Annotated in this window: 200 protein-coding genes and 6 pseudogenes (2 of these 206 only partly in view); 110 read left to right on the top strand and 96 right to left on the bottom strand. The window is 67.4% G+C overall.

Translation table 11 applies throughout. The features are described 5' to 3' along the window. The 10 genes from araG to WJ16_RS32340 form a co-directional block, all read left to right on the top strand. A protein-coding gene (araG, locus tag WJ16_RS32385; RefSeq protein ID WP_069261007.1) for an L-arabinose ABC transporter ATP-binding protein AraG crosses the window boundary here: on the top strand, positions 1-906 show its 3' portion. 657 nt of this gene lie to the left of the window's left edge; the window shows 906 of its 1,563 coding nt (coding positions 658-1,563); its start codon lies beyond the left edge, outside the window; its stop codon occupies positions 904-906. Positions 907-938: 32 nt separating this feature from the next. After that, entirely contained in the window at positions 939-1,958 is a 1,020-nt protein-coding gene (gene araH, locus WJ16_RS32380; protein ID WP_069261006.1) for an L-arabinose ABC transporter permease AraH, read from the top strand. Positions 1,959-2,008: 50 nt separating this feature from the next. Then, a complete protein-coding gene (locus WJ16_RS32375) occupies positions 2,009-2,908 on the top strand; it encodes an SMP-30/gluconolactonase/LRE family protein (RefSeq protein ID WP_069261005.1) in 900 nt (299 codons plus the stop codon). A gap of 171 nt (positions 2,909-3,079) precedes the next feature. Further along, positions 3,080-3,619 carry a MarR family winged helix-turn-helix transcriptional regulator gene (locus WJ16_RS32370; protein ID WP_069261004.1) on the top strand — a complete coding sequence of 180 codons (540 nt, stop codon included), beginning with the start codon at positions 3,080-3,082 and terminating at the stop codon, positions 3,617-3,619. Positions 3,620-3,838: 219 nt separating this feature from the next. Then, positions 3,839-4,669 carry a p-hydroxycinnamoyl CoA hydratase/lyase gene (locus WJ16_RS32365; protein WP_069261003.1) on the top strand — a complete coding sequence of 277 codons (831 nt, stop codon included), beginning with the start codon at positions 3,839-3,841 and terminating at the stop codon, positions 4,667-4,669. Between the two features lie 36 nt (positions 4,670-4,705). After that, positions 4,706-6,154, top strand: coding sequence for an aldehyde dehydrogenase (locus tag WJ16_RS32360; RefSeq protein WP_069261002.1), 1,449 nt, complete (start codon positions 4,706-4,708; stop codon positions 6,152-6,154). Beyond that, complete coding sequence (locus WJ16_RS32355) at positions 6,151-8,046, top strand: feruloyl-CoA synthase (protein ID WP_069261001.1); 1,896 nt, start codon at positions 6,151-6,153, stop codon at positions 8,044-8,046. The genes WJ16_RS32360 and WJ16_RS32355 overlap by 4 nt, the downstream gene beginning before the upstream one ends. 172 nt (positions 8,047-8,218) lie before the next feature. After that, positions 8,219-9,424 carry a 3-(3-hydroxy-phenyl)propionate transporter MhpT gene (gene mhpT, locus WJ16_RS32350; RefSeq protein ID WP_069261000.1) on the top strand — a complete coding sequence of 402 codons (1,206 nt, stop codon included), beginning with the start codon at positions 8,219-8,221 and terminating at the stop codon, positions 9,422-9,424. 66 nt (positions 9,425-9,490) lie between these two features. Beyond that, entirely contained in the window at positions 9,491-10,639 is a 1,149-nt protein-coding gene (locus WJ16_RS32345) for a porin (RefSeq protein WP_069260999.1), read from the top strand. Between the two features lie 33 nt (positions 10,640-10,672). Further along, positions 10,673-12,397, top strand: coding sequence for a tannase/feruloyl esterase family alpha/beta hydrolase (locus WJ16_RS32340; RefSeq protein ID WP_069260998.1), 1,725 nt, complete (start codon positions 10,673-10,675; stop codon positions 12,395-12,397). Between the two features lie 70 nt (positions 12,398-12,467). On the opposite strand, the gene WJ16_RS32335 is transcribed toward WJ16_RS32340, so the two are convergent. Next, positions 12,468-12,944 carry an Lrp/AsnC family transcriptional regulator gene (locus WJ16_RS32335; RefSeq protein ID WP_069260997.1) on the bottom strand — a complete coding sequence of 159 codons (477 nt, stop codon included), beginning with the start codon at positions 12,942-12,944 and terminating at the stop codon, positions 12,468-12,470. Positions 12,945-13,121: 177 nt separating this feature from the next. Between WJ16_RS32335 and WJ16_RS32330 the strand changes: the two genes are divergently transcribed. Continuing rightward, entirely contained in the window at positions 13,122-14,354 is a 1,233-nt protein-coding gene (locus tag WJ16_RS32330; RefSeq protein ID WP_069260996.1) for a diaminopropionate ammonia-lyase, read from the top strand. 29 nt (positions 14,355-14,383) lie between these two features. After that, positions 14,384-15,568 carry a M20 aminoacylase family protein gene (locus WJ16_RS32325; RefSeq protein WP_069261259.1) on the top strand — a complete coding sequence of 395 codons (1,185 nt, stop codon included), beginning with the start codon at positions 14,384-14,386 and terminating at the stop codon, positions 15,566-15,568. Between the two features lie 118 nt (positions 15,569-15,686). On the opposite strand, the gene WJ16_RS32320 is transcribed toward WJ16_RS32325, so the two are convergent. The 3 genes from WJ16_RS32320 to WJ16_RS32310 form a co-directional block, all read right to left on the bottom strand. Continuing rightward, the gene (locus WJ16_RS32320) at positions 15,687-17,045 is read right to left on the bottom strand and encodes an aspartate aminotransferase family protein (RefSeq protein ID WP_069260995.1); all 1,359 of its coding nucleotides are present in this window, start codon (positions 17,043-17,045) and stop codon (positions 15,687-15,689) included. Between the two features lie 297 nt (positions 17,046-17,342). After that, on the bottom strand, positions 17,343-17,852 hold the full coding sequence (locus tag WJ16_RS32315; protein ID WP_069260994.1) for a GNAT family N-acetyltransferase: 510 nt from the start codon (positions 17,850-17,852) through the stop codon (positions 17,343-17,345). Positions 17,853-18,296: 444 nt separating this feature from the next. Next, positions 18,297-18,956 (bottom strand): outer membrane lipoprotein, encoded by a 660-nt coding sequence (locus tag WJ16_RS32310; RefSeq protein WP_069260993.1) that lies wholly within the window; start codon positions 18,954-18,956, stop codon positions 18,297-18,299. Between the two features lie 440 nt (positions 18,957-19,396). Between WJ16_RS32310 and WJ16_RS32305 the strand changes: the two genes are divergently transcribed. The 3 genes from WJ16_RS32305 (at position 19,397) to WJ16_RS32295 (ending at position 22,424) form a co-directional block, all read left to right on the top strand. Next, positions 19,397-20,596 (top strand): amidohydrolase family protein, encoded by a 1,200-nt coding sequence (locus tag WJ16_RS32305; protein WP_069260992.1) that lies wholly within the window; start codon positions 19,397-19,399, stop codon positions 20,594-20,596. A 90-nt stretch (positions 20,597-20,686) separates the two neighbouring features. Further along, the gene (locus WJ16_RS32300) at positions 20,687-21,871 is read left to right on the top strand and encodes an amidohydrolase family protein (protein WP_069260991.1); all 1,185 of its coding nucleotides are present in this window, start codon (positions 20,687-20,689) and stop codon (positions 21,869-21,871) included. Between the two features lie 79 nt (positions 21,872-21,950). Beyond that, positions 21,951-22,424 (top strand): nuclear transport factor 2 family protein, encoded by a 474-nt coding sequence (locus tag WJ16_RS32295; RefSeq protein ID WP_069260990.1) that lies wholly within the window; start codon positions 21,951-21,953, stop codon positions 22,422-22,424. 57 nt (positions 22,425-22,481) lie between these two features. Here the strand turns inward: WJ16_RS32295 and WJ16_RS32290 are convergent, their stop codons facing one another. Continuing rightward, entirely contained in the window at positions 22,482-23,345 is an 864-nt protein-coding gene (locus tag WJ16_RS32290; RefSeq protein WP_069260989.1) for a LysR family transcriptional regulator, read from the bottom strand. Positions 23,346-23,877: 532 nt separating this feature from the next. On the opposite strand from WJ16_RS32290, the gene WJ16_RS32285 reads away from it, so the two are divergent. Both WJ16_RS32285 and WJ16_RS32280 read left to right on the top strand, forming a co-directional pair. Then, positions 23,878-24,681, top strand: coding sequence for an ABC transporter substrate-binding protein (locus WJ16_RS32285; protein WP_069260988.1), 804 nt, complete (start codon positions 23,878-23,880; stop codon positions 24,679-24,681). A gap of 31 nt (positions 24,682-24,712) precedes the next feature. Beyond that, on the top strand, positions 24,713-25,561 hold the full coding sequence (locus WJ16_RS32280) for a phytanoyl-CoA dioxygenase family protein (RefSeq protein WP_069260987.1): 849 nt from the start codon (positions 24,713-24,715) through the stop codon (positions 25,559-25,561). 76 nt (positions 25,562-25,637) lie between these two features. Here the strand turns inward: WJ16_RS32280 and hutC are convergent, their stop codons facing one another. Together hutC and WJ16_RS32270 are read right to left on the bottom strand one after the other, a co-directional pair. Beyond that, positions 25,638-26,375: a histidine utilization repressor gene (hutC, locus tag WJ16_RS32275; RefSeq protein ID WP_069260986.1), complete on the bottom strand. Its 738-nt coding sequence runs from the start codon at positions 26,373-26,375 to the stop codon at positions 25,638-25,640. A gap of 31 nt (positions 26,376-26,406) precedes the next feature. After that, positions 26,407-26,949, bottom strand: coding sequence for a helix-turn-helix domain-containing protein (locus WJ16_RS32270; protein ID WP_069260985.1), 543 nt, complete (start codon positions 26,947-26,949; stop codon positions 26,407-26,409). A gap of 134 nt (positions 26,950-27,083) precedes the next feature. Between WJ16_RS32270 and WJ16_RS32265 the strand changes: the two genes are divergently transcribed. From WJ16_RS32265 to WJ16_RS32255, 3 genes are read left to right on the top strand one after another with little or no spacing between them, the layout of a single operon-like run. Then, entirely contained in the window at positions 27,084-27,866 is a 783-nt protein-coding gene (locus tag WJ16_RS32265) for an aldolase (protein ID WP_069260984.1), read from the top strand. A 50-nt stretch (positions 27,867-27,916) separates the two neighbouring features. Next, positions 27,917-28,813, top strand: a complete 897-nt coding sequence (locus WJ16_RS32260; RefSeq protein WP_069260983.1) for a dihydrodipicolinate synthase family protein — start codon at positions 27,917-27,919, stop codon at positions 28,811-28,813. Further along, positions 28,810-29,517 (top strand): MOSC domain-containing protein, encoded by a 708-nt coding sequence (locus WJ16_RS32255; RefSeq protein ID WP_069260982.1) that lies wholly within the window; start codon positions 28,810-28,812, stop codon positions 29,515-29,517. The genes WJ16_RS32260 and WJ16_RS32255 overlap by 4 nt, the downstream gene beginning before the upstream one ends. 45 nt (positions 29,518-29,562) lie before the next feature. Here the strand turns inward: WJ16_RS32255 and WJ16_RS32250 are convergent, their stop codons facing one another. After that, positions 29,563-30,327: an SDR family oxidoreductase gene (locus WJ16_RS32250; RefSeq protein WP_069260981.1), complete on the bottom strand. Its 765-nt coding sequence runs from the start codon at positions 30,325-30,327 to the stop codon at positions 29,563-29,565. A 399-nt stretch (positions 30,328-30,726) separates the two neighbouring features. Between WJ16_RS32250 and WJ16_RS32245 the strand changes: the two genes are divergently transcribed. Beyond that, positions 30,727-31,434, top strand: a complete 708-nt coding sequence (locus WJ16_RS32245; RefSeq protein ID WP_069260980.1) for a YceH family protein — start codon at positions 30,727-30,729, stop codon at positions 31,432-31,434. A gap of 90 nt (positions 31,435-31,524) precedes the next feature. Here the strand turns inward: WJ16_RS32245 and WJ16_RS32240 are convergent, their stop codons facing one another. Then, positions 31,525-32,049, bottom strand: coding sequence for a hypothetical protein (locus tag WJ16_RS32240; RefSeq protein ID WP_236858356.1), 525 nt, complete (start codon positions 32,047-32,049; stop codon positions 31,525-31,527). A gap of 169 nt (positions 32,050-32,218) precedes the next feature. Between WJ16_RS32240 and WJ16_RS32235 the strand changes: the two genes are divergently transcribed. The 3 genes from WJ16_RS32235 (at position 32,219) to WJ16_RS32225 (ending at position 35,648) form a co-directional block, all read left to right on the top strand. Continuing rightward, positions 32,219-33,535, top strand: coding sequence for a lipase family protein (locus WJ16_RS32235; RefSeq protein WP_069260978.1), 1,317 nt, complete (start codon positions 32,219-32,221; stop codon positions 33,533-33,535). A gap of 180 nt (positions 33,536-33,715) precedes the next feature. Continuing rightward, on the top strand, positions 33,716-34,840 hold the full coding sequence (locus tag WJ16_RS32230) for a 3-deoxy-7-phosphoheptulonate synthase (protein WP_069260977.1): 1,125 nt from the start codon (positions 33,716-33,718) through the stop codon (positions 34,838-34,840). Between the two features lie 379 nt (positions 34,841-35,219). Beyond that, positions 35,220-35,648: a PRC-barrel domain-containing protein gene (locus tag WJ16_RS32225; protein WP_069260976.1), complete on the top strand. Its 429-nt coding sequence runs from the start codon at positions 35,220-35,222 to the stop codon at positions 35,646-35,648. A gap of 67 nt (positions 35,649-35,715) precedes the next feature. Here the strand turns inward: WJ16_RS32225 and WJ16_RS32220 are convergent, their stop codons facing one another. The 7 genes from WJ16_RS32220 to dapF form a co-directional block, all read right to left on the bottom strand. Continuing rightward, a complete protein-coding gene (locus tag WJ16_RS32220; RefSeq protein ID WP_069260975.1) occupies positions 35,716-36,231 on the bottom strand; it encodes an Ohr family peroxiredoxin in 516 nt (171 codons plus the stop codon). A gap of 25 nt (positions 36,232-36,256) precedes the next feature. Then, a complete protein-coding gene (locus WJ16_RS32215; RefSeq protein WP_069260974.1) occupies positions 36,257-37,012 on the bottom strand; it encodes an SDR family oxidoreductase in 756 nt (251 codons plus the stop codon). A 202-nt stretch (positions 37,013-37,214) separates the two neighbouring features. Then, positions 37,215-38,219: a LysR family transcriptional regulator gene (locus WJ16_RS32210; RefSeq protein ID WP_069260973.1), complete on the bottom strand. Its 1,005-nt coding sequence runs from the start codon at positions 38,217-38,219 to the stop codon at positions 37,215-37,217. Between the two features lie 109 nt (positions 38,220-38,328). After that, on the bottom strand, positions 38,329-38,733 hold the full coding sequence (locus tag WJ16_RS32205) for a cupin domain-containing protein (protein ID WP_069260972.1): 405 nt from the start codon (positions 38,731-38,733) through the stop codon (positions 38,329-38,331). 64 nt (positions 38,734-38,797) lie between these two features. Next, entirely contained in the window at positions 38,798-39,277 is a 480-nt protein-coding gene (locus tag WJ16_RS32200) for a carboxymuconolactone decarboxylase family protein (RefSeq protein ID WP_069260971.1), read from the bottom strand. A 200-nt stretch (positions 39,278-39,477) separates the two neighbouring features. Next, a complete protein-coding gene (locus WJ16_RS32195) occupies positions 39,478-40,365 on the bottom strand; it encodes an RNA polymerase sigma-70 factor (RefSeq protein WP_069260970.1) in 888 nt (295 codons plus the stop codon). Next, entirely contained in the window at positions 40,362-41,171 is an 810-nt protein-coding gene (gene dapF / locus WJ16_RS32190; RefSeq protein ID WP_069260969.1) for a diaminopimelate epimerase, read from the bottom strand. The genes WJ16_RS32195 and dapF overlap by 4 nt, the downstream gene beginning before the upstream one ends. Positions 41,172-41,496: 325 nt before the next feature. Between dapF and WJ16_RS32185 the strand changes: the two genes are divergently transcribed. The 5 genes and pseudogenes from WJ16_RS32185 to WJ16_RS35990 form a co-directional block, all read left to right on the top strand. Next, positions 41,497-42,987 carry an alanine/glycine:cation symporter family protein gene (locus WJ16_RS32185; protein WP_069260968.1) on the top strand — a complete coding sequence of 497 codons (1,491 nt, stop codon included), beginning with the start codon at positions 41,497-41,499 and terminating at the stop codon, positions 42,985-42,987. Between the two features lie 349 nt (positions 42,988-43,336). Beyond that, the gene (locus WJ16_RS32180) at positions 43,337-45,415 is read left to right on the top strand and encodes a carbon starvation CstA family protein (protein WP_069260967.1); all 2,079 of its coding nucleotides are present in this window, start codon (positions 43,337-43,339) and stop codon (positions 45,413-45,415) included. Positions 45,416-45,427: 12 nt separating this feature from the next. After that, positions 45,428-45,634: a YbdD/YjiX family protein gene (locus WJ16_RS32175; protein ID WP_014900797.1), complete on the top strand. Its 207-nt coding sequence runs from the start codon at positions 45,428-45,430 to the stop codon at positions 45,632-45,634. 197 nt (positions 45,635-45,831) lie between these two features. Beyond that, positions 45,832-46,452 carry a PAQR family membrane homeostasis protein TrhA gene (trhA, locus tag WJ16_RS32170; protein ID WP_069260966.1) on the top strand — a complete coding sequence of 207 codons (621 nt, stop codon included), beginning with the start codon at positions 45,832-45,834 and terminating at the stop codon, positions 46,450-46,452. Between the two features lie 20 nt (positions 46,453-46,472). Next, positions 46,473-46,688: pseudogene (locus WJ16_RS35990) on the top strand (DUF4158 domain-containing protein); the annotation flags it as partial. A gap of 51 nt (positions 46,689-46,739) precedes the next feature. On the opposite strand, the gene WJ16_RS32165 reads toward WJ16_RS35990, so the two are convergent. The 9 genes from WJ16_RS32165 to WJ16_RS34110 all read right to left on the bottom strand — a co-directional run bounded on the left by WJ16_RS32165 (position 46,740) and on the right by WJ16_RS34110 (position 71,661). Beyond that, complete coding sequence (locus WJ16_RS32165) at positions 46,740-47,267, bottom strand: GNAT family N-acetyltransferase (RefSeq protein ID WP_069260965.1); 528 nt, start codon at positions 47,265-47,267, stop codon at positions 46,740-46,742. A 12-nt stretch (positions 47,268-47,279) separates the two neighbouring features. Then, complete coding sequence (locus WJ16_RS32160; RefSeq protein ID WP_069260964.1) at positions 47,280-49,727, bottom strand: penicillin acylase family protein; 2,448 nt, start codon at positions 49,725-49,727, stop codon at positions 47,280-47,282. Positions 49,728-50,077: 350 nt separating this feature from the next. Then, a complete protein-coding gene (locus WJ16_RS32155; protein ID WP_069260963.1) occupies positions 50,078-50,287 on the bottom strand; it encodes an MbtH family protein in 210 nt (69 codons plus the stop codon). A 35-nt stretch (positions 50,288-50,322) separates the two neighbouring features. Then, a complete protein-coding gene (locus tag WJ16_RS32150) occupies positions 50,323-54,567 on the bottom strand; it encodes a non-ribosomal peptide synthetase (protein WP_069260962.1) in 4,245 nt (1,414 codons plus the stop codon). A gap of 49 nt (positions 54,568-54,616) precedes the next feature. Continuing rightward, entirely contained in the window at positions 54,617-55,327 is a 711-nt protein-coding gene (locus tag WJ16_RS32145) for a cupin domain-containing protein (protein ID WP_069260961.1), read from the bottom strand. Positions 55,328-55,389: 62 nt separating this feature from the next. After that, positions 55,390-57,048 carry a class I adenylate-forming enzyme family protein gene (locus WJ16_RS32140; protein WP_084636143.1) on the bottom strand — a complete coding sequence of 553 codons (1,659 nt, stop codon included), beginning with the start codon at positions 57,046-57,048 and terminating at the stop codon, positions 55,390-55,392. Between the two features lie 59 nt (positions 57,049-57,107). Beyond that, a complete protein-coding gene (locus WJ16_RS32135; RefSeq protein WP_084636142.1) occupies positions 57,108-68,501 on the bottom strand; it encodes a non-ribosomal peptide synthetase in 11,394 nt (3,797 codons plus the stop codon). Positions 68,502-68,577: 76 nt separating this feature from the next. Then, positions 68,578-70,227 (bottom strand): cyclic peptide export ABC transporter, encoded by a 1,650-nt coding sequence (locus WJ16_RS32130; protein WP_069260958.1) that lies wholly within the window; start codon positions 70,225-70,227, stop codon positions 68,578-68,580. A 522-nt stretch (positions 70,228-70,749) separates the two neighbouring features. Beyond that, positions 70,750-71,661, bottom strand: coding sequence for a thioesterase II family protein (locus WJ16_RS34110; RefSeq protein ID WP_084636141.1), 912 nt, complete (start codon positions 71,659-71,661; stop codon positions 70,750-70,752). 374 nt (positions 71,662-72,035) lie between these two features. Here WJ16_RS34110 and WJ16_RS34105 point away from each other — a divergent pair. Both WJ16_RS34105 and trhA (WJ16_RS32120) read left to right on the top strand, forming a co-directional pair. Continuing rightward, positions 72,036-72,349 (top strand): annotated as a pseudogene (locus tag WJ16_RS34105) (hypothetical protein); the annotation flags it as partial. Beyond that, a pseudogene (gene trhA, locus WJ16_RS32120) lies at positions 72,348-72,788 on the top strand (PAQR family membrane homeostasis protein TrhA); the annotation flags it as partial. The pseudogenes WJ16_RS34105 and trhA (WJ16_RS32120), both read left to right, overlap by 2 nt. A 40-nt stretch (positions 72,789-72,828) precedes the next feature. Here the strand turns inward: trhA (WJ16_RS32120) and WJ16_RS32115 are convergent. The 3 genes from WJ16_RS32115 to WJ16_RS32105 all read right to left on the bottom strand — a co-directional run bounded on the left by WJ16_RS32115 (position 72,829) and on the right by WJ16_RS32105 (position 75,142). Then, positions 72,829-74,235, bottom strand: coding sequence for an MFS transporter (locus WJ16_RS32115; protein WP_069260956.1), 1,407 nt, complete (start codon positions 74,233-74,235; stop codon positions 72,829-72,831). After that, positions 74,232-74,669 carry a nuclear transport factor 2 family protein gene (locus WJ16_RS32110; protein ID WP_069260955.1) on the bottom strand — a complete coding sequence of 146 codons (438 nt, stop codon included), beginning with the start codon at positions 74,667-74,669 and terminating at the stop codon, positions 74,232-74,234. The genes WJ16_RS32115 and WJ16_RS32110 overlap by 4 nt, the downstream gene beginning before the upstream one ends. Before the next feature lie 119 nt (positions 74,670-74,788). Further along, on the bottom strand, positions 74,789-75,142 hold the full coding sequence (locus tag WJ16_RS32105; RefSeq protein ID WP_069260954.1) for a DOPA 4,5-dioxygenase family protein: 354 nt from the start codon (positions 75,140-75,142) through the stop codon (positions 74,789-74,791). A 490-nt stretch (positions 75,143-75,632) separates the two neighbouring features. Here WJ16_RS32105 and WJ16_RS32100 point away from each other — a divergent pair, with 490 nt between their 5' ends. The 4 genes from WJ16_RS32100 (at position 75,633) to WJ16_RS32085 (ending at position 77,155) form a co-directional block, all read left to right on the top strand. Beyond that, on the top strand, positions 75,633-76,010 hold the full coding sequence (locus WJ16_RS32100) for a hypothetical protein (protein WP_069260953.1): 378 nt from the start codon (positions 75,633-75,635) through the stop codon (positions 76,008-76,010). A 14-nt stretch (positions 76,011-76,024) separates the two neighbouring features. Further along, positions 76,025-76,237, top strand: coding sequence for a hypothetical protein (locus WJ16_RS32095; protein WP_069261258.1), 213 nt, complete (start codon positions 76,025-76,027; stop codon positions 76,235-76,237). After that, entirely contained in the window at positions 76,234-76,713 is a 480-nt protein-coding gene (locus WJ16_RS32090) for a hypothetical protein (protein ID WP_069260952.1), read from the top strand. The genes WJ16_RS32095 and WJ16_RS32090 overlap by 4 nt, the downstream gene beginning before the upstream one ends. A gap of 181 nt (positions 76,714-76,894) precedes the next feature. After that, a complete protein-coding gene (locus WJ16_RS32085; protein ID WP_069260951.1) occupies positions 76,895-77,155 on the top strand; it encodes a hypothetical protein in 261 nt (86 codons plus the stop codon). Between the two features lie 156 nt (positions 77,156-77,311). Here WJ16_RS32085 and hpnH read toward each other — a convergent pair whose 3' ends face one another. Together hpnH and ispH are read right to left on the bottom strand one after the other, a co-directional pair. Beyond that, on the bottom strand, positions 77,312-78,472 hold the full coding sequence (gene hpnH, locus WJ16_RS32080; protein ID WP_046548742.1) for an adenosyl-hopene transferase HpnH: 1,161 nt from the start codon (positions 78,470-78,472) through the stop codon (positions 77,312-77,314). A 12-nt stretch (positions 78,473-78,484) separates the two neighbouring features. Next, positions 78,485-79,426, bottom strand: a complete 942-nt coding sequence (ispH, locus tag WJ16_RS32075; RefSeq protein WP_069260950.1) for a 4-hydroxy-3-methylbut-2-enyl diphosphate reductase — start codon at positions 79,424-79,426, stop codon at positions 78,485-78,487. Positions 79,427-79,827: 401 nt separating this feature from the next. Here ispH and WJ16_RS32070 point away from each other — a divergent pair, with 401 nt between their 5' ends. Next, on the top strand, positions 79,828-81,015 hold the full coding sequence (locus WJ16_RS32070; protein ID WP_069261257.1) for a glycosyltransferase: 1,188 nt from the start codon (positions 79,828-79,830) through the stop codon (positions 81,013-81,015). A 101-nt stretch (positions 81,016-81,116) separates the two neighbouring features. Here WJ16_RS32070 and WJ16_RS32065 read toward each other — a convergent pair whose 3' ends face one another. Both WJ16_RS32065 and hpnA read right to left on the bottom strand, forming a co-directional pair. Further along, a complete protein-coding gene (locus WJ16_RS32065) occupies positions 81,117-82,541 on the bottom strand; it encodes a phage tail protein (protein ID WP_069260949.1) in 1,425 nt (474 codons plus the stop codon). 108 nt (positions 82,542-82,649) lie between these two features. After that, entirely contained in the window at positions 82,650-83,657 is a 1,008-nt protein-coding gene (gene hpnA / locus WJ16_RS32060; protein ID WP_069260948.1) for a hopanoid-associated sugar epimerase, read from the bottom strand. 176 nt (positions 83,658-83,833) lie between these two features. Here hpnA and WJ16_RS32055 point away from each other — a divergent pair, with 176 nt between their 5' ends. The 3 genes from WJ16_RS32055 to WJ16_RS32045 all read left to right on the top strand — a co-directional run bounded on the left by WJ16_RS32055 (position 83,834) and on the right by WJ16_RS32045 (position 86,576). Further along, positions 83,834-84,130 (top strand): acylphosphatase, encoded by a 297-nt coding sequence (locus WJ16_RS32055; RefSeq protein ID WP_027781702.1) that lies wholly within the window; start codon positions 83,834-83,836, stop codon positions 84,128-84,130. A 16-nt stretch (positions 84,131-84,146) separates the two neighbouring features. Then, complete coding sequence (gene rarD, locus WJ16_RS32050; RefSeq protein ID WP_069260947.1) at positions 84,147-85,046, top strand: EamA family transporter RarD; 900 nt, start codon at positions 84,147-84,149, stop codon at positions 85,044-85,046. 408 nt (positions 85,047-85,454) lie between these two features. Then, on the top strand, positions 85,455-86,576 hold the full coding sequence (locus tag WJ16_RS32045; protein WP_069260946.1) for an OpgC domain-containing protein: 1,122 nt from the start codon (positions 85,455-85,457) through the stop codon (positions 86,574-86,576). A gap of 46 nt (positions 86,577-86,622) precedes the next feature. Here the strand turns inward: WJ16_RS32045 and WJ16_RS32040 are convergent, their stop codons facing one another. Beyond that, on the bottom strand, positions 86,623-86,829 hold the full coding sequence (locus WJ16_RS32040; RefSeq protein ID WP_069260945.1) for a hypothetical protein: 207 nt from the start codon (positions 86,827-86,829) through the stop codon (positions 86,623-86,625). 120 nt (positions 86,830-86,949) lie between these two features. Continuing rightward, entirely contained in the window at positions 86,950-88,470 is a 1,521-nt protein-coding gene (locus WJ16_RS32035) for a peptide MFS transporter (protein WP_069260944.1), read from the bottom strand. Between the two features lie 499 nt (positions 88,471-88,969). Between WJ16_RS32035 and WJ16_RS32030 the strand changes: the two genes are divergently transcribed. The 7 genes from WJ16_RS32030 (at position 88,970) to WJ16_RS32000 (ending at position 96,850) form a co-directional block, all read left to right on the top strand. Further along, a complete protein-coding gene (locus tag WJ16_RS32030; RefSeq protein ID WP_059238510.1) occupies positions 88,970-89,551 on the top strand; it encodes a cupin domain-containing protein in 582 nt (193 codons plus the stop codon). A gap of 179 nt (positions 89,552-89,730) precedes the next feature. Further along, positions 89,731-91,347, top strand: a complete 1,617-nt coding sequence (locus WJ16_RS32025) for a peptide ABC transporter substrate-binding protein (RefSeq protein ID WP_069260943.1) — start codon at positions 89,731-89,733, stop codon at positions 91,345-91,347. An 11-nt stretch (positions 91,348-91,358) separates the two neighbouring features. Continuing rightward, the gene (locus tag WJ16_RS32020; RefSeq protein WP_069260942.1) at positions 91,359-92,297 is read left to right on the top strand and encodes an ABC transporter permease subunit; all 939 of its coding nucleotides are present in this window, start codon (positions 91,359-91,361) and stop codon (positions 92,295-92,297) included. 13 nt (positions 92,298-92,310) lie between these two features. Continuing rightward, the gene (locus tag WJ16_RS32015; protein ID WP_069260941.1) at positions 92,311-93,213 is read left to right on the top strand and encodes an ABC transporter permease; all 903 of its coding nucleotides are present in this window, start codon (positions 92,311-92,313) and stop codon (positions 93,211-93,213) included. Positions 93,214-93,215: 2 nt separating this feature from the next. Continuing rightward, complete coding sequence (locus tag WJ16_RS32010) at positions 93,216-94,208, top strand: ABC transporter ATP-binding protein (protein ID WP_069260940.1); 993 nt, start codon at positions 93,216-93,218, stop codon at positions 94,206-94,208. Next, positions 94,205-95,224 (top strand): ABC transporter ATP-binding protein, encoded by a 1,020-nt coding sequence (locus tag WJ16_RS32005; protein ID WP_069260939.1) that lies wholly within the window; start codon positions 94,205-94,207, stop codon positions 95,222-95,224. Before WJ16_RS32010 ends, WJ16_RS32005 begins: the two co-directional genes overlap by 4 nt. 165 nt (positions 95,225-95,389) lie before the next feature. Then, a complete protein-coding gene (locus tag WJ16_RS32000) occupies positions 95,390-96,850 on the top strand; it encodes an OprD family porin (RefSeq protein WP_069261256.1) in 1,461 nt (486 codons plus the stop codon). A 54-nt stretch (positions 96,851-96,904) separates the two neighbouring features. Here the strand turns inward: WJ16_RS32000 and WJ16_RS31995 are convergent, their stop codons facing one another. The 3 genes from WJ16_RS31995 to WJ16_RS31985 all read right to left on the bottom strand — a co-directional run bounded on the left by WJ16_RS31995 (position 96,905) and on the right by WJ16_RS31985 (position 100,921). Then, a complete protein-coding gene (locus tag WJ16_RS31995; RefSeq protein WP_069260938.1) occupies positions 96,905-97,900 on the bottom strand; it encodes a DedA family protein/thiosulfate sulfurtransferase GlpE in 996 nt (331 codons plus the stop codon). Between the two features lie 154 nt (positions 97,901-98,054). Continuing rightward, complete coding sequence (locus tag WJ16_RS31990; RefSeq protein ID WP_011353737.1) at positions 98,055-98,324, bottom strand: hypothetical protein; 270 nt, start codon at positions 98,322-98,324, stop codon at positions 98,055-98,057. Between the two features lie 248 nt (positions 98,325-98,572). Beyond that, on the bottom strand, positions 98,573-100,921 hold the full coding sequence (locus WJ16_RS31985) for a phosphocholine-specific phospholipase C (RefSeq protein WP_069260937.1): 2,349 nt from the start codon (positions 100,919-100,921) through the stop codon (positions 98,573-98,575). Positions 100,922-101,489: 568 nt separating this feature from the next. Here WJ16_RS31985 and WJ16_RS31980 point away from each other — a divergent pair. Together WJ16_RS31980 and WJ16_RS31975 are read left to right on the top strand one after the other, a co-directional pair. Beyond that, the gene (locus WJ16_RS31980; RefSeq protein ID WP_069260936.1) at positions 101,490-101,990 is read left to right on the top strand and encodes a GNAT family N-acetyltransferase; all 501 of its coding nucleotides are present in this window, start codon (positions 101,490-101,492) and stop codon (positions 101,988-101,990) included. A gap of 271 nt (positions 101,991-102,261) precedes the next feature. Next, positions 102,262-103,857, top strand: coding sequence for a thioredoxin family protein (locus WJ16_RS31975; protein WP_069260935.1), 1,596 nt, complete (start codon positions 102,262-102,264; stop codon positions 103,855-103,857). Positions 103,858-103,896: 39 nt separating this feature from the next. Here the strand turns inward: WJ16_RS31975 and WJ16_RS31970 are convergent, their stop codons facing one another. Next, the gene (locus WJ16_RS31970) at positions 103,897-104,148 is read right to left on the bottom strand and encodes a DUF4148 domain-containing protein (protein ID WP_069261255.1); all 252 of its coding nucleotides are present in this window, start codon (positions 104,146-104,148) and stop codon (positions 103,897-103,899) included. A 98-nt stretch (positions 104,149-104,246) separates the two neighbouring features. Between WJ16_RS31970 and WJ16_RS35985 the strand changes: the two genes are divergently transcribed. Then, positions 104,247-104,504, top strand: a complete 258-nt coding sequence (locus WJ16_RS35985; protein WP_076606040.1) for a 3D domain-containing protein — start codon at positions 104,247-104,249, stop codon at positions 104,502-104,504. Between the two features lie 169 nt (positions 104,505-104,673). On the opposite strand, the gene WJ16_RS31965 is transcribed toward WJ16_RS35985, so the two are convergent. Continuing rightward, positions 104,674-106,077, bottom strand: coding sequence for a GntP family permease (locus WJ16_RS31965; RefSeq protein ID WP_069260934.1), 1,404 nt, complete (start codon positions 106,075-106,077; stop codon positions 104,674-104,676). 316 nt (positions 106,078-106,393) lie between these two features. Here WJ16_RS31965 and WJ16_RS31960 point away from each other — a divergent pair, with 316 nt between their 5' ends. From WJ16_RS31960 to WJ16_RS31940, 5 genes are all read left to right on the top strand, one after another. Next, positions 106,394-107,872, top strand: coding sequence for a sigma-54 interaction domain-containing protein (locus tag WJ16_RS31960; protein ID WP_069260933.1), 1,479 nt, complete (start codon positions 106,394-106,396; stop codon positions 107,870-107,872). A 54-nt stretch (positions 107,873-107,926) separates the two neighbouring features. Next, a complete protein-coding gene (locus tag WJ16_RS31955; RefSeq protein ID WP_069260932.1) occupies positions 107,927-108,454 on the top strand; it encodes a hypothetical protein in 528 nt (175 codons plus the stop codon). Positions 108,455-108,515: 61 nt separating this feature from the next. After that, positions 108,516-108,788 carry a hypothetical protein gene (locus tag WJ16_RS31950; RefSeq protein WP_076606039.1) on the top strand — a complete coding sequence of 91 codons (273 nt, stop codon included), beginning with the start codon at positions 108,516-108,518 and terminating at the stop codon, positions 108,786-108,788. A gap of 102 nt (positions 108,789-108,890) precedes the next feature. Next, entirely contained in the window at positions 108,891-109,190 is a 300-nt protein-coding gene (locus WJ16_RS31945; RefSeq protein ID WP_069260931.1) for an H-NS histone family protein, read from the top strand. 603 nt (positions 109,191-109,793) lie between these two features. Beyond that, the gene (locus WJ16_RS31940) at positions 109,794-112,151 is read left to right on the top strand and encodes a GNAT family N-acetyltransferase (protein WP_069260930.1); all 2,358 of its coding nucleotides are present in this window, start codon (positions 109,794-109,796) and stop codon (positions 112,149-112,151) included. Positions 112,152-112,805: 654 nt separating this feature from the next. Here WJ16_RS31940 and WJ16_RS31935 read toward each other — a convergent pair. Together WJ16_RS31935 and WJ16_RS31930 are read right to left on the bottom strand one after the other, a co-directional pair. Beyond that, a complete protein-coding gene (locus tag WJ16_RS31935; RefSeq protein ID WP_069260929.1) occupies positions 112,806-113,357 on the bottom strand; it encodes a hypothetical protein in 552 nt (183 codons plus the stop codon). 173 nt (positions 113,358-113,530) lie between these two features. After that, positions 113,531-114,352, bottom strand: a complete 822-nt coding sequence (locus WJ16_RS31930; protein WP_069260928.1) for an IclR family transcriptional regulator — start codon at positions 114,350-114,352, stop codon at positions 113,531-113,533. Positions 114,353-115,015: 663 nt separating this feature from the next. On the opposite strand from WJ16_RS31930, the gene WJ16_RS31925 reads away from it, so the two are divergent. Next, positions 115,016-115,864: an ureidoglycolate lyase gene (locus WJ16_RS31925; RefSeq protein WP_069260927.1), complete on the top strand. Its 849-nt coding sequence runs from the start codon at positions 115,016-115,018 to the stop codon at positions 115,862-115,864. A gap of 111 nt (positions 115,865-115,975) precedes the next feature. On the opposite strand, the gene WJ16_RS31920 is transcribed toward WJ16_RS31925, so the two are convergent. Then, positions 115,976-116,359 carry a VOC family protein gene (locus WJ16_RS31920; protein WP_069260926.1) on the bottom strand — a complete coding sequence of 128 codons (384 nt, stop codon included), beginning with the start codon at positions 116,357-116,359 and terminating at the stop codon, positions 115,976-115,978. 100 nt (positions 116,360-116,459) lie between these two features. On the opposite strand from WJ16_RS31920, the gene WJ16_RS31915 reads away from it, so the two are divergent. Then, positions 116,460-117,104 (top strand): CGNR zinc finger domain-containing protein, encoded by a 645-nt coding sequence (locus tag WJ16_RS31915; RefSeq protein WP_069260925.1) that lies wholly within the window; start codon positions 116,460-116,462, stop codon positions 117,102-117,104. 46 nt (positions 117,105-117,150) lie between these two features. On the opposite strand, the gene prpR is transcribed toward WJ16_RS31915, so the two are convergent. Beyond that, positions 117,151-119,133, bottom strand: a complete 1,983-nt coding sequence (prpR, locus tag WJ16_RS31910) for a propionate catabolism operon regulatory protein PrpR (RefSeq protein WP_069260924.1) — start codon at positions 119,131-119,133, stop codon at positions 117,151-117,153. Between the two features lie 170 nt (positions 119,134-119,303). On the opposite strand from prpR, the gene prpB reads away from it, so the two are divergent. The 4 genes from prpB to prpF all read left to right on the top strand — a co-directional run bounded on the left by prpB (position 119,304) and on the right by prpF (position 125,350). After that, positions 119,304-120,197 carry a methylisocitrate lyase gene (prpB, locus tag WJ16_RS31905; protein ID WP_069260923.1) on the top strand — a complete coding sequence of 298 codons (894 nt, stop codon included), beginning with the start codon at positions 119,304-119,306 and terminating at the stop codon, positions 120,195-120,197. A gap of 86 nt (positions 120,198-120,283) precedes the next feature. Further along, on the top strand, positions 120,284-121,456 hold the full coding sequence (gene prpC / locus WJ16_RS31900) for a bifunctional 2-methylcitrate synthase/citrate synthase (RefSeq protein ID WP_027790338.1): 1,173 nt from the start codon (positions 120,284-120,286) through the stop codon (positions 121,454-121,456). 82 nt (positions 121,457-121,538) lie between these two features. Continuing rightward, positions 121,539-124,133, top strand: a complete 2,595-nt coding sequence (gene acnD, locus WJ16_RS31895) for a Fe/S-dependent 2-methylisocitrate dehydratase AcnD (RefSeq protein WP_069260922.1) — start codon at positions 121,539-121,541, stop codon at positions 124,131-124,133. A gap of 26 nt (positions 124,134-124,159) precedes the next feature. After that, entirely contained in the window at positions 124,160-125,350 is a 1,191-nt protein-coding gene (prpF, locus tag WJ16_RS31890; RefSeq protein ID WP_069260921.1) for a 2-methylaconitate cis-trans isomerase PrpF, read from the top strand. A gap of 58 nt (positions 125,351-125,408) precedes the next feature. Here the strand turns inward: prpF and WJ16_RS31885 are convergent, their stop codons facing one another. From WJ16_RS31885 to WJ16_RS31855, 7 genes are all read right to left on the bottom strand, one after another. Further along, positions 125,409-126,347 (bottom strand): alpha/beta hydrolase, encoded by a 939-nt coding sequence (locus WJ16_RS31885; protein WP_069260920.1) that lies wholly within the window; start codon positions 126,345-126,347, stop codon positions 125,409-125,411. 33 nt (positions 126,348-126,380) lie between these two features. Beyond that, on the bottom strand, positions 126,381-127,535 hold the full coding sequence (locus tag WJ16_RS31880; RefSeq protein WP_059680269.1) for an acyl-CoA dehydrogenase family protein: 1,155 nt from the start codon (positions 127,533-127,535) through the stop codon (positions 126,381-126,383). A gap of 38 nt (positions 127,536-127,573) precedes the next feature. Continuing rightward, positions 127,574-128,896, bottom strand: coding sequence for an MFS transporter (locus tag WJ16_RS31875; RefSeq protein ID WP_069260919.1), 1,323 nt, complete (start codon positions 128,894-128,896; stop codon positions 127,574-127,576). 10 nt (positions 128,897-128,906) lie between these two features. Beyond that, on the bottom strand, positions 128,907-129,962 hold the full coding sequence (locus tag WJ16_RS31870) for a porin (protein ID WP_069260918.1): 1,056 nt from the start codon (positions 129,960-129,962) through the stop codon (positions 128,907-128,909). A gap of 83 nt (positions 129,963-130,045) precedes the next feature. Next, complete coding sequence (locus WJ16_RS31865) at positions 130,046-130,846, bottom strand: enoyl-CoA hydratase/isomerase family protein (protein ID WP_084636140.1); 801 nt, start codon at positions 130,844-130,846, stop codon at positions 130,046-130,048. After that, the gene (locus WJ16_RS31860) at positions 130,843-132,063 is read right to left on the bottom strand and encodes a CaiB/BaiF CoA transferase family protein (RefSeq protein ID WP_069260917.1); all 1,221 of its coding nucleotides are present in this window, start codon (positions 132,061-132,063) and stop codon (positions 130,843-130,845) included. Before WJ16_RS31860 ends, WJ16_RS31865 begins: the two co-directional genes overlap by 4 nt. A gap of 64 nt (positions 132,064-132,127) precedes the next feature. Beyond that, positions 132,128-132,910 (bottom strand): crotonase/enoyl-CoA hydratase family protein, encoded by a 783-nt coding sequence (locus WJ16_RS31855; protein ID WP_069260916.1) that lies wholly within the window; start codon positions 132,908-132,910, stop codon positions 132,128-132,130. A 135-nt stretch (positions 132,911-133,045) separates the two neighbouring features. Between WJ16_RS31855 and WJ16_RS31850 the strand changes: the two genes are divergently transcribed. The 3 genes from WJ16_RS31850 (at position 133,046) to WJ16_RS31840 (ending at position 135,299) form a co-directional block, all read left to right on the top strand. Next, positions 133,046-133,810, top strand: coding sequence for an IclR family transcriptional regulator (locus tag WJ16_RS31850; protein WP_059680274.1), 765 nt, complete (start codon positions 133,046-133,048; stop codon positions 133,808-133,810). Between the two features lie 92 nt (positions 133,811-133,902). Then, on the top strand, positions 133,903-134,955 hold the full coding sequence (locus WJ16_RS31845; RefSeq protein WP_069260915.1) for a CaiB/BaiF CoA transferase family protein: 1,053 nt from the start codon (positions 133,903-133,905) through the stop codon (positions 134,953-134,955). Positions 134,956-135,101: 146 nt separating this feature from the next. After that, positions 135,102-135,299 carry a hypothetical protein gene (locus WJ16_RS31840; RefSeq protein ID WP_059680276.1) on the top strand — a complete coding sequence of 66 codons (198 nt, stop codon included), beginning with the start codon at positions 135,102-135,104 and terminating at the stop codon, positions 135,297-135,299. 63 nt (positions 135,300-135,362) lie between these two features. Here WJ16_RS31840 and WJ16_RS31835 read toward each other — a convergent pair whose 3' ends face one another. Then, entirely contained in the window at positions 135,363-135,806 is a 444-nt protein-coding gene (locus tag WJ16_RS31835) for a PaaI family thioesterase (RefSeq protein ID WP_047902232.1), read from the bottom strand. 283 nt (positions 135,807-136,089) lie between these two features. Between WJ16_RS31835 and WJ16_RS31830 the strand changes: the two genes are divergently transcribed. After that, complete coding sequence (locus tag WJ16_RS31830; RefSeq protein WP_069260914.1) at positions 136,090-137,709, top strand: methyl-accepting chemotaxis protein; 1,620 nt, start codon at positions 136,090-136,092, stop codon at positions 137,707-137,709. On the opposite strand, the gene WJ16_RS31825 is transcribed toward WJ16_RS31830, so the two are convergent. Further along, entirely contained in the window at positions 137,682-138,791 is a 1,110-nt protein-coding gene (locus WJ16_RS31825; RefSeq protein WP_069260913.1) for an AGE family epimerase/isomerase, read from the bottom strand. The two genes, WJ16_RS31830 and WJ16_RS31825, sit on opposite strands and share 28 nt — an antisense overlap. Before the next feature lie 114 nt (positions 138,792-138,905). Here WJ16_RS31825 and WJ16_RS31820 point away from each other — a divergent pair, with 114 nt between their 5' ends. From WJ16_RS31820 to WJ16_RS31810, 4 genes are all read left to right on the top strand, one after another. Continuing rightward, positions 138,906-139,604, top strand: a complete 699-nt coding sequence (locus tag WJ16_RS31820; RefSeq protein WP_069260912.1) for an MgtC/SapB family protein — start codon at positions 138,906-138,908, stop codon at positions 139,602-139,604. Positions 139,605-139,696: 92 nt separating this feature from the next. After that, entirely contained in the window at positions 139,697-141,109 is a 1,413-nt protein-coding gene (locus WJ16_RS31815; protein WP_069260911.1) for a flagellar hook-length control protein FliK, read from the top strand. 175 nt (positions 141,110-141,284) lie between these two features. Continuing rightward, positions 141,285-141,440 (top strand): hypothetical protein, encoded by a 156-nt coding sequence (locus WJ16_RS35410; RefSeq protein WP_006481665.1) that lies wholly within the window; start codon positions 141,285-141,287, stop codon positions 141,438-141,440. A 173-nt stretch (positions 141,441-141,613) separates the two neighbouring features. After that, positions 141,614-142,093, top strand: coding sequence for a GNAT family N-acetyltransferase (locus WJ16_RS31810; protein ID WP_069260910.1), 480 nt, complete (start codon positions 141,614-141,616; stop codon positions 142,091-142,093). A 131-nt stretch (positions 142,094-142,224) separates the two neighbouring features. Here WJ16_RS31810 and WJ16_RS31805 read toward each other — a convergent pair whose 3' ends face one another. Both WJ16_RS31805 and WJ16_RS31800 read right to left on the bottom strand, forming a co-directional pair. Then, positions 142,225-145,056 carry a heavy metal translocating P-type ATPase gene (locus WJ16_RS31805; RefSeq protein WP_076606038.1) on the bottom strand — a complete coding sequence of 944 codons (2,832 nt, stop codon included), beginning with the start codon at positions 145,054-145,056 and terminating at the stop codon, positions 142,225-142,227. A 214-nt stretch (positions 145,057-145,270) separates the two neighbouring features. Beyond that, positions 145,271-145,594, bottom strand: a complete 324-nt coding sequence (locus WJ16_RS31800; protein WP_069260909.1) for a type II toxin-antitoxin system HicB family antitoxin — start codon at positions 145,592-145,594, stop codon at positions 145,271-145,273. Between the two features lie 354 nt (positions 145,595-145,948). Here WJ16_RS31800 and WJ16_RS31795 point away from each other — a divergent pair, with 354 nt between their 5' ends. Together WJ16_RS31795 and WJ16_RS31790 are read left to right on the top strand one after the other, a co-directional pair. After that, complete coding sequence (locus WJ16_RS31795) at positions 145,949-147,385, top strand: DUF1254 domain-containing protein (RefSeq protein ID WP_069260908.1); 1,437 nt, start codon at positions 145,949-145,951, stop codon at positions 147,383-147,385. 148 nt (positions 147,386-147,533) lie between these two features. Beyond that, positions 147,534-151,337, top strand: coding sequence for a DUF748 domain-containing protein (locus WJ16_RS31790; RefSeq protein ID WP_069260907.1), 3,804 nt, complete (start codon positions 147,534-147,536; stop codon positions 151,335-151,337). 56 nt (positions 151,338-151,393) lie between these two features. On the opposite strand, the gene WJ16_RS31785 is transcribed toward WJ16_RS31790, so the two are convergent. Further along, positions 151,394-151,618 (bottom strand): hypothetical protein, encoded by a 225-nt coding sequence (locus WJ16_RS31785; protein ID WP_027790361.1) that lies wholly within the window; start codon positions 151,616-151,618, stop codon positions 151,394-151,396. Positions 151,619-151,911: 293 nt separating this feature from the next. On the opposite strand from WJ16_RS31785, the gene WJ16_RS31780 reads away from it, so the two are divergent. Further along, on the top strand, positions 151,912-153,585 hold the full coding sequence (locus tag WJ16_RS31780; RefSeq protein WP_418219868.1) for an alkaline phosphatase family protein: 1,674 nt from the start codon (positions 151,912-151,914) through the stop codon (positions 153,583-153,585). Between the two features lie 89 nt (positions 153,586-153,674). On the opposite strand, the gene WJ16_RS31775 is transcribed toward WJ16_RS31780, so the two are convergent. Further along, positions 153,675-154,823 (bottom strand): hypothetical protein, encoded by a 1,149-nt coding sequence (locus WJ16_RS31775; protein WP_069260905.1) that lies wholly within the window; start codon positions 154,821-154,823, stop codon positions 153,675-153,677. A 155-nt stretch (positions 154,824-154,978) separates the two neighbouring features. Here WJ16_RS31775 and WJ16_RS31770 point away from each other — a divergent pair, with 155 nt between their 5' ends. Continuing rightward, positions 154,979-155,173, top strand: coding sequence for a YqaE/Pmp3 family membrane protein (locus WJ16_RS31770; RefSeq protein WP_069260904.1), 195 nt, complete (start codon positions 154,979-154,981; stop codon positions 155,171-155,173). Positions 155,174-155,260: 87 nt separating this feature from the next. Here the strand turns inward: WJ16_RS31770 and WJ16_RS31765 are convergent, their stop codons facing one another. From WJ16_RS31765 to WJ16_RS31755, 3 genes are read right to left on the bottom strand one after another with little or no spacing between them, the layout of a single operon-like run. Continuing rightward, entirely contained in the window at positions 155,261-155,440 is a 180-nt protein-coding gene (locus WJ16_RS31765) for a hypothetical protein (protein ID WP_069260903.1), read from the bottom strand. Further along, entirely contained in the window at positions 155,412-156,419 is a 1,008-nt protein-coding gene (cydB, locus tag WJ16_RS31760) for a cytochrome d ubiquinol oxidase subunit II (protein ID WP_069260902.1), read from the bottom strand. The genes WJ16_RS31765 and cydB overlap by 29 nt, the downstream gene beginning before the upstream one ends. Before the next feature lie 30 nt (positions 156,420-156,449). After that, positions 156,450-157,871, bottom strand: coding sequence for a cytochrome ubiquinol oxidase subunit I (locus WJ16_RS31755; protein ID WP_069260901.1), 1,422 nt, complete (start codon positions 157,869-157,871; stop codon positions 156,450-156,452). Between the two features lie 499 nt (positions 157,872-158,370). On the opposite strand from WJ16_RS31755, the gene WJ16_RS31750 reads away from it, so the two are divergent. From WJ16_RS31750 to ltaE, 3 genes are all read left to right on the top strand, one after another. Continuing rightward, complete coding sequence (locus tag WJ16_RS31750) at positions 158,371-158,697, top strand: hypothetical protein (RefSeq protein WP_069260900.1); 327 nt, start codon at positions 158,371-158,373, stop codon at positions 158,695-158,697. Between the two features lie 13 nt (positions 158,698-158,710). Further along, a complete protein-coding gene (locus WJ16_RS31745; protein ID WP_069260899.1) occupies positions 158,711-159,262 on the top strand; it encodes a YMGG-like glycine zipper-containing protein in 552 nt (183 codons plus the stop codon). A 167-nt stretch (positions 159,263-159,429) separates the two neighbouring features. Continuing rightward, positions 159,430-160,443: a low-specificity L-threonine aldolase gene (gene ltaE / locus WJ16_RS31740; protein WP_069260898.1), complete on the top strand. Its 1,014-nt coding sequence runs from the start codon at positions 159,430-159,432 to the stop codon at positions 160,441-160,443. A 114-nt stretch (positions 160,444-160,557) separates the two neighbouring features. Here ltaE and WJ16_RS31735 read toward each other — a convergent pair whose 3' ends face one another. Both WJ16_RS31735 and WJ16_RS31730 read right to left on the bottom strand, forming a co-directional pair. After that, entirely contained in the window at positions 160,558-160,770 is a 213-nt protein-coding gene (locus WJ16_RS31735; RefSeq protein WP_069260897.1) for a DUF1059 domain-containing protein, read from the bottom strand. A gap of 180 nt (positions 160,771-160,950) precedes the next feature. After that, positions 160,951-161,856, bottom strand: coding sequence for an HTH-type transcriptional regulator ArgP (locus WJ16_RS31730; RefSeq protein ID WP_069260896.1), 906 nt, complete (start codon positions 161,854-161,856; stop codon positions 160,951-160,953). Positions 161,857-162,135: 279 nt separating this feature from the next. On the opposite strand from WJ16_RS31730, the gene WJ16_RS31725 reads away from it, so the two are divergent. From WJ16_RS31725 to WJ16_RS31715, 3 genes are all read left to right on the top strand, one after another. Further along, positions 162,136-162,789: a peroxiredoxin gene (locus WJ16_RS31725; protein WP_069261251.1), complete on the top strand. Its 654-nt coding sequence runs from the start codon at positions 162,136-162,138 to the stop codon at positions 162,787-162,789. Positions 162,790-162,949: 160 nt separating this feature from the next. Further along, positions 162,950-164,020: a rhodanese-like domain-containing protein gene (locus WJ16_RS31720; RefSeq protein WP_069260895.1), complete on the top strand. Its 1,071-nt coding sequence runs from the start codon at positions 162,950-162,952 to the stop codon at positions 164,018-164,020. A gap of 131 nt (positions 164,021-164,151) precedes the next feature. Then, the gene (locus tag WJ16_RS31715; protein ID WP_069260894.1) at positions 164,152-164,811 is read left to right on the top strand and encodes a glutathione S-transferase family protein; all 660 of its coding nucleotides are present in this window, start codon (positions 164,152-164,154) and stop codon (positions 164,809-164,811) included. A gap of 304 nt (positions 164,812-165,115) precedes the next feature. On the opposite strand, the gene WJ16_RS31710 is transcribed toward WJ16_RS31715, so the two are convergent. After that, positions 165,116-166,348, bottom strand: a complete 1,233-nt coding sequence (locus WJ16_RS31710) for an MFS transporter (protein ID WP_069260893.1) — start codon at positions 166,346-166,348, stop codon at positions 165,116-165,118. A 101-nt stretch (positions 166,349-166,449) separates the two neighbouring features. On the opposite strand from WJ16_RS31710, the gene WJ16_RS31705 reads away from it, so the two are divergent. Beyond that, positions 166,450-167,433 carry a LysR family transcriptional regulator gene (locus WJ16_RS31705; protein WP_076606037.1) on the top strand — a complete coding sequence of 328 codons (984 nt, stop codon included), beginning with the start codon at positions 166,450-166,452 and terminating at the stop codon, positions 167,431-167,433. 51 nt (positions 167,434-167,484) lie between these two features. Here WJ16_RS31705 and WJ16_RS31700 read toward each other — a convergent pair whose 3' ends face one another. After that, the gene (locus WJ16_RS31700) at positions 167,485-168,123 is read right to left on the bottom strand and encodes a 2-hydroxychromene-2-carboxylate isomerase (protein WP_069260891.1); all 639 of its coding nucleotides are present in this window, start codon (positions 168,121-168,123) and stop codon (positions 167,485-167,487) included. 96 nt (positions 168,124-168,219) lie between these two features. On the opposite strand from WJ16_RS31700, the pseudogene WJ16_RS31695 reads away from it, so the two are divergent. Next, positions 168,220-168,453: pseudogene (locus tag WJ16_RS31695) on the top strand (amidohydrolase family protein); the annotation flags it as partial. A gap of 15 nt (positions 168,454-168,468) precedes the next feature. Here WJ16_RS31695 and WJ16_RS31690 read toward each other — a convergent pair. From WJ16_RS31690 to WJ16_RS31680, 3 genes are all read right to left on the bottom strand, one after another. Beyond that, the gene (locus tag WJ16_RS31690) at positions 168,469-168,945 is read right to left on the bottom strand and encodes an SRPBCC family protein (protein ID WP_069261250.1); all 477 of its coding nucleotides are present in this window, start codon (positions 168,943-168,945) and stop codon (positions 168,469-168,471) included. Positions 168,946-169,064: 119 nt separating this feature from the next. After that, positions 169,065-169,550, bottom strand: a complete 486-nt coding sequence (locus WJ16_RS31685; RefSeq protein WP_069260889.1) for an SRPBCC family protein — start codon at positions 169,548-169,550, stop codon at positions 169,065-169,067. Then, positions 169,522-169,887, bottom strand: a complete 366-nt coding sequence (locus WJ16_RS31680) for an ArsR/SmtB family transcription factor (RefSeq protein WP_069260888.1) — start codon at positions 169,885-169,887, stop codon at positions 169,522-169,524. Before WJ16_RS31680 ends, WJ16_RS31685 begins: the two co-directional genes overlap by 29 nt. Before the next feature lie 210 nt (positions 169,888-170,097). Here WJ16_RS31680 and WJ16_RS31675 point away from each other — a divergent pair, with 210 nt between their 5' ends. The 3 genes from WJ16_RS31675 (at position 170,098) to WJ16_RS31665 (ending at position 172,308) form a co-directional block, all read left to right on the top strand. Further along, on the top strand, positions 170,098-170,628 hold the full coding sequence (locus WJ16_RS31675; protein WP_069260887.1) for a GNAT family N-acetyltransferase: 531 nt from the start codon (positions 170,098-170,100) through the stop codon (positions 170,626-170,628). Between the two features lie 11 nt (positions 170,629-170,639). Continuing rightward, entirely contained in the window at positions 170,640-171,425 is a 786-nt protein-coding gene (locus tag WJ16_RS31670; protein ID WP_069260886.1) for a YhfC family intramembrane metalloprotease, read from the top strand. A gap of 304 nt (positions 171,426-171,729) precedes the next feature. After that, on the top strand, positions 171,730-172,308 hold the full coding sequence (locus WJ16_RS31665; RefSeq protein WP_069260885.1) for a hypothetical protein: 579 nt from the start codon (positions 171,730-171,732) through the stop codon (positions 172,306-172,308). 84 nt (positions 172,309-172,392) lie between these two features. Here WJ16_RS31665 and WJ16_RS31660 read toward each other — a convergent pair whose 3' ends face one another. After that, positions 172,393-172,977: a TetR/AcrR family transcriptional regulator gene (locus tag WJ16_RS31660; protein WP_069260884.1), complete on the bottom strand. Its 585-nt coding sequence runs from the start codon at positions 172,975-172,977 to the stop codon at positions 172,393-172,395. Positions 172,978-173,316: 339 nt separating this feature from the next. On the opposite strand from WJ16_RS31660, the gene WJ16_RS31655 reads away from it, so the two are divergent. Beyond that, positions 173,317-174,021: an SDR family oxidoreductase gene (locus WJ16_RS31655; protein WP_069261249.1), complete on the top strand. Its 705-nt coding sequence runs from the start codon at positions 173,317-173,319 to the stop codon at positions 174,019-174,021. A 64-nt stretch (positions 174,022-174,085) separates the two neighbouring features. Here the strand turns inward: WJ16_RS31655 and fabV are convergent, their stop codons facing one another. Next, entirely contained in the window at positions 174,086-175,291 is a 1,206-nt protein-coding gene (gene fabV, locus WJ16_RS31650) for an enoyl-ACP reductase FabV (RefSeq protein ID WP_069260883.1), read from the bottom strand. A 148-nt stretch (positions 175,292-175,439) separates the two neighbouring features. On the opposite strand from fabV, the gene WJ16_RS31645 reads away from it, so the two are divergent. The 6 genes from WJ16_RS31645 (at position 175,440) to WJ16_RS31620 (ending at position 180,996) form a co-directional block, all read left to right on the top strand. Further along, entirely contained in the window at positions 175,440-175,973 is a 534-nt protein-coding gene (locus WJ16_RS31645) for a GbsR/MarR family transcriptional regulator (RefSeq protein WP_011548968.1), read from the top strand. A gap of 88 nt (positions 175,974-176,061) precedes the next feature. Then, entirely contained in the window at positions 176,062-177,369 is a 1,308-nt protein-coding gene (locus WJ16_RS31640) for an SDR family oxidoreductase (RefSeq protein WP_069261248.1), read from the top strand. Then, a complete protein-coding gene (locus WJ16_RS31635; protein WP_069260882.1) occupies positions 177,366-177,836 on the top strand; it encodes a DUF2269 family protein in 471 nt (156 codons plus the stop codon). Before WJ16_RS31640 ends, WJ16_RS31635 begins: the two co-directional genes overlap by 4 nt. A 101-nt stretch (positions 177,837-177,937) precedes the next feature. Further along, positions 177,938-178,804 (top strand): thiol-disulfide oxidoreductase DCC family protein, encoded by an 867-nt coding sequence (locus tag WJ16_RS31630; protein WP_069260881.1) that lies wholly within the window; start codon positions 177,938-177,940, stop codon positions 178,802-178,804. Continuing rightward, positions 178,801-180,300, top strand: coding sequence for a TIGR01777 family oxidoreductase (locus WJ16_RS31625; RefSeq protein ID WP_069260880.1), 1,500 nt, complete (start codon positions 178,801-178,803; stop codon positions 180,298-180,300). Before WJ16_RS31630 ends, WJ16_RS31625 begins: the two co-directional genes overlap by 4 nt. Positions 180,301-180,372: 72 nt before the next feature. Then, positions 180,373-180,996: a glutathione S-transferase family protein gene (locus tag WJ16_RS31620; RefSeq protein WP_069260879.1), complete on the top strand. Its 624-nt coding sequence runs from the start codon at positions 180,373-180,375 to the stop codon at positions 180,994-180,996. Between the two features lie 89 nt (positions 180,997-181,085). Here the strand turns inward: WJ16_RS31620 and WJ16_RS31615 are convergent, their stop codons facing one another. Then, positions 181,086-182,516 (bottom strand): serine hydrolase domain-containing protein, encoded by a 1,431-nt coding sequence (locus WJ16_RS31615; RefSeq protein WP_069260878.1) that lies wholly within the window; start codon positions 182,514-182,516, stop codon positions 181,086-181,088. Between the two features lie 262 nt (positions 182,517-182,778). On the opposite strand from WJ16_RS31615, the gene WJ16_RS31610 reads away from it, so the two are divergent. The 6 genes from WJ16_RS31610 (at position 182,779) to WJ16_RS31595 (ending at position 186,973) form a co-directional block, all read left to right on the top strand. Next, positions 182,779-183,198: an HIT family protein gene (locus tag WJ16_RS31610; RefSeq protein ID WP_043181059.1), complete on the top strand. Its 420-nt coding sequence runs from the start codon at positions 182,779-182,781 to the stop codon at positions 183,196-183,198. A gap of 259 nt (positions 183,199-183,457) precedes the next feature. After that, positions 183,458-183,622 (top strand): hypothetical protein, encoded by a 165-nt coding sequence (locus tag WJ16_RS35405; RefSeq protein ID WP_162836114.1) that lies wholly within the window; start codon positions 183,458-183,460, stop codon positions 183,620-183,622. Positions 183,623-183,787: 165 nt separating this feature from the next. Continuing rightward, positions 183,788-184,447 carry a methyltransferase family protein gene (locus tag WJ16_RS31605; RefSeq protein ID WP_069260877.1) on the top strand — a complete coding sequence of 220 codons (660 nt, stop codon included), beginning with the start codon at positions 183,788-183,790 and terminating at the stop codon, positions 184,445-184,447. Between the two features lie 379 nt (positions 184,448-184,826). Further along, entirely contained in the window at positions 184,827-185,261 is a 435-nt protein-coding gene (locus WJ16_RS31600) for a hypothetical protein (RefSeq protein ID WP_069260876.1), read from the top strand. Positions 185,262-185,575: 314 nt separating this feature from the next. After that, the gene (locus tag WJ16_RS35185; RefSeq protein WP_157126889.1) at positions 185,576-185,971 is read left to right on the top strand and encodes a hypothetical protein; all 396 of its coding nucleotides are present in this window, start codon (positions 185,576-185,578) and stop codon (positions 185,969-185,971) included. A 165-nt stretch (positions 185,972-186,136) separates the two neighbouring features. After that, positions 186,137-186,973: a bifunctional allantoicase/(S)-ureidoglycine aminohydrolase gene (locus WJ16_RS31595; RefSeq protein ID WP_039349877.1), complete on the top strand. Its 837-nt coding sequence runs from the start codon at positions 186,137-186,139 to the stop codon at positions 186,971-186,973. Between the two features lie 385 nt (positions 186,974-187,358). Here WJ16_RS31595 and WJ16_RS31590 read toward each other — a convergent pair whose 3' ends face one another. Continuing rightward, positions 187,359-187,796, bottom strand: coding sequence for a hypothetical protein (locus tag WJ16_RS31590; RefSeq protein ID WP_335622442.1), 438 nt, complete (start codon positions 187,794-187,796; stop codon positions 187,359-187,361). A gap of 133 nt (positions 187,797-187,929) precedes the next feature. Here WJ16_RS31590 and WJ16_RS31585 point away from each other — a divergent pair, with 133 nt between their 5' ends. Further along, positions 187,930-188,826 (top strand): helix-turn-helix transcriptional regulator, encoded by an 897-nt coding sequence (locus WJ16_RS31585; RefSeq protein WP_069260874.1) that lies wholly within the window; start codon positions 187,930-187,932, stop codon positions 188,824-188,826. 316 nt (positions 188,827-189,142) lie between these two features. Here WJ16_RS31585 and WJ16_RS31580 read toward each other — a convergent pair whose 3' ends face one another. Beyond that, positions 189,143-189,946 carry an aminoglycoside phosphotransferase family protein gene (locus WJ16_RS31580; RefSeq protein ID WP_069260873.1) on the bottom strand — a complete coding sequence of 268 codons (804 nt, stop codon included), beginning with the start codon at positions 189,944-189,946 and terminating at the stop codon, positions 189,143-189,145. Between the two features lie 238 nt (positions 189,947-190,184). Here WJ16_RS31580 and WJ16_RS31575 point away from each other — a divergent pair, with 238 nt between their 5' ends. Together WJ16_RS31575 and WJ16_RS31570 are read left to right on the top strand one after the other, a co-directional pair. Continuing rightward, complete coding sequence (locus WJ16_RS31575) at positions 190,185-192,308, top strand: penicillin-binding protein 1A (RefSeq protein WP_069260872.1); 2,124 nt, start codon at positions 190,185-190,187, stop codon at positions 192,306-192,308. Positions 192,309-192,316: 8 nt separating this feature from the next. Continuing rightward, the gene (locus tag WJ16_RS31570; RefSeq protein ID WP_069260871.1) at positions 192,317-192,928 is read left to right on the top strand and encodes a trimeric intracellular cation channel family protein; all 612 of its coding nucleotides are present in this window, start codon (positions 192,317-192,319) and stop codon (positions 192,926-192,928) included. A 21-nt stretch (positions 192,929-192,949) separates the two neighbouring features. Here the strand turns inward: WJ16_RS31570 and WJ16_RS31565 are convergent, their stop codons facing one another. From WJ16_RS31565 to WJ16_RS31520, 10 genes are all read right to left on the bottom strand, one after another. Continuing rightward, entirely contained in the window at positions 192,950-193,333 is a 384-nt protein-coding gene (locus tag WJ16_RS31565) for a VOC family protein (RefSeq protein ID WP_069260870.1), read from the bottom strand. Between the two features lie 122 nt (positions 193,334-193,455). Beyond that, positions 193,456-194,286 (bottom strand): heme ABC transporter ATP-binding protein, encoded by an 831-nt coding sequence (locus WJ16_RS31560; RefSeq protein WP_069260869.1) that lies wholly within the window; start codon positions 194,284-194,286, stop codon positions 193,456-193,458. A 19-nt stretch (positions 194,287-194,305) separates the two neighbouring features. Beyond that, positions 194,306-195,394, bottom strand: coding sequence for a FecCD family ABC transporter permease (locus tag WJ16_RS31555; protein WP_069260868.1), 1,089 nt, complete (start codon positions 195,392-195,394; stop codon positions 194,306-194,308). Between the two features lie 15 nt (positions 195,395-195,409). Beyond that, positions 195,410-196,282, bottom strand: coding sequence for a heme/hemin ABC transporter substrate-binding protein (locus tag WJ16_RS31550; RefSeq protein ID WP_157126901.1), 873 nt, complete (start codon positions 196,280-196,282; stop codon positions 195,410-195,412). Positions 196,283-196,314: 32 nt separating this feature from the next. Next, positions 196,315-197,406, bottom strand: a complete 1,092-nt coding sequence (locus tag WJ16_RS31545; RefSeq protein WP_069260866.1) for a hemin-degrading factor — start codon at positions 197,404-197,406, stop codon at positions 196,315-196,317. Between the two features lie 49 nt (positions 197,407-197,455). Further along, positions 197,456-199,723: a TonB-dependent hemoglobin/transferrin/lactoferrin family receptor gene (locus tag WJ16_RS31540; protein WP_069260865.1), complete on the bottom strand. Its 2,268-nt coding sequence runs from the start codon at positions 199,721-199,723 to the stop codon at positions 197,456-197,458. Between the two features lie 237 nt (positions 199,724-199,960). Then, on the bottom strand, positions 199,961-200,188 hold the full coding sequence (locus WJ16_RS31535; protein ID WP_069260864.1) for a hypothetical protein: 228 nt from the start codon (positions 200,186-200,188) through the stop codon (positions 199,961-199,963). Positions 200,189-200,401: 213 nt separating this feature from the next. After that, the gene (locus tag WJ16_RS31530; RefSeq protein ID WP_069261247.1) at positions 200,402-200,785 is read right to left on the bottom strand and encodes a DUF6232 family protein; all 384 of its coding nucleotides are present in this window, start codon (positions 200,783-200,785) and stop codon (positions 200,402-200,404) included. 123 nt (positions 200,786-200,908) lie between these two features. Then, on the bottom strand, positions 200,909-201,169 hold the full coding sequence (locus WJ16_RS31525; RefSeq protein WP_011353838.1) for a DUF2866 domain-containing protein: 261 nt from the start codon (positions 201,167-201,169) through the stop codon (positions 200,909-200,911). Between the two features lie 206 nt (positions 201,170-201,375). Continuing rightward, entirely contained in the window at positions 201,376-202,533 is a 1,158-nt protein-coding gene (locus tag WJ16_RS31520; RefSeq protein WP_069260863.1) for a porin, read from the bottom strand. 363 nt (positions 202,534-202,896) lie between these two features. On the opposite strand from WJ16_RS31520, the gene WJ16_RS31515 reads away from it, so the two are divergent. Next, positions 202,897-203,703, top strand: a complete 807-nt coding sequence (locus WJ16_RS31515; RefSeq protein WP_069260862.1) for a MetQ/NlpA family ABC transporter substrate-binding protein — start codon at positions 202,897-202,899, stop codon at positions 203,701-203,703. A gap of 141 nt (positions 203,704-203,844) precedes the next feature. Here WJ16_RS31515 and WJ16_RS31510 read toward each other — a convergent pair whose 3' ends face one another. The 4 genes from WJ16_RS31510 to WJ16_RS31495 all read right to left on the bottom strand — a co-directional run bounded on the left by WJ16_RS31510 (position 203,845) and on the right by WJ16_RS31495 (position 208,211). Beyond that, positions 203,845-204,960, bottom strand: coding sequence for a succinylglutamate desuccinylase/aspartoacylase family protein (locus WJ16_RS31510; protein ID WP_069260861.1), 1,116 nt, complete (start codon positions 204,958-204,960; stop codon positions 203,845-203,847). A gap of 225 nt (positions 204,961-205,185) precedes the next feature. Then, positions 205,186-205,968: an ABC transporter substrate-binding protein gene (locus tag WJ16_RS31505; RefSeq protein ID WP_069260860.1), complete on the bottom strand. Its 783-nt coding sequence runs from the start codon at positions 205,966-205,968 to the stop codon at positions 205,186-205,188. A 226-nt stretch (positions 205,969-206,194) separates the two neighbouring features. Then, positions 206,195-207,115 carry a LysR substrate-binding domain-containing protein gene (locus tag WJ16_RS31500; RefSeq protein WP_069260859.1) on the bottom strand — a complete coding sequence of 307 codons (921 nt, stop codon included), beginning with the start codon at positions 207,113-207,115 and terminating at the stop codon, positions 206,195-206,197. A 148-nt stretch (positions 207,116-207,263) separates the two neighbouring features. After that, on the bottom strand, positions 207,264-208,211 hold the full coding sequence (locus WJ16_RS31495) for a GlxA family transcriptional regulator (RefSeq protein WP_069260858.1): 948 nt from the start codon (positions 208,209-208,211) through the stop codon (positions 207,264-207,266). A 106-nt stretch (positions 208,212-208,317) separates the two neighbouring features. On the opposite strand from WJ16_RS31495, the gene WJ16_RS31490 reads away from it, so the two are divergent. Both WJ16_RS31490 and WJ16_RS31485 read left to right on the top strand, forming a co-directional pair. Continuing rightward, positions 208,318-208,626, top strand: a complete 309-nt coding sequence (locus tag WJ16_RS31490) for a DUF3817 domain-containing protein (protein WP_069260857.1) — start codon at positions 208,318-208,320, stop codon at positions 208,624-208,626. Further along, positions 208,623-209,024, top strand: coding sequence for a CopD family protein (locus WJ16_RS31485; protein ID WP_069261246.1), 402 nt, complete (start codon positions 208,623-208,625; stop codon positions 209,022-209,024). Before WJ16_RS31490 ends, WJ16_RS31485 begins: the two co-directional genes overlap by 4 nt. A 26-nt stretch (positions 209,025-209,050) precedes the next feature. Here WJ16_RS31485 and WJ16_RS31480 read toward each other — a convergent pair whose 3' ends face one another. The 5 genes from WJ16_RS31480 to WJ16_RS31460 form a co-directional block, all read right to left on the bottom strand. Further along, complete coding sequence (locus WJ16_RS31480; RefSeq protein WP_069260856.1) at positions 209,051-209,644, bottom strand: hypothetical protein; 594 nt, start codon at positions 209,642-209,644, stop codon at positions 209,051-209,053. A 203-nt stretch (positions 209,645-209,847) separates the two neighbouring features. After that, entirely contained in the window at positions 209,848-211,236 is a 1,389-nt protein-coding gene (locus tag WJ16_RS31475; RefSeq protein ID WP_069260855.1) for an NCS2 family permease, read from the bottom strand. Positions 211,237-212,079: 843 nt separating this feature from the next. Next, entirely contained in the window at positions 212,080-213,195 is a 1,116-nt protein-coding gene (locus WJ16_RS31470; RefSeq protein ID WP_069260854.1) for an alkene reductase, read from the bottom strand. 69 nt (positions 213,196-213,264) lie between these two features. After that, positions 213,265-214,071, bottom strand: coding sequence for a 2,5-didehydrogluconate reductase DkgB (gene dkgB / locus WJ16_RS31465; protein WP_069260853.1), 807 nt, complete (start codon positions 214,069-214,071; stop codon positions 213,265-213,267). A gap of 133 nt (positions 214,072-214,204) precedes the next feature. Next, on the bottom strand, positions 214,205-215,164 hold the full coding sequence (locus WJ16_RS31460) for a TIGR03571 family LLM class oxidoreductase (RefSeq protein WP_069260852.1): 960 nt from the start codon (positions 215,162-215,164) through the stop codon (positions 214,205-214,207). A gap of 222 nt (positions 215,165-215,386) precedes the next feature. On the opposite strand from WJ16_RS31460, the gene WJ16_RS31455 reads away from it, so the two are divergent. Beyond that, positions 215,387-216,331, top strand: a complete 945-nt coding sequence (locus WJ16_RS31455) for a LysR family transcriptional regulator (RefSeq protein WP_069260851.1) — start codon at positions 215,387-215,389, stop codon at positions 216,329-216,331. Positions 216,332-216,419: 88 nt separating this feature from the next. On the opposite strand, the gene zwf is transcribed toward WJ16_RS31455, so the two are convergent. Then, positions 216,420-217,895, bottom strand: coding sequence for a glucose-6-phosphate dehydrogenase (gene zwf / locus WJ16_RS31450; protein ID WP_069260850.1), 1,476 nt, complete (start codon positions 217,893-217,895; stop codon positions 216,420-216,422). Positions 217,896-218,095: 200 nt separating this feature from the next. Between zwf and WJ16_RS31445 the strand changes: the two genes are divergently transcribed. Continuing rightward, on the top strand, positions 218,096-218,674 hold the full coding sequence (locus tag WJ16_RS31445; protein WP_069260849.1) for a TetR/AcrR family transcriptional regulator: 579 nt from the start codon (positions 218,096-218,098) through the stop codon (positions 218,672-218,674). Between the two features lie 174 nt (positions 218,675-218,848). After that, positions 218,849-219,724: an SDR family NAD(P)-dependent oxidoreductase gene (locus WJ16_RS31440; RefSeq protein ID WP_069260848.1), complete on the top strand. Its 876-nt coding sequence runs from the start codon at positions 218,849-218,851 to the stop codon at positions 219,722-219,724. Between the two features lie 179 nt (positions 219,725-219,903). On the opposite strand, the gene WJ16_RS31435 is transcribed toward WJ16_RS31440, so the two are convergent. From WJ16_RS31435 to WJ16_RS35175, 3 genes and pseudogenes are all read right to left on the bottom strand, one after another. Continuing rightward, the gene (locus tag WJ16_RS31435; protein WP_069260847.1) at positions 219,904-220,482 is read right to left on the bottom strand and encodes a peroxidase-related enzyme; all 579 of its coding nucleotides are present in this window, start codon (positions 220,480-220,482) and stop codon (positions 219,904-219,906) included. A gap of 85 nt (positions 220,483-220,567) precedes the next feature. After that, positions 220,568-220,718, bottom strand: a pseudogene (locus tag WJ16_RS35725) (oxidoreductase); the annotation flags it as partial. Between the two features lie 102 nt (positions 220,719-220,820). Further along, the gene (locus WJ16_RS35175) at positions 220,821-221,993 is read right to left on the bottom strand and encodes a hypothetical protein (protein WP_157126888.1); all 1,173 of its coding nucleotides are present in this window, start codon (positions 221,991-221,993) and stop codon (positions 220,821-220,823) included. A gap of 332 nt (positions 221,994-222,325) precedes the next feature. Here WJ16_RS35175 and WJ16_RS31425 point away from each other — a divergent pair, with 332 nt between their 5' ends. Together WJ16_RS31425 and WJ16_RS31420 are read left to right on the top strand one after the other, a co-directional pair. After that, positions 222,326-223,516: a M20 aminoacylase family protein gene (locus WJ16_RS31425; protein WP_069260845.1), complete on the top strand. Its 1,191-nt coding sequence runs from the start codon at positions 222,326-222,328 to the stop codon at positions 223,514-223,516. Positions 223,517-223,574: 58 nt separating this feature from the next. Further along, complete coding sequence (locus tag WJ16_RS31420) at positions 223,575-224,906, top strand: MFS transporter (RefSeq protein ID WP_069260844.1); 1,332 nt, start codon at positions 223,575-223,577, stop codon at positions 224,904-224,906. Between the two features lie 57 nt (positions 224,907-224,963). Here WJ16_RS31420 and WJ16_RS31415 read toward each other — a convergent pair whose 3' ends face one another. Then, a complete protein-coding gene (locus WJ16_RS31415) occupies positions 224,964-225,884 on the bottom strand; it encodes a LysR family transcriptional regulator (protein WP_069260843.1) in 921 nt (306 codons plus the stop codon). Positions 225,885-226,019: 135 nt separating this feature from the next. Between WJ16_RS31415 and WJ16_RS31410 the strand changes: the two genes are divergently transcribed. From WJ16_RS31410 to WJ16_RS35980, 3 genes and pseudogenes are all read left to right on the top strand, one after another. Then, positions 226,020-226,793, top strand: a complete 774-nt coding sequence (locus WJ16_RS31410) for a transporter substrate-binding domain-containing protein (RefSeq protein ID WP_069260842.1) — start codon at positions 226,020-226,022, stop codon at positions 226,791-226,793. Between the two features lie 64 nt (positions 226,794-226,857). Beyond that, complete coding sequence (locus WJ16_RS31405) at positions 226,858-227,973, top strand: succinylglutamate desuccinylase/aspartoacylase family protein (protein WP_069260841.1); 1,116 nt, start codon at positions 226,858-226,860, stop codon at positions 227,971-227,973. 69 nt (positions 227,974-228,042) lie between these two features. Further along, positions 228,043-228,180, top strand: a pseudogene (locus WJ16_RS35980) (DUF1016 N-terminal domain-containing protein); the annotation flags it as partial. A 234-nt stretch (positions 228,181-228,414) separates the two neighbouring features. Here the strand turns inward: WJ16_RS35980 and WJ16_RS31400 are convergent. Further along, on the bottom strand, positions 228,415-229,194 hold the 3' portion of the coding sequence (locus WJ16_RS31400) for an IclR family transcriptional regulator (protein ID WP_069260840.1). It continues 6 nt past the right edge of the window; the window shows 780 of its 786 coding nt (coding positions 7-786); its start codon lies off the right edge, out of view; its stop codon occupies positions 228,415-228,417.

Genomic DNA, 229,194 nt, shown 5'->3' with positions numbered 1-229,194 from the left:
TACGTCACGCACCGGATGGAAGAAGTGTACGAATTGTGCGACCGCGTGACCGTGTTCCGCGACGGCCGTCGCATCGACACGTTCGACGCCGTCGCCGATCTCGACCGCGACCGGCTGATCGGCTGCATGGTCGGCCGCTCGATCGAGGACGTGTACGGCTACCGGCCGCGCACGCCCGGTGACGTGCTGATCGAGGCGAAAGGGCTGGCGGGGCCCGGGTTGTCCGAGCCCGTGTCGTTCAATGCGCGGCGCGGCGAAATCGTCGGCTTCTTCGGGCTCGTCGGCGCGGGCCGCTCGGAACTGATGAAGCTGCTGTACGGCGCCGCGCGCCCGAGCGCCGGGCACGTCGAGCTGAACGGCAAGCGGGTGGCATTCGGCAGCCCGCGCGACGCGGTGCGCGCGGGCCTCGCGCTGTGCCCGGAGGACCGCAAACAGGAAGGCATCGTCGCGATCGCGTCGGTGGCCGACAACCTGAACATCAGCGCGCGCCGCCACTTCAGCCCGGCGCGCATGCTGCTCGACGGGCGGCGCGAGCGCGAACTCGCGCAACGCTATATCGAACGGCTCGCGATCAAGACCCGCGACGGCGACACGCCGATCGGCGCGCTGTCCGGCGGCAACCAGCAGAAGGTCGTGCTCGCGCGCTGGCTGGCCGAGCGCATCGACGTGTTCCTGATGGACGAGCCCACGCGCGGCATCGACGTCGGCGCGCGCGCGGAAATCTACAACCTGTTCTACGAACTCGCGGAAGCGGGCCGAACGGTGATCCTCGTGTCGAGCGATCTCGCCGAAGTGATCGGCGTGTCGGACCGGATCATCGTGATGAAGGAAGGGCGGATCGCGGGCGAGGTCGCGAAGGCGCACGCGACGCCCGACGCGCTGATCAAACTCGCGCTGCCGCGCTAGCGCCCCGCAACGATCAACCGGATGCAAACGAAATGAGCCAGGCAATGCAACCCCAACGCACTTCCCCGTCCCCCGATGCCGCCGCCGTGCCCGCACGCGCGCGCGGCGGCGTGTGGCAGCTGATCAACCGCTCCGGCATCGTGATGGTGTTTCTCGTGCTGTTCGCGACGCTGTCGCTGACGGTGCCGGACTTCCTCACGTCGCGCAACATCCAGGGCCTGCTGCTGTCGGTCACGCTGATCGGTTCGATCGCGGTGACGATGATGTTCGTGCTCGCGCTCGGTGAAGTCGACCTGTCGGTCGCGTCGATCGTCGCGTTCTCGGGCGTGGTGGCGTCGACGCTGATCACCGCGACGCACAGCGTCGTGCTCGGCATCGCGGGCGGCGTGCTCGCCGGCGGCGCGGTCGGGCTCGTCAACGGCGTGCTGATCGCGCGCTGGCGGATCAATTCGCTGATCGTCACGCTCGCGATGATGGAAGTCGTGCGCGGGCTCGCGTTCATCACGTCGAACGGCGACGCGGTGATGATCTCCGAGGAACGCTTCTTCGATCTCGGCGGCGGGTCGTTCCTCGGCATCTCGTATCCGATCTGGAGCAACATCGTCGGCTTCGTCGTGTTCGGCTTCCTGCTGCGCAAGACGGTGTTCGGCAAGAACGTGCTGGCCGTCGGCGGCAACGGCGAGGCCGCGCTGCTCGCGGGGCTGCCGGTGATGCGCATCAAGATCACCGTGTTCGTGCTGCAGGGGCTCGTGACGGGTTTTGCCGGCGTGATGCTCGCGTCGCGGATGAGCCTCGGCGATCCGAAGACGTCGGTCGGCCTCGAGCTCGGCGTGATCTCCGCGTGCGTGCTCGGCGGCGTGTCGCTGACGGGCGGCGTCGCGACGATCTCCGGCGTGCTGGTCGGCGTGCTGATCATGGGCTCCGTCCAGGACGCGATGAGCCTGCTGAACGTGCCGACCTTTTACCAATATCTGATACGCGGCGGAATTCTGTTGCTCGCGGTGCTGTTCGACCAGTATCGTCGCAACCAGCGTCGCGCGATGAAGATCTGACGAACGCGCGGCTGCCCGCGAACGCGACAGATCAGATATCGGGAGACGGCATGCAACAGACTCATCCGGCCGCCGCGGCGACGCTGCTGGCCGACAGCCGCAACACGCTCGGCGAAGGCGTGACGTGGTGCGACAGGACGCACGCGCTGTACTGGGTGGACATCGAAGGCGCGCAACTGTGGCGCTGCCGCGCGGACGGCTCCGACCTGACGCCGTGGACGATGCCCGAACGGCTCGCGTGCTTCGCGCTGACCGGCGATCCGGACGTGCTGCTCGTCGGGCTCGCGACGCATCTTGCGTTCTTCGACCTGCGCAGCGGCGCGTTCACGCGGATCGTCGACGTCGAGCCCGAGCGGCCGACGCGGCTGAACGACGGGCGCTGCGATCCGTTCGGCGCATTCGTGTTCGGGATGAAGGACGAGGGCAGCGAGCCGCCGCAAGCGGTCGGCGGCTTCTACCGGCTCGATGCCGACCTCACGCTGGAGCGGCTCGCGTTGCCGCCGGCGGCGATCGCGAACAGCATCGCGTTTTCGCCGGACGGCGCGAAGATGACTTTCTGCGACTCGCTCGTGCGCGAAATCTTCGTGTGCGATTACAGCCGCGCCGGTGTCGCCAACATACGGTCGTTCGCACGGCTGACCGATGCGGACGGCGACCCGGACGGCTCGACGATGGATCGCGACGGCGGGCTGTGGAATGCGCAGTGGGGTGGACGGCGGGTCGTGCGCTACGGCCCGGACGGCGTCGAGACGGAACGCATCGCGGTGCCCACCGCGCAGCCGAGCTGCACGGCGCTCGACGGCGAAGGCCGGCTGTACGTGACGAGTGCCCGCGTGGGGTTGAGCGACGATGCGCTCGCCGGCGACCCGCATGCGGGCGGCGTGTTCGTCGCGCAGACGCGGCACGCGGGGCTGCCGACCGCGCGGTTCGCGGGTAAGCCGCGTGGCTGATCGCGCACGGGATGCCGTTCATGGGAAGCCGCTGACGCAGCGGGCGTCGCGGCCGGGCCGGCAATCCGTCGCGCGTGCGTGAGCGCGCAGCGGCGCGTTTGCGTTCCGGGAACCCCCGTTCGCCGCCTGACGTGCTGGTAAGATGGCCCGCAATTCCATCCCGCCCGCACCATGAGTTCCGCACCGACCAAATCCGCGAGTCCAAAGGCACCCGCGAAGACCCCGGCGAAGCCCTCCGCGAAGCCCACCACGAAGCCCGCGCCCCGCGCCGCAGGCGACAAGCCGAAGGCGCGCGTGCAGCAGCGCCTGACCTACGTGATCGGCGGTCTGGACCGCCTGCTGCGCCGCCACATGACCGACGCGCTCGCTCCGCTCGGCATCACGCTCGCGCAATACACGGCGCTGTCGGTGCTCGAGGCGCGCGGCGCGTCGTCGAACGCGCAACTGGCCGAGCGCTCGTGGATCACGCCGCAATCGGCGAACGAAGTGATGAGCGTGATGGCCGCCCGCGGTTTCGTCACGCGCGAAGCCGACCCGTCGCACGGCCGCATCATCCTGCTGACGCTGACCGACGAGGGCGCCGCGATGCTGCGTGAATGCGAAGCCGTCCTGCGCCCGCTCGAGACGCGCATGCTCGGCGACATCTCCGCCGACGCCGTCGCGGACGTGCAGCGCGCGCTCGAATTGTTCTCGCGCAACCTGCGCGGCTGACCCGTTCCGGACCTTTCATCGCGCGGGCCCGCGCGGCCCGCGTTCGCGTGGCCGGTCGCCTGACCGTTCCCCGATTCCGTCGTTTCCGCCGCTTTCCGATCCGGGTTTACACCGGCGCTCATGCCGCTTGCAATATCAGGTAGCCTGATATTAAATGAAGCCGTCCGCAGCAGGAATGCTGCGCACCGAATCGCACAGGAACGAACGACAGGAAACGATATGAGCAAGTACGACAACCGCTGGCAGACCGTTGAACTGAAGGTGGAGGCCGGCATCGCGTGGGTCACGCTGAACCGCCCGGACAAGCGCAATGCGATGAGCCCGACGCTCAACCAGGAGATGCTGCAGGTCCTCGACGCGGTCGAGTTCGACGACGAGGCGAAGGTGCTCGTCCTCACCGGCGCGGGCGCCGCGTGGACGGCCGGCATGGACCTGAAGGAATACTTCCGCGAGATCGACGGCGGCTCCGACGCGCTGCAGGAAAAAGTGCGCCGCGACGCATCGGAATGGCAGTGGCGCCGCCTGCGGATGTACAACAAGCCGACGATCGCGATGGTGAACGGCTGGTGCTTCGGCGGCGGGTTCTCGCCGCTCGTCGCGTGCGATCTCGCGATCGCGGCCGACGAAGCGGTGTTCGGGCTGTCGGAGATCAACTGGGGCATCCCGCCGGGCAACCTCGTCAGCAAGGCGATGGCGGACACGGTCGGGCACCGCCGCGCGCTGCACTACATCATGACCGGCGACACGTTCACCGGCGTGGAAGCCGCCGAGATGGGCCTCGTGAACAGCAGCGTGCCGCTCGCCGGGCTGCGCGACGCGACGATCGCGCTCGCCGCGCGGCTGATGGACAAGAACCCGGTCGTGCTGCGCGCGGCGAAGCACGGCTTCAAGCGCTCGCGCGAACTCACGTGGGAGCAGTGCGAGGATTACCTGTACGCAAAGCTCGACCAGGCGCAGCTGCGCGATCCGGAGCGGGGCCGCGAGCAGGGGCTGAAGCAGTTCCTCGACGACAAGACGATCAAGCCGGGCCTGCAAGCCTACAAGCGCTGACGCAACCGGATAAGACATCGCATGGCAGGAGACAACATGACCGACAGACGGATGCTGATCGCCGGCGAGTGGTGCGCGGCCCGCGACGGGCGCACCTTCGACCGGCTCAATCCGGCGACCGGCGCGCTCGCGTCGCGCGCGCCGGCCGCCGGCCCCGACGACGCCGACGCGGCGATCGACGCCGCGCACCGCGCGTTTCCCGCATGGTCGGCGCTCGCGCCGACCGAGCGCCGCCGGCTGCTGCTGAAGGCGGCCGACCTGATGGACGCGCGCATCGACGCGTTCGTCGCGGCCGGCGTGGCCGAAACCGGCGCGACGCCCGGCTGGATCGGCTTCAACGTGACGCTCGCCGCGAACATGCTGCGCGAGGCCGCATCGATGACGACGCAGATCGCCGGCGACGTGATCCCGTCCGACGTGCCGGGCAATCTCGCGCTCGCGATGCGCGTGCCGTGCGGCGTCGTGCTCGGCATCGCGCCGTGGAACGCGCCGGTGATCCTCGGCACGCGTGCGCTGGCCATGCCGCTCGCGTGCGGCAACACGGTCGTGCTGAAGGCGTCCGAGGCGTGCCCCGGCGTGCATGCGCTGATCGGCGCGGTGCTGGACGAAGCGGGGCTCGGCGCGGGCGTGGTCAACGTGATCACGCACGCGGCCGCCGACGCGCCCGCACTCGTCGAGCGGCTGATCGCCCATCCGCACGTGAAGCGCATCAACTTCACCGGGTCGACGCACGTCGGGCGCATCATCGCGCGCCACGCGGCGGCTCACCTGAAACCGGTGCTGCTCGAACTCGGCGGCAAGGCGCCCGTGCTCGTGCTGGACGATGCCGATCTCGACGCTGCCGTCGACGCGATCGCGTTCGGCGCGTTCTTCAACCAGGGGCAGATCTGCATGTCGACCGAGCGCGTGATCGCCGCGCGGCCGATTGCCGATGCGCTCGTCGAACGCGTCGCCGCGAAGGCGCGCACGCTGGTCGCGGGCGATCCGCTGGCCGGCCATCCGCTCGGCACGATGGTCGATGCGGCGGCAGCCGCGCGCGCGGCGTCGCTCGTCGAGGACGCACGTGCGCATGGCGCGCAACTGCCGCTCGGCTGTCGCGTCGAAGGCGCGACGATGCAGCCGGCGATCGTCGATGGCGTGACGCGCGACATGCGGCTGTATCGCGAGGAATCGTTCGCGCCGGTCGTCGCGATCCTGCGCGCGGACAGCGACGACGAAGCGGTCGCGCTCGCGAACGACAGCGAGTTCGGGCTGTCGGCGAGCGTGTTCAGCCGCGACATTGCGCGGGCGATGGCGGTCGCGCGCCGGATCGAATCGGGGATCTGCCACATCAACGGGCCGACCGTGCACGACGAAGCGCAGATGCCGTTCGGCGGCACGAAGGCGAGCGGCTACGGCCGCTTCGGCAGCCGTGCGTCGATCGCCGAATTCACCGAGCTGCGCTGGATCACCGTGCAGACCACGCCGCGGCACTACCCGATATGAGCGAACCGACGATGAACGATGCGACGCTCACAGGCGGGCCGGCGAACGACACGGGCGGCGTGCGCTATCGCGCGGCGGCCGTCGCGGTAGGCGCGGCCGAGATTCGTCGCGCGGAAAACGGCGCGTGGTACCTGCGCTCGCGCGAACCGCTCGGCGACTACCCGGCGCGCGTGACCGACTGCCTCGTGCGCGGGGCGCAAGCGCATCCCGATCGCGTGCTGGCCGCGCGGCGCGGCGCCGACGGCCGCTGGGTCGAAATCACGTACGCGCAGATGCTCGAACGCGCGCGCGCGCTCGGCCAGGGTCTCGTCGATCTCGGGCTGTCGGCCGAGCGTCCGCTCGCGGTGCTGTCCGGCAACGATCTCGAGCATCTGCAACTGATGTTCGCGGCGATGCTGGCCGGCGTGCCGTACTCGCCGATCTCGCCCGCGTATTCGCTCGTGTCGACCGACTACGGCAAGCTGCGCCACACGCTCGGCGTGCTGCGGCCGGGTGCCGTGTTCGTCGCCGAACGCGCGCCGTTTGCGCGTGCGCTCGACGCGACGCTGCCGGCCGACGCGGCGCTGATCGTCGCAAGCGATGCCGATGCCGACGGCCGCGCGGTGCCGCTGTCGCGCCTGCTCGCCACCGTTCCGCGCACGATCGACGCGATCCACGCGGCGGTCGGCCCCGATCATCTCGCAAAGATCCTGTTCACGTCCGGCTCGACGAAGCAGCCGAAGGCCGTGCCGACCACGCACCGGATGCTGTGCAGCAACCAGCAGATGCTGCGCCAGACGATGCCGGAACTCACGCGCGAACCGCCGGTGCTGGTCGACTGGCTGCCGTGGAATCACACGTTCGGCGGCAGTCACAACCTCGGCATCGCGCTGTACAACGGCGGCACGCTGTATATCGACGATGGCCGTCCGATGCCCGGCCGCTTCGACGAAACCGTGCGCAACCTGCGCGAGATCTCGCCGACGATCTACTTCAACGTGCCGAAAGGCTGGGAAGAACTGACGGCCGCGCTCGAACGCGATGCCGTGCTGCGCGACACGTTCTTCTCGCGCGTGAAGCTGTATTTCTTCGGCGGCGCGGGGCTGTCGCAAGCCGCGTGGGACCGGCTCGACCGCGTGACCGAAGCGCATTGCGGCGAGCGTATCCGGATCATGGCCGGCCTCGGGATGACGGAGGCGTCGCCGTCGTGCCTGTTCACGACCGGGCCGCTGATGCGCGCCGGCTATATCGGGTTGCCCGCGCCCGGCTGCGACGCGAAGCTCGTGCCGTGCGGCGGCAAGCACGAACTGCGCTTCAAGGGGCCGAACGTGATGCGCGGCTACTGGCACGCGGACGTCGATCCGCGCGACGTGTTCGACGACGAAGGGTATTACCGCAGCGGCGACGCGGGCGTCTTTGCCGACCCGGAGCGGCCGGAACTCGGGCTGCTGTTCGACGGGCGGCTGACCGAGGATTTCAAGCTGAGCAGCGGCACCTTCGTCAGCGTCGGGCCGTTGCGCGCGAACGCGGTGTCGAGCGGCGCACCGTACGTGCAGGACGTGGTCGTCACCGGGATCAATCGCGACGACATCGGGCTGCTGGTGTTTCCGCGCATCGACGCGTGCCGCGCGTTGGCGGGGCTTGCCGCCGATGCGTCGGTGACCGACGTGCTGCGCGCGCCGGCCGTGCGCGCGGCGTTCGCGGGCTGGCTTGCCGCGCTGAACCGCCACGCGAGCGGCGGTTCAACGTTCGTCGCGCGCATCCGGCTGATCGACACGCCGCCGTCGCTCGACCTCGGCGAAGTGACCGACAAGGGTTCGCTGAACCAGGCGGCCGTGCAGCGGCATCGCGCGGCGACGATCGACGCGATGTACGACCCGGCGCGGCGCGATCCCGACGTGATTTACGCGTAACGCACGCATAACGACCGGCCGGCATTTTTGCGGCCAATGAATCAGGCTGCCTGATAACGGCGGCCGTTCATGAGACTGCTCGCGCGCTCGTCCGCTACTGACCGGCGGCGGCGCGCGGCGGTCGTTGCAAGGCCGACCGACTACAAGACAAGACATCGGATCTGGAGACAGCATGAACACTTACGTTGCGGAAAAACCCACGGTCGCGACCACGCTCGCGCTGTGTTTCGCGATCGCACTTCTCGAAGGGCTCGACCTGCAGTCGGTCGGCGTCGCCGCGCCGCGGATGGCGCGCGAATTCGGGCTGTCCGTGTCGCAGATGGGCATCGCGTTCAGCGCAGGCACCTTCGGGCTGCTGCCGGGCGCGATGCTCGGCGGCTGGCTCGCCGACCGGGTCGGCCGCAAGCGGGTGCTGATCGCGTCGGTCTGCCTGTTCGGGCTGCTGTCGATTGCGACCGCGCAGGTGTCGAGCTTCGCGATGCTGGTCGTGGTGCGCGCGCTGACCGGCCTCGGGCTCGGCGGTGCGATGCCGAACCTGATCGCGCTGTCGTCCGAATCCGTCGACGCACGCTCGCGCGGCAGCGCGGTGGCGGTGATGTACTGCGGCATTCCGTTCGGCGGGATGATCGCGGCGCTGATCGGCGTGCTGCTGGCCGGCGATACCGAATGGCGGCACATCTTCTACGTCGGCGGCGTCGGGCCGCTGCTGCTCGCGCCGCTGCTGCTCGCCCTGCTGCCGGAATCGCGCGCGTTCCTCGACGTCAGCGCGTCGGGCTCCGCACGTCCGGGCGTCGTCCACACGCTGTTCGGCGGCGCACGCACGGGCACCACGCTCGCGCTGTGGCTCAGCTACTTCTGCACGCTGATCGTGCTGTATTTCCTGCTCAACTGGCTGCCGTCGCTGATGGCGGCGAAGGGGCTCGCGCGCAGCCAGGCCGGGATCGTGCAGATCTTCTTCAACATCGGCAGCGGCCTCGGCGTGCTCGGCATCGGCATGGCGATGGACCGGATGAAGACGTCGCGGGTCGTCGTCGGGATGTATGCGGGGATCGTGCTGTCGCTTGCCGCGCTGGCGGTCGCGCCGGGGCTCGTCTGGCTGTCCGTCGCGGCATTCGCGGCGGGGATGTTCGTCGTCGGCGGCCAGTCGGTGCTGTATGCGCTTGCCGCGATGTACTACCCGACCGCGATGCGCGGTACCGGCGTCGGCTCCGCGGTGGCCGTCGGCCGGCTCGGCTCCGTCGTCGGGCCGCTCGCGGCCGCGACGCTGCTGGCCGCCGGGCGCAGCGCGCCGATGGTGATCGGCGCGAGCATTCCCGTCACGCTGGTCGCGGCCGTCGCCGCGCTGCTGCTGATTCGCCGCCCGCAAGCCGGCGACTGAGGTTTCGTTTTTTTCAATGCGCGCCGTCAGAGCGCGCCACTCACCAAGGTCTGGAGACGCAACGCAATGAAAACGAAGACAAGGAACGGCCTGCTGGCCGCCGGCGCGTGCTGCGCGCTCGCCGCCCCGGGCGCGCACGCGCAGTCGAGCGTGACGCTGTACGGGATCATCGACACGGGCGTCGAATTCGTGTCGCACGCGAATGCGGCGGGCGACCACGTGGTGCGCATGCCGGGCGTGACGGGCGAACTGCCGTCGCGCTGGGGGCTGCGCGGCACCGAGGATCTCGGCGGCGGCTACCAGGCGGTGTTCACGCTCGAAAGCGGCTTCAACGTGCGCGGCGGCGATCTCGGCCAGGGCGGCCGGCTGTTCGGGCGGCAGGCGTTCGTCGGGCTGAAGGGCGGCTTCGGCACGCTCGCGTTCGGCCGCCAGTACACGATGACCTATCTCGCGCTGCAGGGCGCGGACATCATCGGCCCCGACATCTACGGGCTCGGCTCGTTCGACGCATACGTGCCGAACGGTCGCGCGGACAACGCGGTGACCTACCTCGGCACGTATCGCGGCGTGACGCTCGGCGCCGCGTATTCGTTCGGCCGCGACGGCGCGGGCACCGGCAATTCGCCGGGGCAGGGCACGTGCGCGGGGCAGGTGCCCGGCGACGCGGTGCAATGCCGCAACTGGTCGGTGATGCTCAAGTACGACAGCGCGTATTTCGGTGCGGCGGCGTCGTACGAGGAGCAGCGCGGCGGCACCGGCGCGGCCGCGAATTTCTTCGATGGCGCGGCGCCCGTCCCGTTCACGAGCAGCGGCGGCAAGGACGCGCGCACGCACGTGAGCGCGTATGCGCAGGCGGCCGGCGCGAAGATCGGCGCGGGCTGGATCGGCCGGCGCGTGTCGACCGGTTCGCCGGCCGCGGCCGGTGCGCATTCGGACCTGTTCTTCGTCGGCGCGTCGTATGCGGTGAAGCCGGACTTCATCGTCGACGGCGAAGGCTACCGGATCGTCAACAGCGCGCACGACACGCGCGCGACGATGGCCACGCTGCGCGCGACCTATCTGCTGACCAAGCGCACGGCCGTCTATGCGCAGTCGTCGTATCTGTGGAACAGCGCGCATGCGCGTTACGCGGTCAGCGGCGGCGGGCCCGGCACGACGCCCGGCGAAGGGATGGGGCAGCTTGGCGCGATGGTCGGCGTGCGGCACATGTTCTGATTCACCGGCGTGACGAACCGAACGGGAGTTAACTTGAACAGGAAATCTGCATTCCTCTGTATCGCGCCGCTGTCCGCCGCCGCGATGCTCGCCGGTTGCGGCGGCGACGATTCCGTGAATTCCGCGCCGACGCACCTGAGCGCCGCGACACCGGCCGCGATGGCGCAGACGTGCGACGCGCTTGCCGCGAAGCTCGCGTATGCGAACACGTCGTTCACGTCGGTGACGACCGCGGCCGCCGGCGCGCTCACGGTAGCCGGCAAACCGATCGCCGAGCATTGCGTGATCGACGGGAAGATGAACGAGCGCGTGAGCGCGGTGGACGGCAAGACCTACGCGATCGGCTTCGAAATGCGCTTGCCGAAAGCGTGGAACGGCCGATTCTTCTACCAGGCGAACGGCGGGCTCGACGGCAACGTCGTGACCGCGACCGGCGAGATCGGCGGCGGCGGGCCGCTGACCGATGCGCTGAACCAGGGCTTCGCGGTGATCAGCTCGGATTCGGGGCACAGCGCCGCGCAGAACCCGCTGTTCGGCCTCGATCCGCAGGCTCGGATCGACTACGGCTACGGCGCGGTCGACACGCTCACGCCGATGGCCAAGCAGGTGATCCGGCTCGCGTACGGCAAGGCGCCCGACCGCAGCTATTTCGGCGGCTGCTCGAACGGCGGCCGTCACGCGATGGTCACGGCGGTGCGCAACCCGGCCGACTACGACGGGATCATCGCGGGCGATCCGGGCTTTCATCTGCCGAAGGCGGCGGTCGGCGAGATGTACGGCGCGCAGCAGTTCGCGAAGATCGCGTCGGCGACCGGATCGAACGGGCTGCCGGATATCCGCAGCGGCTTCACCGATGCGGAGCGGCAGTTCGTCGGCGCGAAGATCCTCGAGAAATGCGATGCGCTCGACGGCGCGGCCGACGGGATGGTGCAGGACGTCGCCGCGTGCCAGGCGCACTTCAGCGTCGATGCCGACATCCCGACCTGCGCGAACGGCGCGCGCACGGGCGCGTGCCTGACGCCAGCGCAGAAGAGCGCACTGGAAAACGTGTTCACGGGCGCACGCAACAGCGCGGGCACGGCGCTCTACGCGGGCTTTCCGTACGATCCGGGCATCGCCGGCAGCGGCTGGGCCGCGTGGAAGCAGTCGAATTCGATCGCGCTCGATCCGGTCGCGATGGCGTTCACGTTCATGTCGCCGCCGAAAACCGCGGCGGTGCTCGCGAACGTGCCCGGCTTCGCGCTCGGTTTCGACATGGACAACGATGCGCCGGCCATTTTCGCGACGAGCGGCGTGTACACGCAATCCGCGTGGTCGTTCATGACGCCGCCCGACGAGACGAACCTGTCCGCGCTGAAGTCGCGCGGCGCGAAGCTGCTCGTCTATCACGGCACGGGCGACCCGGTGTTCTCATTCGACGACACGCGCGACTGGTATGGGCGGGTCGCGCAGGCGAACGGCGGCGATGCGTCGGATTTCGCGCGCTTCTATCCGGTACCGGGGATGAACCACTGCGCGGGCGGGCCGGCGGCCGACCAGTTCGACCTGCTGACGCCGCTCGTCGCGTGGGTCGAGCAGGGGCAGGCGCCGGGGGCGGTGGTGGCCGCCGCGCGCGATGCGACGAATGCGGTGCCGAATGCGGACGTGCCCGCGTCGTGGGGGGCGGGGCGTACGCGGCCGCTGTGCCCGTATCCGCAGGTGGCCCGCTACAACGGCTCCGGCGACGTGAATTCGGCGGCGAGCTTCAGTTGCCGCTGACGTAGCCGTCGATGGGAGGCGGCCGGCGTGCGTCCTGCATGCCGGCTGCCCCATGTGTGCAACCGCTCACTTACTCGCCCGGTTCGACCGGCACCTCGAGCCCGACCTTCACGCGGCTCATGCTCACCAGCGTCTTGAACCGCTTCACGTTGTTGTTCGCGAAGAGCAGCTCGCGCGTGAGCGCGTTGTACTGATCCATGTTGCGCACGGCGAGGATCAGCACGAAATCCCATTCCCCCGTCACGTAGTAGCACTGCTGGATCTGCGGGCAGCGCTCGAAGCTGCGCTTCATCGCGTCGAGCTGGTCGATCTGCTCGCTTTCGACCTCGACGTTGACGACGATCGTCAGCGGATGGTCGACCTTGTCCGGCGCGATGACGGCCGTGTAACGCTCGATCACGCCTTCGTCCGCGAGACGCTTCAGGCGCCGGTTCACGGCCGCGGTCGACAGGTTGACGCGCGCGCCGAGTTCGCTTTGCGGCGTCTGCGCGTCGCGCTGGATGGCCATCAGCAGCTTGCGATCGTACGCATCGAGAGGGATCGTCATGATGGTGCGTGAAGCCTCGAAAGAATGGGAAATTTTTGCGTCTGAGCGGTCGATTTGGCGATTTTGTTGACCGGCGTGCGCAATATTATTTCTCAACCGACGGCGAGCGCAACTCGCGCATGCCCGATCCCCACCCACCCGACGGCCCCTGAGCCGTCCCGATCCGGAGCTTTCCGCGTGCTGATTGCCAACCCGCGTGCGTCGCGCACCGCCTACCCGAACGCGCTGCGCCGCGTCATGAACATCGCGTCCGCCGAAGAAAGCGGCGCATGGCTGTCGCACTGGCCGCTCGTCGGCCAAGCGCGCACGCCGCTGCGCGCGCTGCCCGATCTCGCCGCGCGGCTCGGCGTCGCGAGCGTGAGCGTAAAGGACGAGTCGTGCCGCTCGCCGCTCGGCAGCTTCAAGGCGCTCGGCGCGCCGATCGCGCTGGTGCGGCTCGTGAAGCGGCTGCGCCGCGCGCAGGATCTCGATCCGCAAGGGCTCGTCACCGGCCGCTACGCGGCGGAACTGGCCGACCTGACGGTGATCAGCGCGACCGATGGCAACCACGGCCGCGCACTGGCGGCCGCCGCGCGGGCGATCGGCTGCGGGTGCGTAATCGTGCTGCACGCGAACGTCGACGCCGAGCGCGAACGCGCGATCTCGGCGTACGGCGCGCGGATCGTGCGCGTCGCGGGCAATTACGACGAGTCGGTCGTCTGCGCGGCGCAGCTTGCGCAGGCGAACGGCTGGTACGTCGTGTCGGATACGTCGTACGACGGCTACGAAGCGATTCCGCGCGATGTGATGCAGGGTTACGGCGTGATCGCCGCCGAAGCGGTCGCGCAGGCGGCGCGGGACGACGGGCGGCCGTTCACGCACGTGCTGCTGCAGGGCGGGGTGGGCGGCCTCGCCGCGGGCGTCGCGAGCTATCTGTGGGAGCGCGACGGCGTGCAGCGGCCGCGCTTCATCGTCGTCGAGCCGCGCCAGGCCGATTGCCTGTACCAGAGCGCACTGGCGGGGCGCGCGACGAAGGCGAGCGGCAGCGTCGATTCGGTGATGGCCGGGCTGGCGTGCGGCGAGGCGTCGCCGCTCGCGTGGGACTTCCTCGAGATGTGCGTCGACGACTTCATGCTGATCGACGACGCAGACGCGGTGCGCGCGATGCGCGGCCTCGCGGCCGGCAGCGAACGCGACGTGCCGATCGTCGCCGGCGAATCGGGCGCGGCCGGCATCGCGGGGCTCGATGTGCTGATGCGCGATCCGGCGCTGGCGCGACAGGTCGGGCTCGATGCGCATGCGCGCGTGCTGGCGATCAACACCGAAGGGGCGACGGCGCCGTCCGTCTACCGCGACTGCGTCGGCGAAACGGCCGACGCGGTGCTCGCACGGCAGTGCGCATGGCTGGACCGCGTGGCGGTCGCGGCCTGAACGACATGATGATCGACGAGGCGAACGCAATGGACGCAATGGACGCAACCGAAGAAAGCACGCTGCAGGGGCAACTTAAGGCCTGGCGTCGCCATCTGCACCAGTATCCGGAGACGGGTTTCGAAGAGGTGAACACGTCGGACTACGTCGCGCACATCCTGACGACGCTCGGGCTCGACGTGCATCGCGGGATCGGCGGCACGGGGCTCGTCGCGAACCTGACGGCCGGCACCGGCAAGCGCGCGATCGGCATCCGCGCGGACATGGATGCGCTGAACATCGCCGAGCACGCGCCGGGCCGCGAACACGCGTCGCGCACGCCCGGCAAGATGCATGCATGCGGGCACGACGGCCACATGTCGATGGTGCTCGGCGCCGCGCAACTGCTGGCCGAGCGCAAGGATTTCGACGGCACGGTGCGCTTCATTTTCCAGCCGGCGGAAGAGCATGGTCGCGGCGCGAAGGCGATGATGGCCGACGGGTTGTTCGAGCGCTTTCCGGTGGACGCGATCTTCGGCGCGCACAACATGCCGGGCATGCGCGCGGGGACGTTCACGACGCGTGCGGGCGGCATCATGGCGAGCGAGGACAACTTCGTGATCCGAATCGATGGACGCGGCACGCATGCGGCACGTCCGCACATGGGTATCGATCCGATCGTGATCGGCGCGCAGGTCGTGCTCGCGCTGCAGACGATCGTGTCGCGCAATCTCGATCCGAGCCAGCAGGCGGTGATCTCGTGCACGGAGTTCATCACCGACGGGTTGCGCAACGTGCTGCCGTCGACCGTGACGATCAAGGGCGACACGCGCAGCTATTCGCGCGACGTGCAGGCGCTGCTGGCCACGCGGATGCGCGAGATCAGCGAAGGGATCTGCCGCGCGCACGGCGCGAGCTGCGCGTTCGAGTACACGCACGAGTTCGCGCCGACGGTGAATTCGCCGGAATGGGTCGACACGGCCGTGCAGGCGGCCGCGCAGGTCGCGGGCGCGGACGCGGTGAACGCCGACGTGCAGCCGATGATGATCTCGGAGGATTTCGGCGCGTTCCTGCAGGCGGTGCCCGGCAATTTCATGTTCATCGGCAACGGTGAAGCGGCCGGCCGCGGCGGCGTGCCGCTGCACAACGCGGGCTACGATTTCAACGACGAGATCCTGCAGGTCGGCGCGCGGTATTTCGCGGAAGTGGCGCGGCGGGCGTTGAAGGCGGCGTAGCGCGGCGCCGCACGATACGCATGTGACGGGAAACGGCTCGCCGTGCGGCGGGCCGTTTCATCGTCAGGCGGCACGCGCGACGCCAAAGGTCGCGCATCGCGCCGCGAAGGTTACCGCATCACACCAGCTCGCCGAGACACGCGCCGAACTGCGCGACGAGCCGGTCGACATCGTCGGCCGTCGTCTGCGGGCACACGAGCATCATGTTGTGGAACGGCGTGATCAGCACGCCGCGATTCAGCAGGTACAGGTGCACGACGTGTTCGAGTTCGCTGTCGAGCTGCGCGCCGGCGAGCGTTCCGTTGCGCGGCGGCACGGGCGCGAACTGAAATTCGGTGCGCGCGCCGATGCGCGTCACGCACCACGGCAGCCGGTGTTGCGCGATCGCCTGTTCGAGCCCCGACGCCAGCCGCGCGGCGAGTTCGAACATGTGCGCATAGGCCGCGTCGGTCGCGACTTCGGCGAGCGTCGCGCGCATCGCATGCATCGCGAGCATGTTCGCGGTGAGCGTCGTGCCGATCCCCGAATGGCCGGGCGGCGCGTTCAGCTTCGCCTGCTTCGCGCGTTCCGCGAATTCGGCGCTGAACCCGTACACCGCGCACGGCACGCCGCCCGCGATCGGCTTGCCGACCACCAGCATGTCCGGTTCGAGACCGTGCGCGACCGCGTAGCCGCCCGGGCCGCTGCTGATCGTGTGCGTCTCGTCGATCACGAGCAGCGTGCCGTAGCGGCGCGTCAGTCCGCGCGCGGCGTCCCAGAAGCCCGGATCGGGCAGCACCATCCCGATGTTCGTCATCGCGGGCTCGGCGAGCACGCACGCGACGTCGCCGGCTTGCAGCGCCGCTTCGAGCGCGGGCAGGTCGTTGAATTCGACGACGCGCGTATTCGCGAGCAGATCGTACGACTGCCCGAGCAGGCTGTCGCGCTGCACCGGGCGACCGTCGACGAGATCGACGAACACGTCGTCGACCGTGCCGTGATAGCAGCCGTTGAACACGACGATCGTGTTGCGGCCGGTGGCCGCGCGCGCCCAGCGCAGCACGAAGCGGTTCGCGTCGCTCGCGCTCAGCGCGAACTGCCAGACCGGCAGCCTGAAGCGGCGCGCGAGTTCGCGTGCGACCCACGCGGCGTCTTCGCTCGGCAGCATCGCCGTGTAGCCGCGCGTGGCCTGTTCGACGAGCGCACGCGCGACGGGCTCGGGCGCATGGCCGAACATCGCGCCGGTGTCGCCGAGGCAGAAGTCCACGTAGCGGTGGCCGTCGACGTCGGTGAACGTCGCGCCGCGCGCTTCCTTCACGACCAGCGAGAACGGCGTCGACCAGTCCTGCATCCAGTGCAACGGCACGCCGAACAGCAAGTGCTCGGACGCTTCCGCGGACAGCGCGCGGGAGACCGGCATGGCTTCGATGAATGCGTGGCGCTCGCGATCGAACAGCGCGCGGGCGCGGGTGAGGTCGACTCCGTGACGGGAAGGCAAAGGCAGCTCCTGGGCTGTGAAGGTACGGAAACGATAGCGCGGGCGCCGGGGGGATGAACAGGGGGCGGAATTACGGAGGCAGGTTGACGGTGGCGCGGCCGCTTGGCGCGAGGCCGAGGCGTCGGTATTTTTTCTAAAAGTTTCTGCGCATAAACCGGCGAGGGTGGGCCACGCCGGTTTTATTGCATGGAAAGTTGGTGGGCGCTCACATCCATGGCGTCGGATCCGGTGCGGACGAAGCGGGCCCGGGGGCACGCCCGGCTGCGTGTCACGATGCCCGTTCGCCGCCGTCTCGCGTTACGCCAGCGTCTTGACCATGTGGTGCTCGTCGTAGAAGCGGCCGTTGACGAACATCGAGCGCGGTTCCGTGCCGAACCGCACGAACCCCTGCGACGCATACAGCCGCTCCGCGGTGGCGTTGACCTCGTTCACGCACAGCATCAGCTGCTTGCAGCCCCACGCCTGCGCCGCGTGCGCGGTCGCGTTTTCCAGCAGCGTTTGCGCGATGCCCTGCCCGCGATACGCGGGATCGACGAACACGCCCCAGATCGTCGCCTTGTGCGCGATCTTCACGCGCGCATCGCGGCGCACGCCGGTGATGCCGACGAGCGTATCGCCGTCGAACGCGCCGAACACCGCGCGCTCGTGGTTCGGCGTGATGCGCGTCGCGAATTCGTCGACGGGCACCTGCGATTCTTCTTCGAGCGTCGGCAGGAAAGAGGTGGGTGCGGTGTCGACCGCACGCAGGCGGACGGTCTGGAAGCGGGCGGCGTCGGCCGCATCGAGCAGGCGGGTCGTGATCGTCATCGGGGGCGTTCAGGTTGGAGGTCGTGCATGCCGGCGCGGGCCGTTGCGGCCGCGGGATGCATCGTCCTTATCGTAATAGGAATCCGGATGTCGCGTGGCGTCGTGTGGCGCGGGCACGGGCGGCCTTTCAGATCGCGTCGCGCGGGCACCGCGCATCGCCGTCGACGTAGCGGCGTTCGCGGCGTCTGCAGATGGCTGCGGGGTCGACGCGCGTCGGGCTCGGTGTCGAGCGCATGTGACGCCGATGCGTTGTGACGCGGTTATCGGGGCGGGCGGTGGAGGGGGGCCGTGCGAGGGAGCGCCGGAGGCGGCGCGTCATGTGCGCCGGGCCGGCACGCCGGATGAAGATGACATGAAGCAGGCGCGCGGTCGCGTCGAACCCGTGCTCGACGTCAAGCGGCGCGCAACGATGCGCCCGATCAGGTCAGGCGCACCGCATCGAACTCAATACCGCGACAGCTGATTGCCGTTGATCTGCACGCGATCGCCCGGCCGCAGGTTGCCCGGCGACTGCACGTCGAACGAGCGCATTGTGCCGTCGCTGACCTGCACGTCGATCCGGTAGCTGCTCGGGCCTTGCGCGGCGCCCATCTGCTGACCGATCCGGTTGCCGGCCACCGCGCCGCCGAGCGCGCCGATCACGGTCGCCGCGTCGCGGCCGTGGCCGCGGCCGAACTGGTTGCCCACCAGGCCGCCGACCAGCGCGCCGACGACGGTGCCGGCCACGCCCGACGGGCCGACCGAGCCGTTGACCGGCTGGATGTTCGAGACCGTGCCGTACTGCGTGCCGTAGCCGTTGCCGTACTGGTTGCCGTATTGCTGCTGATTCCCGTACTGGTCATACGGCTGCTGCGAGCCGTACGGCTGCGGGTTGCCGTACTGGTCGTACGGCTGCTGCGTCTGGTTCGGATACGGCTGTTGCTGCTGCACGTAGCCCGGTTGCGAATACGCGGGCTGCGCGTAGCCGGGCGTCGCGTATTGCTGCTGCGGATAACCCGGCTGCGCGCCGTAGTAACCCGGCGCGACGCAGGCGGTCAGCGGCAGCGCCGCGACGGCGACGAGCGAGGCGAACAGAACGGTCTTCGTGGAAGGCATGCGCATCATGGTGTTTCCTGCATCGGCAACGGGTTCGCCGACGAATGCCGGGACGGGTGGCGAACTCGGCGTGAGTATAAGGAATGGCCGCAAGCGCGTCCGGTGCGGCCGGGTAACAACGTGTAAAGTCTGTTGCCGCGTAAATCGCCGTCCGGCGGGGCGTGGAAGCGGCGCTCGGCGAAGGTGCGAGACGGCCTTTGGGCGTGCCCGTTGCGGTGATCCCGATGCCGTTTGGCCATCCGCTTTTCCGCGGCCTTCATCGCGATCCAGCCCCGTCGTCATGCCGCGCATCGCGAAATCGAATGCGCGGCATCGCGACATTTAATTGGCCTCGGGCAGCGGCGTCCGATATCGTGGCCGCAGTCCCTTCCAACGGTCGCGCCCTGCCGGCCGCGGTGCCTTCCTCTGTCCGCGCCGGCGTCGCGCAGCGACCGCCCCCATTCCGAGCCATGACCGAACGTATCTTCATCAATGCCGTCGACGCCGGCGGCCAGCCAATCAACCTCGTCGTTCGCGACGGCCGCTTTGCCGCGATCGGCGCTGATTGCACCGCTACGCCCGGCGCGGAAACGATCGACCTCGACGGCCGCGTCGTGCTGCCCGGCTTCGTCGACGGTCACATCCACCTCGACAAGAGCTTCGTCGGCGATCGCTGGGTGTCGCACGAACCGGTCGGCACGCTGCGCGAGCGGCTAGCGGTCGAAAAGCGCCAGCTCGCGGCCGCGCCGCCGATCGTCGAGCGTGCGAATGCGCTGATCGCGCAGGCCGCCGCGTTCGGCACGGTCGCGATGCGCAGCCACGTCGACGTCGATGCGACGACCGGCCTGTCGAACCTGCAGGCCGTGATGGCCGCGCGCGAGCAATGGCGCGGGATCGTCGATATCGAACTCGTCGCGTTCCCGCAGGCGGGCGTCGTGTCGTGCCCCGGCACTGCCGACGTCCTCGATGCGGCCGTGCGCGAAGGCGCGGATGTGGTGGGCGGGATCGACCCGACGACGCTCGACGGCGATGCGCACGGCCAGCTCGACATCGTGTTCGGCATCGCGGAAAAGCGCGGCGCGAAGATCGACATCCACCTGCACGAGCCGGGCGAAACGGGCATCGCGCAATTGCTGCGGATCGCGGCGCGCACGCGCGCGGCCGGGCTCGGCGGCCGCGTGAACGTGAGCCATGCGTACGCGCTCGGCCAGGTCGGCGATGCCGATGTGCAGCGCACCGCGGCGGCCCTGGCCGAAGCCGGCGTGTCGATCCTGACGAATGCGCCGGGCGACTGCGCGTTTCCGCCGGTGCAGGCGCTGCGCGACGCGGGCGTGCACGTGTTCGCGGGCAACGACAACATCCGCGACGCGTGGTGGCCGTACGGCAACGGCGACATGCTGCAACGCGCGATGATGGTCGGCTACCGGTCGGGCTTCTACACCGACGAAGCGCTCGGTATCGCGCTGGACATGGCGACGTATGCCGGTGCGCGCGTAATCGGCAAGGACAACTATGGAATCGCGGTCGGCTGCGACGCGACGTTCGTCGCGGTGCGTGCGCCGAATGCGGCGGCGGCCGTCGCGGGCGTGCCGGCCGAGCGCTGGGTGTTCCGCTGCGGCGAAAGCGATACGGGCGCGCCGTTCGCTCCCGCGCTGCGCGTCACGCGCTGACCGCGCCGGGGCGCGGCACCTGCGCCGCGCCTCTTCGACCGGACCGCACCAATTGCACTAATCGCACTGACCGACCCCACCGGAACCGACATGACGAACCTGCTGATCCGCAACGTCCGCCCGAGCGCCGACGCCGCGCTCGACATCCTGATCGAAGGCGATCGCATCGCGCGCATCGGCCCGTCGCTCGATGCGCCTGCCGGCTGCGCGATCGAGGACGGCGCGCTCGCGCTCGCGCTGCCCGGCCTCGTCGAAGGCCACACGCACCTCGACAAGACGCACTGGGGCATGCCGTGGTATCGCAACCAGGTCGGGCCGCGCCTCGTCGACCGGATCGAGAACGAACGCCACTATCGCGCGACGAGCGGCCACGACGCCGGCGTCGCGTCGCTCGCGCTGGCGCACGCGTTCCTCGCGGCCGGCACCACGCGCATCCGCACGCACGTCGATATCGATACCGACGCCGGGCTGCGGCATCTGCACGGCGTGCTCGCGACGCGCGAGACGCTGCGCGGGCAGGTCGAGATCCAGATCGTCGCGTTTCCGCAGTCGGGCGTGCTCAAGCGCCCCGGCACGGATGCGCTGCTGTCCGACGCGCTGGCTGCCGGCGCCGATCTGCTCGGCGGGCTCGACCCGTGCGCGATCGAAGGCGATCCGGTCGAGGCGGTGGACGTGCTGTTCGCGATCGCCGCGCGCCACGGCCGCGGGCTCGACCTGCATCTGCACGAGCGCGGCTCGATGGGCGCGTACTCGCTCGACCTGATCCTGCAGCGTACGGCCACGCACGCGATGCAGGGCAAGGTGACGATCAGCCACGGCTTCTGTCTCGGCGATATCGCCGAACGCGAGCGGGATGCGCTGCTCGCGCGGATGGCCGAGCTCGGCGTCGGGCTCGTCACGACCGCACCGGCCGCGGTGCCGGTGCCGTCGGTGGCCGCATGCCGCGCGGCGGGCGTGACGGTCATCGGCGGCAACGACGGCGTGCGCGACACGTGGACGCCGTACGGGTCGCCCGACATGCTCGAACGCGCGATGCTGATCGGCATGCGCAACGATTTCCGCCGCGACGATGCGCTCGAAGTCGCGCTCGACTGCGTGACGCACGGCGCGGCGCGCGGGTGCGGCTTCGACGGCTACGGGCTGCAGCCCGGTTGCCGCGCGGACGTCGTACTCGTCGATGCGTTGACATTCGCCGAGGCCGTCGTCGCGCGGCCGGTGCGGCGGCTCGTCGTGTCGTCCGGGAAGATCGTCGCGCGCAACGGTGCGCTGGTCTGAGTGAAGCCGCGAGTGCGGCCCGAGCGCCGTGCCGCGCCGGTATGATCCGGTTTTCAGCCGGACTTCCCGGGAGACGACGATGCGACGCACGACAGCGGCACGGGCCGCACGATGGATGGCGGCGGCCCTGTTCGCCGTGAGCGCCGCGCAGGCGGTGGCGGCCGGGCCGACGGACGCGCGGCAGGAAGCGAACCGGCGCACGGTGCTCGCGTTCTACGAAAAAGGGTTGAACGACAAGGATGCGGACGCCGCGCTCGCGTATGTCGGCGATCGCTACGTGCAGCACAACCCGAACGCGGCCGACGGCCGCGACGGCTTCCGCAAGTTCGTCGCGTTCCTGCGCGATAAATATCCGCAGTCGCACAGCGAGATCAAACGCGTGTTCGTCGACGGCGACTACGTGATCCTGCACGTGCACGCGGTGCGCGAACCCGGCACGCGCGGCAGCGCGATCATCGACATCTTCAAGCTCGAGAACGGCAAGATCGTCGAGCACTGGGACGTCAATCAGCCGGTGCCCGAGCAGGCCGCGAACGCAAACACGATGTTCTGACGGGGTCGGGCGCGCGAGCGCGTCGCGGCGGCCTTCGCGTTGCCGCTGCCGGCCTGCTTACCGCTCCTCGTGCTCGAGCATCGTCGCGAGCGCCTTCGTCAGTTCGCTGACCATCGGGTCAGCCGTCGGACGGTGCAGTATCGCGATGTCCATGTGCTCGATCGGCGCGAAACCCTGCTTCGCGGTCAGCACGACGTGCTCGTCCGTCACCACGCGCGCCGGCAGCACGCTGATGCCGAGCCCGTCCGCGACCGCGGCCTGGATGCCGCTCAGGCTCGACGTCGTGAAGCTGATCCGCCAGCGGCGGCCGCGCTCCTCGATCGCCTTGATCATGTCGTCGCGATAGAGCCCGCGCGGCGGGAAGACGACGATCGGCACCGGGTCGAGGTCGATCGACGGATGCTTCGCGCTGTCGATCCAGCGCAGCTGCTCGGGCCAGCGCACCACGGCCTCGCGGCTGTCGCGCCGCTGCTTGATCAGCACGAGGTCGAGTTCGCCGCGGTCGTACGCGGCGCTGATGTCGCGGCTCAGCCCGCACGTCACTTCGAGCTTCACCTGCGGATGCGCGCGCTTGAATGCCGCGAGCGCATGCGTCGTGCGGCCCGCCGCGAAATCGTCGGGCACGCCGAGCCGGATCGTCAGCGCGACCGTCGCGCCCGACAGCGCTTCCAGCATCTCGTCGTTCAGCGCGATCATGCGCCGCGCATAGCTGAGCACCGTCACGCCCGCGTCGGTCGGCCGCACGTCGCGCGTGCCGCGGTCGAGCAGGCGGTGCCCGGCGATTTCCTCGAGCCGGCGCACCTTCTGGCTGACCGTCGACTGCGTCGAATGCAGGCGCGCCGACGCGGTCGTGAAGCTGCCGCAATCGGCGACCATCACGAGCGCGCGCAGCAGGTCGAGGTCGAACAGGGGTCTATTCATTTCTGCACTTCTGTGGATTCGCGCATTTCATTTCCAAATGCGTGCGACGACTTTTAACATGGCCGGACACGGCGGGCAATCGCGGTTTCGACGGACCTGGTGCGGCGGCGCGGGGGCGCCTGACGCACATCTTCAGATGAATTTTCGTCCTCGGAGAATGCCATCGTGGCGTGCGCTGGACGAGACCGTGCCGGGACGACCGGTATAGACACCGTAATCTCACCTCTCTCCGGAAAAGCACGCGCCGTTGCGGGTATGCATCGCGCAGGGTAAACACCCTAAGAATGCGAGGAAATCCCCGCCAGACGGTCACGTTGCAGGCGCTACTGCGCTCTCCTTTCCCGATTCGAGCCTGTATTCCGCCCCACCCTCCGTTTCTCCCGCTTGCGCTCGAAAATTGAGCGGTCTAGACTGCATCGCAGTTTCATCGAAGTCCCTGTCTTTCGCGCCCCGCGCCTGCCGCTCCGGCGCAATCGCACCCACCGGACGCCGGCGCCTGCCCGCCGCGCGTCGAGACTTTCAAGGACCCGTCATGAACCGCTCTGCAACGCTTTTCGTCACCGCGCTGGCGTTCGCGCCGCTCGTATCGTTCGCGCAGGACACGTCGACGATCCGCTGGGGCATCGATCCCACCTATCCGCCGTTCGAGGCGAAGCAGCCCGACGGCTCGCTCGCCGGCTTCGACATCGACCTGCGCAACGCGATCTGCGAGCACCTGCGCGCGAAATGCGTGTGGGTCGAGCAGGGCTTCGACGGGATGATCCCGGCGCTGCGCGCGCGCAAGTTCGACGTGATCATGTCCGCGATGACGGCCACCGACGAACGGCTCAAGCAGATCGATTTCTCGAACAAGCTGTATGCGTCGCCGGGCGCGCTCGTCGCGCCGGTCGGCTCGAAGCTGCTGCCCACCGCCGCGTCGCTCGCGGGCAAGCGCATCGGGATCGACCAGGGCACGACGCAGGAGGCGTACGCGAAGGCCGAATGGGCGACCAAGGGCGTGACGATCGTCTCGTACCAGAACCAGGACCAGGTGTATCAGGATCTCGTCAACGGCCGCCTCGACGCGACCTTCCAGGACAAGACGCAGGCCGGCTACTCGTTCCTGAAGACGCCGCGCGGCAAGGGCTACGCGTTCGCGGGCCCCGACGTGACCGACGTGCGGATCACGGGCTACGGCGTCGCGATGGGCGTGCGCAAGGGCGATGCCGACATGAAGAAGCGGCTGAACGACGCGATCGTCGCGATCCGCGCGAACGGCACGTATCAGAAGATCGCCGCGAAATACTTCGATTTCGATATCTACGGCGCGAAGCAGCAACTGACTTCGGCACCGTGACTCCGTCACGCATTCAATCGACAGGCACACCATGACGAGTATCCAGGATCGCGTCGCGCAAGCCGTGACGCCCGAACTGATCGCCGCGTTCCGAGACGAAGGCGCGGTCTGCATCAAGGGCATTTTTTCGCCCGACGAAGTCGCCGCGCTGCGCGCCGGCATCGATGCGAACCTCGCGCAGCCGAGCGTGCGCGCGAAGGTCGCGAGCCGGCCCGACGATCCGGGCTGGTTCTTCGAGGATTTCTGCAACTGGCAGCACAACGACGCGTATCGCGACTTCATCGTGCGCTCGCCGGCGCCGTCGGTGGCCGCCGCGCTGATGGGCACCGAAAGCGTGCGGCTGCATCACGACCACCTGCTCGTGAAGGAGCCCGGCACGCGGCAGCGCACGCCGTGGCATCAGGACCAGCCGTACTACAACATCGAAGGCGACGACAACGTCAGCATGTGGATTCCGGTCGACCCGGTGCCGCTCGAATCGACGCTGGAATTCGTCGCGGGCTCGCATCGCGGGCCGTGGCTGATGCCGCGTACGTTCATGGACAAGGAAGCGAAGTGGTTCCCGGAAGGCAGCCTCGCGGACCTGCCAGACATCGAGGCCGACCGCGCGGCGTTTCCGATCCGCCGCTGGGCGCTCGAACCCGGCGACATGGTGTGCTTCCGGATGCTGACGCTGCACGCGTCGGGCGGCACGCAGAACCGCCGCCGCGCGTTCTCGATCCGCTTCGTCGGCGACGACATCCGTCACGCGCCGCGCCGCTGGAAGACGTCGCCCGAGTTCCCCGGGCTCGCCGAGCAATTGCCCGACGGCGCGCCGCTCGATCATCCGCTGTTTCCGGTCGTGTGGTCGCGCGGCGCGGGGCAGGCCGGCGCGATCTGAGCAGGGTCGATACATAACGCGGCGGCCGTTTCATCGCGAAACGGCCGCCGTGCTCGTTGGTACGGACGATGAAGACTCAGGTCGGGTGGCGCCCGGCACCCGGCTTGAAGCGCGAGCCGAGCCGGTAGCGGTTGCCCGGATGCAGGAAATGCACGAACGTGACGGGCAACCCGTTCGTCCAGGTACGACGCGTGAGCGTGAGACACGGCTCGTCGGCGCGCATGTCGAGCAGCCGCGCCTGTTCGCCGGTCGGCAGCGACGCATCGACCACGTGCTCGATCTCCAGTTCGTAGTGCGACACGTTGTTGTACAGGTACTCCGACGGCGGCTCGGTCTGGAAATCCTGGTCGATGAAGCCGGGCGCGGCGGCCGGGTTCACGTAGCGATCCTCGAGCTGGATCGGGCGGCCGTTTTCCTCGTGCACGCACACCACGTGAAAGACCGGTGTGTTGACCGGCAGGCCGAACGCGGCCGCGACGTCGAACGACGCGGGCTCGCTTGCCCGGCTCAGCACGCGGCAGCGATATTCGTGCCCGCGCGCGCGGATTTCGTCGCGGATGTGCGCGATCATCAGCAGGTTCGACTGCGGCTTCTCCTCGGCGACGAAGGTGCCGACGCCCGCGATGCGCTTGAGCACGCCTTCCTCGGTCAGCTCGCGCAGCGCGCGGTTGACCGTCATGCGCGCGACGCCGAACTGCGCGGCGAGATCGAGCTCGGACGGAATGCGGTCCCCGGGGCGCCAGTCGCCGGATTCGACATTCCGGCGAACGAGCGTCTTGATCTGCTGGAACGGTGCGGTGGCCTTCGTGACCATCGGGGAATCCTTGCGCGAAGAGGTGACGATGCTAGTCGTCGTGACTGACGACGACCAGGATCTCCGCCTGCGCGGTGCCGAGGCTGCGCGTGCGGTGCGGGATGAGTGCGTTGAAATAGACCGAATCGCCCGCCTTGAGTTGCACGGTCTCGTTCGGAAATTCGATCTCGACGCGCCCCTTGTGCACGAACAGGAATTCCTCGCCTTCGTGCTCGCGGAACGTCGACGCGACGAATTCGTGCGGCGGATGCACGACGAACGGCAGCATCTTCTTCGGCGCGACGCCGGCCGCGATGCTTTCGAAGCGGTGCGCGCGACTGTCGGCCGCCGCGCCCATCGCCGTGCGTTCGCCGGCGCGCGTGACCGTGATCAGCTCGCGGTTGTGACTTTCGGAGAACAGTTGCTCGACATCGACGTTCAACGCCTTCGACAGCTTCAGCGCGACCGCGATCGACGGCACGCTCAGGCCGCGCTCGACTTTCGACAGGTAGCTCTTGGTGAGACCCGTCTCGTCGGCCAGCACGTCGAGCGTCCAGCCCTTCTGTTTTCTGAGCAGCTTCAGGCGAATCGTCATGGGGCGCCAGGTGTCCTTCGAAAAACCGATTGTAACGCATGACACAAAGTGTCCTATGGTGTATCGTGTGTCGCGTGGTGCCGGGAAAACGGCTGCGGACGGCGCGGCAGGCCGGCGCCATTCAGGAGGCGAACATGGCGGAAACGCTGAAGTTGACGAAGGAAGCGCTGGTCGCGCTGGCGGAGCGGCGGCTTGAAAACGAAGTGGGCGACAGCGGCTGGTCCGCGCGGCAGAAGCTCGCGCTCACGTGCCGGATCCTGTTCGACGCCGGCCACGATTCCGGGCTGGCCGGGCAGATCACGTGCCGCGCGGGCGACGCCGGCACCTACTACACGCAGCGGCTCGGGCTCGGGTTCGACGAAATCTCCGCCGCGAACCTGCTGCGCGTGAACGAGGATCTCGACGTCGTCGACGGCGAGGGCATTCCGAATCCGGCCAACCGGTTCCACACGTGGATCTACCGCGAGCGCCCGGACGTGAACTGCATCATCCATACGCATCCGGCGCACGTCGCGGCGCTGTCGATGCTCGAGCAGCCGCTCGTCGTGTCGCACATGGACACCTGCCCGCTGTACGACGACTGCGCGTTCCTGAAGGATTGGCCCGGCGTGCCGGTCGGCAACGAGGAGGGCGAGATCATCTCGAAGGCGCTGGGGAGCAAGCGCGCGATCCTGCTGGCGCATCACGGCCAGCTCGTGGTCGGCAAGACGATCGAGGAAGCCTGCCTGCTCGCGCTGCTGATCGAGCGGGCCGCGAAGCTGCAATTGCTCGCGATGTCGGCCGGCGAGATCCGGCCGGTGCCTCCGGCGCTGGCGCGCGAAGCGCACTACTGGATCTCGAAGCCGAAGCGCGATGCGGTGACGTTCGACTACTACGCGCGCCGTGCATTGCGCACGCATCGGGATTGCGTCGCGTGAGCGGCCGATTCGTTGCCGAGCCATGTATTCATCATTGAGGAATCCCTATCGTGTCCATCCTGCTGAAAGGCATCATTGCCTACCCCGTTACGCCATTTTCCGCCGATGGTAGCGTCGACCTGAAAACGCTCGATGCGCTGATCGAGCGCCTGCTTGCCGACGGCGTCCATGCGATCGCGCCGCTGGGCAGTACCGGCGAGAGCGCGTACCTGTCCGACGCCGAATGGGAGGCGGTCGCCGCCGCGTCGATTCGCGCGGTGCGCCGACGCGTGCCGACCGTCGTCGGCATTTCCGATCTCACCACGGCGGGCGCGGTGCGCCGCGCCCGCTTCGCCGAACAGGCCGGCGCCGATGCGGTGATGGTGCTGCCGGTGTCGTACTGGAAGCTCGCCAACGAAGAAATCGTCGCGCACTATCGCGCGATCGGCGACGCCATCGGCATCCCGATCATGCTGTACAACAACCCGGCGACGAGCGGCGTCGACATGTCGCCCGAGCTGATCGCCACGATCTGCCGGAGCGTCGACAACGTGACGATGGTGAAGGAGAGCACCGGCGACATCGGCCGGATGCACCGGCTCGCGCAGTTGAGCGACGGCGCGATCCCGTTCTACAACGGCAGCAACCCGATGGCGCTCGCCGCGCTCGCGGCAGGCGCCACCGGATGGTGCACGGCCGCGCCGAACCTGAATGCGGCGTTGCCGCTGGCGCTGTTCGACGCGATGCGTGCGGGCGACCTCGCGCGTGCGAGGTCGGTCTTTCATGCGCAACTGCCGCTGCTGCAGTTCATCGTCAGCGGCGGGCTGCCGGTGACCGTGAAGGCCGGGCTGCGTTTGCGCGGCTTCGATGCCGGCGAACCGAGGAAGCCGCTGATGCCGCTCGGCGACGCGCGCACGCGTGAACTCGAACGCCTGCTCGCGGCGCTGCCGGACGGTGTGACGACATGAGCGATCCGGCACGCGCGGCAATCTCGGCCGTCATCGGCGCGGTGCGGGTCGGCAAGTGCCGGCCGCTGGCCGGCACGCCGCACGCGAGCGCGATCGACAAGCAGCCGGTCGGCGCGCGTCTGTGGCTGGGCACGCACGGCTTTGCCGGAGACGAGCAGGCCGATGCACGACATCACGGCGGCCCCGACAAGGCGGTCCACCACTATGCGCACGATCACTATGCGTGGTGGGCCGCGCAGATCGGCGCGCGCGACGTGCTCGCGCAACCGGGCGCGTTCGGCGAGAACCTGTCGACGCACGGAATGACCGAAGACGACGTATGTCTCGGCGACGTGTTCACGCTGGGTGGCGCGGTGCTTCAGGTGTCGCAGTCGCGGCAGCCGTGCTGGAAGCTGAATGCGCGTTTCGAGCATCCGCGGATGGCCGCGCTTGTGCAGCAAAGCGGCCGGACCGGCTGGTATTACCGCGTGCTGCAGGAGGGGTGGGTCGCGCCGGGCGACGTGCTGGCGCTGCACGAGCGTTGCTATCCGCAATGGCCGCTGTCGACCGTGCTCGACGTGCTGTACCGGCGCACGCTCGACATGGCCGCGCTCGATGCGCTGTGCGCCGTGCCGGTCCTGCCGTCCGGGTGGCGCAAGATGCTCGACAAGCGCCGCATGGAGCGGCAGGTCGAAGACTGGACGAAGCGGCTCGACGGGCGTTGACGGGTGGCGCGGCCGCGTGCTCGTGTGGCCCCGCGGCCGGGCGACTCAGTGGCCCGGCAACTCCCGCACGTCGGCGGTCGGCACCGAGCCGAATGCATCGCTCAGCGCATAGCCGATCAGGTGTCGCGCGGCGGCTTCGGGCGTCGCGAGCGCGCCGCTCGACTTCAACTGGTCGAATTTCTCGCGCATCGGGAAGTTGTCTTCGCTGGTCGAGCGGATCGTCGCCTGCATGCCGGTGTCGACGACGCCCGGTGCAACGCTGCAGATCCGCAGCGCGCCGTTCGCATCGAGCGCGACCGCGCGCGCATGGTGATCGAGCGCGGCCTTGGTCGCGCAGTACACGCTCCAGCCCGAATACGCGTTGCGCGCCGCGCCGCTCGACACGTGCAGGATCCGGCATTCGGTCGCGGCCGATGCTGCCTGCACGAGCGCAGCCGACAGCATCAGCGGCGCCGCGACGTTCACGCCGACCGCGCGCGCAACGATCGACGGATCCTGCGCGGCGAGCGGGCCGATCGGATCGACGATGCCCGCGTTGTTGAACAGCAGCACGATCGACGCGCCGTCGACGAAGCGGCGCAGCGTATCGCCGGCCAGCCAGGCCGCGACGGCCGGCGGGTCCGACAGGTCGAGTTCGATTTCGGCGAAGCGGTCGCCGGCCTGCGACGCGAGCGACGGGTGACGGCTGCGCGACACGCCGAGCACGGCGACGCCTTCCAGCAGCAGTTGTTCGGCGAGCGACGCGCCGAGGCCGCGCGTGTGTCCGGTGACGATGGCGCGCACGTGCGGTGCGGAAGAGGATGCGGTCATGGCGGTGAACGGGTGGAAAGGGTGAACGGATGAGCGGTGTCGACGCGCGGTGCGCCTGCGTGGCGGCATCGCGTGCGGAATGGGCGATGCGTGGTGCGGTGTGAGGGCGGTCGCGCGGCGCCGCGGACGTCGGGGTAACGGATATCGTAGCGCCCGCCTGCGCGTCGCGCAAACGCCGCCATGCGTAAGGTGCCGGCAGTCGCGGCGTGGCGGCACGCATTGCCGTGCGACACGGACCTGCCGATACGTTGGACGAAAGCCGGCTGCGGCCAGTACACGCGTCGGCGCGGCAGGCAGCGCCGGGCCGCGTGCCGCAAGCTATCATATGGCTCGCCCGTGCGCGATGCCGCGCGGGCCGCGACCGTTTCCCTTCACCTGCTGCACGCTGCGACGCCACTCATGACCACCACCCCGGATACGCCCACGCCTCGCGCCCTTCGCGAACTCACGCCCCTCGAGGCCCGCATTCTCGGCGTGCTCGTCGAGAAACAGCACACGGTGCCGGACACCTATCCGCTGTCGCTGAATGCGCTGACCGCGGGCTGCAACCAGAAAACCGCGCGTTCGCCGGTGATGAACGTCAGCGAGGATGAAGTCACGACCGCGCTCGACGGGCTGAAGCACCTGAGCCTCGTGATGGAAGGCAGCAGCAGCCGCGTGCCGCGTTTCGAGCACAACGTGAACCGCGTGCTCGGCATCCCGAGCCAGGCGATCGCGCTGCTGACGATCCTGCTGCTGCGCGGCCCGCAGACGGCCGCCGAGCTGCGCCTGAACAGCGCGCGCCTGCACGGTTTCGCGGATATCTCGTCGGTCGAGGCATTCCTCGACGAGCTGGCGGCGCGCGCGCAGCCGCTCGTCGTCCGGTTGCCGCGTGCGCCGGGGGCGCGCGAGAACCGCTGGATGCACCTGATGTGCGGCGAAGTGAACCTGGCCGACTTCGCGAGCGCCGATGCCGGCGGCGCGGATTCCGTGCCGCCTTCCGAATTCGAAGCGCTGAAGGCCGAACAGAAGCGCCTTGCCGATGAAGTGGCGCGGCTGAATGCGCTGGTTCTTCGGATGGCCGGCGAGCTGGGCATCGACGTCGACGCGCCAGGCGACGCGTCCTGACATAAGCGGCTGCGGTGCGTGTGCATTGCCCGGCCCCGCCACCACGCGGGCTGGCCGGCGCGCGATGCGGATACCGCACGCACCGCCGCGTTACTTCAGCTTGACCCCCGGTACCAGATAGCGCGAACCGCCCGGCTTCAGAACCGGCGCGAGCGCCGCAAACGACGCATCGAGCTGCGGCCCGAGACGCGCGCCCATCGCGTGCCCGATGCCGGAGACGCTGAACGACAGCTTGCCGGGCGCATCGAACTCGAACGCCAGATACTGCGGGAATACGTCGGCGCATGCGATCGAATCGCTGTCGCCATCCGTCGGGTGAGCGACGGATTCGGCCTTGTCACGCAGCCGCGTGATGAAGCTCACCAGTGCGGGGCTCGTTTCCGGATCGCCATCCTTGCCTGCCGTAGTCGCGTCGATCACGCGATTCCAGTCGAGATACGTGCCGCGCAGCAGATCGGAGACGGTCATCGCGGCGTGTCGGTTGGGCGGGGAACAATCGGTCGCGACAGGCGGCGCCCGGCGCGGCCAACACCCCGCCTCGCGCGGCATCGGATTTAGGCGTTTACCTTCAAACAGCGGAAAACGCCCATCGAGTGCGGGTTCGTTGTGCTTCAATGAATCCGGTTTGTACTCCTACTAAAATTACGGATTCAGAACAGGCCGGATCATTCATTCACAGGAGACAGTCGATGGCTTTGAAACGGTTTTGAAGCGCCACACGCGATGGTCTGCAACACCGCCGAACTTCCTTCGATGAAAGCAGGTTATCCCAGGGGCTCCCACCATGTCCTCCAGACGTTTCATGATGGCCGCGGCGGCCGTTTCCGCCGCGCTGGCCGTCGCCGCGCCGCCGGCCACTGCCGCCGCGCCGACCGTGTCCGACCCGTTCTACACGTACACCGGCACCACGCCGCTGGCATCGATTCCACCGGGCACCGTGCTCAAGACGCGCAACGTCACCTATCACGTGGCCGGCATCCCGACCGCGCTGACCGCGCAGCAGTTGCTGTATCGCACCAATAACGCGCTGAACCAGCCGGTCGTCAACGTGACGTCGGTGATCCGGAGCCAGGTCAGCAACGGCCGCGCGATCTCGTACCAGTCGGCCTACGATTCGCTGAACCCGTACGACGAGCCGTCGCAGGTGATCGCCGGCGACCGCGACGTCACGAAGGTCATCAACGTCGGCACGTTGCTCTACAGCGCGGAATCGATTCCGCTGTCGACGCTGCTGCTGCTCGGCTACAACGTGATCGTGCCCGATACGGAAGGCCAGACGTCCGACTTCGCGGCCGGCCCCGAGTACGGGATGACCACGCTCGATTCGATCCGCGCGGCGCTCAACACGCCGTCGACCGGCCTCAATCCGTCGAGCAAGGTCGCGATGATCGGCTATTCCGGCGGCGCGATCGCGACAAACTGGGCCGCGCAGCTCGCGCCGAGCTATGCGCCCGAGATCAACCGGCAGCTCGTCGGCGCGGCGGAAGGCGGCGTGCTGGTCGATCCCGCGCACAACCTGCGCTACGTCGACGGCAGCATCGTGTGGGGCGGCGTGGCCGCGGCCGCGCTGGCCGGCCTGTCGCGCGGCTACGGCTTCGACCTGACGCCGTATCTCAGCGATACCGGCATGGCGGTGTTCAAGGACATCCAGAGCCAGTCGCTCGCGTACATCCTGCCGAAGTACACGGGGCTGCATTGGGGCACGCTGTTCAAGCCGCAGTACGCGAACGACATCAACAGCATTCCGGTGTACGTGACGTACGCGAACAAGGTGAATGCCGGGCTGGCCCCGTCGCCGACGATCCCGATGTTCATCGGCCAGGGCACGGCCGGCGCGCTCGACGGCACCTTCGGCAGCCAGGTGGGCGACGGCGTGATGCTCGCGTACGACGTGCGCGCGCTCGCGCAGAAGTTCTGCGCGAGCGGCACGCCGGTCACGTACAACGAGTATCCGCTCGAGCATGCGGGCGCGATCGTGCCGTGGGTGGCCGGCATGTTGCCGTGGCTCTACGACCGCTTCAACGGGAAAGCCGCGCCGAGCAACTGCTGGCTCACGTCGCTGCTGCCGAGCAATTCGCTGGCGCCCGAGACGCTGCACTAGCCGCGCCGCAACGCCGCGCAGGGCCGGGCGACCCGTCACGGGTCGCCTTTTTTCGTTCCGGGATCGGCCGCGAACGCACGAGCGCGGCCTTCACCGCTCCCGCTCTCCCGCCGCCCCCGCCCCGCCCGAGTGCCATAATCGAGCCTGCCCGTCATTCCAAAAGTCCCCCGGAGAATCACCATGCAGAACCTCGACAATCCTTCCCACGATCGCGAGGTAGGCAGCGCCGACGCGACGCAGGACACCACGCGCATCGACGACGTCCGCATCGGCGCGGTGCGTCCGCTGATTTCGCCGGCGCTGCTGCTGGACGAACTGCCGGTGCCGGCCGCCACGCAGACGCTCGTCGAGGACACGCGCCGCGCGATCGGCGACATCCTGCACGGCCGCGACGACCGGCTGCTGCTCGTCGTCGGCCCGTGCTCGATCCACGATCACGACCAGGCGCTCGACTACGCGCGCCGCCTGAAGGCGACCGCCGATGTGCTGAAGGACGACCTGCTGATCACGATGCGCGTCTACTTCGAGAAGCCGCGCACGACGGTCGGCTGGAAGGGCTACATCAACGATCCGCGCCTCGACGGAAGTTTCCGCATCAACGAAGGGCTGCGCGCCGCGCGGCAACTGCTGCTCGACATCAACGCGCTGGGCCTGCCGGCGTCGACCGAATTTCTCGACCTGCTGAGCCCGCAGTACATCGCCGACCTGATCGCGTGGGGCGCGATCGGCGCGCGCACGACCGAGAGCCAGAGCCATCGCCAGCTCGCGTCGGGCCTGAGCTGCCCGATCGGCTTCAAGAACGGCACCGACGGCGGCGTACAGGTCGCATCCGATGCGATCGTCGCCGCGGCCGCGAGCCATGCGTTCATGGGGATGACGAAGATGGGGATGGCCGCGATCTTCGAGACACGCGGCAACGACGACGCGCACGTGATCCTGCGCGGCGGCAAGAACGGCCCGAACTACGACGCCGAACACGTCGAGGCGAGCTGCGCGGTGCTGCGCAAGGCCGGGCTGCGCGAGCAGGTGATGGTCGACTGCTCGCACGCGAACTCGAACAAGTCGCACGATCGTCAGGTCGACGTCGCGCAGGATCTCGCACGGCAACTGTCGCAGGGCGAGCAACGGATCGTCGGCGTGATGGTGGAGAGCCATCTCGAGGCCGGACGTCAGGACCTGAAGCCGGGCGTGCCGCTGAAATACGGCGTATCGATCACCGATGCGTGCCTGAGCTGGGCGCAGACGGAACCCGTGCTCGACGTGCTGGCCGACGCCGTGCGGCAACGGCGCGCGCGCAACGCGTGACGCGTGGTGCGATGGGCTGCCGACGACGCATCACCGGCCCCGCAACGATGTCGCAATGATCGAGCGGCTTCGCGACGAAGTCAGCCGGGATTATTCCGGCACGCTGACCATCGCGAACGATCTGGACGAGATCGCCGTCTGACGGGCGAGTTCGCCACGAGCGGAAGGCCCACATGCCGACAGGCCGGCCGGTCGTCGCTGCGTCCGATCGCCGCTGGCCGGCTGGGGCCGGTGCGGCTACCATGGCGTGGTATCGCGCGGCAGGCCGCTGCGCGTGCACTCATCGGCGGCGCGGCCGGCCGCCGGTCCGCGGGCGAAGCGCGATGCATGCGTCGCTTCGCTCGCGGAATCCACAACAACCGAACCGGAGTGCAACACCATGACGTTCCACAAGACCCTCCTCGCAGCAACCATCCTCGCATCGAGCGTCAGCGCGCACGCGCAGATCGCCGGTGCGCAGCCGATCAGCGTGACCGTCGAGCAATCGCAGGCGCTGCTCGAAGGCTGGAGCGTGAAGAAGAGCGTGCTCGGCAAGTCCGTGTACAACGACGAGAACCAGAAGGTCGGCACCGTGCGCGACCTGATCGTCGCGCCGGACGGCTCGGTGTCGGCGGCGATCGTGTCGGCCGGCGGCTTCCTCGGCGTGGCCGCGCACGACGTCGCGGTGCCGATCGCGTCGCTCGACGTGCGCAACGGCAACATCTACCTGCCGGGCGCGACGAAGGACGCGCTGAAGGCGACGCCCGCGTTCCAGTACGCGAAGGTGCCGTCGCCGCCGAAGCCGAAGAAGCTCGACGACAAGCACTGAGCAGGCGCGTAGCACCCATCGGCCGGCGCGGCCCGGCGCATCACGCGCCGGGCCGCGCCGTCTGCGTTCAACCGCTCGACGTCTCGTCCGGCGGCGCGAGCGCCACGACGTGGCTGATGCCTTCGTGCGCCATCTTCGTGTAAGGGCTGAAGCGCTCCGTATGGCGGACGAGTTCTTCCGCCACCGTGCGCTCGACGCCCGGCAGCCGCACGCGAATGTTCGCGCTCAGCATGAACAGCCCGTCCACCGGATCGCGGCAGAAGTCGACCGACGCGCTGACCGACGCGCCGTCGATCGACACGCCGGCCCGCGCGGCGAGCAGGCTCAGCGCGCCGTGAAAGCACGCCGCATAGCTCGCGGCAAACAACTGTTCCGGGTTCGGGCCGTCGCCCGGGCCGCCGAGCGCGCGCGGCAGGCGCAGCGCCACATCGAGGCGGCCGTCGTCGGAACGCGCGACGCCCGACGCGCGGCCGTGCTCCGCCGCGCCGCCCGTGACGGTCACCGTCGTCGAATAGAGCGTGCGCGGCTCCCGTCCGCGATAAGGGTCGAGCAGCGAGAGCGGCGGCGGGCGAAGCGGCGTCATGGCGTACGGGATCCTGCCGGGCGGCTCAGCGCGCGGGCTGGCTGTTGCGAAACCACGCGTCGAACGTCGTCGTGCCGAGGCGGGCGCCCGGCCCGGGCACGAGCGTGTCGTCCTGCAGCATCGCGCCGAAGTAATCGGCATCCGCGTCCTTGACCACCGTGCGCGGATCGTGCGTGACCTGCAGGAAATGTTCGACCAGATCGGCGATCCGCACACGATCGGGGCCGCCGATTTCGGCGATGCCGTTGCGCGGCGCGGCGAGGGCGACATCGGTGACGGCGGCAGCGACGTCGTCCGACGCGATCGGCTGGAAGAACGCGGTGGTCTGGCGCGTGGTGTCGCCTTCGGTGCTCGCCTGCGCGATCGCACCGACGAATTCGAAGAACTGCGTCGAGCGCACGATCGTGTACGGCACGCCCGCCGCGCGGATCAGGTCTTCCTGGATGAGCTTGCCGCGGAAATACGCGCTTTGCTGCAGGCGGTCGGTGCCGACCACCGACAGCGCGACGTGATGGCGCACGCCGGCCGCACGCTCCGCGGCGAACAGGTTGCGTCCCGACGTCTCGAAGAAGGCCTTCACGGCCGCTTCCTCGAACGACGGCGAGTTCGCGAGGTCGACCACGACGTCCGCGCCCGCGAGCGCGTCGGCCAGCCCCGCGCCGGTGATCGTGTCGACGCCGGTCGACGGCGCCGCCGCAACGGCTTCGTGACCGCGCGCGATCAGGTTCCTGACGACTTTGCTGCCGATGAGGCCGGTACCACCTATCACGACGATTTTCACGAATGTTCTCCTTGTAGGGGCGCGATTAGCGCGCCCCCTGAATCTGTCGAAGCCGGCACGCGCCGCGCTGGCGCGACGCTGCCGGCACGTTGCCGAAGGGCGCGCGCGACGATGAGCGCGCCGTCGACCCGCCCGTATCGTAGGCACGCGCCACGTAACCCGGAAGGGCCCCGCAGGCCCTCATGATGTTGCATCGAATGCATCAATCGACTGCCTCCAGCGGCGCCATCGACGTCATCGTCGTCAGGCACAGCAGGTCGCGCGCCCGCGTCTGGTCGATCATGTAGTCGATGAACACGCGGATGCGCGTCGGCAGATGCTTGCGGCTCAGGTAGCACAGATAGTGTCCGCCGTCGTCCGGTGCGTGCTGGCCGAGGCAGCTCACCAGTTGCCCGTCGGCAAGCAGGTCGCACACCTGGTACGCGGGCAGTTGCGCGATGCCGAGCCCGTCGAGCGCGGCGCGCACGACCAGGTCCATGTCGTTGAACGTGTGATGTGCGGCGAGCTGGCGCTGCTGCGCGAGCCCGTCGACCTTGAATTCCCATTCCGTCACGCGGCCCGACGCCGTGCGCAGGTTGATGCAGCGGTGCTGCGCCAGCTCGTCCACGTGACGCGGCAGGCCGTACCGGTGCGCGTACGACGGCGACGCGCAGACGATCATCTGCATCGGAATCAACCGGCGCGCGACGATCGCGCTGTCCTCCATGCGGCCGTCGCGAAACGCGACGTCGATGCGGTCGGCGGAGAAATCGGCCGGCCGGTCGTTCAGCAGCAGCTCCAGCGTGATGTCCGGATACTGCGCGTGGAAATCGCGCAGCAGCGGCGCGATGATCTTGCGGCCGAAGCCGGGCGTCGAGCCGATCCGCAGGTGGCCGCTCGGCGGGCCGCTGCGCAGCTCGCGCATGTCCTCGAGCGCCTGCGCCAGATGTTCGATGCCCGGCCGGCAGTTTTCGTAGAAGAGCTCGCCTTCGCGCGTCAGCGACATGCTGCGCGTCGTGCGCTGGAACAGGCGCGCGTCGAGCCGGTCCTCGAGCCGTTGCACGTGGCGGCTGACCGACGAGCGGCCGACGCCGAGGCGATCGGCCGCGCGGGCGAAGCTGCCCTCGGTGACGACGGCCAGGAAGGTGACCACACCTGCGTAGCAGGTCGAGAAGCCGCGCGCAAATGGATCGTCGGCATCGGGGCGGCGAATGGAAGTGTCTGACATGGGCGCTGGATTCGTGGTGTCCATATGCGACTAGACGTTTCAGCGCTACTGCCTGTGACACCGTCCGCCGCATTTTTAAAAAAACGGGACGCGGCGGGGTGCAGGCCGGTTATTTTTCCGGCACGAACACGGGCGCTCCCTTGTCCTTCAACAGCAGCACGATGAACTTCGCGGGTTTCGTGCTGCTCGCGTTGCGTCCGACCGTGTGCAGGTCGTCCGGGCCTTCGTAGAAGGTCTGGCCCGGCTTCAGCGTGACGGGCTCGCCGCCCTTCACCTGCATCACGATCGAGCCCTCCACGACATAGACGAACGCGTCGGCGTGGTGACGATGGACGGGGTCGACCGCGCCGGGCGGGTATTCGACCGAGATCATCTCGGCTTCCTTGCCCGGGTACGCGTCGAGCGGCTTCGTCATCAGCGGCGTGACGATGGCGGAAGGCGCCGCGTGGACGGCGCCGGCGTGGGCGGCCGCGGCGACGAGCGCGGCCGCGACGACAGGTTTGAAGCGAATCATCGGATGGATTCCAGTGAGGCGGCCGGCGGGCAGCCGGCGGCGATGGAGGGCGGCTGCCGGCGCGTCAGGCGAGGTTCGCCTTGTCGAGACCGTAGACCTTGTCGGCCGAACCCGGCACGGTGCGGAACGCGACGTTCGCGCGGTTCCAGCCGTTGATCGCCATCACTTCGAACGTCAGATCCGACAATTCCTTTTCGGAGAACTGGCCGCGTACGCGATCGTAGATGTCGTCCGGCACGCCGTGCTCGGGCAGTTTCGTCAGCACTTCGGTCCACGCGAGCGCGGCCCGCTCGCGCGGCGAGAACAGCGTCGACTCGCGCCACGCCGCGAGATGGTGCAGGCGCAACTCGCGCTCGCCGTGCAGGCGCGCCTCCTTCACGTGCATGTCGAGGCAGAATGCGCAGCCGTTGATCTGCGACGCGCGCGCGGACACGAGATCGCGGATCGATTCCTCGATCGCGCTGGTGCGCAGCAGGTTGCTGAGTTCGAGGAACTGCCGGAACAGCTCCGGCGATTGATGCATGTAGTTGAGACGCTGCGTCATGATTTCTCCTGGCGACGAAGAGGCGAGCCCGCGCTCGGCGGGTGTCGTGGGGCGGCAGGGCGCCGCGCGAAATCATCTTAGGAGCGCGCGGTAGCCACGCAAAGGGACGCATCATGTTGCGCGCGCTGCACCAATGCCGCATCGGGCGGCACACGGTGCGCGCGTCGGGCTTCAGGCCGCCGATCGCCGATCGTCAGGCGTCAACCGGCATCGCATGCGGCTGCGATGCGCGCGAGCTTGTCGGGGTTGCGCTGCACGAGAATCCGGACGATGCGCGCGCCGTCCGTCTCGAACGCCATCGCGGATTCGAGTTGCCCGGCGATGAAGCGCAGCATCGCCCATTCGTCGTTCAGCACGACCGGGCGCATTTCGACGCCGTCGCCGCAGCGCAGCCACGTCGCGTAGAACAGTTGTGCAATGCGGCGACCGCCGACCATCGGTTTCGGGAAACTCTGGACCTTGCCGCCGCCGTCGCCGATCAGCATCGCGTCTTCGGCGAGCAGCGCCTGGATCGACGGGAAATCGCCTTGCGCGAGCGCGTGCGAAAAGGTCTGCAGCAGTCGCCGGTGCGTTTCGCGCGGCACCACGTGGCGCGGCCGGTCGTCGTCGCGCAGCTGGGCCTTCGCGCGGCTGACGAGTTGCCGGCACGCGGCTTCGGATTTGCCGATCGCGTCGGCGATCTCGTCGTAGTCGGCATCGAACACTTCGCGCAGCAGGAACGCGGCGCGCGCTTCCGGCGTCAGGCGTTCGAGCAGCAGCAGGTACGCGACCGAGACGTCGTTCGCGCGCTCCGTCATTTCCTCGGGCGTCGCCGGCGATTCGCCGAGCTCGGGCTCGGGCAGCCAGATGCCCGTGTAGTGCTCGCGCCGGATCTTCGCCGCGCGCAGGCGGTCGATCGACGTCCGGGTCGTGACCGCGACGAGCCATGCCTCGCTGTTCTCGATGCCGTCGCGCGCCGCTTCGTGCCAGCGGAGCCACACGTCCTGCACGATGTCTTCGGCGTCCGCGACCGAGCCGAGCATCCGGTACGCGATCTTCTGCAGGCGCGGGCGCAGCGCGCGGAAAGTCTGTGCGTCGTCGGTCGTCACAGCCACACCCCGCTGAAGCCGAACGTCACGGGCCCGGTCAGGAACGCGCTGCCGGCGCCGTCCCAGCGCACCGTGACGTCGCCGCCGTCGCACTCGACCCGCACGGCCGCGTCGAGCAGCCCGCGCCGGATGCCGTTGACCACCGCGCCGCACGCACACGATCCGGAGCCGAGCGGCACGCCGCCGCCGCGCTCCCAGATGCGCAGGCGAATATGCGTGCGATCGATGACCTGGACGAAATGCACGTTGGTTTTCTGCGGAAACAGCGGATGCGTTTCGATGGCCGGGCCGAGCGCCGCGACATCGATCGTGCGCAGATCGTCGACGAAGAACGTGCAATGCGGATTGCCCATGCTGCACGCGGCCGGCGCGCCGGGCAGCGGCAGCGCGAGCGTGTCGAGCGCGTCGGCGACCGGCACGTCCCGCCAGCCGGTGAGCGGCGTGCCCATCCCGACGGTGATCAGGCCGTCGGTGTCGCCCGAACACACGAGATAGCCGCGCGGCGTGCGCAGCACGAGCGACGTCATGCCGGTTTCCTGCATCAGCTTCCACGCGACGCCGCGCGTGGCGCTGCCGCACGTGTCGAGCGCCGAGCCGTCGGCGTTCCAGAACGCGACGCGGGCCGCCGCGTCGTCGCAGTCCGACACGACCGCGAGCTGGTTGAAGCCGATGCCGCCACGCCGGTCGCCCATGCGCCGTACCAGCGCGGGGTCGATGCGGTGCGCGCGATCGTGATCCTGGCCGCGCAGGTCGACGATGACGAAGTCATCGCCGTTCGCGTTCATCTTCTGAAATCCGATCGGCATGGCAATTCCGGTGGGAGGCAGGCGAACACTGTACGGTGCGCGCGGCCGGGGATCAATGCCGTTCGCGCGCGGGGCCATGCGGCGCCGGGAGATGCGACGCGCCCGGCGCACGGCGCGCAGCCCGCTTGCCGATCACGTCGTTGCCACGCCGCCCGGGTTCGTCACGCGCCGCTTGGGGGACACCCCAATGACGAAGCATATCGTAAGGCATGTAATATAAATGAAAGTTAAATTCGGATCTGTCTGCAGTCGTGACGCCCGCGCGCCCGCGTAACGGATCCGACTCTCCGCCACGCGCCATTCTCGCCTTCAACAGCAACGCCCTATGGAACAACTCGTCGATTCGCTCAACGGTGTCATCTGGAGCCCCGCGCTCATCTTTCTCTGCCTTGCCGCGGGGCTGTACTTTTCGCTGCGCACGCGCTTCGCGCAGGTTCGCCATTTCGTCGAGATGCTGCGCCTGATGCGCGGCAGCAAGGCGTCGGCGGAGGGCGTGTCGTCGTTCCAGGCGCTGGCGATGTCGCTGTCGGGGCGCGTCGGCACCGGCAACATCGCGGGCGTCGCGACGGCCATCACGTTCGGTGGCCCCGGGGCGATGTTCTGGATGTGGCTCGTCGCGTTCCTCGGCGCGAGCACCGCGTTCGTCGAATCGACGCTGTCGCAGATCTACAAGGTGCGGCGCGAAGGGCAGTATCGCGGCGGCCCCGCGTATTACATCGAGAAGGGGCTCGGCATCCGCTGGTATGCGGTGGCGTTCGCGATTGCCACCGTGCTCGCGTGCGGGCTGCTGCTCCCGGGCGTGCAGGCGAACGGGATCTCGTCCGCGATCGAGAATTCGTTCGGCATCGCGAAGCCCGTCACGGGCGCGGTGCTCGTGCTGCTGCTCGGGCTCATCATCTTCGGCGGCGTGAAGCGGATCGCGCGCGTCGCGGAAATCGTCGTGCCGTTCATGGCGCTCGGCTACATCCTGATCGCGTGCGTCGTGATCGCGCTCGACATCGAGCGCCTACCGGGTGTCGTCAAGCTGGTGTTCGAAAGCGCGTTCGGCTTCGAGGCCGGCTTCGGCGCGGTGCTCGGCATGGCGATCCAGTGGGGCGTGAAGCGCGGCGTCTATTCGAACGAAGCGGGGCAGGGCACCGGCCCGCACGCGTCGGCTGCCGCCGAAGTGACGCACCCGGCGCAGCAGGGGCTCGTGCAGGCGTTCTCCGTCTACGTCGATACGCTGTTCGTCTGCTCGGCGACGGGCTTCATGATCCTGATCACCGGCGCGTACAACGTGGTTGCGCCGGGCGGCCGCGCGCTGTTCTCGGGCGCGGCCGGCATCGAGGCCGGCCCCGGCTACACGCAGATGGCCGTCGAGTCGGTGCTGCCGGGCTTCGGCGCGGCGTTCGTCGCGATGGCGCTGTTCTTCTTCGCGTTCACCACGATCCTCGCGTACTACTACATCGCGGAAACCAACGTGGCGTACCTGAGCCGCGCGCGCAGCAGCGCCGCCGGCACGTTCGTGCTGCGCGCGGTGATCCTGCTCGCGACGCTGTACGGTGCGGTGAAGAGCGCGAGCGTCGCGTGGGCGCTGGGCGACATCGGCGTCGGGTTGATGGCGTGGCTCAACATCGTCGCGATCCTGCTGCTGCAGAAACCGGCGCTCAAGGCGCTGCGCGACTACGAAGCGCAGAAGCGCGCGGGACGCGAACCGTCGTTCGATCCGGCGGCGCTCGGCATCGCGAACGCGACGTTCTGGGAGAAGCCGGCGGCGGCCAGCGGCGCGCGCGACAGCCGGGCAGAGCCGGTCGTGGTGGCCGAGCGGCAGTCATAGCAACGCCTCCCGTGGCGGTGCGCCGTCTGCGAGGACGGCGGCGCGCATTGCGGGAATCCTGCGGTTCACTCCAGCGGCCGGCACTTCTGTTGCCGGCCGTTTTGCATCGTGCTGCGCCGGGCAGGCCGGCGCGATTCCCGACGCTTCCCCCGAACGTTGCGCGCACATCTACGTAATTCTACGTAGATGTGCATACGTAGTTGTCCGCTTGTAAGCTGCCCCCGTCGCACGGAATACTACGGCCCATCGCCGCGGCCTTTGCGAGTCCGTGGCACGACGCATCGACGTCACGCGTGTGCGGTGCCTTCGCCGCATGCCATCTAAAACATATTGGAGACCAGGAGACGCCATGAATCGGGCTTCCAGTACCCTGCTCTGGATTGCGGTCGCGCTACTCGGCGCGTTCGCGTTCGGCACGATCGCACTCGCACACGGCGAGCGCGTCAGTGCCCTCTGGATCGTGATCGCCGCAGTCTGCGTGTATCTGATCGCGTATCGCTTCTACAGCCGTTTCATCGCCAGCAAGGTCATGCAGCTCGACGGGCTGCGGATGACGCCGGCCGTCAAATACAACGACGGCCTCGACTACGTGCCGACCAACAAGTACGTGCTGTTCGGCCATCACTTCGCCGCGATCGCCGGCGCCGGCCCGCTCGTCGGGCCCGTGCTCGCCGCGCAGATGGGCTACACGCCCGGCATGCTGTGGATCCTGGCCGGCGTCGTGTTCGCGGGCGCGGTGCAGGACTTCATCGTGCTGTTCATCTCGACGCGCCGCGACGGCCGCTCGCTCGGCGACCTCGTGAAGATGGAGCTCGGCACCGTGCCCGGCGTGATCGCGCTGTTCGGCGCGTTCCTGATCATGGTGATCATCCTCGCGGTGCTCGCGCTGATCGTCGTGAAGGCGCTGACCAATTCGCCGTGGGGCACGTTCACCGTCGCCGCGACGATTCCGATCGCGCTGTTCATGGGCGTCTATACGCGCTACATCCGTCCGGGCCGCATCGGCGAAGTGTCGATCATCGGCTTCGTGCTGCTGATGGCGTCGATCGCGTTCGGCCAGCACGTGCACGATTCGCCGACGCTCGCCGCGTGGTTCACGTTCACGGGCACGCAGCTCACGTGGATCCTGATCGGCTACGGCTTCGTCGCATCGGTGCTGCCGGTGTGGCTGCTGCTCGCGCCGCGCGATTACCTGTCGACGTTCCTGAAGATCGGCACGATCCTCGGCCTCGCGATCGGCATCCTGGTCGTCGCGCCGGAACTGAAGATGCCCGCGCTGACGAAGTTCGTCGACGGCACGGGCCCGGTGTGGTCGGGCAACCTGTTCCCGTTCCTGTTCATCACGATCGCGTGCGGCGCCGTGTCGGGCTTCCACGCACTGATCTCGTCGGGCACGACGCCGAAGCTGATCGACAACGAAACCAACGCGCGCTTCATCGGTTACGGCGCGATGCTGATGGAATCGTTCGTCGCGATCATGGCGCTGGTCGCCGCGTGCGTGATCGAGCCGGGCATCTACTTCGCGATGAACGCACCGGCCGCCGTGCTCGGCTCGACGCCGGAAGCGGTGGCCAACACGGTCACGCAATGGGGCTTCGTGCTGACGCCCGACATGCTGACGCAGACCGCGAAGGCCGTCGGCGAAACGACGATCATCGCGCGCGCGGGCGGCGCGCCGACGCTGGCCGTCGGCATGGCGCACATCCTGCATCAGGTGATCGGCGGCGAAGCGATGATGGCGTTCTGGTATCACTTCGCGATCCTGTTCGAGGCGCTGTTCATCCTGACGGCCGTCGACGCCGGCACGCGCGCGGGCCGTTTCATGCTGCAGGACCTGCTCGGCACGTTCCACCCGGCGCTCAAGCGCACCGAGTCGCTGCCCGCGAACCTGGTCGCCACCGCGCTGTGCGTGGCCGCGTGGGGCTACTTCCTGTACCAGGGCGTGGTCGATCCGCTCGGCGGCATCAACACGCTGTGGCCGCTGTTCGGCATCTCGAACCAGATGCTCGCCGCGATCGCGCTGGTGCTCGGCACCGTCGTGCTGTTCAAGATGAAGCGCGAGCGCTATGCATGGGTGACGATCGTGCCGACCGCATGGCTGCTGATCTGCACGCTGACCGCCGGCTGGCAGAAGATTTTCGACGCGAACCCGAAGGTCAGCTTCCTCGCGCACGCCGCGAAGCTGCAGGCCGCGGTGGACGAAGGCAAGGTGCTCGCGCCGGCGAAGTCGATCGCGCAGATGAAGCGGATCATCTTCAACGACTACATCGATGCGGCGCTGGCGGGCCTGTTCATCTTCGTCGTGGTGAGCATCGCGGTGTACGGCGTGATCGCCGTGCTGCGCGCGCGTCGCGAGTCGAAGCCGACCGTGCGCGAGACGCCGTACGAAGCGATGCCGGCCGCGCAGGCGCTCGGCAGCGGCCGATAACCGGAGGCCGCGATGTTCAGCGATCTCGGCAGCGACCTGCGCAGCGCGGGGCGTTACCTCGGGCAGGCGTTGCGGCTGATGGTCGGCTTGCCCGACTACGACACCTACGTCGCGCACATGCGCGAGACCCATCCGGACCGCGAGCCGATGACGTACGAGGCATTCTTCCGCGAGCGTCAGAATGCGCGGTACGGGTCGGGGGCGGGAAAGTGTTGCTGAACCCGTTCGTCGAAATGAACTGACGATTCGGGCCTGTCATCGAAACAGAAGCGCCGCGACGGATGTCGCGGCGTTTTTTTTCGTGGGCGGGCCGGCGGTGCGCGTCGCCGTTTGCCCGGGCGCAGCACGGCGAACGCCGGCCGCCGGTATCATAGGGGCTTCTTTTTTTCCCCGATGGACCCGCAGGAGAACACGTCGTGCATGTCGGTGAGCGTTTCAACAGCATTTCCCATCTCGTCGGCGCGGTGCTGTCGGTGGCGGGTCTCGTGGCGCTCGTGACGATGGGCGCGCTCGAAGGCGATCCGTACAAGGTCGTGAGCTTCAGCGTGTACGGCGCGATGCTGATCCTGCTCTATGCGATTTCGACGCTGTACCACAGCGTGCGCAATCCGCGCCTGAAAGCGATCCTGCAGAAGTGCGACCACGCGGCGATCTACCTGCTGATTGCCGGCAGCTACACGCCGTTCACGCTGGTCACGCTGCGCGGCCCGTGGGGCTGGTCGCTGTTCGGCGTGAGCTGGGGGCTGGCCGTGTTCGGGATCGTGCAGGAGCTGACGCTCGGGCGGCGCACGCGCCTGCTGTCGATGATCCTGTACGTGGCGATGGGCTGGCTCGCGCTCGTCGCGGTGCGTCCGCTGATCCACGCGCTGCCGCCGGTCGGCACCGCGTGGCTCGTGGCCGGCGGCCTGATCTACAGCGCGGGGATCTACTTCTTCATCAACGACGAGCGCATTCGCCACGGGCACGGCATCTGGCATCTGTTCGTGCTGGCGGGGAGCCTGTGCCAGTTCGTCAGTGTCGCGATGTATGTCGCGTGAGTGGCCCTCCGACGATCCGCATGGCTACCCTCGAACGCATCGGATACCCGCGCTTCCCCGAGGTTCTGGCTCCCCGGGAATTGCAAGCCTGCTACACACCACTGCTCGACTAACTCGAACGGGCTCGCTACTCAACGCGCGGTGAGCGACCGCGATTGGGTTTGCTGGTGCTGCTGAAGGTCTTCGAGCAACTGCACTATTTCTCGCCGCTCGATATCATTCCGGCCGTCATGGTAGGAGCAGGTATCCCAATCTGCAGCCATAAGAATAATTGTTTGGGATAGCGATTATTGTCGAAGCCGCAAATACATCCATAGCTCGTCGTAGAACATTCCATCCACCTGTATGCCGGAAGGTTCCAGACCAAATACGGAAAAACCAAGCGATGCATACAAGGCAATGGCCTTGTGGTTGCCGGCGTTTACCGTGAGGACGAGTTGAAGCAACTCGGGTACCGTGCGCGCCGTTTCAATCGCGCGGGTCAGGAGTGCGCGACCAATCCCCCTGCCCCTCGCGGTAGGTGTGACATACATCGCGGTGAGCGATCCCTTGTGCGAAAACTTCTTTCTGTCGTCGCGATTAAGCGCAACCATGCCGATCAAGCGTTGACCATCTGGGCAATGTTCATCGTCGTCAAATGCACCAAACAGGCAGCGATCCTGGGAAATCGCGAGCCGCTGCTCGATTCTTTCCTTTGAGTACATCCTTTCTTGTTCATAGCTGGCTCCGAAATGTGATGCTTCAGTTTGCAACGCGGCCAGACGCAAGGTCTGATACCGCGCGGCGTCGAGGGGGGTGAGCGTGCGTATTTTCATGTTCGATCGGATTCAATGAAGATTGACTGGCCCGTTTCCCGGGCGCGAAGTGGAGCGTTCCATTGGAGCCAGCACAAGAAGATGGGCTTGGGGTCCGGGTAACAGCGGCGTCTTCTGCCCAAGGACCCATGCCGAGTGGCCTGCCAGGAAGTACGAACTCAGGGGGTTCCCGCTTTGTCCCCCCGGCATATTGAAAATGGCCCGGTCTTCATGTCCGGGAGACATCACCATTCGCTCCGATTGACCAAAGGAAGGGGCCGAAACACGAGGCATGTTTCCGTCACCTGGCAGTGGGTCTGCTGGAGCCGCAAGCCATCGTGACAGAAAGGGCAGGCTCTTGACGAACGGATGCGCAATGCGAGCCTCGTTTCTACGTCCCCAGCTCGAGTCCTTCAGGCGTGAAGAATGCTGCGTCAGCTTGGAAATTGCATCATCTATCGCGGCGAGTTCCAGGTCATGCCAACTCTGCCGATTCCTTGGCAGCCAGCCCGACGGTTGCTGGTCGACGAGATGCGCGAGGACGACCGGCCACCGTGGCACTGCTTTGGCGAAGCTCGCGCTCGGGTCCAGTTTCTGCATATCCCGGTCCGCTGCGCCAAACACCTCGCCATATAAACCATATAAATAACTCCGGCTCAGGAGGTATGCGACGGAGTCGACACAGGCACATCCAGTCCAGCTCGCGAGCAGCAACTTCCTGAATTCATCGCGTTGAGGATGGCCGGCCACCGCTTGCGCATCCAGGACGCGCAACGCGCGATCCCGCCAAGCCGACATGAACAGCGCTCGATCGTCCAGAGCCGGAGCGTAAGCACCCGCTTCGTCGATTTCGCGTCGCGCCGTGAGGTCGTCGCGAATCTGACGCGCCCTCGCACCCAGATCGGCGCCGCCGTCGCCGATCGTGCCGTAGCCCGAGCCGGCGAGTTGCCTGGAGTTGGCTGACCATAACTGGCCTGACGCCGGGTTGACGATGGATGGATGCTCGCGCGGTGCAAGGAGGGCACGCCATCCCCCGGCACCGATGTCGGCGGAGTCGGGGAACGTGTCGGCCGATACCGGATGCCGATCCGGCATCGCGCCCGCGACAGTCCAGCCAATATTTCCCGCCGTATCGCCAGCCAGTAGATTCTGTGCAGGGATACCCGCCGACTGGCCGATGGACAAGGCCTCCGGAACATTGGCGACTGCCTCCATGCGGAGCAGGCCCAGGTTGACGGCGCCATTGTCCTTCGCGACCCATCTGACGGCGTAGTGCTTGGCACCTACGTTCCAGACAGGTCCCATTTCTGTTTCGGTGATGCGAATTGTTTCTGCATGGCGGCCGTTGACTTGCAGTTCCTCGTCCCGGAATCGAAGCGGCGCCCACCCGGTTGCTGTTCGATAGCGATCGGAGTGCTGCGGGTCGAACTGTAATTCCACGAGATCAAGGTAATCGCCATAACTGTTCGTGAATCCCCACGCAACCTTGCCGTTGCTGCCAGCAACGACGGCCGGCGCTCCCGGCAGCGTAACGCCGACGACCCGTCGCGGCGTGCCGGACGGTGATGGATATTCGAGTGCGGCTCTGTACCAGATATTGGGGAGACCGAGGCCAAGGTGCATGTCATTCGCGACAATTGCACTGCCGGTGGCCGTGCGTTTCCCCGACAAGGCCCACGCGCTGCTGCCGATTCCCGTGCCGAGCTGCACCTCCGCAAGTGCTTGCGAGGGCGAATCGCCGAGCCAGGCCGGCGCGGTGCCATACACGGTCTGCGTATTGCACGTGACGGAAGGTGCGTCTAGAGGCGCATCCCACTCACTGCATTTGGGTAACAGCGTCTTCAGTGCTGCGGCTCCCGTATGCTCGCGCAGCCACCCGAGGGCGAACTCGCGGTGCAACTGACTTTCCTGTAGCTCGAAATACATTGACCAGATGACCAACAGGCTGTCTTCCGCGCGCCAGGGCCGCGGCGTGGTGCGTAACACGATGTATTCGAATGGCCGCACCGGAAGTGCTGCGAGCCCAGCATTGACGCCCGCCGTGTAGCGATCCAGGAGTTCCTTGTCGGCCGCAGGGAGGTTCGCGAGCACCTTGCTCGCGAGCACGTTGAATCCATATATCCGGCGATCGCGATCGATGCCGAGCGCCGCTGGGCCGATCAGTGCTGCCAGCGTTCCGGCAGCGGACCGCCTGAGCAGATCCATCTGGAAAAAGCGTTCCTGAGCGTGCAGGAAGCCCGTCGCATAGGCCACGTCTTCACGCGTAGCACCGGATATCGTCGGCATGCCCTGCGCATCGCGTGCAATGTCGACATTGGCGTGCACGCCGGTTGCGCGTATCGTGCCGTCAAGCGCAGGCAAGCTTAGGGCTATTGAAAATGCGCCCGCAGCCAACGCTAAAGCGCCTAGAGAAGCAATAAGGATGCCGAATTTCACGGCGAAGCGGGGAAGACCGCCTTGTCGAGCGATTGCCGTTCTCATTTCACGGGGTCCCCGGGGGGCGGCAGGAAGGCGCATCCACTGTGCTGGTTCGCCAGTGAATGAGATATATGTCAAGCGGAAAGTTTTTCATGATGTCAAGCATGCGCAATCGAAGGCGGACGGATTGCGTATCTGTCGACCATCGTGGTTCCGGACGTGGTCCTGGATTTCCAATCCGGATGAGCCGACGCCTATTCGGACTACGTTCCGTGGCTTCGCGAATAGACGGGTAATGCTTCGACGTGCCAAGGTTGAAATTGACCATGCCCGCCGCGCGAGAAACGGCGGCGGGTACCTTTACGGCACAAGCTGCTGATACGGCTCGGAGCAAGCGGGCGCTTGGCAAGCTGTCAGTTCCCCGCGTCCATTTGCTCGCGCAAAGAGCGTGGGCGCATGTCGGTCCAGATTTCCCTGATGTGGGTCAGGCACTGGTTCTTCGTGCCTTGCATGCCAATTTTTTGCCATCCCTGCGGCAGCGGCTTGTCAGCCATCCAGATGGAATACTGCGCCTCGTCATTGACGACAACCTCATAAATCGATTCGGGATTATTGATTTCCATGTCCGAGTGTCCTGATAAGATTTCGCGAGATTTCTTCAATTTGATTCGATGCCGTGCTGCTGGCGAATCGAGGATTGCGGCAGTGCATTCATGGCCTCTTGGATAGCCTGCCCCAGCGTCTGAATCTGCGGAAGCTCGACGATTGAGTAGTGGGTTGCGTCGAACCTGGTGACCCGGATGCGGTCGCCCAGCAGATCGATCCAGCCTTGCGCGATGTCTTCCCTGGCTTCCGCATCTGCACAATACAACGACACGGGAATCGGCAGGCTCGGTGGTACATAGCCGTCAAGCGCCTTGGCAATGCCGTAGCGGACCGACAGATGGCGTCGCAGCAACGGCAAGTCCATTTCTCGCGGCAAGCAGCCCTCCTGTTGGAAACACAGGAGCAGGCCATCGACGTCCGCAACTGACGCGGCTGAATGAATGTGGGCCAGTCGATCGGCAAAAGCGTTGCTCGGCGCCGACTGCAGCAAGAATTGGAACTCACTCGGCGCCAACGTGCCGCGCGACCGGCGGGCGTAATCGCTAGCCGTGTCGATCAGCCCAAGAAACTCGACCGACTGGCCGGCGTCGAGCAGTTGCCGCGCCATTTCGTACGCGATTATTCCACCCGCAGACCAGCCGGAGAGACGATAGGGTCCCGTCGACTGAACGCTACGGATCGCCTCCACATGGCGTGAAGCCATGTCCGTGACCGAATCCAGGGGCGTTTCTCCCGGCATGAAACCGATTGCCGCGATGCCGTATAGCGGTTGGGATGTATCGAGCCACGGCAGGAGATTGCGGACATAGCCAATCTCACCCTGTCCTGGGTGTACGCAAAAGAGCGGCGTTACGTGCTTCGTTGTGCGTAACGCAATCAGATGCGGGTATCGACTAGACGTCGAATCACACGCATCGATCGCGGCCGAAAATTGCAGCAAGGTGGGGTTGGCGAACAGTTCCCGCAGTGCGATGTCGATACCAAGTCCAGCTTTCACGCGGGCCAGCATCCGTACAGCCAGTAACGAGTGCCCTCCCAACTCGAAGAAGTTGTCATGAAGGCCGACCTGTTTCAGCTTGAGCAGCTCGGACCAGACCGTGGCCAGCGCGATTTGCGTTGCCGTGCCGGGCGCGACGTATCCTTCGCTGCTGTGCGAGATATCCGGCAAAGGTAGCGCTTTGCGGTCTATCTTGCCGTTGTCGTTCAAGGGCAATCTGTCGAGCCGCATGAAATGCGTCGGTAGCATGTAGTCGGGCAATGTCGACGACAAGCTACTGCGTAGCTGCGCGTCGTCCGGCATGGTCTCGCCGTCACGCGCCGTGATGTACGCAACCAGCTGCGGTTCGTCCGAGGCAGCATGAGGTTGAGCCAGGACTGCTGCATTGGAGACTGTATCCAGCGCGTTCAGCGCAGTCTCGATTTCCCCCAGCTCGATGCGGAAGCCGCGAATCTTGACTTGATGGTCGATACGGCCCAGATATTCGATGTTGCCGTCCGACCGGAATCGCGCGAGATCGCCGGATCGGTACATGCGGCTACCGGGCGTCGGGCCGAAAGGATTGGGGACGAATTTTTCGGCCGTCAGATCCGGCCGGCCCAAGTATCCTCGCGCGAGGCCCGCACCCGCGATATAGACTTCGCCCGCCACGCCGACCGGCACCGGCTGGCCGTATGGATCGAGCAGGTAGATCTGGTAGTTGTCCAGCGGCCGGCCGATGGTGGGCGACGCGTGCGCCGCGACGCGGCACATCGCGCAATCGACCGTGGCCTCCGTCGGGCCGTACATGTTGAAGAATGTCGTGGCGGCGCGCGCCTTCAACTGATCCCAGTGCGACTGACCGATCGCTTCGCCGCCCAGGAGAACGCGGCCGGGCAACGTGAGCTGCTCGCCGTCGACGGTATCCAGGTAGTCCGTCAGCACGCTCAATTGCGATGGCGTGCATTCGAAGCCGTCGATCCCGTTGTGTTTGAAGTATCGAAGCAGGGCGCCGGGGTCCAGGCGAATGTCGTCGCTCAGCATGTGCAGGGTATGTCCGGCGCCGAGCAACGCGATGTGCTTGAGCGACATGTCGAAGACATACGGGGCGTTGACGGTCAAATTCAACGGCCGGTTCCCGGCGTCGCCGGAATAGACTTCGCGTTGCAGATACGCGGAAAAATTTCCGATCGAGGCGTGCGTAACCGCGACGCCCTTTGGCGTGCCGGTCGATCCCGAGGTATAGATGACGTACGCCAGATTCGCGGGGTTGACGAAGATCCGCGGGGGGCGAGCGTCACCCGCGTCGATTTCATCGGTGTCGAGTGAAAATATCGGCAATCGGGACAGTGCCGGTGTTTCGTCGACCAGTTGCCGCAGCCGCGCCCGGAGGTGTTGCTGGGTGAGCAGCACGCAAGGTCCGGCGTCGGTCAGCATTGTTGCGAGCCGGTCCTGCGGATGATGGGGATCGAGCGGTACGTACGCGCCGCCCGCCTTCAGAATTCCCAGCACGCCCACGACCATCTCCAGACTGCGTTCGACGCAGATGCCGACCAGCACGTCCGGTCCGACGCCGCGAGCGATCAGATGCGATGCCAGTCGATCGGCGCGTCGATTCAGATCGCCGTAACTGAGCCGCTTTCCATTGAAGACGAGCGCGGTTTGCTCGGGCGTCCGGTCCGATTGCGCTTCGAATCGCTGGTGAATGCAGCCAGGTGGATACGCGCGCGACGTCGCGTTCCATTCGACCAGCATGTGTTGCTGTTCGGCGGCGGTTTGCAACGGGATACCGGACAGGTGTCGATCCGGTTCGGCGGACGCCGCTTCAAGCAGCGTGTGGAATTGCGAAACGAAGCGCTCAATGGTGGCGCGTTCGAACAAGTCGGTCGAGTAGACGAGAACGCCGTGCAACCCGTCGGCGCTTTCGGTCAGGTGCAGCGAGAGATCGCGCTTGGCCGCGTGAGCGGTCGCGAAGCCGCTATCGAGATGTTCGAGCCGCATGCCCGGCAGGTTCAACCCTTCCTCCGGATAGTTATGCAGCGCGAGGAGCACCTGAAAGACCGGCGGTACGGAGCGGGTGCGCACCGGCTTGAGTTCCTCCACCAGCCTTTCGAACGGCAGGTCTTGGTGTGCGTAGGCTTGTACCGTGGTTTCCTTCGCGCGCGCCAGTAACTGCCGGAAGGTCGGGTTGCCGGAGACGTCGGTGCGCAACACTAGTGTGTTGACGAAGAATCCGATCAAGCCCTCGACGAGGCGGTCCGTCCGTCCGGCTACCGGTGTACCGATCACGATGTCGTTTTGTCCGGTGAGGCGTGCCAGCAGATGCTGGAGGGCGGCGAGATACACCATGAACGGCGTCGCGCCCTCCGCAAGCGCCAATTGCTTCAGCCGGCTGCTCAGCGCGGGGGATAGCGTGAAGGATACGCTGTCGCCGCGGAAGCTCTGGACGGCCGGCCGCGGCCGGTCCAGCGGCAGATCCAGTGCAACCGGGAGGCCGGAAAGCTGCTCCCGCCAATGGGCGACCTGCCGCGCGAGCACGTCGTCCCGCAGCCAGTCGCGCTGCCAAAGCGCATAGTCGACGTATTGCACTGGCAGCTCGGGCAGCGGTGATGGCTCGCCGCGCGAAAAGGCGGCGTACAGTGCGCCGAGTTCGCGGAGCAGGACGTTCAGCGACCAGCCGTCCGAGACGATGTGGTGCATGACCACCACGGCGATGTGCTCGTCCGGTGCCAACCGCAACAACTGGACTCGAAACAAAGGGCCGCTTGCCAGATCGAAGGGGCTGCGCACGAATGCTTGCGCAATACGCCGCGCGGCCTCCTTCCTCTGGAGGGGATCGTCGTGTCCGCCGAGATCCTGGCGGTCGAGCATGCAGCCGCCCGGACCGTCGATCACCTGCTCGATCCGCTCGTCGTGAGCCACGAAGCGGGTGCGCAGGCTCTCGTGGCGACGCACGATCTCGGCCAGGGCCTGCTCGAACGCGGCGGCATCTAACCGCCCCGTCAGAGAGATCCCGCCCGCGATGTGATAGGCGGGGCCGAGGTGTTCGATGCGATCCAGGATCCAGAGCCTCTCCTGCATATAGGACAGCGGCAGTCGCGCAGGCCGTGGCCGAACTGCGGCCAAGGGCGCCACGGACGTGTTCGCGCCCGCCACCTGCCGCAGGAAATCGACGACCTCGTGCTTGACCGCGCGCAGCGCCGCGAGACGTTCTTGCGACATGACGCCGGCTGGTGCACGGTAGCGCAATTCGCTTCCTTCCATCCAGACCTGTACGCCAGCCTCGCGCAAGGATGCCAGCAAAGAGTGGGCCTCGCTCATGCGCGTTCTCCTCGTGCGGGGGGGAGGGATCTGAACAAGCGGCGCATGCTCAGCGAGTCCGGATTTCGTCGATCGCGTTCGCAGAAACGCCGTTCACGATGGTCCGGTTGATCATCGGATGGGCTTCGTGCGTCGGGCCGAAGTCGCTGTCCGGATGGTAGGCGATGACGGACATCTCGGACCAGGTCGTGCGGAAGCCGTGCGAGCATTCGGCGGGAATCACGAAGACACGACCCGGAACCAGCGGAATCGTGCCTTCGGGCGTGATGCATTCGCCTTCACCGCGAATCACAATGCCGACTCGCATAGACGGATGCGTGTGCTGCGTCTGGTCCACGCCGGGCGGGAAGTAGAGCAGGTTCAGGCAGCTGTCTCCCATCATGACGGGGGCGATCAGCAGCGAATCGGTACACCCGTCGATATATTTCAAGCGGCCCTTCTCCTCGACCGGACCGCCGACGTTGAAGAAGCCGTGAGTGCCGAGCCGCGATATCGCGATCCCCTTGCCGTCGCCATGCACCGTGGTCTTGCCGGGCGCGGAGAAGTACATGCCCGCGCCGAGCTTGAATGCGCCCGCCGCGTGCTCGACCGTCAACGTTCCTTCATGGACATAGCCAAAATGCGTGGCGTCGTCCGGAAGATGCAGGCTTTCCTCCGCACAGCCCCACAACTGGGTCGGGTACGTGTCGGTTGCCATGTTGGCCAGCATGCCGTGCGACAGCGGGTAATGGATGAAGCTACTGGTAGTCGTGTTTGCCATTTCTAGTTTTCCCTCGATGAAAGATTGGACGCGTTCAGCCGCGCCGGTTGTGAAATCACGTACTACGTTCCCAGAACGGGATCACTGCCAAAACTGCGATTGGCATAGTTGCGGAAGCGCTGGGCCAGCAAGCTGCGCTTGACCTTGCCGGTTGGCGTTTCCGGAATGGGATCGGTGCCGAATACGATGACCCGTGGCCGGTAACGGACCGGGCAGGCGCGCGCGATGTCGAGGGCCCTTTTCTCGTTGTCCGGCGTGCGTCGCGCAAGCACGTATAGGCCGATTTCCTCTCCCGCCATCTCGTTGACGAAACCCGCCACCGCATATCGTCCAATGCCGCGCAGCGCTTCGAGTTCCGATTCGATGGCGAGCGGCGAGAGGTTTTCGCCGTACCGAATGACGATTTCCTTCTTGCGGCCGGTGACGAAGAAATAGCGTTCGCCATTGATCCACGCAAAGAAGCCGAGATCGCCGGTACGCAGCTGCCCGCCATTCAGCGCCATCTCGGTCGCCGCCTCGGCATCCCAATAGCCCAGCATCACGGTATGGCCCGAGATGGCGATTTCACCTTCCTCCTCGGCCTGCGCCGACGTGCCGTCCGCGCGGAGGATGTCCATGTCGCAGCCGTACAGCGCGGGGCCGATGCTTGGTACGCCCCAGTGGCCCAAGGCGCGCTCCAGATCCGGGGCCGAGATATCCCACGGCAGGGTTGCCGCGAAATTCACGCATTCGCTCAAGCCGTAGCCTTGATGAATGGAGATGCCAGTCTTGTCCATGAATTCGGCCGCGACCTTCTTCGGAAGTGGCGCGGCGGCGGACACCACGTACTTGAGATCGGGCAACGTACCTTTCGGCGCAGGGATGCGGCACAGCACGCGAATGATCTCGGGTACGAGCGACACGATGTCGACATGCTCATCACGCAGGATCGGCCAGATATCCGCGCCTGGCAGGCCGGAACACAGCACGACGTGGTTGCCGGCATAAAGCGAGCCCACCATCGAGAATCCGAACGCATTCGCATGGAAGAGCGGCAGGATGCACATGTGCACGCGATGCTCCGCGAGACGGTGCGTCCGGGTCAGTCCTTCTGCGTTCACCAGCAGGTTGTAATGGCTCAGGCATACCCCCTTGGGCGCCGAAGTCGTGCCGGACGTGAACAGGATCACTGCGGGATCGTCCGGCAGGACGGCTTGCATCGGCCATCCGGGATGTCGATCGCTGGCGAGCGGCAACCTCGGTAGCGGAATCATCTTTTCCTGCGCCGCCTGAATGTCCGCCGCCACGTCGAAGCCGCTGACCAGCGCGCGCGGGTGGACCTGGTCGATGATCAGTTGCAGCACGCGCGGCGATTCCACGTTGTTGACCGGTACGGTTACCGCGCCGATCGACATCAACGCAAGATGCGTGACGAATGCTTCCGGACAGTTCCGGGACAGCACGACCACCCGGTCGCCGCGCTCGACGCCGAGTTCGGCGACGAACCAGCACGCCATCGCCTCGATCTGGCGCAGCAGTTCGCCGTAGCTGAAGCGCTGGACCTGCCCGTTCGCGTCATACCAGGTCAGCGCGGGCGCATCCGGCTGGACCGTCTGCAGGGCGTTCAGCACTTGGGGCAACGTGGCGCGGTCGATCAAACGTTCGCTGACGCCGCGGCCGCGATAGCTGCGGGCAGGCGCGTACCGGGAAAGCGAGGGAACTGCCGAGGGGGGAACCGTCATGCGTCTTCTCCAAAGTCGTATTGCCGGAAATCGGATCGGTCAATGTCGTCGGCCGCGTGTCATATCGAGCCAATTTCGTCGTCGATTCCGTGTTGCATGTCCGCAGCGGGCGCCGCTTGCCGAGTCCATCGAATGTTTTCGACCAGCTCGGCCAGCGCGTGCAATGTCCGCGCCTCGAACAACGCACGCAACGAGACATCGATATCGAACATCTCCCGCAGCCGCGCGACCACCAGGGTTGCGAGCAGCGAGTGCCCGCCCAGATCGAAGAAGTTGTCGCCGCGGCCGATCCGTTCCACGCCCAGCACGTCGGCCCAGATCGACGCAAGGCTGCATTCGATCGGGGTTCGCGGTGCTTCATAGGCGGTGCAGGTGTGTTGTCCCGGAGCCGGCAGCGCGTCCCAGTCGATCGTTCCCCGCGGCGTGAGGGGCAGGCTTTCGAGCCGGACGATATCGGCGGGAATCAGATCGGCCGGCAGACGCGTGGCCAGTGCCGCGCGCCAGTCGAGATCGGCCATCGCGTCAGCAACCGCGTCGTGCAGTTCCACGTAGGCAACCAGTTGGGTGTGTCCAGACGGGTCCTCGCGCTTCGCGACCGCGACCTGTCCCGCGAGTAGGTACGCCATGAGTGCCGATTCGATTTCGCCGAGATCGATGTAGCGCCCGTTGATCGTTGTGCGCCGAGGTTGCCCCGCGATCTCGAGATCGCCGTCGGCGCGCCGGCGCGCCAGTTCGCCGACACGGAACAACCACTCGCCGGAGACGAACGGAGACGGCGAAAAATCCGCTGAGGACAGGTCGTCGTGCCCGACATAGCCACGTGCCCACGGCTTGCCGCCGATGTACAGATCGCCGATAACGTTGGGGGGCGTCGGATTCAGATGTCGGTCTAGGACATAGGCGCGCCCGCTTGCCGCAATCCAGTTCGCGATGGCATCCGATGCAGGCGTCGCCTGCGGGAAATCGGGCTGCGGTCCGGCGTCCGCTGCGGATTCGATCCCGTCGCAGGGTGCCAAGAGCAGCGGCGCACCGGCCATCAAGGGCAAGAGCACGTCATGCACGGTAGGGGAGAACGCGCATCGAGGCTCGGCGGCGAGGCGTGATGCAAGCGTCCGCAGTTGCTGCGCCATGCCGAGATGTGTGACCCTCGCCATCTTGCGCGTGCCGGGCGTATTCCATACCGGCAGCGCGCAGGCGATGTCCTCGAGCGTGACAGGGACGTCGGGCGGTGCGGATGCGATCGGGGCATTGCGATCTTCCGGCGCGTCCAGCTCGAATGCGGAACAAGACGCCGACGCGAGCGTGGCCGCGCGTCCGGCATCGCCGAGCACCAGGCGCGCGCCGCATTCGGCGATCGCGACGCGCAGCGCATCGTCCGGATACGCCGGATCCAGCGGCACGCAGATCGCGCCAGCCTTCAGGATTCCGAGCAGAGCCGCCACCGTCGTGGGGGACGGGTACATGACGAGGCCTGCCACGAATCCGGGCCCCGCTCCCCGGACCTGGAGTTGCCGAGCAATCGCATTCGACCACATGTCGAGCGCGCTGTAACTTACGGCGCCGTGTTCCGACTTCAGCGCGCACGCATCCGGCGTACATGCCGCTTGACGGGAGAACAACTGATGAACGCACAGCGGATCGGGCGTCTCGGGCGTCTCGGGCGTCACATTCCAGTCCTGCGAGAGCTGATGTCGCTCCGCTTCGCTCAGCAACGACAGCCGGCACAACGGTCGGTCGGGTTCCGCCACGGCCTGATCCAGCAGGGTGCGGTAGTGCTCGGCGAAACGCTCGATGGTGGTCGCATCGAAAAGATCAGTCGCATATTCGAGGTGGCAGGCGATGCTGTCGCCCTCTTCGCAGAGGCGCAACATCAGCTCGAATCGAGCGCTGACGTCGCCGGCCGGGCGCGCGTCGGTCTCCAGTCCGGGGGCATTGAAGCCATCCGCCTGTTCCCCGGCGGGGATCAGGTTGATCATGACCTGGAAGACCGGTGAGCGGCTCAAGTCGCGGATCGGATTGAGTTCCTCCACGAGCTTCTCGAACGGTAGATCCTGGTTGCCGTAAGCCTGCAATGATGTTTCCTTGGCACGTGCCAGCAGTTCTCGCAAGCTCGGTGTGCCGGAAACGTCGGTACGCAACACCAGGATGTTGATGAAGAAGCCGATCAGCGTTTCGGTGTGCGGATCGGTGCGGCCTGCAACCGGTGTGCCGATCACGATGTCGTCCTGTCCGCTCCAGCGCGAAAGCAGATGCTGGAATGCCGCGAGCAGCACCATGAACAGCGTGGCGTTTTCCGCACGGGCGAATGCATGCAGGCGGCTGGAAAGCGCTGCCGGCAGCGTGAAGGGGAGGCTCGCGCCGCGAAAACTCTGCACCGGCGGACGCGGCCGATCCAGCGGCAACTCCAGCGCGGCGGGGATGCCGGCCAGGCGCTGCTTCCAGTATTCGATCTGACGCTCCAGCACATCGCCACGCAGCCAGCTGCGTTGCCACAGCGCGTAGTCGGCGTATTGCACCGGCAGGTCGGGCAGCGCAGCGGCGTGGTTCCGCGAATAGGCGGTATACAGTGCACTCAGTTCGCGGATCAGGACGCCCAGCGACCATCCATCGGAAATGATGTGATGCATCACGACGACGGCGACGTGTTCGTTGGGCGACAACCGCAGCAGCGCCGCGCGAAAGAGAGCGCCGCTCGCGAGGTCGAAGCGCCGCATCGCCACCTCTCGTATCGCATCGTCGGCTTCGGCCTGGCGCACACCGGTTGGAACGGATGACAGGTCCACTCGTTCTAGCGCGAACCCGCCCGGCGCCGCGATCAGCTGTCGGATGGCATCGTCGTCGGCAACGAAGCGCGTGCGCAAGGTTTCGTGACGGCGCACGATTTCGTGCAGCGCCCGCTCGAAGGCGAGATCGTCGAGGGTGCCTCGGATGCGTGCCTGACCTGCGATGTTGTATGCGGATCCCATCGTTTCGATCTGCTCCAGGAGCCAAAGACGTTCCTGTGCATAGGACAGCGGCAGAGGTGCGGAGCGCGGTTGCGGCGACAACGGTGGGATCCGGCATGTCGCGCTCGCGCGGCGCATTGCGTCGATCTCGGCGCTCAGCGCATCGAGTTGCGGCTTTTCGAACAAAGTCCGCAGCGGGAATTCGATCTGGAATGCATCACGCAACCGGGACGCGACCTGGGTGGCCAGCAACGAGTGACCACCGAGCGCGAAGAAGTTGTCGTTGGCACCGATTTCGTCGAGCTTGAGCGCGTCGGCCCAGATACGGGCGACGGCGATTTCCGTAGGCGTGTCAGGCGCGACGCGAACATCGGAGCGAAGGGATGCGTCGGGTGCGGGCAGGGCATGGCGGTCGATTTTCCCGTTGGGCGTCACGGGCATGCGCTGCAGTTCGGTGAAGTGCGCGGGGACCATGTAGCCGGGCAAGCGCTGCAGCAACTGCTCGCGCAATTCGGTGGCGCCGGGCAACACGTGGCCTGCGCGCGCGACGAGATAGGCAGCGAGGCGGCGGTCGCCCGGGTGGTCTTCGCGTGCGAGCACGACGGTTTCTGCGACTTCGGGCAGGGCGGCGAGCGCGGCCTCGATCTCACCGAGCTCGATGCGAAAGCCGCGGATCTTCACTTGATTGTCGGAGCGCCCGAGGTATTCGATGTTGCCGTCGGGCAGGTAGCGCGCGAGGTCGCCCGATTGGTACATACGGGCGCCGGGCGTGGCGCTGAACGGATTGGGGAGAAACTTGTCCGCGGTCAGGTCGGGCCGGTTGAGGTAGCCGCGCGCCAGGCCCGCGCCGGCGATGTACAGATCGCCGGCGACGCCGACGGGAACCGGATTGAGGTATGCATCCAGAATGTATACCTGAGCGTTGTCGATCGGACGTCCCAGAACGGGCTTTGCCACGGACGCATGGATGTCGCAGGTGACGGTATCGACCGTCGTTTCGGTTGGGCCGTATACATTGTGGAAAGACGCGCCTTGGCTGTTTTGCAAGGTGCTCCACAGCTTCTGATCGATTGCTTCGCCGCCGATCAAGAAACATCGCGCGAGCCGCTCCGAATAGCGAGAGGCCAGCAGCAACGGCAGTTGAGACGGCGTACAGTCGAGCACGTCCAGTTCCCACCCGGCAATCGTCTCAGCCATTGACTCCGGATCTTTTCGAAGCTGCTCGGGGATCAGATACAGGCACGCGCCGTTCAGCAGCGTCAGCCATTGCTGGACGGAGGCGTCAAACGAGATCGATGCATTGAGGGCAACACGCATCCCGATCGGCTTGCTGCAACGTTGATGGATCCGGGTCGATAGCGCGGCCCATAAATTGATTGCGCAACGGTGGGAGATGCACACGCCCTTCGGTTTGCCGGTCGATCCGGAGGTATAGATCACGTAGGCGAGGTTGTCCGGTCGTGTGCGATTCGCCGGATTGGCGATGCCATGGCGGGCGAGTTCCGGCCATTGCGCGTCCAGGCAGAAAGTCGGCAGATCGTCGGCGAGACCGACCAGGCGGGGGAGCAGGTGCTGCTGGGTCAGCAGCATGGCGGGTTTGGCATCCTCCAGCATGTAGGCGATGCGTTCGGGCGGGTATCCGGGATCCAGCGGCACATATGCCCCGCCTGCTTTCAGGATGGCGAGCAGGCCGACGATCATGTCGAGACTGCGCTCCACGCAAATGCCCACCAGGATATCGGGTCCGACGGACTGATCGCGGAGATGGTGCGCCAGTTGGTTGGCTCGGGCGTTGAGTTCGGCAAACGTGAGCGAATTGCCTTCGAAGACGACCGCGAGATTTTCCGGCGTGTCGGCGGCCTGCGTCTCGAACAGTTGCTGGATGCTGGCGCGGGGAATGTCCGCAGTGGTGTCGTTCCATTCAACCAGCAGGCGATGGTGCTCTGGCGGGGTGAGCATCGGCAGGTCGAGAATGCGAGCGGCCGGGTCGGCGGCGATGGCGGCGAGCAGGACGGTCATGTGCTCGGCCATGCGTTCTATCGTGGTGGCGTCGAACAGGTCGGTGTTGTATTCGAACGAGGCCTGCAGGCGTTCGTCGAGCTCCTCAAGGTTCAGGGTCAAGTCGAACTTGGCCGTGATGCTGTCGGCGGGAAGTTGTTGCAGCGTCAGGCCTGGCAATTCCAGCGTGCCCATTGCGGTGTTCTGCAATGCCAGCATGACCTGGAACAAAGGGGCGTGGCTGGTGTGGCGTTCGGGGTTGAGGGTTTCGACCAGTTGCTCGAACGGCAGATCCTGATGGGCGTAGGCATCTAGCGTGGTGGTACGTACCTGGGTCAGCAGTTCGGTGAAGCTGAGCTGCTGATCGACGCGGCTGCGCAGCACGAGGGTATTGACGAAGAAGCCGACCAAGGGTTCGATTTCGACACGGCTGCGGTTAGCGATCGGGGTGCCGACGCAGATGTCGTGCTGACCGGCGTAGCGCGACAGCAGGATATCGAAGGCGGCGAGCAGGGTCATGAACAGAGTGCAGCGATGCTGCTGGCTCAATGCTTTCAGCGCGGCCGTAGTCGGGGCGTCGATATCGAAATCCAGGCTGGCGCCGCGATGGGTTTGCAGCGGCGGCCGTGGGCGATCGGTCGGCAGGTTGAGCAGGGTCGGGCTGTTGTCCAACTGGGCGCGCCAGTAGGTGGTCTGGCGTTGCAATTCCGCGCCGCTCAGCCAGTGGCGCTGCCATTGGGCGTAGTCCGCATACTGGATGCGCAGCTCGGGCAGGGGGGAGGGCAGGCCTTGCGCGAAAGCGTGATACAGAGCTGCCACTTCGTTGACGAGCACGCCCATCGACCAGCCATCGGAGACGATGTGATGGAGGGACAGCATGACGATATGCTCGTCGGGGCCGATGCGGATCAGACCGGCCCGGATCAAGGGGCCGGCGGCGAGATCGAACGGAGTCCGCGCCTCGTCCTGGACTCGCGATTGCGCGTGTGCTTGTCGTTCGTGCGCAGGCAGATGAGTCAGGTCGACGACGGGCAATTCCAGCCGCAATTGCGGGGCGATGACTTGTGTCGGCGCGTCGCCGCAAGTTGCGAAGCGCGTGCGGAGCACCTCGTGGCGACGCACGATTTCGTTCAGGGCGTCGTGCAAGGCCGAGATGTCGAGTTTCCCGGTCAGGCGCAACGCGGCGGGGATGTTGTAGAAGGCACTGTTTCGCTCGAACTGGTCGAGGAACCACAGACGTTGCTGGGCAAACGACAGCGGCAGGGGTTGCCGGCGATCGGCCACCTGGATGGGTGGGGCGGCCGGCGGTTCGGCTTGTCCGGCCAGCTCGATGCGCCGAGCCAGCGCACGCACCGTGGGTGCTTCGAAGAGGGTCCGCAACGGGAATTCGATCTGGAATGCATCACGCAACCGGGACGCGACCTGGGTGGCCAGCAACGAGTGACCACCGAGCGCGAAGAAGTTGTCGTTGGCACCGATTTCGTCGAGCTTGAGCGCGTCGGCCCAGATACGGGCGACGGCGATTTCCGTAGGCGTGTCAGGCGCGACGCGAACATCGGAGCGAAGGGATGCGTCGGGTGCGGGCAGGGCATGGCGGTCGATTTTCCCGTTGGGCGTCACGGGCATGCGCTGCAGTTCGGTGAAGTGCGCGGGGACCATGTAGCCGGGCAAGCGCTGCAGCAACTGCTCGCGCAATTCGGTGGCGCCGGGCAACACGTGGCCTGCGCGCGCGACGAGATAGGCAGCGAGGCGGCGGTCGCCCGGGTGGTCTTCGCGTGCGAGCACGACGGTTTCTGCGACTTCGGGCAGGGCGGCGAGCGCGGCCTCGATCTCACCGAGCTCGATGCGAAAGCCGCGGATCTTCACTTGATTGTCGGAGCGCCCGAGGTATTCGATGTTGCCGTCGGGCAGGTAGCGCGCGAGGTCGCCCGATTGGTACATACGGGCGCCGGGCGTGGCGCTGAACGGATTGGGGAGAAACTTGTCCGCGGTCAGGTCGGGCCGGTTGAGGTAGCCGCGCGCCAGGCCCGCGCCGGCGATGTACAGATCGCCGGCGACGCCGACGGGAACCGGATTGAGTTGTGCATCGAGCAGATAGATCCGGGTGTTCGCCTCAGGCTTGCCGATGGACGGTGCGTCAGGACCTTCGCGGACCGGGCAGATTGCAACATCGATAGTGCATTCGGTCGGACCATAGGCATTGAAGAAATGCGATCCGTCACGGTCCTTGAGTTTGCGCCACAGGTCGGCGTCGATCGCTTCGCCGCCAAACATGACGATTTCGGGGAGCGGTGTATCGGCACCTTGTTCCAGCAGATATTTGAGTTGCGCGGGATTGGTGTCGAATGCATGGAGTCGATGGTTGATCAGGAACCGCTGCAACGCCGGTGGCGACAGGCGGACTTCTTCCGGGACGATGAACAACGTGTGCCCATCAAGAAGAAGAATGAATTCGGATACCGACGCATCGAATGCATAGGGTGCGTTGAAGCTCACTCGAGCGGGGCGCTGCTTGAGCTGGCGATGAATGTTGGCCTGATGGGAACGGGCGACATTGACCACACTTTGATGTGAGACGCACACGCCCTTCGGTTTGCCGGTCGATCCGGAGGTATAGATCACGTAGGCGAGGTTGTCCGGTCGTGTGCGATTCGCCGGATTGGCGATGCCATGGCGGGCGAGTTCCGGCCATTGCGCGTCCAGGCAGAAAGTCGGCAGATCGTCGGCGAGACCGACCAGGCGGGGGAGCAGGTGCTGCTGGGTCAGCAGCATGGCGGGTTTGGCATCCTCCAGCATGTAGGCGATGCGTTCGGGCGGGTATCCGGGATCCAGCGGCACATATGCCCCGCCTGCTTTCAGGATGGCGAGCAGGCCGACGATCATGTCGAGACTGCGCTCCACGCAAATGCCCACCAGGATATCGGGTCCGACGGACTGATCGCGGAGATGGTGCGCCAGTTGGTTGGCTCGGGCGTTGAGTTCGGCAAACGTGAGCGAATTGCCTTCGAAGACGACCGCGAGATTTTCCGGCGTGTCGGCGGCCTGCGTCTCGAACAGTTGCTGGATGCTGGCGCGGGGAATGTCCGCAGTGGTGTCGTTCCATTCAACCAGCAGGCGATGGTGCTCTGGCGGGGTGAGCATCGGCAGGTCGAGAATGCGAGCGGCCGGGTCGGCGGCGATGGCGGCGAGCAGGACGGTCATGTGCTCGGCCATGCGTTCTATCGTGGTGGCGTCGAACAGGTCGGTGTTGTATTCGAACGAGGCCTGCAGGCGTTCGTCGAGCTCCTCAAGGTTCAGGGTCAAGTCGAACTTGGCCGTGATGCTGTCGGCGGGAAGTTGTTGCAGCGTCAGGCCTGGCAATTCCAGCGTGCCCATTGCGGTGTTCTGCAATGCCAGCATGACCTGGAACAAAGGGGCGTGGCTGGTGTGGCGTTCGGGGTTGAGGGTTTCGACCAGTTGCTCGAACGGCAGATCCTGATGGGCGTAGGCATCTAGCGTGGTGGTACGTACCTGGGTCAGCAGTTCGGTGAAGCTGAGCTGCTGATCGACGCGGCTGCGCAGCACGAGGGTATTGACGAAGAAGCCGACCAAGGGTTCGATTTCGACACGGCTGCGGTTAGCGATCGGGGTGCCGACGCAGATGTCGTGCTGACCGGCGTAGCGCGACAGCAGGATATCGAAGGCGGCGAGCAGGGTCATGAACAGAGTGCAGCGATGCTGCTGGCTCAATGCTTTCAGCGCGGCCGTAGTCGGGGCGTCGATATCGAAATCCAGGCTGGCGCCGCGATGGGTTTGCAGCGGCGGCCGTGGGCGATCGGTCGGCAGGTTGAGCAGGGTCGGGCTGTTGTCCAACTGGGCGCGCCAGTAGGTGGTCTGGCGTTGCAATTCCGCGCCGCTCAGCCAGTGGCGCTGCCATTGGGCGTAGTCCGCATACTGGATGCGCAGCTCGGGCAGGGGGGAGGGCAGGCCTTGCGCGAAAGCGTGATACAGGGCTGCCACTTCGTTGACGAGCACGCCCATCGACCAGCCATCGGAGACGATGTGATGGAGGGACAGCATGACGATATGCTCGTCGGGGCCGATGCGGATCAGACCGGCCCGGATCAAGGGGCCGGCGGCGAGATCGAACGGAGTCCACGCCTCGTCCTGGACTCGCGATTGCGCGTGTGCTTGTCGTTCGTGCGCAGGCAGATGAGTCAGGTCGACGACGGGCAATTCCAGCCGCAATTGCGGGGCGATGACTTGTGTCGGCGCGTCGCCGCAAGTTGCGAAGCGCGTGCGGAGCACCTCGTGGCGACGCACGATTTCGTTCAGGGCGTCGTGCAAGGCCGAGATGTCGAGTTTCCCGGTCAGGCGCAACGCGGCGGGGATGTTGTAGAAGGCACTGTTTCGCTCGAACTGGTCGAGGAACCACAGACGTTGCTGGGCAAACGACAGCGGCAGGGGTTGCCGGCGATCGGCCACCTGGATGGGTGGGGCGGCCGGCGGTTCGGCTTGTCCGGCCAGCTCGATGCGCCGAGCCAGCGCACGCACCGTGGGTGCTTCGAAGAGGGTCCGCAACGGGAATTCGATCTGGAATGCATCACGCAACCGGGACGCGACCTGGGTGGCCAGCAACGAGTGGCCACCGAGCGCGAAGAAGTTGTCGTCGATTCCCACGCATTCGACATCCAGCACGCTCTGCCAGATGTCGCACGCCATCCGCTCGGTATCGGTTCGCGGCGCAACATGAGGTGCCGCCTCGCGATTCGGCACCGTGTCGTCGCTGATCCATGACCAAATACAGCTGAACGCGCTCGCGGCATAAAGCGCCGCACATCGCTTGCGCTGGATCTTGCCGCTCGAAGTGCGCGGAAGATGGCCGGCCTTCACTAGGAGCACGGCTTCGAGCGCGTAGAGTTCGTGCTGGACGGCCAACTCGGTCCGCAGCCGGTCGATCAGGTCCGCCGTATCGGCGGTCTTTCTGGACTCGATCTCTTGTACGATGACCAGCCGGGTCGTTTCCCGGTCCTCGAGAGCGAACGCAGCGCATCCATTGGTGCGGAATGCCGGATCAAGGCGTTCCACGATGACTTCGACGTCTTGCGGATAAACATTGCGGCCGTTGAAGATCATCATCTCCTTGAGGCGGCCCGCAATGTACAGCGCATCCTCGTGAATGAAGCCAAGATCTCCGCTGCGCAGATAGACATCGCTTGCGCCTTCCGGCGTTGCGCCAAATGCGGCCTGGCTTTCTTGCGCGCGTTGCCAATATCCGTTCGCTACCGACGGGCCGCGCACCCAAATCTCGCCAACCTGGCCATCATTCAACCGACGCCGTGTCTGCGGTTCGACGATGATCGCCCGATGGTCGTCGTGACGGGCCAATCCATGCGAGACCAGCACGACCTCGTCGGCGCTGTCCATTGCGGGCGACATCCGGTTGGCCGCAAGCGCGTGCTTGCTGAGCGTCAGCGATGGCGGCAATTGGCCCGCCACGCGTCGGGTATGGGCGGCCACGAACAGCGTGGATTCCGCCAGGCCGTAGGCGGGTGTAAGCGCTTCAGCCTTGAAGCCGCAGCGGGCGAAGCGCTCCGCGAAACGCTGCAAGGTCTCGTACCGGATGCGTTCCGCGCCGTTGATCGCAACCTCGACGCAACGCAAATCAAGCAACCGCATCTGCTCGTCGCTGACCTTCCTGACGCACATGTCGTACGCGAAATTCGGCGCGCCAGTCACGCGCGCGCGATAGTGCGACAGCAGCTTCAGCCATCGATACGGGCGCGCAAAGAAGACGGACGGGGGAAACTGTACGCAGTGGCAACCCACGAACAGCGGGCAAACAATGCCGCCAATTAGTCCGAAATCGTGATGTGGCGGAAGCCAGCTGACAAGCACGTCCGGCTCGTCGATGCCATATACCTTCTGGCTCAGGGCAGCATTGGCGAGTAGGTTTTCATGGCTGACCATCACGCCTTTGGGCGTGCCGGTCGAGCCGGAAGTGTATTGCAGGAACGCGAGGTCGGATGATTTCAGATCCGGACGCTGCCATCGATCGGCGAAGTCGGCGAGGCCATCCGTTGCGAGCCAGTTCAGCCGGCTCATCGGGTCGTCAGCGCCGGGCTCCAGGCGCCCCATATGCTCCACCGTGCTGGCTGGGCCTAGCGCTACGTCGGGGGTTGCGTCCTGGACGATGGCGAGCAGCCGCGGTCGCGTGCGGGCATTCGCCGGCGGCACGGCCGGTATGGCAATGACGCCGGCATACAGGCAGCCGAAAAACGCAACGATATAGTCCAGGCTCGGCGGATAAACCAGCAGTGCGCGAGCACCCGGCCGCACCACCTGCTGCAGATGGGCGGCAATGCTGCGAGCCTGTCTGTCTAGTTCCGCGAAGCTCAACGAGCCGCTGACATGCTCACCATCGTTCAAGTAAGTGAACGCGGGTTTGGCCGACGCGCCGGAGGACTCGCTGGCGCGATACTGCAGCAGCTCCACCAGTGTGGAGAACCCGGACATATTGTGAGAGGTCATTTTCGCGACGCTACGATCGGTTGATGGAAGTTAATCTGGAGTCCTGTGATCTGAATCAGGCACGTGGCCAGCGGATTCAGCTGTAGCCGACATCGCGTACGCGCGTGAAATCGGATGCGTCGTGGATCTTTCCGTCTTCCAGCCTGATGACTCGGTCGGCCAGCTCGAAATAGGTGTCGTCGTGAGTAATGGCGATCACGGTTTTTCCTCGAGCCTTCAGTTCCGGCAGCAATTCCGTATAGAAGATGCGCTTGAACGCCGGATCCTGGTCCGCCGCCCATTCGTCGAAGAGGAAGATCGGGCGGTCATCCAGATAGGCCTGGATCAAGGCCAGCCGTTTCCGCTGCCCGGTCGACAGATTGATGGTCGAGAATTTTCCGTCTACGACCCGCACTTTGTGCTGCATGGCCAGCGCGCGAATGTAGTGAAGCGCTCGCTCGCCACCGTGCTTGCCATCCGAGTTCAGCAAATGCTCGAACAGATGGAAATCCGAAAGGACTGCAGAAAAATTCTGTCTATAGTGAGCTCGATTGTGCTCGTCGACCCTGACGCCATTGAGTTCGATCGTTCCTTGTTCCGGCGCGTAGAGGCCGAGCAGCAACATGGCGAGCGTTGTCTTTCCGCTGCCATTGCCGCCAACGATGAACAGCAGTTCGCCGGCCCCGATCGCCAGATTCAGCGGCCCCAGCGTGAAGTGCCGATCGTCGGAGGCGCTGAAATACTGGTGGCAGAGATTCGTTACGGTGATATTGGCGCCGGTCGCGGTCACGCCTTCGAACGGGTTTGCGCCGGACATGTCGATCGCGCTGTCGGGAAGCTCGGCATCGAGCTGCCTGATGCGATGCAGGGAGATCGTCGCTTGCCGGATCGGCGGCAAGGTGGACATCAATTCGGTAACAGGCCGAATCAAATACAGCAGGACGAGCGCGATATTGGGCAAGATGCCTGTCTTCTGCGGTGAGAGGACCGGAAAGAAGAACAACAGCATTCCAATAACGAAATAGAACAGCAGGCTGCCGATATTGAGCACCCAGGTATAGGCGCTCATGCTGCCGACGAACAGGCGCTTGAAGTCGGTGAAAGCCGGACCCAGCACCTTATCCATAAAGACGGCGCTGCGGACGGAATTGAGCTGGAGCTCCTTGATGCCTTCGATCAGATTCCGAAAGTGCTCATAGAGCAGGTCATGCTGGGCGCGTATTTTCTTGAGGTTGATCAGTGGACGTCGCTCGGCAAAATGGAAACCGATTGTGCCGATCAGCAAGGTGGCGATGGTAAACGCAAATACTTGCCTCGAAAGCGAGGCAATGTAGGCGAGGCATGCCAGTATCACGATGGAATTGCCGAAGGCAACTGGCACGAGCTGTGCGGCTTGTGAAAACGCCTCAATGTCCTTGGTCAGAATAACCAGCAGCCTGGCGTTGCCCTTGCTTTGCAGGCTCGCATAGGGTGTTGCCAGCAATTTTTTGCTGAGACTAACCCGCATCTTCAGTACGACATCTTGCGAGAGCCGCAACAGGGCGTTCTCGGAGATTGATTTGCTCAACAGGTATAGGAAGCATAGGCCGAAGAATCTGTATGCCAAGGCGGGCGTTGCTTCGTGGGAAATGCTGTTGCCGATGACTCCAGCCAGTCCGGCGCCGGCAAAGCCGCTCAATATGCCGACGAGAATCGCAAACAAAAAACTCTTTGGTGATTGGCGATACAGAAACGATAGTAGTTTCATTTTTTTCGCGACTGTTGTCTTTCCGAGGCGCGCCGATGCATGTTCGCGAATTCGAATCGCGTATCATCCCGGATGAAAATGGTGCGCATTGAGTCGCGACTTGAAGAAATGTAAGTCGGCTCGGATCTCATTCGGCGAGACGGGCGGTGCTGTCGATAGAAAATCAGGTCTGGTCGAGCCACCCCTGATGTCAATAATTCGGCAGTCGTCCTCGATGGCAGTCTCGACTTGGCGAAATCGGCAAAAGATGGGGGAAGGGCGTCATCACGGATTTAAAGAGGTAGTCGTACTCCAGACAATCGTGATTAATTGGCTGGAATTCTCGGGCTATTGTTTCATAAATATTCATGATGATTTTGTCTAGTCGAATGTCGGCTCGATTTTTCGATGTAAGGCTGTATTTTGCGAGGCACTCTCTAACTGGCTGTATCAAAGAGTGCGATCGTTGAACTTGCACTGCACGGTGCCGTTGAAAATCTTTCGTTGCGGGCGCAATGCGGGCGGCGAGTGGCCGCGCTTCGCTCAGCCGCCTCGCGTGAAGGATACGTTGGCGTTATTTATCGAGGCGTCGAGGTGCGGTTGATCAGGACGGCATGCGTGCAATTCGGGCAAGGTTGACGTCAGGTCATTTAGCTTGCTTATCAGGAAGCTGAGTAGGGCCTCCCGCTGGGATTCAATGAAGAAATGGCCGCCGTCGAACCATTGGATGTCAAATTCTCCGGTGACTTCTTCCGCCCATCCGCCGATGATCTTCATGTTCGACAGCTCATCCGTACGTCCGGCGAGCGCGGTAAGCGAAAGCTCCAGCGGCGGGGCGGATGCGTATCGATAATCGCTGGCGAGCAAAAAATCGGCGCGAATTGTCGGCAACGCCAGTTCCATCAACTCCTGGTTATTCAGCAAATCGGGAGGTGTGCCGTCGTAGTGCCGGAGGGTGTCGACCAATTCGTCATCTGCCAGACGATGCAAATTCCGCGATATCTCTCTGTATCTCGGAGCGCCACAGCCTGATGCAAAAATATGCACCGGAATACGTCGCCCCATTTTCTGGAGATGACGTGCCACCTCGAAGGCGATCAAGCCACCGAAGCTGTGACCAAAAAACGAAAACGGCAACGTATCCTGGGTATGAATAACGTCAGCCAGTGTTTTGATTAACGACGGAAATGACTTGAACTGAGGTTCAGTATATCTCGCCCCGCGGCCCGGGAGCTGGACGCCGCATATTTCGAATTTGGACGGGATGATATTTTGCCAATGCAAGAAACTGGTTGCATTGCCACCGGCATGCGGAAAGCAGTATAGGCGAAAGCTCGGATGGCCATTGAGGCGGGATACCAACCAAGGCGTAGGCGGATTTACTCGGCCGCACGTAGCTGCTTGACAATCTCCGCTTGCAAAAATCCTATTCGTATTGCCTGGATTCCGAGTCACTGGAGTACCTCTGCCCTCAAGCTATATTTATTAGAAAGACTTACATTTCCGTAATTTTAAAAGCAGTGCCTAACTTCTATGTATCGATAAATCATATTGATTCCCGATGACTAGACAATACACCGAGAAATTTTTTTGATCAAACTTTTTTTGATTGATTACATAATGATAATGTTATGTTTAAGTAATGAATTTGCATGGATTTTGCCGTGTCGGTGAATCTGCTGAAATAGCGGGATTCCGGCGCGGAGAACACGCCGATGTCCGCGATGAAGTTAAAAGAGCTTTCGCCACGCCGACGTCGGATTGAATTGAAATGCAGTGAAATTTCGTGGCATGGAGATCATGCTGGTGTGAGCATTGAGCTCGGACGGCTCTGGCGCGTGCTGCGCCGGTTCTTCGTGCTGGTCGCCAATGCGATTCCGGACGAGCGGCCCGTGACGGCCGAGAAGCTACGTCGCGCAAGCCTGCACTGGATGCGCGCAACCCGCATGCTTCACACGCGCTGGCACGGGGCGCCGAGTTGATCATGGTGCGTAACAACCTGCGCCATGCGTCGGTCTCGACGACGTCGACCTACCTGTACAGCGATGAAGTGCAGATAGGCCGATCAGGCGTTTGCGGCACGGGACTCCAAGCAGTAGGTCGTTTATACGAATTTCCGCGTGAGGCAATCAGCTATCCTTAACGTGCGCAATCCGCGCCCGAAGGCGATCCTGCGGAAATGCGACCATTCGGCGATCTATCTGCTGATCGCCGGTAGCTACACGCCGTTCACGCTGGTCACATTGCGCGGCCTGTGGGGCTGGTCGCTGTTCGGCGTGAGCTGGGGGCTCGCCGTGTTCGGCATCGTGCAGGAACTGACGCTCGGGCGCCGCACGCGCCTGCTGTCGATGATCCTGTACGTGCTGATGGGTTGGCTCGCGCTCGACGCCGTGCGGCCGCTGATCCATGCGCTGCCGCCGATCGGCGCCGCGTGGCTCGTCGCCGGCGGCGTGATCTACAGCGCTGGGATCTACTTCTTCGTCAACGACGAACGCATTCGCCACGGGCACGGTATCTGGCACCTGTTCGTGCTGGCCGGCAGCCTGTGCCAATTCGTCAGTGTCGCGATGTATGTCGCGTGAGCGGCATCGAGCGTTGAGCCGGTAACCCCCGGCGAGCGCGCTATCGGCGCGCGGCGGCTCGCAGATGTGCGGTCGTTTCGGCGGTTGCCGACGCCGCCTGCACCGTGAACCACCATGTCGTCGCGGCGAGCGCCGACAATCCGGCCGCCAACGCCAGCACCACCCGCATCGCCACCGGGAACGGCTGCAGCGTCGCAATGCACGCGCCGCAGATCGCCACGCCGAGCGCCGATCCGCTTTGCCGCGCCGCGTTCAGCACGGCCGCCGCCACGCCGGCGCGGTGCCGATCGACCGTCCCGAGCGCCGGCGACGTCGCGGCCGGCGAGATGAAGCCCGATGCGAAGCCGATCGCGAGCATCGGCGCGACGGCGAGCCACGCGGGCGTCGTCGCGCCGATAGCCGTCATCCCGAGCGCGCCGGCCGCGTAGAGCCCGAACGCCGCGCACATCGTCCCACGCGCGCCGAAGCGAGCAACGATCCGCCCCGAGCACAGCCCGCCAAGCGCGACCATCGCGGTCATCGGCAGGAACGCGAGCCCCGTGTCGAGCGGGCTCGCGCCGCGAACCTGCCGATAGAACAGGCTGAGCACGAACAGCAAGCCGTAGAACACGAACGCCGACGCCATCGACACGACCGTCGACCCCGCGAACAGCCGGTTGCGGAAGAACGCGAGCGGCAGCATCGGTTCGCGGTGCCGCACCTCGATCGCGATGAACGCGATCCACGCAACGATGCTGACCACCGCACCGCCGACGATCGGCGCCGAGCGCCAGCCAAGCGTCGGGCCTTCGATCAGCGTGCCGATCAGTGCCGCGATCGCGACGATGGCCGCCGCCTGGCCGCTCCAGTCGAACTGCCGCGACCGATCGACGGCGGCGCCTGCGACCATGCGGCCGAGCCAGATGCCGGCGAGCCCCAGCGGCAGGTTCACGACGAACAGGCTGCGCCAGCCGAACAGATCGATCAACAAGCCGCCGAGCAGCGGACCGGACGCCATCGCGATGCCGCCGCACCCCATCCACATGCTGATCGCCGACGCGCGCGCGGCCGGCTCGGGAAACGTGCGGTTGATCAGCGCGAGCGAGCACGGCACCAGCATCGCGCTGCCGACGCCCTGCAACGCGCGGGCGACCGCGAGCGCCGGCAGCGTCGGCGCGACGCCGCACAGGGCCGACGCGACGATGAAAATGGCGAGCCCCGCCACATAGACGGTGCGGTCGCCGAGCCGGTCGCCGAGCGTGCCGCCCGTCAGCAGCAGGCTCGCGAACGCGAGCGTGTAAGCGTTCACTATCCACTGCAGGCCCGCTACGCGGCTGCCGAACGTGTGCGCGATGTCGGTGAGTGCGACGTTGACGATCGACGCGTCCAGCAACACGAGCGTATAGCTCACGCAGGTCGCGGCGAGCACGCGGCGCGCGGCGGCCCGATCCGGTGCGGCGGGCGTCATGCGCGTTCGGGCGACGGTGTGGCGGCTCGCAGCGCATTGAACCCGACCCATCCCCAGTACACGCGATGATGCGCGATCAACCCGTCGCGCAGGTCCATCACCTCGACGAGATCGACCTGATCGCCGTCCGGCGTTGCGCGCGCGTATTCCCAGACGAGCTGGCGGCCGTTCGAGAAGAACAGCCCGGTCCGATACCAGCGCCCGAGCTGGTTGTCCGGATTGCGCAGGCCGGCCGCGAAGAATGCGCCGATCGCGGCCTTGCCGTGCAGCACGCCCGAGCCGTGTTCGGGCAGCGTGGCGACGACGAGCGGTGTTTCGAGCACCGCGTCGTCGGCATACAGCGACATCAGCGCGTCGAAGTCGCGGGCGACGACGGCCGCGTGCCAGTCTTCATGGATGCGCCGGGCGTTGGGGTCGGTGTCTGCGGGTGTCATGGCGGATTTCCGGAAGTCGATCACGGAAACCACTGTAGGGGCGCGCCGCCGCGAGACGTTTCACGTCGATCCGAAACGTGGATGCTCCGCCGAGGCGGAAAGGGGGCGAGCGCCGTCCCTTATCCGGCCAGCGCGTCGAGATTCAGCGTATACGACTTGCCGATCCACACCGCGCAATCGCGATGGTCGCGCAGGTCGTCGCCGGTATTCGGATGCAGGAAGATGTCGAGCGTGCCGTGATTCAGCACGAGCCACGGCACGATCTCGTCGAATCGCGTGGTGTCGAACGCGATCTGATACGACCACGCGGGATGCGGGCCGACGAGGCGTTCGTGAAAGCGCCCGAGTTCGATGACCGCGCCGAACCGCGCGTCGACGACCTGGCGAAACGCCCAGGCCGCGTCGCGGCTCGCCGCATCGAAATAGACGTGCGCGTGCCAGCTGTCGATGGCGGTAATGTCGAGGGCAGCCATGGAGAGACTCGATTAAAAATGGAGAATGCGTGAGATGCCGTGCGAAACGGCCGATGCGTGATTATCGCGCGTCCTTGCAGATTGCGTCGCGTCTCAGTTCGGCACGCCGATGCGAGTGATTTGTCCTGCGTCAGAAGAATCGGCTGATCCGACGAAATCGCTTCGGCGGCATCCGCGTGCGCGATATTGCGCCGGAAGCCTTGTCCGCAGGCGTGCCGGCCGGAATCGCAGCGGCAACACGTCATTTCGGAAATTGAAAGAGCGGTATGTACGCCCCACCGTATCGCCGGTAAAAATCCGATCAGATCGTTGAATGAAATAAAGAAATTCCATTTGGAAGGGATTCGCGAATGACGCGGCTCGCACGCCGATTGCGCGGCTGAAAATAACAATTGCGGATTCGGCTATTCAAGCGGCATGCGGCCCGACATACGATGATTTCAACGCATCGATGCTGGATCGATGCGGGGACAACCATCTGGAGGCCACCATGCGATCCCTCGTTCCCGTTGCCGTTCTTTCCTGCGCACTCGCTGCGCTGCCGGCCGTCAGCTTCGCGCAGTCGATCGGCGTCGCCGACACGCCGAATGCCGCGCCGTTGACCTGGTCGGCGGCGCGTGCCGAAACCGACGCGCAACTGATGCAGATGACGCGCGCCGGCTATCGCGCGACGTCGGCCGGCAACCAGAACTATCCGCTCGCGATGCAGCGCGCGCTCGAACGTGTCCACGATCCGCTGCCGGACCGGTCGCGCGAAGAGCGGGCCGCGATGGAAGCACGCGCCGCGCGCGACGCGCAGGGCGGCCATCCGGTCAAGGCGTTCTTCGTGAAGACCGCGTACTACCTGAAGGGCGAGAACACGTTCTGATGCGGGAGACGATCATGGCATGCACTAACCGCTTCCCCGACGCGTTGCGCGCGTCGACGATCCGCCGGCTGCCGGACGTGTGCGCGACGCGGCGGCGCGACGACGTGTCCGGCGTGCGGCGCCGCGCGAACGGCCATCGCGACGCAGGCCGCGGCGCCGTCGCGTGCCGCACCGCGTGCCCGGCGTTCGACACGGACGACGTTGCGGCAAGCGAGGGCGGATCATGAAGGCCGTCCGGAAAGGCCGTCGCCACGTGCCGCTGACCCGCGAGTGGTTGCTGCCGCTGCCGCCCGCACATGTGCGCGACATCTCGCTGAAATGCCACATGGCGCTCGTCGCGCTGCGCGGCGAGCACGGCAGCGAAGCGTTGCTGATGCGGCTGCGCACGAGCGTCTACCTGGTGTTCCTCGCGCTCGACGACGCGGCCTCCCCGGATGCGAGCATCGACCTGTGCGTCGACGCGGAGCGCGTGCTCGACGCGAGCGTGGCGCGCGCCGAGCAAAGCGGCGCATGGACGCTGTACGACGACGAATGCGCGGTGCTCGAGCGCGTGCTCGCCGCGAACGATGCGTGCGTCGCGACGCTCACGCGGCACCGGCTCGCCGAGCTGTGGCGCCATGTGTGCTCGTTCGCCTCCGCGGAGCAGCCGGGGCTCGTCGCGCACGCAGCGGCGAAGATGCGGGAACCGGCCGCGCTGCATTGAGCGGCAGCATCCCGACCGATGCCCGGCCGGTGTTTCATACTCGTCCCATTCACAGGGGCTGACGCTCGCCGTCTAATGTCATCACGTGAGCCGAACGGGTTTGGTCGATGACGATCCATCCTCGCGTTTGCGACGATCGTGCGTGTCGGCGCGAACGTATTCGTTTCGGTCAGGAGGAGCGATGGCGCTATACAGGGCAGGCGGCTACTTCACGTGCGGAAGCGGCCGCGCATTTAGCGAGAACCTGCCGCCGGGCAGCGAAGTGACGATCGCGGGCATCTATCGATGCGCCGTGTGCGGCGACGAGATAGGCATTGCGAAGGGGCAGACGCTACCGTCCGAGGACACACATCGGCACGATCTCGATCCGCCGTCCGACCCGCTGCTCGATCCCGGCCCGACCGCATGGCAGTTGATCGCGGCGGCGGAATCGAGACACTAGGCGAGCGGTACACGCACACAGATAGGCATGCGTGTGCCGATCCGTCCTGGCCCATGACGACATCCGGCAAAACAAAAGCGCCACGGAGCGAATGAGCTCCGTGGCGCTTTCTGACTGCCTGCGCGGAGGCGCCAGCCCCCGCGTAGCGAAACCCGCTTAAGCCGCCGCTGCCGGCTTCGCCGCCTTCTGCAGCTTGCCCTTGCCGGCGCGCTGGATTTCCTCGAGCTTGATCTCGACGTGGCGCGAGAACACGTACTCGGCTGGGCGCTGGTTCGCGATCGAGATGTCCGGAGCGAACGGGCCGTCGGTCTTGATGCCCTTGCGGCTCACGGCGAACGCCTTCAGCGGATGGGCCATCGTGTCCATCACGGCGGTCGCCTCGAAGCCGCAGTGAACCATGCAGTCCGCGCACTTCTCGTAGTTGCCGACGCCGTAGTTGTCCCAGTTCGTGTCTTCCATCAGTTCCTTGAAGGTCTTCACGTAACCTTCGCCGACCAGATAGCACGGCTTCTGCCAGCCGAACACCGTACGCGCCGGGTTGCCCCACGGCGTGCACTTGTACGTCTGGTTGCCGGCCAGGAAGTCGAGGAACAGCGACGACTGGCTGAACGACCAGCGCTTGCCGCCTTCGCCGCGCTTCAGGATCTCGCGGAACAGGTTCTTCGTCTTGTCGCGGTTCAGGAAGTGCTGCTGATCCGGTGCGCGCTCATACGCATAGCCCGGCGACACGGTGATGCCGTCGACGCCGATCGGCTTCAGCGTATCGAAGAACTTCGCGACGCGCTCGGGGATCGCATCGTTGAACAGCGTGCAGTTGATGTTCACGCGGAAGCCGCGGCGCTTCGCTTCCTTGATGGCCGCGACCGCCTTGTCGTACACGCCTTCCTGCGACACCGAATGATCGTGCATCTGCGCGTCGCCGTCGAGGTGGACCGACCAGACGAAGTACGGGCTCGGCTGGTAGTCGTCCATTTTCTTTTCCATCAGCAGCGCGTTCGTGCAGAGGTAGACGAACTTCTTGCGCTTCATGATGCCGCGGACGATTTCCGGCATTTCCTTGTGCAGCAGCGGCTCGCCGCCTGCGATCGACACGATCGGTGCGCCGCACTCGTCGACCGCTTCCAGGCATTCCTGGACGGACAGGCGCTGGTTCAGGATGGGGTCCGGGTAATCGATCTTGCCGCAGCCGTTGCACGCGAGGTTGCAGCGGAACAGCGGCTCGAGCATCAGCGCGAGCGGATAGCGTTTGTTGCCGGACAGGTGTTGGCGCGTGATGTACGCGCCGACGCGGACTTGCTGGAGCAGCGGAATAGACAAGAGATGTCCTCCTTAAACTTCGCGGGCGACAGCTTGCGTGAGCTTCGCCGGCAACTTGAATTCGACTTTTTCCTCGCGGCCCGCCATCGTCGTGACGTCGACGGGCCCCAGCGCGCGCAACGCGCCGATTACATCTTCGACCATTTCCTCGGGCGCGGACGCCCCGGCGGTCAGGCCCACGGTCTGCGCATTCGCGAACCATTCGGCCTTGATTTCCGATCCGTCGGCGACGAGATAGCTCGGCACACCGCTTTCGGTGCCGATCTCGCGCAGGCGGTTCGAGTTCGAGCTGTTCGTCGCACCGACCACGAGCAGCACGTCGACCTGTTCGCTCAGCTCGCGCACGGCGGCCTGGCGATTTTGCGTCGCGTAGCAGATGTCGCGCGTGTCCGGGCCGACGAGGTCGGTGAACCGGCGCTGCAGCGCTTCGATGATGCCGCGCGTATCGTCGACCGACAGCGTGGTCTGCGTAATGTACGCGACCGGCGTGTCGACGGGCAGCGTCAGCGTATCGACTTCCGCTTCGCTCTGCACGAGGATCACCTCGGCCGGAATCTGGCCGATCGTCCCCTCGACTTCCGGGTGGCCCGCGTGGCCGATCAGGATCAGCCGGCGGCCCGCCGCGACGTACTGGCGGCCCTGCACGTGCACTTTCGTGACGAGCGGGCAGGTGGCGTCGAGCACGTCGAGCCCGCGCGTTTGCGCGTCCTGCTCGACCGTCTGGGCGACCCCGTGCGCGCTGAAGATCGCGACAGCGCCGTGCGGCACCTCGTCGAGTTCCTCAACGAATCGTGCCCCTTTATTACGCAGATTTTCGACGACATGCCGGTTATGCACGATCTCATGACGCACATAGACCGGCGCACCGTGCTGTTGCAGCGCGCGATCGACGATCTCGATCGCACGGACAACCCCCGCACAAAAGCCGCGGGGCTGGGCAAGGATGACTCGCATAGGTGAGCGAACTCCGACGACAGACGCCGGGGTTCGAGGAGCTGGCACGGCTCGCTCGCCCCGGCTTGATGTTATGAAGGCAGGAACGAACCGGCCGGCCAGGCCCCGGAACCCCGAATTAATCGCGCATTTTAACCCTATCGGGAAGTCCGTGCTCTGGTGCCGTATCCGGCGTGTTGCATTTGCGGCAGAGCCGCGTCGGCGCTGGCGCGCGCGGAACCCAGTAAACTACGCGGTTTGGCGGGCGGCCGCTCCGGCCGCCCGGCGTCGCGCTCATTTCAAGGCCATTCGATGACCGTCGGTTCCTACGCGTATTGCCCGGCCGCTCGTGCGGTTTCAGGCGTTTTGTTCCAGACCCCCATTCACTTTGCCGACATCGGCGCCCGGCAGGAGGCGTGCCGATGATGCTGGTCCTCGCATTCCTGGTGTCCGGCCTGTCGCTGATGATCTGGATCGTGCTGCTCGTCGCGCGCGGCGGCTTCTGGCGCGCGGTGCCCGCGCGGCCGCTGCCGCCCGACGCGCGCGGCGCGGCGGCCGAGGCCGGCTGGCCGGCCGTCGTCGCGGTCGTGCCGGCGCGCAACGAGGCCGACGTGATTGCCCGGGCGGCGACTTCGCTGCTCGAGCAGGATTACCCGGGCGCGTTTCATCTGATCATTGTCGATGACCACAGCGACGACGGCACCGCCGACGCGGCCCGCGCGGCCGCGCTCGCGATCAACCGCGCCGACCGGCTGACCGTGCTGGCCGCGAAGCCGCTGCCGGCCGGCTGGTCGGGCAAGGTGTGGGCGCAGTCGCAGGGGATCGCCGCGGTGCAGACGCTCGGCGTGCCGGCCGACTACCTGCTGCTGACGGATGCCGACATCGGCCATCCGGGCGACGCCGTCGCGCAGCTCGTCACGCGCGCGCAGGCCGAGCACCGCGATCTCGTGTCGCTGATGGTGCGGCTGCGCTGCGATTCGTTCTGGGAAAAGGCGCTGATTCCAGCGTTCGTGTTCTTCTTCGCGAAGCTCTATCCGTTCTCGTGGATCAACAACCCGCGCAACCGCACGGCCGGCGCCGCCGGCGGCTGCATGCTCGTGAAGCGCACGGCGCTCGAGGAAGCGGGCGGCATCGAGTCGATCCGCGGCGCGCTGATCGACGACTGCAGCCTCGCCGCGCAGATCAAGCATCGCGGCGAAGGCCGTCATCCGATCCGGCTCGACCTGGCCGATCGCAGCGTGTCGCTGCGCCCGTACGACAGCTGGCGCGACATCTGGAACATGATCGCGCGCACCGCGTTCACGCAGCTGCACTATTCGCCGCTGCTGCTGGCCGGCACGCTGCTCGGGATGACGATCATCTACCTCGTGCCGCCCGTCGCGGCGCTCGCGTACGGCGCGCGCGCATGGCCTGCGTGGCTCGCGTGGGCGTCGATGTGCGCCGCGTATGCGCCGATGCTGCGCTACTACCGCCGCTCGCCGCTGTGGGCGCCGGCGCTGCCGCTCGTCGCGCTGTTCTACGTGGGCGCGACGTTCGCGTCCGCGTGGCGCTACTGGCGCGGCAAGGGCGGCCAGTGGAAGGCGCGCGTGCAGGCGCCGGTGGATCGCTGAGGATTGCGCGGGAGGCGAGCCTCCCGACAGCCGGAAAGCAGACAGCCCGATCGGGGAACCGGTCGGGCTGTCTCGTTTTCGGCGGTGGGACTTGCCGGTCGTTAACGCTGGGTCAGCATCATGTACATCTGGATCACGACGTCCGGCGAGAACGTGAACGGCACCCAGCCGTAGCCCGTGTGGCGGGCGACCAGCAGGCGGTCGCCGTTCGACTGCTTCTGCACGGCCATCATCGGGTTCTTCGTCGTCACGAAGCGCCAGCCGGCCGGGATGCCGGGCGGCGGCTCCGGCTGCATCGACGCGCGCGCGTGCGCGAGTTCCTCGATCAGCTGGCCCAGCTGCTCCGGATGCAGCGTGATCGACTCGCCGTTGATGGTCAGCGTGAGTTCGTTCTGCGACGGACGCGCCACGTGCAGCGTCGATTTGTCGGCCGGGGCCGGCGCGGGGGTGACGACTTCGGCTTCGCCTTCAACCGGCGTTTCGGCTGGCGCCGTCGCGACGATTGCCGTTTCGACGGCGGCCGGCGCGGGCGCGATCGCGGCCGGTTCCGCCGCAGGCGTATCGGCCGGCGCGGGTTCGACGACTTCGGCCGCAATGGCCGGCGCGGCAACCGCGCTCGTCGCGGCTTCGCTGACGACGGCCTCGACCAGCGCCTCCGCGTCGGCGATGGCCTTCGCGTGGTGCTGCGCAGCCGCTTCGGCCTGCGCGATCGCTTCGGTGTGGCGTTGCGTGATGGCCTCGGCCTGCGCGGCGGCCTCGGCGTGGCGTTGCGCGGCCGCCTCGGCCCGGGCGATCGCCTCGGTATGGCGTTGCGCGATGGCTTCGGCCTCGGCGGTGGCGTCGGCATGACGCTGCGCGGCGGCCTGCGTTTCCGCGATCGCCTGCGTGTGCTGCTGCGCGAGCGCTTCGGCCTGGGCGATCGCTTCGGTGTGGCGCCGCGCGGCGGCTTCGGCTTCGGCGATGGCGGCCGCATGACGCTGCGTGGCCGCTTCGGCTTCGGCGGTCGCCTCCGCGTGACGCTTCGCGGCGGCCTCGGCTTCGATCGTCGCGGCCGCATGGCGCTGCGCAGCCGCTTCGGCTGCAGTGGCGGCCGCATGATGACGTTGCGCGGCGGCTTCGGCTTCGGCGATCGCGGCCGCATGGCGCTGCGACGCGGCTTCCGCATCCGCGTGACGCTGCGCGAGCGCTTCGGTCAGCGCGGTGGCTTCCGCGTGGCGCTGCACGGCGGCTTCGGCTTGTGCGGCGGCGTCGGTATGGCGCTGGGCGGCGGCTTCGGCCGCGGCGGTCGCGCTGGCGTGGCGCTGCTGCGCGGCTTCGGCCTCGGCGGCGGCGGCCGTGTGGCGCTGCGCGGCGGCTTGCGCTTCGATTTCCGCGGCAGCGTGACGTTCCGCCGCCGCCTGGGCTTCCGCTGCCGCGGCGCGCGCGAAGGCTTCCGCGCTGCGGGCCGCCTGCTGCGCGGCGTGGTGATCGTGGAGGAGCTGATCGACGCCCACGGTGAGCGAAGCGATCTGATCGTTCAGGTTCATGCGTGTCTTCTCTGCGTAAGACCCGCGATTTTACCCGCTGCACCGGTGCCGGGCCGAGCGGCACGTGTAACAAAGTGCGCAAAGCGGCGTGCCGCGTGCCGCCTTGTGTTATTTCAGGTAGCCCGCGGAGCCGAACCAGTCGAGCGCATCGCGCAGCCCTTCGCGGTACGGGCGCGCACGGTAGCCGAGCTCGCGCTCGGCCTTCGCGGACGTGAAATACATCTTGTTCTTCGACATCCGCAGCCCGTCCACGGTGACGAACGGCTCCTTCTTCGTGAACTTCGCGACCGCTTCGGCGCCGACCGCGAGCGGGTAGAGCGGCCAGCGCGGCAGCGCGATCGTCGGCGCCTTGCGGTTCGTCATCTGCGCGATGTCGGCGAGCATCTGCTGCAGCGGCAGGTTCTCCCCGCCGAGGATGTAGCGCTCGCCGATCCGGCCGCGCTCCAGCGCGAGGAAGTGGCCGTGCGCGACGTCGTCGACGTGCACGAGGTTCAGGCCGGTATCGACGAACGCGGGAATCTTGCCGAGCGCGGCCTCGACGATGATGCGGCCGGTCGGCGTCGGCTTCACGTCGCGCGGGCCGATCGGCGTCGACGGATTGACGATCACGGCCGGCAGCCCTTCGTCGGCGATCATCCGTTCGACCGCGCGTTCCGCGAGCACCTTGCTGCGCTTGTACACGCCGATCGCCTGCTCGGCCGTGAGTGGCCGGTTTTCGTCGGACGGATCGCCGGCGCTCGTCACCTTCAGCGTCGCGACACTGCTCGTATAGACGATCCGCTCGACGCCTTCCGCGCGCGCCGCGCGCATCGTCGCGACCGCGCCCTCGAGGTTCGCGCGCTCGATCTCGTCGGGATCGGGCGCCCACAGCCGGTAGTCGGCGGCCACGTGCAGCAGGTAGCGCACGCCGCGCAGCGCGGCGCGCATCGACGCCTCGTCGCGCATGTCGCCGGTGACGATCTCGGCGTCGAGATCCGCCACGTTCGTGCGCGGGCTGGTCGGGCGCACGAGCACGCGCACCGCATAGCCTTTCTGCTGCGCGATGCGCGCGACGGCCGAGCCGACGAAACCGGACGCGCCGGTGACGAGAACGAGATCGCGGGAGGTATCAGTCATGCGTTTCCTTCGGAGCCGCGCGCGGGCGGCGCGGCGGTTGAGCGTCGGCGAGATTGTACGTGGTCGGCGCGCGCGGCGACGCCGCGCCATGACGGATCTGCACCGGCCCCGGCCCGTGTGCGAAGCGGCCGACGCGACTACAATGCCGGGCTTGAATGCAACGGGAGGGCGACGCGATGAGCCGCAATGAACTGGACGAACGGATCGAGACCTACTACGTGCGGGTGCGCGGCGTCGTGCAGGGCGTCGGCTTCCGTCATGCGACGGTGCGCGAAGCGCATGCGCTGAAGCTGCGCGGCTGGGTCGCGAATCTCGAAGACGGCACCGTCGAGGCGATGATCCAGGGCCCCGGCGCGCAGATCGACCGGATGCTCGCGTGGCTGCGCCACGGGCCGCCGGCCGCGCGCGTGACCGAGGTGACGTTCGAGGAACGCCGGACCGAAAGGCGCTTCGAGCGCTTCCAGCAGCAGTAAGCGGCGCGCGACGATCATGACGGGGTATCCGGAGGCCGGACGCGGCCTCGTGCTGTCGGTGGCGGCGTCGATGCTGTTCGCGCTGATGTCCGCGTACGCGAAACTGCTTGCGCCGCTCACGGGGCTCGACATCTTCGCGTGGCGCGTGTTGTGGACCGCGCCGGGCGCGCTCGCGCTGATCGCGCTGCGCGGCCGCCGGCCGATGCTCGTCGATCTGCTGCGCCGGAGCGTGCGCGACGGGCGTCTGCTGATTGCGCTGCCGGTGAGCGCCGCGCTGCTCGGCGTGCAGTTGTGGCTGTTCCTGTGGGCGCCGCTGCACGGGCGCATGCTCGAAGTGTCGCTCGGCTATTTCCTGCTGCCGCTGACGATGGTGCTCGTCGGCCGCTTCTACTATCGCGAACGGCTCGATCCGCTGCAATGGGCGGCGGTCGCGTGCGCCGCGCTCGGCGTCGCGCACGAAGTGTGGGCGACCCGCGCGTTCGCGTGGCCGACGCTCGTCGTCGCGCTCGGCTATCCGCCGTATTTCGTGCTGCGCCGGCGCATCAACGCCGATTCGCTCGCCGCGTTCGCGGTCGAGATCGCGCTGCTGTGCCCGATCGCGTTCGCGATGGTCGCGACGAGCACGACGCGCGTGGCCGACCATCCGGTGCTGTGGGCCGTGCTGCTGCCGGGGCTCGGCGTGCTCAGCACGCTCGCGCTCGCGAGCTACCTGAAGGCGAGCCGAATGCTGCCGATGGCGCTGTTCGGGATTCTCGGCTACGTCGAGCCGGTGCTGCTCGTCGCGGTGTCGCTGCTGCTGCTCGGCGAGACGCTGAGCGTCGCGAAGCTCGCGACGTACGGGCCGATCTGGGTCGCCGTCGCGCTGACCGCGTGGCACAGCGCGCTGCTGATGCGGCGCCTGCCCGCGCGCGGATGAGCGCCGGTCGCGTCGCGGCGGCTGCCTGCGGCGTGTCGTGTCGCGTCTCGTCGCGGCTCGCAAAACAGCCGCCCGCAGTGGTCGAACACGTCGTTGCTGACCGCAAACTGGCGTCGCGCTGACACGAGTCTGGCGACGCTGCCTGCTTTGTCCCGCAAGGCTCGCGCGTGTAATCGAACAGAAGATTCGGTTGCACTTTGTTACTTAGGGTCTCCCCCGATCGGCCATTAGACTGGCCTGACCGACTTCCCTTCGTATGCAGCCTTTTTCGATGAACGGTCATCTCCGTGCGCGGCCGGCCGCGTCGGCGCGATGCGGGCATACGCGTATCGCCGCCGATTCCGCTCGCCTTCTCTTTCCCGATCCCTTCCGCGGTGCATGCCGCATCGCCGTTGTGCGGGTGCGCTCATGGCGTTGAGCGTGCCGCCCGCCCCGGTTCAGTCGTCGCGCGGCGGCCGCCTGATCGAAGTCGATTTCTTCCGCGGCATCGTGCTGCTGATGATCGTCGTCGATCACATCGGCGCGAGCGTGCTGTCGCGCGTCACGCTGCACGCGTTCGCTTTATGCGACGCGGCCGAAGTCTTCGTCTTTCTCGGCGGCTTCGCGACCGCGAGCGCCTATGGCGCGATCGCCGAACGGCACGGCGCGCGCGCCGCGCAAAAGCGCTTCGTGCGGCGCGCGATGCAGATCTACCGCGCGTTTCTCGCGACGTCGACGCTGATGCTCGTCGTGTCGGCCGTGCTCGACCACTACGGAATCGACGCGCCGAACCTCGCGCTCGACGACGTCAGCGTGATGCTCGCGTCGCCGCTCACGGGCGCCGCCGAGTTGCTGACCTTCCAGCGCCAGCCGTATCTCGCATCGGTGCTGCCGATGTACGTGCTGTTCGCGCTCGCGTCGCCGGTGCTCGTGCCGTTCGCGCGCCGGCATCCGTGGCTGCTCGTCGCGCTGAGCATCGTGTCGTGGGCCGCGGCGGGCTGGCTCGGCCCCGAGCTGCTCGATACCGACGGATTCCGCTGGAGTTTCAATCCGTTCGCGTGGCAGCTGATGTTCGTCGCCGGCGTGCTCGCGCGCTGCCAGCCGTTCTACCGGCGCATTGCGCTCGGGCGGTGGGGCGCCGCGGCGACGGGCGTCGCGTGCGCGGTCGTGCTCGGCTGCGCGAGCTACAAGCTGTGCTCGGGGCTGCCGCTGCCAGAAGGCGTGTTCAAGCGCGATCTCGCGCTGCCGCGCGTCGTGAGCTTCGCGGCCGTGGCGTGGCTGATGGCCGATTGCGTGCGCCTGGGCTGGATCGCGCGGATCGCGCAGGCGGTGCGGCCCGTCGTGGCCGTGGGCCAGCGCGGGCTGATCTGCTTCGTCGCGGGCGCGGCGATTTCGCTCGTCATCGATTCGCTGCTGCATCCCGTTGCGCGCAGCGCGGATCTGCGGCACGTCGGCGTCGGCCTCGCGGCCGATGCGTGCGCGCTCGGGCTGATGATGGTCGTGGCCGGTTCGGGAACGTGGTTTGCGCGGTGGCGCGGCGCGGCCGCGTGAGCGCGGCGGCAGTCGGTGCAGGCGGCACGGTGCGTGCCGCACGGCGTCAGTGAGGTGAGTCGATACGGGAGCGGGGCACGGCGGGGGTGTCGTCGGATTCGGCGTCGTCGCGTTCGTCCGGCGCCGGATCGTCGCGTTCCGCGAGGACCGCGTCGGCTTCGGCCGCGGCCCGGGCGGCGCGTATCGCGGTGCAGCGCTGCGCGTGCCGGATGTCCGACAGTATCCGCAGCAGCCGCGTCGTTCTGTTTTTCATGGGTTTCTCCCGCCAGTGCGCGCCGAGCGAAGGGCAGGCGCGTCCTGCAACCAGTGTAGGACGCGTTCGCGTAACCGGCGGGAGAATGTGGCGTGTATGCCGCACGCCGAGGGATAGCCCTTACTGCGCGCCGGCGACGGCCTGCGCCTGCAGCGCTTCTTCGCGACGCTCTTCCGTGCAGCGCTGATGCTGGCGGGACAGGCGGTTCATCAGCGGCAGCAGCAGCAGCGCGAGCAGCATGCCGATCGCCGCGAGCCAGCCGAGCTTCTCGAACAGCGACAGGTAGAGCGGCAGCGATTCGGTGGGCGGCAGTTCGTGCGACGGCATCTGCGCGAAGTTCGCGACGACGCTGCCCAGATACTGCGACACGCCCGTCGCGACGAAGTACGCGCCCATCATGAAGCCGCTCATGCGCGCCGGCACGTAGCGGGCGATCATCGCGAGGCCGAGGCCGCTCACCAGCAGTTCGCCGAGCGAGTAGAGGCCGTAGCCCCACACCATGAACCACGACGACACGCGGCCGTCGATCGCATAGCGGCCGCTGATCGTGAACACCAGGTAGCCGGCGGCCACCGCGCCGAAGCCGAGTGCGTACTTCGCGGCGACCGGCAGGTCACGGCCGCCTTTCGCGACCGCGTTGTACACCCACACGAGCACCGGGCTCAGCAGCATGATCCAGATCGGGTTCAGCGCCTGGAACTGCGCGGCGCTCCACGTGAACAGCGTCGTGCCGAACAGCATGAAGCGCGGATCGACGTTGCGCAGCGCGAACAGCGTCAGCGACGTCGACATCTGCACGTAGAAGATGAAGAACAGGATCACCTGGCCGATCAGCACGAGCGCCGCGATCAGGCCCGCGCGCTCCGAGCGCTCCGACTTCGCGATCATGTACGCGAAGATCGCGAGGATCGCGAACGCGGCCGTCCACACGCTGGCGACGGCGAGCTGCTTGTGCTGCAGCACGTACAGCGTGATCAGCGCGAGCCCGATGCCGCCCAGCGTGACCGCGCCGAGGCGCTTCCAGCGAATCGGCTGGTCGTCCGGCTGCGAGCCGACGTGCGCGAGCGTGCGGTGCATCAGCATGAAGTTGAGGATCGCGAGCAGCATGCCGCCGCAGCAGACCGCGAACGCGGTGTGCCAGCCCCAGTGATCCTTGATCCACGGCGTCGCGAGCATCGACACCGTCGAGCCGATGTTGACCGCCATGTAATAGATCGTGAACGCGCTGTCGATGCGTGCGTCGTCGCCTTCGTAGATGCGGCGCACGAGGTTCGCCGCGTTCGCCTTGAACAGGCCGTTGCCGACGACGATCACGCCGAGCGACGCATACATGTACGTCAGGTGATCGTTCGGTACCGCGAGCATCAGGTAGCCGGCGCACAGCACGGACGCGCCGATGATCATCGTGCGGCGGGCGCCGAGCACCTTGTCGCCGATCCAGCCGCCGATCGACGGCGCGGCGTAGACGAGTGCGGTGAACGCACCCCAGGTCAGGTTCGCGTGGCTGTCGGTGAAACCGAGCCGGTCGACCATGAAGAGGACCAGAAGCGCGGCCATACCGTAGTAGCCGAAACGCTCCCACATTTCGATGAGGAAGACCGTCGTGAACGATCGGGTTTGTGAAACAGGTGGTTGCATCATCAATCTCGTTTTGAAACGGACGGCACGGATCGCGCGTCGTCTTGGGTCGAACTGGCGCCGGTGCACAATGCGCCGGGTAGGCTTTGCGCTGGCGATGGAACAGTCGGGCGGTTAGCCCGGGCCGGGGTCGGACACCGTCTGGTATGGCGGCGAAGGACCCCGACCGGCGCGCGCATGGTAACGGCTGCCGGTCCGGTGCGTCAGGTATCTGCCACTTAGGGAAACTCCTAATATGGCAGTAGCTTTCAGGATTATTCGTCTCATCATCTAGTTGTAAGCTTTTGCGCAGGCTATCCGAAGATTCCCGGAGAGCCGCTTGCAGCTTGCCTGTGAAGCCGGCGAGTCTGGCAAGATAGCGCGTCGTTTCGCTCGCTTCGTGTCCCGTTTAGTGCACCGGGCTCAACACCGAAGACGTGTACGAACCCGAAGACTAAGCTATATCGTTCTAACTTAGTTATTTTCCATCAAACATTTTTTGACGACCACTTTTCGGCCTGCTATGGTTCCCCCCACTGAAAACTCGCGGTCCGCAGACGCTGCCGCCGCGCTGGGCAGCAAGATTCGCGCGTTGCGCCAACGACTGAAGCGCACGCTCGACGACACCGCTACAGCCGCGGGTATTTCGAAGCCGTTTCTGTCTCAAGTCGAACGCGGGCTCGCGTCGCCGTCGCTGACGTCGCTGGCCGGTATCGCGCACGCGCTCGGTGTGACGGTGCAGTACTTCGTGGATACGCCGAGCGAGGAACGCTCGGTTTGCCGAGGCGAGCAGCTGCGCTTCTTCGGGTTTGCCGATTCGGCGAACCTGTTCGCGAGGCTGACGAACGTATCCGAAGGGCGCCAGCTGGAGGCGATCCTCGTGAGGATGCCGCCGGGGCAGAAGCGGTCCGAGGTGACGACCCATGCAGGAGAGGAGTTCCTGTATGTGATTGAAGGGGAAGTGTCGCTGACGCTGGAAGGCAAGACGTTCGTCCTGCAGGCCGGCGACAGCTCGCACTATCAGTCGACGGTCCCGCACAGCTGGGTCAACACCGCGAAGGTCGAGTCGGTGGTGGTCTGGGTCGGTACGCCGAGGCTGTTCTAACGCACAGGTATTCCTTCGTTTCGAAGACGGAATGCCTGTCGAAAGAAACGTAAGGAATACTAAGATGCTATACGAGAATCACGGGCCTCCTCAATCGCTGCACCCGTCAGCGTCTCACGCGTAAGCCGCGGCATCCGCCGCGCGACGCTCGCCGAACAACCCTTCTCAAGACTGCCACGATGAAATCCTTGCATGCCATGTCGGCCGTGCTGGCCGCGCTCGCCCTGACGACGCCCGTCGCCCACGCCGTAACCGTTCCGTCGAACGTTGTGCTCGCGCCCCAACAGGAGCTGACGCGACAGGTGCCCGCCGAGGTCGAGTCGCTCGACCCGGCGCACATCGAATCGTGGACCGGCAACACGATCGGCCTCGACCTGTTCGAAGGGCTCGCCCGCCTCGATGCCGCCGGTCAGGTCGTGCCGGGCGTCGCGCTGTCGTGGGAGCGCAAGACGCCGCAGACATGGATCTTCAAGCTTCGCCACGACGCGAAGTGGAGCAACGGCCAGCCGGTGACGGCTGCCGATTTCGTCTATTCGTGGCAGCGCCTCGTCGATCCGAAGACGGGCTCGAAGTACACGATCCTCGTCGAGTTCATCAAGAATTCGAAGGACATCATCGCGGGCAAGGCCGCGCCGTCGACGCTCGGCGTGCGTGCCGTCGATCCGTACACGCTGGAAGTGACGACCGACGTGCCGGTCGCGTTCTTCCCCGAACTGACCGCGATGGCGCCGCTCGTGCCGGTGAACAAGGACGTGGTCGCGAAGTTCGGCGACGCATGGACGCGCCCGGGCAACCTCGTCAGCAACGGTGCATACCAGCTCGTCGACTGGCAGCCGAACAACCGCATCGTGATCGCGAAGGACGCGAAGTACTGGAACGCGCCGAAGGTCGTGATCAACAAGGTCACGTACCTGCCGATCGAAAGCGACGAAACCGCGATGCGCATGTACCAGGCCGGCCAGATCGACTACAGCTACTCGATCCCGTCGGGCATCTTCCAGCAGGTCAGCAAGCAGTTCGGCGGCGAGCTTCGCCAGGGCCTGCAGCTCGCCACCTACTACTACTACCTGAACAACAGCGACGCGGCGCTGAAGGACAAGCGCGTGCGCCAGGCGCTGTCGATGGTGATCGATCGCGAGGTGCTCACGTCGAAGCTCACGCAGGCCGGCGAGAAGCCGATGTACGGGCTGATGCCGAACGGCACGAAGGGCGTGCAGCAGCCGTTTACGCCGGAATGGGCGTCGTGGCCGATGGCCAAGCGCGTCGCGGCCGCGAAGGACCTGCTGAAGCAGGCCGGCTACTCGGACGCGAAGCCGTTGTCGTTCACGCTCACGTACAACACCAACGACCTGCACAAGAAGGTCGCGCTGTTCGCCGCATCGGAGTGGCGCACGAAGCTCGGCATCAACACGAAGCTCGAGAACGTCGAATTCAAGGTGCTGATGAAGCAGCGGCACGACGGCAAGGTGCAGATCGCGCGTGACGGCTGGTTCGCCGACTACAACGACGCGATGACCTTCTTCGACCTGATCCGCTGCGGCAGCGCGCAGAACACCGTCGGCTACTGCAACAAGCAGGCCGATGCGCTCGTCGACGAAGGCAACCAGAAGCTCGACGACAAGGCGCGCGCCGCGCTGCTCACGCAGGCGCACGACACGGCGATGAACGACACGCCGATGGTGCCGCTGTTCCAGTACTCGGCAGACCGTCTCGTGAAGCCCTACGTGGGCGGCTATTCGCTGAAGAACGTGATCGACATGCGTGCTTCGCAGGAAATGTACCTGATCAAGCACTGAGCGGAGCGATCATGCTGGCTTACGCACTGAGGCGCACGTTGTGGGCGGTGCCGACGATCCTCGCGGTCATCACCGTCTGCTACCTGCTGCTGCATTTCACGCCCGGCGGCCCGTTCGATTCGGACAAGCAGCTGTCCGCGGCAACGCTCGCGAACCTGAACGCGAAGTACCACCTCGACGAGCCGCTGTGGAAGCAGTATCTGCTGTATCTCGGCGCGCTGCTGCACGGCGATCTCGGCCCGTCGTTCCGCTACGTCGACTGGTCGGTGAACGATCTCGTGAAGAAGGCGCTGCCCGTGAGCCTCGGCGTGGGCGGCGTGTCGATCCCGATCTCGATCGTGCTCGGCGTGCTGCTCGGCACCGTCGCGGCCGTGCGCCGCGACAGCGTGATCGACCGCTTCGTGATGCTGATCGGCAACTTCGGCAACGTCGTGCCGCCGTTCGTGCTCGGCCCCGTCATGGTGTGGATCTTCGCGATCCTGCTGAAGACGTCGGCCGGCAACGGCTGGCTGCCGGCGGGCGGCTGGGGCGACGGCGGCTGGCAGTACCGGCTGCTGCCGATCGCGCTGCTGACCCTCATCAACGTGTCGCTGCTCGCGCGTGTGATGCGCGGCTCGATGATCGAGACGCTGTCGAGCAACTACATCCGCACCGCGCGCGCGAAGGGCCTGCCGGGCTCGACGATCGTGCTGCGCCACGCGCTCAAGCCCGCGCTGATGCCGGTCGTGTCGCTGTTCGGCACGGTCTGCATCACGTCGATCACCGCGGCTGTCGTCACCGAATCGGTGTTCGCGCTGCCGGGCGTCGGGCAGCTCGTCGTGAACGGCGCGATCAACCGCGACTACACGCTGGTGCTCGGCCTCGTCGTCCTGACGACCGTCTGCGCGGTGCTGTTCAACCTGCTGGTCGACCTCGCTTACGCGTGGCTCGATCCGCGCATCCGTTATTGAGCGAGGCACAGCGATGACTCCGACTACTCCCGTCGTCGGCCTGCCCGTGCAGACCGACTCGCCGCCGCGTTCGCGCTCGCCGCTCGCGCTCGCGATGGCGCGCTTCCTTCACAACCGTGCGGCCGTGTTCAGCCTCGTGCTGCTCGCGCTGATCACGCTCGCGTGCTTCGTCGGCCCGTGGCTGCTCGCGGCCGATCCCGCCGCGAGCGACTGGGGCGCCATCAGCCTGCCGCCGACCTGGGCGAACCAGCACTGGCTCGGCACCGACGAACTCGGCCGCGACCTGCTCGTGCGCACGCTGATCGGCGGGCGCGTGTCGATCGAGGTCGGCCTGCTCGGCACGCTCGTGTCGGGCCTGTTCGGCGTCGTGTGGGGCGCGACCGCGGGCTTCGCGGGCGGCCGCGTCGACTCCGTGATGATGCGCATCGTCGACATGATGTACGCGATCCCGTACCTGCTGATCGCGATCCTGATGATGACCCTGTTCGGCCGCTCGTTCATGCTGGTCGTGCTGACCATCAGCGCGTTCTCGTGGATCGACATGGCGCGCGTCGTGCGCGGCCAGACGCTGTCGCTGCGCAGCCGCGAGTTCGTCGATGCGGCGCGCGCGATCGGCGTGTCGCCGGCGACGATCGTGCGGCGCCACATCGTGCCGAACCTGCTCGGCGTGGTCGTCGTGTACGCGACGGTCTCGGTGCCGAACATCGTGCTGACCGAATCGGTGCTGTCGTTCCTCGGCCTCGGCGTGCAGGAACCGATGACGAGCTGGGGCGTGCTGATCCAGGACGGCGCGCAGAAACTGGAATCGATGCCGTGGCTGCTGCTGGCCCCGGCCGTCATGCTGTGCGTGACGCTCTACTGCGTGAACTTCGTCGGCGACGGCCTGCGTGACGCGCTCGACCCGAAGGATCGCTGAAGATGGCCGCATTACTCGAAGTAGACAACCTGGGCGTGCGCTTCACGCGCAAGGACGCGCCGCCCGTCGACGCCGTGAGCGGCGTGTCGTTCTCGCTCGAAGCGGGCAAGACGCTCGGCATCGTCGGCGAATCGGGCTCGGGCAAGAGCCAGACCGTGATGGCGATGCTCGGCCTGCTGGCCGGTAACGGCGCGACGAGCGGCGCCGCGCGCTATCGCGGCGACGACCTGCTCGCGATGGATGCGCGCGCGTTGAACAAGGTGCGCGGCGACCGGATCGCGATGATCTTCCAGGATCCGATGACGTCGCTCAATCCGTTCCTGACGATCGAGCGGCAGATGACCGAAACGCTGCAGCTGCATCGCAAGCTGTCGCGCAAGGAAGCGACGAAGCGCGCGATCGAGGCGCTCGAATCGGTGCGCATTCCCGACGCGGCGCGCCGCATCCGCATGTATCCGCACGAGTTCTCGGGCGGCATGCGCCAGCGCGTGATGATCGCGATGGCGCTGCTGTCCGAGCCGGAAATCCTGATCGCCGACGAGCCGACCACCGCGCTCGACGTGACCGTGCAGGCGCAGATCATCGACCTGCTGCGCGAGCTGAACCGCGAGCGCGGCACCGCGATCGTGCTGATCACGCACGACATGGGCGTGGTCGCCGGCCTCGCGGACGACGTGATGGTCATGTATGCGGGCCGCACCGTCGAATACGCGCCGGCCGATACGATCTTCGCGGCGCCGTCGCATCCGTACACGATCGGCCTGCTCAACGCGCTGCCGCGCCTGACCGACGCGGACGATGCGCCGCTCGTCGCGATTCCCGGCAATCCGCCGATGCCCGGCACCGCGCCGGCCGGCTGCGCGTTCGCGAAGCGCTGCACGTACGCGGAGGAGCGCTGCGGCGCGGCGCGCCCCGCGCTCGAAACCTATGGCGCCGTGGGCGCGGTGCGCGCGTGCCACCGGCCCGTGGCCGATCTGACGGGAGGTCTGCGATGAGCGTCGATGAACGCCGCCATGCCGGCGCGACGGACGACACGTTGCTGTCCGTCGACGGTCTGAAAGTGCATTTCCGCGTGCCGCTCGGCGGCTATCCGTGGTCGCCGAAGGGTACGCTGCGCGCCGTCGACGGCGTGTCGTTCGACGTGAAGCGCGGCGAGACGGTCGGGCTCGTCGGCGAGTCGGGCTGCGGGAAGTCGACGCTTGCGCGCGCGCTGATCGGCCTCGTGCCGATGACGGCCGGCACCGTGAAATGGCGCGGCCAGACCGTGGAGCCCGATCACCTGCGCGGCACCGCGATGCGGCGCGAAGTGCAGATGATCTTCCAGGACCCGCTCGCGTCGCTCGATCCGCGCATGACGATCGAACAGGTCGTCGCGGAGCCGCTCGTCACGCACCAGGCCGGCCTCGGCCGCACCGAGGTGCGCCGCCGCGTGATCGCGATGCTCGAACGCGTCGGCCTGAACGCGCATCACCTGCTGCGCTATCCGCACGAATTCTCCGGCGGGCAATGCCAGCGCGTCGGAATTGCACGCGCGCTGATCAGCGAGCCGAAGCTCGTGATCTGCGACGAACCCGTATCGGCGCTCGACGTGTCGATCCAGGCACAGATCGTGAACCTGCTGCGCGACCTGCAGCGCGATCTGTCGTTGTCCTATCTGTTCGTCGCACACGATCTGGCGGTGGTGAAGGCGATCAGCCAGCGGGTGCTCGTGATGTATCTCGGCCGCGTGATGGAGTTCGGCACGCGGCATGACGTGTACGGCGTGCCGCAGCACCCGTACACGAAGGCGCTGCTCGATGCGGCGCCGACGCCGGAGCCGGCGCGCGAGCGTGCTCGCCGACCGATGCTGCTGGCGGGCGAGATGCCCTCGCCGCTGAACCCGCCGTCCGGCTGTGCGTTCCGCACGCGCTGTCCGGTCGCGATCGATGCGTGCGCGCAGGACGTGCCGCTGCCGGAAGTTCGGCAGGGGTCGGCCGCGCGTGTCGCGTGCATCCGCGCGGGTGTGGCGTGAGGTGAAGTGACGCAGCAAACATAACCAGGGCAGGTCAACAGGGGTAGGTGCGGCGCGAACGATCTTCGCGCCGCGGATACAGGCGCGTCCTTAACCGGGCGCGCCGGGGGGCCGGGCGCGGATCGCAACCGGCGTGGACGATATCAACACAAGACGAGAATGACGATGAGAAAACAGAAGACGATCGGGACGGCATCGAAAATGCTGCTTGCATGGGGGCTGCCGGCGCTTGCCGGCGTCTCGCTGACGGGCGTCGCGCACGCCGACGACGCGGCCCCCGCACCGTTGACGGTCGCGCAGGCCGCGCCCGGCACGACCGTTGCGCAGGCAACGACCCCGAACGCCATTGTCAACGCCGAAGCAACGCAGGCCGTTACGCCGCCCGACGAGCCGTCGGCGCAGTCGAAGTCGAAGGGCTTCATTGCCGACAGCCATCTCGACTTCCTGTTCCGCAACTATGCGGACGTGCTCGACAACAAGGGCGGCCCGCATCGTCACGCGTGGGTCCAGGGCGCGATGGCGAACTTCGAGTCGGGCTACACGACGGGCCTGATCGGGATCGGTTTCGACGCGTCGCTGTATGCGGCGCTGAAACTCGACGGCGGTCAGGGCGCCGGCAGCATGGTGCACATCGCGAAGGGCGGCGGTGGCGGCAACCAGCTCGCATGGGCCTATCCCGGCATCTACGACGTGAAGGCGCGCATCTCGAACACGGTGGTCAAGTACGGTCTGCAGGCCGTCGACAACCCGTTCATGGAGCAGCACGACAACCGTGCGCTGCCGCCGACGTTCCTCGGTGCGACCCTCGTCAGCAATGAATTCAAGAACGTGATGCTCGAGGCCGGCAGCTTCACGAAGACCGACGCGCGCGGTCACACGACGCTCACCAACCTGACCACGCAATACGGCGGCACGCGCATCAACCGCCTGTCGTACGTCGGCGGCACGTGGGACTACTCGCCGAACGGCGAAGTCGCGCTGTACGCGAACCAGGCCGACGACGTGTGGCACCAGTACTACGCGTCGGTGAAGCACAGCATCGGCAGCCCGCAGACGATCAAGTGGACCGGCTTCGGCAACGTCTACTCGACGCACGACACGGGCGATGCGCTGCAAGGCAAGATCAACAACAACGCGTACAGCCTGTCGGTGGCCGCGCAGCACGGCCCGCACGAGCTGCTGCTCGGCTTCCAGCAGGTGCTCGGCGACCAGTTCTTCGACTACCTGAACGAAACGAACGGCATCTTCCTGACCAACTCGATGGACGTCGACTACAACGCGCCGCACGAAAAGTCGCTGCAGCTGCGTTACACGTTCTACGGCAAGGAAGCGGGCCTGCCGGGCTTCAAGGCGATGGTCTGGGGCGTGACGGGCTGGGGCGCGGACGGCAGCGCGGGCGCGGCGAACGACCCGAGCAAGTCGAGCATCTACTGGAGCAACGGCGCGCCGGTGCAGGGCCGTCACCACGAGTTCGGCTTCATCCCGTCGTACACGTTCCAGAGCGGCAAGCTGAAGGACACGAAGGTCACGTTCATCGCAATGTGGCACGCCGGTTCGGCGCACTACTCGGATGCGACGAACACCGAGTACCGCCTGGTCGTGAACCTGCCGCTGCACGCGTTCTGATCGCAGGGGGCGCATGCGCCCCCGCCTCGCACGGCCGGCCTTCGATCGACGCGATCAGGCCGGCTTGTGCAGCCCCGCGACGGGATCGTTCGCAGCGGGCATCTCTTCCACCAGCGCCGTGAGCTGGCGACCCGTATCGCGCCATGCGTCGAGGCCGCCGCGCAGTGCGAGCGCATCGGTGAAGCCGGCGTCGAGCAGGCGCTTCGCCATCAGCGCCGCCGTCACTTCGTTCGGGCACGAGCAGTACACGACGAACTTCTGCGTGAACGGATAGCGCGACACGATGTCGCCGATCTGGCGCTCGTCCGCGAACTGCGCGCCGGGAATCGTGAACGGGTCGAGCTTGCGATGTTCGGGCGAGCGGACGTCAAGGACCACCGGCGCGGCCGTCGCACGCAGCATCGTGTCGAGTTCGTCGACGCCGATCCGCGCGCTCGCGAGCTGGCGGATCAGTGCGCGGCGGCGCATCCAGCGGAACGCCGCGTACACCGCCAGCACCGCGACGGCCGCGAGCAGCGCGACGCGGCCGAGCTGGCCCGCACCGGCGAACAGCCAGTCGATCTGGCGATAGAACAGCACGCCGACCACCAGCCCGACGATCGTCCAAAGCGCGGCGCCGAGCGCATCGTAGCCGACGAACGTGCGATAGCGCGTGCCGAACGCGCCGGCCATCGGCACCGACACGAGCGACAGCCCCGGAATGAAGCGCGCGACGGCGAGCACGCGCACGCCGTAGCGGCCGAAGAAGGTTTCGGTTTTTTTCACGCAGCTGTCACGCGACAGCGACAGCCGGCAGATCGTCTTCAGCGTCGCGCCGCCGTAGCGCCGGCCGGCGAGGTACCACACGGTGTCGCCGATCAGGGCGCCGAGCACCGACAGTGCGACCACCGTGACCAGTTGCGAGCCGATCATCGCCGGATGCATCGCGGACATCGCGCCGAACAGCACGAGCGTCGGCATCGCGGGCACCGGCAGCCCGATGGCCGCAGCGAGCACGTTGGCGAAGACGAGAAGCGGCCCGTATTGGGCGACGAGGTCGCGGAGGAGCATGACGGCTGGCCGAAAAAGGAACGCGCGCGGAAAGCACGCAGATGGGCCGATTATCGGCCTTTTTCAAGTCGGCGGCGGGAATTGCGCAAAGCGCCTGACGGCGGCAGGGGCATGTCGGTGAGCCGGCGATCTACGTGCGGCTCACCGTTCGGAATCACGAAGAGGTGCGGGCCAGCGACGCGGCGCCGTGGTTTTCGCCGGGCAGCTCGGCGCCGTGCGAGCGGATCGCCGCGATCAGTTCGGCCGGCGTGATCTCGTAGCGGACTTCGCGGTGGATGCCGGGCTTGCGTTCGTCGATCTCGATCAGCAGCACGCTCTTGCCGTCGCCGGTTGCCTCGAGGCGAAGCGAGCGCAGTTCGCGGCCGTCGGCCGGGTCGTGTTCGGTGAGCAGGGTCATTGCCCCGGATGAGCCGGTAGTGCGCATCGAACCTATCCTCGTGTCGTGGATGCCGTAGTGGCGAAGATGTCTTGGTTGAAAACAGCTTGACGCAGTTTAACGCGAACGGGCCGCGGTTCGGCGCATTTTCGTGAGCCGAAATGAGGGCTGAACCGTGGATCCCTCTGATGTTTGAGCCGCGCGGGGCGGCCGTTTCAGCCGGATCGGGCGCCGGCGCGGCGGGTGTCCGAGCGCGTGCGGCGACACGCGGCGCAACGCGTGTCGCCGCGGCGGCATCAGAAGCGGTCGGCGAGTCCCATCGCCGGGTCGCTGACCGAGTGGCGGCCGGTTTCGACACGGCCGGCGACGCGGCGCGAGAAGCTCGCGTCACTGTCTGCGGTGACGATGAAGTCGTACCAGTGGCCGGTGGAGTCGAGCTGCCAGTGCAGCTCGGCCTGGTCGCCCGCGCGCACCGTGACGGTCCACGTGGTACCGGTGCCGTGGTCGCGATCCGGGCCGTGCCCGTGGCCGTTGCCGTCGTCGCCGTGACCGCGATCGTCGTGTGCGCCGCGTCCGGACAGCGGCCCGTAGACCTGGTTCGACTTCACGGTGAAGCGCACCGTGCCGCCGCCGCGGTTGCGCAGCCGCAGGTGGAGGTTGCCGCTCGCGCCCGCGTAGCCGACGCGAATTTCCGGATGCGGCGCGCGTGCGCCGGCCAGGCGGCTCAGGTCGCCGGTGAAGCGGCGGTGATAGCCGTTCGGCCCCAGTACCCACAGGTCATATTTACCGCCGTCGTCGGTGCGTGCGGCCCAGTCGCCGTGCAGCGTCTTGCCCGGTTCGACCACGTAGCGTCGCGGCAGGCGGTCGAGGTGCAGCTTGTCGTAGACGTGAAACACGGCGGCGGCGCGGCCCGTGTTCGCGAACTTCAGCGTGAACGTGCCGGTGCCGGCGTCGGCACGGGCGCTCGCGTGCAGCTCGTAAGGCAGCGCGCGCGACGGGCGCACGCCGGTGGCCTGCGCGGGCAGCGCGGGCGCGGCCGGCGGCACGATCTTCGGCGCGGCCTGCTGCGCGGCGCTCAATGCGTCGACCTGGCTCTTCGTCGTATGGCCCGCGAGCGTCGGCAGCGGCTCGTGGTTCGGCGAGCGGAAGTTGAACGCGCTCGTCAGGTCGCCGCACACCGCGCGGCGGTACGCGCTGATCTGCGGCTCGGCTACGCCGAAGCGCTTTTCGAGGAAGAGCAGCGTCGACGTATGGTCGAACACCTGCGAATTGACCCAGCCGCCGCGGCTCCACGGCGACACGACCCACATCGGCACGCGCGGGCCCGGGCCGTACGGACGACCGTCGATCGCCGGCTGGCTCGACGTGGCCGGCGTGAAGTCGTGGTACTCGACCGCGACGTCGGCGTCCCGCAGCGTGTGGCCGCCCGCGAGCGTGCCGTCGGCGTTGCGCGACGGCACGGCCGGCGACGGCATGTGGTCGAAGAAGCCGTCGTTCTCGTCGTAGTTGACCAGCAGCACGGTCTTGCTCCACACGTCCGGGTTCGCCGTCAGCGCATCGAGCACGGCTTGCACGTACCAGCCGCCCTGCGCGGGGCTCGACGGCCCCGGATGTTCGCTGTACGCGGACGGCGGAATGATCCACGACACCTCGGGCAGTTTGCCGTTGCGGATGTCGTCTCGGAACGATTCGAGGAAGCCGTACGGCATCGTGTTGCCGAACCCTTTCGCCAGCGGGCTCAGCGGATCGTCGATTGCCGGATCGTAGAACGCGCCGGCGGCCGTCACCGGCTGCGTGATGTCCGTCGACGCGACGTACGCCGGCCGGCGCGCGGGCGGCATCTGCTCGATCGCCGCGCGCCAGTGGCGAAAGCTCATCATCTCGTTGCAGCCGAAGTTGTCGATCAGGCTCTGGTAGACCTTCCAGTTCACGCCGGCCTGCTGCAGCCGGTCCGCATAGGTGGTCCAGGTCCAGCCCTGGCTCGACGGGCCGATGTCGTTGCCGCCGTTGAACTGGTTGTTCAGCGCGGCGATCTTCACGCGGCTGCCGTCGGCCGGGCTGAGCCCGTTCGGGCCGTTGGTGCCGCTCCAGTAGAACAGGCGGTTCGCGATCGTGCCCGTGTGCATCCCGCAGTGGTAGTGGTCGCACAGCGTGAACGCATCGGCGAGCGCGCGCTGGAACGGCACTTCGGCCGCGTCGTAATAGCCCATCGACAGCGGCGTCTTCGCGTCGGGCCAGCGATTCATCCGGCCGTGGTCCCACGCGGCCTGCGCATCGGCCCACGTGTGCGGCGTGCCGCCCGCGCGCTGCGCGTTGCCCTGGCTCGCGTCGAGGTGATACGGCGTGACCGTGGCGGCGGCCGCCGCCTTCGTGTACGTCTGGTAGAACACGTTGCGGCCGTTCGGCGACGGCACCGCGAAGCGGTCGCCATAGCCGCGCACGCCCTTGAACGTGCCGAAATAGCTGTCGAATGCGCGGTTCTCCATCATCAGCAGCACGACGTGCTTCACGTCCTTGATGGTCCCCGTTTCGTGAAACGCGGGAATCGCGAGCGCGCGGCGGATGCTCGGCGGAAACGCGGACAGCGCGGCGGCGGCGAGGCCGGAAGTGGCGGTCTGCTGGAGGAACTTGCGGCGTGACGTCATGGCGTTCGGGTCCTGTGATGATGGGAGCGTTTGTGATTGCGTGTGGCGGTGCCCGTGCGTCGCCCCCCGGGACGATTCGCGTTGCGTGTGCGTTCGAGTGCATCGGCCGCGCGTGGCGGCGGTGCGCGCATCGCGCGACGCGGGGTGTCGCGCGGATGCTTCGGCCGTCGTCGCGATCCCGCACGCCGCGCGCTCGTGATGCGCGGGGCAGGACGTCGGCACACGCGGGCCCGGCGCATGCCGGGTCGGGCGGCGCCCAGTCTAGGGAGGCGACGTGACGTCGACGTGATGAAGAAATGACACCGCATGTCGTGCGCGTGACGTTGTGTGCGCAACGATATGGAGGGACGCGACATGTGGCGAAAGCGGGTAAGAAGTTACCGGTTCGGGGTCGCGGGGCGGGCAGATTTTTCCTGTTCGTGGCGACGCGTGATCGCCTGTCGTTGCGGGTGCAACGGCATCGCGTGACGACCATGTTTCAAATGCGTGAAATCGGATAAGCTCGACGGATTGCTGCGCACGGGCGCAGCCCGCGCCGCTGGCGCGACTTTCCGGAACCGGCCCACCCATGACCGACATCACGATCCGGCACAGCGAGACGCACGACGTCGACGCGATCCGGCAGATCGCCGCGCATCCCGCGGTGTACGCGAATACGTTGCAGCTCCCGTTTCCGTCGCTGGAGAAATGGCAGAAGCGGCTCGCAGGCATACGCGAGCACGGCGTGAGCCTCGTCGCCGAAATCGACGGCGTGGTGGTCGGCCATCTCGGCCTGCACCCCGAACAGAATCCGCGCCGACGTCATGCGGCAGGGCTCGGCATGATGGTCGACGCGGCGCATCACGGGCGCGGCGTCGGCAGCCGGCTGCTCGCGGCCGCGATCGATCTTGCGGAAAACTGGCTGAACGTCACGCGTCTCGAGCTGACCGTGTACGCCGACAATCGTACGGCGATCGCGCTCTACGAAAAGCACGGGTTCCGGATCGAAGGCGAATCGCCCGGCTATGCGTTGCGCGATGGCATGTACGCGTCCGTGTACCACATGGCGCGGATCAAGGCGGCGCAGTGAAGGCCCGCCCGACGCGTATCCGGCACCCCGCCGGCCGCGCTGCCGCGCGTCATATTCATTCGAGAATTCGTTCGTTTTCTGCCGGTCGTGCGCGTCGTATCGTTGAACGATTTGCCGGTCGCTTCGGCCGGCTTGCGCTTTTCCGCAACGATGCCGTGCGACGTTGCAGGCCCGCAGGCTTCATCGTCATCGCTTCATGGCTCGCGCTTCACGGCCATCGCTTCTCACGCGACATCTTCCCGCAACCGACTCTTTCAACGGACCCGCTTCGATGAAAACCGCTCTCCGGAATCTGACTGCCGCCTGCCTGCTCGCCGCCACGGGTGCGGCGCTTGCCGCTGCCACGCCTACCGGCGCGCCGGTGGCGAGCGCATCGTCCGACGGCGCGCACCTGCCGCCCGGCATCGCGTGGCAGCACGGCGACGTCGACGCCGCCTTCGCGCTCGCGAAGCGCACCGGCAAACCGCTGCTGCTCTACTGGGGCGCGGTGTGGTGCCCGTCGTGCAACCAGGTGAAGTCGACGATCTTCAGCCAGCAGGCATTCAAGACGCGCTCGTCGTTCTTCGTGCCCGTGTATCTCGACGGCGATACCGAAAGCGCGCAGAAGCTCGGCGAGCGTTTCAAGGTGCACGGCTATCCGACGATGATCCTGTTCCGTCCCGACGGCACCGAAGTGACGCGGCTGCCGGGCGAAGCCGATCTCGATCGCTACATGCAGGCGCTGTCGCTCGGGATGACGGCCGCACATCCGGTGCGACAGACGCTCGCGACCGCGCTGAAGAACGGCGCGGCGTTGACGCCGGACGAATGGCGCCTGCTGGCCGACTACTCGTGGGATACCGACGGCGCGCTGCCGGTGCCGGCCGATCGGGTCGCCGAGACGCTGCAGTCGCTGTCGCAACGCGCACGGGCGGCCGGTGCGAAGGCCGAAGCGGCGCGCTTCGCGCTGAAGGCGGCGGTGTTCGCGGCGTCCGACGATCCGGCGCAGGCCGGCGCGCTCGACAAGGCGGCGCTTGGCGATTCGCTGCGCACGGTGCTGCAGGCTCCGGCCTTGTCGCGGGCCGATTCGGACGTGCTGGTCGCGGCGCCTGCGCGTGTGGTCGCGTATCTCGGCGGCGACGACGCGCAGCGCGGGAAATTGCGTGGCGCATACGACGCGGCGCTCGCGCGCCTGTCGACCGACACCACGCTGTCGTCGATCGACCGGCTGATGGCGCTGCACGGCCGCGTGCTGCTCGCGCGCGGCGATGCAAGCAAGGGTGCGCCGCCGGCTGCACCGGCGCTGGCCGATACCGCGCGCAAGCAGATCGCCGCGTCGGTGCAGGGCGCCGCGAATGCATACGAGCGGCAGGCGCTCGTCAGCGAAGGCGCGGACACGCTGACCGACGCGGGGCTGTACGACGAGTCGGATGCGTTGCTGAAGGCCGAGTTGCCGCGTTCGTCGACGCCGTACTACTTCATGTCCGGGCTGGCCGCGAATGCGAAGGCGCGCGGCGACAAGGCCGCGGCGCTCGACTGGTATCGCAAGGCGTACGACGCGGCGAGCGGGCCGGCGACGAAGCTGCGCTGGGGCGCGACCTATTTTGCGAATGCGGTCCAACTGGCGCCGGACGATTCGGCGCGCATCGAAGGGATCGCCGCGAGCGTGCTCGCGCAGGCCGACAAGACGCGTGACGCGTTCTACGGCGCGAACCTGCGCGCGTTGACCAAGGTCGTCACGCAGTTGAACCGCTGGCGCGCCGGCGGTGCGCACGATGCGTCGGTCAGGTCGGTCGTGAAGCAGTTCGACGGCGTATGCGGAAAGCTGCCCGCGGGCGATCCGCAGGCAGCGGCATGCGCGAAGCTGATCCAGCCCGTGAAGGCGTAACGGCGCGCGGATGCGTCGCCGCGCGGGCCGGACGAACGATTACCGGCCCGACTCCGACGACGCGCCGCGCTCGCTGCCATATCCGGCATCGTGCTGGCGGGCGATCTTCGCTTCGGCGGAAACGATGCTCGCCGGATAGAACCAGTCGCTCGACTGGAAGCCGGCCTGCTTGAGCGCCTTCACTTCGGCGTGAACCTGCGCGCGCGTGAGCGGCGGGTTCGACTGCGCGTGCGCGGCGAGCGGGGCCGACACGGCCAGGGCGATGGCAACGGCTGGGATCAGATGCTTCATGATCGGGACCTCCACGATTCCGGTGAGTCGCGGCGCTTCGTTCGTCAAAGCGCCCGGCGACGTTGGAACCAGTGTAGGCCGCGGCGCGCGCGCGAAAAATGCGATCGCTCCCAACGCAGTGTTTTGCTGCGGGCAACAATGGGGGGGGGGCGGGATGCGCTTCGGACGGCATTCGCGCCACGACGGCGCTTGCGCCGTGGTGCGACCGGACGCCGACCGACGCCGATACGGGTGGCGGAATCAAAGGCAAGCACATCGATATCTTCCGCGGATTCGGCGATACCGCGCGGAAGGAGGCCTGTCGCGTGACGGCCGGGAACGGCACCGTTTTCGTGTCGGCCAGGGCCGGATCGTAGAGGGGCCGGATTGTGCCGATGAGGCGGGGCCTCTCGTGCGACGGCCCGGGCGGGAGCGTAGGCGAAGGGTGGCCGCCTCGGTGGCGGCTTCGCGGGCCGGTTTCGCGAAGGTCGACCGGGCGTGCCCGATCGACCTTCATGCACGGGGCGGCGAAGCCGCCGTCGCGTGTTACACGAGCCCTGTCGTGTAGTACACGGCGATCACGAAGAACACCGCGAGCGTCTTGATGATCGTGACCGCGAAGATGTCGCGATACGACTCGCGGTGCGTGAGGCCCGTGACCGCGAGCAGCGTGATCACCGCGCCGTTGTGCGGCAGCGTGTCCATGCCGCCGCTCGCCATCGCGACGACCCGGTGCAGCACGTCCAGCGGGATATTCGCGGCCTGCGCGCCCTTGATGAACAGGTCCGACATCGCGGCGAGCGCGATGCTCATGCCGCCCGACGCCGAGCCCGTGATACCGGCGAGCGAGCTGACCGACACGGCCGCGTTGACGAGCGGGTTCGGAATGCTCTTCAGTGCATCGCTGACGACGAGGAAGCCCGGCAGCGCGGCGATCACGCCGCCGAAGCCGTATTCCGACGCGGTGTTCATCGCGGCGAGCAGCGCACCGGCCACGGCGGCTTTCGAACCGGTCGCGAAACGGCTGCTCACGCGCTTGAAGGCAGTCAGGATGACCAGCACGATGCCGAGCAGCAGCGCGGCCTCGACCGACCAGATCGCGACGACGGTCTTGATCGACGTCGTGACCGGTGCGTGCACGCCCGGCAGCACTTCCGGCGCGACCGTGTACGACGCGGCGCCGTACCACTGCGGAATCAGCTTCGTGAACGCGAAGTTCGACACGCCGACGAGGATCAGCGGCAGGATCGCGAGCGCCGGACTCGGCAGCGACTTCGCCTCGACGCGCTCCGGCTCGTTGACGAGCGACGTGCCGTAGCCTTCGCCCTTCGCCATCGCCGACCGGCGGCGCCATTCCAGATACGTGAGGCCGACGACGATGATGAACAGCGAGCCGATCGTGCCGAGCACGGGTGCGGCCCACGCGGTCGTCTTGAAGAACGTGGTCGGGATGATGTTCTGGATCTGCGGCGTGCCGGGCAGCGAATCCATCGTGAACGAGAATGCGCCGAGCGCGATCGCGCCGGGCATCAACCGTTTCGGAATGTTGCTCTGGCGATAGAGTTCGGCCGCGAACGGATAGACCGCGAACACCACGACGAACAGCGACACGCCGCCATAGGTGAGCAGCGCGCACACCGCGACGATCACCGCATTCGCGCGCGAGCGGCCGATGTAGCGGATCGCCGCGTGAACGATCGATTCGGAGAATCCGGAGAGTTCGATCACCTTGCCGAACACGGCGCCGAGCATGAACACCGGGAAATACAGTTTGACGAAGCCGACCATCTTCTCCATGAAGATGCCGGAGAAGACCGGGGCGACGGCGGCGGGTTCGGTCAGGAGCACCGCGCCGAGCGCGGCGATCGGCGCGAACAGGATCACGCTGTAGCCGCGATACGCGGCAAACATCAGGAACGCCAGCGCGGCGAGGACGATCACGAAAGACAAGGGAGTCTCCTAATGGCTTTGGTTGTTGTTCGATCGCGCGATGCGCCGCGGACCGGCTCAGGTTCGTGCAGGTTTCGTGCCATCGGCCGGATTGCACCGCCGGACGCGGGTCCGCCGGAGACCGGCGGGCCCGCGCCGGTCGTTGTCTGACGATTCTACATAAAACGTCTCCATCCGGAGACGAAATGGCCGTCCGGCCAGCTCGTGGAATCGGGGAGGGCTTTCCCGGACAACGCATTGCGGCGTGTCTCCAGAATGAGATAATTCGTCTCGTTCCGGAGACATCCGGTCGAACATACACGGAGACGAAGACACGATGATGAACGACTGGGCCCGCCTGCCCGTCAACTACGGTGACGTGCTGCGGCGCGCCGCCGAGTCGCTGTTCCGGACCTTCGAGGATTCGAGCGCGGGCACGGTGGTCGTCGATCGCGATGCGCGCGTCGTGTGGATGAACGAGCGGTACGCGGCGCGCTTCGGGTTCGCCGACCCGCAGCAGGCCGTCGGCCTCGACTGCGAGACCGTGATCCCGAACAGCCTGTTGCGCGAGGTCGTGTCGACCGGGCAGCCGATCCTGCTCGACATCATGGAGACGGGCCGCGAGCCGCTCGTCGTCACCCGGCTGCCGCTGAAGGACGAAGCGGGCGAGACGGTCGGCGCGATCGGCTTCGCGCTGTTCGACCAGTTGAAGACGCTCACGCCGATCATTTCCCGCTACGCGCAGCTTCAGCAGCAGCTGATCGCGACGCAGCGTTCGCTCGCGCAGGCGCGCCGCGCGAAATACACGTTCGCGAGCTTCGTCGGCACGAGCGCCGCGAGCCTCGAGACCAAGCGCCAGGGGCGTCGTGCGTCGCAGGTCGATTCGCCGGTGCTGCTGCTCGGCGAGACGGGCACCGGCAAGGAACTGCTCGCGCATGCGATCCACGCGGCGTCGGCGCGCGCGCTGCAGCCGCTCGTGACTGTCAACGTCGCCGCGATTCCCGACACGCTGCTCGAAACCGAATTCTTCGGCGCGGCGCCCGGTGCGTATACGGGCGCCGACCGCAAGGGGCGCGTCGGCAAGTTCGAGCTGGCCGATCGCGGCACGCTGTTTCTCGACGAGATCGGCGACATGCCGCTGCCGCTGCAGGGCAAGCTGCTGCGCGTGCTGCAGGACAAGGAGTTCGAGCCGGTCGGCTCGAACCGGATCGTGCGCGCGGACGTCCGGATCATCGCCGCCACGAGCGCCGACCTGCCGGCGCTGGTCGAGGCCGGGCGCTTTCGCGCGGATCTCTATTACCGGCTGAACGTGCTGACGATCCACGCGCCGCCGCTGCGCGAGCGCGCGTCCGACATCGCGGCGCTCGTCTACGCGACGCTCGAGGAGCTGGCCGCGCAGCACGGGCGCGCCGCCCATTGCGAGCTGACCGACGATGCGCTGCGGATGCTGTGTGCGTATCCGTGGCCGGGCAACGTGCGCGAGTTGCGCAACACGCTCGAACGCGCGTTGATGCTGTCGGACCGGTCGGTGATCGATGCGCATGCGCTCGCGCCGTTCCTCGGACCGGTGCGCGTAGCGACGGACGGCGCCGCACCGGCGCAGCGGGCGGCCGTGTCGCCGGTCGAGCGACGCGCGGGCGACGAGCCCGCCGCGCCGGCCGCGTCGTATGCCGATGCATTGGCGGCGTGGGAGCGCCAGTTCCTGACCGATGCGCTGGCGGCTTGCGACGGCAAGGTGGTGGAAGCGGCCGCGCGCATCGGGATCGGCCGCGCGACGTTGTACAAGAAGCTCGCGGCGCTGGGCATCGACCGCTAGGCCGAACGGCGAAAGCGGTTTGGACGGACGTGACGCATCGAACAGGAGATCACGATGAAACGGATCGGCATCGCAGGGTGGCTGACGATGTTGCTGGCAACCTCCGCGCTTGCGCAGGCCGGCGACGCCGACGCGCCCGAGGCGCGGCGCAACTGGTACAACGATCCGTTCATCGCGCTGTCGCAGGACCTGGCCGAATGTCCGTTGCCGCTCGGCCCGTGGATGACCCGCGCCGAGATGACCGACGACGCGCATTACCGCGCCGAGCGCGGCACCACCTGCTGGCTCGCGCACCGCTGCACGAAGCCGAATTCGTATATGTATGACGCACCGATCGCCGCTGCGGCGAAGGCGCACTTCGCCGGCTCCGACCGACTGCGTGGCACGAGCCTGTGGATCACCGTGCAGCGGCGTTTCATTTACGTCGAAGGGTGCGCCGATCAGGCGTTCGATCGGCACGCGTTGCAACGCGAACTCGAGGCGCTTCCGGACGTCGAGCAGGTTTTCGTTCGCATCACCGACGATCCGCACAGGAGCTTGCCGTACAAGGCGCGCGGGCAGCCCGGCCGCACGCCGAACTGACGGTGAAAGGGCCGCACATGGCATACTCGCGACATTCCAAAAAAGGTTGACGGGAAGAACAATGAAACACATGCTTGCGTCGGTCTGTCGGCGGCCTCGGGCGGCCGTCGTGTTGGCTCTGGTTGCAGGACTCGGCGGGTGCGGCGGCAGCGCGCCGCTGTTCACTTCGGACGGACGTCCGACTACCCAGGTGCAATGCACCGGCAGCGACTGGAGCAATTGCACGGACAATGCCCGCGCGATCTGCAACGGGGATTTCGACGTGCTTCAGCAATCGAGCGATGACGCCACGCGAAATCTTCTCTTCGCGTGCAAGAAGAAAAGCGGTTATTGATCCCGAGATAACGGGCCGACGAGACCACGTTCGGGCGCAGCGCTTTTCTGTTGGCTGAGAGTCATCTATCTTGACGAATAACACTCACGGAGCCCCGTCCCCATGGCGACCTACAGGCAACTGACCGCGCAGCTCGAACGGCTTCAGCAGAAGATCGACAAGGAACGTGAAAAGGCGATTGCCGATGCGATCGCCGACATCCGCGCGAAAATCGACGAATACGACATTACGCCGGAAGAGCTCGGGTTTCGTTCGACACGCGCGGCCGGTGCCGGCGCGAAGCCGAAGCGGACGTTGCCGCCGAAATACCGGAACCCGAAGACGGGCGAAACCTGGAGCGGCCGCGGGCGATCGCCGACCTGGCTCGGCAAGAATCGCGCACGTTTTCTGATCAAGGACTGACTCCCGAAAAACCTCACCTTTCGCGTGCGGACTGACGGTGCGAACGGCCATGCGGCCATCGCACCGTTTTGTTTTTGGGCATTCGCGGCGTGATTCCCGATGACGCAGCGAACGGCGAAGCCGCGAAATGAACGGATGCCGTTGCGCGAATTCGCTGCGATTCGGCCGCATATCGCGGCGAATTCCCGTATACAAGCGTGTCATCGCGCAGCACGGATGCATCGGCCTGCGCGATTCTCGCGGTGCACGCGTGCCGCGAATTCCGATCACCTTTCGCGCGTTTGCGCGTGACGCCGTGCAAATCCCGAAGATACTCACCATGGCTCCTGTAAATCCTCACCTTTGACGAAGTGGACGCAGCGTCGCGCCGCATGACGGCACCGCGGTCGCCGGGCGAATGCGCGGCGCGATGCGCGGCGATGGCTTCCGTGTTCGTGTCGCGTGCTCATGGTGCGGGCGTTGACGCGTGTCGAACAGTCGGCCGTTCGGCATATAGGCAGCCGCATGCGCTTCGCCTATGCTTGGAGTTCGCGTCGATCGGCGCATCGCACCGTCCGTGCCGCATGCCGATCGGGTCATCTTTCGTTACCGCAGGGAGCCGATGTGACCGTTCGCCATCTCGATGCGTTGTTCCAGCCCAGGTCCGTTGCGGTCGTCGGCGCGTCGTCGCGCGCGGGCAGTATCGGCGCGATGGTGTGGTCGCGCGTGCTCGACGGTGCGTTCGAGGGGCCCGTGTGGCCCGTCAATCCGAAATATCGCGACCTGCACGGGCATGCGGTCGTTGCCGATGTCGATCGGCTGCCCGCGCCGCCGTCGGTCGCCGTGATCTGCACGCCGCCCGCGACGTGGGCCGGCATCGTGCGCAAGCTCGGCGAGCTCGGCACGCGCGTGGCGGTGATCGTCGGCGAAGCGCGCACGGATGCCGATCGCGCGGCGCTCGATCGCACGCTGAAGGCGGCGAAGCCGTTCGTGCTCCGTATCGTCGGGCCCGGCAGCCTCGGTGTGCTGTCGCCCGCGCGGCATGCGCATTTCGGTGCGCCGGCCTATACGGCGCGCTCGGGCGGCGTCGCATGGGTGTCGCAATCGAATGCGCTGACGAACGCGGTGCTCGGCTGGGCCGGTGCGCGGGGCCTCGGCTTTTCGCATGTCGTCGCGCTCGGCAGCGAGTCCGACGTCGACGCGGGCGACGTCCTCGACTATCTCGCGAGCGATCCCGGCACGCGCGCGATCCTGCTCGAACTCGATACCGTGCGCGCCGCACGCAAGTTCATGTCCGCCGCGCGCGCGGCCGCGCGCAACAAGCCGGTGCTCGCATTGCGCACGGGGCGTGCGGATCCCGGCGACGCGCTCTATACGGCGGCGTTCCAGCGCGCGGGGATGGTGCGTGTCGACGCGCTCGACGATCTGCTCGACGAAATCGAGACGCTCGGGGTCGGCCGCGTCACCGCGCGCGGCGCGGCCACGCTCGTGACGAGCGATGCGGGCGTCGCGAAGCTCGCGGTCGATGCGGTGTCCGAGGTGCGCGACGTGCTGACCGGCTGGTCGCCCGCGGCCACGGCGGCCGTGTCGGCCGCGCTGCCGCATCTCGCATCGCCCGTCAATCCGCTGACGCTGGGCGACGATGCGCGCCCCGAGCATTTTGCGGCTGCGATCAAGGCGCTCGCGCCGTTCCCGCAAACGGGCACGCTGTTCGTCGTCCATTCGACGTCCCACAGCGCGCCGGCCGATGCGGTCGCGCGCACGCTGATCGAAGCGCGGCAGTACGCGCATCGCGGCATCCTCGCGTGTTTCTTCGGCGCGGTCGACGCGGCGACGCGCGATGCGCTGCACGCGAACGGCATTCCCGTGCACACCACGCCGCAGCGGCTCGCGCGCGCGTATGCGCGTCTCGTCGACTACAACCTCGGGCGGCAACTGCTGATGCAGACGCCGGAGGGCACGCCGCCGCAGCCGGCCGAGTGCGTGGCCTCCGCACAGGCCGACGCGCGCCGGATGGTCGAAGCCGGCCGGCATGAGCTGACCGGCGAAGCCGCGCTGCGCTGGCTGTCCCATTTCGGCCTGCAGGGTGAGGAGGCCGTCGAGCCTGCCGGCACGAAAGTCGTCGATATCACGGTCGACATGTACGACGATTCGAACTTCGGCCCGGTGTTTCGCTATGCGGTGCCGCCGGCGGACGGCGTGTCGGCGCCGTTCGTCGTCTATGGCCTGCCGCCGCTGAACACCGTGCTTGCCCGCGCGGTGATGGAGCGCTCGCCGTATGCGCGCAGCACGCCGATCGAGCCGACGCTCGACGCGGTGACGGCGCTGTCGCAGGCCGTATGCGACGTGCGCGAAGTCGTGGCGATGTCGGTCACGCTGCGCGTGCTGTCCGACCGCGCATGCGTGATCGCGTCGCGCATCACGCTGGCCGCGGGGCGCAGCCGGCTCGCGATCATGCCGTATCCGCGCCACCTCGAGCAGACGCTCGAGTGGCGCGGCGAGACGGTGACGATCCGCCCGATCCGCCCGGAAGACGAAGCCGCGCACAACGAACTGCTCGGCGCGATGACGCCGGACGATCTGCGGATGCGTTTCTTCGGCGCGGTGCGCAGCTTCGATCATTCGCAGGTCGCGCGCATGACGCAGATCGACTACGACCGCGAGATGGCCTTCATCGTGTCGTTCACCGACGTGTCGGGGCGTGACCACACGCTCGCGGTGGTGCGCGCGGTGGCCGATCCCGACAACGAGACGGCGGAATTCGCGATCGCGGTGCGGCCCGATCAGAAGGGCAAGGGGCTGGGCCGGCTGCTGATGACGCGGATCATCGACTACGCGCGCTCGCGTGGAACGGCATGGATGATCGGCGAGGCGCTGCGCGAGAACACGGCGATGATCTCGCTGGCGAAGGCGTGCGGTTTTGCGGTGGCGACGACGGAGGAGCCCGGTGTCGTGGGCTTCAGGATGAAGCTGCAGCCGTAGCGTCGTCCAACGGCTCGACGCGCGAAGACGTTGCGTGCGGTCGACGTCCACGGGTTCGCGGTGCGCGGCGGACGTCGCAATTCAGGAATGCAGAGTATTCGAACGGGTCTCGCGAGCGCAGCCGCCGCGAACGAATGGCTACCTGTTCGCTACGAAAAATCGACGCGCGAAAGGCTCGGCGACACGCGTGCCGATTGCGGCGATGCCACTCTCGCGCGGTGGTTTCCGGCCAGGTGCCCGCACGCATTGACCGTCGCATTGCGCCGTCGAAAATTCGACCCTGCCCAAAGGGTGAGGCTTTTCGGGAGCCGCCGGTGAGCTTCTCCAGGAGGGGAGGGGTGAGACGATACGGGAGCGCTTGGTGAGCCTTCCCGGGAATAGGCGGTGAGCACTTGCGGGAAGCGTGGGTGAGCCTTTCCGGGGGCGTATCGGTGAGGGTCTGCGGGACGTGTCGGTGAGGACTTCCGGGATGCCCGGGTGAGCGTTTCCGGGAGCGTCGGTGAGCTTTTTCGGGAGCGGTGGGTGAGCGCTTGCGGGATGCAAAGGTGAGGCTTTTCGGGAGCATGCGAACGCACGCTTCCCGCAAGCGCAACGCCGGCCGGGGCCGGCGTCACGCAAGGAGCGGGCACGCATGAACCGTGCCCGCGGGAACGATCAGGCAGCGAGTTTCGACGCCGCGTCGTTCACCTGCTCGCGCGAAATCGCGAGTTCCTCGAGGTGCGGGTCGGCATAGACGGCGCCGGTTTCGCGCTCGAGGCGGGCGATCGTCAGTGCGCAGCGCGCGATGTCTTTCGGCATCGCGATGAAGCGCTTGATCGATTCGCCGGACGTGAACGCTTCGAACAGCGCGCCGCGCACGTCGTCCGGAAGCGTCTTGGTCCACTGATACGGCTTGCCGTTGAACGTGATCGACGGCGGCAGCGTGCGTTCCTTCTTGGTCGCCGTGATGAGCCCATAGGTGCGGGCCGCGTCGCCGATCTGCTCGGGCGAGAAAAGCTCGTCGGGCGTGATGTCGAACTGCTCGATGTAGTTCTCGATCGCCTGCATTGCGGCGGCACGATCGTCGCGCTTCTTCTGCGCGCGCGCGACGATATCGCGCAGCTCGTCCGCCTCTTCGGGGGTGATCGTGAAGCTTGCCTGCTTCTGCTGAAGTTCGGAGAAACGCTGGAATTCTTGATCGTTCAGAAGTTTGGCCATGACATCCATCGGGCACGACGGCCGCGACAACCGGCCGCCGTAGTTTTTGAGAGGGCCGCTATTTTAGCGTAGCGCCGCGCACGCACGATACCGCACCGTGCGCCGCGTCGCGCGCAAGGGTGGCGCGCGACCGGGGCCGACGCGATTGCGCGGTACCCGGTGCGCGTTGCCGAGCCGGCGTGTCAGCAGGTTTCGGTGCGGCACATCGACAGATGGGCGGCCGTGTCGCGCAGCCCTTCGACCACCGCGTCGACGGACGGCGCCATGTGCGCATCGATCCGGCGCATGTACGGGCACGTCAGCACCGCAATCGCATGGCCCGACGGTCCGAGGAGCGGCACGGACACGTCGGTCACGCCGTAGGCCTGGCGGCTGTCCTGACGCAGATAGCCGGCCTGCCGGATGGACTGGCACGCATACGCGAGTTCCTGCTCGTTCAACGGCGCCTCGCCCTTGACCTTGCGGTGCTCGGCGAGCATGCACGCGCGCTGCTCGGCGCTCTGGAACGACAGCATCACGCGGCCCGATGCCGTATCGGCGAGCCCGACGTGCGAGCCGAGCCGGACCGATACGCCCCACGGGCCGGGCCCGTCGACCTGCGCGATCACGAGCAGGTTGCCGCGATCGTAGACGGCCAGGTGGCACGACTGCTCGGAGGCGTCGGCGAAACGCTGCATCGGCGGCAGCGCCTCGGCGATCAGCCGGCTCATCGGCGGATGCCGGTGCGCGAGCGAGAACAGTTTGAGGCTGAGCGTATAGCGGTCGCCGCCGGTCGAGCGCATCACGTAGCGGCGCGCGACGAGGCGTTCGAGCATCCGGTAGATCTCGCTCGCGTTGCGGCCGAGTTCCTTCGTGATTTCAGTGCGGGTGAGCCCTTCTTTCTGCTCCGACAGGAGTTCGAGAATGTCGAGACCCTTGTCGAGCGCGGGCGCGCGATAGCGGTCGATTGCGCCCATCGATTCCCGTGCGTCGCAGCCGGGAAGGAGGTCGTTGGTTGGTTGCATTGTCGATGTGAGGTTGGGGATGACTGTCGATCGATGGCGACGCACGCTGGCCGATTCTGGAACATGCTTGTGTCGAGCCCGCATGTGGCGACGAACGCCATCCGGGCGAGCTTAACAACAAACATTTGGTGTGCAATGCAGCGTTTTTTTACCGATCGTTACCACACAAGAACGGATCGATTCCTTTTTGGGATGACAGGGAAGCCCCGAATACCCAGTATTCATGACAGGTGGCACCGGTTCAAGGTGTTCGAAAGGAAACCGGGTGGCGTCACTGCCCGCGATGCTGCGCCGCAGCGTCCACGGGCGCACCAATAGTCGGTATCCGTCGCGGGCCATTTCACCGCGCGCGGCCGATGGTACAAAGGCTGGCGGGCCAGCGACGGTGCGGCCGCGCATGCCGCCGGCCGGTACGGGCCGGACCATGTCGCGGGTGCCGGGCCGTCGTCGCCGATGCGCAGACCGGCGGCCGCCCGTTCGATGTGCGCCGTACTTCCGTACGGCGCCACGATCGCTGCGCCCGCGCGAGCCTCGCGCGTCGAACGGTGTGCCGGATGCGGCGCCGACGCGCGCAATCGACGATCGACAATCAGTCCGGTGCGCGGCCGCGAAAGGCCGCGTCGGCCGGTAATCTGTCCCATTCGACAACAGAGGTTGAGCACGATGAAACTGCTTCGCTATGGCCCGTCCGGCCAGGAAAAGCCCGGTATTCTCGACGCGGACGGCCGGATTCGCGACCTGTCCGCGCATGTGCCGGATCTGTCCGGCGACGCGCTGTCCGACGCCGGTCTCGCGCGGCTGCGCGCGATCGATCCGGCCACGCTGCCGCTCGTGTCGGGCGAGCCGCGCATCGGCGCGTGCGTCGGGCAGGTCGGCAAGTTCATCGGCATCGGCCTGAACTACGCCGATCACGCGGCCGAAGCCGGCATGCCGGTGCCGAAGGAGCCGGTCGTGTTCGGCAAGTGGACGAGTTCGATCTGCGGGCCGAACGACGGCATCGACATCCCGAAAGGGTCGGTCAAGACCGACTGGGAAGTCGAACTGGGCGTCGTGATCGGCGCGACCTGCAAGAACGTCGACGAAGCGCGCGCGCTCGATTACGTCGCAGGCTACTGCGTCGTCAACGACGTGTCCGAGCGCGAATGGCAGATCGAGCGCGGCGGCCAGTGGGACAAGGGCAAGGGCTTCGACACGTTCGGCCCGATCGGTCCGTGGCTCGTCACGCGTGACGAGGTGCCCGATCCGCAGCGTCTCGACCTGTGGCTCGAAATCGACGGCCACCGCTATCAGAACGGCAACACGCGCACGATGGTGTTCACCGTCGCGCAGTTGATCGCCTATCTGTCGAGCTGCATGACCCTGCAGCCGGGCGACGTGATCACGACCGGCACGCCGCCGGGTGTCGGCATGGGCGTCAAGCCGTCGCCGGTATTCCTGAAGGCCGGCCAGACGGTGCGCCTCGGTGTCGAGGGGCTCGGCGAGCAACTGCAGCGCACGCGCGACGCGCGATAGCCGCGCACCCGGCGATCCCGCGAACGGGCGCCGGATACCCGCGATTCAACGGCAAAGGCCCGATTCCGCGTCGCGCGGAATCGGGCCTTTGGCATGGGTGCGCAGTCTTGATCAGACGACGTTGTCGAGTTCGCAATGCGCTTCCAGCCGATACCCGTCGGGATCGACGACGAACGCCGCGTAGTAGCCGGGGCCATAGTGTTCGCGCTTGCCGGGGCCACCGTTGTCCTGGCCGCCGTGCTCGAGCGCGGCGCGGTAGAACGCGTCGACTTCGACGGGCGACGCGGCCTTGAACGACAGGTGCAGCCCCGAATCGGGATCGGCGGCGATGGGGCGAGCCGCATGCTGCAACCACAGCTCCGGCTCGGTTGAGCCGTATCCGATGGCGTCGTCGTCGCTGTACAGCCGCTTGTAGCCGAGCGCGCCGAGGGTGCTGTCGTAGAAAGCCCGGCTGCGGCCGATGTGTGCAACGCCGAAAGAAAGGTGATCGATCATTGGGTTGGCTCCTTGGACTGACAGGGGATTCAGTGCAGCGTCGTTGTTTTAACCACCATGCCGGTTATGTTAGGAAGCGCCTTCGGGCTTGTCAACCGGCATGGTGGTTAGATACGATCCGGGCATGAGCGATACGCAACCTTCCGTCACGATGGACGGCCTGATTCCGGCGCCGCCCGATACCCTGAGCATCGATTTCGCGAACACGCTGTACTGGCGCGGCTGCGAGTCGCCGACGGAAACCTTCGGCACGATGGACGACCTGCTGGCATGGTGCCGGGAGCAGGCCGGCGTGCCGGCCGGCTTCGCGCAAGCGTGCTGCGCGCGCGGCGAAGCGGAGGACGAGCCGACGATGCTGGCGCGCGCGCTCGCGTTGCGCGAGGCGCTGTACCGGCTCTTTCATGCGCAGGCCGAACAGCGCGAGCCGCACGCCGACGATCTCGCGCTGCTCGGCGGTTTCCTGGCGGAAGCGGCGCCGCGCGTCGCGCTGGTGCGCATCGACGGCGGCTATGCGTGGCGGATCGGGGATCGCGGCGCGACGGTGGCCGGGCTGCTGAGCCCCGTCCTGTGGTCGGCGATCGACCTGCTCGGCGGCGTGCGGCTCGCGAAGGTCAAGCGTTGCGCGAACGACGAATGCCAGTGGCTGTTCATCGACGACAGCAAGAACGGCAGCCGTCGCTGGTGCTCGATGTCGTCGTGCGGCAACCGCGCGAAGGCGTACCGCCACTATCACAAGGCCGATTGACGCCAGGCCGACAGGCGGCCGGCTCGTTCGCGACGCGCGGCCGCCCCTACTTCGCCGACAACTTCCGCCACAGCGTCGTCTTGCTGATGCCGAGCATCGCGCATGCGCGGTCGCGGTCGCCGCCGCACGCGTCGAGTACCGCGCGGATCTCGTCGGCTTCCGCGCGACGGCGGCGCGCGTGCAGCGTGCGCGCATCGTCGTCGTCGGTCGCGTCGGGCGGCGCCGCGAACAGCTCGGGCGCGATCGCCTGCAGCGCGTCGGGAGCGAGCGTCGCGCATGCGGCGGCGGAATCGCTTTCATCGGCGTCCTCGGCGAGTTCCACCGCGATCCGCTCGATCACGTTCTGCAGTTCGCGCACGTTGCCGGGCCACCGGTAGCGCGCGAGCGCGGCCTGCGTCGCGCCGAGCACGCGCGTCGCGTCGGCGGCGTCGCGCAGGCGTTCGGCGAGACGCGGCTCGCGTCGCGCGGCCTGCACGAGCAGCGTGGCCGCGAGCGCCGGGATGTCGGCCGCGCGCTCGCGCAGCGGCGGCAGGCCGACGTTCAGGATGTTGAGCCGGTAGTAGAGATCCGCGCGGAACGTGCCGGCCTCGACGGCCGCGAGCAGCGGCCGGTGCGTCGCGGCGATCACGCGCACGTCGATGCGGATCGGCTCGGTCGAGCCGAGGCGGATCACCTCGCGCTCCTGCAGCACGCGCAGCAGCCGGCTCTGCAGCGACGGCGGCATCTCGCCGATCTCGTCGAGAAACAGCGTGCCGCGGTGCGCGGCTTCGAACAGGCCGGTCTTGCCGCCGCGTCGCGCACCGGTGAACGCGCCTTCCTCATAACCGAACAGCTCGCTTTCGAGCAGCGCTTCCGGAAACGCGCCGCAGTTGACCGCGACGAACGGATAGCTGCGCCGCGCGGACAGCCCGTGCAGGCTCTGCGCGATCATCTCCTTGCCGGTGCCGCTTTCGCCGAGCACGAGCACGGTCGCGTCGGATTTCGCGTAGCGGCGCACGAGTTCGCGCACGCGCGCCATCGGTGCCGATGCGCCGATCACGTCGTCGAGCGCATAGCGCGCCGCGAACTGCTGCGTGGTGGGCTGCGAACGCAGCGCGCGATCGAGCCGTTCGACCGCGCGCGATTCCTGGAACGTCAGCACGCTGCCCGACGTGACGCCGCGATCGACGAGCGGCCCGCGATGCACGACGTAGCGCACGCCGCGCACGGTCGCGAGCGCGTCGCCGTCCTCGCCGCGCAGCGTACGCAGCTCGGGCCGCAGGTCGACGAGCGCGCGGCCGACGGCCGCCGCGGGTTCGACCCCGAGCGCCGACGCAAGCCGCTCGTTGATCGCCTCGACACGGCCGTGCGCGTCGAGCGCGACCACGCCGTCGCGCAGATGCTGGAGCAGCGTGTCGAGCCGCTGGCGGCGGAACGCCTCGGCATGCGTCGCGTACGCGACTTCGAGCGCCGTCTCGACCGCCTTGCGCACCGACGCGTGCGAATACAGGAACACCGCGCCCATGCCGGCGCTCGCGGCGAGATCGGTGACGAGGCCGGGGCCGACGATCGTCTCGATGCCGCGGTCGTGCAGGTCGTGCACGCAGGCTTCCGCTTCCTGCGCGGACTGATATGACGCAAACTGCACGTCGAGGCCGTAGGCGGCGACGAAGCGGCGCACTTCGGGCGGCGTCTCGCCGGCGCTGACGAGCGCGATCCGCGACGCGTCGCGCCGGGCGCGCGCGAGCGCCTGCATCACGTCGAAGCCGGTCGGCGACACGACCACCACCGGCACCTGCGCACGCGTTTTCAGGAAGCCGCCGTTCGAGCCGGCCGCGACGATCACGTCGGGCCGCGCGGTGCCGGCCTCGGCGATCGCGCTGAGCGCATCCTCATAGGCGCGCGTGACGATGCGCACGTCCGCGCGTTCGTCGAATTCGCCGGCGATCTCGCGAAACAGGTCGCGCAGGCGGCTGATGCCCATCGCCCAGATGCGCGGGCGCACCGTGCGGTCGGCCGGGCCGACGGGCTTGGTCGAGGAGAGGTCCATGACGGCCGATTATGCGCGCGCGATTTCATTTTTGAAACATGAAATTGCCGAATTGAAATCGCCGGGCACCGCATCACCCGTGCCGGTTGCTTAAGAATCAGGGGGTTAGCGACGTTTCGCGACCTGGCCCGGTCCTTGCTGTAATCGGGCATTCCATCAGGAGGCCGTTCATGAGCAATACGCATCTTCAGAGCGCCGGCGCGAAATTCCGCGCGGCAGTCGCGGCGGAACAACCGCTGCAGGTGGTCGGCGCGATCACCGCGTACGCGGCCAAGATGGCGCAGGCCGTCGGTTTCAAGGCCGTCTACCTGTCGGGTGGCGGCGTGGCCGCGAACTCGCTGGGCATTCCCGACCTCGGCATCAGCACGATGGAAGACGTGCTGATCGACGCGAACCGGATCACCAACGCGACCGACCTGCCGCTGCTCGTCGACATCGACACGGGCTGGGGCGGCGCGTTCAACATCGCGCGCACGGTGCGTTCGTTCATCAAGGCCGGCGTCGCGGCCGTGCACCTGGAAGACCAGGTCGGTCAGAAGCGCTGCGGCCACCGTCCGGGCAAGGAAGTCGTGCCGACCGAGGAAATGGTCGATCGCGTGAAGGCCGCGGTCGATGCGCGTACCGACGACCAGTTCGTGATCATGGCGCGTACCGACGCCGCCGCGGCCGAAGGGATCGACGCGGCGATCGAGCGTGCGGTGGCCTACGTCGAAGCCGGCGCGGACATGATCTTCCCGGAAGCGATGAAGTCGCTCGACGACTACCGCCGCTTCAAGGCGGCCGTGAAGGTGCCGATTCTCGCGAACCTCACCGAATTCGGCTCGACGCCGCTGTTCACGCTCGACGAACTGCGCGAGGCGAACGTCGACATCGCGCTGTACTGCTGCGGCGCGTATCGCGCGATGAACAAGGCCGCGCTGAACTTCTACGAAACGCTGCGCCGCGACGGCACGCAGAAGGCGGCCGTGCCGACGATGCAGACGCGCGCCGAGCTGTACGACTACCTCGGCTATCACGAATACGAGCGCAAGCTCGACGAGCTGTTCGCGCAGGGCAAGAAGTAACGCGCCCGCATGGGGCCGCACCAGGCGCTGAAGCGCCAAGGCCGGCCCATGACTAACACCCCCGATACACAGTGGAGAACGGAAACATGAGCGAGACGAAAGACGCAGCAGCACCGGCCGCCGCAGGCGCATTCAAGCCGAAGAAGTCGGTGGCGCTGTCGGGCGTGACCGCGGGCAACACGGCGCTGTGCACGGTCGGCAAGACCGGCAACGACCTGCACTATCGCGGCTACGACATTCTCGACGTCGCCGAATCGTGCGAATTCGAGGAAATCGCGCACCTGCTCGTGCACGGCACGCTGCCGAACCTGACCGAACTGGCCGCGTACAAGGCGAAGCTGCGCGCGCTGCGCGGGCTGCCGAACGCGCTGAAGGCGGCGCTCGAGCAGATCCCGGCGTCCGCGCATCCGATGGACGTGATGCGCACGGGCGTGTCGGTGCTCGGCACCGTGCTGCCGGAGAAGGACGATCACAACCTGCCGGGCGCGCGCGACATCGCCGACCGCCTGATGGCGTCGCTCGGCTCGATGCTGCTGTACTGGTATCACTTCTCGCACAACGGCAAGCGCATCGAGACGGAAACCGACGACGATTCGATCGGCGGCCACTTCCTGCACCTGCTGCACGGCAAGACGCCGTCGAAGTCGTGGGTCGAGGCGATGCACACGTCGCTGATCCTGTACGCGGAGCACGAGTTCAACGCGTCGACGTTCACCGGCCGCGTGATCGCGGGCACGGGCTCGGACATCTACTCGGCGATCACCGGCGCGATCGGCGCGCTGCGCGGGCCGAAGCACGGCGGCGCGAACGAAGTCGCGTATGAAATCCAGAGCCGCTACAGCTCGCCGGACGACGCCGAAGCCGACATCCGCCGCCGCGTCGAGAACAAGGAAGTCGTGATCGGCTTCGGCCACCCGGTCTACACGATCTCCGATCCGCGCAACAAGGTGATCAAGGGCGTCGCGCACAAGCTGTCGAAGGAAGCGGGCGACCTGAAGCTGTACAACATCGCCGAGCGCCTCGAATCGGTGATGTGGGAAGCGAAGAAGATGTTCCCGAACCTCGACTGGTTCAGCGCGGTGTCGTATCACATGATGGGCGTGCCGACCGCGATGTTCACGCCGCTGTTCGTGATCTCGCGCACGTCCGGCTGGAGCGCGCACATCATCGAGCAGCGCATCGACAACAAGATCATCCGCCCGAGCGCGAACTACACCGGTCCGGAAGACCTGCAGTTCGTGCCGATCGAGAAGCGTTGAAACGCCCGCCGCGCGCGCCGGCGCCCGTGATGCGGGCAGCCGGCGCGCGCGCTACGTGTTACCCCGAATTCCGCCCCACATCATGAATACCGCCTACCGCAAACCCTTGCCCGGCACGTCGCTGGACTATTTCGACGCGCGCGCCGCGGTCGAAGCGATCGCGCCCGGCGCCTACGACACGCTGCCGTACACGTCGCGCGTGCTCGCCGAAAACCTCGTGCGCCGCTGCGATCCGGCGATCCTCGCCGATTCGCTGAAGCAGATCGTCGAGCGCAAGCGCGAACGCGATTTCCCGTGGTTCCCGGCGCGCGTCGTGTGTCACGACATCCTCGGGCAGACCGCGCTCGTCGACCTCGCCGGCCTGCGCGACGCGATCGCCGACGGCGGCGGCGACCCGGCGAAGGTGAACCCGGTCGTGCCCGTGCAGCTGATCGTCGACCACTCGCTCGCCGTCGAATGCGGCGGCTTCGATCCGGACGCGTTCGCGAAGAACCGCGCGATCGAGGATCGCCGCAACGAGGATCGCTTCCACTTCATCGAGTGGACGAAGAAGGCGTTCGAGAACGTCGACGTGATCCCGCCGGGCAACGGCATCATGCACCAGATCAACCTGGAGAAGATGTCGCCGGTGATCCAGGCGCAGGACGGCGTCGCGTACCCGGACACCTGTGTCGGCACCGACAGCCACACGCCGCACGTCGACGCGCTCGGCGTGATCGCGATCGGTGTCGGCGGGCTCGAGGCGGAGAACGTGATGCTCGGCCGCGCATCGTGGATGCGCCTGCCCGACATCGTCGGCGTCGAGCTGACCGGCAAGCGCCAGCCCGGCATCACCGCGACCGACATCGTGCTCGCGCTGACCGAGTTCCTGCGCAAGGAAAAAGTGGTCGGCGCATATCTGGAATTCCGCGGTGAAGGCGCGGCGAGCCTGACGCTCGGCGATCGCGCGACGATCTCGAACATGGCGCCCGAATATGGCGCGACGGCCGCGATGTTTTTCATCGACGGCCAGACCACCGACTACCTGCGCCTCACCGGCCGCAGCGACGAACAGGTGAAGCTCGTCGAGACCTACGCGAAGACGGCCGGCCTGTGGGCCGACACGCTGAACGACGCGCAGTACGAGCGCACGCTGACGTTCGACCTGTCGAGCGTCGTGCGCAACATGGCCGGCCCGTCGAACCCGCACAAGCGGCTGCCGACGTCCGATCTCGCCGCGCGCGGGATCGCCGGCCAGTGGGAAGAGAAGGCGGGCGAGATGCCCGACGGCGCGGTGATCATCGCGGCGATCACGAGCTGCACGAACACCAGCAACCCGCGCAACGTGATTGCCGCCGCGTTGCTCGCGCGCAACGCGAACGCGCGCGGCCTGACGCGCAAGCCGTGGGTGAAGAGCTCGCTCGCGCCGGGATCGAAGGCGGTCGAACTGTATCTGGAAGAAGCGAAGCTGCTGCCCGAACTCGAAAAGCTCGGCTTCGGCATCGTCGCGTTCGCGTGCACGACCTGCAACGGGATGTCGGGCGCGCTCGACCCGAAGATCCAGCAGGAGATCGTCGATCGCGATTTGTACGCGACGGCCGTGCTGTCCGGCAACCGCAACTTCGACGGCCGCATTCACCCGTATGCGAAGCAGGCGTTCCTCGCGTCGCCGCCGCTCGTCGTCGCGTATGCGATCGCCGGCACGATCCGCTTCGACATCGAGAAAGACGTGCTCGGCCATGACCAGGACGGCAAGCCCGTCACGCTGAAGGACATCTGGCCGACCGACGACGAGATCGATGCGATCGTCGCGTCGAGCGTGAAGCCCGAGCAGTTCCGCAAGGTCTACGAGCCGATGTTCGCGCGCGCGGCCGACGCGGGCGAGCGTGCGGCGCCGCTGTACGACTGGCGCGCGCAGAGCACGTACATCCGCCGTCCGCCGTACTGGGAAGGCGCGCTGGCCGGCGAGCGCACGCTCAAGGGCATGCGCCCGCTCGCGGTGCTCGGCGACAACATCACGACCGACCACTTGTCGCCGTCGAACGCGATCCTGCCCGATAGCGCGGCCGGCGAATACCTCGCGAAGATGGGCCTGCCGGAAGAAGACTTCAACTCGTACGCGACGCACCGGGGAGACCACCTGACCGCGCAGCGCGCGACCTTCGCGAACCCGACGCTGATCAACGAGATGGCGGTGGTGGACGGCGCGGTGAAGAAGGGCTCGCTCGCGCGCGTCGAGCCGGAAGGCAAGGTCATGCGGATGTGGGAAGCGATCGAGACGTACATGAATCGCAAGCAACCGCTGATCGTCGTGGCCGGCGCCGATTACGGCCAGGGCTCGTCGCGCGACTGGGCCGCGAAGGGCGTGCGGCTCGCGGGCGTCGAGGCGATCGCCGCCGAAGGCTTCGAGCGGATCCACCGCACGAACCTGATCGGGATGGGCGTGCTGCCGCTCGAGTTCAAGCCCGGCACGAACCGGACGACGCTCGGCATCGACGGCACCGAGACCTTCGACGTGATCGGCGAGCGCACGCCGCGCGCCGACCTCACGCTCGTGATTCACCGCAGGAACGGCGAGCGCGTCGAGGTGCCGATGACGTGCCGGCTCGATACGGCCGAGGAAGTGTCGATCTACGAAGCGGGCGGCGTGCTGCAGCGTTTCGCGCAGGACTTCCTCGAATCGTCGCAGGCGGCCTGATCGGGTCACACAGGGATAACGCACACATGGCTCACACTCCTCAAATCAGGATTCCCGCGACCTATATTCGCGGCGGCACCAGCAAGGGCGTGTTCTTCCGGCTGCAGGACCTGCCGGACGCCGCGCAGGTGCCGGGTGCCGCGCGCGATGCGCTGCTGCTGCGCGTGATCGGCAGCCCCGATCCGTACGGCAAGCAGATCGACGGGATGGGCGGCGCGACGTCGTCCACCAGCAAGACGGTGATCGTGTCGAAGAGCGCGCGGCCCGGTCACGACGTCGACTACCTGTTCGGCCAGGTCGCGATCGACAAGGCATTCGTCGACTGGACCGGCAACTGCGGCAACCTGTCGGCGGCGGTCGGCCCGTTCGCGATCAGCGGCGGGCTCGTCGATCCGGCGCGGGTGCCGCGCGACGGCGTCGCGACCGTGCGGATCTGGCAGGCGAACATCGGCAAGACGATCGTCGCGCACGTGCCGGTCACGAACGGTGCGGTGCAGGAGACGGGCGACTTCGAGCTGGACGGCGTCACGTTCCCGGCCGCCGAAGTGCAGCTCGAGTTCATGGACCCGGCCGCCGAGGAGGAAGGCGCGGGCGGGTCGATGTTCCCGACCGGCAATCTCGTCGACGATCTCGCGGTGCCGGGCGTCGGCACGCTGAAGGCGACGATGATCAACGCGGGAATTCCGACGATCTTCGTCGAGGCGGAAGCGATCGGCTATACCGGCACCGAGCTGCAGGACGCGATCAACGGCGACGCGAAGGCGCTCGAGAAGTTCGAGACGATCCGCGCGCACGGCGCGCTGCGCATGGGCCTGATCGACACGCTCGACGAAATCGCGACGCGGCAGCACACGCCGAAGATCGCGTTCGTCGCGAAGCCGGCCGACTACGTCGCATCGAGCGGCAAGCGCGTGAATGCGGGTGACGTCGACCTGCTGGTGCGCGCGATGTCGATGGGCAAGCTGCACCACGCGATGATGGGCACGGCGGCGGTCGCGATCGGCACGGCCGCGGCAATCCCCGGCACGCTCGTCAACCTCGCGGCGGGCGGCGGCGAGCGCAACGCGGTGCGCTTCGGTCATCCGTCGGGCACGCTGCGCGTCGGCGCGGAGGCGCGGCTCGAGAACGGCGAGTGGACCGTTACCAAGGCGATCATGAGCCGCAGTGCGCGCGTGCTGATGGAAGGCTGGGTGAGGGTGCCGGGCGACGCGTTCTGAGCGTTGGCGGTTTCAGCAGTGCGGACGCGGGCGGCTTCGGCCGCCCGCGTCGTTTTCGTCATCCGTGCAGGAAGCGGCGCAGTGCGTCGTGGCTGAGGCGGCGTGCGGCTTCGGACACGCGCGCACCGGGCACGATGTCGAAACCGTGCACGCCCCCGGGCAGCACGTGCAGTTCGGTCGGCACGCCCGCGCGCAGCAGGCGCTGCGCGTAGTCGAGATTTTCGTCAAGGAACAGGTCGAGCGAGCCGATCGACAGGAACGTGGGCGGCAGGCCGTCGAGCCGTGTCGCGCGTGCGGCGGCGGCATACGGCGACACGCCGTCGATGCCCGGCGCGTGACCGAGCAGCGAGGTCCAGCCGAACCGGTTGTTGGCCGCATGCCAGACAAACTCGCCGGCATGCGGATGCGGTGCGCGCGTGCAGGTGCGATCGTCGAGCATCGGATAGATCAGATGCTGGAACGCGAGCCGGTATTCGTTGCGGTCGCGGGCCAGCAACGCCAGTGCGGCGGCGAGGCCGCCGCCCGCGCTCTCGCCTGCCACGCCGATTCGCGATGCGTCGAGGCCGAGCGCATCGGCTTCGCGGAAGACCCACGCGAGCGCCGCGTAGCAGTCCTCGATCGCGCCGGGAAACACGGTTTCCGGCGCGAGGCGGTAATCGATCGAGATCAGTGCGCAGCCGAGCTGCGTCACGAGCGACCGGTGCACCGCTTCGAGATCCTTCGCCGCACCGCGCACGTAGCCGCCGCCGTGCATGTGGACGATCGCCGGGAGCGGGCGCGTGCCGGCCTCGGGCCGGTAGACGAGGACCGACACGTCCGGTGCGCCGGCCGGGCCGGGCACCTGGCGGTGTTCGAGCGTGCTGCCGACGAGGTCGGGCGGCGGCAGCGGCAGCACGCGTTCGCGCGACTGCGCGAGGTTGTCGGCGCTGAGCGTGACGGTCGGCCAGATCCTGAGCAGCGGGCGGATTTCAGGATCGACGAGATGCAGGGTATTCAACGCGCGGCTCCATCGTGGAGTTGGGCTGCGCGGTCACAGTACGCTGCGTGCGACGACCCAACGGTGTACCTCGGAAGGGCCCTCGAAGATGCGCATCAAGCGCGCTTCGCTGGCCATCTGCTGCAACGGCATTTCCTTCGTCATGCCCATCGCGCCGAGCGTCTGCATCGCATGGTCGATGACGCTCGACGCCATTTCGGTCGCGAACACCTTGACCATCGAAATCTGCGTTCGCGCGTCCTGCCCGGCATCCACGCGTGCGGCCGCTTCGTAGGTCATCAGGCGGCACGCGTGGATTTGCGTCAGCGCATCGGCGACCCACCACTGGATCGCCTGCCGATCCGCGAGCGGCACGCCGAAGGTCGTGCGCTGTTTCGCATGGTCGCACAACATCGCGACCGCGCGCTCGGCGCGCCCGATGCACCACGCGGCCATCTCCAGCCGCCGGTTCGCGAGCCGTGCCTGCATCGGCGCGAACCCGGCGCCTTCCCGGCCCAGCAGTTGCGCGCCGGGAAGGCGACAGTCTTCCAGCACGATTTCGTACGTGGCCAGCCCGCCGATCATCGGAATCCGGCGTTCGATGACGAAGCCCGGCGTGTCGCGCTCGACGATGAACGCCGACATGCCGCCGCGCTTGCCCTTGCTGCGGTCGGTGAGCGCCATCACGATCGTCCAGTCGGCTTCGGGCGCATGGCTGATCCAGATCTTTCGACCGTTCAGCACCCAGCTGTCGCCGTCCCGCACGGCCGTCGTGGACAACGCGCCCGGGTCGGAGCCGGCACCCGGCTCGGAGATCGCCATCGCGGCGCGCGTTTCGCCGCGTGCGTACGGGTCGAGATAGCGCGCGCGCTGCGCGTCGTCGGCCACTTCGCACAGCATCCGCAGATTTGGCGAATCGGGCGGCAGGATGTACGGGGTGACGGTCGTGCCGATCGCTTCGTTCACGCCGACCATCGCGACGGCCGGCAGGTCGGCGCCGCCCGCGTCGGGCGGCGCGTCGAGCCCCCACAGGCCGAGCTGCCGGGAGCGTTCGTCGAGGTGCGCGCGTTCGTCGTCGAGCAGCCCGAAGCGCTGGCCGTCGGCCTCGCGCGCCATCACGGCCGCTTCGAGCGGAATCAGCTCGTCCTTCACGAAGCGTGCGACGAGGTCGCGGATCATCCGGTGATCGAGTTCGAGTTCGAAATTCATGAGAGTCGATGAGGGTGAGGAAGGAGATGGCGATGCGGTCAGCCCGCATCCTGACGAGCCGCTGCGCCGCCGCGCAGCGTGCCGAGCAACGCGATGGCGCCGGCCGCGAGCAGCGCGGCGTTGAAATAGAGCCCGCCGCGCATCGATCCGGTGGCCGTGTTGAGAACGCCCATCAGGAACGGGCTCGCGAATCCGCCGATCGCGCCGGACATCGTGATCGCCGCGATCGCGACCGCCATCGCGCGCTTCGGCAGCGCGAGCCCCGGCAGCACCCAGAACGCCGGTAGCGCGGCGGCGTGCGTGGCGACCGCGATGCACAGCGCGATCACCAGCTGCGGCGTGCCCGCGACGCTCGCGAGCCCGGCGATCGCCGCCGCGCATGCGAGCATCGCGACCGCACCGTGCCCGCGCCATTCGCGCCGGCGTGCGGTGCGCCAGCCCATCCCGAGCATCCCGACGACGCCGCACAGGTAAGGCAGCGCGGACAGCAGCCCGATCTGCATCGCGCCATGCAGGCCGCCGCGATGGAGGATCACGGGCATCCAGAACACCAGCGCATAGCCGGCGGCCGCGATCGCGAAATTGGCCGCGCACAGCAGCCAGAAATCGCGGTGTGCGAGCAGCGGCCGCGCCGCGTGCGCGTTCGGCGTGCCGGCTTCGGCCTGCGTGTGCGCGGCGCGCAGCGCGGCCTTGTCGGCGTCCGACAGCCAGCGCGCGTCGTCCGGCCGGTCGTCGAGAAAGCGCAGTGCGACGAGGCCGAGCATGCTGCTCGGCAGCCCTTCGACGAGGAACAGCCATTGCCAGCCGCTCAGGCCGGCGGCGCCGTCGAAGTACGACAGAATCGCGCCCGACACGGGGCCGGCGATCAGCCCCGCGAGATACAGCGCGGTCATGAAGAGCGCGAACGCTTTCGCGCGCTGCCGCGGCGGATACCACGCGCCGAGATAGAACAGGATGCCGGGGAAGAAACCGCCCTCGAACACGCCGAGCAGGAAGCGACACGCGTAGAACTGCGCGGGTGTCGTGACGCACATCGTCGCGGCCGAGCCGAGCCCCCACAGCACCATGATTCGCGCGATCGTCTTGCGTGCGCCGATCCGTGCAAGCAGCGCGTTGCTCGGAATCTCGAACGCCATGTAGCCGAGGAAGAAGATGCCCGCGCCGAGCCCGTAGACGGCGTCGGAGAAGTGCAGCTCGGCCGCCATCTGCGCGTGCGCGAAGCCGATGTTGATCCGGTCGATGAACGACAGCGTGTAGCAGAGGATCAGGAACGGCAGCAGCCGGCGCGAGATCCGGCGGTAGAGCGCCGGCGTCGCGCCTTCGTCGACGGCGGTCGGTTGGGTCGAAAGGGTCGGGGTCATGGGCACTCCGTCAGAAGCGGTGAACGATGCCGAGCGCGAACACCTGCTCGGTGCCGGCAGGCTGCGGCTGCAGGCCGACGACGATGGTGTTGCGGGCGTCGCCGCCGTTCTTCATGTACAGGTAGCGCGCGTACAGCGACGTGCGCTTCGACAGCGGATGGTCGTAGCCGATGCCGAGCGCGGTCGCGTCGTTCGCCGAGCCTTTCACGTCGCGGCGCACGACCGACACGAGCACGCGATCGAGCGCGCCGAAGTCGATCGACGCGCCGGCGCTCGCGGTCGAGAAGGCGGGCAGGTTCGCCGCCGTGCCGACGCCGTACAGAAACGCGGCGTACAGCTTGACGTGCGCGAACGCGTAGTTGGCCGCGAACACGTAGTGGCGGGTGGTCGATGGCGAGACGAGGACGGGCGACAGGTTGCCGGCCGACGTGTCGCCCTGGAAGCCGGCGCCGACGTAGAGCCCGCCGATCCGGTACTGAAGCCCCGCGCCGTAGTTGCGCCCGGCCTGCGCGGACAGCGCGTTCGGCGTCGGGAAGCCATACGTGGCCATCACGCGCAGGCCGTTCCAGGCGGGGCTCAGATACGACACCGCCTGGTTGAAGCGCGGAATCGGCGGCGTCGTGTTGCTGGTGATCGTGTCCGTCGACGTCGCGAGCAGCGCGAGCGGCGACAGCCGTTCGTTGAGTCCGAACGGATCGCCGTCGTACACGACGTAGAACGCGGGTGTGTATTGCCGGCCGAGCCGGAGGTCGCCGTAGCGCGTGTTCTGCAGTGACACGTACGCCTGCCGGTAGAACAGCGTGCCGCCCTGGAACGAGCCGTCCGCCGGCGAGAAGCCGCTTTCCAGTACGAACTTCGTCGACGTGCCGCCGCCGAGATCCTCGACGCCCGTCAGACCGAAGCGGCTCGTCGACGAGCCGCCGCCGCTTTGGCGCGCGCTCGACAGGCTGCCGATGCGATCGAATTCGACGTAGCTGTCGACGATCCCGTACAGCGTGACCGACGACGCGTGCGCCGATGTGGCGCACAGCACGCATGCGCCGACCAGGAATGCTTTCCGTTGCATGAAGGTTGTCTCCGTTCCATGTCTTGTTCGCGCGCCCGCGTTCTGGGAGCGGTTGCGCGCTTTGTCGTCTTGCTGCGTCGTGCTCAGCGCCCCTTGAACACCGGCTTGCGTTTCTCGAGGAACGCGCGGGCGCCCTCGATCCGGTCCTCGCTCGCATAGACGTCGGGGCCGACGTCCAGCCGCAGCGCGGCGGCCACCGGCAGCCCCTGGCCGCGCGTCGCGGTTTCCTTGATGCGGCGGATCGTGAGCGGCGCGTTCGCGGCGATCGTCTGCGCCAGCTCGCGTACGGAGTCGTCGAGTGCGGCGCCGGGCACGACGCGGTTCAGCAAGCCGGCGCGCAGCGCGTCGTCGGCATCGAAGCGGCGGCCCGTGAACAGCAGCTCCATCGCGATCGCACGCGGCAGCATGCGCGGCAGCAGCACGCTCGCGAAGTTCGCGCCCATGCCGACGCGCGCTTCGGGCAGCGCGAAATACGCGTGATCGGCGGCGATCCGCAGGTCGCACGCGAGCGCGATCTCGCAGCCGCCGCCGACGGCGTAGCCGTTGACGGCCGCGATGGTCGGCTTGCGCAGCTCCAGGATCAGTTCGTGCACGTTGCGTGCGAGCCCGCGCATCGGCTGCATCCCGCGCATCTCGGGGTCGCCGAGATCGATGCCCGCGCTGAACGCGCGTTCTCCCGCGCCGCGGATCACGATGACGCGGATCGACGGGTCGTCGTCGAGCGTGACGAGCTCGTCACACAACCGCCGGATCGACTCGGCCGACAGCGCGTTGGCGACGTGCGGACGATGGATCGTCAGCCATGCGATGCCGTTGTCGTCGTCGCGCAGGATCGACGGGGCGTCGTCGCCCGTCGGTGTGGAGAACGAGGCGGATGAGGTCATGACGCGCTCCCGGTGACGTCCGCACGCGTGTCGTGGAGTACGCCCGCTTGACGCAGCGCGTCCCGGCGCGCCGCGTCGATGCCGATCGCGTCGAGCACGGTGTCGGTGTCGGCGGCGAACGGCTGCGGCGGCCGTCGTATCGATCCGGGCGTGCGTGACAGCTTGGCGGGGATGCCCGCGCCGGTGTACGTGTCGGTGTCGACGAACATCGCGTTGCGCGCCGCCTGCGGGTGGCCGAACGCATCGGCCACGGTGTTCACCGGCCCCGTCGCGACGCCGGCGTGCATCAGCCGCTCGACGACCTCGTCCGCCTGCAGTTCGGCGGTCAGCTGGCCGAGCAGCGTGTCGAGCGCTTCGCGATGCGCGACGCGCTGCGCATTGGTCGCGAAGCGTGGATCGCGCGCCAGCTCGGGCACGCCGAGCGCGTCGACGAGCCGCGCGAACGTGCGGTTGTTGCCGGCGCCGGTCGCAACCGGCTTGTCCTTGCACGGATAGACGCCGTACGGCGCGATCGCGCCGTACACGTTGCCGGTCGCGACGGGCACGTCGCCGGTCGCCATCCAGCTCGTGCTGACCGGATGCAGCATCGACAGCGCGGTGCTGAACAGGTCGATGTCGACGTGCTGCCCGAGGCCGGAGCGTGTCCGTTCGACCAGCGCGAGCAGGACGCTCGACACTGCGCTCAGACCCGCCGCGTAATCGACGACCGGAAACGGCACCTTGAGCGGCATGCCGCCCGGCTCGCCGTTGATCGACATGAAGCCGGCGAGGCCCTGCGCGACCGCGTCGTAGCCTGGAAACCGCGCGAGCGGGCCGTCGGTGCCGTAGCCGGAGATCGAGCAGTGGACGAGGCGCGGGAAGCGCTCGCGCAGGCAGTCTTCGTAGCCGATGCCCCAGCGCTCCAGCGTGCCCTGCTTGAAGTTGTCGATCAGCACGTCGGCCGTGTCGAGGAGGCGGAACAGCACGTCGCGCCCGCCGGGATGCGACAGGTCGAGTGCGAGATTGCGCTTGTTGCGGTTGAGTCCCCAGTAGTAACTGGAGATGCCGTTCGGCATCGCGGGGCCCCAGTCGCGCGTTTCGTCGCCCTGCGGCGGTTCGATCTTGATGACGTCCGCGCCGTGGTCGGCGAGGGTCTGCGCGCAGAACGGCCCCGCGTAGACGCGGCTCAGGTCCACCACGCGCACGCCTGCGAGGGCGCCTTCGTGACTGCTGCTCATGACGATGTTTCCTTCGATGTGGAGTTCGACGGGTCGCTATGCCCGCCTGCGATGCGTCGCGGATTCAACCGCGTGCGGCGAACAGCGCGTTCACCGCTTCGCGGTGTTCGGGCGTGGCGTGCGCGAACGCCTGGTACGACGCCGACAGGTCGAGCAGCGTGTCGAGGCTCGCGTGGCGGCTTTCTCGCAGCAGCCGCTTGGTCAGGCGCAGCGCGGTGCCCGAGTGACGGGCGATGCGGCCGGCCAGTTCATGTGCGTGCGCAAGGAGCGCGCCGTCGGGAACGACGCGGGACACGAGCCCGCAGCGCAGCGCCGCCTGCGCGTCCAGCGCGTCGCCGGTGAACGACATTTCCGCGGCGACGGCCGCGCCGACGATCTGCGGCAGGAACCACGCCCCACCGTCGCCGGGCACGAGGCCGAGGGCGATGAAGCTCTCGGCGAAGCGGGCGCGATCGGCGGCGATGCGGATGTCGCACATGCACGCGAGGTCGGTGCCGGCGCCGATGGCCGGGCCATTGACTGCCGCAATGGCCGGCACTTCGAGGCGCTGGAACGCGTGCGCGAGCCGCTGGATGCCGTGGCGATAGCGCGTGCGGATCGCGGCAAGGTCGTGCGGGTCCGATTCCATCAACGCGCGCATCGCCTTCACGTTGCCGCCCGACGAGAACGTCGTGCCGGCGCCCGTCAGCACCAGCACGCGGACCGATTCGTCGCGGTTCGCGTCGTCGCAGCATTCGGTCAGTGCGTCGATTGCATCGGAATCCGAAATGGCATTGCGTGTTTCCGGACGGTTCATCGTGACGGTCAGGATCGGTCCCTGCCGTTCACGGGTCAAAAAGGCTGTCATGGTGTCTCCGTGTGCTTTGTACCGCGGGACTTCACGCCGCGGGCCGAAGCCTAGTATCGTCACGATGGTTGGCGGCGGGAAATTCCATTCCACATATGTGGAATGGGTCGCCCGGTGGCATGAGGAGACGGCGGGATGAGCGGAAACGTGGTCAAGAGCGCGGCGCGCGTGTTCGAGGTGCTGGAGCTGTTCAGCGCACTGCAGCGGCCGCTGAGCGTGCGCGAGATCGCCACGCGCTGCGGCTATCCGGGGTCGAGCGCGGCGGCGCTGCTGACCAGCATGAAGGCGCTCGGCTACCTCGCCTACGACGACGCAACCCATACGTATGCGCCCACGGCGCGGCTAGTCAATCTCGGCGAAGCGCTCGTCGATTCGACGGCGGGCAGCCGGCGGTACTGGCACGCCGTCGCAAAGCGGCTGGCGGTCCGCACGCGCGAGGCCGTCGTGATCGCGGTGCAGAGCGACCTGTACGTGCAGTACATCGATGCGGTCGAGGGTGCGCATACGCTTCCGATCCACTTCTACGCGCCGATCGGCACGCGTCGCGAGATCTGCATGTCGAGCCTCGGCTGGGCGCTGCTGAGCCTCCAGCCGGACAGCGCGATCCGCCGGCTCGTGTCGCGCAGCATCCGCCGGCTCGGCAAGTCGGGCCGGACGATCGACGAGGATGTCGTGCTCGACAAGGTCGAACAGACGCGCCGGTTCGGCTATTCCTATTCGGCGCATACGGTCACGCAGGGCGCCGCGATGATCTCGATGGTGATCGCGGACGCCTGGAACGGCCAGCCGCTCGCCATGGGCGTGGCCGGGCCGGCCGAGCGGATCGACGCGCAGCGCGAGGCGATCGTGCGCGCGATGCGGCAGGTGCTGGCCGGCCAGGGGCCGCACGCCGCGGGTTAGCCTGTCGCGGCCGGCGCGCGCAGGCATTCACATAGAATCAGAATCGGAAGGTTTCGTTGCCCCTCTCCCGGCTGCATTTCAGCGAGGTCGCCATGTCATTGAACACGCCGCTTTCCGGCATCCACATCGTCGAATTCGAAGGCCTCGGCCCCGGCCCGCTCGCGGGCTGGATGCTCGCCGGAATGGGCGCGCGGATCACGCTGATCGCGCGCCCGTCCGGCCGCACGAGCGCGCCGGATGCGCTGCGGGCCCGCGACGGCGACCTGCTGCGCGAAGGCAAGACGATCGTCGAACTCGACCTGAAGGCGCCCGCCGGCCGCGAAGCCGCGCTCGACCTGATCGCGCAGGCCGACGCGCTGATCGAGGGGCTGCGGCCGGGCGTGATGGAGCGGCTCGGCCTCGGGCCCGACGATTGCGCGCGCCGCAACCCGAAGCTCGTGTACGGACGGATGACCGGCTGGGGCCAGCATGGCCCGCTCGCGGCCGCGGCCGGGCACGACCTGAACTACGTCGCGCTGACGGGGCTGCTGTCGCTATCGGCGCCGAACGACGGCCGGCCGGGGTTGCCGCCGACCGTCGTCGGCGACGCAGGCGGCGCGCTCGGGCTCGCGTTCGGAATCGTCTGCGCGCTGTTCGACGTGCGCGGCGGCGGGGCGGGGCGCGTGGTCGACGGCGCGATCGTCGACATCGTGTCGATGCTCGGTTCGCTGGCATTGTGGGCGCGCGCGAACGGGCAACTCGACGGCGCGCAGCCGAGCCTCTTTCACGATGCGCCGTTCTACGACGTATATCGCTGCGCGGACGGCGAATGCGTGACGATCGGCGCGCTCGAGCCGCCGTTCTATGCGCTGCTGATCGAACGGCTCGGGCTCGCCGACGTCGATCCGGCGTCGCAATACGACCGCGCGCGCTGGCCCGCGCTGAAGGCGCGTTTCGCCGACGTGTTCGCGCAGCAGCCGTCCGCGCACTGGCGCGCGCTGCTCGAAGGCACCGACGCATGTTTCGCGCCGGTATTGAGCGTGGCCGACGCGGCGGCCCATCCGCACAACGCGGCGCGCGGGATCTACCGGACCGACGGGAACGGCAACGTGCGCGCGCGCGTGGCGCCGCGTTTCCTGCCGCTCACGGGCGGTGGGGCCGAGTAGGCGTGCCGGGCTTGACGGCTCGGGAGTGAATTCGGAATGGTTTGTATGGCACCTTGAATCGTACTAAATATGGTGCCAAATAAAGCACAATAGAAATTCAATCGAAACAGGAGCGGACATGCCCCACGGAGCTGAAGCGGAACCCGATGGGAACCGTTGCGGCGGGCGAGGGTTTCCCGGTCGCGATCCTGAATCACAACGAGCCTGCGTTCTATTGCATCCCGGCGAAGATCAAGCTGCGCGGTGTCGGCTATCGTCTCGTATACGAAGTGCGCGATGGGGAGGTCGTCGTACTGGTCGTCGCGAGCGCGATGCCGTCTATCATTGCTGTAATGAAACGCTAGCGCGATACGCGATACCCGTTGCGTGTTCGGCGTTCTCTCATCGACCTTGGGCCGGGCAGCCGCTCAGGCCGTTTCCTCCGGCATATCCGGCACCTTGCCGTCGCCGACGCGGTTGATCGTGCCTTGCGCGATCGCGACGAGCCGCTCGTGATCGCCGTCGATGACGAACACATGACACTGGCAGGTCGCCTGATGCCGGCCCGCATAGACGAGCTTCGCGCGGGCTACCAGCGTGCCGTTTACGGCCGGCCGCAGGTAGTTGATCTTGTATTCGGCGGTGATCACACGCGGCCCGAGCACGAGCGCGCCGGCGAACGTCAGCGCGTTGTCGGCGAGATAGCTGATGACGCCGCCGTGCACGAAACCATGCTGCTGCCGCAGTTCATCGCGCACGTGCAGGCACAGCGACACTTCGTTGTCGCCGATATGCATCAGCTCCGTGCCCAGCAGCATGCTGAACGGTTGCGCGCGCAATGCGCCGCGCGCGTGGTCCGTGATGTCGGTCATCGACTTTCCTCGAAATACGTGCCCGCTTGCGCTGAACTCTAGGAAGGGGGATGCGGATAAGCAAGGAAATTCGTCTGCATTTCGTGCAATTTCCAGCGCGATGCGACGCGATTATTGCGTCGAATGCCGTGGATTTCCCCGTTTGCGGGCCATTCGACGGCAATGCGCGGCAACGCGAACTTCGCCGCCGGCCGCACCCGAGCATCCGCACCTAAAGTCCGACGAAGAAATGCCGCTAATGCCGGGGCAATGCCTCATCGTCCGCTTTCCAGGAATCCCTCCCATGTTCGGAAAAATCAAGCTCGCGTCGGGTCTGCTCGGCGTGTTGACCGTGTTCTGCCTCTTTCTGTTCGCGATCGAGGCGCTCGGCTTCTGGGCGCTCAAGTCGACGCGCAGCGGTGTCGACGATCTGTCGAACATCGCGATCGCGCAGGTCGACGCGGCCAGCCAGGCGACCCAGCAACTGCTCGACGCGCGCATCAACCTGTCGCGCGCCGGCACGCGGATGGTGCGCGGCGGCCCGAAGCCGGAAGACATCATCCGCCACGCGGGCACGTCGCTCGCGGAAGCGGACAAGGCGTTCGCCACGCTGACGGCCGCGCAGCCGGTCGACGACGCCAACCGCGCGCGCGTCGCGGCGCTCGCCGAGCGCTATCGCGCGCTGCGCGGCGCGCTGGGCGAACTCGTGCAGTTCCTCGATGCCGACAACATCCAGGCATTCCTCGACCAGCCCACGCAGAGCATCCAGGACGCGTACATCGCCGAATTGCGGCGCTTCACCGACTACGGCGGCGCGTCGAGCCGCACGGCGCTCGGCACGATCGACGGCGGCATGCTGTGGTTCAAGTCGGTCGGCATCGTGCTGCTCGCGGCGATGCTCGTCGCGAGCGCGGCGATCTACGCGGCCGCGCGGCGCGCGGTCGTCGCGCCGCTGGAAGAAGCCGGCCGCCATTTCGAGCGGATCGCGCAGGGCCGGCTCGATGAAGCCGTGCGGGCGGGCGGCGTGTTCGAGATCGACCGGATGCTGCGCGGTCTCGCCGCGATGCAGGCGAGCATCGCGGACACCGTGCGCACGGTGCGCCACGCGTCCGACGCGATCCACCTCGGCGCAGGCGAGATCGCCGGCGGCAACGCCGACCTGTCGGCGCGCACCGGCACGCAGGCCGCGTCGCTCGAGGAGACGGCCGCGAGCATGGAGGAACTGACGGCGACCGTCCGGCAGAACACCGACAGCGCACGCGCGGCGAGCGCGCTGGCCGACGCGGCGCTCGAAGCGACGAGCCACGGCGGCGGCGTGGTCGACAGCGTGATCGACCGGATGCGCGGGATCGCGCAAAGCTCGGGGCGGATCGCGGAAATCATTTCGGTGATCGACGGCATCGCCTTCCAGACCAACATCCTCGCGCTGAACGCGGCCGTCGAAGCTGCCCGGGCCGGCGAACAGGGCCGCGGCTTCGCGGTGGTCGCGGGCGAAGTGCGCTCGCTCGCGCAGCGCAGCGCGCAATCGGCGAAGGAGATCAAGGCGTTGATCGAGGATTCGGTCGCGCAGATCAACGGCGGCGCGGAACTCGTCGAGCGCGCGGGCGAGGCGATGCGCACGGTGTCGACGTCGATCACGCGCGTCGTGCAGACGATGTCCGAGATCACGTCGGCGTCGGTCGAGCAGAGCGTCGGGATCGAGCAGGTGAATCAGGCCGTCACGCAGATGGATCAGCTCACGCAGCAGAACGCGGCGCTGGTCGAGGAGGTCGCGGCCGCGGCCGCGTCGTTGAACGACCAGACCGCACACTTGATGCAGGCCGTGTCGGTGTTCGAGCTGGGCGATGGCCGCACCGCGCGCGGAGAACGCGCGGCGCCGTCGTTCGCCGACGCGGGCTACGCGCCGGCCGGCAGCGCCGCGTAGGCGGTCGCGAGGTGGTAGGGCGTCGTCGACGGCATGTCGGCGCGCGACACCTGCCCGTCGGCCGTCTTGCACTCGAACCAGCCGCGCGGATGCAGGAAGCGCGCGGCGAAGCGTTCGATCTGCCGCGCGAGCGGCGCGGAGGCCGGCGTGCCGCCGTGAGTCGCGAGCGCGCGCAGGTATTCGGTCTGCGCCCAGATCCGCTGCGTCCCGTCGATGCACGCGCCTTGTGCGTCGAGCGACGCGCACACGCCGCCCGTCAGCGGATCGACGCCGTATTGCTCCGCGAACGCGAACGCGCGCGCCAGCGCGGCGCGGAGCCCGGTCTGCGCGAGCCGCGCGCCGGCCGCATCGACCAGATAGAACCACTCGAACTGATGGCCGGGCTCGAAACGGTTGTCGGTCGCCCCGAGCGGCAGCTCCGCCACGCAGCCGGTCGCCGCGTCGACGAACGTGCGCTCGACGGCCTGCGCGGTGCGCATGAGCGCGTCGTCGAACGCCGCGTCGCCGAATGCATCGGCCGCCGCGAGCCATGCTTCGGTCAGGTGCATCAGCGGATTCTGCAGCGGCCCGCTGCCCGACGACGAGAAATCGGCGTGGCGCGCCGCATCGAGCAGCGCATCGCCCGGGCGCGGGGCGAAACGGTCCTGGATCAACGCAGCGGTTTCTTCGGCCGCCTGGCGCGCGGCGGCGTCGCCCGACGCCGCATACCACGCGGCGCACGCGAATACGATGAAGGCGTGCGTGTAGAGATCCTTGGTCGTGTCGAGCGGTGCCCCCCGGGCGTCGACGCTGTAGTGCCAGCCGCCGTGATGCCGGTCGCGAAAATGCCGGCCCAGCGCGTCGAACAGCGTGGCGGCATGCGCGGTGTCGCCGGCCTGGGCGAACACGAACAATTGCCGTGCGCAGGCCATTGCGCGATAACGGGTCACCGGCAGCGGTGCGTGGGTGGTCGGATCGACGGCTTCGAACGGCAACTGTAATGTATGGTCGAACCCTGAACCCCGCCAGATCGGCAAGACGACGTGCGCGAAATGGCGGCGCAACTGGGCGGCCTGGGCGGAAGCGGAGTCGGAAACGGACATGACGGGGTTGGGCGCTGGGTTCGAAACGTGTCGGCGCGGCCCGGAGGATCGGCGCGGCCGGGGCCAAGGATAAAACATTCCGCGCGGCCGGCACCAGAAAAGGAGAGAAATCGCATGCTGAACAACCTGGAACTCGTCATGCGGCTCGTGCTGGCGGCGGCGCTCGGCAGCGTCATCGGCTTCGAGCGCGAGCGCCTGTCGTGGGCCGCCGGCCTGCGCACGCACATGCTCGTCTGCGTCGGTTCGACGCTGATCATGATCGTGTCGGCGTTCGGGTTCGCCGACGTACTCGGCAGCAGCGACCACATCGTGCTCGACCCGTCGCGGATCGCCGCGCAGGTCGTGTCGGGCATCGGCTTTCTCGGTGCGGGCTCGATCCTGCTGCGCGGCGAGATCGTGCGGGGGCTGACGACGGCCGCGAGCTTGTGGTCGGTCGCCGCGATCGGCCTCGCGGTGGGTGGCGGGCTCTACGTCGCGTCGATTTCGGCGACGATCATCATCCTGATCATCCTGGCCGGCATCAAGCCGCTGGAGCGGCGCTACTTCACGGTGCGCCAGCGGCGCCAGCTCGCGCTGACGGTCGTGAGCGGCACGCTGACGTTCGATTCGCTGCACGCGGCGCTCGGCCCTTCCAGTGCGCGCGTGAAGCAGTTCATCGTGCAGCGTGCCGACGATACGGGCGAGCACGACGAGGTGCGCATCGCGCTCGCGCGGGTGTCGACAACCGAATACCAGGCGATCTGCGACAAGCTGCGCGCGCTGAAGGGCGTCACGCGTTTCGAAGAAGGCAACGGGCTGTCGGGCGACGAATAGGCTGGATCGGCAACGGGGCATGCGACAATGGCCGACCACCGATTCCGTTCGACATCCGGTTCCGCGTTCGCGGGCCCTGCTATCCGATTTCCATGACCGAATCCGTTACCACGCCTCGCTCCCGTTCCCGTTCCACTCGTTCGTCGGCCCGTTCCCGCCAGCGCTCGGCGGCTGCCGCGGGCAGTACGTCCGCGAGGGCGACGGCGCGGTCCGGCAGTACGCCGGCCGGCGACGCGTCGCGGGACGAGCGCACGCTCGACCTGTTCGGCGATCCGGTGCTCGAGCCGGGCGAGCGCGCGTCGGTGGCGGCGCGCGACGAAGCGGGCGCGCAAGCCGATGCGTCGGTCGATGTCGCGGATGATGTGGCGTCCGGGCGGCAGCCCGCGCTGGACGGGTTCAGTGCGCCGGAGGGAGCGACCGTGGCGGAGCCTGCGGACGCAGCGGCAGGTGCCGGGACGCGCGAAGGTGCGACGGTCGCACATGGTGCTTCGTTGCATGAAGGCGGGGATGTCGCGAACGCCGATCTCGTGCCGGCTTCTGGCGGCATTGCGATCAAGGAGGCCGATGTTCCTTCGGCCGATGGTGCTGTGTCGAAGGCGCCCGACTCGCCCGAGGCTGGCGATGAAGTCGGGAAAGCTGTCATCGATGGCGCCGCAGCCAAATCCCACGATGCGCGATCTTCCGGTGCCGCCGTGAAGGAGCGTCGGGCGTCGTCGTCAGGCGGCAAACGCCGAACGCCTGCCGGTGCAAGCGACGCGAAGGCGGAGCAAGCGGCACCGGTTGTGTCGAGCGACGGCACGACACTGGAAGCGGCCGGAGCGGACGCGGTGCCGACGATTTCGCCGCAGACGTCGGCACAGCCGATCAAGCCGACAATTACCGCGAACACGTCGAACACGTCGAACACGTCGAACACGTCGAACACGTCGAACACGTCGAACACGTCGAACACGTCGAACACGTCGAACACCGCGAACACCGCGAACACCGCGAACACCGCGAACACCGCGAACACCCAAGACGCTGTGCCCCAAGCCGGCGCCACCGCATCTCCTGTCACGCAGCCGCCACCGTCCGCTGCATCCTTTGTGACGAAGCCGTCGACCGAACGCGCGCCACCGCCCGCGCCGGCCTTCGATCCGGACATTCACCTGCGTCCGCTGACCGACCGGCTCGCCGCACTGCAGGCCGACGTGGACACCCTGACGCGCGCGGCCGATCGCGAGATGCGCCGCGTCAACCGCCTGCTGCTGGCGCTGGCCGTCGTCGCGCTGGCCGGGCTCGTCGCGCTGGTGATGCAGACGCGGCAGATCGCGCATCTGAAGCAGGACGTGGCCACGAAACAGCAGCGGATCGATCGCCTCGCGTCCGATCTGTCGACGCAGCAGGCCACGCTGATGACGCTCGAAGAGCACCACGAAGCGCTCTTGTCGCAAGTCGACCGGCTTCAGCGCAACGCGAATCGCGAGGCGGCCGTCGCGAAACGGGCTCGCCGCACGCGCTAAGCGTTTCGACCCTATCCTGGAAACCTGACGGAGCAAGGATCGCCGTTCCGCGGCGGCGATCGGCCGTCGTGCGCATGCGGCAAACTGATGCGGTGTGCTGGCAGAGTTCAGGGAAAACCCTTAGAATGGAGTCAATCTAAGGGAAAACCCTAGCCACATCTGTCAGGAGTCTCAAATGAGCTTCATCCTCGCCCTGCTGCAAAAGATCGACGACCTTTTCGTGTCCCCGCACCTGCCGCTCGACGCCGAATACTCGTACGCCGCGCGTCGTGCCGAAGCCGAGCGCGTGCGCCGTGCGCATCTGGTGCCGATCGTCCTGTACCGTCGCTGATTCGCTGATTCGCTGATTCGCTGATTCGCTGATTCGCTGATTCGCTGATTCGCTGATTCGCTATCAGCGTGGCGCCGCCGCACCTGGCCGGCCCGCTTTCCGCCGCCGCATCGCGCGCCGGCGCGACCGTCCCGCTACACTGGAAGTCCGATTCCGTTCACGGTGACCGGACCATGCTGCAGATGCGGCCGATGACGGCCAGCGAATTCCACGCGTACCGCACGCGAGCCATCGACGGCTACGCGCGCGACCTCGTCTCATCCGGACAAAATGCTGTCGAAGACGCGGCCAGCCGGGCGCGCGACTGTTTCGACACGCTGCTGCCGGACGGCCTGCGTACTTCCGGCCAGACCCTCGTCGTGCTCGTCGACGGCGCCAGCGGCGACGCGGTGGGCGACCTCTGGTACGCGATCGTGCCCGAAGGGCCGAACCGCACGTTGTTCATCTACGATCTCGACATCGCCCCGTCCCGGCGCCGCCAGGGCTGGGCCACGCGCGCGCTCGCCGCGCTCGACGCCGAGGCGCGCCGGTACGGCGTGACCGAGATCGGGCTGTCGGTGTTCAATCACAACGCGGCGGCCCGCGCACTGTATCGCGCGTGCGGCTTCGTGCCCATCACGACGACCTTGATCAAGCCGGTCGTCGCGGACTGAATCCACCGGCCGGTCACGCGTCGTCATGTGCCGTCGATTCGACTCGCCGCGACCGGCCAACGCCGGCCGACCTCACGCCCCTTTCCGTTCGCCAGGCACCGCCCGGCCATCCGCCGGTCCCCCACCGCACATCAACGTGCGCGCCCCTTCCATCTCCGCAGCAGCAACGCGTTGGTCACGACGCTGACGCTGGAAAACGCCATCGCCGCGCCCGCGATCACCGGGTTCAGCCAGCCGAGCGCCGCGAGCGGCACGCCAACCAGGTTGTAGACGAACGCCCAGAACAGGTTCTGCTGGATCTTCCGGTACGTGCGCCGGGAGATGTCGATCGCATCGGCGACGAGCGCCGGGTCGCCGCGCATCAGCGTGATGCCGGCCGTGTGCATCGCGACGTCGGTGCCGGTCGCCATCGCGATGCCGACGTCCGCTGCGGCGAGCGCGGGCGCATCGTTGATCCCGTCGCCGACCATCGCGACGATCCCGCCGTGCGTGCGCTTCAACTCGGCGACGACACGCGCCTTGTCGTCGGGCAGCACCTGCGCATGCACCTCGGCGATCCCGAGCGATGCCGCGACGGCCGCCGCGCTGCCGCGGTTGTCGCCCGTCACGAGCACGCTCGCGACGCCGCGCACCGACAGCGCCGCGATCGCGTCGCGCGCGCCCGGCTTCACGGTGTCGCCGAACGCGATCAGGGCAAGCAGCGCGCGCGGCGCATCGGCGCGCATCAGCCACGAGATCGTGTTGCCCGCGCGTTCGAGCTCCGCCGCGCGCGCATCGAGCGCGGGCGGCACCGCGATGCCGAGTTCGTCGCGCCAGCGCGTGCTGCCGAGCGCGAGCCGCTGTCCGTCGACGCGGGCTTCCACGCCGCGTCCGGCCACCGCGCGTGCATCGGCCGCGACGACGGGCGGCGCCGCATCGCCGCGCTCGGTTGCGCCGGCGTCGTACGCGGCGACCACGGCGCGCGCGAGCGGATGGTCGCTCTGGCGCTGCACCGCCGCCGCGAGCGCAAGCGCTTCGTCATGCGGCACGCAGACGGCTTCGAACGCGGTCACGGACGGCTTGCCTTCGGTCAGCGTGCCGGTCTTGTCGAACGCGATCACGGTGGCGCGCTGCGCGAGTTCGAGCGCCTGCGCATCCTTGATCAGCACGCCGTGCCGGGCCGCGACACCGGTGCCGGCCATGATCGCGGCGGGCGTCGCGAGGCCGAGCGCGCACGGGCACGCGATGACGAGCACCGCGACCGCGTTGAGGATCGCGGTTTCCGCCCCGGCGCCGGCGATCAGCCAGCCGACCAGCGTCAGCGCGGCGATGCCGAGGATCGCGGGCACGAACACCTCGCTCACGCGATCGACGAGCCGCTGGATCGGCGCCTTCTCGGCCTGCGCGGATTCGACGAGGCGGATGATGCGCGCGAGCGTCGTCTCCGCGCCGATCGCGGTGGTCTCGACGACGAGCGCGCCTTCGCCGTTGATCGAGCCGGCCGTGACGGGGTCGCCGTCGTCCTTCGGCACGGGCAGGCTTTCGCCGGTGATCAGCGATTCGTCGATGTGCGAGCGGCCCGACACGATCCGGCCGTCGACGGGCACACGCTCGCCGGGACGGACGCTGACACGCGTGCCGACGCGCACCTGCGCCAGCGGCACGTCGCGCTCGACGCCGTGCTCAACGACGCGCGCGCGGTCGGGACGCAGCGCATTCAGCGCGCGGATCGCGTCGGTCGTCTGGCGCTTCGCGCGCGATTCGAGCCATTTGCCGAAGCGCACCAGCGTGACGATGACGGCCGACGCCTCGAAATACAGATGGCCCGGATGCGCGGGGTCGCGCAGCAGCATCCACAGGCTCAGCCCGTACGCGGCCGACGTGCCGAGCGCGACGAGCAGGTCCATGTTGCCGGCGCGCGCCTTCACCGCATGCCAGGCGGCGCGATAGAAGCGCGCGCCGAAACCGAACTGGACGATCGAGGCGAGCACGAGCTGGGGCCAGCCGGGCAGCATCAGGTCGATGCCGAACGGCGCGACGAGCATCGGGGCGACGAGCGGCGCGCTCAGCACGGCGGCGCCGATCACGAGGTTGCGTTCGCGCATGGCGTCGCGGCGCTTGCGGGCGTCGGGGTCCTGCGCGGTGCCGGCCGGCGGCGCGTCGGTGCCGGCCGTGGCGCCTGCCGACGGCGCGGCGGCAAGCGACGCGCGGTAGCCGGCGGTGGTGACGGCCGCGATCAACGCGGCGGCGTCGAGCGCGCCGGCGCCATGCACCGAAGCGCGCTCGGTCGCGAGGTTGACGGAAGCGCGGGCGACGCCCGGCACGGTGGCCAGCGCTTTCTCGACGCGGCCGGCGCAGGACGCGCAGGTCATCCCGCCGATGTCGAGTTCGAAATCGGCGGAGGTGGTGGAGACAACCGGCGGGATCGCCGTGCCGACGACCGGCGTCGCGCCATAGCCGGCTTGTTGCACGGCTTCGGCGAGCCGAGCGGCACTCACGTCGGGCGCGGCGTCGACGGTAGCACGTTCGGTCGCGAGATTGACCGACGCACGCGTGACGCCCGGCACCTTCGCGAGCGCCTTCTCGACGCGCGACACGCACGATGCACAGGTCATCCCGTCGATGTCGAGTTCGACGGTGCGATCGGCTGGAAGCGGGAGGCGGGTAGCGGAAGCGGCTGCGGCTGTCGGCACGGGTGGCGCTTCGACAGGATGGGCATGCGAGGCAGCGGCGGTTTCGATCCCCGGCGCGCGCACGGCGGCGCGATAGCCGGCTGCGCCGACGGCCTCGACGAGTTGCGCGGCTTCGACCGGGTCCTGCGCGGTCACCGTCGCCGTGTGCGTGTCGAGGTCGACCGTCGCGTCGACGACGCCCGGCACCGCGGCCAGCGCCCGTTGCACGCGGCCCGTGCAGCCGCCGCAATGCATGCCGTCGACGCTCAGCGCGATCGTGTGCAGGGCTGCGGAGGCAAATGGTTCAGTCATGTCGGATTCCCTGAATGCGCGGCGCGTGCCGCGAATGATTCCAGTATCAACATTCCCATGATGGTAAGGTCAAGCGGCGCATGACGATTCGAAGCGAGGCGGGCGGATCGGCCCGAGTCGGCCGCCGTTCACAGGGTGCCACGGTGCGGAAAAAGCGAACGCCCGGCTTTCGGGAGGAAAGCCGGGCGTCACGTGCTGGCGCACGATCGCGTGATCAGGCGCAGAGCTTGGCGCTGGCGAGACGGTTCAGGCTGACGCCTTGTTCGGCGGCCTGGATCACCAGCGCGCGGTGGGTTTGCGGCGGGATGCGGACTTTGAATTCGCCGCTGTAAGTTCGGTCGGCGATCGGCTCGGGCACCTTTTCGCCGCTCGCGGTCATGTCGCGCACGACATCGGCAACGAGCCGGCGGACGCTGGCCAGCGCGCCTTCCGGCGTTGCGTCGAGCCACGAAAGAGACGGGAATTCCGCGCACAGGCCAACGTGCTCCCCGTCCTCCGGGGACCACGTTACGCGGTACGTAAAGTGGTCTTGGGTCATGATGTCCGTTCCTTCAGTCGGTCGATCGCGTCGAGAACCTGCCGTATCGGATAGCCCTTGGCTTTCCCGCGGTCGAACAGATCCGAAGCACGAGACGATCGCTTCGATGCCTCCCCCATTTACCCGACCCTCCGACGCACGGTTTCGGGCCCGCGCGCCCCCGCGATTACGCGCGACCCGCTATTCGGCATATTGGGGGATGCCCGTAGGCGCTATGATACCGGCCTGACATCAGCGCCCGGCGTTGTGCACCGTCGCGAAACGGTGAGCCGGGCAGGCTGGGGTGCCTTGCTTTCGCCATTCGAGCGTCGAACAAGGCGTTGACTGAAAAGAACGATATTCGGCCAGTAATCGATGATTGAAAACCAGCAGGAATCAATTTCTCTGCGGCGCGTGTGCGCGTCGCTGGCCATTGCGGCGGCGCTTGCGGGATGCGCGTCGCAACCGGACGCCATCCAGCGGAAAACCGGCTGGATGCGCGCGGAAGTCGCCGACTCCTATATCTATGCGTATCCGCTCGTGCTGATGGACGTCGCGAAGGAAGCGGCGACGGGCGGCGACGGCGCGCAACCGGGTCAGGCGCCGCTCAACACGCTGCGCCACGCGCAGGCGCTGCCGCCCGTCGGTGCGGTCAATCCGCCGCTGCCGGGCGTCGACACGCTCGACTCGACCGGCTGGCTCGACGTCGCCGCCGAACCCGTGCTCGTCACGTTGCCCGACACGCGCGGCCGCTACTGGGACGCACGTGCGCTCGACATGTGGACCAACGTGCTGTGGTCGTCGTCGAGTGTGGCCGCGCGCGGTGCCCGTACCGGCGCGCGATCGCAAACGATTGCCTTCGTCGCGAAGGACTGGCAGGGCGCGCTGCCGAAGGGCGTGGTCCGGGTCGACGTCCCGTCGGCCAATGCGTGGCTCGAAGTCAGGCTGCAGACGAGCGGCGGGCGCGACCTCACGAACGTGAAGAAACTGCAGCGGGCGATCCGCGTGGTGCCGCTGTCCGTCTACACCGGCGCCGAACGCGGCGCGTCGGTCGCGGTGCATGCGGGCAGTGCGCCGTCCGAAGCGGTGGGCGGCGGCACGCCGGCCGAGCAGGTGGCCGCGCTCGATCCGAAGGCGTTCTTCGCGCGCTTCGCGCAGGCGCTGCAGGACAACCCGGCACCGGCCGACGATGCGCATGCGCAGGAATCGCTCGCCGACATCGGCGTGTCGGCCGGCTACCCGGTGCTGTGGACGGGCGACCGCCTCGCGGCGGCGACGGCCGGCGTCGCCGAGGCGCGCGCGCGGCTCGCGACACCGCCGTCGAACCTGCTGAACGCAAACGGCTGGAGCTGGATCGGCGATACGGCGGGCAAGTACGGCCAGGACTACACGCTGCGCGCGTACGCGGCCTACACGCAGTTCGGCGCCGCGACGCGCGACGACGAAACGCTCGCGGTCGTGCGCGTCGACAGCGACGGCCATCCGCTGAACGGCGCGAACCGCTACGTGCTGCATTTCGCGCCGGGCGCGCTGCCGCCGGTGCGCGCGTTCTGGACGCTGACGCCCTATACGACGAACGGCGCACTGCCCGACGTCGGGTCGGCGCGCCGCTCGCTCGGCGATCGCGACCGGCTGCGCCGCAATCACGACGGCTCGATCGACATCGTCGTGTCGGCGTCGCCGGGCGGCACGCACGCGGCCAACTGGTTGCCGGCGCCGCGCGCCGATTTCGCACTCGCGCTGCGCCTGTACGCGCCGAAGCCGCAGGCGAGCGACGGGACGTGGATGCCGCCCGTCGTCGTCCGGAAATGAACGGATGATCGTCGGCGCTGTCCGACCGGCGGGCGCGACCGCGCCCGACCCCCGTACCGTCACCTCCTGAGCCTATACTTTCGGGATAGCGTGCGCGGCCGCCCGGTGCTCCGGTGCGGCCCGGCATCCCATCCCGAGGCATTCAAGCATGGCAAGCGCAGACAAAGAAACCGTACCCTCGACCCTCCATGCCCTCGGTGGCGTTGCACGTTCGCGCCGGACCCGGCGCATCGGCATCGGCCTGCTGATCTTCGTCGTTTTATTCGGACTGCTCGGATTCTTCGCGGCGCCGCCGCTGATCCGCCATGTCGCCGAACAGCAGTTGAGCAAGCAGCTCGACCGCCCCGCGACGATCCAGCGCATCGCGCTGAACCCGTACACGCTGAACCTCGAAGCCGACGGCGTTCATCTCGGCGAAAAAGGCGGCCAGGGCGACTTCATCGACATCGCGAAGCTCGTCGTGCGGCCGTCGTGGTCGTCGCTGTTTCGCGGCGCGCCGATCGTCAATGAAGTCCGCGTCGATTCGCCGCGCTTTCATGTGGTTCGCCTCGACGCACAGCGCTTCAATTTCACCGACCTGATCGAGAAGTTCTCCACGCCGTCGCCCAAACCGGAGAGCAAGCCGACGCAGTTCTCGGTGTCGAACATCCAGGTCAACAACGGCCGGATCGATTTCGACGATCGCCTGCTGAACGAAAAGCACGTCGTCGACAACTGGACGCTCGGCATTCCGTACATCGCGACGCTGGCCTCGAAGACCGACATCTTCGTCGAGCCGAAGCTGCGCGCGCGCTTCGACGGCAGCCCGATCGCGATCGACGGCAAGACCAAGCCGTTCGCGCAATCGCGCGAATCGGAAATCACGCTGAAATTCGACGGCCTCGACGTGCCGAAGCTGATTTCATACGTGCCGGCGAAGCTGCCGGTGGCGGTGACGAGCGGCCTGCTGAGCAGCGACCTCACGGTCAACTTCGTGATGAGCGGCGAGACGCCCGCGCTGCGCGTATCGGGCACCGTCGACCTGAAGGACGCGAAGCTGACGGACCGCGCGTCCGCGCCGCTGTTCGCCGCGCGCGGCGTGCACGTCGCGGCGGCCAGCCTCGAGCCGCTGCGCAACGCGATGCACTTCGACGAGATCCGGATCGACCAGCCGGTGGTCGACCTGTCGCGCGACAAGCAGGGCGTGCTGAACGTCGAGAAGCTCGCCGCGCAGCCGGCCGCCCCGCCGAAGGCCGCCGACGGCAAGCCCGCGGCGTCGGGCGCCGCGGCGGCTTCCGCCGCTGCCGAAGCCGCCGCGAGCGGCGCGAAGGCTGAAGCCGGCGCGAAGGAGGCGCCGCCGCTCGACCTGACGATCCGCCATTTCGCGATCGACGGCGGCACGGTCAACGTCGACGACCGCGTGCCGGCGACACCGACCGCGCTGTCGCTCACGAAGCTCGCCGCGACGCTCGACGGCTTCTCGATGCAGGGCAAGGCGCCCGCGAAATACACGCTGTCGACGTCGCTGTCGCGCGGCGGCGACGTGAAGGCCGAAGGCGCATTCAATCTCGCGGGGAAGCAGGCCGACGGCAAGCTGACGGTCGCCGCGCTCGCGCTGCCGGCGCTGCAGCCGTATCTCGGCGAGGCCACGCGTGCACGCGTGCTCGACGGCACGCTCGGCGCCACCGTCAACGCGAAGGCCGACTGGGGCAAGACGCCGCTCGCCGCGCAGGTCGCCGACAGCACGGTCAGCCTGAAGTCGCTGAAGATCGCGACACCCGACGCGAAGGCGCCCGCGATCGTGCTGCCCGACGCGAACGCGAAGATCGCGAAGGTCGACGTCGCCGCGCGCACCGCGGAGATCGCGAGCGTCGACGTCAGCGGTCTCGCGCTCGACGTGCAGCGCCTGAAGGACGGCAAGATCGATCTCGCGGCGCTGGCCGAGCCGGCGCAGGCGTCGGTGCCGAAGCGCACGGTCGCGCGCAAGGCGCAGGCCGCCGCGCCGTCGTGGCATTACCGGATCGACGCGCTGAACGTGAAGGACTCGTCCGCGAACTTCACCGACCTGTCGACGCCGCGCCCGGTGAAGCTGGCGATCAAGCCGCTGGACCTGTCGGTGCAGAAGATCAGCGACGACATGACGAAGCCGCTGCCGGTGCAGCTGAAGGCGACGCTGAACCGCAAGGGTTCGCTGAACGTGACGGGCGACGTGACCGCGCAGCCGCTGAAGCTCGGGCTGAAGATCAACGGCAACCGGCTCGACGCGGCCGCGTTCGAGCCGTACTTCGGCAGTGCGCTGAACGCGACGATCGCGAGCGCGCTGCTCAACGCGCAGGGCAACCTGACGTTCGCGCAGGTGAAGGACGCGCCGCGCGCGACCTATCGCGGCGACGTCGCGCTCGTCGACGTCCGGATGCTCGACAAGGCAACCTCCGACCCGTTCGCGGGCTGGCGCTCGCTCGCGCTGACCAACCTGAAGGCGAACTACGACGAGAAGGGCACCGACGTCGACGCCGCGCGCGTGACGTTCTCGAACTTCTACGGCCGCGTGCTGCTCGACGCGCAGGGGCGCCTGAACCTGAATGACGTGGTCGCGAAGGAATCGGGCCCCGCCCAGTCGCTCACGCGTGATGCGAGCAAGGGCGAGCCGGTGCCGCTGTCGCCGGGCATGACGCCGCCGGCTGCCGCGCAGGCCGCGTCGGCCGCGGCCGCGCAGCAGGCGTCCGCGCCGGCGGCCGCATCGGCGACGGTGGTCGTGAAGGCCGCACCGCCGCCGCAGCACCCGGTGCGGATGCATTTCGGCGAGTTGCTGCTGCAGAACGGCCGCGTCACGTACACCGACAACTTCATCAAGCCGAACTACACGGCGAACCTCGTCGCGATCAAGGGCACGGTCGGCGCGTTCGGCACGGATTCGACCACGTCCGCGCCGGTCGACGTCGCCGCGAACCTCGCGGGCAACGGGCCGATCTCGATCAAGGGTTCGGTGAATCCGCTGATCGAGAAGCCGGCGCTCGACCTCACCGCGACCGCGCACGACATCGAGCTGACCAACCTGACGCCGTACTCGGCGAAGTACGCGGGCTATCCGATCACGAAGGGCAAGCTCAACGTCGATCTGCATTACGCGCTCGCGAACGACCAGTTGAAGGCGAACAACCACATCTTCATCGACCAGCTCACGTTCGGCGATCGCGTCGAGAACGACACGGCGACCAAGCTGCCGGTGAAGCTCGCGATTTCGCTGCTGAAGAACACGCGCGGCCAGATCGACGTGAACCTGCCGGTGTCGGGCTCGCTGTCGAATCCGGAGTTCAGCGTCGGCGGGCTGATCTGGCGGGCGGTGCTGAACCTGATCGCGAAGGCCGTCACGTCGCCGTTCTCGCTGCTCGCGCATGCGTTCGGCAGCGGCGGCGAGGATCTCGGCTACGTCGAGTTCGCGCCGGGCTCGTACCGGCTCGACGACGCGCAGCAGAAGAAGCTCGACACGGTCGTGAAGATGCTGACCGAGAAGCCGTCGATCCGTCTCGACCTGATCGGCCGCGTCGACCCGGCGAAGGACACGTCGGGGCTCGGCGACGCGTACGTCGACCGGCTCGTGCGCCAGCAGAAGCTGAAGGACGTGATCGGGCAGGGCGAGAGCGTCGACCCGATGTCGGTGAAGGTCGAACCGGCCGAGTACAGCAAGTACCTGACGCGCGCGTACAAGGCCGCCGACTTCAAGAAGCCGCGCAACCTGATCGGCCTGCAGAAGACGCTGCCCGACGCCGACATGAAGAAGGCGCTCGCCGAACATGCGCCGGCCGACGACAACGCGCTGCGTGCGCTCGCGCAGCAGCGCGCGCAGGCCGTGCGCCAGTATCTCGACGGGAAGATCGATTCGAGCCGCGTGTTCGTCGTCGCGCCGAAGCTCGATGCGAAGGGCATCGAGGACAAGGGCGCGACGACCCGCGTCGACTTCGGCCTGCAGTAAGCGGGCCATCCGCCGCCGCGTCCGTTCATCCGTTCGGGCGCGGCGGCGCGCAGCCTTCAGCGCGCGGCGATCGCCGGTTCCTCGCGCTTGCCCAGTTCCTTCTTCGCGGCCAGCGGCAGACGCGCGTCGTCCCACTGCGCCAGCCATTCGACTTCCTTCGCCGTGAATACCTGTCCGTAGTTGCGCAACGCGTACTGCAACGCGTCGACGACGTGATGGCGAATGATTTCGGGGGTGCGTGCATCGTCCAGCACGAACCGGAGGGCTTCCAGGGTCGACATACTCGTGCTCCGGGTCAGGGAAAACCCTTTATCACACGCCAATAGTCGCGCGCCAAGCCGGAAAAAAATCGTGTGGCCGCGGCGCCGCACCCGGTCCGGCCGATGCACCGCGGCGGTGCCCGCAACCGGCGGCGCGCGTCGCATTGCGACTGCTTCGTGTCACTTGCGATTGGTTACGTTTGACAGAAAACGGAAAGCTCCGCTTCATCCGACCGCCGCACGATCCGGCGATAGTCTGCGCGCCTGATGGCAAGTCACGCAGTTCAACGTCAATCGATGAAGGTGGGGTGATCATGTCTTTCCTTGGTAAGCAGCGCAGGTGGGTGGCGATGGTGGCGGGCGCGGCGGCGCTCGCAGGCGCGGCTGCGCACGCGGCGCAGCAGGACGGCAGCAGTCGGGGCGACGAGCGCGGCCATGCGAGCCGCGTCGTGAAGCACGTGCTGCTGATCAGCATCGACGGCCTGCACGAGCAGGATCTCGCGCGCTGCATCGGCGCGAACACGTGCCCGAACATCGCGGTGCTCGCGCAGAGCGGCGTGACGTACGCGAATGCTTATACGCCTGGCCTGTCGGATTCGTTTCCGGGGCTCGCCGCGCTGGTGACGGGCGGCTCGCCGAAGACGGCCGGCCTGTTCTACGACGTGTCGTACGACCGCAACCTGTACGCGCCGGGCGACACGAGCTGCACGGGCAAGCAGGGCTGGAACGTCGTGTTCGACGAGACGACCGGCATCGATGCCGAGAACGGCGGCGCGCTCGTCCACCTGAACGGCGGCGGCGCATTCAACCCGCAGGCGATCCCGAACGCGAAGGTCGACGGCAAGTGCGTGCCGGTCTATCCGCACAACTACGTGAAGACCAACACGGTGTTCGAGGCCGTGAAGGCCGGCATCCCGAACGCGACGACCGCATGGGCCGACAAGCACGCATGGGGCTACGACTGGCTGAACGGGCCGTCGGGCACCGGCGTCGACGATCTCGCGCGCACCGAGATCAACTCGATCGATCCGGCGACGAAAACGGACTACACGGACGTCTATTCGCACACCGCGCAGTTCGACAACCTGCACGTGCAGGCGCTGATCAACCAGATCAACGGCCGCGACTCGACGGGCACGAAGCGCGCACCGGTGCCGACGCTGTTCGGCGCCGACTTCCAGACGCTGAGCGTCGCGCAGAAGGCGGTGGTGACGAAGGGCGGCGGTTACCTGGATGCGAACTTCACGCCGAACGGGCAGGTCGCGAACGCGATCACGTACGTCGACAACGCGATCGGCCACATCGTCGCGGCGCTCAAGCAGGCGAACCTGTATTCGTCGACGGCCGTGATCGTCACGTCGAAGCATGGCCAGTCGCCGACCGATCACACGAAGCTCGTGAAGAACGGCGACACGCTGACCAAGCTGCTCGAAGCGAACGATTACATCGACCCGAACGGCAATTTCGGCCAGAACAACACGAAGACGGGTAACCTGAACGACGGCTCCGGCCTCGTCGGCACGGGCTTCGTGCAGACCGACGACGTCGGCCTGATCTGGCTGCGCGACCGCAACCAGCGCACGGCCGTCGTACAGACGCTGAAGGCGAACCTGGGCTGCAACGCGCCGGGGATCTGCGCGGACGGCGCGCAGGCGTCGATCCTGTACGGCGCGGCGCTCGCCGAGCGCTTCGGCGACCCGGCCAACGGCCGCACGCCGGACATCATCGTCCAGCCGAATCCGGGCGTGATCTACACGTCGAGCACGAAGAAGGACGAGGAGCACGGCGGCAACGCGCCGGACGACAGCCACCTCGGCCTGCTCGTGTCGTATCCGGGCCTGCATCGCGCACGCACGGTGACCGACACGGTCGGCACGAAGCAGGTCGCGCCGACGATCCTCGCGCTGCTCGGCGCGAATCCGCGCCTGCTGCATGCGGTGGTGGCGGAGAATACCGGCGTGCTGCCGGGGCTCGGCATCGATCGCTGAGCGACGCGACGCCGCAGCACGACCCGCCGCCGGCCGCGCGGCGGGCCGCTCGTGCGCCGGGCAAGGGGGCTGTGAGGTGCTGTCCGCGCTTACTTCGCGAACAGCACCGGCATCATTTGCAACGCGCAGTCGTGCATGCGTTTGCCGATCGCCTGCGCGTCCGGCTCGTCCCGCGCCATGAGCGAATCGCCCGCGCGCTTCATCGCCGCGTAGCTGCCGCGCATCGCCGCATACAACGGAATCGGCGACGTGGCGCCGGGGCTCGGCCCGTCGAAATAGCCGGTTGCGGCGAGTTCGCCCAGGTAGTAGGTGTACAGCGCGCCGACGTGGTTCGCCTGCAGCCAGGCCATCAGCTGGATGCGCCGGTAGACCGACACGAGATCGTCTTTCGGGCGCGCGCCGAGCGCGACGAAGATCTGCAGTCGCGCGAGCCAGTTGCCTTTGCGCGCGGCCTCGACGAGCGCCGTCCACTGCGCGGGTGTCGTGGAGCCCGGCTCGCGCAGGCTGCGCATGTAGTCGATCACGGCCTGCTGGTCGGGTGCCGGGCCGATCTGGTCGGGCGACCTGCACACGAAGCGGGATACGTCGATGTCGGCGTCACCGAGATGGTCGAGCTCGTGCTTGATCTTGCCGTACACGTCGTCGAGCTGCTTCTGGACGTCGTCCCTCGACCATTCGGCCGGCAGCGGGCCCAGCCACGCGAGTTCGTCATCATGGGCAGCCGCGGCCGCGCGGTAGCGGGCGAGCGCGGCATCGCGGCGCCGGGTGGCGGCGGCCTGCTCGTTGCGCGCGTCGTCGGCCATGCGCTGCGCGACCAGGTTGACGGCGTCGTTCAGCTTCGCGCAGCGGGCGAACGCGTCGTCGCGGTACGTCCAGCACGCGGTGTCGACCGTATAGATCCAGCGGGTGTTGACGGTCTCCAGCACATAGTGCGTCTCGCCTGCCTGCCGTGCGACGGCGGCGCGTCCCTTGTCATCGGTCACGCCCTCGGCCAGCGTCTTGCCGTCGCGCGTGGTCCAGCTGTAGGGCTCGTTGCTCAGCGGTATTTCGCTGCCGCTGTCGCGGGTCAGGTCGATCGCGTAGCGCGTTGTCGGCTTCGTCTCCGCGTGCGCGACGCCGACGGCGGCGAAGGTGGCGCAGGCGGCGAGCGCGACCGCAGCGCAGCGATGCCAGGTTTTGTTCGGGTGCGTGATGGCGGGCCGCCGGGTGCGGCCGCCGGGTGACGACGGGGTGTTCATTGCCCTCTTTCTCCGTTGTTGTTGTGGTCGGCTTCGTTTGACGACGCGCGAGTGTAGCAGGCACGCAGCGCGCGACGGACGGCTTGAATTCCGCCGCATGCGCCGGCATATTCGCCACGCATCACCCGTTCAACGACACACCGAGAGGTCGGTTCATGCGCCTTCTGCTTGCCCTGCTGCTGCCGTGGTTCCAGTTCTTCACGATCGGCCGGCCGATCGCCGGGATCATCTGCCTGATCCTGCAGATCACGATCATCGGCTGGCTGCCGGCCGCGATCTGGTCGGTGTATGCGCTGAGTCAGTACAAGACGGACCGGAAGATCGACGCCGCGCTGCGCGAGCGTCGCTAGACGGGAGGGGGCGGCGGATTCGGCGGAACCGGCCGACGATGTGAAAACGGCCGCCCGATCGTCGTTCGATCGAAGCGGCCGCTTTGCCTACTTCACCGCAAACAGCGTCAGGTTCATGAAGATCTTGAACGCATAGCCGAGCGTGACGGCGCCGATCACGCCGCCCGCCCACAGGACGACGAACCACATCCAGCCGCGCATCCGCGACCGTGGCGCTGCGGCGGGGCGCGCGGCGGAATCAGTGGTGGTAGTAATGCTGGTCTTCATGGCGCACCTTGCCTCGGAATACCCAGTAACCCATCGTCGTGTAGGCGATGATGATCGGGAGGATAACCGCTGCGCCGACCAGCGTGAAGGTCTGGCTGGAACGCGGTGCCGCGGCCTCCCAGATCGTCATCGTCTGAGGAATCGCATACGGGAACAGCGTGACGAGCAGGCCGACGTAGCCGAGCAGCACGAGCGCCAGCGCGAGCACGAACGGCGTCATGTCGTGGCGGGCGCGCACCGCGCGCCGCATCCATACCGCACATCCGGCGACCAGGAACGGCACCGGCAGCAGGCGCCAGAACAGCCCCGAATCGAACCAGCGCTGCGCGATGGCCGGGTCCTGCAGCGGCGTCCACAGGCTGACGACCGCGATGAAGCCGAGCAGCACGACGGTCAGCGGCCACACGACGCGATGCAGGCGTCGCTGCAGGTCGCCTTCGGTCTTCGCGACCAGCCAGCAGCAGCCGAGCAGCGCGTAGGTGACGATCAGGCCGAGGCCCGTCAGCAGGCTGAACGGCGTGAGCCAGTCGAACGCGTCGCCCGCGAACACGCCGTCCTTCACGTTGATGCCCTGCAGGAACGCGCCGAGCGCGATGCCCTGGAACAGCGTCGCGCCGGCCGAGCCGCCGATGAACGCGAGGTCCCACAGGTGCTTCGTGCGCCGCGCCTTCGCGCGGATCTCGAACGATACGCCGCGGAAGATCAGGCAAACCAGCATGAAGATCAGCGGCAGGTACAGCGCCGACAGCACGGTCGAATAGACGATCGGGAACACCGCGAACAGCCCGGCGCCGCCGAGCACGAGCCACGTCTCATTGCCGTCCCACACGGGCGCGACGGTGTTCATCATCAGGTCGCGCTCCTTCTCGTCCGGGAAGAACGGGAAGACGATGCCGATGCCGAGGTCGAAGCCGTCGAGCACGACGTACATGAAGAGCCCCAATGCGATGATCGCGGCCCAGATTACGGTGACGTCCATAGGTTTTCTCGTGTGCGGAAAGGGTGGGGCTCAGACGGTCTCGAGCGGCTCGTCGACGGCCGACAGCGGGCGGCGCGCGGTGTGATCGGGGCGCGTGTCGGGCATGCCGTGCGTCGCGTCGTGCTGCACGTCGGGCAGCGCGGGGCCGGCCTTCATCAGCTTCAGCATGTAGTACACGCCGGTGCCGAACACGAGGAAGTACACGATCACGAACGTCATCATCGACAGGCTGACCTGCTGCACCGACAGCGGCGACACGGCCTGCGCGGTGCGCATCACGCCATACACGACCCACGGCTGGCGACCCGCTTCGGTCGTGACCCAGCCCGCGAGCAGCGACACGAAGCCGGTCGGGCCCATCACGAGCGCGAAGCGCTGGAACACCTTCGATTCATACAGGCGCCCGCGGCGGCGCAGGAACCACGCGAGCGCGGCGAGGCCGATCATCGCGAAGCCGAGGCCGACCATGATCCGGAAGCTCCAGAACACGACCGTCGAGTTCGGGCGGTCTTCCGGCGGGAATTCCTTCAGCCCGCGGATCTCGCCGTCCCAGCTGTGCGTGAGGATCAGGCTGCCGAGATGCGGCACCTTCACCGCGTAGCGGGTGGTTTCGGCCTGCATGTCCGGAATGCCGAACAGGTTCAGCGGCGTGCCGCCCTTCTCGGTTTCCCACAGCCCTTCGATCGCGGCGATCTTCGCGGGCTGGTGCTTCAGCGTGTTGATCCCGTGCTGGTCGCCGATCACGGCCTGCAGCGGCGCGAGCACGAGCAGCAGCCACAGCGCCATCGAGAACATCTTCTTCACGCCCTTGTCGCGGCGGCCCTTCAGCAGATGCCATGCGCCGGTCGCGGCCACCACCAGCGCGGCGACGATGAACGCGGCGATCGCCATGTGGAACAGGCGGTACGGGAACGACGGGTTGAAGATGATCGCGAACCAGTCGGTCGGCACGACGCGGCCGTCAACGATCTCGAAGCCCTGCGGCGTCTGCATCCAGCTGTTCGACGCGAGGATCCAGAACGTCGAGATCAGCGTGCCGATCGCGACCATCAGCGTCGCGCCGAAGTGCGCGCGCGGGCTCACGCGGTTCCAGCCGAACAGCATGATGCCGAGGAAGCCGGCCTCGAGGAAGAACGCGGTCATGACCTCGTACATCAGCAGCGGCCCGGTGACGGCGCCGGCGAAGCTCGAGAAGCCCGACCAGTTCGTGCCGAACTGGTAGCTCATCACGACGCCGGAGACGACGCCCATCCCGAACGCGACCGCGAAGATCTTCGACCAGAACAGGCAGAGGGTTTTGTAGTACTGCTTGCCGGTTTTCAGCCAGCGATATTCGAGCACGGCGATGAAGCTGGCGAGGCCGATGCTCAGCGCCGGAAAGACGATGTGAAAGGAGACGGTGAACGCGAATTGCAGGCGGGCCAGATCGAGGGCCGAAAGAGCGGTGTCCATACCAGTTGACCGAGGCTGACGATACCCGCCGACGGGTGCCGGCGGCCCCCGGCGGACGGGCGTCGGGGTTGGCTGGAGTATGTGCCGCGATGTTGCACCGCGAAATGCGCCAACTCGTCGCAGATGTCCAGCCCGCCGCGGGCGATCTCGGGATAAATCATTGATTTGTATCAAGAAGGCGGCTTGCGGCGCGCGCGGCCGCGACGCGGCGGTCTGACGCACGTGCGTCAATATGGCGCGTCGCGTCATCGGAACGGTTCGGTGCGGCCGCGAACGTCGCGTCCTGCCGGGCGTCGCGGCGCGCGCGCGGTCGAACCGTTGCGGTGCGTTATCGCGTAACGCATGCGCTCGCGCCGACGGGGCCGGCAGATGGGGTCTGTCACAGAGGTAACGCCGCGCAACATTCGCCAACGCGCCCGTAATGGAAGCCGGATCGTGTGCGGCGTAGCGTTCCGTATGTCGGGTTCGCATCGACGAACCGCCAGCCGGAGAACGTGACGTGAATGGATTGAAGCTCGCACTGGGCGCGGTGGCCGCAGTGGCGATCGCGACGGGCGGCGTGGCGCATGCCGCCCGGGTCGGCGTCTATGTCGGCGCCGGCTACCCGTATTACTACCCCGTCGTCCCCGCGCCTTACTACTACCCGCCGCCCGTCGTCGCGGTGCCCGTCGATCCGGGGCCCGCGCCCGAGTACGTCGAGAAGGGACAGCCGCAGGACGAAGGCGGCGCGAACCTCTGGTACTACTGCGACGCGTCGAAGCATTACTACCCGTATGTGAAGACCTGCAAGTCGGGCTGGCGATCGGTGCCGGCGCGGCCGCAGTGACGGAGGCGCGACGATGAAATCCGTATTTCGAACCCTGCGCGTGCCGGCCGCGCTGGCGCTGGCCGGCCTGCTCGGCGCGTGTGCATACATGCCGACGGGCCCGAGCGTGATGGCGCTGCCCGGCACCGGCAAGTCGTTCGACCAGTTTCGCGCCGACGATGCGAACTGCCGTCAATACGCGTTCGAGCAATCGGGCGGCGTGAGCGCGGGCCAGGCGTCGACCGCGAGCGCGGTCGGCAGCGCGGCGGTCGGCACCGCGCTCGGCGCGGCGGCCGGCGCGGCGTTCAACGGCGGTACGGGCGCGGCCGTCGGCGCGGGCGCCGGGCTGCTCGCGGGCAGCGTGGTAGGCGCCGGCGCGGCGCAAGGCTCGGCCTACGACATTCAGCGCCGCTACGACTACGGCTACCTGCAATGCATGTACGCGAGCGGCAACCGCGTGCCGGTGCCGGGCGGGATGAGCGGCGGCGGTGGCGGCGGGTACGGCGGAGGCGGATATGGCGGCGCACCGCGCGCGGCGCCGCCGATGCCGCCGGCGGGCGTTCAGCCGCCGCCGCCGCGCTACTGACGGCGGCCGGGGCGGCCCGGCCGGTGACCTGCCGCACGGCGTGCCGGTACGTGGTGCGCGTAGCGACCGGCGGTACACATGCGCCGCGTGAATTGCGTACACTCTGAGTCTCGTTTCGGCAGGGCCGGGCGCATCGGTTCCGGTCCGCGTTAACCCAGGACTCAGCGATGATCGATTTACGCAGCGATACCGTGACACGTCCGAGCCAGGCAATGCTGGCCGCGATGACTGCCGCCGAAGTCGGCGACGACGTATGGGGTGACGACCCGACCGTGCTGCGCCTGCAGGCGGTGATGGCCGAGCGGGCCGGCAAGGAAGCGGGCCTGTTCTTCCCGAGCGGCACGCAGAGTAACCTCTCCGCACTGATGGCCCATTGCGAACGCGGCGACGAGTACATCGTCGGCCAGCTCGCGCACACCTACAAGTACGAAGGCGGCGGCGCGGCCGTGCTGGGCAGCATCCAGCCGCAGCCGATCGAAAATGCACCGGACGGCACGCTGCCGATCGCGAAGATCGCCGCGGCGATCAAGCCGATCGACAATCACTTTGCGCGTACGCGCCTGCTCGCGCTCGAAAACACGATCGGCGGCCAGGTTCTGCCGGAAAGCTACGTCCAGGAAGCCACCGCGTTCGCGCGCAGCCGCGGTTTGTCGCTGCATCTCGACGGCGCGCGCGTGTGCAACGCGGCCGTCGCGTCGGGCCGTTCGATCGCCGAGCTGTGCGCGCCGTTCGACACCGTATCGATCTGCTTCTCGAAAGGGCTTGGCGCGCCGGTCGGCTCGGTGCTGGTCGGCAGCCATGCGCTGATCGAGCGCGCGCAGCGCTGGCGCAAGGTGCTCGGCGGCGCGATGCGGCAGTCGGGCATTCTCGCCGCCGCGTGCCTGTATGCGCTCGACCACAACGTCGAGCGGCTCGCCGACGATCACGCGAATGCCGCGCATCTCGCCGAAGGTCTCGCGCGCATCGACGCGGTGAAGGTGCTGTCGCATGCGACGAACATGGTGTTCGCGCAATTCCCCGAAGCCGATTGCGCGCCGCTCGAGGCGTGGCTCAAGGCGCGCGGAATCCTCACGCAGATGCTGTACGCATCGCGTTTCGTCACGCACTGCGACGTATCGCGCGCGGACATCGACACCTTTATCGACGCGGTCCGCGCGTATTTCGCGCAGCGCCGCGCGTAACGCGAATGCGCCGGCCGGCGGGGGACGCCGGCGCGATAGGGCGCGAAGCAGGATGCGCAGAGGCGACGGGAGCGACGTGGCAACCCGTCTGTCGGGTTCGGGCGAACCGGCGGATTACGCCTGGCCCGGTGCGGTGGCGGGCGGCGTGCCGTCGTGGAACAGCGTTTTCAGTTGCGTGCGCAGTTCGGTGCTGTCGGCGTGCTGGTGCACGAGCACCGCATGCTGCACGGCGGCCTCCAGCAGTTCGTCGTCGGAGTCGGCGGAAATCGCGACGGAGCAGTGCGTCGCGCTGGGAAACTCGCGGCAGTCGATATAGCGGCGAGACATGATGTTCTCCTGGCAGAAAAGGGAACGGCCGGATGGGCGTGATCGGCCGCGCAGCGCGTTCGCGGGGCCGATGGAAAAAGTATAGGCCGCGCGGCGGGGAGGCTCGCCGCGATGTGGCCCGACGCGCGCAGCGCGTATCAGGGATTGCGCACCACGCCGGCGAAGTCGATCACACCCGCATCACGGCAGCGGCGCGAGCAGCCGGCGCGCCGCTTCGACGACCCGCTCGGACAACGACGCCATCGTCGGCGTCTGCACGGTCCACGCGTGCCAGTACAGCGTGACGTCGGTCGGATGCGCGGGCGCGAGATCGACGAGTCCTTGCGTGTCGAGCGGCACGGTGCCGATCAGCGGCTCCGGCACCATCGCATAGCCGAGCCCGTGCCGCACCGCCGCGAAATGCGAATGGGTGCCCGGCACGTAGTGGCACGGGTAGGCGCCGTCGGGCAACCCGAACTTCTCCTTCAGGAACGACGACTGCAGCGTATCGCGCCGCGAATACGCGACGACGGGCGCGTGGCGCGCGCTCGTGCGGTTCAGCCCGCGCGGGAACCAGCGCACCGCGAACGCGGCGGCCGCGAGCAGCCGGTAGCGCATCGTGCCGAGCGGCGTCGCGAGGCAGCCGCGCATCGGCTTCGGCTCGGTCGTCACGCAGCCTACCGCCATCCCGCTTTCGAGCAGCGCGAACGTATGGTCTTGATCCTCGACGATCAACTCGAACAGGATGCGCTCGCCCGCGAGCACCGACGTCAGCGCCGGCAGAAACCAGGTACCGAGGCTGTCGGAATTGAGCGCGATCGTGACCGAGATCGGCGATTCGCGTTCGGCCGCGAGCGTGCTTTGCAGGTCGGCCTGCAGCAGCGCGACGCGGCGCAGGTGCTGCAGCACGCGCTGCCCGGCCACCGTCGGGCGGCACGGCCGCGTGCGCAGCACGAGCGGCGTGCCGAGGCTCGCCTCCAGCGCGCGGACCCGCTGCGTGACGGCAGAGGCGGTCACGTGCAGGCGCACGGCCGCCTGCTCGAAGCTGCCCGTGTCGGCGACGGCCAGCAGCGCGGCGGCCTGCTTCGGATCGATCGTCATCGACATGCCGGTGCAATTCCTGTGAACGTAAGACGAGAACAGCCGGTAGTGTAAGGCAGTGCGTCCGGGCGGCCGGGTGCCGCGCATCGTCGTGCCGCCGCGCATGCGCCGCCGGAATCGGCCCGGGCCGTCCGCATGCCGGTGGCGCGCGCATTTTGAACTAGGCTATATGAACGCGCGGAACCCGGCATGCGCGATGCCGGCGCCTTCGCGCGCGGACGATTGCGCGTCGCACGCAAGCCGCGGCGCGGGCGTCGTGACGATGTCCCTTTCAAGGAGACGAACATGACGATTCGACTGGGCGAGGACGCGCCCGATTTCACCGCGGAGACCACCGAGGGAACGATCCGCTTTCACGAATGGATCGGCGACCACTGGGCGATCCTGTTTTCCCATCCGAAGGATTTCACGCCGGTGTGCACGACCGAACTCGGCTACATGGCCGGACTCAAGCCGGAGTTCGACAAACGCAACACGAAGATCATCGGACTGTCGATCGATCCGGTCAGCGATCACCGCAAGTGGGTGGCGGATATCGCCGAAACGCAGGGGCACGCGGTCAACTATCCGCTGATCGGCGACGACGAACTGAAGGTCGCGAAGCTGTACGACATGATTCATCCGAATGCGAGCGGCGGCCCGCGCACGGCGGTCGACAACGCGACCGTGCGCTCGGTGTTCGTCATCGGGCCGGACAAGAAGGTCAAGGCGATGCTCGTCTATCCGATGAGCGCGGGACGCAATTTCGACGAGGTGCTGCGCCTGCTCGACGCGCTGCAGCTCAATGCGCGGCACACGGTGGCGACGCCGGTCAACTGGAAGCCCGGCGACGATGTCATCATTCCGACGTCGGTGTCGGACGATGCGGCGAAGCAGAAGTATCCGCAGGGCTTCCGGACGCTGAAGCCGTACCTGCGCTATGTGAAGCAGCCGGGCTGACGCGCCGCGTCGGCGCGATGCCGGCCATGCAGGACCAGGACGGGCGGCCCGCGCGCGCGACAGCATTGGCGCGGGCCCGACAATCCGTACCCGACGCGCGCGACACGCGCATCAGACACGCATCACCCACGCATCACCCCGCCGACGGAGCGACCTCGCGATGATCTTCCGGCAACTCTTCGACCCGCAATCGTCGACGTACACGTACCTGCTTGCCGACCGTGCGTCGGGCGAAGCGCTGCTGATCGATCCCGTGTTCGAGCAGGTACGCCGCGACGCGGCGCTGCTCGACGAACTCGGGCTGCGGCTCGTCGCGACCGTCGACACGCACGTGCATGCCGATCACGTGACGGGCGCATGGCTGCTGAAACAGCGCACCGGCAGCACGATCGCGATCTCGGCCGCGAGCGGCGCGCAAGGCGCCGATCGCTACCTGAACGACGGCGACCGCTGCGCGTTCGGCACGCGCTACCTGAGCGTGCGCGCGACGCCCGGCCATACGGGCGGCTGCATCAGCCTCGTGCTCGACGACGAATCGATGGCGTTCACCGGCGATTGCCTGCTGATCCGCGGCACGGGCCGCACCGACTTCCAGCAGGGCGACCCGCGCGCGCTGTACCGCGCGGTGCACGGCCGGCTCTTCACGCTGCCGGCCGGGTGCCTGCTGTATCCGGCGCACGACTATCGCGGGCTCACGGTGACGAGCGTCGGCGAGGAGCGGCGCTTCAACCCGCGCTTGGGCGGCGATCTGAGCGAAGACGACTTCGCGGGCTACATGCGCAACCTCGGGCTCGCGCACCCGCGCCAGATCGACGTCGCGGTGCCGGCGAACCTGCAGTGCGGCGTCGCCGCGAACGCGCCCGACGCGCAGGCGGCGCCCGACTGGGCGCCGCTCGTCTATACGTTCGCCGGGTTCTGGGAAATCGATCCGCAGTGGCTAGAGGATCATCTGCCTGCGGTCCAGGTCGTCGACGTGCGCGAGCCCGACGAATTCACGGGCCCGCTCGGCCATCTGCCCGGCGCGACGCCGATTCCGCTCGGCGAACTGGCCGCGCGCGCCGGCGAGATCGCGCGCGACCGGCCGGTCGTGACCGTGTGCCGCGCCGGCGGCCGATCCGCACAGGCGACCGTGATTCTGCTGAAGGCCGGCTTCGACACGGTCGCGAATCTCGGCGGCGGGATGCTGCGCTGGCGCGCCGAAGGGCGCGTCGTGCAGGACGGCCGGTCGTAACGCGCCGGGCCGGCCCGAGCGCACAAAAAAATTCCGGATCGCTGTCGAAACGGCCGCGCGCCGTTCGTCGTACTGGTATCCGATCACGTGGCGCCGCATCATGCGGTGCCGAAACCCCGGGAGACCGCACGATGCTGCCGATGTTATACGCCCATCCCTTTTCGTCTTACTGCCAGAAGGTGCTGACCGCGCTGTACGAGAACGGCACGCCGTTCGAGTATCGCGTGCTCGCGCACGACGATCCGAAGCCGATGCAGGAACTGACCGCGCTGTGGCCGCTGAAGCGCTTTCCGGTGCTCGTCGACCGCGGCCGCACGGTGGTCGAGGCGTCGATCATCATCGAGTATCTCGGCCTGCATCATCCGGGCCCCGTGCGCCTGCTGCCCGACGATCCGCGCGCGGCGCTCGAGGTGCGGTTGATGGATCGCTTCTTCGACAACTACGTGTCGACGCCGCAGCAGAAGGTCGTGCACGACGCGCTGCGGCCGGCTGCCGAGCGCGATGCGCGCGGTGTCGCCGATGCGCGTGCGATGCTGGAGACGTCGTATGCGTGGCTGGACAAGACGATGGCCGATCGCGAATGGGCGGCCGGCGACCACTTCAGCCTCGCCGACTGCGGCGCGGCGCCGTTCCTGTTCTACGCGGACTGGACGCACCGGATCGATCCGAAGTTCGGGAACGTGTTGGCGTACCGCAAGCGTCTGCTGGCGCGGCCGTCGTTCGCGCGCGCGGTCGACGAGGCACGGCCGTATCGTTCGTTCTTTCCGCTGGGTGCGCCCGATCGCGACTGATCGGCACGGGCAGCGCGCGGCGCGCTGCCGCTCGCGCAGGGCCGGCAGCGCGTACCCGGGCGGCGGCACCTGTGCGCGCAGCCGAGCGGACCGGACGCGAGGGTGACGAGCCCGTTCGCGGTCGTCGCGACGCCCCACGCGCGTTGCCGCTTGCGCTCCGCTGCGGATCGTGCACGACATGCGCTGAGTCGCGTCAAGTCCGCGCGAATCGTCCGGACTGCGCAGCGTCATGCTTGCGCCGGTCGTAAAAAAAGCGGGCAAGCCCCTGTGGGTCCTGCCCGCCGCGCATCGGCGATGCGGAAATTCAGTTGCGCCACATCCGCACGGCGAGCGCGCCCAGCGACGTCGCGACGGCCAGCGCGGTCACCGCATTCCAGCCCAGTTGCGCGAGCAACGAACTGCCGATCGCGGCGCCGGCTGCCATCCCGATGAACATGCCGACGAACAGCACCGCGTTGAGGCGGCTGCGCGACGCGGGATCGATCCGGTAGACGATCGATTGGTGCGCGATCAGCGTGGCCTGTACACCGAGATCGAAGCCGATCGTCGCGAGTGCGAGCAGGACGAGCTGCGCATGCGGCGACATCAGCGGCGCGGCGGCCATCGACGCGAACGACACCGTCGCGATGCCGATACCGATGCGCGTGACGCGCTCGGGGCCGTGATGGTCGGCCAGGCGCCCGGCGATCGGCGCGGCCAGCGCGCCGGCTGCGCCTGCGAGGCCGAACGCGCCGGCGGCTGCGCTGCCGAGATGGAACGGCGCGCCGTGCAGCATCACCGCGAGCGTCGACCAGAACGCACTGAATCCGATGGCCAGCAGCCCCTGTGCGAGCGCCGCGCGGCGCAGCGCGGGATGGCGGCGCCACAGTTCGCCGAGCGACCCGATCAGCGCGCGGTACGGCAGCTGCGTGGTGGGCTCGAAGCGCGGCAGCCCGCGTGCGGCCACGATGCCGATGGCGGCGACGCTGACGGCCGCGAGCGCGAACATCGCGCGCCAGCCGGCCGTCTCGGCGACGAACCCGGCCACGACCCGCGACAGCAGGATGCCGAGCAGCAGCCCCGTCATCACAGTGCCGACGATGCGGCCGCGATGCGCATCGTGCGCGAGCGTCGCGGCGGCCGGCACGACGTCCTGCGCCATCGTCGCGGCGAGGCCGATCGCGAAGCTCGCCGCGAGCAGCAGCCCGAGCGACGGCGCGATCGCAGCGAGCAGCAGCGCGACGACCAGCATCGCGGCCTTGGTCACGATCACGCGGCGGCGATCGAAGCGGTCGCCGAGCGGCGCGAGCAGCAGGATGCCGAGCGCATAGCCGAGCTGCGTGAGCGTCGGCACGAAGCCGATCGCGCGCGCCGATGCGCCGAGATCGGGCCCGAGCGCGCCGAGCATCGGCTGCGAGTAGTAGAGCGGCGCGACGCCGAGGCCGGCGGCGGCCGCGAGCAGCAGCACGAGCCGACGATCGGGCATCGAATGGGCGGCCGGGTGAGCCGGGGCGTGAGCGGCGCGAGGCGCGGCGTCGAGTCGAGACGGAGTGGACATGGCGTGCATCCTGGGTTGGATCGAGGAATGGACGCGAGTGTGGCGGCTGGCGGCCGGCGACGGTAGTGCCGCCTTGCGCAGATTTGTTATACGCTTGGCGAATGACCGAAAAATTGCCTGTCTCTCCCGCTGTTGGCGGATCTGCGTGCGTTCAGGCGGTGCCGGTGGACGGCGCCGGCTATCGTTTCGAGCTGATGGAAACCTTCGTACGCATAGTCGAGGCCGGCAGCCTGTCGGCCGCGGCCGCGCAACTGAACACCACGCAGCCGACGATCAGCCGGCGGCTGCAGGCGCTCGAACGCTCGCTCGGCATGCGGCTGCTGCAGCGGACCACGCACACGATGCGGCTGACCGTCGACGGCGAGCGCTGCTTCAAGCGCGCGAAGGAGCTGCTGGCGAGCTGGGCGGCGTTCGAGGCCGATCTGCGCGGCGCGCAGGAGGAGCCGGACGGGCTGCTGCGCGTCGCGGTGCCGCACGCGTTCGGCCAGGAGCGCTTCGTCGAGCCGCTCGCGCGGTTCCTGCGCGACTATCCGCGCGTGTCGGTCGAATGGCTGCTGCAGGACGAGGTGCGGGATTTCGTCGGCAGCGGCATCGATTGCGCAATCCAGGTGGGCGAGCCGACCGATCCGGCCGTCGTCGCGATCCGGCTGTCGAAGGTGCCGCGTTTCGTGGTCGCGGCGCCGTCCGTGCTGAACGGCGCCGACGCGCCGGCCGACCCCGACGCGCTGGCCGCGTTGCCGTGGCTCGCGCTGCGCACGTACTACCGCACCGAGCTGGCGCTCACGCATTCGGTCACCGGCGAGACGCGGCGCATTGCGATCCGCCCGCGCATCACGACCGCGAACCTGTATGCGCTGCGCAGTGCGGCGCTGCTGGGCGTGGGCGCGTGCGTCGGGTCGTCATGGATGCTGGCCGATCACCTCGCGCGCGGCGAGCTGGTCCACCTCGCGCCCGAGTGGCAGGCCGCGCCGCTGCCCGTCTACCTGACCTATCCGCACGCGCAGTTCTATCCGTCGCGGCTCGTGCGGTTCGCCGCGATGATGCGCGAGGCCGTGCCGCGGCTCGTCGAAGGGCGCGACGTCTGACACGGGATGCGCGATGCGCCGCGCGCCGCGCGGCTGCGGCGCCCTCTGCCGTCAACCGCGCCGGATCCCTTCGGGCAGTGTGCTGATGCGGCGCACCTCGGGCGACTCGAGCCACGCGCGCGATGTCGCGCAGTCGGCGAACATGTCGGTCGCATCCTCGCCCCAGAACAGGTCGCCGTCGAGTTCGAAGGTCGGCACGCCGAATACGCCGTGTGCGATCGCGTCGTCGGTGTTCGCGCGCAGCGCGTCCTTCACCGGCTGGGCTTCGACGGCCGTCACGCCTTCCGCAAAGCCGACGGCTTCGCACAGCGCGGCGAAGCCTTCCGGCGTCGACACGTCGTGGCCGTCGCGCCAGATATGCCGGAAGATCCGCCGAATCGCGTCGGGCGAATTGCCCATCGCGATCGCGAGGCGCAGCGGCCTGATCGGATTGAACGGGTGCGCGGGCGGCATCCGGAACGGAATGCCGAGCTTGTCCGCGCGATATTGCGCGTGGCGATAGGTGAACACGCGTTTCGCGGCGATCTCGGCCGGCGCTTTCTGGCCCCAGTGCGCGAGCAGCGCGCCGAGCACGATGGGCTTCGGCTCGAACGCGGCGGCGGCCGGCAACCGGTCGAATTGTTCCTGCTGCAAATAGGCGAACGGCGAAACGAAATCGAAATACCAGGTGGCGGTGCGCGCGGCGTTCATGGTGGTTGCCCTCAAGCGTGTCCGGTTGGCGGTTGCATGCGCGCGGCATGCCGGCAGGCGGCGCGCGATGCATGCATCGGCGGCTAGTGTCGCACGCGACCGCCGTTTTCCATGCAGTTCGCCAGCGCGGGGAAACCGTGGATGACGACCTGCATCGACGCGTTCGGCCCCGGACGCTGCATGTTCGAGAGCAATTTCCCGGTCGACAAGGGCTCGTATTCGTTCGTGAACGGCTGGAACGCGTTCAAGCGGCTGACCGCGCAGGCGAGCGCGGACGAGCGTGACGCGCTGTTTCGCGGCACGGTCACGCGCGCGTACCGGCTCGGCTGACGCGCGTGCGCGGCGTCAACCGGCCTCCACCAGCGCCGCGAGCCGCGCCAGCGCCATCTGCCAGCCGGTTTCGTTGTCGGTGGCCGGCACACCCGGCGGCACTCCGTCGTGCACCGCCTCGACGCGCGTGCCGCCTGCCTCGTCGGACAGCGTGATCGTGATCGTCATTGCGCCGCGCAGCATCGGATCGTCGGTTTCGAACACGTCGATTTCGACGATCCGCTCGTCGGGCACGAGCGTCACGAAGCGGCCGTGATAGGTGTCGGTGTGCGCGGTGGTCTTGCCGGCGCCGTCCGACGGTTCGTCGTAGCTCAGCGACACGCGCAGCGAGCCGCCTTCGCGTGCGTCGTAGGCGTGGACGCGGCACGTCATGCCGTCGGGCACCTTCCATTGTTCGACCGCGTGCGGGTCGAGCAGCGCGCGGTAGACGCGCCCGCGCGGGGCGTTCAGGTGCCGGCTGACCCGGGTCGAATGTGTGTGCGTGTGCAACATGTTGCCTCCCGCGGTGCGCGCACGACGGTGCATGCCGGCGGCCGGCATGTCGTCATGCTTCCTTCAGGAATCCTAGGCGCGCACGACGCGGCATGCAATGACCGCGCACCCGGCCGCGCTCAGCGCAGCGTGGCCGCGAAGGCGTCGAGCTGCGTGATGCAGGTGTTCCAGCCCTCGAAAAAACCGAGTGCTTCGTGACGTTCGCGGGTGGCGGCGTCCGGATGCATCACGCGCGCTTCGTAGCGGCTGCCGGCATCGTCGTCGGCCATCGTGATGATCGCCGTGAAACCCATCCACGGCGCCTGCGGCCGCCAGCCACCCGCGAGCATCGACGTGAACACGATGCGCGATTCCGGCACGATTTCGAGGAAGCAGCCGGGATTGTCGCTGGTACCGCCATCGGGGCCGCGCATGAACGTGTGGAAGGCGCCGCCCGGGCGCAGGTCGAACGCGCGTACTTCGGTGGTCCACGGTTTCGGGCACCACCATTCCTTCAGCAGTTCGGGGTCGGTCCACGCACGCCACAGCGCGTGGCGCGGCGCGTGCAGCGTGCGCGTGATGACGAGATCGCGGGCTTCAGCGGGTTCGACGGGGTTGGCTGACATCTTGCTCCTCCTGGTGACGGCGTTCGACGAATTCGACCAGACGGTCGGATCGCGCTTCCCACAGCGCGCGCTGCGCGGCGAGCCATGCTTCGGCTTCGGTCAGCCGGCTGCCGACCAGCGTGCAGGTGCGCGAGCGGCCGGTTTTGCGGGTCTGCACGAGGCCGCTGCGTTCGAGCACCGCGACGTGCTTCATGAACGACGGCAGCGCCATGTCGAACGGCGCGGCCAGCGCGGAGACGGTCTGCTCGCCGTGGCCGAGCGCGCTGACGATCGCGCAGCGCGTCGGATCGGCGAGTGCGTGGAAGACGTCGCTGATGCCGGGTTGAAAGTTAGCCATGCGGCTAAGTATAGGGAAAGCGAACGGCGATGCAACGGAAATTTTCGTCGCGTAGGATGATGGGGCGGTAACACGCGCCGACCGGGTGCGGCGTTGCCGCGCGCCTGCCGCCGTTGCGCGAGCCGCGGTGGCGTCCGGTGTTCCTTCCGATCCGGACGTACGCCGAATTCGCGCGGGCGGCCTATCTGACTACTGGATACCGGAGATGGCATGACCGAACCCGTTACCGTGCGTCGCGTCGACGCCGGGGAAGCGGCGACCTGCATCGATGCGCTGGCCGACGTGCTGATCGATTGCGTCGAGGGCGGTGCGTCCGTCAGCTTCATGTTGCCGATCGAGCGGGCGACCGCCGTTGCGTTCTGGACGAAGGTCGCCGACGGCATCGCAAGCGGCGAGCGCATTTTGCTCGTTGCCGAGGACGCGGCCGGCCAGATCGTCGGCACCGTGCAGGTCGTCACCGCGCAGCCTGAGAACCAGCCGCATCGCGCGGACATCTCGAAGATGCTCGTGTCGCGCCACGCGCGCCGGCAGGGCATTGCCGCGCGGCTGATGGCGGCCGCCGACGCGGCCGCGCGCGAGGCCGGCAAGACCGTGCTGGTGCTCGACACCGTGACGGGCGGCGACGCCGAGCGGCTGTACGAGCGGGCCGGCTGGCAGCGCGTGGGCGTCGTGCCGAACTATGCGCTGATGCCCGACGGCACGCTCTGCGCGACGACGTATTTCCACAAGCAGCTCGCGTAGCCGGGCGCGTCATGCATCGCGTTGCGCCGGTGCTCGTGTGGGTCACGCTCGCGACCGGCCTCGTCGCGCTGCTCGCGCCTGCGTGGCTCGCGACCGCGTGGCGGCGCCGCACGCAGGTGCCGTGGCGCGTGTTCTTCTACGGAATGCTGACCTTCTTCGTGTTCCAGCCGGTATTGCGCATGTCCTGGCAGATTCCGCTGTACCGCTGGCTCGCGCACGACCCACGCTGGCACTTGCCGATGCTCGTGTTCGCGGCGTTGACGGCCGGGCTCTTCGAGGAATGCGGACGCTGGGTTGCCTTCCGCTATCTGCTGCCGAAGCGGCATGACGCGCCGACGGCCGTGATGCTCGGGCTCGGGCACGGCGGGCTGGAGGCGATGCTGCTGGTCGGCGTCGGGTTTCTCGCGCTCGGTACGGGCTATCTGCTCGCCCACGCGGGCGTCGTGATACCCGAGGGCGCGCAGTCGCTGATCGGCGCGCAGTTCGCGGGCATGACGCTCGCGTCACCGTTTCTCGCGCTGTGCGAGCGCGCGAGCGCGATGGCCGTGCACGTCGGGCTGTCGCTGATCGTGCTGCAGGCGTTCGTCCGCGGCACGAAGCGCTGGCTCGCGTATGCGATCGCATTCCACTTCCTGTTCGACCTCGCTGCCGTGCTGCTGACGCGGTACTGGCACGTCGATACCGTGCTGGTCGAGGTGCTCCTGTTCGTGTGCGGTGTCGCGCTTCTGTGGCTGGGCCTGCGCTGGAGCCGCCGCGAAGCGGGTGCCGGCGGTGCGCGCAATGAGCGCGCCACGTGAACGGGACGGCCGGCGTCAGCGTCGCGGGGCCGGGTTCGGCACGCGGAGGGGCGAACGGCCGTTGCGGGCGGGTAGAGGGCAAGATTGCGGCGCGCCCGCTGATCCGACCAATATGTTATTCAGGCGATATTGAGTCGCCAAAACGCTTTACGCATGCGGCTCGCGAGCGCGCGAGGGCAAGCGCCCGAATGGCTTCGTCGTTGCGCGAATGCCGGACGGTAACCGCGCCCGGGCCGGGAAGGAAGCCGGTCCGATATATTCATGCAGGAAGACCCCCGCAGAACGCCCCGGAATCGTCGCCTCGATGAAACGCTCCCATGTCGCTTTCGCCCTCACGGGCCTGCTCGTCGCGCTGCCGATCGTCGCGTATGCGCTCGTCAAGCCGCTGCGCGTCGTCGCGCCCGCGCTGCTTCCCGGCGTGTCGTGTCCGAGCGCCGACATCTGCACGGACGACGCCGCGAAGCTCGGCGACGCGCGGCAACTCTATCGCGACGGCTATGCGCGCGCGGCGGCGGCCGTCGGCGCTTTTCAGGAGGCGCCGCGCGTGGTGTTCTGCTCGACGCGCGCATGCGCGGATGCATTCGGTCTCGGCCAACGCGCGGCGCTGACGCTCGGGAATTTCGGCGTGGTCGTCGCGCCGCGCGGCTGGCAGACCTACTTTCTCGCGCACGAACTGATCCATCACCGCCAGGCGGAAGTGCTCGGCAACCTGGCCGTCGCAACGAAGCCGCGATGGCTGATCGAAGGGATGGCGTATTCGCTCAGCGGCGATCCGCGCCATCCGCTCGCGCAGCCGTTTGACGCGTGGCGCGCGCGTTTCGACGCGTGGCAGGCGACGCTGGGCGGGCAGCCGCTGTGGGAGGCCGCGCGGGCGGTCGAATAGCGCGGCGGCGCGTGGACGGGGCGGCCGCGCGCGCCGGGGCGCGATCGCGCGATTGCGCGATTGCGTGGTCGCGCGGTGACGCCTTTACGCCCGCTCGCCCCGATCGTCGCGTTCGACGACGAGTGTGTCCCGTCCCGCTGCGAGGATTTCGTCGGCCAGCGCGGGGTCGGTGCCGGCGATCGCGCGCGACAGCACGAGCGCGCCGACCATCTGGCTGAAGACGGCGATCGCATCGCGACGCGTCTGCGCCGGCGTCGCGCCTTCCACGGTCATCATCTGCGCCAGCCGATCGAGATACGTGGCGAGGCCGCGCGTATAGCACGAGCGTGCCGCATCGGTCAGTCGCGGCGCATCGCCCGCGAAACCCGACAGCGGGCAGCCGGCCTCGACGTTGTCGCGATGCGCGGCCGACAGGTATAGCGCCACCTGCGCGTCGAGACTGCCGGCGTTTGGCGAATCCGCGCGGTCCTGCATGGCCTTTTCCATCACCTCGGCGACCAGCGCGTCCTTCGACTTGAAGTGGTTGTAGAAGCCGCCCTGCGTGAAGCCGGCCTCCTTCATCAACTCCGTGAGCCCCACCGCGTCGACGCCGCGCACGCGGAACAGCCGCTCGGCGGCCGCGACGATCGCGCTCCGGTTCTCGGCAGCCTGCTGTCTTGAAACGCCCATCGATCCCTCCCTGATTTTGCCGATCGCGTCGATTGAAAAACACAATGTCGATCACCATTGACATGCGCGGACGGCGCGAACACAATGCACTGCAAAGACGATGGTGATCGACATTGACATATCGAGTGTAGCCGACTTGGCGGAGGACGCAAAGCCGCGGCGGCAACGGCGGATGGCGATCGGTCGGGGTCTTTGGCGCCGCAGGTCGCGGGCAGCGGGCTGCTCGCCGTCTGCCGGCGGCGCCACGGTTCGGTACGCAAGGGCAGCCTGGTTTTTCACCGGATCTCACGCGCGCGGCGAGCCGGCGCGCATGCGATTCATCATGCGAAAGGAATGAACATGAAGATCGAAGGTGCAGTCGTTTTCATCACCGGTGCGAACCGCGGGCTCGGGCTCGAATTCGCGAAGCAGGCGCTCGCGAGAGGGGCGCGCAAGGTCTATGCGGCGGCGCGCGATCCGGCCACCGTGACGCTGCCGGGCGTCGTGCCGGTGAAGCTCGACGTGACCGATCCGTCGGCCGTCGCCGCGGTGGCCGACGCGGCGCGCGACGTCACGCTGCTGATCAACAACGCGGGCATCGCACGGCTCGGCAGCCTCGTGGACGACGGCGCGCCCGACGCATTGCGCGCTCACTTCGAAACCAACGTGTTCGGGATGCTGTCGATGTCGCGCGCATTCGCAGGCACCCTCGCCGGCCACGGCGGCGGCGCGATCCTGAACATCCTGTCGGTTGCGAGCTGGGTGAACCGGCCGATCCTGTCGGGCTACGGCGTGTCGAAATCGGCCGCGTGGGCGCTGACCAACGGGCTGCGCCATTCGCTGCGCGAGCAGCGCACGCAGGTCGTCGGGCTGCACGCCGGCTTCATCGACACCGACCTGACGGCCGGCCTCGACGTGCCGAAGGCGACGCCGGCCGACGTCGTGAGCCAGGCGTACGACGCGATCGAAGCGGGAGAGGAGGAAGTGTCGACCGACGCGTTCACGCGGGAGGTGAAGGCCGCGCTGTCGTCGGGCGTCTATCTGGAGGAACCGGCGCCGCGTTGATGCCGCCGGGAACGGGCGTCCGCCGCCCGCCGCATGCGCAGCGCGCACGCGGCGGGCCGGGCCGTCAGGCCGTCGTGGTGTCGATGACGCCCGGGATCTTCACGTCCGGGTTCACGTCCGCGTCGTAGTCGACGCCGGCGATCTCGAAGCCGAACAGGCGCAGGAAGTCGGTCTTGTAGCCGGCGAAGTCGGTCATCTCGTACAGGTTGTCGTTCGTGACGTGATCCCACATCGCGACGACCTTCTGCTGGACCTGCGGGTCGAGTTCCTTGTAGTCCGCGCGCAGACGGCCTTCTTCGTCGACGTGCGGCGTCGCGCCGTACAGGCTGTCCTTGAAGAGCCCGTAGACCTGCTCGATGCAGCCTTCGTGCGTCCCGCCTTCCTTCATCACCTTGAACAGCAGCGACAGGTACAGCGGCATCATCGGGATCGCCGAGCTCGCCTGCGTGACGACGGCCTTCAGCACCGACACGCGCGCGTCGCCGCCATGCGCGGCCAGCTTGTCGCGAATCGACAGCACCTTCTTGTCGAGATCCTTCTTCGCTTCGCCGATCGTCCCGTTCCAGTAGATGTCGTGCGTGATCTGTTCGCCGAGATACGTGAACGCGGTGGTCTTCGCGCCGTCGGCCAGCACGCCGGCTTCGGCGAGCGCGTCGATCCACATCTGCCAGTCCTCGCCCCCCATCACCGTGACCGTGCCGTCGATCTCTTCCTGCGTCGCCGCATCGAGCGACACTTCGCGGATCACTTCCTTGTCGGTGTCGAGGCCGCGGAACGTGACCGACTTGCCGATCGGCTTGAGCGTCGAGCTGACGGTTTCGCCCGTCGTCGGGAGCGTGCGGCGCGGTGCCGCGAGGCTGTAGACCACGAGATCGACCTTGCCGAGATCCTGCTTGATGGTGTCGATCGTGACCTGCTTCACGTGGTCGGAGAACGCGTCGCCATTGATGCTGCGCGCATAGCGACCCTTTTCCTTCGCGAACTTCTCGAACGCGGCGCTGTTGTACCAGCCGGCCGTGCCCGGCTTCGTTTCGCTGCCCGCGCGCTCGAAGAACACGCCGAGCGTGTCGGCGTCCGAGCCGAAGGCGGCCGAGATCCGGGCGGCGAGGCCGTAGCCGGTCGACGCGCCGATCACGAGCACCTTTTTCGGGCCGTTGGCGATCGGGCCGTGCGAAGTCACGTAGTCGATCTGTTCCTTGACGTTGGCTTCGCAGCCGACCGGATGAGTCGTCACGCAGATGAAGCCACGCACGCGCGGTTTGATGATCATGGAAACCTCTAGTCAGAAAGGCGGAGACGGCCTGAAATCGGAAAAATCCCGCGCATTGTAATGGAAGCGGGCGGGCGCGGCCGGAACCCGGCGGTCTCCGGTTATTTCTCTCTTGACAGAAATAACTGAAATGAATAAATTTCCCGACATGGAACTCACACCGATTGCCGAACGATTCATTCTCCACTGGGGCGAAATGGGCTCGCGGTGGGGCGTCAACCGCACCGTCTCGCAGATTCACGCGCTGCTCTATCTGGCCGGCCGGCCGGTCGCGGCCGACGAGATCGCCGAGACGCTCAACGTCGCGCGCTCCAACGTCAGCACCAGCCTGAAGGAGCTGCAGGCGTGGCGGCTGGCGAAGGTCGTGCACGTGCTGGGCGACCGCCGCGACCACTTCGAGACGTCGACCGACATCTGGGAACTGTTCAAGCTGATCGTGGAAGGGCGGCGTCAGCGCGAGATCGAGCCGACGCTCACGGTGCTGCGCGACTGCCTGACGAGCCCGGAGATCGCGAACGAGAGCCGCGAGACCGAGCAGCGCATTCGCGACACGCTGCAGTTCGTCGAGACGCTCACGACCTGGTCGGACGAGATGCTGCGGCTCAAGCCCGATACGCTGATGAAGGCGCTCGGCATCGGCGCGAAGATCAGCCAGACGGTCAGGCGCAAGCCGTCGAAGTAAGCGGGACGCGCAGTGCGGGCAGACAGCCCGCTTTTTTCGGGGTTTTTATTTCTGTCTGTACAGAAATAACTGTAAATAGAGGATGAAAATGAACACCGCCTTGCCGCCGACCCGCCTGCCTGGCCGCACCGGCGCGCGCAGCACGACCATCCTCGTGTGCGGCGCGAACGGCTTCATCGGGCGCGCGCTGTGCGCGCGGCTCGAAGCCGACGGGCATCGCGTGCTGCGCGGCGTGCGTCACGCCGAGTGCCCGCGCGACGTCGCGATCGACTTCGCGAAGGACGTCGATCCCGACGTGTGGCTCGCGCGGCTCGCGGGCGTCGACGTGGTGATCAATACGGTCGGCATCCTCGCCGATCGGCGCGGCGCGACCCTCGACGCCGTGCATCGCGCCGCGCCCTGCGCGCTCTTCACCGCGTGCTGCCGTGTCGGCGTGCGGCGCGTGATCCAGATCTCGGCGCTCGGCGTCGAGCGCGGCGATACGCGCTACTTCGCCAGCAAGCACGCCGCCGACAGCTTCCTGCAGACGCTGCCGATCGACTTCCGGATCGTGCGGCCCGCGCTCGTCTACGGCACGGACGGCGCGTCCGCGCGGTTGTTCCGGATGCTCGCGAGCCTGCCCGTGCACGTGCTGCCGGCGGGCGGCCAGCAGCGGCTGCGCCCCGTGCACGTCGACGATCTCGCCGAAGTCGTCGCGCGCTGCGTCGATGCGCGGGCGGCCGGCCGCCCGGTGATCGAGGTCGTCGGCCGCGACGAAGTCGAATACCGCGAGATGCTGGCCCGCTACCGCGCCGCGCTGGGGTTCCCGCCGGCCGCCCGCGTGACGCTCGCGGGCCCGCTGGCCGGCGCGGCGGCCGCGCTGCTCGGTATGTTGCCGGGCGCGATGTTCACGCGCGACACGTGGGCCATGCTGCGCGGCGGGAACACCGGCGATCCGGCCGCCGTCACGGCGATGCTCGGCCGCGCGCCGCGCGGGATCGACGGCTTCATCGGCGCGCAGGCCGCCGCGCTGCGTCACGAGGCGCTCGCGATGTGGCGCGGCCCGCTGCTGCGCGGCGCGCTCGCGATCGTGTGGATCTGGACGGCCATCGCCAGCGCGTTCATCCATCCGCTGCACGCGAGCCTCGCGCTGCTCGCGCCCGCGCACCTGACCGGGCTGCCTGCGCTGATCGCGCTGTATGCGGCCAGCGCGCTGGACTTCGCGTTCGGCATCGCGACCGTCGTCGCGCCGTCGCGCCGCCTGTGGGTCGCGCAAGCGGTGCTGATCGTCGCGTATTCGGCGGTCATCGCGGTCACGATGCCCGGCCTGCTCGCCGAACCGTTCGGCCCCGTGCTTAAGAACGTCCCGATTCTCGCGATCCTGTTGATCCTTTTTTCAGAAGAAGAACGCACATGAACACCTATCTCGTCGTCAAGGCGCTTCACATCCTGTCCTCGGTGCTGCTGGTCGGCACGGGGTTCGGCACCGCGTTCTACCTGTTCTTCGCGAACCGCACGCGCTCGGTGCCCGCGATCGCGGCCGTGTCGCGGCTCGTGGTGCGCGCGGACTGGTGGTTCACGACGCCGGCCGTGATCTTTCAACCGGCGTCCGGGCTCTGGCTCGCGCATACGGCCGGCTGGCCGTGGCATACGCCGTGGCTCGTCGCGTCGGTCGTGCTGTATGCGATTGCCGGTGCATGCTGGCTGCCGGTGGTATGGCTGCAGATCGAACTGGCCGCGATGGCGAAGCGCGCGCACGCGAACGGCGCTGCCGCGCTGCCGCAGCGGTACTGGCGCTATGCGAAGCGCTGGGAGTTGCTCGGCTATCCGGCGTTCTTCGCGATGCTGAGCGTCTACTTCCTGATGGTGCTCAAGCCGATGTGAGCGCGCCGCCGCCGCGCGGGAGCGGCGATGCGGCGATGCGGTGTTCGAGCGGGCTGTCGTTCGATTCATGATGCGTGCGACAACAAGAAGGAGTGCGAATCATGAGTTCAAGGGAACTGGTGCTGTACTTCGACGGACGATGTCCGTTATGCATGGCGCAGATCAAGCGTCTCAAGGTGCGCGACGCACAACAGCGGCTGGCGTTCGTCGATATCGCCGAGCCGGGCTTCGATCCCGCGCCGCTGGGTATCGACCTGCCCGCGCTGAACCGCGAGATGCACGCGCGCCTGCCCGATGGACGCATGCTGACCGGCGTGGACGGCATCCTGGCCGCCCATGCGCTGACCGGGCGCCGCTGGCTCGCCCGTCTGCTTCGCGTGCCGGTCGTGCGTGACGCACTTGCGCCGCTGTATCGATGCCTCGCGCGCAACCGCCACGCCGTTTCGCGCCGGCTCGGCTATCGGATTGAAGCGCCGTGCGACGAGGTGGCGTGCGGTAGCGGCCGTGCCGCCGAAACCGCGGCGGATCATCCGTCGGGAGACGCGGCGCGCCGCATCGTGGTTGCGTGGATGTACGGCGCCGCGATCGCGCACCTGCTCGTCGGCGTGGTCGTGCCATGGGTTGCCGGTGCGCGCTGGCTCGACGCGTATCACCGCGTCGTCGAGCTGCATTTCTGGGCGGGAACGGGACCCGGCGCCGCACGCGCCCAGCAGATCTGGTGGATGTCGCTGATCGGCGCGACGGTGCAATGCGCGGCGGTCTGGATGCTGGCGCTCGTCCATCTCGGCAGCCGGCTGCGCCGCCGCGAAGTGTGGGGATGGCTGCTGGCCGGCCTGCTGATCTGGGCGCCGCAGGACCTGCTGCTTTCGATGCAGGCCCATGTGGCGGGCCACGTGGCGATCGACGCGGCGGCACTCGTCGCGATGGTGCCGCCGCTCGTCTGGCTGTGGAGGAGGGACACCGAATGAACACCTTGCCTGCTTTCGACTGGGCGCTCAATCTGCTGATCATGCAGGGCGCGATGGGTGCAATCGATACGCTCTATCACCACGAACTCACGCAGGATCTGCCGCACAGCCCGCGCGCGCGGCTCGAGCTGGCGATTCACGCGGTGCGTTCCGTGCTTTACGGTTTCGTGTTCGCATCGATCGCGCACGTCGCGTTTCACGGGGCATGGGTCGTGGCCGTCGCGGCGGTGGTGGTCGTCGAGGTCGGGCTGACGTTGTGGGATTTCGTCGTCGAGGACCGGAGCCGCAAGTTGCCGGCGACCGAGCGCGTGCTGCACACGCTGCTGGCCGTCAACGGCGGCGCGCTGTTCGGGATGATCGCGATGCAACTGGCCGCGTGGGCGCACGAGCCGACCGCGCTGCAGATGCGCGATCCCGGCTGGCGCGGCTGGGTGTTGAGCCTGTTTGCCGTCGGCGTGGCGGTATCGGGTATCCGCGACGGGATCGCGGCCTGCCGGATCGCCTGTCGCGCGCCGGCTGCCAATCCGTTCGCGGGACAGCCGCCGGGGAACGTGTTCGTGACCGGCGGGACCGGCTTCATCGGCGAAACGCTCGTGAACCAGCTGCTCGATGCGGGTCATGCGGTCACGTTGCTGGCGCGCGATCCGCTGCGCGCGGCCTACCTGTTTCGCGGCCGCGTGCGCAGCGTGACGTCCGTCGAACAGCTGCGGCCGCACGAGCGTTTCGACACGGTCATCAATCTCGCGGGTGCGCCGGTGCTGGGCGCGCGCTGGAGCAAGCGCCGCCAGGCGTTGCTGCTCGCCAGCCGGGTCGGTGTCACGGAATCGCTGATGCGCTGGGTCGAGACCGCCGAGGTCAAGCCGCGCACGTGGATTCAGGCTTCGGCGATCGGCTACTACGGTGTGCGTCCCGCCGACGAGCGGCTCGACGAGCGCAGCAGCGCGGGCACCGGCTTCATGTCGGCGCTGTGTCGGCAGTGGGAGCAGTCCGCGCAACCGCTGGAGCGTCACGGCGTGCGCACGGTCGTGCTGAGGCTGGGCGTCGTGTTCGGCCCCGGCGGCGCGTTGCGCCCGATGCTGCTGCCGCATTACTTCGGGATGGGCGGCCGATTCGGCGACGGCGCGCAGGTGATGAGCTGGATCCACCGCGACGACGTGCTGCGCATCGTCGCACGTGCGATTGGGCACCCGGACATGCGCGGCGTCTACAACGCGGTCGCACCCGCGCCGCTGACGCAGCGCGAATTCGTGCAGGTCGTGTCGAAGGTGCTGCGGCGTCCGGCCTGGCTGCACGTGCCGGCCGCGCCGCTGCGCGTTGCGCTGGGCGAGATGGCCGGGCTGCTGGTGGACGGGCAGCGGGTGATGCCGGCGCGGCTGCATCAGGACGGATTCATGTTCCGGTTCCCGACGGCCGAACCCGCGCTGCGTGACCTGACGAATCGGCCGCACGCGGATTTTCCGCGCACGGCCTGTCGTTTGCCCCGAGGTCGTGTATAAATTCGGCGTGACCGCGTTCGGGACGTGTCGTGCGTCCCGGGCGCTCCGCATCCGACCTCACAAGGAGACAGCATGCTGCGCATCCTCGGCAAGATTCCTTCCATCAACGTCCGCAAGGTGCTGTGGCTGTGCACCGAACTGAACCTGCCGTTCGAACAGGAAGACTGGGGCGCGGGCTTTCGTACGACCAACGATCCGGCCTATCTCGCGCTGAATCCGAACGGGCTCGTGCCGGTCATCAAGGACGACGATTTCGTGCTCTGGGAGTCGAACACGATCATCCGCTACCTCGCGAACCGCTATGGCGGCGACGCGCTCTATCCGGCCGAGCCGCACGCGCGCGCGCGGGTCGATCAATGGATCGACTGGCAGGGCGCCGACCTTAACCGCTCATGGGTCGGCGCGTTCCTCGGCCTCGTGCGCAAATCGCCCGATCATCAGGATCCGGCCGGCATCGCGCAGTCGATCGCGGGCTGGACGAAGCACATGCAGGTGCTGAATGCGCACCTCGAAGCGACCGGTGCATACGTGGCCGGCAACCGCTTCACGCTCGCGGACATTCCGATCGGCCTGTCGGTGAACCGCTGGTTCGGCACGCCGTTCGAGCATCCGGATTTCCCGGCGGTGTCGCGCTATATCGAGCGACTCGCGACGCGCGAAGGCTTCCAGAAGTACGCCGGCAGCGCGAACCCGTGATGCGTGCCGGATGATGCATGACGCGGCGGCGCGGCAAGCCCCGCCGCGTCATGGCCGGCATAGAGGGCCCGCGAGCCCGATGTCGGCGTTCACGCGCCGGGCGCCGGCACCGCGTCGAGCACGCGTGCGAGAAACGCCTCGTGATTCCACGCGGATTCCGGCCGCGACAGCCCGAGCCGCACGACCACCAGTTGACGGCTCGGCACCACGCTCACGAACTGGCCTTCATGGCCGACCGCATGAAACGCGTCGGCCGGCATCGCGACCGCATGCGGATCGCGATCGTTGAACGGTTCCGGCACCTTGACCCACAGCTGCGCGCCGTACTCCTGGCGCGACGATTGCGGCGTCGGCCGCGTCAGGTAGCGCACCCAGCCTTCCGGCAGCAGGCGCTGCCCGTCCCACACGCCGTCCTGCAGCAGCAACTGCCCGAAGCGCGCCCAGTCGCGCGCACTTGCGTACAGGTACGACGGACTGACGAGCGTGCCGGACGCATCGGGCTCGAACACCGCGCTGCGCATCCCGAGCGGCGCGAACAGCGTGCGGCGCGGAAACGCAAGATAGTCGGCCTCGCTGCCGCCCAGCGCTTCGCGCATCACGCGCGCGACGATCGCACTCGTGCCGCTCGAGTATGCCCACTGCGTGCCGGGTGTCGCGGCGAGCGGCTTCGCGGACGCGAAGCGCGCGGTATCAGGGTGCGCATACAGCATCAACACGACGTCGGACAGCGGGTCGTCGTAGTCTTCGTTGAATTGCAGGCCGCTCGTCATCCGCAGCAGCTCGTCGAGCGTGATCGCCGCGCGCGGATCGCCGTTGCCGCGCCATTCGGGCAGCAGCGCGGACGCATCGGGCGTCAGCTTGTGCTGCGCGACGAGCGCGCCGACCAGCGCGGCCGTCACGGTCTTCGTCATCGACCAGCCGGGCAGCGGCATGTCGGCCGTGAAGCCGGGCGCGTAGCGCTCGGCGATCACCTGGCCGCGCCACGTCACGACCACCGCGCGCGTGCGCCGCGGCCGTGCCGGATCGGGCTCGTCGAACGCGCGGTCGAGTGCGGTCCGCAGCTTCTGCGCGTCAATGCCGGCGGGCGGCACGGCCGGCGCAGGTTGCGCGGGCGGCGAATCGGGAAACGGCGGCAACGCGGCGGGCAAAGCGGCCGGTCGTGCGGCCGCGGCCGCGGCAGAGCCGGGCGACGGCCCGATCGCGAGCGTGCAGCCGAGCCCGGGCCGGAAGTCGGCTTCGCGCTCGGCGAAGCCTGCGAACGTCGCCGTCGCGCGATGATGGTCGGGATCGATCGACGGGCGCACCAGTTTCAGCAGCGGATGCACGCCGGCCATGATGTCGACGTCGATCACGGACGCCGCCGGGCGGCCCGATACGTACACGCCCGAACACAGCGCCTTCGCCGCATAGCCGGTCGCGATCGGCGCGAGCCGGGACAGCATGTAGCCCGTATAGCCGATCGCGGCGACGGCCGCGAGCGCGACGCCGCGCAGGATCAGCTTCTTGAAGGGGATCGTCATGCGCGAGCGTCCTCGGTGGTATGCCGGCAGGCAGCGATCAGGCAGTGTCGCAGGTTCCGGCGATGCGTTGCAATCGCGGCGGCGTGACGCGCGAGGGCGGCCCGGCAGCGGCCGGTGCGCGACGCGTCGTGCATTCCGCGTTCCGCGTAACGATTCGGCCACCATCGCACGGTGAACGAGTTGGCATCGGTCCCGCCGTCGGCCGATAATCGTCCGGCATCGCTTGCCCACTCTCCCAGTCCAACCGTTATCGGAAAACGCCATGTCCTACGACAACAACAACCCGTTCGCCAAAATCCTGCGCGGCGAACTGCCGTGCGTGAAGGTCGCGGAAGACGACGCGACCCTCGCGATCATGGACCTGATGCCGCAGGCCGACGGCCACGTGCTCGTGATTCCGAAGGAGCCGGCCGCGCAGATCTTCGAGCTGTCCGGCGACGCCGCCGCGGCAGGCATCCGCATGACGCAGCGCGTCGCCGCGGCGGTGCGCGCGGCGCTCGAGCCGGACGGCGTGTTCATCGGCCAGTTCAACGGCGCGGCAGCCGGCCAGACCGTTCCGCACGTGCACTTCCACGTGATCCCGCGCTGGGAAGGCGCCGAGTTGCGCATGCATGCGCGCGAGATCGCCGATGCGGCGACGCTCGAAGCGCTCGCGCAGCGCATTCGCGCGCGCTTCGTGTAACGCGCCGGTCGCGTGCGGCGTGGTCCGGCCACGCACGCCGCAACGGTCGGCCGCCGCGCCGTCGACTGTTTCAGCGGTCATGCGAGGTAACACGTGTAACCGCCGGCGAAACTCGGCCCGGCCCACCCGGCGCTAGACTCGGCGCATTGTTTCATCGAGCGACAGGAAGGGCGGATCGCCTCTTCGTGCCGGCCGCCGCAGCACGCGGCGGCGCGGCCTTCGCGAGGTGCCATTCGACTTTCGCGCCGGGAATCGAGCCATGTCCAGACTTCTCATCACGCTTGCCCTGATCGGCGGCCTGTCCGGCTGCTACGTCGCGCCGCCGTACGGCTACGCGCCAGCGCCGGCCTACTACGGCTATGCGCCGGCGTATTACGCGCCGCCCGTCAGCGTCGGGATCGGCGGCAACTTCCGCATCCGCTGATCCGGCACCGCGCGCATCGGGCGCTGGCCACGTCGGACCGGCGCGCCGCGTTGCGCCGGACGTTCATCGCGGATTCGCTTGCCGCATGACGGCGGTGGGCGGCGCAGCGTGCGGGCGGTTCCTATACTTCCCAGGAAAACGCATTCCGCGTCCGGTGAGGCAGTCATGACAGTCACCCGAAAGGTCGCCGTCCTGTCGGGCATTTCCACGCTCGTCTATCTGGGGCTCGCCGTGCTCGGCAGCGGCGGGTTCGCGGCGTTCTTTTCGCATCCGCCGCTGACCGTCCTCGTCGTCGCGACGTTCGCGATGGCCGTCGCCGCGATGTTCACCGAAGGCAACCTGAGCAGCGGCGAGCGCGAGAACCGCGACAACCGCTGGGTGCTCGCCGCGTTTGCGGTGAGCGGCTTCCTGCTCGCTTACCTGCCTGCGCTGACCGACCGGCTCGATGTCTGGACCTTCGGCGGCGACGCGGTGCGCTGGACCGGCGTCGCGCTGTACGTCGCGGGCGGCGTGCTGCGCATCTGGCCCGTATTCGTGCTCGGCAAGCGCTTCAGCGGGCTCGTTGCGATCCAGCCGGGCCATACGCTCGTGACCGACGGCATCTATCGGCGCATCCGCAATCCGAGCTATCTCGGCCTGATCGTCAATTCGGTCGGCTGGGCGCTCGCGTTCCGCTCGGGCGTCGGCCTGCTGCTGGTCGTGCTGACGATGGTGCCGCTCGTCGCGCGAATCCGCTCCGAGGAAGCGCTGCTGCGTGCGCAATTCGGCGCCGAATACGACGCATATTGCGCGCGGACCTGGCGGCTGCTTCCCGGCGTGTACTGACCCTTTCGTTTGTTTCCCGCTCGTTGCTGTCGCGGCTCGCCCACGATCCGTTCCCGATGTGTTGCCACGTGTGTCGCAAACGGGAGACGCCGCGCCCGGCCGCCTCTCTGTCCGGCCCAGCCTGACCATCGTCGAAGCCAATACCGGCGCGGGTTTGCGGGCATTCCGGCGCGTAGGTTCGAGCTTGCGTATTCGTAAACAACTTGTTACCAGAATGTCGACAGCAAGGATGCGGGACCGGTGCTATTCTTCGCCGCAAGCTCAATGAAATGAATTGGTCCGCGGTTCGGCACAATGCCTTATCCGACGTCGATCGATTCAGATCGTCGTACCGAGCGGACCTTCAATAACCAGATTGCGAACAAGGAAGAATACGGGAATGTGGAAGAAAATCGCCCCCGCTCTCGTCGTCGCCGCGCTGACCGGCACGACTGCTCTGCCGGCTCTGGCAGGTGACATGAACAACGCGCTTGGCGGCGCGCTCGGCGGGGTAGCCGGCGCAGCGGTCGGCGGTGCGCTCGGCGGCAGCACGGGCTCGGTGATCGGCGGCGCCATCGGCGGCGGCGCGGGCGGCGCGGTGACGTCGAACCGTCGCGAGCGCACCGGTGCCATCATCGGCGGCGCGCTCGGCGGCGGTGCGGGTACCGCGGCCGGCAACGCGATGGGCGGCCGCACGGGCGGCCTGCTGGGTGCGGCCGTCGGCGGCGGCGCCGGCGCGGCGCTCGGCGGCAACATGTCGCGCAGCTCGTACGAGCGCGACCACGGCGGCGGCTATCGCCACCGCAAGCATCGCCACCATCGCGACTGGGACTGATCGCCGCGGGCGCGGCACGGTGCGCGAATGGCGCACCGGCGCGCCGACGGCGTCGGTACCCGACGCGAAATTCGGCCCGGCGGCCTGCCGGGCCGCCATCGCCGGCCAGACCGGCGATTTTTTTCGGCTTCGACAGCCACTGCCGGATGCCCGGATCGACGGGCCGGCACGTTTCCCGCCTCGCTGTATTTCTCCGTTTTCCGACTCCATCCTCCATCGTCACTCGCGACCGAATGCGTCCACGTAGGTCGATCTCATGCGCGTTCCCCGTTCGATGTTCGTTGGCCCGGTTCGGCCCGGCCGGACGGCGGCACATGATCGACGGGGTGCGGCTTGCTGCCGTGCGCGATGCGTCGCTCGCCAATTCGTATCACCGGACGTATCGCGACGACCCGCATGGCCGTAGCTTCTCGCCGGCACGCGTCGAGCGTTCCGGAACGCATATGCATTGCCCGTACCGTCAGGATTTCCCTGATAGCCAGGCCAACGTGCCGGGCTTCCTTACCGCCTGTCGCGGCTGCCCGATGGTAGTGGGAAATCGAATGAAATCCATCGCAACATTTAATTGGTCGATTGCGAACCACTTCGCTATCGTCGGCGATGCTCGCGTACGGTATCGCACCGTGCCGCTGGCCGCGCCTCGCCGCATGGATCGCGAGCGCCACGGCCCGGTCGCCGGCCCCACAACCATGGGCCGCCGCGTCCGCTGAACCGGACGAACCCGTCGCGAAGCCTGGCCGACCGAACGAAGGCGCGTGCGCCTTCAAGCCACCCCGGCAACGATATCCTGCCGCCGCATGCGTGCCTCACGCGCGTGCATGCCGCCCGATGCCGTTGGCGCCCGGGGCCGGACCAACCCATTGCCTGGATGCACTATGTCTAAGACAACGTATTACGCGCCGCATGGCGGCCACCCGCCGCAGACCGATCTGCTGACGGATCGCGCGATGTTCACCGAGGCGTACGCGGTGATCCCGAAGGGTGTGATGCGCGACATCGTCACGAGCTGGCTGCCGTTCTGGACGAACACGCGCCTGTGGGTGATCGCTCGCCCGCTGTCGGGTTTCGCCGAAACCTTCTCGCAGTACATCGTCGAAGTGAACCCGGGCGGCGGCAGCGACAAGCCCGAGCAGGACAAGAACGCCGAAGCCGTGCTGTTCGTCGTCGAAGGCGAAGCCGAGCTGACGCTGCAGGGCACGAAGCACGTGCTGAAGCCGGGCGGCTACGCGTTCATTCCGCCGGGCGCGGACTGGACGCTGCACAACGTCAGCGATGCCGCGGTGCGTTTCCACTGGGTACGCAAGCACTACCAGGCCGTCGACGGCATTCCGCTGCCGGAAGCGTTCGTGACCAACGAGCAGGACGTCGAGCCGATCCCGATGCCGGGCACCAACGGCGCATGGGTGACGACGCGCTTCGTCGACATGAGCGACATGCGTCACGACATGCACGTGAACATCGTGACGTTCGAGCCGGGCGGCGTGATTCCGTTCGCCGAAACGCACGTGATGGAGCACGGGCTGTACGTGCTCGAAGGCAAGGCGGTGTATCGGCTGAATCAGGACTGGGTCGAGGTGGAGGCGGGCGACTTCATGTGGCTGCGCGCATTCTGCCCGCAGGCATGCTATTCGGGTGGGCCTGGGCGCTTCCGTTACCTGCTTTACAAAGACGTGAACCGTCACATGAACCTGTTGCTGAATCCGGCGCGATAAGCGTCGTTCGAGCAGTTGGATGTGAGAAAGCCCGCCGGCGAATGTCGGCGGGCTTTTTTTCGGACTATTCGTGGGTCGATGGGGGTGTCGCTTGCCGACCGAGGCTGTGTGCAAGCACGTTACTCGGCGTCGGCGGGCGCAGATCCGTGCCGCATTTTGCGAAACGAGCAAGAGGTAGCCTCACTTGACCTCGACTGTCTTCGCGTGCGTGCGGCTTGCCATGAAGTGCACACGAGGCGATTCGACGATGCGGTCTGCTTTCGATACCCTGTGCCGGCTTCGATCAGTCCACCGATATCAGATCGATATCGATCCGATATAATTCGGAATACATATCTAGTGCTGCATTCGCACAGCAACGGAAGCGTCGCTTCTCACCCCTTCTCTAGATTTTCACCGAACGGCTATCCTGCGGTTTCCTGCGAAGATAAAGCGCTTGAGCGATCAGCCCCAGAACGAGCGCGACGAGGAGCGCGGCCTGGGCACCGAGAAGCAGTGGCGACTTCGGATCGCTGACCAGCGGATGTCCGTCGGGCACACGCTTCAGTATTTCGGTAACCGTGGGAACCATCAGCACGAACGCCGTCAACGTCAGACAGAACGTTTCCAGGTAGAGACCGGCTCGACCGGGCAGCGGCAGATACGCAACGCCATATCCAGCCAGTAACAGCACGACGGCTCCGACGCCGATGACGTAGCCGATACCTTGATGCGCTATGGCGAACACGGTCAGAGAACCAATCAACATGGTGACGAAGTACACCTTCCCGGCAACGGACCGCGGAACGATCCTGCCGTAACGCGCGAACATGTACACGGCCATGGGGATCGCGGGTAGACTTCCGAGAGTATGTATCCAGCCGAGCGGCGAAATTCCAAACATGGTTCCAGTCCTTTGCTTGCGTGATTTCGTTGGTTGTCGACGCTCACTTTAGGCTCACGAAACCCGAATTGACATGACTGAACCTGGGAAAAACTTGACCATTTTTCCGGATCGGGCGCTTGCTGGTCTGGCCAACGGCGATCTCCTGTCTCAGGTTCTTGCACGTATGCGCATGACAGGCGACCGCGTCTTTACGTCGATGCTGCAGCCATTCGCGCAGTTGGACATGTCCGCGCGGGCGGCGCACGCGTACGCAGTCATGGAAGGCGTGGTGCAAATTGCCGACGATGAGGCAGACACTTCCGAGATTCGAGCCGGCGAGCTGCTCCTGTTGCCGCGCGGCCCCGACGGCCTGCGCATTTCCGCCCTGGACCAACCGGCGAACGTCGTCGTCTGCCACTTCTGGTTTGATCCGGCGAGCCAGCCGGAACTGCTTCTGACGTTACCCGTCATGATCCACCTTCGCCAGCCGGAGACATTCGACTGGCTGCCGCACATCATGCAGTTTCTTCTGCATGAAGCGGACAATGACGACGCGGGATCGGCGTTGATGGTCTCCCGCATGATCGATCTCGTGGTGGTGCGTGCGCTGCGTGCCTGGGTTCATCACGGTCATGCATCGAACTGGTTAGGCGGATTGGCAGACAAGCGCATTGCCCGCGCCTTGAAGGCAATCCATGAGCAGTCGCCACGTAGTTTGACAATCGATAGTCTCGCTTCCGTCGCGGGCATGTCCCGCTCCAACTTTTGCGAACGTTTCAATGCGCTCGTCGGCAAGTCTCCGCTGCGTTACCGCAACGAATGGCGCCTGAGCGTCGCCCGGGACATGCTGACCAAAGGTGACGCGCGCGTGGGCGACGTTGGAAGGTCGGTCGGATACGAGTCGGAGGCCGCTTTCAGTCGTGCCTACAAGGCCTACTTCGGCCATGCACCTCGAGAAGCGAAGCCCTCTGTCACGCCCGCTGAATGACGGCGCTGCCCACGACGCGATGCGGTCGCTTCGCGCCGTCGAGCTGCCTGCAAAAAATTTCGCTGGCGCGTCATTTTCATGCCGCTCCGGTCATTGCGAGACTTTCGCGATCCGAATAGCGGGCTCATCAGCCAGCTAGTTGTAGCGCGACTCGATCCTCCTTCCCGATCCGCTTGATCGTGGCGATCCCCGATACGCGGATCGCCACCCATCCAGGATTCGTTGTCGAGCGCCACGAACCGGCCGACAGCCGTCGGTCATCCTCGCGTTACTTGGAAGTTTGCAACGAACTTGTTTTCACGGGCGACGCGTACTGCTACAGGCCGAGCGCAGTCGCCGCCTGCGTCGCGACCTGCAGCCGCGTATCGGGCAGCAGCCCGTCTTCGATCAGCCACACCGCCGACAATCCCGACCACGCGAGAATCCACTGCAGCAGCCGGCGGCGGTCGAGCTGCGCCGCGTCGGCCACGATCGTGACACGCCGTTCGAAGCGCACCGGATCGACCGCAATATCGTGCGTCGGATTGCAGAACAGGTTCGCGTAGTCGAACGCACGCTCGCCGCGCAGCCCCTTCGGATCGATTGCCCGCCATCCGCGTTCGCCGAAATGGAGAATGTTGCCGTGATGGATGTCGCCGTGCAGGACGACTTCGTCACCCGCCGGCGCGGCCAGCAATTGGCGTGCGACCGTCGCGGAGCGGCGCAGCACGTCGTTGCCTGAAGCATCCGACAACAGTGAATGGAACCAGTCGTGCAGCGGCACGACCTCCGGCGGCTCCGTCGGCGCCGGCGCACGATACGCATGCAGCCGCGCGACGACATCACACGCAATGCGTATCGCATCGTCGTCGTGCCCCGATGCCGAAAAGCCGGCCAGCGTCGGCGCCGGCTGCGCCCGTTCGAGCAGGATCGCGTCGCCGTCGCGCTGCCACACCTGCGCGGTGCCGTGCCCGTTCCACCACGCGATCAACGCATTGCCACGCCGTTCTTCGTCGCAGGTCGCGACCTTCAACATCGCGGGCCGGCCCTGCCAGACGACCGGCAACAGGCCGCCGCTCGCGGTCAGGATCGGGCCGCCGTCGGAAACGAGGCCCCACAGGCCGAGGTATCGATCGAACATCACACGATGCTACCGCCGAACCGGCCCGCGTGCAGCGCGGTTTGCCCAACGGTGCGTCACGCGGCCGCAGGTACGACATGAACGGCCGCAACGCGCTTCCCTAAATAAAATTTAGCCTGCCAAACTTTGGCTAAAGAATGTTCCGGTTTCGCGCTATCCCTTCGACAATGCGCGCCTTTCGTGACCGCTCGGTGCCGCTCGCGCACCCGTCGTCACAGCATCGAAGAAGGAGCCCGACATGACCGACCACCCCGCATCCCCTCCGCCGCCGGCCGCGCCGCCGCCGCGCCGCCGCCGTGTGTGGCGCACGCTCGCGGGCGCGCTGCTCGGCCTGACGCTCGCGTGCGCGGGCATCGGCGCGTGGACGATCCAGCGGATCTGGACGCAGTTGCCGTCCGTCGAGCACCTCGCCGTCTATCGTCCCGCGCTGCCGCTGCGGATCTTTTCGCGCGACGGCGACCTGCTGGCCGAATACGGTGTCGAGCGGCGCGAGTTCGTGCCGCTCGAACGCATCCCGCCGCTGATGCGGCAGGCGCTGCTCGCGGCCGAGGACGCGAAGTTCTACCAGCACGGCGCGGTCGATTTCGCCGGCCTCGCGCGCGCGACGTTCGCGAACGTCGTGACCGGGCAGCCGGGGCAGGGCGGCAGCACGATCACGATGCAGGTCGCGCGCAACTTCTACCTGACGCGCGACAAGGTGCTGAGCCGCAAGCTCGCCGAGATCCTGATGGCGACCAAGCTCGAACGCGAATACAGCAAGGACAAGCTGCTCGAGCTGTACATGAACGAAATTTATCTTGGCGAGCGCGCGTACGGTTTTGCAGCAGCCGCGAACGTGTATTTCGGCAAACCGCTCGACGCGCTGAGCGCGGGGGAGGCGGCCGTGCTCGCGGGGCTGCCGAAGGCGCCGTCCGCGTTCAACCCGGTCGTCAATCCGGCACGCGCGACCGCGCGGCGCAACTACGTGCTCGGCCGCATGCATGCGCTCGGCCAGCTCGACGATGCCGCGTATCGCGCGGCGGTCGATGCGCCGATCGCGCTGGCGACCACGCCGCCGCCCGGGATCATCGCGGCGCCGTACGTCGCCGAGCGCGCGCGCCGGATGATGGTCGAGCGCTTTCACGACGACGCCTACACGCTCGGCCTCGACGTGACGACGACGATTTCGATGCGCGACCAGCGTGCGGCCGAGGCGTCGCTCGAACGTACGCTGAGCCGCCAGTCGCGCGCGAAGCGCGATGCGCGCAACGGGCTCGAAGGCGCGTTGGTGTCGCTCGACGCGGCAACGGGCGACATGCTCGCGCTCGTCGGCGGCGCGGATTTCAACCGCAACGTGTTCGACCATGCGCTGCAGGCGTATCGCCAGCCCGGGTCAAGCTTCAAGCCGTTCGTCTATTCGGCGGCGCTGGAAAAGGGCTACTTCCCGGGCGTGCTCGTCGACGATACGCAGCGCACGCTCACCCATGCGGAAACCGGCGCGCGGCCGTGGCGCCCGCGCAATTTCGCCAACAACTACGAGGGGTTCATCCCGGTTCGGCGCGGGCTCGTGCGCTCGAAGAACCTCGTCGCGGTCAGCTTGATGCAGGCCACCGACGCGCGCTACGTGCAGCAGCACGCGGTGCACTTCGGCTTCGACGCGCAGCGCAATCCGGCGTCGCTGCCGCTCGCGCTCGGCGCGGGCGCCGTGACGCCGCTCGAACTGGCGAGCGCGTACAGCGTATTCGCGAACCGCGGCACGCGGATGGAGCCGCGCCTGATCCTGTCGGTGAAGCAGCGTCACGGCGGCGCGATGTACGAAGCGACGGCGCCGGCCGGCGAGCGCGTCGTGTCGGTGCGCAACGCGTTCGTGATGGACAGCATGCTGCGCGACGTCGTGAAGTCCGGCACCGCGCGCGGTGCGCTCGCGCTGCGCCGCGACGATGCGGCCGGCAAGACGGGCACGTCGAACGGATCGAAGGACGTGTGGTTCGCCGGCTATTCGTCGGGCATCGTCGCGGTCGCGTGGCTCGGCTACGACACGCCGCATCCGATGGGGCGCGCGACCGGCGCGACGCTCGCGCTGCCGGTCTGGCTCGACTACATGAAGACGGCCGTCGACGGGCGTACGCCGGTCGAGGCAACGCCGCCGCAGGACGTCGCGCTCGTCGACGGCGACTTCGTGTACGCCGAATACACGCGCGGCACGTGCACGGCCGACGTGCCGTCGTATATTCGCAGCCGCTTCGCATGCGGCGGCGCGGCGACGGCGACCGATGCGCCCGCCGCACCGGGCGACAACGGCAAGCCGGCCGAGCCGATGCCCGCCGCGGTCGATGCGGCCGAGCGCGAGCGCGTGCTCGACCTGTTCCGGACGGATGACTGACGCGCGCCATGCATACGCTCTATCTGATTGCGATCGTCGCGGAAGCGATGTCGGGGGCGCTGATGGGCATGCGTCGCGGGATGGACCGCTTCGGCCTCGCGCTCGTCGGCGCGGTGACGGCGCTCGGCGGCGGCACCGTGCGCGACGTGCTGCTCGGCCACTATCCGCTCGGCTGGATCGCGCATCCCGAATACCTGGTGATCACGCTCGTCGCGGCGACCGTCGCGTCGTGGGTCGCACGGCATGTCGCGCGGATGAAGACGCTGTTCGTCACCGTCGACGCGATCGGCCTCGCGGCGTTTACGATCATCGGCTGCGACATCGGCGCGTCGACGGGCACCGCGCCGATCATCGTCGTGCTGGCCGGCGCGATCACGGGCGTCTGCGGCGGGATGCTGCGCGACCTGCTGTGCAACGAGATGCCGCTGATCTTGCGCGAGGAACTGTACGCGAGCGTCGCGTTCGTCACGGGCGCGCTCTACGTCGGGATGCAGTATCTCGGCATCGATGCGGCCGTCGCGACGGTCGTCGCGCTGGCGTGCGGCTTCTCGATGCGGATGCTCGCCGTGCGGCTCGGATGGAAGATGCGGACCTTCGGCGCGGCCGACCTCGAGCATTGAGCGCTCGCGTCGCGCCGGCAGTCAATCCTGCTTCATGACCTGAAAGACGTTGCCTTCCGGATCGATGCCGTCGTACATCCGGTACGGGAAGCCGTCGTAGCGCTTGAGATCGCGCACGGTCACGCCGTCGCGCGCGAGCCGGGCCCGATGCGCGTCGATATCGGCGTCGATCGCGAACACGAGCTTCACGTTGCTCGTGTGTGCCGTCGTGCTCGCGGAAGCGGGGGCGTGGCGGGATGCCGGGCCGGCGCGATGCAGCGCCAGTTCGATCGCGCCGGCGTCGAGCACGACCCATTCGCCGTCGATTTCCTCGATGACGGGAAGATCGAAGTAGCGCCGATAGAACGCCTTCAGCAACGCGGCTTCCCGGACGTACAGGAGGATGCGGGTCATCGGAAGCGGCACGTGAATCCCCTGGAGCGGAATGCGCGAAGTGCGAATGACGGGATGTGAAAACCGTTTTCGTCGGGCAGGCAGGAGCAGGCAGGACGTCGAGCGACGCATCGCGCATGCGTCACGCGCCCGCGCTACGCAGGCACCATCACCGGCGGCGCACCATCGCCGGTATCGACCATCTTCACCGCGAAGCCGTAGCACTGCGCGATATGGGCGGGCGTCATCACGTCGCGCGGCCTGCCGTGCGCGACGATCGTGCCGTCGGCGAGCATCGCGATCGTATCCGCGTGCCGGGCGGCGAGATTCGGATCGTGGACGATCGCGAGCACGCCGAGCTGCCATTCGCGCGCGACCGCGCGCACTGTGTCGAGCAGACGATGCTGGTGCGCGAGGTCGAGCGCGGCGGTGGGCTCGTCGAGCAGCAGATAGCGCGGGCCGTTGTCCGGTGCATCGTCGTCCGGCCACAGCTGCGCGAGCACACGGGCGAACTGCACACGGGCGAGTTCGCCGCCCGACAGCGTCGTCACGTCGCGGCCGACGAGCGCATCGGCGCCCGCGCGTTCGAGCGCGCGCCACGCGATGTCGCGATCGCGGTGCGCGATCACGTGCCGCGCACCGCTGCGCCGCGCGTGCGGATAGCGGCCGAGCAGCACGATTTCGTCGACGCTGAACGGGAACGCCGGCTGCGCGGCCTGCGGCAGCACCGCGCGCAGGCAGGCGAGCCGCGGCGCGTCGATGCGCGCGAGCGGTTCGCCGTTCAGCGTGACGTCGCCGCTCATGCGCACGCCGTTCGGCGCGCCGCCGCCGGTCAGTTCGCCGGCGAACGTCTTCAGCAGCGTGCTCTTGCCCGCGCCGTTGCGGCCGAGCAGCGCGGTCACGCGGCCCGGTTCGATCGACAGCGTCAGGTTGCGCAGGATCGTAGTGTGTCGGCGGGCGACGTCGAGGTGATGAGCGGTCAGCATGGTCGTCGTGACGAAAAGGTTAGCCGCCGAGTGCGCCGCGGCTCTTCCACAGCAGCGCGAGGAAAAACGGCGCGCCGAGCAGCGCGGTCAGCACGCCGAGCGGAATCTCGGCGGGCGCAGCAACAGTACGCGCGGCGAGATCGGCGGCAAGCGTCAGCAGCGCGCCGAGCAGCGCGGCGCCGGGCAGCACGATGCGCTGGTCGGGGCCGCACGCGAGGCGCACGCAGTGCGGCGCCACGAGCCCGATGAAGCCGATGATGCCCGCGCACGACACGAGCGCACCGACCGCGAGCGCGACCGCGACGAGCACGCGCCGCTTCAGTCGCTGCACGGGCACGCCGAGATGCAGCGCCTCGGTTTCGCCGAGCTGCAACGCATTCAGCGCGTCGCGTTCGCGCGCGAGCAGCACGCAGCCGATCGCGACACACGGCGCGACGGCCGCCAGCGCGGACCATTGCGCGCCGCCGAGACTGCCGAGGCTCCAGAAGGTCAGCGAGCGCAACTGCGCGTCGTCGGCGACGAACGTGAGCAGCCCGATCGCCGCGCCGACCAGCGCGTTGATCGCGATGCCGGCGAGCAGCAGCAGCGGCAGCGCGAGCCGGCCGCGTGACGCGGCAAGCCGGTAGACGAGCGCCGCGACCGCGAGCGCGCCCCCGAATGCGGCGACGGGCAATGCGGCTGCGCTCACGTGCGCGGCAAAGAGCGCGGGGCCGAGCACGATCGTCGTCGTCGCGCCGAGCGCGGCGCCGCTCGACACGCCGACGAGCCCCGGGTCGGCGAGCGGATTGCGGAACAGCGCCTGCATCGCGGCGCCGGTCGCACCGAAGCCGCCGCCCACCAGCAACGCGAGCGCGACGCGCGGCGCGCGAATATCGAACAGCACCGCGCGCGCCTGCTGCGCGGCCGCGTCGCCGGTCAGCGCGGCCCACGCTTGCGCGAGCGGAATGCGGTACGCGCCGACGCACAGCGCGGCGACGGACATCGCGCCGACGAGCACGGCGAGCGCGGCCAGCGCGAACGGGGCGAGGCGGCGCGACGTGCCGATGCGCGCGGCGCCGGAGCGCGACGCGGACGACGATGCGGGAAAAGGCGAGGCGTGAGCGGGCATCGGGGTGGTCCGGAATCAGGCGAGCGCATCCGACAGGCGTCGGTGCAGGGTCGTGACGGCGAGCGGCAGGCGCGGGCCGAAGCCGAGCAGGAACAATGCGTCGAGCGATACGACGCGCTGCGCGCGGCCGGCCGGCGTCGCGCCGAAGCCGGGCGTGGCCAGCAGCGCGGCGCGGCCGCCGACGGCCGCGAGCCCTTCGTCGGAGATCAGCACGACGTCGGGCGCGGCGGCTGCCAGCGCCTCGGTCGTCAGCGGCTTGTAGTGATCGAAACCCTGCATCGCGTTGCGCGCGCCCGCGTAGCGGATCATCGCGTCGGCGGCCGTGCGCTGGCCGGCGACGAGCGCCTGGTTGCCGGTGTGGTTCAGCACGAACAGCACGCGCGGCGGCTGCGCGCCGCCGGGCGCGCGGGCGGCGACCGCGTCGCGCGCGGCCTGCCAGTCGCGGTCGAAGCGCTGCAGCAGCGCAGCGCCCGCATCGCGCATGTCGAGCGCCTGCGCGACGCCGGTGATCTTCGCGCGCACCGATTCGACGTCGTGGCGCTCGTCGAACGTCGTCACCGCGACGCCGGCGCGCTTGACCTGCGCGATCGCAGTGGGCGGGCCGGCTTCCGCCGACGCGAGCACGAGATCGGGCCGCAACGACAACAGCCCCTCGGCCGACAGCGCGCGCTGGTAGCCGACTTTCGGCAGCCGCTTCGCGGCGTCGGGGTACGTGCAGGTCGTGTCGGCGCCGACGAGCCGGTAGCGCGGCGTCTCGGCACCGCCGAGCGCGAACGCGGTTTCGGCAAGCGCGCCGCCGATCACGACCACGCGTTTCGGCGCGGCCTGCGCGAGCACGCTACCGGGCAGCGCGCCCGCGAGCGCGCCGGCCGCCGCGCCCGCCAGCATCGCGCGGCGGCGCGGATCGAACGATCGCGCGCTCACCGTGCGCCTCCGCGTGCGGCGGCCGGCAGCGTCGCGACGAGCGCGCGCCAGTCGTCGCGCTCGACCTTGCCGGGCTTGCGCTCGCCGAACAGCAGCGCGACGTGGTCGCCCTGCCGGTCAAACAGTTCGAGCGACGTGACGATGCCGTCGTTGGTCGGCTTCTTCACGACCCACGCGGCGGCGATGAGATCCTCGCGCACGTGCAGGTTGAAGCCCGGATCGAGCACGTTGATCCACGCACCGACCTCGCGCACGTTCGCGACGGGGCCCGTATGGATCTGGATCATCCCCGCGTTGCCGACGAACACCATGATCGGCTGGCCGCTCTGCGCAGCCTGTTCGAGCACGTGACGCAGCGCACGCGCGGTTTCGACCGGATACGCATACTGCGGATCGGCGAGCCGCAGCGCCTGCATGCGGCTCACGCCGAAGCGCCGGGTGATGCCGAAGAACTGATGCGTGTCGGTCATGGCGTCCCACGCGGCGCGAAAGCCCGCGACGTCGATCTCGGTATCGGCGCGCTCGGGCGTTTTCGGCGCGGCGGGCGCGATCTCGAGGCCCGGCTCCTGCGACGGCGCGCGCCAGCGTTCGACGAACGCGTCGTACGCGGCGTGGTCGCTGTGCGCGCGCAGATAGACCTTGTGGATCGCGTGGCCCTGTGCGTCGAAGAACTGCAGGCTCTTCAGCGGGCCGTGCGCGGTTTCGTCGCGCACCGCGAACGCCGACACCCAGTGGCGATAGAAGATGCGCAGGTCGATATCGCCGAGCGCGAGGCCGACGGGGCCGTCGTGGCTCATCTGCGCATATTCGCCGTCCTTTTCGTGAACGGCCGTGTCGTTGCGCGTCAGCGCCATCACGCGGCCGAGGCGCGGCATTTCCTCGAACATCGCCGGAAAGCGCGCGTCGAGGCGCACGACATGCTCGCCGACGAACGCGGCGAGCGCTTCGCCTTCGCTGACGCCGAGCGCCTGCGCGACGTCGCGGTTGCGCAGCTGGCGCTCGGTCTTGAGCTTGATGAACGCGTCGCGCAATGCGGCGGCTGCGCGGGCCGGCGTGGCCGGTTGACCGGGAAGGGCGGATTGCATCATGTCGGACTCCTTCAAGAATCGGTTGGGGTGGTTGCGCGGGCGACGCGCATCAGAAATCCACTTTCATGCTGACGGCGACCGTGCGGCCGGGCGACGAATACGCATCGAGCACCTGCGAATCGGCCGCGATGCCGCGCACGTCCGACCAGTTCCAGTATCTGCGGTCGAACAGGTTGCGGATGCCGATCGTCGCGCTCACGTGCTTGTTGAAGCGGTAGCCGCCGCGCAGGTCGACGACGAACGAGGACGGCGGCGTGAAGCACGCCTTGTTCGAACAGTCCGACTTGTCGACGTCCTTGTCGCGCTTCGAGGCCTGGAACAGCAGGTCGGTCTGCACGAACCAGCGTTCGCCCGGCTCGTAGCGCACGCCGAACACGGCCGAGAACGGGTTGACGGTGTTCAGCGGCTGGCTCGCGGCGCCGTCGTTCTGCGTCGAGCCCTTCGTGAACGCCATCGCCGTCTTCAGTGTGATGCCGTTGGGCATCACCCATTCGGCGCGGCCTTCGAGACCGTGGATGCGCGCGTCGGCGAAGTTCACGTACTGGAACACGAACGGGTCGACCGGCCGGCCGCTGCCGGCGATCGTCGTGCGCGAGATGAAGTTGCGATAGCGACCGGTGAACGCCGCCGCGCTGTAGCGCACGACGCCGTAGCCGGTGCCGGCCTTGCCGCGCAGGCCGGCTTCGAACGTATCGCTCGTCTCGGGCTTCAGGTTCGGATTGCCGATCGACGTATAGCCGTGCACCGGGTTCGAGAAGCTGCTGTTCACCTGGTCGGGCGTCGGCGCGCGGAAGCCGTGCGCGTACTGCACGTACGGAATGACCGCGGGCGTGATCTCGTAGAGCACGGCGACGCGGGGCGACAGTTCGTTCGCGCTCGTCGACACGGCCTTGCCGGTGAACAGCGGATCGTTCCCGGTCGGGCTCAGCCGGTACGTGTCGAAGCGCAGGCCCGGCGTGACGAGCAGGCGGCCGTAGCCGATCTGGTCCTGGACGAACGCGCCGAACAGCGTGTAGTCGGTGTCGGGGAACGCCTTGTTCGGGAACGCTTCGCCGACGCCCGGCACCGTGCCGTCGCGCAGGTTCGTCACGCGCGACACGCTGCCGTCGACGCCATACAGCAGCTTGTGCGCGAACGGGCCGGTCGCGAAGCCGCTTTCGGCGAATGCGGAGCCGCCGAACGTGCGCTCCTTGTACTGGTTGTCGCGCGAACGCGATGCTGCCCTGCCGCGCGTCTCGAACGCGTACTGGTCCTGCTTCGCGTCCTGATAGTAGAACTGCACGTGCGCGGTCTGGAACCAGCGGAACGCGTCGTCGCGGAAGTCGTAGTCGACGCTGAAGCGGTTGCGTTCGAGCCGGTCGTAGGTCGTGAGGCCGAGCGTGGTCGGCGGGCTGATCGCCGACAGCACGTCGGTGCTCACGCGGCGCTGCACCGTTTCGGCGGTGAACCTGATCGTGTCGCGCGTGGTCGGCGTCAGCACGAGCTTGCCGAGCAGCGATTCCGAATAGACGTCCTGCGGGTTCGACGTGGTGCGCAGCGTGCTCGCCGAGTTGTTGCCGCCGCGCGTGTCGACCTCGTGGCCGCGCCGGCCGTCGGCGATGATCATCCCCTGGACGCGATCGTTGCCGCCCGCGGCCGACACGGTCGCGCCGATGCTGCGGTCGGTCGAGTCGTAGCTCGGCCGGAACGAGAAGTAGGTGGGCTTGCCGTAGATCGACAGCAGGTCGCGCGGATCCTTCGTGATGAAGTTCACCGCGCCGGTCAGGCCATCGCTGCCGTAGAGCGCCGAGGCCGGCCCGCGCAGGATCTCGATGCGCTTGAGCGTATCGAGATCGGCGTAGTCGCCGCGCCCCGCTTCGAGCGGGCCGAATGAAAACGCATTCGGCAGGCGGATGCCGTCTTCCATCAGCAGCACGCGATTGCCTTCGAGGCCGCGGATGTTGATGCTCGAATCGCCGTCGCGGCCGCCGCCGAGCGCGGCGCTGCCGGGCCGGTACGCGGTGCGGCGCACCGTGACGCCCGGCTCGTAGCGCAGCGCGTCCTTGATGTTGGTGGCCTGCTGTTCTTCGAGATCCTCGTCGGTGATCACCGACACGGACGCCGCCGTGCGGCTCGCGGCCGTGGCGGTGCGGTTGGCCGTGACGGTCACGGGGTCGAGCAGCGCCGCATCGGCGCGCGTGGACGCGGTGACGATAAGGCGGGAAGGCGGGGTGACGCGTTGCGGCGTCGAATCGGCGTGAGCCGGGGCGGCGGACAGGCCGAACGCGCCGAACAGTGCGGCACAGATCGGCCGCCGCGCCAGCGTATAGCAATGCACAGGTGGTCTCCCGTTGATGATGACAAGCCCGAAGGCTGGCTGGGTGACGCGTTCACCTGGCTGGCCCGCCCGCGCACGAAAACGGCGGGCGGCGATTTGAAAGGCAACTGATAACTTTACCAGTGTAAATGAGAATTATTATCAATACAAGGATGCGAAGCGGCTCGTGCGGGCGAGCGCTCGCGGGCGCGGCTCCGGCGAGCCGCGGCGGGATATACGGGAAAAACGCGGGCCGGGCTACGCGAGCGCTTCGATGCGGATCAGCAGGTTGCGCGCATGCGCGATGAACGCATCGTGCGTCGCGCGATCGCCGTGGCCTTCGAGGCCGGCCTCTTCGGCGAACTTGATCTGATCGGTGTAGAGATCGACGAGCGCGCGGCGCGTGTCAGGGGGAAGCGCGCGGATCATCGACACGATCAGCAGTTCCTGCGCGCGAAGCGTGCCGGACAGCGTCTGGACGTTCATGCTGGCCTCCTCGGACGATGCGGCGCCACGCCGCTCTTTCCATACTAGGCGGTCGGCGTACGCTGCGCAGGGATGATGCGGGGGAGGCAGAGAGGGAACGTGATCCGGCAGGGCAGGCGGCGGTGCCGTTGCCGCGTCAAGCAATGCATCGCGGCGCGGGCGGGCACAGCGAACCGCGCGTGGACTATCGAAGCATGCAGGGGCCGAACGGAATCAGCCGGTCGTCGTTGCGGCCCGTGCATCGCGCACGACCTGCGCGACGCGTTCGACGAATTCGACATCGACGCTCGACAGCGCTTCGCGCTTGCCGTCGGGCATCTCGACCATCAGGCGATAGGTGACGTCCTGCGTGGTCCACGCGAGATAGCCGACGACGGCGAGCATCACGCCGACGACGATCGCGGCGCTCGACGAAGCAATGCCGCCCGCGACGGCGGCGGCCACGCCGATCAGCGAGATCAGCGACGGCACGAGACGGTTCTTCGGAATCTTGACGACATCGACCTGGCGGATGTCACGCAGCGCGAATACTTGCCCCGCGACCGACAGGCCGTTGCGCGTGATCATCACGCCGCGTTCGTTGAATGCGTTTTCCATCGTGTGTTGCGTGGACGAAAACGCGAAGCGTAGCAGGTTTCGCTGCTGCATCAAACGAGACCGACTGCCGCACGAAGCGTGCGGCGCGGGCGGAAGGCGGGAAGCGGTGGCGCGGGAACGCGTTCAGAACTGCAGCCGGCCGTCGCCGTAAAGCCGGCCCGGCACGTGCGACGCGACGACTTCGGCGATCTCTTCGTCGGTCGATTCGGCCGGCACGATCTGGCGCCGCGCGGGTGCATCGAGATGCATCGTCCATTCGACGAGACGATACGGCCGCCCCCACGGGCGCTGCATTTCGACCGATACGCGGCAGCTCTGGACCGGCATCGAGTGTTGGCACGTGAGAATCGCGTGCAGATGGCTGAAAACGGTATCTTCGATCATCATGGCCTCCGATTCTCTCTTCCGGGCAATCGATGGCGGCGCCGTCGGCATTTAAAAAAAAAGCCGCCGATGCTCAGGCGGCCAACAGGGGGGGTGAGAGCATCCTCTCAGCCCAGAATTAAGCGAAACTTAAAAGCACATAAAAAAGCGCCCCGCATGGAGCGGGGCGCTTCTTGCCGTCGTGATCCGCGAGTTAAGCGGATGCTTTAGAACTTGTGACGGATACCGATACGTGCGGCGATCTGGTTCTTCGAACCGGTACCCGACGTGTTGAAGTAGCTCGTGCTCGAGCCGATCTGCGCTTGCACGCCCTTGCCCGAAGCCTGCTGGTACACGACCAGGCCGTACACGTCCGTACGCTTGCTGAGTGCGTAGTCGGCGATACCGTTGACCTGGTTCCAGTGCCACGAGTTGCCGTTCTGCGTCGCGTTCGTGTACGTGTAGCCGACGCCGCCCGACAGCGCCGGGGTGAACGCGTACTTCGCGCCTGCTTCATACGCGTTGTAGAACGTGCCGCCCGCGCCCGAAACGGTCGAGAACTGCGTACGCGTCCACAGCAGCCATGCCGTTGCCGGGCCCCAGACGTAGCGGCCGCCCACGCCGTACGTGCGCAGGTCGCGCACGTTGCCCGTGCTCAGGTTCGCGATCGTCGTCGAGAATGCCGGCGTCGACTGGCTCGGGAAGCGGATGTCCGTGTAAGCGGCGCCGAGCGAGAACGGGCCGTTCGCGTAGTTCAGGCCGAAGCTGTAGGCGCGCGACGAGCCTGCCGTCGTCGTCGTGCCCGTCGTCGTCGCGGGTGCGCCGGCGAAGTCCGTCGAGTTCGAGAAGCCGTACAACGCGCCGAACGTGAAGCCCGAGTAGTTCGCGCTCTGGAACTTCACCGCGTTGTTGATGCGGCTCGACGTGAGCTGGTCGATGTCGTTCACGTGGTACGCGTAGTTACCCGCGACCGTGTTGCCGCCCGTCGAGTAGTTCGAGCCGAGGATGTCGGTCGAGAACGAATACTGGCGGCCGAACGTGACCGTGCCGTATTGCGACTGGCTCAGGCCGACGTAAGCCTGGCGACCGAAGATCGCGCCGCCCTGACCGATCGTGCCGTTACCGCTGTTGAAGCCGTTTTCGAGCACGAAGATCGCCTTCAGGCCGCCGCCGAGGTCTTCGGTGCCGCGCAGGCCCCAACGGCTGCCCTGGGCGACGCCGTCGTCGTACTTGAACAGCTTGCCCGTGCCGCCGTTGGCGGTCTTGCTGTGGTTCACGTAGCTGATACCGGCATCGATGACGCCGTACAGCGTGACGCTGCTTTGTGCGTGTGCCGTGCCGGCCGTTGCTGCCAGGGCGGCGATGGTCAACAGTTTCTTGTTCAAAGGATTCTCCGAGCGAATGAATGGCGTGTCCAGTTGCGGTTCCGGCGCTCTCTACGGGCGCTTTCACGGACCGGCGGCAACTTTATCGAGGGGCCACGTAATGAATATGACAGCGACTGTCATATGAAGAATGTGTGGCGCCGATACGACATTGGGCCTGCTTGCCCACGGAACGTGCGCCTGTCCGTTCCCTGTGCAAGCAGGCCCTGAATTCTGCCCGGTTGCGTTGCAGGGAGTTATACCGAATTCGGCTGAGAATCGATCCGTATCGGGAATATGCACATGAAATAAGCTTGGTTGGCGGCGTTCCGGCCCCGTGCCACGATCCGTGCTCCAACAAACGACACGGGACGAGAGGACACCATGCGACGTTCATTCCTGACCGGCCTCGGCGCCCTTGCCGCGGCGCTGGCCTTCGCGGCGCCCGGCGCGCACGCCGACCCCCAAACGCTGAAGATCGGCACGATGAGCGGCCCCGACGCGCAGATCTGGACCGAGGTGACGAAGGTCGCCGCGCGCAACGGTCTCGCGATCAAGGTCATCGAATTCAACGACTACGTGCAGCCGAACGCGGCGCTCGATTCCGGCGATCTCGACGCGAACGGCTTCCAGCACCAGCCGTTCCTCGACAGCCAGATCAAGCAACGCGGCTACAAGATCGTCAACGTCGGGCTCACGTACACGGCGCCAATGGGCTTCTATTCGAAGAAGCTCAAGTCGCTGAAGGACCTGCCGACGGGTGCGAAGGTCGGGATCCAGAACGATCCGTCGAACGGCAACCGCGCGCTGCTGCTGTTGCAGAAATACGGCGTGGTCAAGCTGAAGGCGGGCGCCGGCACGAACGGCGTGAACGCGACGCCGCTCGACGTCGTCGAGAACCCGAAGAAGATCAAGATCGTCGAGCTCGACGCCGCGCAACTGCCGCGTGCGCTGCCCGATCTGGATGCCGCGTCGATCAACACCGACTACGCGGTGAAGGCCGGGCTCACGCCGGTGAAGGATGCGATCGCGATCGAGGATCTGCGCGGGCCGTACGCGAACCTGATCGCGGTGCGCGCGCAGGACAAGGACAAGCCGTGGGTGAAGAAGCTCGTCGCGGCCTATGAATCGGACGACGTGCGCAAGTTCATCGATCAGAAGTTCGGCGGCGCGATCGTGCCGGCGTTCTGAACGTCTTCCCGCAGCGGCCCGCCGATTGCCGGCCAGCCGCCAAGCAACGATCCGGAAAGCAAATCGCCCGCGCAAGCGGGCGATTTCGTTGGGGCGCGCGGGTTTGCAAGCGCGGCGCGACCCGGCGCGCGGGCCGGCCGTTCAGGCCGACAGCAGCGAGCCCGTGCGGATCGCGGTCGCGCCGGCGATCCGGGCGACTTCCATGCCGGCCGTCGCGAAGCGCACGATCTGGCGCGCGTACAGCACGCCCGACACGCTGCTCTTTAGCGTGACGACGCGATCGGTCAGCGGATCGACGATGTCGGCCACGGCCTGGCCGGCCTCGATCATCACGCCCACCGGCGTACGGAACACGATCACGCCCGACACGGGCGCGACGAGCGGATCGGTGCCCGCGAGCGGCGTGGCCGGATGCGCGAGCGGCGGCAGCGGCGCCGGCGTGCCGTCGACGATGCCTCGCTCGGTCAGGTATTCGACGATCGCCTGCGCATCCTTTTCGGCGAATTCGTACGACACGTCGCGCTCGCTGCGCAGCTCGACCGTGACGGAAATCGCGCCGTTCGGGATCGGGAAGCGGTCGCCGAAGCGGTCGCGCAGATCCGACCAGCAGAAGCTGTGGATCTCGTCGAACGGATTGCCGACCGAATTCAGCGCGAGCAGCGACGCCTGCGCGTCGAGATAGCGCGCGAGCGGCTCGACGTCGGGCCACAGATCGGGATTCGTGTAGAGGTGCATCACCGCATCGCTGTCGCAGTGCAGGTCGAGCACGATATCGGCGTCGAACGACAGCTTCTGCAGCGCGAGGCGCTGCGAGTCGAGTTCGGTGCGCGGCATCTGCTCGTCGAGCGCTTCGCGCATCGCGGCGCGTACGGCGACGAGGTTGTGCTGCGCGTCGTGCGTGAGGCGGCTTTCGACGCGCGGCAGCACGAGCGCCGCGAGATCATAGAAATTGCGGTTGAAGTTCTGCATCGAGCCGAGTTCGAAGCGGCCGAGATGATCGCCGAACACGTGCTGCGACAGGCCGATCGGGTTCGGCACGGGCACGATGACGATTTCGCCGCGCAGCTTGCCGGCCGTCTCGAGCGCGGCGATCTTGCGACGCAGCAGGGTGGCGACCAGCATGCCGGGCAGTTCGTCCGCATGCAGCGACGACTGGATGTAGACCTTCTTGCCACCGCGCGGGCCGTAGTGAAAGCTCGTGATGTGGCGCTCGGTACCGACGGCGGGGGAAATCAGCGGATGGGTCTGCGTTTGCATGATGGGGGAGTGCGGCGCAGCCGCGAATGATCCGGTGTGCGTGGAGGATCGATTGTACGTTGCCTTCCTCGCCGCCATCAAACCGGCGCCAGAACGTGCCGAATTTCGTTGAGAATCATCGGCTTGGCGCGGAAAAAATAATGCTTCCGGTGGCGCGCGCGCAAAAAAACGGGCGCCTCGCGGCGCCCGTTCGGGGGGAGGCGGGGCGGGTGCCCGCCTCGCGGATTACTTGCCGTACACGTCGAAATCGAAGTATTTCTTCGCGATCTTGTCGTACGTGCCGTCCTTGCGCATGCCGGCGATCGCGCCGTCGATCTTCGCCTTCAGGTCGGTGTCTTCCTTGCGCAGACCGATACCGGCGCCGTTGCCGAGCGTCTTCGGATCGTCGATGTCCTTGCCGGCGAAATCGAAGTTCGCGCCGCGCGGGGTCTTCAGGAAGCCGATCTCGGCCTGCACCGCGTCCTGCAGCGCGCCGTCCAGACGGCCGGAGATCAGGTCGGCGTAGACCTGGTCCTGGTTCTGGTAAGGCACGACGTTCACGCCCTTCGACGCCCAGTACGTCTTCGCATAGGTTTCCTGGATCGTGCCCTGCTCGACGCCGACCGACTTGCCCTTCAGCGATTCGGCCGTCGGCATCAGGCCGGCGCCCTTCTTCGTGACGAGGCGCGTCGGCGTGTTGAACAGCTTCGCGGAGAACGCGATCTGTTCCTGACGCGCCGGCGTCATCGACATCGACGACAGCACGCCGTCGAACTTGCGGGCCTTCAGGGCCGGAATCATCCCGTCGAAGTCGTTTTCGATCCACACGCACTTCGCGTTCATGCGGCGGCAGATTTCGTTGCCGAGGTCGACGTCGAAACCGACAACCTTGCCGTCAGCGCCTTTCGATTCGAAAGGCGGGTAGCTTGCGTCGACGCCGAACCGCACGGTCGTCCAGTCCTTCGCGTACGCGCTGCCGGCCGATACGGCGAGCAGGGCCACGGTCACAGCCGCAAGAATCTTTTTCACTCGGTGACTCCTCGTTTTGTTCGATGGGTGCGCGGTTGTGCCGCGCCGTAAGCCTTCGGCCCGGCGCGGCTTCGCGTCGGGCTGTCCGTTTCGCCCACCCGATGCGGGCGCGCGACGTGCGCAAGATTATCAAGACAAAATACCGGCAGGGCGCCTAGGACAAGCCCCGATACCGGGCCCGGCGGCGGCGCGCAACGGGCGCCACCGTTTCACACACAGGAACGATTCAGCCGAGCGTTTCGTTGACCGCACGCCGCAGGCACGTGACGAACTGCGTGACGGCGGGCGTCGGCAGCAGATCGCGCCGCGCGATGATCGACAGGTCGAAGCGCGGCATGCTTTCGTCGAGTTCGGCCGTGCGGATGCCGAGCGGCGCGACCACCGCGGCGAGCGGGCGCGTGAAGCAGCCGATCACGTCCGAGCGCGCGACGAGCCCGAGCGTCACCGCGAACGACATCGGCGAGCGCAGCAAACGTTTGGGCAGCGGCAGCCCGTGCGCCTCGAACATTCCGACCATCACACTGTGCGGAAACTGCTCGGCGCCGACGGTGACGATCCACTCGGCATCGAGCAATTCCTCTAACCGGCGTGCACGCGCGAGCGGATGACCTTCACGCATCACGACCGTGAATTCGGTCGACAGCAGCGGCGATTGCGTGAAATCGCGATCGAGCGCGGGCACATGGTGCATCGCAGCGATGTCGAGCGTGCCGTTGCGCAACTGCGCGAGGGCGTCGGGCACCGTCACTTCCTCGAGATGCAGGCTCACGTTCGGCATCGACTGGCGGAAGGCCGTCACCGCGCGCGGCAGGGCGGTCAGCGCGATCGACGGCATCGTGCCGACCGCGACGCGCCCCGACATCTCGCCTTTCACGTGCTCGACGGCCTCGACCGTGCGGCGGATGTCGCCGAGCAGTTGCTCGGCGCGCGGCAGCAGCGCCTGGCCGCATGCGGTCAGCTCGACGCCGCGCACGCTGCGCGCGAGCAGTTCCGCGTTGAGCGCCGTTTCGAGTTCGCGGATCGTATGCGTGATCGCGGGCTGCGTGACGCCGAGTTCGCGCGCGGCGGCGCGCAGGCTCTTGTGATGCGCGGCGGAGACGAACGCCTGGAGCTGCGCAATGTTCAGGGGATTGCGGATGCGGGTCATCGGTCGGGTCCGGTTGGCGCGATACGGTGGCGGGCGGCGGGGTGGGGCGGCATTCTGTAGCGATCCTGACGGTTGCGTGCGCAGGGTTGTGCGCCGCTGCGTGGACGTATCGCGAGCCGGCGCGCGGTGGCCGGCGACGAGGCGATCGTCACGAGCCGGACCGTGCGCGGAAGGTGTGACGATACCGCTGCGGCGACGTACCGACGATACGCGCGAAACGCTCGCGAAACGCGGTGACCGAGCCGAAGCCGGCCTCCGTCGCGACACGCTCGATCGACAGCTCCGTGACCTCCAGCAACTGCTGCGCATGCCTGACGCGCGCGGTCTGCAGCCATTGCCGCGGCGATGTGCCCGTCTGCTCGTGGAAGCGCCGCGTCAGCGTGCGCACGCTCGTCGATGCGCGGCGGGCCATCGCGTCGAGCGTGAGCGGCTTGCGCAGGTTGGCCTGCAGCCAGTCCATCAGGTCCTGCAGGCCGTCGCTGCCGCCCGGCCATTCCGGTGCGATGAACTGCGCCTGCCCGCCTTCGCGGACGCGCGGCGCCACCGCGCAGCGGGCGGCGTCGACGGCGACCGCCGCACCGTAGTCGGCCTGGATCATGTGCAGGCACAGATCGAGGCCGGCCGCCGCGCCGGCCGACGTCAGTATCTGCCCGTTGTCGACGAACAGCACGTTCGGATCGACCGTCACGCGCGGATGACGGCGCGCGAGTTCGGCGGCCGCGAGCCAGTGCGTGGTTGCGCGCAGGCCGTCGAGCAGCCCGGCTTCCGCGAGCACGAACGCGCCGGTGCAGATCGACGCGATCCGGCAGCCGCGCGCGGCCGCCGTGCGCAATGCGGCCGTCACGTGGCGCGACGTGGGCGCGAGCGGCACCGACGTGCCGGGAACGACGATCGTATCGGCGTCGGCGAACGCATCGAGGCGAAACGGAGGCCGCAATTCGAACAGGTCGCCCGCGACCCGCGCGTGTTCGCTGCACACGCGCACGCGATACGGCTGCGCGACGTCGGGCGAACGCACGCGTGCGAACGTGTCGCATGCCATGCCCAGATCGAACGGGACGACATCGGGCAGGGCGAGAACGGCGACCGTATGCATGGCGTTCGGCGGCTTGGCCAGAATCCGTTGAAAGATGTCATTTTAGCCAATGGCCCGGAACGGCACCACACGCGACAATCGCAGCCGACCCGACTGGAGGCTGCCGATGCAACAAGACGATCGCGATGCGCTGCGGAACCTGCAATACCTGTCGTTGCTGGAGGCGACCACGCTCGTCGTGCTCGTGTGCGTCGCCGTGCCGCTCAAGCACCTGGCCGGCTATCCGGCCGCGGTATCGATCATGGGGCCGGTGCACGGCATCGCGTTCGCGATGTACGTGTGGGCGGTCGTCGGCACCGCGTCGAGCGGGCTGTGGCGCAAGGCCGAAGTCGCGCGGCTCGTGCTGGCGGCCGTCGTGCCGTTCGTCGGCCTGACGAGCGCCGGATGGATCGCGCGCAGGCGGCACGCGCGATGATCTACCTGTGGATCAAGGCCGTTCACGTCGCGGCCGTCGTCACGTTCGTCGGCGGCCTGTTGATGCTGGCCGTCGGCGTGCGTATCGCGAACTTCGCCGTGCATCGCGCGGTGCGTCGCTGGGATCGCACGGTGACGGCGCCCGCGCTCGCGCTCGTCTGGATCGCGGGCATCGCGCTTGCGCTGAACGGTCACTGGTTCGGCGCGGCGTGGCTGTCGGTGAAGCTCGTGGTGGTGGCCGCGCTGTCGGTGCTGCACGGGTTGCTGGCCGGCACGCTGCGGCGCATGGAACGCGACGATCTCGTCGTCGTGCCGGCGTCGTGGCCCGAGTACGCGGCGGGTGCGGTCGTGGCCGCGACGGCGATCGTCGTCGGGCTGGTCGTGATCAAGCCGTTTTGATGCGCTGGCCGGCGCGAGCCGGGTTGTTAGGCGAGCGCCGTCTCCACCGCCGCGAGCGTGCGGCGCCGAATCCAGCCGCTCGCCATCCGGATCGCGAGCCAGTACGGGATGAACAGCAGCCGCGTGCGGGCGTTCGGGCAATGCACGAAGGTTTCGGTGCGCAGCAGGTGCGCCCCCGACGCGAGCCCGACCACCTCGAAGCGCAGCACCAGCTTCGCATCGCGCGGATCGTCGTGTCGTACGAAGGCCGCCGCGTCGTCGATCGTCAGCACGCCGAGGTCCGGGCGCCAGAAGCGGCCGACGAGGCCGAGCGACAGCGACCGGTCGTCGCGCTGCAGCGGCGTGAACGCATGGAGGCCGAAGCGCTCGCGTCCGCCGCGCGTGGCGCCATGGCACAGCGATGCGGCGACGGCCGCGGGGAATTCGCGAACGTTGAGCAGCGCATCGACGACCGGGTCCGTGCGCATGTCGAGCGCGGCGACCGTGTCGAGGATGCGTGCCGGGGCGGCGTCGATCGGCTTCGATTCATGCACTTCGTGGAAGCCGAACGACGGGATGAACGGCGGCTTGCGCGCCGAGGTCCGCGTGCCCGATTCGGAGACGATGCCGAGCGCGTTCATGGGGGCTCCTGAAGGCAAAGTGCGATCGTAGCACCGGCGGCGGATGCGCGCGGCGGCGTTTGTACGACGGGCGCCGCTTCGACAAAAAAAGCCTGGAAACTTGCGTTCCCAGGCCTGGAGACCATCAACGATGATGGTGGAGGAGACGATGTCGTCCCGATGCGCGCCGTCCTTCTGCCGGCGACGTCGCGCACGATTCGTTCTCAGATCGCCCAGCCGCCGAGATAGAACGTGACGAGCACGGCCGCGATGAGCACGGTGCCGACGTTGAGCTTGCGGAATTCGCCGCTGGCGACGCGGCCGATCACGAGCGTCGAGAAGCCGAGCATGATGCCGGTCACGATGTTCGCGGTCAGCACGATGAACACCGCGCAGACGAGGCCCGACATCGCGTCGACCATGTCGTCCATGTGCAGCTTGCTCACGCTGCCGAGCATCAGCAGCCCGACGTACATCAGCGCCGGTGCGGTCGCGTACGACGGCACGAGGCCCGCGAGCGGCGAGAAGAACATCACGACGAGGAACAGCAGGCCGACCACGGCGGCCGCGAGGCCCGTCTTCGCGCCGGCGGCCACGCCGACGCTCGACTCGATGTAGGCCGCCGCCGGCGCGCCGCCGAGGAAGCCGGAGAAGATCGAGCTGATCGAATCGGCGGTCAGCGCGCGGCCGCCGTTGATGATGCGGCCGTTCTCGTCGAGCTGGCCGGCCTGCCCGGCGACCGCGCGAATCGTGCCGGTCGCGTCGAACACGGCCGTCATCACCAGTGCGAGCACGCTCGGCAGCACGGCCATCGACAGCGCGCCCTTGATGTCCATCGCGCCGATCAGCGACGCATGGCCCGGTGCGCTCAGCGACGGCAGCGCGAAGATGCCGTGGTACTTCACGCCCGGATCGAAGATCAGGCCGAACACCGAGATCGCGATCACGACGAGCAGGATGCCGCCCGGCACGCGACGTTTTTCGAGGCCGAAGATCGCCGCGAGGCCGACGACCGACATGATGACCGGGAAGGCGGTGATCTGGCCGAGCGAGACCGGCAGGCCGGCACCCGGATTCTTGATCACGAGGCCGACGTCGTTCGACGCGATCAGCAGCAGGAACAGGCCGATGCCGATCCCGGTGCCGTGCGCGACGCCCGCGGGCAGGTTGCGCAGGATCCACGAACGCACGCCCGTGACCGAAATGCCGGTGAACACGAGGCCCATCAGGAACACGGCGCCGAGCGCGACGGTCGGATGCAGCCCCTTGCCGAGCACGAGGCCGAACGCGGTGAACGCGGTCAGCGAGATCGCGCAGCCGATCGCGATCGGCAGCTTCGCCCACAGGCCCATCAGCAGCGAACCGAACGCGGTCGTCAGGCACACCGCGACGAACACGGCGCTCGTGTCGAAGCCGGCCTTGCCGAACATGCCGGGCACGACGAACACGGAATAGACCATCGCGAGGAAGGTGGTGATGCCGGCGACGATCTCGGTGCGCTGCGTGCTGCCGCGCGACGAAATGCCGAAATACCGGTCGATGACTCCCTTGGTGCCAAAGTCAGTTTCTTCCGCGCCGACGCCGACCGTCGGCTGCACCGGGGTATCACTCATGAGCTTGCTCCTTTATCAGCATGCTGAAACGGTCTGTAGCGAACCGTCGTCAGGGTGTCTCGTATCTAGTTGGGATTGTTCGGCAACGTCGGGGGGACGAATGACGCGTGATCCGTGTCGTTACGGGCGAATCGAAGCGATCGCGAGGGTGTCGCGTCGTGCGACGCGTTGTGGTGTCGACCCCGTCACGTGTGCTTTGCCGTAGCGAAGGTTAGGCGAACCGCCCATCACGTCCCATTGGGGGAAGAGCATGCAGCGCATGTCTGAACGCTTATATCGGCGTGCAACGGGGCTTCGTCGCGAGGACACACGTGTATACGCCTAGTTGGAATCCGTTAAGGCGATTATTTGAATGCGGGGTCGACGGGGCGGGGGCAAGCGGGTGGTGCATCCGGAATTACAAAATACTTTCATCGCGACCGTGCAGGCCTGTGAAAACGGGAGCCGGTGACGGGAGGCGTTGCGGCGCACAACCTGCATTCGGACGAGACCGCCGTCGGGCGGGTGCGATTCTCGTCGTCGCGCCGGCCTCGATTGTGCACGAGATGGTCGAGACAGGCGCTGAACATGTCGGCAATCGCGTTCGCATGTGCGTCGGTTTCGCCGTATGTGCGCTCGTTTTGCGAAAACGCGTTGCCGGCTGCGGCGAGCGGGGTCGCGATCAGGTCGCATGCGGGCGCATGCGCGGCGTCGAAGCAGCGGATGCCGCTTTCCCATGCCGCGCCGCCCCGGGCCAGCGGTTCATCGTGCGGAATATCCCGCTACAGGTTGCCCAGCAGCGCGGTGCTGAAACGCGCCCGGGAACGGCGCGTGACGCTCATGCGCCGTGTCGGGCAAGCCGGCTCAGGCCGCGGCCTGCGCGAGCGTCGGGTAGTCGGTCAGGCCGCGCTCGCCGCCGCCGAACAGCGTATTGCGGTCGTGCGGTGCGAGCGCCGCGCCGGTGCGCAGGCGCTCGGGCAGGTCGGGGTTCGCGACGAACGGGCGGCCGAACGCGACGAGGTCGGCCCAGCCGGCGGCGATCGCGTCGCGCGCGCGCTCGGCGGTGTACGCGCCGGCATAGATCAGCACGCCCGGGAACGCGTCGCGCAGTCGCTGCTTGAACTCGACCGGCATCAACGGCGCGTCGTCCCAGTCGGCTTCCGCGATGTGCAGGTAGCCGACGCCGAGTTCGCCGAGCAGCGTCGCGGCGGCGAGATAGGTCGTTTCCGGATCGTCGTCGACGCAGCCGTTCAGCGTCGTCAGCGGCGCGAGGCGGATGCCGACGCGCGAGGCGTCGCCGGTGCCTTCGATCAGCGCCTGCGCGACTTCGCGCAGGAAGCGCAGCCGGTTTTCGAGCGAGCCGCCGTACGCGTCGGTGCGCGTGTTCGCATTCGAGTCGATGAACTGGTTCACGAGATAGCCGTTCGCGCCGTGCAGCTCGACGCCGTCGAAGCCGGCGTCGATCGCGTGGCGTGCGGCGGCGCGGTACTGGTCGACGATCTCGCGGATTTCGTCGATCGTCAGCGCGCGCGGCTCGGACGCCTGCACGAAGCCCGGCGTGCTGCCGTCTTCGCCGGCGACGAACACGTTCACGCCTTGCGCCTGCAGCGGCGACGACGACACCGGCTGCCGGCCGCCGAGCAGGCTCGTGTGGCTCAGCCGGCCGACGTGCCACAGCTGCGCGAAGATCCGGCCGTGCGCGGCATGCACGGCGTCGGTCACCTTGCGCCAGCCGGCGACCTGCGACGGCGTATGAATGCCGGGCGTCCACGCGTAGCCCTTGCCGAGCGGCGCGATGTACGTGCCTTCGCTGACGATCAGGCCGGCGCTCGCGCGCTGCGCGTAATACACGGCCATCAGTTCATTGGCTTCGTCGCCGGGCTGGCTGGCGCGCGAGCGCGTCATCGGCGGCATCACGATGCGGTTCGGCAGCGTCAGCGCGCCGAGTCGCAGCGGTTGGAAAAGCGGGTCCTGGGTCATGATGAGGTCCTGTCGGTGCCGCGGTTTTCGGGCCGCGGCGAATCGGATGGAAAAGAGCGCGCGGTGCGCTTAGTCCCACGTCGGCGCGAGCCCGGCCGGGTCGACTTCACGGCCGTTGCGTTCGAGCGCGGCGATCTGCGCCATGTCGTCGTCGGTCAGGCGCAGCGTCTGCGCGAGCAGGTTGCTCGCGAGGTTCTCGCGCTTCGTCGACGACGGAATCACCGAGTAGCCGAGCTGCAACGCCCACGCGAGCGCGACCTGGGCGGGCGTTGCGTCGTGACGCCGTGCGATCGCGCCGATCACCGGATCGCCGAGCACCTTGCCGTATGCGAGCGTCATGTACGACGTCACGTGGATGCCTTCAGCGTTCAGGAATTCGACGAGCTTGCGGTTCTGCAGGTACGGGCTCAGCTCGATCTGGTTCGTCGCGATCGCGTCCTTGCCGACGGCCGCGATCGCCTGCTTCGTCAGTGCGATGTTGAAGTTCGAGATGCCGATCCGGCGCGTGAGGCCCTGCGTCTGCGCATCGGCGAGCGCGGTCATGAACGTGTCGAGCGCGACGCCGTTGTCGGGGGCCGGCCAGTGGATCAGCGTCAGGTCGACATAGTCGGTGCGCAGCTTGCGCAGGCTTTCTTCGAGGCTCGGCACGAGCTTGTCCGGCGCGTAGTTGTCGACCCAGATCTTGGTCGTGACGAACAGGTCGTCGCGGCGCATGCCCGACGCGGCGATCGCTGCGCCGACTTCGGCTTCGTTGCCGTAGATCTGCGCGGTGTCGATCGCGCGGTAACCGACTTCGAGGCCGTTGCGGACCGAGTCGATCACGGTCTGGCCTTGCAGGCGGAACGTACCGAGGCCGAAGGCGGGAATCGTGCTCATCACATGCTCCTGGAAAGGTGAAACGGGTTCGATAGGGAAGTCATTCTGGCGTTTTCGATTCGTGAAATAAACGCCGTTTCCGGTCAAAAATATTTGATCTGAAATCAAGTATCGGAAGCGGCTTCGGCGGGGGCTACGCGGCGTGCGTCCGTGCGTTTGCGTCGGCGTGGAACACCGGCAGTACGTCCGCCGCGATCTCGGCCAGCGTCTCGTCGAGCGGGCGACGGTTGCGGCGCAGATGCAGGCCGATATGACGCACGCCCGCGTCGCGCATCGCCGCCAGTTCTTCGGTCAGCGCGACGCGTCCCGCGCGCGCGCCGAAGCGGTGCCGCTGCAGCGGCGCGTGCGGATCGTCCGCGAGGTCGAGGTGGATGAAGCTCACGTACGGCTTGTCGCCGGCCACCGCGCGCCAGTTCGCGGCGCGCTGCGCGTGGTCGGCCGGCGTGCCCGGATACGCGAGGCAGCCGTCCATGTGCTCGCCGATCCATGCGGGCGTTTGCTGCGCAAGCCCCGCGACGAGCAGCGGCAGCGGCGAGCGGACGGCGGGCAGCACGTCGAGGCCGGTCGGCAGGTGCCCGCGCGCGCCGTCGCGCAGCAGCGCGATCTGGTCGCGGAAGTTCGCGCCGCGCGATGCGAAGTCGCGGCCGAACAGCGGATATTCGACCGGCCGGTCGCCGCTCGCGACGCCGAGCAGCAGGCGGCCGCCGCTCAGTTCCTGGATCGTCGCCGCCGATTTCAGCGTCAGCAGCGGCTCGCGCAGCGGCAGCACGACGGCCGCCGTGCCGAGCAGGATGTCGCGCGTGATGCCGGCGAGGTAGCCGAGGTACGAGAAGGTCTCGAACACCTGCGCGGCGTCGCCGAACGACGGGTCGTACACCGGCACGTCGCGCACCCAGAGCGCACGGAAGCCGAGCGTGTCGGCCAGTTGCGCGAGCGTCGCGTGAGAGGCGAGATCGGGCACGCCGGGGCGGCGGCCGTCATGCTGGCGCTTCGCGTCGCCGGCCGGCGACCAGTCGTTGTCGAGCGGCAGTTCGAGGCCGATGCTGAAGCCGCCGTCGGCGAGTTTGTCGAGGGCGGCAAGTGAAGTGGACATGGTCGGGCTCCGTTCAGATCGCGCGCAGGCTGCGTTCGAGCCGGTGGAAGTCGAATTCGGTGATACCGAGGGCAAATGCGCCGATCGTCGGCGCAAGCAGGGCGAGTGGCATGACGGGTGCTCCGGGTCCGATGAGGATGGAGCGCAGTGTGCCGCCTTTACTTTTGCTGAAAAACGCGTCTATAAACCAAATTGTTTTGACTTGAGATCAAGAATCACGCGATGAAGATCACGCTCGACGAACTCCAGGCCTTTGCCGCCGTGGTCGATTCCGGTTCGATCACCGCGGCCGCGCAGCAGCTCGACCTCACGGTATCGGCGACGAGCCGCACGCTCGGGCGGCTCGAGGAGAAGCTGAAGACCACGCTGCTGCGCCGGACCACGCGCCGGCTCGAACTGACGGAGGAAGGGCGTGCATTCCTGCAGGACGCGCGCGCGATCATCGAATCGGTCGAGACGGCGGAGGAGCAGATGCTGGCGCGGCGCGAAATGCCGTCGGGGCGGCTGCGCGTGGACGCCGCGACGCCGTTCATGCTGCACGTGATCGTGCCGCTCGTGCGCGGCTATCGCGAGCGCTTTCCCCAGGTCGAACTGGAGCTGAACAGCAACGAGGGCATCATCGATTTGCTGGAGCGGCGTACCGACGTCGCGTTCCGGATCGGCCGGCTGAAGGATTCGACGCTGCACAGCCGGCGCATCGGCAGCAGCCGGATTCGGATGCTCGCGAGCCCCGCGTATGTGGCGGCGCACGGCCAGCCGCGCAAGGTGGAGGATCTGGGCCGGCACACGCTGCTCGGCTTCACGCAGCCCGAATCGCTGAACGTGTGGCCGATCCTCGGCACCGACGGCGAACCGTGCCGCATCGAGCCGGATATCCGGTCGTCCAGCGGCGAGACGCTTCGGCAACTCGCGCTCGACGGCGCGGGCGTGGTCTGCCTGTCGGATTTCATGACCGCGCAGGATCGCGAGGCCGGGCGGCTCGTGCAGGTGCTCGCGCGCCAGACGCTCGAGGTCGAGCAGCCGATCCATGCGGTGTACTACCGCAATACCGCGATCTCGTCGCGGATCGCGTCGTTCGTCGACTATCTGATCGACGCGCTGGGCGGTAGTGGCGGCGGTGAGGCGCCGGGACGGCGCAAGGCCGCGGCGTGGATGGCGCCGCGGTAGGCGGCACGGGCGACGCGGCGGGCCGCGCTCCCGTTTGACTCAGCGCGCGATCCGGCGTGCCGACCGCCGGATCGCCGTCGTGCGACGGTTACGCCTCTTCGGCCCACGACATCCCGTCGCGCGCGAGCAGCGCCGACGAAGCCGCGGGCCCGAACGTGCCGGCCGTGTACAGGCGCGGCCGGTCGCCGAGCTGCTTCCAGCCGTCGAGGATCGGCTCGACCCACGACCAGGCGGCTTCGAGCTCGTCGCGGCGCATGAAGTGCGTGAGGCGGCCGCGGATCACGTCGATCAGCAAACGCTCGTACGCTTCCGCGCGCCGCTCCGGAATCGCCTGCTGCAGATCGAGGTTCAGGCTCACCGGCACCATGTTCATCCCGCTGCCCGGTTCCTTCGCGAGCATCTGCAACTGGATCGACTCTTCCGGCTGGAGCTGGATCACGAGGCGGTTGCTGTAGTGGCGCGGGCCGGTCGGGATGATCGAGAACGGCATGTCCGCGAACTCGATCACGATTTCCGACTGGCGGCGCTGCAGCCGCTTGCCGGTGCGCAGGAAGAACGGCACGTTCGCCCAGCGCCAGTTGTTGATGTGCGCGCGCAGCGCGACGAAGGTTTCCGCGCGGCTGTCCGCCGGCACGTTGTCTTCCTCGAGATAGCCCTTGACCGGCTGGCCGTCGACCGCGCCGGCCGTGTACTGGCCGCGTACCGTGTCGCGCGCGACGTCCGACAGCGCCATCGGCCGCAGCGAGCGCAGCACCTTCAGCTTCTCGTCGCGCACCGCGTCCGGGTCGAGCGACACGGGCGGCTCCATCGCGACGATGCACAGCAATTGCAGCAGGTGGTTCTGCACCATGTCGCGCAGCGCGCCGGTATGGTCGTAGAAGCCTGCGCGGCTGCCGACGCCCACCGTCTCCGCCACCGTGATCTGCACGCTGCGGATGCTCGGCGCCTGCCACAGCGGCCCGAAGATCGGGTTGCCGAAGCGCAGCACCATCAGGTTCTGCACGGTTTCCTTGCCGAGATAGTGGTCGATCCGATAGATCTGCGACTCCTCGAAGTGCTTGCCTACCGCATCGTTGATCGCCTGCGCGGACGCGAGATCGTGGCCGAGCGGCTTTTCGAGGACGACGCGCGAGTGCCTGTCGACGAGATGCGCGGCCGACAGGTTGTCGCAGATGGTGGTGAACAGCTCCGGCGACGTCGACAGGTAGAACACGCGGATCGCGTCGCCGCGCGCGGCTTCGGCGAGGCGCAGGTAGTCGTCCGGCACGTTCACGTCGATCAGCACGTACTTGAACAGGTCGAGGAAGCGGCTCCATGCCGCGGCGTCGAACGCCTTTTCGTCGATGAACGGGCGCGACTGCTCGTCCATGAACTTGCGATAGCCGTCGATGCCCCAGTCGCGGCGGCCGACCGCGATGATGCGCGTCTCGGGCGGAAGATTGCAGTGCAGGTGCGCCATGTACAGCGCGGGCAACAGCTTGCGGGCGGCGAGGTCGCCGCCGCCGCCGAAGATGATCATGTCGACGGGCCGGTCGGACGCGGTCTGGGTAGGCTGATTCGTCATGGGAGGTTCGCGGTGTGAAACGGTGAACGTGAAACGAACGTCGAAGCACCGGGCGCCGATACGTGAACGCACCAGTACGTGAAAACGCTAATAGTGCACGGTTTTGACGAATTGTGGAGCGGTTCCCCCGGTTGTAACAGGGCTTGCAATCGCATCGTCGCGCCATTATGATTGAGCGCTCACTCATTAAAGGAGCCGACGTGGCCCGACCGCGCAGTCCCGACAAGCACGAAGCCATCCTCGCCGCGGCTGCCCGCGCGCTCGCGGAGGACGGCGCGACCGCGACGACCGCGCGCATCGCGCGGCTCGCCGGCGTGGCGGAAGGCACGGTGTTCACGTACTTCGAGACCAAGGATGCGTTGCTGAACGCGCTGTATCTGAGCCTGAAGGCCGGGATGCGCGAAGCGATGATGGCCGGGTTTCCGGAACACGCGCCGGTCGAGCAGGCCGTGCGGCATGCGTGGAACGGTTATGTGTCGTGGGGCGTTGCGGATCCGGACGGGCGGCGCGCGCTGCAGCAACTCAACGTGAGCGGGCGCATCGACGACGCGCATCGCGCGGCCGGCGCCGAAGGCTTCGGCGGCATCAATGTGCTGCTGCGCGAGCTGGTCACCGCGTCGGGCGCGCTGAAACCCGACGAAGCGTATGCGTTCTGCGCAGCGTTGTTTACGTCGATCGCGGAAACGGCGATGGAGTCGATCGCGCGCGATCCGGCGCGGGCCGACGCGTATCGCGAAGCCGGGTTTCGCGCGTTGTGGGCCGTGTTGCACGCGGTGTAAGGCAAGGGTTGCCGTCGACGCGGTGTGGGCGGTTTCACGTTCACGCGCCGCGGCGATGACGGGCGGCGGGTTTCAGGCAGGGCGATGGCGGTCATGAACGACCGGCACGTCGTCGTTATTAATGAGTGAGTAATCATTCATTTTTGTGGTTTCACCACGATCAAGGAGTGGAAAATGTCGAAAGTCTGGCTGGTAACAGGGGCCGCGCGCGGCCTGGGGCGAGCGATTTCGGAAGCCGTGCTGGCGGCGGGCGACCGGCTGGTGGCCGGCGCACGCGATACCGCGCGGCTGGCCGATCTGGCCGAGCGTTACGGCGACCGTCTGCTGCCGGTCGCGCTCGACGTCACCGATGAAGCGGCGGCCGCACAGGCCGTCGCGGCGGCACGCGACGCGTTCGGCCGCATCGACGTGCTGGTGAACAACGCGGGGTACGGTCATACCGTGCCGTTCGAGCAGATGGGCGCCGATGATTTCCGCGACCAGATCGAAACGAACCTGTTCGGCGTGATCAACCTGACGCGGGCGGTGCTGCCGACGATGCGCGCGCAGCGTGCGGGGCACATCTTCCAGGTGTCGTCGGTGGGCGGACGCTCGTCGACGGCGGGCCTGTCCGCGTATCAGGCCGCGAAGTGGGCGGTCGGCGGGTTCAGCGACGTGCTGTCGAAGGAAGTCGCGCCGTTCGGCGTGCGTGTCTGCACGCTCGAACCGGGCGGAATGCGCACCGACTGGGCCGCGCAGGCGAAGCGCGGCATCGACGATTTGCTGCCCGACTATCAACCGTCGGTCGGGAAGATTCTCGACCTGCTCGGTGCGTACGGCGGCCACGAAGTCGGCGATCCGGCGCGAATCGCAGCGCTGATCGTCGAGTTGTCGCGCCGTGACGATGTGCCGATGCGTTTGCTGCTCGGCGGCGACGCGCTGTTCGTGTGCGAGCAGGCGGAGAAGCAGCGCGCGGAAGAGGCCGCGCGGTGGCGCGACACGTCGCTGTCGACGCAGTTTCCGGATGCGAAGCTGCCGGACGGGCTCGAGGCGCTGAAGGGACTGGAGTGAGCGCTGACATTGGCGCTGCGGCCTGGTGCGCGTGAGTAACTGACCGATGCCGGCGCGGGTACCTGTGCGCCGACATCGGCCGGCCGTGCCGAGGCGATCGACGGGCGCTGTCGTGACGTCAATCGGTGCGCGCGACGAGTCGTCGCATCCCCGTCCGTGCCGCCGAACGGTGAAGGTGCTCAACGCCCCAGCGCGTAGAACTCCGCATTCGGCCGCATGTTCGTCACGTTCGCGATGCGGTTGGACATGCCGAAGAATGCCGAGATCGCCATGATGTCCCACACGTCTTCTTCGACGAACCCATGCGACTTGAGCGCGTCAAAATCCGCTTCGCCGACCTGATGCGCGGCCTGCGACACCTTCATCGCGAAGTCGAGCATCGCCTTCTGCCGGGCGGTGATGTCGGCCTTGCGATAGTTGGTCGCGACCTGGTCGGCGATCAACGGATCCTTCGCGCGAATGCGCAAGATCGCACCGTGCGCGATCACGCAGTACTGGCACTGGTTCACGCTGCTGGTGGCCACGACGATCATCTCGCGCTCGGCCTTGCTCAGGTTGCCCAGCTTGTCCATCAGCGCGTCGTGGTAAGCCATGAACGCGCGAAACTCGTCGGGGCGATGCGCGAGTGTCAGGAACACGTTCGGGATGAAGCCCGACTTTTCCTGAACGGCCGCGATGCGTTCGCGAATGTCGTCGGGCAAGTCGGCGAGCGCGGGCACGGGGAAGCGGCTGACGGGGGCGGTATGCGGGGCGGTCATGAGGTCTCCTGGAGAACGTGGCGTGGGCGCGCTCGATGCGCGAGCCGCCGGCGTAAAAAAGATACGCCGGTGGTCGTCAGCGGCGTCACGCGTTGACGTCGACGACGATACGCCCGCGAACCTTGCCGTTGATCAATTCCCCGGCAAGCGGGATGACGTCGCGCAGGCCGCTTGGCGCGTGGCATGAAGCTGTCGCCCCCGACGAGCGTGACGCAGCGCAGGACGAACGGAATGACTATATAGCGCAATAAATGCTTTTCCGAAGTGCGACGCATATTCCGCTTCCTCTCCTCGGAGATGCGTCAAGCCCTCGAGATGCATCGGGATTTCCGTCGCGCTCAGAATTTGACGCACGTGGGCTTCGCCAACCGCAGCAAGGATTCTCGATTGCCCTTTATTTCAAAATCTGACATGGCCATGGTCTCCGTGTCGCTCGACTGCAAAACATGTAAGAGGCCGCCTCCCTTTAATTCAGCCACGAGGTGCGATTTCATTGCCTCGAGGTTAAATGGGCAGACGAAACTAACGTTTCGAACGAAAGCAATTTGCTCCGCTTTTGTATCCAGTATAAGAGCGCCGGGCCCAGATGCGCTTGGAGAAAGCTCGATATCAATAAGTCCTGTCGTGTTTTTTGAGGTATTTCCATCCAATGCGACCAGGTTGATTCGAAGGCGAAGCTTTGATGCGATGACTTGATTGTCGATATTGTTTGAGTGAATTAAAACGATACATGCTTCGGGGTCGCATTTTTGGGTTGAGATGATTTCGAAGCTTGGCATGCTATTTGCTGCGATAGCGCTGGCCAAAGACGTTTCAGCAGCGATGGATGTCATCGCGCAAACTATGCCGGCTATGGTGAGGAAGGTGTTTGAACTTTTTAGTTTTAGGATGTTCCTTCTTTCGAATATGCTGCTGATGAGTGTGATGGTTGCCGTTGAAGTAACGAATGAGAAATATATAAAGGAGTCGTATTTCCTAAATTGGATCTCTAGGAGGGGGCGCAGTACCATCAATATCAATGAAAGAATAATCCAGATTATGGAAAATTTTATAATTGTGCTCGATATTATGAAGGTAATCTGAGTCTCTATGTCAATCTCTTTTTTTGGTGGGCGAAGAAATTTTGCAAATAAGCGAATTGCTAAAAAACAGAGCAATGTCGATGTGGCAAATATGAGACTTTCATCTCCGATTGAGAGTGTTTCTAATTCTTTCCAGACTTTGTGGCTGGTTTGATTTATGTCCGACACGACGCCGGCAATGCCGTCAGTATGAGGGGTGTAGATTGATAGAAAATTCAAGCGAAATACCGCAATGGTCCCGCCGATTGTGACTGCTGTCGCCAATGCGGACGTCACAAGAGTGTATGTCCACCACGTCAAGTGATTGCGGTTCGTTACTTTGGATAGTCTGTCTCGTGACAGGGTGGTGGACCATCTGTACGTTATGTATAGTCGTTTGAAAAAGAGCGCCGTATTGCCAATCATCTTCCCGATTTCGCTAGTTTCCATGTTGAAGTGGTTGAGTGTTTTATGATGGTTTCGGAAAGCGGTCCAAATCACCTTGGAGCCGCTGATTCGTGTGCATCTGTAAATAACGGCCAGTGCTCGAAAGTCTTGACTTGCCGATGATCTACGTTTCTAGCCGGATGGAGCGTCCTAGTTGGAACGTACCGATTTGCCTAGGCGCACCGGATCTCGTCTGCATCAGTACAAACCCTGATTAAAAAACCTTATCGCGGTGAAAAATTCAGCATCTTATTGAACGGATATCGGCTCGCTATAGTGGCTCGCTTTCCCGCACGCACTCGCTGCGTGCGCAGACAAACGGCAGGAGCCCCTTGATGACCACCGATACCCGATTCACCGAAGTCGAGGATCTGATGCCCGCCGCCGGCGGGTTGCGCGAGATCCGTCACCACATCCATCACCACCCCGAACTGGCGTATGAAGAGCACGACACGGCCGCGCTCGTCGCCGAGAAGCTCGAACAGTGGGGCTGGCAGGTGACGCGCGGGGTCGGCAAGACGGGGGTGGTCGGCACGCTGCGCGTAGGCGACGGTACACGCAGCATCGGCATCCGCGCCGACATGGACGCATTGCCGATCGTCGAGGCGACCGGGCTGCCGTATGCGAGCGGCACGCACGGCAAGATGCACGCATGCGGCCACGACGGCCACACGACGATGCTGCTCGGCGCCGCGCAGCATCTCGCGAAGACCCGCAACTTCTCGGGCACCGTGCACCTGTACTTCCAGCCGGCGGAAGAGCACGGCGTGGACAGCGGCGCGAAGAAGATGATCGACGACGGCCTGTTCGAACGCTTCCCGTGCGACGCCGTGTTCGGCATGCACAACCATCCGGGCGCGGCGCCGGGCGTGTTTCTCACGCGGCGCGGCCCGTTCATGTCGGCGGGCGACAAGGCGATCATCACGATCGAAGGCGTCGGCGGCCATGCGGCGCGGCCGCACCTGACGGTCGACCCGGTGGTCGTCGCCGCGAGCATCGTGATGGCGCTGCAGACGATCGTCGCGCGCAACGTCGATCCGGCTCAGCCGGCGGTCGTCACGGTCGGCTCGATGCACGCGGGCACCGCGAACAACGTGATCCCGAACGGCGCGCGCCTCGAACTCAGCGTGCGCTCGTTCAGCCCCGACGTGCGCGCGCTGCTCAAGCGCCGCATCACCGAGCTGGCCGAAACGCAGGCCGCGAGCTACGGCGCGAGCGCGAACGTCGAGTACATCGAAGGCTACCCGGTCGTCGTCAATTCGGATGCCGAAACGGATTTCGCCGCGCAGGTGGCGCGCGAACTCGTCGGCGACGCGCACGTGGTCGAGCAGACCGACCTGCTGATGGGCAGCGAGGATTTCGCGTTCATGCTGCAGCAGCGGCCGGGCTCGTTCGTGCGGCTCGGCAACGGCGAAGGCGAGGACGGCTGCATGGTGCACAACCCGAAATACGACTTCAACGATCGCAACCTGCCGATCGGCGCGGCATTCTGGACGCGCCTCGTGGAGCGTTATCTGGGGCGGTGATTCCGGCGGCGGGACGCGCGGCCGGCGCTTCCGGCTGCATTGAGAGGACACGATAACGATGCAGAAAGACCATCTCGCACTGCGCCCCGCGTCGACGGCGGCCGCCGATACGCGCGCGCCCGGCGCGCCTGCCGTCACGAAGCGCGGCGCGATCGCCGCGGCCGTGATCGGCAACTGGCTGGAGTTCTTCGATTTCACCGTGTACGGCTTCTTCGCGGTGCTGATCGGCAAGCTGTTCTTCCCGTCGAGCGACCCGACCACGTCGCTGCTGCTGTCGGTCGCGACGTTCGCCGCCGGCTTCTTCACGCGGCCGCTCGGCAGTGTCGTGCTCGGCGTCTATGCGGACCGCAAGGGGCGCAAGGCCGCGCTGAACCTGACGATCATGCTGATGGCGCTCGGCACGGGCCTGATCGCGATCGCACCGACCTATGCGCAGGTCGGCGTCGCCGCGCCGCTGCTCGTCGTGTTCGCCCGGCTGCTGCAGGGTTTCTCGCAGGGCGGCGAATTCGGCGCGGCGACGTCGACGCTGCTCGAACAGGGCGGCACGTCGCGCCGCGCGTTCCGCGCGAGCTGGCAGCTCGCGACGCAGGGCGGCGCCGCGCTGATGGGCTCGGGCTTCGCGGCGCTGCTGTCGAACACGATGACGAAGGACGCGCTCGAAGGCTGGGGCTGGCGGCTGCCGTTCCTCGTCGGCGTGCTGATCGCGCCGGTCGGGATGATCCTGCGCCGCCGGCTCGCGGACGATGCGCCCGGCGACCGCCATCACGGCATCGAACGCGGCGTGCTGCACGAACTCTTCTCGAAGCACACGCGCACGGTGCTGCTGCTGATGCTCACGGTGATGGGCGGCACGGTGTCGACCTACATCCTGACGTTCTACATGCCGACCTATGCGATCCACACGCTCGGCCTGCCGATGAAGCTGTCGATGTTCGTCGGTGTCGCGTCGGGCTGCGTGATGCTGGTCACGTGCCCGCTGTTCGGCTGGCTGTCGGACAAGCTGGGCAGCCGGCGCCTGCCGATCTTCGTCGGCCGCGGCGTGTTGGTCGCGCTGCTGTTCCCGGCGTTCTGGCTGATGAACCATCATCCGACGCTGTCGGTGATCCTGCCGCTGACCGCGCTGATGCTGCTGTTCTATTCGCTCGGCTCGGCGTCTGAAATGGCGCTGATGTGCGAATCGCTGCCGCGCCACGTGCGTGCGACGGGCATCTCGATCGCGTATGCGCTCGCGGTGACGATCTTCGGCGGCACCGCGCAGCTGATCGCGACCTGGCTCGTGAAGACGACCGGCAGCAAGCTCGCGCCGGCCGGCTACGTGGCCGCGTGCGTGGTGCTGTCGCTGATCGCGGTCGCGATGCTGCGCGAGACGGCGCGGGAGTCGATCGACTGACGCGCGATGCGGGGGGCGGCGCGGCCGCGTGGCCGCGTGCCCGCGTTGCCGGTGCATTTACCGCCCCCGCACCACCCTCAAATACGACGCGAGCATCGTCGCGAGTTCCTGCGCGGCCGGTGTGAGCGGCACGGCCGCGCGTTGCAGCAGGCAGATGTCCTGCGATTCGGCCTGTTCGCGCACGGGCACCTTCGCGAGCGCGCCGGCGAACGGCCCGTGCCGCGTGATGGCCTCCGTTTCGAGCGCGAGGGAATCGGTCTGCGTGACGATCTGCAGTGTCTCGAACATCCCTTCGACGGTGGCGAGGATCTTCGGCGGCGGCAAGCCGTGCACGTCGAAGTACGCGAGTAGCCGGTTGACCACCGGATCGGCGCTCAGGTTCGGCGAGCGCGTCGACACCCACGCGTAGTCGGCCAGCTCGGCGAGCGATTGCGCGTGCATCGCCGGATGCCCGTTGCGGCACACGACCACCGGCGCGGAAGCGCGCAGCGGCGTGACCGCGAGATCGGTCGTGTCGGTCTGCTTCGCGACCAGCGCGATCGCGAAATCCACCGCGCTTTCGCGCAGCCAGCCGACCATCATCCGCGACGTGCCGGTGCGCAGGTGCACGTCGACCTTGTCGAAGCGCGCGCGGAACGCGCTCAGCACGGGCGCGAACGCGTCGATCAGCGGCTCGGCCACGAGGCCGAGCGTGACGGTGCCTTCGTATGCGCCGCTCAACTGACGGATCTCGCGCTCGACCTGCTCGCATTCGCCGAGGATCGAACCGGAGCGCGCGAGCAGCCGCTGGCCGACGGCCGTCGGCACGATCCCGCGATTGGTGCGCGTGAAGAGCGTCGCGCCGAGCGTCGCCTCGAGGCTCTGCAGTTGCTGCGTGACGCCGCTTTGCGCGAGATCGAGCGCGCGCGCCGCGGCGCGCAGGCTGCCGTGCTCGACGACGGCCTGGAAGATGCGAAGCTGGGAGAGCGTGAACGCCATGGGCAGCGCGGGGCCGGTGATCGGAAATACCGATCATGATAAGGCAGTCGATGGTTCCGGCGGGGGCCCGTGCCGCCTACGATCGCAGGCAGTCCGGCCGATGCCGTTTGCCCCTCTTCCTGCCCTTCGTCGACCATGAAACGTTTCCTCGTCCCGCTCGTTTCCCTGTGCCTTGGCCTGGCGGCTACGTCCGCGCACGCGCTCGACGCGCACGTCGTGCGTCTCGGCATCGACCCGACCTATCCGCCGATGGATGCGAAGGCGCCCGACGGCAGCCTGAAGGGCTTCGACGTCGATCTCGGCAACGAGATCTGCCGCCGTGCGCAGTTGCGCTGCCAGTGGGTCGAGCTCGAATTCTCCGGGATGATTCCCGCGCTGCAGGCGCGCAAGATCGACGCGATCCTGTCGTCGATGGCGATCACCGAGAAGCGCGAGAAGCAGATCCTGTTCTCGTCGAAGCTGTTCCGCTTCAAGTCGCGGCTCGTCGCGCGGCCCGCGAGCCGGCTCGACAGTACGACGGCGTCGCTGGCCGGCAAGCGCGTCGGCGTGCAGTCGGGCACGCAGTTCGAATCGTGGGCGCTCGCGCACTGGGCGCCGGCCGGCGTCGGCGTGGTGCCGTACAAGAGCCAGGACGACGTGTTCGCCGATCTGGTGAACGGCCGGCTCGACGCGGCGCTGCTCGGCACGGTGGAAGCCGACTACGGGTTCCTGCGCCAGCCGCGCGGCAAGGGCTTCGCGTTCGTCGGCGCGCCGCTCGACATGGGCGATCGCGGTGTGGGCATCGGCATGCGGCAGTCCGATACGGCGCTCAAGGCATCGATCGACGGCGCGATCGCGTCGATGCTGAAGGACGGCACGTACGACCGGATCGCGAAGCAGTACTTCGATTTCAACCCGTACGGCGACTGAGCGCCGGGCCACGCCACGCCGCCGGTTCATCCGCTTCTTCGTTTTTACTCGTTCGAGATCATCGATGCAGATTCGCACCACGCCGCTCCTGTCGCCGTCGATCGGCACGCAGCGCACGCTGACGAGCTTTCATTTCGGGCCGGCCGACACCGGCCGCAAGATCTACCTGCAGGCCGCGCTGCACGCGGACGAGACGCCCGCGATGCTCGCGGCGTTCGTGCTGAAGCAGCGTCTCGGGCAGCTCGATGCCGAAGGGCGGCTCGCGGCCGAGATCGTGCTCGTGCCGGTCGCGAACCCGGTCGGCCTCAATCATCATCTGCTCGGGCAGTTCATCGGCCGCTTCGATCTCGCGAGCGGCCGCAACTTCAATCGCGGCTTCCTGCCGCTCGCGCAGATCGCCGCGCGTGCGCGCGACCGGCTCGGCGACGACGGCGAACGCAATCGCGCGATCGTGCGCGAGTGCGTCGGCGCGGCGCTCGACGAGATCGCGCCGCGCACCGAATTCGATGCGCTGCAGCTTGCGCTGCTGAAGCTGTCGCACGACGCCGATGTGGTGATCGACCTGCATTGCTCGCTCGAAGCGGTGATGCACGTGTACACGAGCGATACCGCGTGGCCCGAAGTCGAGCCGCTCGCGCGTTATCTCGGCTCGCAGGTATCGCTGCTCGCCGAGGATTCGGGCGGGCACGCGTTCGACGATGCGCATCATCTGCTGTGGTCGCAATTGCGGCAGCACTTGCCGGCAGGCACGCCGATGGCGGCGGGTACGGTGGCCGTGACGGTCGAATGCCGCGGCCAGCGCGACGTGACGTATGAATATGCGGAACGCGATGCCGATGCGCTCGTCGACTATCTCGTGTGGCGCGGCGCGGTGCGGGGCGAACGCGTGCCGCTGCCGCCGCTCGCCGCACCGGCCACGCCGCTTGCGGGCAGCGAGCAGTTCTACGCACCGGTGAGCGGAATACTCGTGCACCGCGCGGCGATCGGCGCGACGATCCGCGCCGGCGATCCGCTGTTCGACATCGTCGATCCGCTGACGGATGCGATCACGACGATCTCGAGCGGAACCGACGGCGTGTTCTACATGCGCCGCGCGATCCGCTTCGTGACGGCCGGTGCGCCGCTCGGCCGCGTGACGGGCACGGTGCCGGTGCGTACGGGGATGTTGCTCGGCGCGTGAGTGCGTGGTGTCGGTCGGGCTTGCTGCGTGGTTTTGGTTTCGTCGAATCGACAGTGCTTGTGCGCGCTCATGCGTGACGCGGCGCGGCAGCGTACCGCTTCGGCGGTGAACAGCGAACTCACGATGCTCTATTGGCGCATCGGCCAACTCGTTCATACCCGGGTCCTGGCGGGAAAACGGGTCGACTATGGTGAAGAGGTGCTCCCGACGCTGGCCACGCAGTTGACGAAAGACTACGGCGGCAGCTTTGCCGTGAAGAATCTTCGTTGCGTTGGTTCCGCTCAAAGACCCGCGTCAGCGCAACTACTACGCGCAGACGGCATTGCCGCCGCGCGCAGTGCTGACGGACCGACTGCAACAAGCGATGCAACGCGCACGGTTGCAGGTCAGGCCGCGCAGCGCGGCCCGGAACGCATCCTGACGCGCCCGGGCGTTCGTCGTTTACCCCCGCCGCGCCACCAGCTCCGACACCGTCTGCGCGGCCTGCTGCAGCGGCTCGAGAAACTCCTTCACCATCTGCTTTGCGGTATGCCGCTGCGCGTTGCCGCTGATGTTCATCGCCGCGATGATCTGCCCGCGCCGGTTGCGAATCGGCGCGGACAGCGACATCAGGCCCACTTCGAGTTCCTGGTCGACCACGGCCCAGCCCTGCTGGCGCACCTGCGCGATCGTCGCCTTCAGCTCGCCGAGATCGGTGATCGTGCGCGGCGTATGCGCGCGGATGCCGCTTTGCGCGAGCGTCTCGTCGAGCGCAGCATCGTCGAGCGCGGACAGCAGCACACGGCCCATCGAAGTGCAGTACGCGGGCAGCCGGCTGCCGATCGACAGATTGATCGTCATGATCTTGCGGGTCGGCACGCGCAGCACGTAGACGATCTCGGTGCGATCGAGCACGGCTGCCGAGCAGCTTTCATGGATCTGCTCGGACAATTGCTCCATCACGGGGTCGGCGAGATTCCAGAACGGCATCGACGTGAGATACGCGAAGCCGAGCTCGAGGATCTTCGGCGTGAGCCGGAACAGCCGGCCATCGGCCTCGACGTAGCCGAGCGTCTGCAGCGTGAGCAGGATCCGGCGCGCGCCCGCGCGCGTGAGCCCGGTGGCCGACGCGACTTCGGTGAGCGTCTGCTCGGGGCGTGCCGCGTCGAACGCGCGGATCACCGCGAGGCCGCGCGCGAACGACTGCACATACGAGTCGCCCGGTTTCTGGATGTCTTCGGT

This window comes from Burkholderia metallica (genome assembly GCF_001718555.1).
Classification (GTDB): Bacteria; Pseudomonadota; Gammaproteobacteria; order Burkholderiales; family Burkholderiaceae; genus Burkholderia; species Burkholderia metallica.
This window is presented reverse-complemented; position numbering and strand designations above follow the sequence as displayed.

Bases quoted from the DNA above. Each gene is read 5' to 3' on its own strand.
- WJ16_RS31810 (WP_069260910.1), top strand. From the start codon at position 141,614: ATGCTGCAGATGCGGCCGATGACGGCCAGCGAATTCCACGCGTACCGC.
- WJ16_RS31870 (WP_069260918.1), bottom strand. From the start codon at position 129,962: ATGCAACGGAAAGCATTCCTGGTCGGCGCATGCGTGCTGTGCGCCACA.
- WJ16_RS32130 (WP_069260958.1), bottom strand. From the start codon at position 70,227: ATGAAACTACTATCGTTTCTGTATCGCCAATCACCAAAGAGTTTTTTG.
- WJ16_RS31855 (WP_069260916.1), bottom strand. From the start codon at position 132,910: ATGACAGCCTTTTTGACCCGTGAACGGCAGGGACCGATCCTGACCGTC.
- WJ16_RS31935 (WP_069260929.1), bottom strand. From the start codon at position 113,357: ATGGATGTCATGGCCAAACTTCTGAACGATCAAGAATTCCAGCGTTTC.
- WJ16_RS32370 (WP_069261004.1), top strand. From the start codon at position 3,080: ATGAGTTCCGCACCGACCAAATCCGCGAGTCCAAAGGCACCCGCGAAG.
- WJ16_RS31610 (WP_043181059.1), top strand. From the start codon at position 182,779: ATGTCCTACGACAACAACAACCCGTTCGCCAAAATCCTGCGCGGCGAA.
- ltaE (WP_069260898.1), top strand. From the start codon at position 159,430: ATGATCGATTTACGCAGCGATACCGTGACACGTCCGAGCCAGGCAATG.
- WJ16_RS31700 (WP_069260891.1), bottom strand. From the start codon at position 168,123: ATGAACGCCGCGCGCACCGCCACCTGGTATTTCGATTTCGTTTCGCCG.
- WJ16_RS32250 (WP_069260981.1), bottom strand. From the start codon at position 30,327: ATGACCGCATCCTCTTCCGCACCGCACGTGCGCGCCATCGTCACCGGA.
- WJ16_RS32055 (WP_027781702.1), top strand. From the start codon at position 83,834: ATGAGCCGCAATGAACTGGACGAACGGATCGAGACCTACTACGTGCGG.
- WJ16_RS32265 (WP_069260984.1), top strand. From the start codon at position 27,084: ATGGCGGAAACGCTGAAGTTGACGAAGGAAGCGCTGGTCGCGCTGGCG.
- WJ16_RS31455 (WP_069260851.1), top strand. From the start codon at position 215,387: ATGAAGATCACGCTCGACGAACTCCAGGCCTTTGCCGCCGTGGTCGAT.
- WJ16_RS31405 (WP_069260841.1), top strand. From the start codon at position 226,858: ATGCAGATTCGCACCACGCCGCTCCTGTCGCCGTCGATCGGCACGCAG.
- WJ16_RS31960 (WP_069260933.1), top strand. From the start codon at position 106,394: ATGATGAACGACTGGGCCCGCCTGCCCGTCAACTACGGTGACGTGCTG.
- WJ16_RS31930 (WP_069260928.1), bottom strand. From the start codon at position 114,352: ATGCAACCAACCAACGACCTCCTTCCCGGCTGCGACGCACGGGAATCG.
- WJ16_RS31790 (WP_069260907.1), top strand. From the start codon at position 147,534: ATGGCAAGCGCAGACAAAGAAACCGTACCCTCGACCCTCCATGCCCTC.
- acnD (WP_069260922.1), top strand. From the start codon at position 121,539: ATGAATACCGCCTACCGCAAACCCTTGCCCGGCACGTCGCTGGACTAT.
- WJ16_RS31845 (WP_069260915.1), top strand. From the start codon at position 133,903: ATGTCATTGAACACGCCGCTTTCCGGCATCCACATCGTCGAATTCGAA.
- WJ16_RS35985 (WP_076606040.1), top strand. From the start codon at position 104,247: ATGCGATCGCTCCCAACGCAGTGTTTTGCTGCGGGCAACAATGGGGGG.
- WJ16_RS32295 (WP_069260990.1), top strand. From the start codon at position 21,951: ATGCGACGCACGACAGCGGCACGGGCCGCACGATGGATGGCGGCGGCC.
- WJ16_RS31725 (WP_069261251.1), top strand. From the start codon at position 162,136: ATGACGATTCGACTGGGCGAGGACGCGCCCGATTTCACCGCGGAGACC.
- WJ16_RS32220 (WP_069260975.1), bottom strand. From the start codon at position 36,231: ATGACGCCGCTTCGCCCGCCGCCGCTCTCGCTGCTCGACCCTTATCGC.
- WJ16_RS31545 (WP_069260866.1), bottom strand. From the start codon at position 197,406: ATGATGCAATCCGCCCTTCCCGGTCAACCGGCCACGCCGGCCCGCGCA.
- WJ16_RS31715 (WP_069260894.1), top strand. From the start codon at position 164,152: ATGCTGCCGATGTTATACGCCCATCCCTTTTCGTCTTACTGCCAGAAG.
- WJ16_RS31590 (WP_335622442.1), bottom strand. From the start codon at position 187,796: ATGGCCGTGTACATGTTCGCGCGTTACGGCAGGATCGTTCCGCGGTCC.
- WJ16_RS31595 (WP_039349877.1), top strand. From the start codon at position 186,137: ATGTCTAAGACAACGTATTACGCGCCGCATGGCGGCCACCCGCCGCAG.
- WJ16_RS31425 (WP_069260845.1), top strand. From the start codon at position 222,326: ATGACCACCGATACCCGATTCACCGAAGTCGAGGATCTGATGCCCGCC.
- WJ16_RS31680 (WP_069260888.1), bottom strand. From the start codon at position 169,887: ATGGCTAACTTTCAACCCGGCATCAGCGACGTCTTCCACGCACTCGCC.
- WJ16_RS32165 (WP_069260965.1), bottom strand. From the start codon at position 47,267: ATGAAAATACGCACGCTCACCCCCCTCGACGCCGCGCGGTATCAGACC.
- WJ16_RS32375 (WP_069261005.1), top strand. From the start codon at position 2,009: ATGCAACAGACTCATCCGGCCGCCGCGGCGACGCTGCTGGCCGACAGC.
- WJ16_RS31510 (WP_069260861.1), bottom strand. From the start codon at position 204,960: ATGCAAACGCAGACCCATCCGCTGATTTCCCCCGCCGTCGGTACCGAG.
- WJ16_RS31850 (WP_059680274.1), top strand. From the start codon at position 133,046: ATGAGCGGAAACGTGGTCAAGAGCGCGGCGCGCGTGTTCGAGGTGCTG.
- WJ16_RS32025 (WP_069260943.1), top strand. From the start codon at position 89,731: ATGAAATCCTTGCATGCCATGTCGGCCGTGCTGGCCGCGCTCGCCCTG.
- WJ16_RS31865 (WP_084636140.1), bottom strand. From the start codon at position 130,846: ATGACCTCATCCGCCTCGTTCTCCACACCGACGGGCGACGACGCCCCG.
- WJ16_RS31780 (WP_418219868.1), top strand. From the start codon at position 151,912: ATGTCTTTCCTTGGTAAGCAGCGCAGGTGGGTGGCGATGGTGGCGGGC.
- WJ16_RS31640 (WP_069261248.1), top strand. From the start codon at position 176,062: ATGAACACCGCCTTGCCGCCGACCCGCCTGCCTGGCCGCACCGGCGCG.
- WJ16_RS32235 (WP_069260978.1), top strand. From the start codon at position 32,219: ATGTCCTCCAGACGTTTCATGATGGCCGCGGCGGCCGTTTCCGCCGCG.
- WJ16_RS32325 (WP_069261259.1), top strand. From the start codon at position 14,384: ATGGACGCAATGGACGCAACCGAAGAAAGCACGCTGCAGGGGCAACTT.
- WJ16_RS32135 (WP_084636142.1), bottom strand. From the start codon at position 68,501: ATGACCTCTCACAATATGTCCGGGTTCTCCACACTGGTGGAGCTGCTG.
- WJ16_RS31950 (WP_076606039.1), top strand. From the start codon at position 108,516: ATGAAACACATGCTTGCGTCGGTCTGTCGGCGGCCTCGGGCGGCCGTC.
- WJ16_RS31995 (WP_069260938.1), bottom strand. From the start codon at position 97,900: ATGCTCCTCCGCGACCTCGTCGCCCAATACGGGCCGCTTCTCGTCTTC.
- WJ16_RS31630 (WP_069260881.1), top strand. From the start codon at position 177,938: ATGAGTTCAAGGGAACTGGTGCTGTACTTCGACGGACGATGTCCGTTA.
- WJ16_RS32040 (WP_069260945.1), bottom strand. From the start codon at position 86,829: ATGAAAAACAGAACGACGCGGCTGCTGCGGATACTGTCGGACATCCGG.
- WJ16_RS32045 (WP_069260946.1), top strand. From the start codon at position 85,455: ATGGCGTTGAGCGTGCCGCCCGCCCCGGTTCAGTCGTCGCGCGGCGGC.
- WJ16_RS31655 (WP_069261249.1), top strand. From the start codon at position 173,317: ATGAAGATCGAAGGTGCAGTCGTTTTCATCACCGGTGCGAACCGCGGG.
- WJ16_RS31825 (WP_069260913.1), bottom strand. From the start codon at position 138,791: ATGTCCGTTTCCGACTCCGCTTCCGCCCAGGCCGCCCAGTTGCGCCGC.
- cydB (WP_069260902.1), bottom strand. From the start codon at position 156,419: ATGGACGTCACCGTAATCTGGGCCGCGATCATCGCATTGGGGCTCTTC.
- mhpT (WP_069261000.1), top strand. From the start codon at position 8,219: ATGAACACTTACGTTGCGGAAAAACCCACGGTCGCGACCACGCTCGCG.
- WJ16_RS31635 (WP_069260882.1), top strand. From the start codon at position 177,366: ATGAACACCTATCTCGTCGTCAAGGCGCTTCACATCCTGTCCTCGGTG.
- WJ16_RS31795 (WP_069260908.1), top strand. From the start codon at position 145,949: ATGATTGAAAACCAGCAGGAATCAATTTCTCTGCGGCGCGTGTGCGCG.
- prpB (WP_069260923.1), top strand. From the start codon at position 119,304: ATGAGCAATACGCATCTTCAGAGCGCCGGCGCGAAATTCCGCGCGGCA.
- WJ16_RS31710 (WP_069260893.1), bottom strand. From the start codon at position 166,348: ATGTCCACTCCGTCTCGACTCGACGCCGCGCCTCGCGCCGCTCACGCC.
- WJ16_RS35405 (WP_162836114.1), top strand. From the start codon at position 183,458: ATGTCCAGACTTCTCATCACGCTTGCCCTGATCGGCGGCCTGTCCGGC.
- WJ16_RS31580 (WP_069260873.1), bottom strand. From the start codon at position 189,946: ATGTTCGATCGATACCTCGGCCTGTGGGGCCTCGTTTCCGACGGCGGC.
- WJ16_RS32180 (WP_069260967.1), top strand. From the start codon at position 43,337: ATGAATCGGGCTTCCAGTACCCTGCTCTGGATTGCGGTCGCGCTACTC.
- WJ16_RS31925 (WP_069260927.1), top strand. From the start codon at position 115,016: ATGAAACTGCTTCGCTATGGCCCGTCCGGCCAGGAAAAGCCCGGTATT.
- WJ16_RS31755 (WP_069260901.1), bottom strand. From the start codon at position 157,871: ATGGACACCGCTCTTTCGGCCCTCGATCTGGCCCGCCTGCAATTCGCG.
- WJ16_RS32280 (WP_069260987.1), top strand. From the start codon at position 24,713: ATGACGAGTATCCAGGATCGCGTCGCGCAAGCCGTGACGCCCGAACTG.
- WJ16_RS31915 (WP_069260925.1), top strand. From the start codon at position 116,460: ATGGTGGTTAGATACGATCCGGGCATGAGCGATACGCAACCTTCCGTC.
- WJ16_RS32185 (WP_069260968.1), top strand. From the start codon at position 41,497: ATGGAACAACTCGTCGATTCGCTCAACGGTGTCATCTGGAGCCCCGCG.
- prpC (WP_027790338.1), top strand. From the start codon at position 120,284: ATGAGCGAGACGAAAGACGCAGCAGCACCGGCCGCCGCAGGCGCATTC.
- WJ16_RS32085 (WP_069260951.1), top strand. From the start codon at position 76,895: ATGGCGCTATACAGGGCAGGCGGCTACTTCACGTGCGGAAGCGGCCGC.
- WJ16_RS32000 (WP_069261256.1), top strand. From the start codon at position 95,390: ATGAGAAAACAGAAGACGATCGGGACGGCATCGAAAATGCTGCTTGCA.
- WJ16_RS32110 (WP_069260955.1), bottom strand. From the start codon at position 74,669: ATGACACCCGCAGACACCGACCCCAACGCCCGGCGCATCCATGAAGAC.
- WJ16_RS31775 (WP_069260905.1), bottom strand. From the start codon at position 154,823: ATGAACACCCCGTCGTCACCCGGCGGCCGCACCCGGCGGCCCGCCATC.
- prpR (WP_069260924.1), bottom strand. From the start codon at position 119,133: ATGGACCTCTCCTCGACCAAGCCCGTCGGCCCGGCCGACCGCACGGTG.
- WJ16_RS31830 (WP_069260914.1), top strand. From the start codon at position 136,090: ATGTTCGGAAAAATCAAGCTCGCGTCGGGTCTGCTCGGCGTGTTGACC.
- WJ16_RS32140 (WP_084636143.1), bottom strand. From the start codon at position 57,048: ATGACGGTTCCCCCCTCGGCAGTTCCCTCGCTTTCCCGGTACGCGCCT.
- WJ16_RS31735 (WP_069260897.1), bottom strand. From the start codon at position 160,770: ATGTCTCGCCGCTATATCGACTGCCGCGAGTTTCCCAGCGCGACGCAC.
- WJ16_RS31690 (WP_069261250.1), bottom strand. From the start codon at position 168,945: ATGTTGCACACGCACACACATTCGACCCGGGTCAGCCGGCACCTGAAC.
- WJ16_RS32285 (WP_069260988.1), top strand. From the start codon at position 23,878: ATGAACCGCTCTGCAACGCTTTTCGTCACCGCGCTGGCGTTCGCGCCG.
- WJ16_RS31585 (WP_069260874.1), top strand. From the start codon at position 187,930: ATGACTGAACCTGGGAAAAACTTGACCATTTTTCCGGATCGGGCGCTT.
- WJ16_RS31665 (WP_069260885.1), top strand. From the start codon at position 171,730: ATGAAACGCTCCCATGTCGCTTTCGCCCTCACGGGCCTGCTCGTCGCG.
- dapF (WP_069260969.1), bottom strand. From the start codon at position 41,171: ATGCCGATCGGATTTCAGAAGATGAACGCGAACGGCGATGACTTCGTC.
- WJ16_RS32160 (WP_069260964.1), bottom strand. From the start codon at position 49,727: ATGAGAACGGCAATCGCTCGACAAGGCGGTCTTCCCCGCTTCGCCGTG.
- WJ16_RS32005 (WP_069260939.1), top strand. From the start codon at position 94,205: ATGAGCGTCGATGAACGCCGCCATGCCGGCGCGACGGACGACACGTTG.
- WJ16_RS31625 (WP_069260880.1), top strand. From the start codon at position 178,801: ATGAACACCTTGCCTGCTTTCGACTGGGCGCTCAATCTGCTGATCATG.
- WJ16_RS32230 (WP_069260977.1), top strand. From the start codon at position 33,716: ATGCAGAACCTCGACAATCCTTCCCACGATCGCGAGGTAGGCAGCGCC.
- WJ16_RS31530 (WP_069261247.1), bottom strand. From the start codon at position 200,785: ATGGAAAACGCATTCAACGAACGCGGCGTGATGATCACGCGCAACGGC.
- WJ16_RS32200 (WP_069260971.1), bottom strand. From the start codon at position 39,277: ATGACGCAGCGTCTCAACTACATGCATCAATCGCCGGAGCTGTTCCGG.
- WJ16_RS31620 (WP_069260879.1), top strand. From the start codon at position 180,373: ATGCTGCGCATCCTCGGCAAGATTCCTTCCATCAACGTCCGCAAGGTG.
- WJ16_RS31500 (WP_069260859.1), bottom strand. From the start codon at position 207,115: ATGACCCGCATCCGCAATCCCCTGAACATTGCGCAGCTCCAGGCGTTC.
- WJ16_RS32355 (WP_069261001.1), top strand. From the start codon at position 6,151: ATGAGCGAACCGACGATGAACGATGCGACGCTCACAGGCGGGCCGGCG.
- WJ16_RS31470 (WP_069260854.1), bottom strand. From the start codon at position 213,195: ATGACCCAGGACCCGCTTTTCCAACCGCTGCGACTCGGCGCGCTGACG.
- WJ16_RS31970 (WP_069261255.1), bottom strand. From the start codon at position 104,148: ATGAAGCATCTGATCCCAGCCGTTGCCATCGCCCTGGCCGTGTCGGCC.
- WJ16_RS32065 (WP_069260949.1), bottom strand. From the start codon at position 82,541: ATGAACCTGAACGATCAGATCGCTTCGCTCACCGTGGGCGTCGATCAG.
- WJ16_RS31575 (WP_069260872.1), top strand. From the start codon at position 190,185: ATGACCGACCACCCCGCATCCCCTCCGCCGCCGGCCGCGCCGCCGCCG.
- WJ16_RS32205 (WP_069260972.1), bottom strand. From the start codon at position 38,733: ATGATTCGCTTCAAACCTGTCGTCGCGGCCGCGCTCGTCGCCGCGGCC.
- WJ16_RS31745 (WP_069260899.1), top strand. From the start codon at position 158,711: ATGAAATCCGTATTTCGAACCCTGCGCGTGCCGGCCGCGCTGGCGCTG.
- WJ16_RS32150 (WP_069260962.1), bottom strand. From the start codon at position 54,567: ATGAGCGAGGCCCACTCTTTGCTGGCATCCTTGCGCGAGGCTGGCGTA.
- WJ16_RS31720 (WP_069260895.1), top strand. From the start codon at position 162,950: ATGATCTTCCGGCAACTCTTCGACCCGCAATCGTCGACGTACACGTAC.
- araH (WP_069261006.1), top strand. From the start codon at position 939: ATGAGCCAGGCAATGCAACCCCAACGCACTTCCCCGTCCCCCGATGCC.
- WJ16_RS35185 (WP_157126889.1), top strand. From the start codon at position 185,576: ATGATCGACGGGGTGCGGCTTGCTGCCGTGCGCGATGCGTCGCTCGCC.
- WJ16_RS31835 (WP_047902232.1), bottom strand. From the start codon at position 135,806: ATGACCGACATCACGGACCACGCGCGCGGCGCATTGCGCGCGCAACCG.
- rarD (WP_069260947.1), top strand. From the start codon at position 84,147: ATGACGGGGTATCCGGAGGCCGGACGCGGCCTCGTGCTGTCGGTGGCG.
- WJ16_RS31485 (WP_069261246.1), top strand. From the start codon at position 208,623: ATGATCTACCTGTGGATCAAGGCCGTTCACGTCGCGGCCGTCGTCACG.
- WJ16_RS31945 (WP_069260931.1), top strand. From the start codon at position 108,891: ATGGCGACCTACAGGCAACTGACCGCGCAGCTCGAACGGCTTCAGCAG.
- WJ16_RS31600 (WP_069260876.1), top strand. From the start codon at position 184,827: ATGTGGAAGAAAATCGCCCCCGCTCTCGTCGTCGCCGCGCTGACCGGC.
- WJ16_RS31875 (WP_069260919.1), bottom strand. From the start codon at position 128,896: ATGACCCCGACCCTTTCGACCCAACCGACCGCCGTCGACGAAGGCGCG.
- WJ16_RS31550 (WP_157126901.1), bottom strand. From the start codon at position 196,282: ATGCTGGCGGGCGCGGCGGCCGGCGCGCTCGCGGGCGCGCTGCCCGGT.
- WJ16_RS31765 (WP_069260903.1), bottom strand. From the start codon at position 155,440: ATGAAGACCAGCATTACTACCACCACTGATTCCGCCGCGCGCCCCGCC.
- WJ16_RS32345 (WP_069260999.1), top strand. From the start codon at position 9,491: ATGAAAACGAAGACAAGGAACGGCCTGCTGGCCGCCGGCGCGTGCTGC.
- WJ16_RS32090 (WP_069260952.1), top strand. From the start codon at position 76,234: ATGAAGGCCGTCCGGAAAGGCCGTCGCCACGTGCCGCTGACCCGCGAG.
- WJ16_RS32155 (WP_069260963.1), bottom strand. From the start codon at position 50,287: ATGGAAATCAATAATCCCGAATCGATTTATGAGGTTGTCGTCAATGAC.
- WJ16_RS31645 (WP_011548968.1), top strand. From the start codon at position 175,440: ATGGAACTCACACCGATTGCCGAACGATTCATTCTCCACTGGGGCGAA.
- WJ16_RS31535 (WP_069260864.1), bottom strand. From the start codon at position 200,188: ATGAACGTCCAGACGCTGTCCGGCACGCTTCGCGCGCAGGAACTGCTG.
- WJ16_RS31660 (WP_069260884.1), bottom strand. From the start codon at position 172,977: ATGGGCGTTTCAAGACAGCAGGCTGCCGAGAACCGGAGCGCGATCGTC.
- dkgB (WP_069260853.1), bottom strand. From the start codon at position 214,071: ATGAGCACGATTCCCGCCTTCGGCCTCGGTACGTTCCGCCTGCAAGGC.
- WJ16_RS31605 (WP_069260877.1), top strand. From the start codon at position 183,788: ATGACAGTCACCCGAAAGGTCGCCGTCCTGTCGGGCATTTCCACGCTC.
- WJ16_RS31555 (WP_069260868.1), bottom strand. From the start codon at position 195,394: ATGCCCGCTCACGCCTCGCCTTTTCCCGCATCGTCGTCCGCGTCGCGC.
- WJ16_RS32290 (WP_069260989.1), bottom strand. From the start codon at position 23,345: ATGAATAGACCCCTGTTCGACCTCGACCTGCTGCGCGCGCTCGTGATG.
- hpnA (WP_069260948.1), bottom strand. From the start codon at position 83,657: ATGACTGATACCTCCCGCGATCTCGTTCTCGTCACCGGCGCGTCCGGT.
- WJ16_RS32105 (WP_069260954.1), bottom strand. From the start codon at position 75,142: ATGGCTGCCCTCGACATTACCGCCATCGACAGCTGGCACGCGCACGTC.
- WJ16_RS32310 (WP_069260993.1), bottom strand. From the start codon at position 18,956: ATGATGCGCATGCCTTCCACGAAGACCGTTCTGTTCGCCTCGCTCGTC.
- WJ16_RS32020 (WP_069260942.1), top strand. From the start codon at position 91,359: ATGCTGGCTTACGCACTGAGGCGCACGTTGTGGGCGGTGCCGACGATC.
- WJ16_RS32030 (WP_059238510.1), top strand. From the start codon at position 88,970: ATGGTTCCCCCCACTGAAAACTCGCGGTCCGCAGACGCTGCCGCCGCG.
- WJ16_RS31990 (WP_011353737.1), bottom strand. From the start codon at position 98,324: ATGCGCACTACCGGCTCATCCGGGGCAATGACCCTGCTCACCGAACAC.
- ispH (WP_069260950.1), bottom strand. From the start codon at position 79,426: ATGCGAGTCATCCTTGCCCAGCCCCGCGGCTTTTGTGCGGGGGTTGTC.
- WJ16_RS31955 (WP_069260932.1), top strand. From the start codon at position 107,927: ATGAAACGGATCGGCATCGCAGGGTGGCTGACGATGTTGCTGGCAACC.
- WJ16_RS31675 (WP_069260887.1), top strand. From the start codon at position 170,098: ATGACCGAACCCGTTACCGTGCGTCGCGTCGACGCCGGGGAAGCGGCG.
- WJ16_RS31730 (WP_069260896.1), bottom strand. From the start codon at position 161,856: ATGTCGATGACGATCGATCCGAAGCAGGCCGCCGCGCTGCTGGCCGTC.
- WJ16_RS32175 (WP_014900797.1), top strand. From the start codon at position 45,428: ATGTTCAGCGATCTCGGCAGCGACCTGCGCAGCGCGGGGCGTTACCTC.
- WJ16_RS32035 (WP_069260944.1), bottom strand. From the start codon at position 88,470: ATGATGCAACCACCTGTTTCACAAACCCGATCGTTCACGACGGTCTTC.
- WJ16_RS31475 (WP_069260855.1), bottom strand. From the start codon at position 211,236: ATGAGTGATACCCCGGTGCAGCCGACGGTCGGCGTCGGCGCGGAAGAA.
- WJ16_RS31840 (WP_059680276.1), top strand. From the start codon at position 135,102: ATGGGAACCGTTGCGGCGGGCGAGGGTTTCCCGGTCGCGATCCTGAAT.
- WJ16_RS32245 (WP_069260980.1), top strand. From the start codon at position 30,727: ATGACCACCACCCCGGATACGCCCACGCCTCGCGCCCTTCGCGAACTC.
- prpF (WP_069260921.1), top strand. From the start codon at position 124,160: ATGGCTCACACTCCTCAAATCAGGATTCCCGCGACCTATATTCGCGGC.
- WJ16_RS35175 (WP_157126888.1), bottom strand. From the start codon at position 221,993: ATGGAAACTAGCGAAATCGGGAAGATGATTGGCAATACGGCGCTCTTT.
- WJ16_RS31685 (WP_069260889.1), bottom strand. From the start codon at position 169,550: ATGTCAGCCAACCCCGTCGAACCCGCTGAAGCCCGCGATCTCGTCATC.
- WJ16_RS32015 (WP_069260941.1), top strand. From the start codon at position 92,311: ATGACTCCGACTACTCCCGTCGTCGGCCTGCCCGTGCAGACCGACTCG.
- WJ16_RS32315 (WP_069260994.1), bottom strand. From the start codon at position 17,852: ATGACGATCACGACCCGCCTGCTCGATGCGGCCGACGCCGCCCGCTTC.
- WJ16_RS32255 (WP_069260982.1), top strand. From the start codon at position 28,810: ATGAGCGATCCGGCACGCGCGGCAATCTCGGCCGTCATCGGCGCGGTG.
- WJ16_RS31515 (WP_069260862.1), top strand. From the start codon at position 202,897: ATGCGACGTTCATTCCTGACCGGCCTCGGCGCCCTTGCCGCGGCGCTG.
- WJ16_RS32210 (WP_069260973.1), bottom strand. From the start codon at position 38,219: ATGTCAGACACTTCCATTCGCCGCCCCGATGCCGACGATCCATTTGCG.
- WJ16_RS32305 (WP_069260992.1), top strand. From the start codon at position 19,397: ATGACCGAACGTATCTTCATCAATGCCGTCGACGCCGGCGGCCAGCCA.
- WJ16_RS31615 (WP_069260878.1), bottom strand. From the start codon at position 182,516: ATGACGATCCCCTTCAAGAAGCTGATCCTGCGCGGCGTCGCGCTCGCG.
- WJ16_RS32010 (WP_069260940.1), top strand. From the start codon at position 93,216: ATGGCCGCATTACTCGAAGTAGACAACCTGGGCGTGCGCTTCACGCGC.
- WJ16_RS31525 (WP_011353838.1), bottom strand. From the start codon at position 201,169: ATGATCGAAGATACCGTTTTCAGCCATCTGCACGCGATTCTCACGTGC.
- WJ16_RS31560 (WP_069260869.1), bottom strand. From the start codon at position 194,286: ATGCTGACCGCTCATCACCTCGACGTCGCCCGCCGACACACTACGATC.
- WJ16_RS32270 (WP_069260985.1), bottom strand. From the start codon at position 26,949: ATGACGATTCGCCTGAAGCTGCTCAGAAAACAGAAGGGCTGGACGCTC.
- WJ16_RS31670 (WP_069260886.1), top strand. From the start codon at position 170,640: ATGCATCGCGTTGCGCCGGTGCTCGTGTGGGTCACGCTCGCGACCGGC.
- WJ16_RS32225 (WP_069260976.1), top strand. From the start codon at position 35,220: ATGACGTTCCACAAGACCCTCCTCGCAGCAACCATCCTCGCATCGAGC.
- WJ16_RS31880 (WP_059680269.1), bottom strand. From the start codon at position 127,535: ATGAATTTCGAACTCGAACTCGATCACCGGATGATCCGCGACCTCGTC.
- WJ16_RS31985 (WP_069260937.1), bottom strand. From the start codon at position 100,921: ATGACGTCACGCCGCAAGTTCCTCCAGCAGACCGCCACTTCCGGCCTC.
- WJ16_RS31815 (WP_069260911.1), top strand. From the start codon at position 139,697: ATGACCGAATCCGTTACCACGCCTCGCTCCCGTTCCCGTTCCACTCGT.
- WJ16_RS31495 (WP_069260858.1), bottom strand. From the start codon at position 208,211: ATGCATACGGTCGCCGTTCTCGCCCTGCCCGATGTCGTCCCGTTCGAT.
- WJ16_RS31785 (WP_027790361.1), bottom strand. From the start codon at position 151,618: ATGTCGACCCTGGAAGCCCTCCGGTTCGTGCTGGACGATGCACGCACC.
- WJ16_RS31980 (WP_069260936.1), top strand. From the start codon at position 101,490: ATGACCGACATCACGATCCGGCACAGCGAGACGCACGACGTCGACGCG.
- WJ16_RS32100 (WP_069260953.1), top strand. From the start codon at position 75,633: ATGCGATCCCTCGTTCCCGTTGCCGTTCTTTCCTGCGCACTCGCTGCG.
- hutC (WP_069260986.1), bottom strand. From the start codon at position 26,375: ATGGTCACGAAGGCCACCGCACCGTTCCAGCAGATCAAGACGCTCGTT.
- WJ16_RS31805 (WP_076606038.1), bottom strand. From the start codon at position 145,056: ATGACTGAACCATTTGCCTCCGCAGCCCTGCACACGATCGCGCTGAGC.
- WJ16_RS31800 (WP_069260909.1), bottom strand. From the start codon at position 145,594: ATGACCCAAGACCACTTTACGTACCGCGTAACGTGGTCCCCGGAGGAC.
- WJ16_RS31415 (WP_069260843.1), bottom strand. From the start codon at position 225,884: ATGGCGTTCACGCTCTCCCAGCTTCGCATCTTCCAGGCCGTCGTCGAG.
- WJ16_RS31860 (WP_069260917.1), bottom strand. From the start codon at position 132,063: ATGAGCAGCAGTCACGAAGGCGCCCTCGCAGGCGTGCGCGTGGTGGAC.
- WJ16_RS31410 (WP_069260842.1), top strand. From the start codon at position 226,020: ATGAAACGTTTCCTCGTCCCGCTCGTTTCCCTGTGCCTTGGCCTGGCG.
- zwf (WP_069260850.1), bottom strand. From the start codon at position 217,895: ATGACGAATCAGCCTACCCAGACCGCGTCCGACCGGCCCGTCGACATG.
- WJ16_RS31435 (WP_069260847.1), bottom strand. From the start codon at position 220,482: ATGACCGCCCCGCATACCGCCCCCGTCAGCCGCTTCCCCGTGCCCGCG.
- WJ16_RS32335 (WP_069260997.1), bottom strand. From the start codon at position 12,944: ATGACGATCCCTCTCGATGCGTACGATCGCAAGCTGCTGATGGCCATC.
- WJ16_RS31440 (WP_069260848.1), top strand. From the start codon at position 218,849: ATGTCGAAAGTCTGGCTGGTAACAGGGGCCGCGCGCGGCCTGGGGCGA.
- WJ16_RS32070 (WP_069261257.1), top strand. From the start codon at position 79,828: ATGATGCTGGTCCTCGCATTCCTGGTGTCCGGCCTGTCGCTGATGATC.
- WJ16_RS32360 (WP_069261002.1), top strand. From the start codon at position 4,706: ATGACCGACAGACGGATGCTGATCGCCGGCGAGTGGTGCGCGGCCCGC.
- WJ16_RS35410 (WP_006481665.1), top strand. From the start codon at position 141,285: ATGAGCTTCATCCTCGCCCTGCTGCAAAAGATCGACGACCTTTTCGTG.
- WJ16_RS32300 (WP_069260991.1), top strand. From the start codon at position 20,687: ATGACGAACCTGCTGATCCGCAACGTCCGCCCGAGCGCCGACGCCGCG.
- WJ16_RS31460 (WP_069260852.1), bottom strand. From the start codon at position 215,164: ATGTCCACTTCACTTGCCGCCCTCGACAAACTCGCCGACGGCGGCTTC.
- WJ16_RS31570 (WP_069260871.1), top strand. From the start codon at position 192,317: ATGCATACGCTCTATCTGATTGCGATCGTCGCGGAAGCGATGTCGGGG.
- WJ16_RS31975 (WP_069260935.1), top strand. From the start codon at position 102,262: ATGAAAACCGCTCTCCGGAATCTGACTGCCGCCTGCCTGCTCGCCGCC.
- WJ16_RS32145 (WP_069260961.1), bottom strand. From the start codon at position 55,327: ATGGCAAACACGACTACCAGTAGCTTCATCCATTACCCGCTGTCGCAC.
- WJ16_RS31420 (WP_069260844.1), top strand. From the start codon at position 223,575: ATGCAGAAAGACCATCTCGCACTGCGCCCCGCGTCGACGGCGGCCGCC.
- WJ16_RS32095 (WP_069261258.1), top strand. From the start codon at position 76,025: ATGGCATGCACTAACCGCTTCCCCGACGCGTTGCGCGCGTCGACGATC.
- WJ16_RS31480 (WP_069260856.1), bottom strand. From the start codon at position 209,644: ATGAACGCGCTCGGCATCGTCTCCGAATCGGGCACGCGGACCTCGGCG.
- WJ16_RS32115 (WP_069260956.1), bottom strand. From the start codon at position 74,235: ATGACGCCCGCCGCACCGGATCGGGCCGCCGCGCGCCGCGTGCTCGCC.
- WJ16_RS31920 (WP_069260926.1), bottom strand. From the start codon at position 116,359: ATGATCGATCACCTTTCTTTCGGCGTTGCACACATCGGCCGCAGCCGG.
- fabV (WP_069260883.1), bottom strand. From the start codon at position 175,291: ATGATCATCAAACCGCGCGTGCGTGGCTTCATCTGCGTGACGACTCAT.
- WJ16_RS32365 (WP_069261003.1), top strand. From the start codon at position 3,839: ATGAGCAAGTACGACAACCGCTGGCAGACCGTTGAACTGAAGGTGGAG.
- WJ16_RS31770 (WP_069260904.1), top strand. From the start codon at position 154,979: ATGCGCCTTCTGCTTGCCCTGCTGCTGCCGTGGTTCCAGTTCTTCACG.
- WJ16_RS31820 (WP_069260912.1), top strand. From the start codon at position 138,906: ATGCTGAACAACCTGGAACTCGTCATGCGGCTCGTGCTGGCGGCGGCG.
- WJ16_RS31705 (WP_076606037.1), top strand. From the start codon at position 166,450: ATGACCGAAAAATTGCCTGTCTCTCCCGCTGTTGGCGGATCTGCGTGC.
- WJ16_RS31490 (WP_069260857.1), top strand. From the start codon at position 208,318: ATGCAACAAGACGATCGCGATGCGCTGCGGAACCTGCAATACCTGTCG.